Origin of the sequence: Devosia neptuniae (assembly GCF_025452235.1) — a bacterium.
GTDB lineage: Bacteria > Pseudomonadota > Alphaproteobacteria > Rhizobiales > Devosiaceae > Devosia.
Map to the genome: position 1 here is coordinate 3944004 of NZ_CP104965.1, position 225660 is coordinate 4169663.

The following is a 225660-nucleotide window of genomic DNA, read 5'->3' on the forward strand; positions in this document are numbered from 1 at the left end:
CAGAGTGCCTGCTGGCCGTAGCAGATGCCCAGGATCGGCACGCCGGCGTCGAGGATCGACTGATCGATGGTCGGGGCGTTTTCATCCAGCGTGGAGGCCGGGCCACCCGATAGTACAACACCCTTGGGCTTGAGCGCGGCCATGGCGGCGCTGGCGCTCTGAAACGGGTGGATTTCGCAATAAACCCCTGTCTCGCGAATGCGGCGCGCGATCAGCTGGGTGACCTGCGAACCGAAGTCCACGATAAGGATTGCGTCGGGGGCGGCAGTGTCTGGGGTTTTCATGGCGAGGCCATATCGCCACGCCAGAGATTCCGCAAGGGTGCAAGTTTGCAGGACTGGTTTGCGGGCATAGTCATAATCGCAACGAATTGATCGGGCAGGCGTTGGGCAGGACCCACGGAGGACGAGTCTTTTGACGCAACAGCGATTGCTTGGCGCCGATTTTCTGCGCGCCGCCGCTTGCCTGATGGTGCTGTTGCATCACCTGGCATTCCGCATGGATGGCAATAATGTGCCGGGGCCCTTCCAGGGCGTGGTGGATTTTGCCGTGATGGGCAGCTTCGGCGTGGCGGTGTTTTTCGTGCTGAGCGGGTTCCTCCTGGCGCGGCCATTCTGGCAGGCGCTGGACGCGGGGGAGCCGATGCCCTCGCTGGGGATCTATGCCCTACGGCGGGCGGCGCGCATTTTGCCGGGGTTCTGGCTGGCGCTGATTGTGAGCTTCGTGCTGGGCCTGACGATCTATGGCTATGATCTGGGGCGCGAGGAGATCGTGCGGTTTGTCGCCGGGTTCTTCCTTGTCAGCGACTGGCATTGGGTGACGCTGTTTCCGGTCAACAATAACGGGCCGCTGTGGTCGATCGGGTTCGAGGTGACTTCGTATCTGTTGTTGCCGTTTTTCCTGGCTGTGCTGTTTGCGGTGGGCATCAGGGGTTGGCCGGCGCGGTTTGCCTGGGTCGGGGTCATCGGCGTGGTGCTGGTGCTGCACTGGATGGTGATGCAATGGGCACCGATCGATGAGGTGGAGCGCGGCTGGAGATATGGGCTGGTTGGCGGCGCCAAGGCGTGGATGCCGCGGTTCAATCCTATCGGGTTCTTCGCCATTTTCGCGCTGGGGGCGCTGGCGGCCGGGGTGCAGGTGAAGCTGGCCGGGATGCGCTCGTATCTGTTCGATGTGGTCGGGCTGGCCAGCATTGTGGCGGCGGGCTGGGTGATGGTGGCCCATATTGGCGGGCTGAATGAGGGTTTTGGCTGGCTCGACGTGCCCTATGGGTTCCCCTGGATGCCGCTGGCTGTTGCCGTGGGGCTGGTGGCACTGCCCTCATCCGTTTTGGCGGGGCGGGTGCTGGATAATCCAGTGGCCCGCTACATCGCCGAAGTGTCGTTCGGCGTTTATATCTGGCATTTCCTGGTAATCGGGCTGCTGGAACGGCTAGTGCCGCCGGCATTCGAGACCAGCGGCGAGCATGGTTGGACCATCTGGCTGGCGTCGAGCGGCGCGGCAATCGTCATCAGCTTTGCGGTGGCCACACTCAGTTTCCGGCTGCTGGAGCAACCTGTAGTGCGCTGGGCGCGTGGACTGGAGCGGCGTCCCGTGCCGATCCAGAAACGCGAATTGGCGGAGACGCCGTCCTGATGTTTTGAATCAGGAGGCGCGGCGCAAGGCGTTGAAATAGAATCCATCTGTGCCGGTGAGGCGCGGGGTGAGTGCGATGCCGGATTGGGCGGTTTCCACATCGGGATGGATTGCGGCGCCGAAGGCGGCTTGCCACAGCTCGGCCGGCGGCAGCGAGGTGAAGTCCGGGTGGTTTTTGAGGAAGGCGACGATCTGGTCGTCATTCTCTTCGGGCAGGATCGAGCAGGTAATGTAGACCAGTGTGCCGCCGGGCTTGAGGTAGCGGGCGCCCTCGACCAGGATTGCGGCCTGTTCGGCGGTGCGTTGCGCCAGCAGCTCAGGGCTCAGCTTCCATTTGGTATCGGGACGGCGGCGCCAGGTGCCCGTGCCGGTACAGGGGGCGTCGATGACGACGCGGTCCATTTTGCCAGCGAGATCATCAAGCGCACCGGGATGGGGCGCGCGGACCTGCACATTGCGGGCGCCATTGCGCTTGAGGCGATCATAGATCGGCGCGAGGCGGTTGCGGTCGCTGTCATAGGCGAAAATCTGGCCCTTATTGCCCATGGCGGCAGCCAGAGCGAGGGTCTTGCCCCCTGCCCCCGCGCATAGATCGAGCACCTGCTCGCCGGGCTGGGCATTGCCGAGGGCCGCCACGATCTGGCTGCCCTGGTCCTGCACTTCGAACCAGCCTTTGAGATAGCCTTCGTCGGTGGTGACATTGGGCGTGCGCGCATCGCGAGCGCCAGCGGGCATGGTGACGCCCACGGGCGAAATGGAGGTGAGGCGCGGATGGAAGCGGTCGAGGGATTTGACGACACGGTCGCGGCTGGCCTTGAGAATATTGGTGCGCAGATCGAGCGAGGGCCGGCCGGCCATGTCCTGGCCCTCGGCAATCCAATTGTCGCCAAAGGCGCGCTCGATGGAGGGCGCGATCCATTCGGGCACATCGGCAAGGATATGGGGGGCGGTATCGTCGGGGAGTTGGCCGACGACGCGGGCGAGTTCGTCCGCGGTGAGCGGCTCGGGGGCGTGGCTATCGGCGGCAAAGCTGTCGCTGAGGGCGGCCGGATCTTCATTCCAGTCGCGGATGGCGACGGCGAGAACCAGCGCACGCGGGCTGTCGCTGCCCATCAGGGCGGCGTGGGAGGCGCGGCGGCGCAAGGCGTCGTAGACCAGATTGCCGATGGCGGCGCGGTCGCCGGCCCCGGCAAAGCGGTTATTGAGACCCCAGGCCTTGAGCGCTTCGGAGACGGGGCGCTTGCGCGTCTCCACGTCGGTCAGCACATCAATAGCAGCGGAAAGACGGCCTGGCAGGCGCATGAAGAGACCTCTGAGAATTCTACTCTGGTGGGCATCTGGAGCGCATTTCCTGCGCTTCCGGTGCTCACGTACTTTAGTACGTTCCGCTCCGGTTCTCGAAAACCCACTCCATCTATCCCACCAGAGCGAATTCTCAAGCGGTCTCTAGATACCCGGGCTTAGGACAACTAGGCGAAGGACCAGCCATAGCCATAGCGCGCATAGAACTGCAAGGCCGGCGGTGTAGGTGGCGAAGCGGTGTTCGAGGCGATTGGTGGTGATGTGGATGGCGGCGTGGGCATAGCGCAGGGCGACAAAAGCCCATGCGAGAAGCAGTTCGAGCCAACTCACCGTGCCCGCCCAGAGCGTGAGGAGCACGGCGACATAGAACAGCACCGGGAGCTGGAACTGGTTATCGAAACAGTTCGACAGCAGGCGCGCCTTGAGCGGATAGGCCGTGCGCTCGACGGCGATGTCCTTGATATCGACCTCGCCCGACATGACGCGGGGGATACGTTCGCGGCCCATCAGGATGAGCACAATGATGGTGAGCAGCACCTGGGCGGCCAGGGCGAGGATCAGGAGCTTGGTGGTGAGTGGCATGTTGAAGTTCCGATTCAGAGTCCGCGTCCCACAGTAACGACTTGTAGCGGACTAAGTTTTCGGCGGCATGCAGAAATGCCGCCCGGCCGGTGTGGCGTCGCGGTTATACGGTAACGGGCGGCCATTGGACCTTCCGATACTAATAGAGTGGGCCAATGGCCGCCCGTCACGATCCGCTTTTTATGCAGGGTCCGGTTCAGGCGGTACCATTCTTGCAGGTCCGGCTGCCGAGTTTCCAACCCCACTGGACAGGCGCCCCCATCCCACGGTCTCCCCACCCGACCCTGCGTCGGGACCGCGTAACTGGCGGGGATGGACGGAGTATGCAGGAGGGAATTGGGGCGGGGATAAGATGGATAGATGGGGGCAAGGGGATGGCCGCAGCTGCGGTGGGGAGGAGAGATAGTGCCCTCAAGTGTCAATCAGTCACGGTGTCATCCCGGCGCAGGCCGGAATCCATGCTGAAGGCTTATCCCGGCGCTGGATGGGTGCGGATCGCCACGGACATGGATTCCGGCCTGCGCCGGAATGACACCGTGGGTGGTACGAGTTCAAGATGACACCCAGCGGTCCGCTGCACCATCTCGGGATCGGCCCCGGCCTGCGCCGGGGTGACATCGTGGGTGGGTGGATTCCGGAGTGAACACCGCTCCCCCAAAGAAGGGCCCTATCGCCCGCTGCGGTTCCGATGATCCGCGAACTCTGCGGCTCTTGCTGCGTTGATCGTGACACCCATGGGAGCGGATCAATGCAGCAACAAATCGCTATCATCACGCTCGGCATTGCCGATCTTGCGCGCTCGAGGCGCTTTTATGTGGACGGCTTCGGCTGGAAGCCGGCCTTCGAGAATGACGAGATCATCTTCTACCAGATGAACGGCTTCGTGCTCGGCACGTTCAGCAAGGCGGCGCTGGAAAAGGATATGAACCGTACTGGTCTGCTTTCCCCCGGCGCTTTTTCCCTGGCGCACAATGTGCGGAGCCAAGAAGAAGTCGACGACGTCATGCAAAGCCTGCTCGCGGCGGGCGGAACCTTGCTTAGGGCTGCTGACGCGCCGCCACATGGCGGGTTTCGCGGCTATGTGGCAGATCCGGACGATCATGCCTGGGAAGTGGCGTGGAACCCGGACTGGACCATTGACGAGCAGGGCATGGTGACGATCGGCGCTTAGTGGCCACCTCCCGACGCGGGAGGTGGCCAAGGGCAATGTTACCGACTGCTGCGATAGTTCGGTGCCTCACGCGTGATGGTCACGTCGTGGACGTGGCTCTCGCTGAGGGCGGCACCGGAGATTTTGACGAAGACGGAGTTGTCGCGGAACTCCTGCAGATTGTGGGCGCCGGTATAACCCATGGAGGCGCGGAGGCCACCCGCGAGCTGGTGCAGCACGGCCCCGGCAGCGCCCTTATAGGGCACCTGGCCTTCAATGCCTTCGGGGACCAGTTTCATCTGGTCGCGCACATCCTGCTGGAAATAGCGGTCGGCCGAGCCGGAGCCCATGGCGCCGACAGAGCCCATGCCGCGATAGGATTTGTAGGAGCGGCCCTGGTAGAGATAGACCTCGCCGGGGCTCTCGTCGGTGCCGGCCAGCAGCGAGCCGATCATGACGCAAGAAGCGCCGCCGGCCAATGCCTTAGCCATGTCACCGGAGAATTTGATTCCGCCGTCGGCGATGACCGGAATGCCCTGTTTGGCGCCTTCTTCGGCGCAGGCCATGACGGCGGCCAGCTGGGGCACACCGACGCCCGCGACGATGCGAGTGGTGCAGATCGAGCCGGGGCCGATGCCGACCTTGACCGAGTCGGCGCCCGCGTCGATCAACGCCTTGACGGCCTCGGCAGTGGCGACATTGCCCGCAACGATGCGGGTGGAATTGCTCTCGCGCTTGACGCGCTCGACGGCTTCGGCAACGCGGACGGAATGGCCATGGGCGGTGTCGATGACGAGCAGGTCAACGCCAGCATCGATGAGCTGGAGCGAGCGCTCAAAGCCCTGGTCGCCCACGGTGGAGGCGGCCGCGACGCGCAGGCGCCCTTGGGCATCCTTGACGGCGTTGGGGTTGAGCTGGGCCTTTTCGATGTCCTTGACGGTGATCAGGCCCGTGCAGCGGCCATCGGCATCGATCACCAGCAGTTTTTCGATGCGGTGCTTGTGCAGCAGCACCTTGGCTTCGTCCTTGGAGACGCCATCGCGGACGGTGACGAGGTTTTCATGCGTCATCAGCTCGGCAATGCGCTGGGCCGGATTGGAGGCAAAGCGCACGTCGCGATTGGTGAGAATGCCCACCAGCTTGCCAATGGCGCGACCACCCTTGCCGCCGTTTTCAACCACTGGAATGCCCGAAATACGGTTGGACTGCATCAGCGAGAGGGCATCGGCGAGGGTCGCATCGGGGCCGATGGTGATGGGATTGACCACCATGCCGGATTCGAAGCTCTTGACCTGGCGGACCTGCTCGGCCTGCTGCTCGGCGGTGAGGTTCTTGTGAATGACGCCCAGGCCCCCGGCCTGGGCCATGGCGATGGCCATGGCGCTTTCGGTGACCGTATCCATGGCAGAGGAAATGATCGGCAGATTGAGCGCTATGTCCTTGGTGACATAGGTCGAAATATCGGTCTCGGTGGGTAGAACATCCGAGCGCGCCGGCTGCAGCAGCACGTCGTCAAAGGTCAGCGCAGCATCGCCGGTGATGGTGGTAATAATCTTCGCCAAGGCCAGACCTTTCCGGACTTCTGTGGAGCACAGAGATGAAGGAGTGTGAACCGGGCGAGAAACAGGCGCCGGGTTCAGGTTGGCGAGGGTCAATAGCACCGGGCGCCGGACTTGCATAGGGGGTGCGCGTGTCCACCAGCGCATGGCTCGAATGCCATCGGTGGGCCAATCCACTCTCAGTGCGACAAAAATGCGCGGCTGGGCTTTGCAGGGGGCGCCGAGGCGTTCATAGTCGGGGCGGCTGGTTCACAGCCATACAAGATTCCCCCGGTGCAATGTCTCCGATCCGCGTTACCCCGCTCATTCTGGCGGTCGCCCTGTTCATGGAACAGATGGACTCGACCGTCATCGCCACATCGCTGCCCGCGATTGCCGCCGATATCGGGACCGAACCGATTTCGCTCAAGCTGGCGCTGACCTCCTATTTCGTGGCGCTCGCCATCTTCATTCCGATCAGCGGGTGGATGGCCGACCGATTCGGCGCCAAGAACATTTTCCGGCTGGCCATTTTCGTGTTCATGCTGGGCTCGCTCGCCTGTTCGTTCTCCTATTCGCTCGAGACCTTCGTGATCTCGCGGTTTTTCCAGGGCATTGGCTCATCAATGATGACGCCGGTGGGGCGCCTGCTGCTGGTGCGCTCGACGCCGCGCAACGAGCTGGTCAATGCCATGGCCTGGCTCACGGTGCCGGCGCTGCTGGGGCCGGTGACGGGGCCGCTGATCGGGGGATTTTTGACCACCTATCTCAGCTGGCACTGGATTTTCTGGGTCAATATTCCGATCGGCATTGCCGGGATCATCCTGGCCGGGATTTTCCTCAAAGTGCCCGATGGGCGCATTCCGCGACCGATCGATTTCGTAGGGTTCATCCTGGCAAGCTTTGCCTTTGCCGGCACGGTCTTCGGCCTGTCGGTGGTGAGCCTGCCGGCCCTGCCGCTGATCTACGGCTATCTGACACTGGCCGTGGGCGTGACCTCGGGCATTCTCTATCTGCTGCATGCCAGGCGCACCGAAATCCCGCTGCTCGACCCGGCTTTGCTGCGGCACAAGCTGTTCCGCAGTTCGATCACTGCCGGGTCGATGTTCCGCATTGGCGTCGGGGCCGTGCCGTTCCTGCTGCCGCTGATGCTGCAGCTGGGCTTTGGGCTCAATCCGTTTCAATCGGGCGCCATTACCTTCGTTTCGGCCATCGGGGCCATTGCCAGCAAGTTCATTGCCGAGCGGGTCTATCGGCGCTTCGGCTTTCCCCGCGCCTTGGGCTGGGCGTCGTTGCTGGGCGGCCTGCTGATTGCGGCGCAGGGGCTGTTCACGCCCGATACCTGGGTGCCGGTGATGATGGGCGTATTGCTGCTGGGCGGCGTGTTGCGCTCGGTATTTTTCACCGGCAGCAACGCCCTGGGTTATGCCGATGTCAGCGATGACGAGGCTAGCCAGGCAACCGCCATCGTGGCCGTGGCCCAGCAACTCAGCGTTGCCTTTGGCGTGGCGGTGGCGGGCGGACTGCTGGAATTGAGCACGCGGCTGCATGGCAATACGCTGTCCCTCGTGGATTTTCAGCTCGCTTTTGTCGTGGTGGGCGTGCTCAGCGCGCTTGCCAGCATTGTTTATTTCAGGCTGCCGGCGGATGCGGGCAGCAATGTTTCAGGCCATGGGGCTATTGCCGCCAGCAAGGAGTAGCCGGGGGTTTGCTCCGGTGTTCAGCAATTGTCGCGCATCACACCGCTTATTCTCGCCACCGCCCTGTTCATGGAAAACATGGACTCAACGGTCATCGCCACATCGCTGGCGGCCATCGCGGCCGATATCGGCACCGATCCGATTTCACTCAAGCTGGCGCTGACGGCCTATTTGGTGGCGCTGGCCATTTTCATCCCGATTTCGAGCTGGATGGCCGACCGGTTCGGTGCGCGCAATGTGTTCCGCGTCGCCATGCTGGTGTTCGTTCTGGGCTCGATTTCCTGTGCTTTTGCCAATTCGCTGAGCGCATTCGTGGGCGCGCGCTTCCTGCAGGGCATGGGCGGCGCACTGATGACGCCGGTGGCGCGACTGGTGCTGGTGCGCTCGACGCCGCGGCACGATCTGGTCAATGCCATGGCCTGGCTGACCATTCCCGGGCTGGTTGGGCCCATCGTGGGGCCGCCATTCGGCGGGTTTTTGACCACCTATCTCAGCTGGCACTGGATCTTCCTGATCAATGTCCCCATCGGGATATTGGGCATTGCCCTGGTCAGCCGTTTCCTGCCCGAAACCATGCGCAATGCGCCGCGCCAGATCGACTTCAAGGGCTTTGCCCTGGCCGGCCCCGCTTTTGCGCTGTTTGCCTTCGGCACGTCGGTGATCAGCCTGCCTGCCCTGCCGCCGCTCGTCGGCGTGCTGGCGACGGCTTTGGGCATCGGGCTGGGCTATCTCTATGCCCGCCACGCATTGTCGACCGATAATCCGCTCTTCGACCTGCGCCTGCTGCGGTTCCCATTCTTCCGCAGCGCGGTGGTGGCGGGCACCTTCTTCCGGCTGGGGCAAGGTGCGACGCCCTTCCTCTTCCCGCTGATGCTGCAGCTCAGCTTTGGCTATACCCCGTTCGAATCCGGCATGATCACCTTTGCCAGCGCCATTGGCGCCATCGTCGCCAAATTCATGGCGAACGGCATTTTCATCCGCTTCGGCTTCCGCACCTCGCTGGTGGTCTCCACCGGCATTGCGGCGCTGGGCCTATTGGCGATGGGGCTCTACACGCCGGAAACCGCCGTGCCGCTGATTATCGGCATTCTGGTGTTTGTCGGGTTCTGGCAATCGATCTTCTGGACGGGCAGCAATGCCTTCGTCTTCGCCGATATCGAGGACAAGGATGCCGGCCAGGCCAATGTGATCAGCCAGGTCTCGACCCAGCTGTCCATTGCCCTTGGCGTGGCGCTGGGCGGGGGCATGCTGGAAATGAGCAATGCCATGCGCGGCGGCGAACTGGTATTAGCCGATTTCCATCTGGCCTTCTTCGTGCTGGCGGCGATCTGCCTGATCTCGACGATTATGTTCGCCCGGCTGCCGGCCAATGCGGGGTATCAGCTCACCAAGATGCCGCATACACACTAGAGGGGAGCAGGCTACCCTCGCCCGTCGCGGCCTAGCGGTCGTATTCCTCTTCGCCGGGCACGGTGTCGTTGCTGCCCTTGAAGCCCCTGGCGATCAGATAGGCCTCGGCCGAATCCGAGCGGCTGGACGGCGGCTTGGCGTGCATGGTGGTTTTGAAGTGGCGCTTGAGCATGTGCAGCAGTTCATGCTCGGTGCCGCCCTGGAACACTTTGGCGATGAACACGCCATTGGGCGCCAGCACGTCGAGCGCGAAAGCCGCCGCGATCTCGATCAGATGGATGATGCGAATATGGTCGGTGCCGCGATGGCCGGTGGTCGGCCAGGCCATGTCGGACATGACCACATCGGCCTTGTGGCCGCCCATGGCCTCGATCAGCATGGCCGGCGCATCTTCCTCGGTGAAATCCTTCTTGAGCAGGATGACGCCGGGAATCGGGTCCATTTCGAGATAATCGATGCCCACGACCAGTGGCTTGGCATCAGTGGAGCCGGTGGCCTTGGCCGCCACCTGCGACCAGCCGCCGGGCGCCGCGCCCAGATCGACGATATGCATGCCCTTGCGGAAGAACTTATATTTTTCGTCCATCTCCTTGATCTTGAAGGCAGCGCGCGAGCGATAGCCCTCGGCGCGAGCGCGCGCCACATAGGGATCGTTGAGCTGGCGTTGCAGCCATTTCGTGGACGAAACGGTGCGCCCCTTGCCCGACTTCACCCGGATCTTGAGGTCCTTGTCGGACTTGCGGCCACCCGTGCCGAGAGCTTTATCAACCATTGCTTGTCCTTCGCGACGGGTAGCGGGATGCGCGATTGCGCGTACGATCGGCGTCCATCAGCGAGATCAGAATGCCCTCGCGCAGGCCGCGATCGGCGACACGCACACGTTCAGTGGGCCATTCGCGGCGGATCGCCTCGAAAATTGCACAGCCGGGCAGCACCAGATCAGCGCGGTCCTTGCCGATGCAGGGATGGGCAACGCGGCGCTCGAACGGCATGCCGAGCAGCACTTTCATGGTCTCGTCGACCTCGCCGCGCTTCATCCACAATCCATCGACCTTTTGCCGCTCGTAGCGCTCAAGGCCCAGATGCAGCCCCGCCAGCGTCGTCACCGTGCCGGACGTGCCGATCAGATGCACCGGATGGGTGCCGATCATGTGGCGCAGCTTTTCGCGGCCGCGGAACTGGCGCAAATGCTCGGAGACATGGCTAACCATGGCCTCGAAAACTTGCGGCGTCACATCGATGCCGCCGAACTTTTCGGCAATGGAGACCACGCCGACCGGCAGCGATTGCCAGGAGCGAATCGAAGCCGACATGCGGCCCTGCGATTTGGGACGGCCACCACGGAAATCGAGCCAGGCGAGTTCGGACGAACCGCCGCCAATGTCGAACATCAAGGCGCCCTGTGCCGTGCCCTCGATCAGGTCGGCGCAACCGGTAACAGCCAATTCGGCCTCGGTGCGGCGATCGACGATCTCGAGGTCCAGCCCCAGCTCCTGCTTGACGCGGTCCAGGAATGCCGGGCCATTTTCGGCGGCGCGGCAGGCTTCGGTGGCGATCAGGCGCATGCGGGCGGGCTGATGCTCGCGCAGCTTGTTGCGGCACTGGCGCAGCGCTTCCATGGTGCGCTCCATGGCCGCATCCGAAAGGCGCCCGGTGACCGAAACGCCTTCGCCCAGCCGCACGATGCGGGTAAAGCCATCGAGCACGCGAAAGCCATGATCATGCGGGCGAGCAATCAGCAGGCGGCAATTATTGGTGCCCAGATCGAGCGCGGCATAAATCGGGCCGCGGTGTTTGCGGGACGGATTGGGGGCGGGCTTTGTCCGCTGGTCCGCTCCGGGCCCTGGAGGCGCCGCCTCCCCTGCCCTTCCCATCTGCGCAAGGCCAGATGGGGCTCGGACTGCCACCTCTTCGTCCAGCGACGAAACCGCGGCAACGGACCGATCAGAATCGGTCACTATGGTCTCCTAGCGTGCGCGGTCGCGGGAATCGGACTGGCCGGTCGCGCCCGACGCACTGTCATTGCGTGTCGAAAAAGACGGTAGAGCAAGGGGGGCGGAAGCGCAATCCAAACGATAGCAGGGCAAAGGCGCATCACAGGCGCTTGCAATCTTTGCCACCATTGTCTATGCAGACCCCGCGCCGACGAGATGGTTCGCCCACCGCCCGCGCTTACCGGCCTTCCGGCTTATGCTGGGGAATAGTTCAACGGTAGAACAGCGGACTCTGACTCCGTCAATCTTGGTTCGAATCCAGGTTCCCCAGCCAAAAACTTTTCGAGCAAAATCAATAACTTACAGACACTCCGCCTGACTTGGAAGCGTTGTTCGTGTGCCGACTGTGTGCCGGGCATTTCCGGGGATTTCCAGGGGGTTCCCTGCACGCCCGGCGAATCCACGTCACATGATGTGGCACATGGCAGATGCGAAAAGCCCCGGCCTTTCGACCGGGGCTCATATTGGACTTCACGGGATTGCGGTTCTATGCGGCGACGGTGTCCAGGTAGGCGAGCGCCGCCACTACCATCCGATCAGCGATAACGGAGCCGTTGTAGGGAGAGTTTTGCTCTACGGCCAAGCGAAGGGCCTCAACTGCCCCTTGGTGGGTCTGGGCGGGCTTGGTCCACTCCACCAAGATGGCTTCGTGCGGGCCGTATGTCTGCTCGACCTGGGCGTCTATCTCCGCCGTTGTATCAGGCGATGTCATTGCTTCGAACGCCGCTGAGCTATCGCGGAATTTCCGGATGGCCACAAGGATGGGATCATTCACGTTGGAGCTCGACATGCCCTCTGACAATTTCCCTGGCTGTGCGGGTGGATTTCCGGGCGAGCCAGAGCTACATTCAGACATCATCGCCTTTTGTCCTTTTGCAGGGGAATGGGTTTTGGTCTTGGCTCGGCGGGATTGCACTCCCGGCCGGGCCTTTTGCTTTTGCGCCACGCCAATCGCGAGGTCTTCGGGCGTGAACTTGGAGTAGTCAGGAAGGCAACTAATCAGAGTGTTCATATCGCCTATATTTACAGAACCGGCCCACCCAGAGTCTCGCCAAGACGGGGCTTTTGAACAGATGTGAAGAGAAATTCGCCCCTACGTTCACAATTTGTTCCCTTCCTGTCCTACAAATATTGGCTTTCTCCTGATATTCCAATGTGTTACCGAGGGCGGCCGCGCACTCCTTCGGAGGCGGTTTTTTGGGCAACAGGTATGAAAATGTTGGGTTTGATGCGGCCAGTTTCGATAGGCGCGCTGGTCGCCGGGATGCTCTTTTCCTTCCCTGCATGGGGTCAGACACCCCTCGCAATGTGCGGCAACCGCCCCAACACTCCAAACAAGCATTGCGTGGTCGACGGGGACACGCTTTGGCTGCAAGGCGAAAATATCCGACTGAAGAACTTCGACACTCCGGAACCGCAAACTCAGGTGTGCGGTGGCCAAGCTGAAATTGAGCTGGCCCACCGAGCGAGCGCAAGGCTTCTGGAACTTCTCAACGCCAATCAATGGACCCTAGAACGCTTTGGCACTGATGGGACTAGCAGCCGCCGCCGGCTCGCGACTATCAGGATCAACGGCGTAGACGTGGGCGATATTCTTATTGCTGAAGGCTTGGCCAGAAGTTGGCCTAACGGCGATGAATGGTGGTGCAGCTGAACGGTTAGTCATCCCACTCAGCATAGAGCTCGCCCCCGAGCGCCTGAACAAACTTGACTGCCGAAACGCGAGAGAATGTCCGGTCCTCACCGGGTTTAAGTGGCCAGCAACCAAGCTCTCGCGCAAGCGCTCTCATGCTAACCGGTCGCTGCCTAAACTCTTCTAAGATATCTTGAACAAGTTGCACCCTGGCGTGCGGCAGGGGCTCCGCCGGTTTGCGAGGTAGCCCCATTTTCCTTCGTTGAACGGCGACTGAATCAGAAGACCCGCCGATCATGCGGGCGGCCTCCGTGTCGGAGATATGCCCAGCGACCCTGCTTAGTAGCTCCTGCCTTTCTTTTGTCCAACGCCTAGTCTGTCTGCTGATGCCAAGGAGGCTGGCCCGGCGCTTGATGGCTTCTCTGCTTCGGCCCTGCAAAAGCTTCTGGAGCTTTGCGATGTCCGGGTAGTACTTTCGCAGCCATCGGTCAGCCTCTGCCGACCAGTACCAAACCCGCGTGGCTGATAGTTCAAGCAACTTCGCCTGCGGGGCGAAAGCTACTTCCTCGCTGGTGCTGGCCCCCTTGCCGGTCAATTGAACGCAGCTCTCACGACCCCGCCCAATGCCCTCACAGCAAGGCAGTGAATGGCCTCGTTTAGCCTCACTTTCCACCTTTGTCCGCCAAAGTAGTTTTTGCTCCGGACCATGGCGTCCAAGTCTTTCAGCGTGTAACCCAACTGCCTCGCACGGACCAATATCTGATCAAGCATGCGGTTTCCTGTGGGCACGGGTGGTTTCTTCGCTCGGTATATTTTGCGCGCGTTTGCGGCCCTTGCGACCGCTAAGTACGAACGGCCGGGGAACGCCGCTAAAATTTCGTCGCGGGTGCCGTTGGGATAGACCTTCCGAAGTCGCAAAACTTCATTTGTGTCCCATGTTTTGCTTCGGGGCCCCGCCACACCCATCCGGCTCGCTTTCGACCGCGACGCCGGCGTTGTTCGTCTGGAATGTAGAGCAACAAATGCGGGATAAGATGGCCGAGTTTCGACTAGGTCGCCCACCTCTACAAAGTTCCAAAAAGGGTGCCCGTTCGGCGTAACGCCGCGCAGCTCCATTAACCGGCGCCCACGCTCAGCGCTGGCGGCACCTCTCGCCGCCCATGAGAGTATCATTTTGCCCTCCTGTCCCAACGATCGAACACCCGGAGACGGATTGCGGCAATGCCATTGGCGCGCTTATGCTCGCGATTCACAGGTGACTGACAATGGGTCACGTCATTCTGAGAATTGCGCATTTATGGAGATGATCGTTATCCAATGCAAACCAGGCATACGGAAATTTAATTTGCGTTTAACACCTCGGGCCATTACATGCCGCTTGCAACTAAAATTTAGTTGCGCGAACTTTCCTGCGGCCGTAGCGTTGGAGTACTAGGCCCGTGGGAAAGACGGAGAGATTACTTGCAGCGTTCAAGGAGTGTCGTGGCCCATTCCCATATGCTGACCTCGTTCGCATCCTCAACGGACTGGGATATTCCGAGACCTCCACAAGTGGAGGTAGCAAACGAAAGTTTGTGCACCCCGTCACTCAACACATCTTTCGGTTCCACGAGCCGCACCCAGGGAATGAAATACTTCCTTACCTGGTGAAACAAATCCGAGACCAGCTTTCGGACAGAGGATTGATATGAAAACGGTATCGTACAAGGGGTTTCAGGCAGCCGTGGAGTACGAAGACGGCGTTCTGTTTGTGCGCGTACTCCACATTGAGGATTTGCTCGTCACTCAGTGCAAAAGCGTGGATGAAATCGCACCGGCGCTCGAAGAACTAATCGAAGACTACCTTCAGGACTGCAAAGCCCTTGGGAAGGTGCCAACGAAATCGTTCAGTGGATCGTTCAATGTGCGGGTCGGCGAAGATCTGCACCGGCGGGCGGCAGTTGCTGCGGCTGAGCGCGGCTGCAATCTCAACACCTGTCTTATCGAGGCAGTGACGGAAAAGTTGGAATGCGACCATCTAGGCTCGCGTTTTGATACTGTATTCAGGGATGCCAGACAGGACATGGAACTTCTGCGCCTAGCATCCGGGACCACTACAATGGTCCGCACTGAAACCACTTTGAGGCATCGGCGACCACTGCCAAGGACGCAAAATGCGGCTGATGTCATTAAGTTGGCAGCGTCTCGCGGTTCTGTCTGGGCACACCTAGATGGCTAGGGCGGCACGGCGGCCCCAGCCGGAATTCTACACCACCGAAATTCGAGGCATAATGCTGTCTCGGTTCGAGTGTATCCAGTTTCCGCCCGAAGAAACTGAAAAGAAAAAGCTGTCCTTCTACCTTGCGGTCAGCCGAGCGGAAGAGGGGCACGAGGCCGGAGTGTATTTCTCGCAAGTGCTTTGCAAGTGCCAGCGCATGGGAGATCCGGATTTGTCCGAAAGCTACTACGTCGCAATGTACAACGTGCTTTATAACGCGTCCGGATCAGATCTGGACGAGGTTACGGAGCGCACTAAAACCACAGTCGCCGCGTCGGCCTGGTTTCATTTCGTCAGTCTCTTTAGCGTGGCCAACGCACAAATGAAAACTCGTATGCCTGACCTGCCTACGGCGCCAAGGGATGTAGATGTGAAAACCATTGATGAGTTGGTCAGTGCCTTCGACTTCCTAGAAGCAGATGAAGTGGCGGAAGGCTAGAGCTCTTTTCAAGATTGTCGGTTCGGCCCGCCCTAACGGGCGGGCTTTTCTTTGTGCTGGTTCTTTGCCTATGGTGCTCGCCTGATTGGCAGGCGCTTTGAACCTCAATGTGCAACCTCTATTCCGTCACCACCAATGTAGAGGCCATTCGGGGCTATGTGCGGGCGCTGCGAATAGAGCTATCGACCGTGGGCAACTTCGCACCCCAGACCTCCATCTTTCCCGACTACCTGGCGCCAATCGTGCGCAACTTCTTCGATGAGCGCGAGCTGACACGTATCCGCTGGGGCCTGCCATCATCCTCGCGCGCCATATTCGAGGCGGCGAAGCGCCGCGCCGAAAAGGTGCAGAAGAAAATGGGCCGTCAGCTGACGCCGGAAGAGTTCAAGGATCTGTTGGAAAACGAGCCGGACAGCGGGGTGACCAACGTCCGCAACACCGATAGCCAGCACTGGCAGCGCTGGCTCAGTCCACAGTTCCGCTGTGTAGTGCCCTTCACCTCATTCAGCGAGTTCAATCGGGAGGCCGGCGGCGATATCTGGTTCGCCTTCGATGACTCAAGACCGTTGGCCTTCTTCGCCGGCATTTGGGCGCCGCAATGGACCAGCGTGCGCAAGATCAAGGAAGGCCGGGTCACCACCGATCTATTCGCCTTCCTGACCACCGAGCCGAACGCAGAGGTTGCCGCCATCCACCCCAAGGCTATGCCGGTGATCCTGACGACTCCGGAAGAGGTGGAAATATGGATGACGGCGCCGTGGTCGGAAGCCAAAAAGCTGCAACGGCCATTGCCTGTTGGCTCGCTGCGCATCATCTCTCGCGGCTTCAAGGAAGACCCGCCACCTGACAATGATGACTTGGCGCCGGAACTGCCGGCTGAACCTGACCTGTTCTAGCTCTCGATCACGTTGAACCGCTGCCGCCCCAGGGCGGCGCGGCCAGGGCGCAGTTGCAGCACGGGCGCTGACAGCGGATTGCTTGTTGCGGGCGCTGGCGGCCCTTCGGGGACGTGCCAATTAATATCGACGTGACTGGTGCCGCAATAGGGGCACTTCGCTCGATGGGGCAGCCTCTCCAGCGGAAAATCATCACCCAGCGCAGCGATGAGGCTAAGCACGTCGAGCTCGACCACCTCCGGGCACGAGTCCACTGATTTCAGTCCAGCGAAACGGCGGCGGCAGCTAAGGAATGCCCGCCAGCTACCAAGCCTGGCGTGCATTAGTTTCGCCCAGAACCAGACCGGCACTTCCACCACCTGCACAGAGCACTTGGCCGCGCCATAGGTAGCGGCCAGGGCGCAGCCTTTGGCGGCGGCAATATGCCGGGCGCATTCGTCCAAGGTCACCGGGCCGAAGCGCCTGAGCATGGCATAGCGGTCCACCGTCGCGTTGCGCCGACAGCGTCGGCACTCCACGCCGAACTCATTGGCTCGATAGGTCTCGAGCGTCATGGTGCGCGGCTCGAAACTGGCCGGGTTGGGCGTGTTCATTGCATTATGGTCAGCGTGCCGCGATCAAGGTTTTGCGCGATCCGGTAAGGTGCAGATAGCCGGAACTTACCGCCTTCCTCGCTATATTCGGCAAAGCGGAAGCCGGCCGCCATCAGATCGGCCGCTTCCTCCTTAGTCAGTTCAAGATTGTTGGGGTCGCGCTTGCCCAGCATGGTCATATAGGTCCGCATCGGAAACTCCCCGTTGCCATATGTTCTCTATATGTTCTAATTTGCAGGAACAGCAGGAGTCCAGAGGGGAGCCGATCACATGTGGAAACAGCAGCAGTCCACCGGGCAAGCGCCGGTCACCAAACCCACCAAGCTGGTGGTGCTCATGGCCTTCATCCGGGACGAAGAAGGCGAGCTGCGGCCGGCCTTTGAGCCCCGCGAGGTGCAATCCGAAGATAAGGCCAAGATGGATGCCAGGCGCATGGCGGCGCTGGGCACTTATGCCGGCGTCATCACCTGGTCGCGGTCGGCCGACCTGGTCAACGGCGAGTTTGGCGAGCCCGTGGTGCTGTTCCAGCATGGCGATGTGCCGGAGATGGAATAGCGGACTTCTGCGGCGTATGCTGGGGCTAGGTCCGCTGGGTCACCTGGGGACTTAGGGAGGGCCACGAGCCCCCAAAACTCTGCCCTCCCGATCTTTGCGCTTGCCCGTCAACCCCCTTAAAACGGGGGAGTGACGGTCCGGTGGCCTCTGAGCTATGACCGTGATTGAGGGCCTGGCCAACGCCATTGTTAAGTCCAGGCGGCAACGTGGGCTCGGGGGTAAAGTGTGGCGTCACCCCGACCTCCCTCACTGACCCTCCGACTGGCTCAAATCGCCAACTTGGCGACTTGCTTCCGTGCGGTCCCGGACTAACTTACGTTATTTCGGCCCCTCCCCCCACCTGTCAGGCGTTCTATCGAACAAGCTAGTCCGCGCTGGGTGGGGGATCAGTTTGCCAGATAACGTCGACGAGAAATTGCGAGCGGTACGGCAAGCTGCGGACGAAGCCTTGCTGAAAGCAGCGTCCACCCGAGAAGATGCGCGCAATCACGCCGCTATGCTCCATGACAGACGCATCGAGATACGTCGGGAAATTGCCAGCGTCCGCCAGTCCCTGCGGACCGCGCATGATCTGCTAAGAAAAATATGAGCGAGCTGTTATCTCGGCGGCCCGGCGCTGCGCTCCACGATCTCACGAATGACTCGGATATCGGTACCCAGGCTGTTGACGGTGTTCTTCAGCTCTTCCACCGACTTTGCCAGATTGGCCGAGCCCTGCTCCTGCACTGTCATGCGGTACTCGATGTTTTCGAGCTTCCGTGCTGCCGCCTCAAGAGCCGTTAGGCGCTGATCGGTACGGGCCTCCTGCCCGGTAAGAACGGCCATCCGATCCCGGTGCAGTTCCTCGTGATTGGCGATCCAGCTGTCGTATTTCTGGTTGGTCTGCCCATTGGTGTAAAACCAGCCACCGACCGTCGCCACGAACAGGACGAGGGCAATCACAGTCGTGATGTTGAGCTCGTTTTTCCAGACTGGCCTTTGGATGTGCATTTCGTCACCTGTTTCTGTCGTCAATGCAGTCGAGCCCCCGGGTAGAAAAGAAGCGGGCGGACTAGCCGCCCGCCATTATCAACGCTGCGTCAGCCGCTCCCAGAGCGTGCGCGGCCGGGGCGCGAGCTTGGCGACGGCTTCTGCTTCGGCAGCGCCGGTTCGGGTCAATGGGATTTGCTCTTTGTCGGCTGTGACAACCTGCGGCTTCACCGTCGACATGTAGGACCAGACGTAGCCCCACAGGCTGAAGGCAATCGGGACCAAAGCCCCAAGGGTGATGCCTTCCCAATTGCGACCCAGCACCAGCAGGATGGCGTCCTGCGTGACTGGCGGCAGGCCATTCCATGCGGTGAGGGCAGCGCCGATCAGGCCGCCAATTTCCAGCGCGCGACGGGCAAACCAGCCCAGGATGACATTCGTGAACATGCTCAAAACCTCACAAAAAAGGCCACCAGTGCGGCGGCCAGGATGACGAAACCGATGATAATTGCCCAAGGCGGGCCTGCCTTTTCGGCTGCCTCTTTCGGTGGGACCGGTGTGGGCTTGGGAATAGGAACGCCGCCGGCCTGCTTCCGCCAGGCGTCGATGGCAATCGCGGCCCATTGCTTGCGGCTGGGATAGTGCTTCACGCCCGCACGCAGGAATGCCCTTTCGAAGGCTTCCACCTTGGCATCGAGACCTGCGGCTCTGGTGAGCTTGCCGATAGCGGCTTTCTCGCTGCCCTCGATGCCCTTGAGCTCGACGAACAGGTACGAGTAGTTAGCGTCGTCGCTGGCGGGGTTCTTGCTGGTGCGTTTGCAATAGGCCTCATAGGCGCGACGACGCGGACCGGTCCACTGAGCCCAGCCATAGCCGCCACGAGAGCCTGCCACTGTTGGCTTGATTTCCTGCAATGTGGTCAGCCCGGCGCTCTCATGGCCGAGATTGCCCAGGATCGCCGCGGCGTCTTCTGGGGTGATGGGGAAATCGCGAATGAGTTGCGCCATGACGCCAGGCGCTTTCGCACGGAACGTCGATTCCGCGTTGGGTTTGGCCATGCTGGCTCTCCTATGATGTAGGGTTGGAATATTCCGGAAGGATCGGAATTTAGGGAGTCTTCTCAACCCGGCCCAAAATTGAGGAACCGATGGAAAAGACTGTTGTGCGGATCAATGGTTGGGAGGTTCGCCAACGCGACGACGGAAGCTATGGGGTCTATGACGAACACGGTTTCATGGATGGGCCGTTCGGCTGGAAGGATGATGCAGTTGCCGCCGCCAACAAGCTCCCGACCGTTGCCGTCAAGCCGCCGGCGCCGAGCCTTACGGCGCTCTCAACTGCCCAGCGTTAATCCTCGCAACTGAACTGCTGCAGCGGCATTGTCTGCCGGGGCCGAGCGCCCTTTGGGAGGGTGGTTGAACCGCCGCACTTCGGTCGCCCTCCCAATCTGCACCACCCTTCGTGGCAAATTGAACGAAATGTCCGTAACGGCGTTGTTGGTCGCGGGTTTGTGCACCTGCAACGCCTAACGTCTGGGCTGACCCTGGCAGAACGAGTCCCTACTGCCAGGGTCGCTTTATCTGGAGCGAGGAATGCCCAAGGCCTTCGACCGGATCAAGAAGGCCGTCAAAGCACCTGAATGGGTGCCACCCCGGATGAGGTGAGCATGCGCGAGTATCGCGTGATCGACTGCCGCTCCATCGTGATCACACCGGAGCATACGATATCGGCGGCCAGCCCTGAACAAGCTGTAGCAGACGCCCTTGGTTTGAAAGTTATTCGAGGCGGCCCCTCACGGAACCTCGTGGCACGGGTTTATTGGGACGAACGCGGCATGACCAATATGGTCAGGCTGTATGTTGCCAGCGACGGCCAACGGAATGGCGTTTAGGGCGTGTAGCCCGCGTCAGACCCGCAAAGGGCTTCACCCTTGCGGACTTCGAGGAAATGCAGGATCGATGGGCCGGGATCGGCGTTGCCCGTGGTGGAGCCGGACACCCGAACGATGTTGGTGGTATTGTTGACGTTCGTGCCGACGACCGGGGCAGCGCTCTTCCCGACCATGACACCATCGAGGTAGATGCGGGTGTAGCCGTCCGCGCCTCGATCCATCATGAGTTCGTGCATTCCGGCGGTTATGGGCGCCGGCAGCGAGCCATTGGCAACCGTGTCGACGATATTGGCCGAACCGCCCGCGCCGGGGCAGAAGCGGCCCACGATGGCATTGACCGCGTTGATGCTGATCATCCATGCCCGCTGGTTGCCGCTTGTGTTCCAGAACGCCACCAGGAATTGCTCAGCCGAGCTGTTCCAGTTGGCCTTGGTGAGCCTCATCTTGACGGTAAACAGCCCGTCGAAAGTGAATCCCTCGCGGTTCGGGAACACAATGTGGTTGGCAAGGCCACCAAACTGGATGCCGCCGGCGACGACGGCCGCCGTGCCCTGTAAGGTCATTGCCGGAGCGCCTGCGGCGGTATCAACCGGCGTGTCGCCGGGGTTCAGCGCCGAGCCGTTGAATGCCAGCCTGACAATCACCGGAGCCACATAGATCGGCGTGGCCGACTTCAGATCCCCGGTTACTCCAAAGCCGATGGCATTGCCGGCCCGCAGCTCAACGTCATACTCGACGCCATCGGTCAGGCTGGTAATAACGCGCGGTCCCGTGCCAGTGCCGGCCATGGTCACCCACGCGCCGCCGTCAATGCGATACTGCAAGGACGTGATGACCGATCCCCCATCGCCGGGGCGCTCGATGACATTTGCCACCAGCTGCCCCGAAATGTTGTTCGAGGCGAGCGTCCACTGACCAGCCGTAAATTGAGCTGGCGCCATGGGGTCACCCGAAATGCCGGTGATGATCGACCCGGCCTCAAGGGTGTTGTGCATGACGGAGCCCGCCGACAGTATGATGTCGGGGGCGGTGAAGGCCATCGTCCCGTTTTGGCCTTCAATCGCCAGGGCCGCGATCCCCACATCCCCGCCGCTGGCGATGAAGCCTGAGAGACTGACGCTACCGCCATTTGCGGTAAGGTCGTTCCCCTTCAGCCAGGCATGGTGCGTCGAGCCACCGCCGCGACCATGCGGAGCAATGGAAACACAGTCCTCGAGCAGGATCGGGCCGCCATAATTTTGGTTGTCGATCACGCCGCCCCAGACGCGGAAATTGCGCTTGTTGCCGTTGGCCGTCACGCGCCGAACAATGGTGCGCTCCGACTTCAGGTCCAGCCCGCCATCGGTGCAACCGTAGAAAGTCGCGTCCTCCACCAGGATGTCGTAATTCGTGCGCTCCGACGACATGCCGTCGCCATTGAAATACGTGGTCAGGGTGGAATGGGCGTTGCCAGCGGAGCCGCGCCGAACAATCAGGCCATGCGCGTTGTGTTGGCACTCGATGCCGACGGCGAAATTGTCCTTGTCCTGCCAGCGGCTGTCGAAACTGAAATCTTCGATGGTCCAACCCGAGCAGTCACCGTGGAAGCGCACGAACTTCTTGGAGAAGCCCTCCCCTGTCACCCGACGCAGGGTCAAATTGGTCACCGCACTGGTGATGCTGGTGTAAAAGCCGTCGCGGACGTTGAAGCCCTCGCAATCCTCGAAAAGGAACCCGGTGGCTGCTATGCCCGACCAATCGATAATGCGCCCAAGACGCTCAAAACGCAGGTTCTTGAAATCGAGATAACTGATGCCAGCGGCGGCGCTGAACGAGGTATTGCCGCCATACCCCGATGTATCGAGCGGCACGACTGGTTCGGACACGGGGGCGACCCAAGCCGTACGATTGCCAACAATCTTGGCCTGCGCAGGATTGCCGTCACCGTCCATGCCAGTGATCAGCACTCTGTTTCCAGCAGCACCGGCCGCTGACAGGGTTATAGGAGCGGTCTGGGCATAGTCCCCCAGATGGGAAGCGATGGCCACCGTGCCGCCTGGCCCGGCTTCAGCAATCATGGTGTTGATGCTGGTCAGCGCCGCCGCATTGGCCCAGGACGTGCCGTCGCCACTTCCCTGGGCGGTCGGCGCGATATAGCGCAATTCGCCAGATGCGCCCCCGACGACAGGCAAGCCGCCTGTTTCCACGAAAGTAACCGCCGTTCCGAAGCCGTTTTCGGCCTCGATGACGGGCGTGCCAAAGCCGTTCGTCGCTTCAGTTACAGGCAAGCCGCCCTGAGGGACGGTGACGATGGGCCACGGCATGAATTACTCTCCGCAATGAGGATTGTTGGCGCTAGCGACGCGCCTGCCCCTTGGGGCGGAACAGCCGATAGAGCGGCCGAAACAGCAGCATCAGAACGATGCAAAGACCGACCAGAGGCCAAGTCCATTCGGGGGTGTTGGCGAGCAGGCAATCGAGCAACGTGCCGTCAGTGCCGCCAAAATCATGAACGTCGCAGCAGGCACGGATGGAGAAGAGCCATTCCGCCCACTGAAAGCCCGTGCAGCCGTCGCCGGTTTCAAACATGGTCCAAGCCCTCAGTCGGTGGGCGCGAGCAGTTCGGCAGCGCGGTCCTCACCGAATAGCTGCGTCATCGCCGCGTTCAGAAGCGCATAGAGCTCATGCGCCTGGTCGATGTGGGTCGCACCCTCATAGATGCGCCGAATTCGCACGGGCTGGGCAGCCAGCACCATTTCCATCTGTTCGGCCTCGTCGTCGGTGGCTCGTTCCCAGATCGCGTTTTTGGCAATCCGGGTCAGCTCGGCCGGCGGGTCCTCGGGTTCGGGATCGAGGATCACAAAGACGCCGGCGTGCTGGTAGACGATGCTTTCGACAAGAGGATGTGCAACCGGCTTTGGAATGCCCACCGTCTTGGCGTGGGCTGTCAGCGCCGCCTTGAATGTGGCCACCGCCGCCGCGATACCGGCTTGCCCGCCAAGCGCAGCGGCCGTTGCGAAGGGAATTTCAAGGGACATCGGTCACACTCCGGCAAAGATGATTTTGTTGAGAATGAGGGTGGGTTGCACGTTGAGGTGTTCGGCCCCGCTACCCACAGATGACGTGGTGAAGCTGTGCGAGTGGTCGCCGTTGGTCGAAGTGGTGAAGCCGCTATTGGAACTCGGCGTGGGACTGTTCGCACCATTCGCGCGCGTGGTTTCGCCTGTCCATCCAGAGCCCGTATGGTTGTGCGCGCCGTTGCTGCTGGTGTTGCCCGTATGATTGTGCGACGGCAAATGGGCAATGCTCAGGGCTACCCCCTGCACACCGCCGGCCGCACCCATCACCGTGCCGTTGAGCCCGTAACCGGCAGTCAGGCGTCCAGCTGCGCCGCCACCCATATCGTCTCGGCCTGCAACCACACGCCCGCGCAGGTCAGGCGTGCCGAAGGTCGTGACGCCATCGCCCGCGCCATAGGTCGTACCCCAGGCCGCAAAGAGCTTCGGGTAGGTGGCGCGAGAGAGGTTTTGGCCGTTGGGCCAGATGCAGCTTGGTGGAAGGGCAACGCCCGCAAAGTCGAACGCAACGCCAACGAAGAAATCGAGACCGATGTTTGCGCGTGCCTGCTGCTTCTGATCGGCCGTCAATGTCTGAGCAGCGCCATACGACACGACCTTGAGTCCGGTGGCGCCGCTAAGCTCGCTGGTGCCGCCCGTACCGCCAGAACTGACCGGCCGGGCCGTGTTTAGATCGGTCGTCAGGTCATCGACGAACGCATTGAACTTTGCGCTTTCGATGGTGGTTTCAGTGGTCGCGCGTGTCCCCGGAGGCGGCGCATAAACCAGGCTTCCGTCTCTTGGCATACTTGCCTCCTAGTTGCTGAAAATGCTGTTAGCGCCACTGTTGAAATTGTTGCCGCCACCGCTCGAGTTGCGATCGTGCGCGGGCCTCATCAGGGTCTTGCCGCTGGCAAGCGCTGCGGCGATGCTCTGCGCTGTGATCGGACCGCCAATGGCCTGGCGGTTGGCGCGGTACGCGTCCATGTTCTGGCCACTGTGATAGGCGGCATCGAACGAGCGGGATGGACTGCCACGTGAACGCATTAAGGTCACAGGCGTAGCCCCTGCCCCGCTGGCCGCGTAAGCCTGCGTGCCGCCCGGCTGGAAACCTTCGATGATTGTTGGTGCCGCGCCGATGTTCTTGGCCATCAGCGCCCTGGCGATAGCAGTGCGGTCCGCAACTGTAGCAATGGGCTTTACGGCCTGTTGGACGGCGTTTCCTGCCGCAGCCATGATGTTGCCGGCGCCGGTCTGGATCGCTCCCAGCAGCCCCGGTTTTGCAGCCTTCATTGGAGCTGCGCCCGTGGCCCCGTGCTTAGCCGCATAGTCCAATAGGCTGGTGCCGTAGGCATCGGAGGGATTGTACTTGCCGCCGGTCTTGAGGAACTTTGCCGCACCACCGATGCCGCCCAGATGCGCCATGGCCCGAATTGCCTCGGGGGTGATGGTCGCCCCGCCGATGTTTTGGCCGAGATAAGCATTGAGCCCCATGGCTTCGGCCTGGCGGTCAATGTCCGCAAAGTGCCACGACTCAACCGCCTGCTGCGCGGTTGGATCGGCCATGAACTGGCTTGGCGTCATGCTGGCCGGAATGATCCCAGCGTTCTTGGCGTCCTCAAGCCGGGCTTGCCCAAACTGCAACCTGCCGAAATGGCCCGTTTTGCCGCCGGAGCCGACTTCGCTGTTTTTGGCCGCCCAGTTGCCGCCGCTCTCGGTGCCGATGAGCGATGACAAGAAGGCGTCACCCGCATTGTTTGCGGCCATTGTTCACCTCAAATAAAAGCCCCGGCTTGTGACCGGGGCTGATAGCGAATACGTTTCCCCAATAAATACTTGGGGGACTTCAATTGAATAAGATCGTTTCCGCGCTTTTCGCGCTGCCTTTACTTGCGTTCGTCGCCGCATGCACGACGACAAACACCGTTCCACTTACGCCCGATACTTTCCGCCTGGACACCAACGCATCGGGTGTATTGTTCACGGGCTCGGCTGGCTCCGATACCCTTCTCAAGGCAGCGCAGATCACCGCGCAGCGCGGATATTCGCACTTCCGTATTTTGGACGGCGCTTCAGGGTCGGGCACGGCATATACCGGCACCTCGATCAATCGCATCGGCAACACCTGGCTGGCCAATTCCAACTACACACCCACCCAGCAGGTCAGCGTGGTTGTGCAGATGGTCAATGGCCCGCAGAACGGCGCCTGGAGCGTGGCCGAGGTCATCGCCAACAAAGGCAAGATGTTCTAGGATCGCCTTATGAAACAGATCGACCAAGACCCAGGTGCCTACCGCTTTCAAAAACCAGATGGCTCCTGGGGGCAGCGCGTCGACAAGCGCTTGTGCCGTTGGATGGGTATCGGTGGCTTGGTCGTCGCGGCTTGGTTTGGGACCGCCTACGCGAGAGACGGCGGCGACCCCATAAGCGCCTTGCTATTTGTGGTTATGGGTTTTGTAGCGGGCGCATTGATCACGCTCTCGCTTAAGTCGCTTAATTTTGATTGACCAACAGGGGCACGGCCGACGATCCGACCTTGCCCCTATTTGCAACCAGCGCCGCGATGATCCGATCCACATATTCTTGAGTTGGCTGCCCGGCGAGCGCCGCCGCCATGCGGGAGTTGACCGCTTCAGATCGGGCCCGAGCCGCAGCATTTGCCGCTGACTGAGGCAGCTTCAAAAGAGCATCACCAATAAGGCTCTGCGTTGAGCCCAGACGCATCGGCTCCACTTCCCTCTGTGCAGCGGTACGAGCTGCCGTTTCGGAGTTGTGCAACACCGGCTGAGCCGTCGCGGCATAGGTGGTTTCACGCTCCAGAATATTCAGCAGCGCGTCGGCCTTCTCCTGTCCAAACACCGTGGCCAGCCGCTCCCGGTTCCACGAACCATCGCCCTTCATCGCGTCCTTCAGCGAGGTCAGGTTGTTGGCCTTGGTCCCGATCAGCCGTTCGATTTCCGCCCGAGCGCCTTGCGACACCCGGAATGGGACACCCGACGGACCAATGAACAGCTCGCTGGCCGGTGCTGGCGACATCATGTCGACCACTTCAGCGGGGACCGGCGCTTCCTTGCCGACGCCGAGCACGGAACTACCCTGCCCTACGGCGGTATTCTGGCGGCCGAGGTCTTCATACCGAGCATCAACCTGCTTTAGCCCGGGCACGCCCGAGGCCAGAATGTCATCCACCTGCTGGCGGGCCGATGTCAGCGCAGCAATGACCTTGTCGTTGGTTTCGCCCTGAAACATGCCGTCGATTTCTTCGCGCATGGCGAAGACCCGTGACGGGTCACTGGTCAGGCTGACACGGCCATTGTCATCGGTCTCGTTGAGAAAACCGCGAATGCGATCGATAACGCGGCGGCGTTCACCAATACCGTAGCGCCGAGCCATATCGTCGAATGTCTCAGCCAGCGGCCTTGTGTTGACCGCACTGGCATTGCGGAACACCTCTTCATATTCGGGCGACATGGCCTGCTGCCCAGTTTTGATCTCGGCCTGCACCCGCGACGGGACAGGCGCGGGCCCAAGGGTCGCGTCAACGTCCGAGCGGATGCGCATATTGGTGCCCTGCTGGCGCTTCACCAATGCATCGCGGATGATGGACTGCCCCTCACCCGGCAACGACGCAATTGCCGCTGCCTGACGGGTGAGATTGGGCCCAAGATCAGCCAGGACCGCATCGGGCCCCAGCGCATCGAGCAATGTGCGGATCTGAGCAGGATTGATCCGATCACGCTCGACATTGCGAGCGATATTCGCGGCCGGCTTGCCAATACGTTGACCGAACAGTGCCCGGACGATGGGCGCCAGAGCGCGTTCGGCCAGCGGGCTTGCAGCGCCGATGCCAGCGCCCCAAAGCGCTTTCCACTTCGCTTCGTCCCAATTCTCTCCGCGCGCCAAACTATCGCCGCCCGCAATAGCCCCGCCAGAAAGACTACCAGCCATAAGGCGCTGCCAAAGTGGACCGGCCATGCCGAGCGCACGGCCACCAAGCTCCGTGGTACCAACCGACATAAGGGGACCGACTGCACCGGCAATCTGGCCAGCGGCGGCGGCCTGCGGCTGGCTCTGGTTCTCCAACTCTCGGACGCGCGCAGCTTCATTCCGAAGCACCTCGGCCGGTTTGCCGGTAAACTGCGATGCGAGATTGGAACCGACATGGTCGGCCGCAGCGGTGGTCAGAGGGCCGAGAATGGGGATGTTTTCGGCAAAGTTATTGGCGAATGCATTGATGACATCGGCGCCGGGAATGGGCGACTGATAGCGCGCAGGCGCGGGCTGAGCCGGCTTGGTGCCGGGGATCGGCAGGTCCAGATAGTCATTGCGGGCATCGGTGCCGTCATAGCGCGGGGCAGCATCGGGCGGCAGCTGCTGCGGCTGGGCTTGGGCCACCATGCTCTTGTAGGCAGCGGCCAGCGCCCGCGCATCATCGACATTGCCCGCGGCATCTGCCTTGCGCAGCGCGTCGGCAATCTGCTCAAGGGTTGCCATCAGTTATACTTCTCCAGCAGAGCATCAATGTCCGATGGCGCCACGGTGGACTGCCCCGGCACAACCGCCGGATCGGCCAGGTCTGGCGGAGACCACTGCTCGTAGGGCGAAAATTGCGGAATGATGTCGTCAGGGTTGATCCGGTACCGGTCGGCAATGCCCTGATATTGCTGCATGTCCTGCTTGAACATGCCGTCATACCCGCTGATCCGGCTATAGGCTTCATCCAAGATGGCCTTGCGCGTTTCGGGCGTGAGTTTCGCGCCGCCATTCACCGAAGCAATCCAACCCTGCAGCCAGTCCGGAAGCGACGAGGTGTTGCTCACCATCACCATTTCGCCTTCGCGCACCACGCTGCCGGGGTCCATGATCTTGCCCAGGCCATAGACAAGATTGAGGTCCGATGCCTTGGTGTCCGTGCCGGCCGTATCGACCATGGAGCTATAGATGGGCAGCGCCTGGGCGTAGTTCTTGTATGACGGCAGGCTCTGGATTTCCTTGCGAATTGCGGTTGTGTCGCCAAAGTCGACGGCGGGCAAAGCACCATCGCCGGTGGGGCTGACAAAGTCCTTGGCTTCCGTGTCAAACACCATGCCATTGCCGACATTGATGTACTGCTGGCCGGAGTCGGTTGCTGCCTTCGCCTCGATCAAACCGTAGTCGTGCTTGAAGTTGGCTTTGCGGTCAGCCGCGGCCTGCGCCGTCTCCGCCTCGCGGTCGGCAACCTGCCATTCCCGCTGCATACCGAAACGCTCGTCCTCGCGCGACCATTGCGCCTGCTGCTGGGCTTCCTGCCTGGCCCATGCGGCTTCCTGCTGCCGCTGGCTCATCAGCGCGTTGACGATGGCCGTCGAGCCCGGATCGGAGGCGACCCACTCATTGCCCAGCGCACCAGCAATTTCACCCATGCCGGCGTTCGGATTGGCGGCCAGCGCCGAAATGATCGCCTTGCGACCCTTCACGCCTTCGGCCTCGGCCTCGTCTGCCTGGTTGCCCTTGTGGTTGGCCACAACCTCACGCGCGAGGCCGCCCAGCAGGTCAAGACCATTGCCGGGCACAAACCCCTGCTTCATGCGGATGGCGTCGGCTACGGCGCGACGGCGCTTGACCTGTTCTGGCGACAGGGCTTCGCCGCCCTCGCCCCACTGAAATGGGTTCAAGGTTGCCATTATGCAGCCCTCCGCATTGCTGAAGTCCCGAGGCGCATAAGGCCGGGATAATTGACCTTGCGGTAGCCGCTGGGGTCCATCTCGACCAGTTTCGGGTGCTTCTTCTCGACTTCCTGAGCAAGCACGCCCACTTCGTGCCGGCCGGTGTCCTTGCGATCATATTCGACCACGCGGACCCCTCCGACTTTTTCGCCTGTCGGCTTGATATTCTTCTTCAGGCGCGCATCGGAGAACGAGAACATGCCTAGCGCCGCACTGCCCAGATTGAACAGGCCGCCCATGGTGGCACTCTGCCGCTGGTTGTAGGTATTGAGCTTGTTCTGGTAGTCGGAATTGATGAGGCCAGCCACGTCAGTGCCAGCAACGCCCGACTGTGGTGTGGCTCCGAACTGCGGCGTTTGCACCTGCGAGCCACCGGCCAGCGCCAGAATTTCATTGAGGGGCTGGGTGCGCTGCAATAGCGCCTCCTGCACGGCCTGATTGCGGCCCGTCAGCAGCAGTTGGTTGCGGGCGTCGTTCTCGCCCTCCATGACCTGCTTGATGGCGGTGTCGTAGGCTTCAGAGCCCAACTTAATGCCCCGGCTCGCAAGGCTGGCCTCGGCCTGTTCCCGGCGCTTGGCCAGTTGCGGATCAAGGCGCGCGCTCGCCAGCTCATTGATCCGGCCTTCCACGGCCGCATTGTCGAGACTGAAGGGCTGACCCAGCAGGTCGTTGATGCGCCCCGACTGGGTCTTGGCCACATCGGCAAGGTTCTGGCTGGTGGAAACGCCCGTATTGTAGAGCTGCTGCTGTTCTGGCGACAGCGCCGTGGTTTGTTCAAAGCGGGGCGTACCGTCGGCCCAGGTGCCGTTCTGCTTATAGGTGACGCTACCGGTCGGGCCATATTGGTTGATGGCGTTGAGGCCGGTCTGCGTGATAGCAGTTTCGCGGTTGGAGGCCGACTGTGCCGCTGCCGTCTTGATCGGGTCCGGCGCGGCCGGAGCTTTAGGCTTGCCCATGTGTAGACCTCGCAAAAGAGTGCTGACGCCATTGGTCGTCGGTCAGCGAGAAAATCCATTCAGCTTCATCCCGGCCCCGCAGCCGGGGGATCAGGACGCCAGCAAATCCGAAGCGCTCGGCAATGCGGACCATGCGTTCGTTGCGCTCGGAAACCCGCATTACGACCATCTGGCAGCCGATCTGATCGAAGGCATAGGCGAAGATGGCGCGCAGCATGCGCGGGTGCAGCCAGCGCGGGCTGGTGCCGGCACTGGACATCTCGATCACGCCCGCCTCTGGCGCCCAATTGTGGAACACCGTGCCGCCAATCAGCTTGCCGCCCTCGACAACGCCTATGGCTACCGGATTGAGGAAGCCCCGTTCACAGCCCGGAATTTGCCTGGCCACCCAATCCGCCACGGTCTGGCTGTGCCCATAGAGCAGATCGATCAAACGACCAGGCCTCCGACCTCATAAGTCAGTTCGAACATGACGAGTTCGGCGGCCGGCGAAACCAGCGATCCGCTGACCACCAACAGCATGGGCGCATGGGTAAAGCCGCTAAGCCCGATATCTTCCCAGCGCGTCTGCGCCGTGAACTGGTTCAGCCCGATATCCCACTTGGCCACGTCCCATAGGCCAACGTCCCAGATGGCCGGGGAATCCGTGCCGGAAGGCGCAGCATTGGGATAGGCGGGGTATTCCAGATCATAGTCGGTCGAAACCCACAGCTTGGGCGTGAAGGCTGCCCGGCTGCGGAATATGGCGCGGCCCTGCATAACCGTCTTGTGCTGGCCAATGCTGCCCAGGTGATCGGCATGCCCGACATAGGTGTGATAGATCAGCGCGCCGTCGTCGGAGCCGCCAATATCGGCCTGCATCAGCTTGCCGTTGCTGGTGCCAAAGAACACGTTGTCATCGTGCAGGCCGAAGCACTGCGTATCCCAGCCCGTGACCTTCGCCCAGGCGCCGGTTTCAAGATTGACCGCAAAGCAGATGGCCGGCGTGATGCTGTCGGCACCGGTTACCGGGCAACTCACAAAGGCAATGCCGCGGCTGGTCCATTTGACGATTTCCCAAGGCGCACTGCGCCGGGCACGCGCTTCAGTGATCCAGTCGGGCTGAATATTGCGGCTGACTGCCGCCAAGGCTAGCGCCGCCGGGTCTTTGGTCTGGATAGCCGACAGCGGGATGATGCCGATTTCTGTCAGGATCAGCAGATCGCCACCAACCGGCAGGAATGCCTTTTTGCCAAGCGGCGGCGCGGCGTCATAGCGGCCCACAAGCCCCCACTCCGCCGCCACGGCCGGATCGCCCTGATAAACCGCAACCTCGCCTAGCGTCGAGACAAACACGATCTTGTCGTCAAGGCCGTCGCCGGCATCCATTGACCAGGTCGCAATGAACAGCAGCGAGCCGCCGTTGCGGAACACGCCGGAAAGGGTGTGGCGATTTGCAACACCACCAATGGCGTCAATGCCAAGGTACCAGGCGTTCATCGTGCCGCCCTCAACCATCCAGACGCGGTTGCGATAGGTGCTGAGCTGCGAAATCGAGCTGGTGTTGACGCCGCTGATCTGGGTGGCCGGATTAGCGCCGGTGGTGATCGCCAACCAGGCGGCGCCGTCATAGCGCTGAATGGCGTTCGTGCCGTTCGCGACGAGCATGAAATTGCCGCCGGAGTTCGCCACGTTGACGGAGGAATAATAGTTGCTGGTCTGACCCGAAACGTCGGCGGCCGGCACAATGGCCGGGTCGGCAGGCGAGGTCATATTGATGATCTTGCCATCGACGCCGCCGAACATGCGGCTCATCGATCCGCTGACATAGCTCATCAGGCTTTCGAACCTGACGCCCAGCCCTGCCCCGGTGCCATGCTTGCGGCTGCCGCCGCGCATCCTGATGCCCGTTGTGGTCGGGAACCAGTTTTCCAGCACACGCGCCGCGCCATCAGGCGCTGCAGCGAGATTGGTGCCAGAGACCCAGCCGCGCGTCGGAGAGATAAAGGGCTTGCTCTTCATGGCAGGCGCTTTGAAGCGCTGCGCTGGAACCCTGCGGCCGCGATTATAAGCCATCAGTTGGGCACCACCGTGCCGGGAAAGGCGTATTCCATGCCCGTGGGCAGCCGCTGCTCACCGACGACGAGGATATTGCTGCCCTTGTCGGCGCCGGCCGTGGTGGCCAAGGCGTCCTGGTAGTCGGCCATCGCCTCGGCATAGTCCATCTGGTGGTCTTGCTTCCACCGGTAGATCATGGCGAGCCGCAACAGCCGCTCATCAAGCCGGAATGTATCGGTGTCAGCCGTGAATTCGGGCTTCAACACCAACGCATTGTCTTTCACGATGTTCGAGGTGAGGTAGTAGAACTGCGCCGTGTCCCCCAGGCCCATGGGCGAAGTGGCCCCCCCACACGGATCTGCACCAGCCCGCCTAGAATGGTCCATGCGCCGACGACAGGCTGAAAGCTCTGCACCTGCGTGCCCAGCCACGTGTCGCTGTCTGGATAATAGGTGAATGGCGAGTTGGGAGACGCCGAAGGCCACAGCTTGGCCTTTTTCAGCATCCGCTTGTAGTCGTCGGGGAACGGAAAGCCGAGCGTGGCGCCGTCCCCCGCGAAGGTGCCAAGGGTCTTGAGCATCGTCCAGTCGCGCCCGCTATCGAACGCAATCATGGCCGCAACGTCATTCACGGTGTCCTGCAACCGCAATTGGGTCGGGGACGTGCCGCCGAACACCTGATCGGGCCGGGCAATCCCCATGCGTGAGGATGCCCGCTGGATGGCGCTCAAGACCGTCATGGGTTAGTTCCCGTTCGTCTTGGCCAGCTCGGCATTGACCTCGTCCGCCGCTTCCAGAAGCTGCTCACGGTCGAACGAGGCCGTTTCCAGTTCGGGCGCGGCGTCCTTCAGCCAGTTGCGGATGTCGTCATCTTCGAAATCAGCGAAGGGCGAGGCTTCGTCATCGGTCGGCGCTTCCTGCGCCTTGAGCGCAGCAATGATCTCGTCTTTGGTTGCCGGGGTCTTGTCGCCCAGCAGCTTGGCGGCGGCGGCCCGGAACGTCTTGAAATGGGCCGTCTCGGCCAGCGCCAGCACTTCGGCAACGGTCGCAGCTGCGTTAGCGGTACTGGCAGGCGCCGTGCCACCCTTCTTGCCGTTCTTGTCGTGGTCGAGCGGATCGCCCTTCAACTCGGCAATCTGGGCCATGAGTTCGGCAATCTTGGCGTCCTGTGCCGTGACCACCTCGCTCATGCGATCCTCGATACGATGCTCGGAAGCATTCTCGAGATAGGCCTGGGCCTGATCCTTCAGCTCGCGACCGCCCATACCAAGGCGCTTGAGATTGTTGCCGTCGAGCGAGGCCAGCGCTTCCACGGTGTAGATGTTCAGGGCCTTCAGCTCGAGGCGCTTGCCGGGAGCCAGGAAGGACAGCGCTTCAAGCGGCGTCCCCAACAGCACCTGACCATCGCCATTCTTATAGGCGAGGTATTGGGCGTTGTATTTCATGGCATAGGTCTGCGCCTGACGCGTGCCATCGGGACCATCGACCCAGCCGCAGATTTCATGGGCCGGGAAGGCGCCGACGGTCTGCTTGTTGCCGGCAAGCCGGATTTCAACGACCTCATGGTCATCGTAAATCGGGCGACCGGCCTTGGTGCTCTTGCTGTCGCTGAAGACGGAAAGCGTCTTGAACGTGACAACAGTCGCCGCGTCATCTTTCGTGGTGATCTGCATTTTCAAATCCTGTCTGAGAGGGCGTAAACGAGAAAGGCGGAGCCACTGGCCCCGCCCTCATTGGTCGTTTCGCTGCTGCGATTAAGCGGCCAGAGCGTCATCCACGAAGGGACGGTCGATCTCGAATTCGGCCAGGCCAGCAGCGGGCGTACCCACCGCCGAAGCGCCCTTGGCGTTCTTGACGCGGTCACCGGCAACAATGGCATCATCCACGCTGCCGGCCGTGGCCGTGGCGTAGACATTGGCGTTGTCTACGAAGCCGGCCAGAACCTTGCCAATGGCCTTGCCCTTGATCTGGTACCAACCGAATTCGTTGGCGACAGTGGGGGCCATGGCAACAGCCACGGAACCGATCATGTCGGGCCCCAGAAGGACGGTCGACCAATCGTCGGGGTTGTAGACCACCCAAGAGCCCAGCGCGGTCGATGCCACGCCCTTGAGATAGACAAACTCGCCCATGCCATAGTCCGGATCGTCGGCCTCGATGACGTGACCGAGCTTCCACGGAGTGGAGCGCCCGGCCGCCGTCGCGGCAGTACGATGGGAGTCAATCGGCGGCATGCCGAGATTGGGGGTCGAAGCGGTGAAAGTCATGGTGCTGCCTCCTTATGCCGCCGGGTTGCTGTCGTAGAGCTTGGACTGGAACAGCGGGTTGACCTGGGTCAGTTCGCCCATGAACCCGATGTACTGGACCGCAGCGTCCTGGTTGATCGGCATCATCGTGCGGCCGATCTTGTCGAAGTTGCGATCCGGGTGGTAGCGAACGCGCAGGGACGCGGTCTCAAGCAGGTAGGAGGTATTGGCCGGCATATTCGAGCCGATACCGCCATCCTGCACGATTTCCGCCTGCCGGCCGCCGCCGTAGTATTTCAGCGACGTGAAGCCGAGCTTGCCCAGCCCGCTTTCGTCGTTGATGCGCTGGATTGCCACCGTGGCAGCGTCATAGGCCGCGTAGTGTTCCGGCGATGCCAGGATCAGATCGGGACCACGGCGTCCACGGGAACGCTGCGTCACGATGCGATTGTACATCGGGCGGATGGTGGTGGCGGTGACCTGCGTGCCTAGCTCCGGGAACGCCGTCTGGGCGTCAAAGGCCGACGTGCGCCATTGCGGGTTGTCGGCACGGCTGATGCCGCCATAGGTGCCCGCATTGACGACGGTGGGCACGGCCAGACGGAGGCCGCCGAGTTCCTTGCCACCATAGCGGGTGCCATCGCCATGCAGCGACAGGTCCACTTCGTCCAGCAGCTCGTTTTCGGCCGCCTCGATATGGGCTTCCATGATGTCCAGAAGCTGGTTCGGACCATCGTTGGTCAGAATTTCTTCGTTGGACAACGCAACGCCTACGGCCACCATCTTGGGGCGGTATTCGGCGTCGTTGAAGAGCTCGGCCGGCGAGTTCTTCAGGAAGTCGAAGCCATTGTACCAGATGACGTTGCCGCTCTTGCCATACAGCAGGCGTTCGCGGATCGTCGGGCCGGAAAATGGCTTCCACAGGCCTTTGCGCTTGAGGACAGAGAGCAGCGCATTGGAGTTGGACACCAGGTCCTGGTAGCCCGAGGAACGGTCCTCAAGCGCCAGAGACATGATCTCCTGGTTCTTCTCAACTTGGGTTAGCGGCATGATTGCCACTCCTTGCGAATGGACTAGCCGGCGGCTTCCATGGCACGCCGGACTGCGTCACGAACATTGGAAGAGGGCTTGCGGGCAGCGGGGGATGAGCCCGAGCCGGGAGCGCCTGCGATGGATTTGATGCCCTTGTCGGTCTGAGCGCTTGGGGCAGCTGGCGTCGGGTCTGCGGGCTTGGGGATGAACCCAAGTCGCTCCGCTTCCTGGCGCGCGTCTTCTTCGGCCTTGGCATAGGCCTGATCGAGGCTCAGGCCGGCGTTGATATGCTCAACGATCCGGTTAGCGAGCGCATCGATATTGGGGTGATCGGCAGCGAAGGCGCTGACTTCAGCGTCAATGCTCTCCGCCTGCTGCGTCTGAATGGTCTTGCTGACGCCGCCAATGTGGCGCTCCAGCTCCGCAACCTTGGCGCGCAGTTCTCGAATGGTCGTATCGGTCTGCGACTGCGCCTGATCGGGCTTCTGGCCGGCCAATTGGGCAACCACGTCGCGCAGGTTCATGCCCTTGTCGGCGCAGATGGATTCCAGCCCCTTCACGAAGTCATCGTTCAGCAGCTTGTCGAACGCCACATAGCGCTCCAGCGCCGCGTCAATCGTGGTGCCGTGCTGCCGGGCCAGATCGTCATAGGGTTTGATCGGCTCCCAGCGCCGCTGGTGCTCTTGAATGCCGGTTTCCAGCTCGCGGAATGCACGGTGGGTTTCGGCACGAACATGCTCGGGCGCCTCTGCCCATGCCGCCTTGGCTTCGGCCGAGAACCGGGACGGCGCATCATCATGCGGCTGGCGGGGCTTGTTGGGATCAACGACCGGCGCTGCCTTGTCTTCGGGCTGCTGCTCGGCCTTTACCGGCTCCTTGGCCTTGTCGGGTTCAACTGTCTTCTTGGGCTGATCGTCGGGCTTAGCCTTGGCTTTGTCCTTGTCGCCCTCATCGCCCTTGTCATCGGCCTTGACCTTCTCAGCGGCCTTTTCCAGCGCTTCGCGGGTCGACAGCTTCTTTTCCGCCGGTTTGGGTTCGGGTGGCGTCTTGGCCTTTTCGGCGGCTGCGGCCTCGGCCTCATGGTCGACATTGTCGACTTCAATCGGATTGGGAGGCGACACGATTTGTTCGTTGCCGGCATCAGCCGGAACGGTATCAAGCTCTTCGTTCATTTGGGGTGCGTCCTGTCTGAGAGGATGTGGTCTAGAAGGCGAAGGTCAGGATGGCAGCGGCCGTGCTGGCGATGGCCGCATAGGCGAGCGCGATAGATGCCCGATAGATGATGATGTGCTGCCGGGCTTCCGATCCGACAAACTGCGAGGCCATGCCAAGGAAGGCGCCGACCAGAGCAAGGCTCCGGGTGTCATGGTCGCCAAGGATCAGCAGCGCCACCAGCGTGATGGCCGCGAAGTAGAGCGCTGCCGCCGCGAAGACGATGAATTCAACGTCACGGTTCATTTGAACTTCATCCTGTCGCTGGTGCGCTCGCCGCGGTTAAATCGAGCCTCGGCCTTGTGCACGGCGTCTTTCACAGCCTTGCGGTCGGTCTTGGCTTTGGGCTTGGGGCGAAGCCGCGCAGGATCGTTGCCAACCTCGACAACGCCATGCTGGCGGTATTCGGCGCGCAGCTGGCTCTTGCTGTCGTACAGCTTGCCGGTGAGCTGCGATTGCACCGCCGACATCGTGTCCCCGATGACCGAAGGACATGGCAAATCCGACCGCTGCGGAGCCTCTGGCAGGCAGTTATGCGGCCATGGCTCGTCGAGGTCGTGCCAGCCCCGGCAGACCTTGCAAAAACGCTGGTGAGCCATGGCTAATGCCCTGCCGCTGCTGTGGCTTCGGCCAATGGTACCTTGGCTTGAAGGATCGCCAGTTCCATGCTGCCCTTCTCCATTTCCTGGTCGTGCTTTTCTTTCTGGGCAACGCGCTGCAATTCAGCCAGCGCCGCCTTGTCAGCGATATCCTGATTGCGGGCCCGGCTAGCGTCTGCCGCCTCTTGCTCCTTGATTTGCAGTTCAAGAGCTTCCCGCTGCTGTTTGGACTGAAGCGCCTGCATGCGCTCGGCGTTCTCCACATGGGTGCGCTCGGCCTCGGCAGCGGTCTTCTGCGCATCCGCCTGGGCTGTCGTGGCTTCAATCTGCGCCTTGGCCTCTGCCGCCTTGGCTTCGGCGTCCTGCTTGACCTGTTCGGGTGGCGGGCCCTTGGGCTGGCTGGCCATGCCCTTCATCTGATCGGTGAATTCCTCGATCACCTGGGCGAACTGGCGCCCGGTGCGGAACACGCCATTGATGTAGTTGATCATCTGTCCCGCCACGGGGGCGATCTGCGGCACCTGCTGCACCGCCGGCACCAGCTGGGCGAACAAGCCCGTCATGCTGGTAATATACTCGGTGGCGCGTTGCTTCTGCGCGTTTTCGTCTGGAACGATGGTCGAATCCGTCTCGATGTCGAGCACGAACGGCCGCAACCGCTGGTCCTTCAGCAGCTTCATGACCTGATCGATGGTCACCGTGGCCTTGAGCTGGTTGACCTGATCAAGGATGGCCTTGCCCTTCTGCATCGCCTCTTCGATAGCCTTTTGGGCCTCTTCGGGGTTCTGCTGCGCCATCGCCTGTGTTTCAGGCTTGGCCATCTCGGCATCAACCGCGGCTTTCATCCGCTTGGCCTGGTCTTCCAGCGCCTTGACCTGTTTGGCCACGTCGGCATCGGTCGGCATCTGCATCTGGGCCATATCGAGCAGCGTGGTGCTGTCGAATTCCTCGGCCATGATCTCGGCGTGGATGCGCGTCACATCGCGCGACACTCGCACCATTTCGTCCTGGCGGTCCCTGATCCGGACAGAGCCAGTCTGGGCCTTGAGTTCCTGGGCACCCAGCGTCTCGTTCGGGTTGGTCGCGCCGCGCAGAATATCGCTGATCCCACTGACCTCGTAAACGTCCTGGATGAGCTGCTGGCGCAGCTTGATCAGCTGGGCAATCGTCGAAACGATCTGGTCGATTGGCCACCAGACAATGAAGTCCTTGGCGGCACCGTCACCGGTGGCCGCCCAATTGGAAATTGGGATCAGCACGACATTGTCGGAAGCGGCCTTTACCGCCGCCTCAATGGCGTCCCCGAGCTCGCCAGCGCCAGATGGATAGAATCCACGAACCTTGACCGCCTCGGACAGCGCGGCCATGCGGGCGGTCAGTTCGTTGATTTCCTCAAGCTGGTCCCGGTACTGCATCACGTCGGGGACGGGCACCAGCGATTCAGGCTGACGCGTGCCATAGGCCGGTTCAGGGCATGGGAAGAAGTCATCCAGCGTCAGGTGCGGCTTGGCCTCGTCCAGAACCTTGTCGCAGCCCTCGGTGACCCACACGACCTTGTTTTCGGTCTTGCTCCACAGCTCCCACACCTTGGCCGTGAGGCGGCGTCCCAACTTGTCGCCGTTGACATCCTTGCGGGTGGAGTAGGTGGCTGACTGATAGACATCGCCGGAGTGCTTCAGGAAGCGCTTGCGCATTTCCTTCTTGGTCAGATAGCCGGCACCCGCCACCCAGCCCACTTCAGCCCAGCAGCGCGCCATGTCATGAACGAAGTCACGGCGGAACTTGAAGTCTACGCAGACCTTCTTGCCCTTCCCCGCCTCGTCTTTGGTTTCATAGCGCGGCCACAGCACACCACGACCCAGGCGGGCCAGGTCGTTGCGCACCAGCTTCATGGTCCGGTCAAGGTGGCCAGTCTCAAACGAGACGGTGACCGATCGCTCCAGCAATTCCGACGACATGCGCGGGATCGGCCGGCGGTCCTGGAACCGGGGCATGATCACTGGCACCGGCGGCCGTGAATAGATGGATGGCTGCAGGGTTTGCAGGTTGGCCCAGAACAGCGACATTTCGCGGTCACGAGCCGTATTGGCCAGCTTGGAGAGGTTGGCATAGAGCTTATCGATATTGTCGCAACGCTCATTCCAGTCCCGGAAATAGGCTTCCGATTCCGTAATGAGGTTCAGCCAGCCGGTCGCACTCTTGGCATCGGCGGCCAACGCGGCGCCGTCTACGCCCTCGGCGTCGTCGATGTCGTCCACGTCGGTTTCAGCCATTATAGATTGATCCTCGATCCTTTCGCCGGCATCGGCATGCCTGGCAGCGGCACCGTGCCGGGCTCAGGCTGGCGGGGTGGCGGCTTCTTGACTGGCTTCAGCCATGGCCGCGACATGCAGGCGTAACGGACCTCATCACCGGGGTGATCTTCCATGTGGGTGTTGAGGTCTTCGGGGTTGTCTTCGTCGTGCTGCAACGCCGGAATGGTCCGGATTGCGTGAATGCAGGTCTCATAGAAGAACAGCAGCGCCTTGCCGTCCTCATCGCCATCGAGCCGGGCTCGTAATTGGTCCCACCCACCCATGGCACCGCGTCGGGCAACACGGGCATTGTCAGCGCGCCGGAAGGTCGCGCCATTGCGTCCATTCGTGCCGCGCATGATGCGTTCGGCAATTGAGGGGCCACCGTCCTGGCTGAAGGCCGCCGGGTCCAGCACACCATAGGAGATGGTGTCCTGCTGGTCCCGGAGCCGCACCCCTGCCCCGACATTTTCGGCGTTCATTTTTAGCCCCTTATCGGGGATGAACTTGCCTTCATTGTCATTGGCAACGCCGTACCATTCCCGGTATCGGATCAGCGCGCCGCGCGGGATCACGACACTGCGGCCCACCGTGTTCAGCACCGTGGTTTCTTCCTCGGCCACGGCATACCAACCGAAGCTGAAGGGCTTGGCAGAGCCCCAATCGCCAGCGCGGAAGCGCAGCCAGTGAGCAGGGATATCGAACGGCTTGATGACGTGCCGGTCCTTGCGGAAATTGTCGAAGAACGCGCCTTCAACAATGTCCCAATCGCCGTACCGCATGGCTCGTACTAGCGTTTCAGAGCCAAGGCCCATCAGGCGGTCTTCATAGCCGGGGTCTTGCTCGTCCATGCTCGGGTTGTCTTCGAGCTGGGCCGGAATGTACTGGCGGAGCATGCCGCCTTCAGACGTGGGCGCCCTATAGACCTTGAGCGGCGTGGCGCCATCAATGAACGTAGTCTTGACGAACTGATGGCCAATGCCGCCTGGGTTCGCCCCGCAGATGATCCGAGGGAATGTTCCCCGATATTGCTCCGGCACCGTGATGCCAACCATGCGGACACGATTGCGGAGGAAGCGATAAATCTTGTCGGTGAAGTGGGTCAGCTCATCGACCAGCAGCACGTGAATTTCCGCGCCCTGGTATTTGAACCGGTCCTTCTCGTCCTTGCAGTGGCAGAGATAGATCTTGCTGCCGTTCCAGAACCTGATTTCGTCTTCCACGATGGTGCAGAAGCCGCAGGCCACCCAGCCCGCCAGCAGCGCCCGGAAGCCCTTGGGGCCTTCCATGTGGTTCTTGACCAGGTCGTCGCGAATACGGCGGAACAGGTAGACTTGCAGGCCGGGGATGGCCGAGCACCAGATGATCGCCGCAATGCGCATCAGGTGCGATTTGCCGCCGCCGGCTGCCCCGCCATAAAGGATCTCGGTGGCGGCGCTGTTAAAGGCCGTGAGCTGCTTGGGATGCAGATCAAGGTCTAGAACAGCGTCAACCGCCGTTGCTGCCGCTGCCATTCAGATTGATCACAGGCACCAGTTCGACCCGGCCGCCGTGTTCCAGCTCCAGCTTGTCGCCATACTTCTTGGGACGCATCTTACCCGCTACCCACTGGCGCGCAGCAATCCGAAGCTGAGAGCGGCGCAGTGCTTCGCCATTCTCCATCCAGCCAATGCTCTCGCCGTCGGCGTTCTTGCGCTCCATCCAGTCGTTGCAGCCGTCGTCGGCAATGTCGATCATCTCATCGACCAGGGCATCTGCCTGGGCTTCGCGTGCGCGCGCATACTGGTCGCGGAACGCCTCATGCTGATCGTCTGCCAACCAGCGGAATACAGTCGCCTTATCGGGCATATCCTCATCGGCACAGATAGTGCGGAGGCTTTCGCCATCAGCGAGCCGTTCGCAAATTCGGTCTGCTGTCGTCTGATTGAATTTGCTGGGCGCTGGCATGCTGGTCCCTTCGGCGGTCTGAGCGCTCGAAACGGTTATGGGTGGGTTCGCGTGTCGTTTGCCGACTAAGGTGTGGGCGGGGCGGCAACGCACGATGAGAATGCGAGTTATCCGGCCCGGTTTAGGTTGCAGAGGGCAGTAAAGCGGTATCAATAGACGACCAGCATCAATTGGAGGCGCACATGCCTAGCTGGTTTATTCCCCTGCTCCTGACCGTCATCGCCGCAATTTTACTGTTCATCGCTGACCGGTTGTAGCTTGTTCTTTGCCAGCACCTGGGCGAATGCTTCATGACGTTGGTCTGGGAGGACGAGCATGGCAAATGTTACAGCTGTCACAGTTGCTGGCGGCTACCAAATGGGGCACCAATTGATGGACGTGCCCCGTTGCCCACATTGTGGAGTAGCCTCACCACATCTCGCCAGAGAATGGGCGAGTGTCGGCCCTACCGCCCGAGTTGACGGGAAGAAAGGAACATATTGGGCGGCATTCCGCTGTGCGACCTGCGGTGGAGTCACAACGGGGACTGGCGACATCGGCGGAAATCCCATGAAGTTCTCGACAGTTAAGCTTTACCCCGAACCCCGTTCAGCCCACGAAGACCTGCCGCCGATGGCGAAGCAATATTTGCAGCAAGCATACGAGACCTTGCATGCACCCGATGCGGCGGCGATGGTCGCCGGCAGCGCCGTAGATGCGATGCTGAAGGCTCGAGGGCTTATTGACGGCAGTCTCTACCAGCGCATCGACGAAGCACTAAATCAGAACATCTTGACCAAAAACATGGCTGATTGGGCACATGAAGTTCGCCTTGGCTCCAATCGACCTCGGCACGCTGACGCCAGTGGACCCCACGTCACGGCCGATGAAGCACAGCAATCGGTGAACTTTGCAGAGGCCCTGGGGAACTTCCTTTTCGTGCTTACCGCGCGCATAGAGCGCGGAATTGAGGCGGCGACAAAGAAAGCATAACGCCTGCTGATTGAGACGCCTCAGAGGTCCGGATCAACAGGCCTGTTTTTCATCTCAACGATTTTGAACTGATCCCGCGATTGAACGCAGGTTCCAACGAAAAGCCCGCCGAAGCGGGCCTTTGATTCATCAGTGGCAGTGATAGCCGCCGGTTTTTGTCTCGTTGTGGCAACCGTCTTTGTTAAGACCGCCGCCGTGAGCAAAAACTGTGGTTGAGATAGACATACAAAGCAAAGCGGCCAGAGCCACCGAGACGATCTTCTTCATTGGAATCCCCCATGCAATGGCGGCATCATGAAGATTGCTACCCAATAAGCAACAGCTATCGTGGGGCAGAGGTGACTACCTCCGGATATAATTAAGGCCCGCCGAAGCGAGCCTTAAAGTCCGACGCAAAGCGCCACGTTGCACCTATTTGACCTGCTCTGTTCCCCGTGTCAAGTACCCGATTTGTTCCCACCAACATCAGCGCTGTCCACCGTGTAACGGATCAGATTAGCTACCTGCTCGATAAGAGCGTCGGGAACTGGTGCAAATGGGGGTGGCAGATCGCATTCTACTGGATTTTGCCGGTTGGCCGTGCCGTAAACGGCATGCCGATGGAACACAACATTGCCGGCGCCGTCGTGGCGGTAAAACTTCCCATCCTTAACGCGATAGTTGCCCTGCTGCTCGGCCTTCAGCCATCGGCCGAGAGTGATCATGTTGGCCTCAGAAAGGGCTTCTTTCATCACGCCGATCCTATGGGCCTGTTCTCGCATCTCGGTCACGATACCCTCCATCGCGCGGAAAAGTACCTCAAGGTCGTAGTTGCGGTCCTTTTCGTCGATAGAGAACGCGGCGTTGATCATTCGCTGGGTGAGAGCCGGGATTATCCGCTCCGGGCTTTCGCCACCGCGAAAGAACTCGCGCCCAGCTAAAACGCCGATGTTTGTACTAATTGTCCTATAGATTGGCGCACTCACCTTACGAGTGCGCGTCCAAACCAGCGCCTCCGCCTCGGTATCCCGGAAAGTGCTTTCAACCGTAAGAACGCCGTCGCGCTTGAGAACAGCCGTGTTAATCAGGTCCAGGATGTGGTGCATGCCCTGCCAGAATGACCGCTTGGAATCGCGGTATATCATCCAGCCTTCATAGGCCTTGATCTCGTCCAGAGCCGCGACAAGTTCCTTTCGAACCGTCATCAGGCCGAGTTTGCGACGCAGCAGTTCACTTCGCTTGATCGCAGCTCGGAAATGATTAGCCCGGTAGGTAAAAGCCTGACCGTATTGCTTCTCACCGCAGTTCTTCCCAACGAGGATGCGGCTGCCGTCCTGATACCGCAGCACGAACCCTATGTTGTGGTTGGCCGCATTCTTCTTGCAGTGGCGGCATCGGACCATGCCGACCGTGCTCTGCCGCGTATCGTACTCGAACTCAAGTTCGGGCACCTCTGCCCCTTCAGGAAGCGCAGCCAGCAACTGTGGCAGGGCCTCCGGATTATCGTTTCGGAAATTCGTCTTGAGAATTTCACTATCAGTCTTAGTTTCCCAGAAGCTGGTGAAATCCCCGGCCCCAGTGACCTTGTTGGTGAAGATCAACGCTATTTCTGCCTTTCCGTTGATCCGCTAGGCCTTGACGTTCCTGCCGAATCCATGAGAAGGCAGGTGTGCAAAACGATCTTGTCCCAGCGGCAGGTTACATACAGAATTTCATACCCGCAGCCTAAGAATCGGCGGCGGGTATTTCTATTTTGCGCTCGTTTTGTTCTCATTGATACTGGCACGGCCACGCAATCCACGGACACCTGGTGATTTTGCATCACCTCGTGCCCTCCTGGCCGCTTCGTCAACGTAATGGCCCCTATGACCGGCCGTTTTCCCGAAGCGGAAATGCTGCGCGGCGGCCTCCAAAGCGTCCTTGACCTCTTGGGCCACCATGGACACCAGTCGGCCCGTGGCGCCAGCCTCGCCACCGCGCTGGGTCGCGATGGTGCGTGCGGACACCCGGCCGACAATGACCCGTTCCAGGAGGTTTTCGGCCACGTCGCCAATTGCCAACTTCATCGCCCGGTATTCCCGACGGGCCTCATCCCCGGCGACCAGCGCGCCATCTTGTGACGGTCCGGACTTGTCTACATAAGGCGCAGAGTAGTCCGTAGCGCGGGCACCGCCGATCTGCCCGCGTTCATAAAGCGACAGAAAGCGGGCCGCAGCCATTTCGTGGTGGGTCTCCCGATTGGGGTAGCGCGAGAAGCCGCCAATGTACTCATCCATAGAGAAACGGGCCTTGGACTTACCCACGTTCTCCATGTCAGGATTCTTCTCCTTCTGGTGAAGAAACTCGGCGTCGGTCATCAGCGGCGCATCAACGATTTTTTCTTCGGGCGGCGGGGCGGTGGGACCAAGGTCAACAATCGACCGCAAAGAATCGATAATCGCCTGGTTTCGCCGCAGCTCTGCAGCACTTCGGGACAGAGCTCGGAAAGCTACGCTGAGCTCATCGTGGGCAGCATGAAAGTTCGTGTGGTCCGCATGGTAGGCGGCCAGGAGTACCTCCCGTTTTGACCGAGCCCGAGGGAGGCGCCGGGTCGCCTGCTGGAATGTAAGTGGCTTTTTGGGCTGGATGGTCATGAACGGTCTTTCATCTCGGCGTGGGTCTGTTGGTAATTTTCGATCTACCGCGCGGGGCTGCTATGAGTTGGCGGGGCGCTGTTTCCATTCAGCCCAGCCGACGCCGTCGCCCGGCTCGACCAGTTCTCGGGGCGCCCGGCATCCCACAGCGCCGGGCAACGGGCCCCACTCAATCGTCGACCATTTCTTGTTGGTGCGTGCATAGGTCAGCCGCTTCCACCAATCCTCCGGGCCGCTGGCAGCGCCGCTGGCAAAGCCCTCAAATCTGCGCTTGCTGAGGTACCGACAAAAGTGAATTGGGGGGTGATTGGGATCTGCCTTGAGGAAGGCGCGATAGCCCGAAATGGACGGCAGCACGGTGGCGCGTTCGTCCGGCGTGAGCTTCTTCCACTCTGGCAGCGCTTCGGCTTTCGACATGTTCGGCGTAGTTGGGAAAGCCCGCCATGCAGCTTCGAAGTCGTCTGGATAAGCGATCCTCTTTCGAGACGGTTTCGGAAGGTCTGAAACGGCTGTTTCGGACAAAGAACCGTTAGGTTCTTTCTCTACGATAGTAGAGTTGGTTATGGTTGCATCGGCTTGGCAATCACCCTGCACTGCCCTAGCATCACCTCTATCGTTATTTTCCAAGGACTTAGGGCCCCACCGCTTGGAAGCTTTGTCGCGCGCAGCCTCAGCACGTTTGTGAGCCGCCACGCGCACTTCCAACTGCTTCTTTTGGGTCCATCGATTGTCAGAACCGAGTTCCCAGAACGCCATGATCGTGGGCCTGATCCGCTGCCAGGTACGTGGGTCTACCTTGGCATATCGCGCTAGTATCTTGTCGTCATTGGGCAGGCTCGGTACGCCCCTGGTCCGCCACGCGACGATGAGCAGCATCAAGTATGCACCATGCTGCTGGGCATCCAGATGCAAGGTGTCTGCCAGATAGGCGTCAGTTGCGAGCGGCATGTGGGGAAACTCAGCCATGGTAACGCTCGTGCATCTCTGCGTAGCCTGGTCGGGCAGCATCCCTCACAGCGGAATGGGCCATATCAACGAACAGGTCTATGGACTGAACCCGGCCGTTCCGCTGCTTTGCAACTTCCAGTTCTGCCTTGTTCAGGCATGCCGACAGGTCGGCATCACGTTCCAACGTGCGGTTGAGGCTCGTTGGCTTTTCGCGTTGCAGATAGTAGGCCTCGCGGTAGAGGAACAACACGGTATCGGCGTCCTGCTCAATGGCGCCGCTGTCCCTTAGATCGGCCAACGTCGGGCGCTTATCATCCCGCTTCTCGACATCCCGGTTGAGTTGCGACAGCAGCAGTACCGCCAGGTCGTATTCCCGCGCGATCTCTTTGAGGCCGTCAGTGATCTCACCGATTTCATTGGTCCGATTTCCGGCATAGCGAGAGGTGGGCCGGATCTTGCCCAGGTGATCGACCACCAGCATATCGAGCGTGAAGCCCGCCTGCTCAGCGTCGGAAATCATCGCCTCAGTTTTTACTCGAATATCGCTAATCATCAGACCGGACTGGTCCTCGATCCAGATCGGCAAATGATTGAACTCAGTCATTACCTGTTCGATCTGCGCTAGATCGTCGTCGCTGGCCGAGCCGTTGATAATGTCCTGGTAGGCGATTTTGATGCCGCGCCGGTGGGCCAGGTCAGAGTTGAACCGCGTCACCAACTTTGGGCGGTCCATTTCCAGCGAGAAGAACCCCACGCCAGCGCCAGTCATCGCTGCGGATGCCGCGACCGCGGTCCCCATGGTTGTTTTGCCCATCGATGGACGCGCGCCCAGCAGCGTCATGTCGCGCTTCTGAAACCCGCCGGTGAGCCGGTCATAGTCGGCCAGACCTGAACTGATACCAGTAATGCCACCACTGGCGCGCGCGGCGCGCGAGGCCGCCAGAGCGTCACGCGTGGCCTCAGCGATGGTCTGCCGTGTCTTGCCTCGCCCCCCTACCCTGACCTCCGCCAGGACTTCGTCCATGGTTATTCCCAGCGCCCGCGCCATCTCAACGGGATCGGCAGAAGGCTCACGGGCCGCCAGTGCGATGCCCTCGGCTGACGTAGCGATCCGCAGGCGGCCCCATTGCGAAATGACGTTTCTGGCCGCCTGGGCCGCATTTCCCACGCCATAGACCGTCTGTCCGGCGATGGTTGCCATGTATTCTGTGATGGGGATGCCGGTCTGCGACAGAAACGCGTTGGCGTCCTGCGGCTCGATCAGCTTGGCCACCACCGGCAAATTGGTTGACGAGAAACGTTCGTGGGCGAGCTTGGCCAGCGAAAAGATGATGCGGTGCGCAGGTTCGACGAAGTGGCGCTCGTCGACCATTGAGAGAGCGGCCCGGCAATCGCCCCCTGAGAGGATCATGCCGAGCAGGTGCTGCTCCGGCGCTGCTACGAAACCATCTGACATCAGAGTTTCACTAGCCGTTCGAACTCATCGAATGCAGCAGCGCATGCTAGGAAGTTAGGCATGCCTGGTTGGTCACAGGCCAACTTGAAAGCCCGTTGCATGGCCTCAAAGGCCTCAGTCTGGGCAATCAAAGGATCAACCTTTTGCGCTGGCTTCTCCGGATTGCCTTTGCCAAGGCCCGCCGCGATCAGGCCCAATGGGTCATACTTAGGCGCAGCGGGCACCACTGAGGCGGAGAGATTGGCGCGGCCGGCCTCCCAGCCGAGGCGGCAAGCACTCAGATCATATTTGGCCCAATGCTTATCGGGCAGGCTGTCTCGCCATTGAACAAAGGCAGCATCGGATGCGCTGGCGCCGAGCAAATAGGAAACATCGTTGCCTTCAACGTCGGCCATAGCTTCGCCGTCCGCGATAATGTCGCGTTTCATAGGTCTAATCCTTGGATAAGTTGGCCGGGTGGCGACGTCACATCAGCCTGCCCGACCGGAACAATTGGGATCGGCGCAAAACTGCGCCGGTTGCCTCAGCTCAATGCCGGGCCCTCGCGCGCATGCACGTGAGGGTTCATACCGCGTGCTCGATGTTGACGAAGTCGTGGGCCGCCAAACCGTCGTGCTTGAACAACGTGCAGAGCTTGCGGACCAGATCCAGTGACGGGTCTTGCTTGTTGTGCTCGATGCGCGAGATGGTCGCAGACGAGACGCCCACTTCCTTGGCCAGATTCTTCACAGTAAGGCCGCGCTCCTGGCGCACCACTCGTAGCCTGTGCATCGGCAAATCACCTTAAGGTTGCGTTTAGCGTAACCTATGAGAAATTTACTAGTTACGCAAGATGCTGCGGACTTTGGTGCTTGAGCGGTGTAAGATTGCATTCAGCGTAACAACTTAGCCGGGAACCTCCATGTCGAACCGATTCCAAAAGCAGGGTACCCGCCATCGCCACTTCATTCGCGAATGGCGTACCTATCGCGGCCTGACGCAAGAAATGCTTGCGGAGCGACTCGACATCTCCAAGGCCAGCCTCTCGCGCCTAGAGACAGGTAAGCAGCCTTATACACAGGATATGTTGGAGGCGCTTGCCGAAGCTCTAATGTGTGAGCCTGCCGATCTGATCATGCGTGACCCAACGTCCCAGGACGCCATATGGAGCATATGGGAGAACGCCTCGCCGGCTCAAAGAACCCAAATCACCACCGTTGTGAAAGCTCTTTTCGACGCAGACAAGAAGGCGTCTTGAGCAACATAAAATCAGCGGCCGGATAAAATTGTTGCATCTAGCGTAACTCAACGCTTGACGGACCTTGCGTTTAGCGTAACTTGATCCTCAGAAGTGATCTGGAGGTCAAGATGCCTGCACCAATGAAGTCAGTTGCCGATACCGGCCGTTCTGACGACCTCTCGTTCGTCGTGCTGAAAGGCAAAGCGGGCGGCGGGTTCGACTATTGGAACGTCGAGAGCACCGGCGACTATTCAGCCGACTGCGAGCTGGGTCGGCGGCTGGGCGTGGAATATCTCGAGTACATTGGTCTGCACCCGACCAATGGCAACGTCTCGCTGCTGGGCTGCATCGTGGACAGCATGATGGCCCGCCGCCGCGAACCTCACACCAGCTATGGTCGGCACGCCACCGGCGTGGAGATTGCCTTCCTTGCCACCGTCAATGGATACGCGATGGCCACTTCGAAGGTCGTCACCGATCAGGACGCCTGACCCCGAGCAAATCGGCTCGGGCAAGCGCGCCAACGCTCCCCGAGCCTTCCATCAAGACCTTGGAGGATCAATCAATGGATACCACGAAGCATAGCACCGAGGTTCTGGCTGGCAAAGGCGAGTCCGCTTTAGCCATATTGCTGGCGGGCCTCGTAGCTTCGAACCGGCTCTATGACCGATACGAAGATTTGGAGAGAGCCGAGAAGGCGCAGGACCACCATTTCCCGGCCAACTACTTTGAACGGGCCAGCAAAGAGCAGATCGACATCTATTACGAGTTGCTGGACGTCATGCCCTATTTCCCGGCGACTAACCTCATCGAAGCCGCTGCTCAGGTCGGCCAAGCCATGAACGTGATCAGCATGGCATACGACCAGTTGCCGGAGGAACCAAAGGAAGCCGAGGCCTGCTTCCAAAAGATGGAGAAGACGGTAAGCAGGCTGCTTCATTCCGCAATTCGGGTGATGGAGCGCGATGGCGCGTTCTCTCTTGCAGCCATGGGGCTTGAGAGTATCCGAGGGGCAAATCTCGACCCTTGGGCCGACATCGAGGCCGTCGTTTCGGACTTGCAGAAGCAGGGGGTGAAGTGATGCGATCCGATATTGTCCCAGGTGCGAGCATGGACATTGCTGACCTGTACGCCGAGTGGAGCCAGGTGCGGGAGAAGACCTTCCCAGACGATGAACGGACGAGGGCGAACTACGCCGTCTATTGCCAGTTGCAGGAACAAATCCTGTCTATTGAGCCTCAGACCGCACGTGACTTCGCAGTTCAGTTGGTAGTTGAAACGGACCACGGCGAAAGCGATTATCGGCCCGGCTTCTTCATCGACAGGGTGTTGGCAATTGCCAATACCCCTAGCGCCAAAACACCGGATTACGACCCACGGAAGGTCACAGCGGCCGGCGATGAACTCAATCGTGGAATTGCAATCATCAATACGGTGTGGCTAGCACTCGGCGCGGCCGAAATTGACGAAGATTACGAACGGCTCCGCGACACCCTATACGAGGGACAGCGCAAGCTATTGGCGGCCGAAAGGCTAATCGGCCTCTACAGTGCGCAGGCAGCGACAGATGAGGGGGTCGTGTGATGACCCGAATCGATAGTCCGCTAACCTTGGCGGTTGACAGCGCGTACGATCTCAACGCGCTGCTGATCACGTGTCACATGGCACTCGACGCGATGGAGAACTACCCGTCCCCTTCCGATATTGCCCGCATTGGCGGTGCGGTAAAACGAGTGCTCCGGGAAGTGGCGGCCCCGCTGGTCGAGGGCTGCATCGACGCCCTCGAACTTGCCGAGAGCGCCGAGGGGGGCGGGAATGAACCAGCAGGACAATCCCGAACCGCTTGACCTCGTGTGGGGCGCTGCGGCAATTGCGAAAGTCATCGGGCATACGACACGGGCGACGTTCCATATGCTGGAGGCAGGCGAGCTTCCAGCGCGGCAGATCGGGCGAAGGTGGGTAGCAAGTCGCAAGGCTCTCGAAAACTTCTTTGCCGAAGCGACAGGCTGATATTAATCCTCTTCCAGATTGAACACGACGAAAGGCCCACCCGATGAGCGTCCGCAAACGCAAATGGACCACTGCCAAGGGTGAAGTCAAAGAGGCGTGGCAGGTCGATTATGTTGACGGCCAGGGCAAACGCCAGCGCCAGTCATTCAGCAAGAAAAAAGGAAGCGGACGCCTTTGAGCTAAAGGCAAGGGGCGAGGTCCGCGACGGCGTCCATGTTCCCGACAGCGAGACGATCACTGTTGATGCGGCCGGCACCCTATGGCTCAAGAGCGGTGCCGCCGAGGGATTGGAGCGCACGACGCTCGACCAGCGCCGGCAGCATTTGAACCTGCATATCAAGCCCTTCATCGGCAACACCAAGCTTAACAAGCTGACTGTGCCCAGCATCAGGGCTTTTCAGGACACCTTGCGGGAGAACGGCCGGTCGCCGGCCATGGTGAAGCGCGTCACTGTATCGCTCGGCTCGATCCTGGCGGACGCTCAATTGCGCGGCCACTCGATACGCAATCCCGTTCATGAAATGTCGCGGGCGAAATCCAGCCGGGTAAAGGTGGAGAAGCGCCAGCAGAAACGACTTGAGATTGGCGTTGATATTCCGACCACCGCCGAAGTCAAAGCGCTGATCGCCGCAGCCGAAGGCCGTTGGCGCCCACTGATCATCACAGCCGTTTTCACCGGTTTGCGCGCGTCCGAGTTGCGTGGACTGCGCTGGGCGGACGTCGACCTAGCTGGCGCAATGCTGCATGTCCGCCAGCGCGCCGACCGCTATCACGCCATAGGCATGCCCAAGACCGACGCTGGGCAACGCAAGGTGCCGATGACTCCGATGACGGTGAACGTCTTGCGGGAATGGAAGCTGGCTTGCCCCAAGGGCGAACTGGACCTCGTGTTTCCCACCGGCGCCGGCAAGGTCGAGGGACATAGCAACATGGTAAATCGGGGGCTGATCCCCACCATGATCGCGGCCGGTGTGACGACCATCACGGGGCGCGACGACGAGGACAACCCAACCATTGCCGCGAAATACTCTGGCCTGCATGCCCTGCGCCATTGGTTCGCGTCCTGGTGCATCAACCGCCGCGCTGATGGCGGTCTGGAGCTAACACCCAAGGCGGTTCAGGAGCGCATGGGCCATTCAAACATCGCGGTGACGCTGGACACTTATTCGCATCTGTTCCCCACCCAGGATGAGCAGGCAGCGCTTGCCGCCGCCGAGCGCGGAATCTTCGGCGTCTAACACCCAGACGGCACACGGATGGCACATGGAATGCCGGAACCCCATGTTTCAAGGCGATTTTAGCGGACTCTGACTCCGTCAATCTTGGTTCGAATCCAGGTTCCCCAGCCAATACTCCCGTAAGTCACTGATATCGCAATACGCCCATAGCCCCGCCGGTCTTAGCGCGTGTCACGGGCACACTTTAGTGACCCACCAACCAGCTAAATGTGCGTCGGCCAGCGGTCGGGGAGCGTTACGGGCTCAGATGCGGCGGTCGGTGAAGGGCAGTAGGTTCGTTCGTTTGTAATGTCATTACATAACGCAGCATGCCTGAACAATGCCAAGATGTGAATCCCACCTCGAACTATTTCTGCCGCTTCTTTCTATAGCTAAAACGCCCCCGCCTCTTCTCTCCGGGTAAATGGAGGTCGTGCCGAATGAAGAACGTCCGCTCTTCCTCTTGATAGCTGAAAAGAAACGTAGGCAGTTCGCGCAATCCGATGGACTTTCCAAGCTCAGAAGGCAGGATTGGCTCAGCGTTCAAAGTGGGAAAGCCGCGCCTTTTCCGGGCCTGTCGAAACTTCCGGCAAAGTGCTCCATCCATTGTGAGGAAATAGCTGGCACCGGCGTGGTGGGCGGTATGGATATGCCAAACGTCCAGAACGTCCTTGGGATGATCAATGAACTTCCGCAGAGTTTGAAATGGCTCAACAGCGTTGCGGAGCAATCTTGCCGACTGTTCTTCCGCCGTTTCGAACAGAGCAGTCAGTTTCTCTTCAACCCACGGTATTTCTATCCCCGAGAAGATGTTTAGGTCACTGCTTTCATAGCCCCGCATCATTCCCGGAGGGTGGCGAACTGCTTCAACGTGCAGTTCGTTAGACGTAAACAACTTCAGATGCCCACTCCGCGCGAGTTCGGCAATGCCCGTAAGGTAAGTAATCTCTCGATATTCTTCACTTGCATTTTGTGGCGAATGGATTGGGATTCGTGCCGAATATCCGCTGTCAAATTCAAAATCGCCCCAAGTTTTCGGCCCCGTGGAAACCCAGGCTGTGCCGTGCGTGACGCCTTTCGCGATAGCTGAGTTATCAATTACCAGCTTTAGCGGGCCTGATTTTTTTATATTATGGCGGGGAAGAGCCAGTGACATTTGAACCGTCAATGGCACAATTTTGCGCCAGCAAGTGTGCCTGAATCTCCGCCAAAATATCCGCACCTTCGTGAGCATGGATATTTCCTAACCTCACTGATTCTTTCAAATTATACTTATCGGCGGTCGGTAGCAGTCAATAGCTGATGGCCTTTACAAGTTCAGCGCGGCGCCTCAACGTTCCTTCCTGCTCGACACCATCGCTTGACCCATAGAGCCAGCTAGGGGTCCCAAAGGTGGCACACTTTGGTCCACTTTTGGCCGTTCATCTTTTATAACACATTGAAATTGATATTCATTTTACCATGAAGATTGGGAACAGGCTCTCTAGCCAATCCTCCTTAAGTCCATGCCAGCCGCATCACTGATTCATTTTAGTGGTCTATCACTTCTTCTTAAGCTCGGGCTTCGGCGCGATTTCGGGATCCGGCCCCAGCAGGCGGGGGGCGTGTTCGGCTAGGCGTTGGGAGATGAAGTCGATGAAGAGGCGCACTCGTTTGGTGCGCCGGGTTTCGCCTTGGGAGAGAATCCACAGGGCGCCGTGCGAGCCGTTGAGCGTGGCGGGCGCACGCACGAGGTCCGGCTCGGCGTCTCCTACGAAACGGGGCAGCAGACCGATGCCCAATCCCTGGCGAAGGGCGGCGAGGTGAGTACTGGTTTCGGGGGCGCAGAACAGGCCTTCGATCGGGATTTCGCCGCAGAGCGCCCAATCAGGAGCCCGATCAGTCCCTTTGGATACCCACCTCACGTGCTGCAGCGCGCCTGCGGTCCATTGTTCGAGCAATGAACTGGACAGATAGGCGCCGATGCGCAGTTCCGGACCCTGCAGGCCATGCAGGTTAAGTGGCAGCGCTTCGCGGTCGAGCACAACGCGAAGCGCTACGTCGGCCTCGCGATTGGTCAGGTTCACCTTGGCTTCCGAGGACAGGATGGTCAGTTCCACCTCGGGATGGCGCCGGCAGAATTCGGCAAAATCGGGCATTAGCAGGTGCGTGGCTATGGTCTGGGCCATTGCGACGACCAGTGGGCCGCCAATGCCTTCGTCCCGCCCCCAGACCAGGCCCTCGAGCCGACTCGAGGACAATTCCATCTCCTCGGCCAGGGCCAGGACGTCGTGGCCCGAGCCGGTCAGTTGATACCCGGCCGGCTTTTTCTCGAACAGCCGCGCGCCCAATCGCCCCTCGAGTTGCGAAATGCGGCGCAGCACCGTGGTGTGGTTGACCTTGAGCCGCTCGGCTGCGGATCGCACCGATCCGCTTCGCGCGACCGCGAGAAAAAAGCGCACATCGTCCCAATCGATCACATTCAGTTCCTCTGCCAATGGCGCAGAATATCATGAGAGCCGAAATGGGCGTGGTGCGTTTTTGCACCACCGCTGTGTGGGGTTTCCCACTGAAGCCCGGGCGTGATCGCACCTAGCTCAGAGCCGGACGCGACGAGTTGTCCTGTCCATCAACAAGCAGGAGCAAGACATGAGCTTTGCCATTATCGGGGCCGGACGTATCGGCCAGGCGCTCGCCAAGGCGTTTGCGCGCAAGGATATCGCGGTGAGCCTGGCGAGCAGGACATCGCCGGCGCAATTGGCCGAACTGACCCGGTCGCTGGGAACGCAGGTGACGCCCGTTTCACTGAGCGACGCGGTCGCGGCGGACACGATCTTGCTGGCCATCCCGTTCTGGGCGCATCGCGAGGTGGCGCAAATCCTCACGGACTGGACCGGCAAGACGCTGATCGACGTCAGCAATGCCCATGGCGTGGACCCCAGTGAGTTGGGCGGGCTGCCGTCCTCGGCCGTGGTGGCCAATGCCTTTGCCGGCGCGAAACTGGTCAAGGGCTTCAACCATCTGGTGGCTTCTGTGCTGGCGCAGGACCCGGCAGTGCCGGGCGGCCGCCGCGTGGTGTTTCTGTCGAGCGATCATCCGCCGGCCAGCGAGCGCGTTCGGCACCTGGCGGAGCGGCTTGGTTTTGCGCCCGTGGAACTGGGCGGATTGGCGGAAGGCGGACTGCTGGTGCAGGCCAGGGGCACGAATTGGGGACCGCTCATCTTCCAGGATCTCGCCAAGGCCGAGCAGCGGTGAAAACAACCAATTCCAACGAAAGCAGCATGACATGAACAGACTGAATGGAAAGACCGCCGTGATCACCGGCGGCGCTACCGGCATCGGCCTGGCCGCGGCAAAGCGCTTTATCGAGGAAGGCGCCTTCGTCTTCATCTTCGGCCGCCGGCAGGACGCGCTTGATGCTGCCGTGGCCGAGCTGGGCCCCAATGCCCGGGCGGTGCAGGGCTCGGTCGCCGATCTGGCCGATCTCGACCGGCTCTATGCGGCGGTGAAGGCGGAGCGCGGAAGCCTCGACATCGTCTTTGCCAATGCCGGAGCCGGAAGCCAGCTGGCGCTCGGCAAGATCACTGCCGAGCATATCGACGACATCTTCGACACCAATGTGAAGGGTACGATCTTCACGGTCCAGCAGGCGCTGCCGCTGATGGGCCGGGGCGGTTCGATCATCCTGACCGGATCGAGCGCCGGCACGACGGGCGCTCCGGCCTTTGGCGCTTATGGGGCAAGCAAGGCGGCAGTGCGCAATCTGGCGCGGAGCTGGGCGGAGGACCTGAAGGGCACCGGCATAAGGGTAAACGTGCTGACGCCCGGCTCGATTGCGACCGAACTTGCAAGGGAAGCGCTGGGCGAGGAGGGCATGAAGGCCTTCGCCGCGATGAATCCGCTCCAGCGCATGGCCGATCCGTCGGAGGCCGGGGCGGTGGCTGCCTTTCTCGCATCGCCGGACAGCAGCTTCATGACCGGCAGCGAGGTCGCCGTCGATGGCGGCCTGGCGCAAGTCTGACCCCAAGCCGAACCGGGCGCTCCATTCGATTGATCGGAGCGCCCGGGGCCGGCGGTCTATGCCGAAGCAGCGATCTCGGAGGCGAAATCGCGATAGGAGCGCAAAGGACGGCCCAGCATGCCGGTGAGGCGCTCGACATCGCCTGCACTTGGCAGCATGCCGTCGACCAGAAAGCGCTCGGCCATCAGCCGCATATCCAGCGCCATCCAGCCGGGAGCATAATTGCGGAGGCTTTGTTCGAACGCTGCGGTGTCGTTGCCGCCGAAATGGATGATGCGCCCGAGCGCAGTGGACCAGATGGCGGCCACATCGGTGCCGGTCAGGATATCGGGACCAACCACGTTGATCCGCTCGAGGGGAAGCGGGGTGCTGGACCGCTCGCGCCGCAGCAGCTCGATGGCGGCGATTTCACCGAGATCGCGCGCGTCCACCATGGCGAGGCCTTTGTCGCCGATCGGCATCGGATAGAGGCCATGAGCGAGCACCACGTCCTTCACCGAAAGATCGTTGTTGATGAAGTAGGCGGGGCGCAGGATGGTGGCGTTGAAGCCCATCTGCTCAAGCATGCGCTCGACGCTGAACTTGCCGGCAAAATGGGGCACATTCACATAGACATCGCTGTGGATCACCGAGAGATAGACAATCCGCTCGATCCCGGCTTCGCGGGCCAGATTGAGGGCGATCAGCGCCTGGGTAAATTCGTCGGGTGCTACGGGATTGAGCAGGAACAGCGTGGACACGCCCGAGAAGGCGGCGCGCAAGGAATCGACATCGAGCAGGTCGCCCTTGATTGTGGCCACGCCGGCCGGAAGGTTGGCCTTCGATGGGTCGCGGACGAGCGCACTTATATCGGCGCCGCGTTTGATAAGCTGTTCGACGACATTGCGGCCGACGGTTCCGGTCGCGCCGGTAACGAGGATGGTCATGAGGATTACGCCTGCTGGTTTGAAAAACGATGACCAGCATTTAGTGATCCACAAATGCAGCGCTAGCTGTGATATAAGGACACGCTGTCTCATCGGTGAAACACATGGACCTGCTTGCACTCACTGACTTCAACCTGGTCGCCCGGCATGGCGGCTTCGGCAAAGCTGCGCGCGCGACGGGCCGCCCCAAGGCGACACTGTCACGGCGGGTGGCTGAACTGGAGGCGAGCCTGGGCCTACGCCTGTTCGAGCGTGGCTCGCGGGCGCCCAAGCTCACCGAGGAGGGCAAGGCCCTGCATGAGCGGACCGGCCCCTTGCTGACTGAGATTGACGAGACGGCTGCGGCGATTGCCTCGGGCGGCGACAGGCCACGCGGCAATCTGCGGATCAGTGCGCCGCTGAACTTCTCGCAAATTGCGATGGGCAAGCTCGCAGCAGGCTTCGCCCTCAGATATCCCGAGGTTCGGCTGGATGTGACGGCGGAAAATCGCGCCGTGGACATGATCGAGGAGGGGTATGACCTAACCATTCGCGTCAACCCACCTGCGGACCTGAGCCTGGTCGGGCGGGTGTTCCTGCATGACCGGATCGTTATCGTGGCCAGCCCGAAGGTGGTGCGGCCGCGCGACGGCAGCCCTGCCCCCGCTGTCGTATGGGGCCCGGATCGCGAGCTTGCTGGGTGGAGCGTCAAATCGAAGGTAGGGGCAGCGAGGATCGCATTCACCCCGGCGCTCAGCCTGTCATCGCTCAGCATGGTTCGTGATGCGGCCGTAATGGGCGCAGGCGCCGCACGGCTGCCGGTATCGCTGGTCAGCCATGATCTGGCCGATGGCCGCTTGGTGCATTGGGCAGATGTGGACGGCCCGGAGACGGTTTTGTGGGCGCTCTACCCGTCGCGACGTCTGTTGAACGCGCGGGTGGCCGCCTTTATCGACTATTTGAAAGAGGCTTTTCCGACGGGCGCTCCCGAAGAGCTGGCGGCCTTTATCCGCACTTGAATGCTACCGCAGCCGCATGGTGTGCGGCTGCGCATGGTCTAAGCCGGGCCCGGCTGGTCAGCGGGTGAAGTCAGCGACGATCTTGCCGGGCGCGTGGCCGGTGCGATTGCGCTCTATGGCAGCGGGCAGGTCTTCGAAAGCCACCACCTCGCCAATGCTCGAGCGCAGCGTGCCGGCGGCGACCTGCCGGGCGATCGTGGCAAGGTGTGCAGTATCGGGCCGCAGCGAGAACCAGATGCCATTGCGGCCCTCGGGCGTGCGGGCTGCCAGATCGGTTGCGGCGATGCTCACCAGCACACCACTTGCCCGCAGGATTGCCCAGGACTTGTCCACGACCTCCCCGCCGACAAGGTCGATGACGAAATCGATGTCGCTCACCACTTGCTCGAAGTTCTGTGTCCGGTAATCGATCACTTGGTCGGCGCCCAGGGCCTGGACGTGTGGCACGCTGCTGGTCGAGGCCGTGGCGAACACCGTCGCGCCAGCCGCCTTGGCGAACTGGACGGCGAAGCTGCCTACCCCGCCGGCCGCGCCGTGGATCAGCACGCGTTTGCCGCGCAGGTCGAATTCGGGGACCTGCAGGATTTGCCAGGCTGTCATGGCGGCGACCGGGATTGCCGCGGCGTCGATGTCTGACAGGTCCGCCGGTGTCTTGACGAGCTTTTCAGCGTCGATCACCAGATGATCGGCGTAAGCGCCGAGGCCACCCAGCGCTGCCATCACCCGGTCGCCAACTGCTACGCTTTTGACGTTGGCGCCGGTCTGCAGCACGATGCCGGACATTTCGATGCCAAGGGTTGCAGGCAAAGGCAGCTTGAACATGTCGCGGAGATAGCCTTCACGGATTTTCCAGTCGATGCCGTTTACGCCGGCGGCCTTGACCTGGACCAGCACCTGGTCGGGACCCGGTTCGGGGGCGGCGACAATGTCGACTTGCAAGCTCCCGGTGCCGCCATAGGCTTGCAGGCGCAGGGCCCGGCCGGAGCCAGGCGGGTGAGATAGTGGTGCGGCGCGTTCGAGGTTATTGGACGAGGTCATGGGTTTCTCCTTCATGGAGAAGATACGATCTCAAAATCCATTCGACAGGACCGCTAATCTGGACAGATCGTCTCACAGATGAGACGGTTTACGAGCTGGATGCGCATTCCCGACATTGGCTTTAGGCGCCGGCACCGGCTATCAAGGTTACTCGTGCCCCGCAGGATCAAACGTGCCATGACCAGTCGCGCCAATGCCCAACATCAGGTCCGCAAGCGGCCGGCCACCATCGTGGATGTGGCAGAGGCCGCGGGGGTGGCGATCGGGACGGTGTCGCGGCATCTCAATGGGCAGCCGGTGCGCGCAAGCAATCGCGACCAGATTGAGCGGGCCATCGCCGCGCTGGGCTATCGGCGCAATTCCACCGCCGTGGCCATGAAGACCAATACCAGCCGCATAGTCGGCTTCCTGGTGCCGGCGCTGGGTGAGTTTCATGCGGCCATGCTCGAGCAATTGTCGCGCCAGATGCGGCTGTCGGGGCGGGCCGTGCTGTCGTTTTGCCACAATACGCAGCCTGCCACGCTCCGCGAAGGGCTCGAGTTCTTTGCCGCGCATCGGGTAGATGCGCTGGTGATGGATGGCGAGGACAGCGTTCGCCAGGAAGTGCTGCAGCACATCGATGAGGGGCTGGTTGTCGTGCTGTACGACAATGACATTCCCGGCCTGCCGGTGGACCGGGTGTTCGTGGACAATCGCAAGGCGAGCGCGCGCGCCGTCAACCACCTGCTCGAGCTGGGGCATGAGCGGATTGCCACCATTCACGGCAGCCAGCGCGACTCGGCGGGCCGCGAGCGCCTGGCTGGATATCACGATGCCTTTGCCGCCCGCGGGCTGACCCCCGATCCCAGTTTGGTGGTGGACGGGCAATGGGGGGAAATCCGCGGCTACGAACGCATGCGCGACCTGCTTTCGCTCCCCAATCCGCCGACAGCCGTGTTCAGCGCCAATTACAACATGACGCTGGGCGGGCTGGCCTATCTGCATGAGGCGGGGATCGAAATCCCGCGCGATCTGTCGCTTGTCGGCTTCGACGACGTGCCAGCCCTGCGCCTGCATAAACCGGCAATCACGGCGGTGGCCCAGCCCATAGCCGAGGTCGCCGAGGCCATAGCGCGGATTGTCGACGCCCGGCTGGCGGATCCCTCGGCCATGGGGCGGCATGAACAGCGGATCGATTGCGGCATTACCTTGCGGGATTCGACACGCCGCCTGAAATAGTGGCGCCATGGACGAAGGTTTGCGAGACTACAGCTCCAGCCCAGCAGGAATGGCGTTTCACCATGCGATATCTCTATACGACCTTGGGGAAGATGCGGGCCGACCAGCTCGGCATGATTCTTCCGCACGAGCATGTTTTCGTCGATCTGCGAACGCCGGATCAGCCCGGCTATGCGCAGGCCAGCTCCGAGGCCGTGCTGGCCCTGATGGTGCCGCAGATCGAGGCCATCAAGGCGCTGGGGGTGACCGCGCTGGTCGAGTGTTCGACTGGCGGGGTCGGACGGCGGGCCGATCTCGATCTTGCCGTCAGCCAGGCGACAGATTTTCCGATCGTGGTTCCCACTGGCAATTATCGCGAGCCCTGGATACCGGCATGGGTGCAGGATGCCAGCGAAACCGCGCTGCATGACTGGATGCTGTCCGAACTGCAGGAGGGCATCGAAGCAAGCGGTGTGCTCGCCGGCTGGGTCAAGCTGAGCGCGGGCGATGACGGCATTACTGATCTCGAAAAGCGGATATTGCGCGCGGCCACCCGCGCTGCGACGGCAAGCGACGCGTTGATCGGCAGCCACACCATCCGCGGGCGCGTGGTGATGGACCAGCTCGACATCATCGAAGCGGAAGGCGGTTCAGCTAGCCGTTTCGTGTCCATTCATACGCATGCGGAGCCCGACTTTTCGCTGCATCGCGAGGTCGCCGCGCGCGGAGCCTGGATCGAATATGACAATATCGGCGCCGTTCCGGTCAGCGAAAGCGCCGACCTGATCCTGCGGGCTCTCGAAGCCGGACTGGGTAACCAATTGCTGATCAGCCACGACCGCGGCTGGTTCGACCCCGCGCTGCCCAATGGCGGCGTGCCCAAGCCCTACACCGTCGTCAGCACCGAACTCATTCCCCTGCTGATCAGCCGTGGCGTTTCGCAGGAAACGATCATCCAGCTCACCCACCATAATCCATTCAGGGCCTTCTCGCGGCCCTGAATGTCAATCCGTATTGCGGGCTAGAAGGATAGTGACGCCTGCCCGCTATCGGTCAGCGTGAATTCCTGCGAGCTTTCACCCCACCGGACGATTACGGTCTGCGGCCGGGTTGAGGTGATGCGCAGGCTGGTGGGGCGGCCATCGCGCCATTCCAGATCCAGCGTCAGGCCACCGCGGGCGCGCAGGCCCTGGACTGAGCCCCGGCGCCAATGGGAGGGCAGCGCCGGCAACAGGTCGAGCACGCCTTCGCGCGATTGCACCAGCATTTCGAGAATGCCTGCAGCGCCACCGAAATTGCCATCGATTTGGAACGGGGGATGGGCATCGAACAGGTTGGGATAGCTGCGCTGCGGGCAGAGCAGCAGCGCCAGCACGTCGTGGGCATGGTCGCCCTGCCCCAGCCGCGCCCACAGATTGATGCGCCAGCCAATGCCCCAGCCGGTGGCGTCGTCGCCGCGGATCTCGAGGGATCGTTGCGCGGCGGCGGCCAGTTCGGGACTGGTATCGATAGCGATCTGCTGGCTGGGATAGAGCCCATAGAGGTGGGAGACGTGGCGATGGTGCATTTCGGGCACCTCCATGTCCCAATCTTCCAGCCATTCCTGTAACTGCCCTGCCCGGCCGATGCGATGCGGCGGCAGCCGGTCGCGCGCGGCGCTGGCCTCCTCTTGCATCGGATCGGTTAGGCCCAATTGCGCGCTGGCATCGAGATAGGCGTCGAACAGATCGCGCAGGATCTGGTTGTCCATGGTCGGGCCGGCGCAAAGGGCCGCGCCATGCGGATGCAGGTTTTCCGGCGAGAGAGACGGCACGGTGACCAATAGGTCGGTGCCTGGCAACGGCTGCAGCGTATCGAGGAAGAAGCGCACCGCGCCTGTCAGTATCGGCAGCAGGCGCTCGACCAGGGCGTCGGGCCGACCGGCAAAGCTGGCATGATCCCACAATTGTGCGCAGAACCAGGCGCCGCCAGTGGGCCACAGGCCCCATTCGGCGCCATCGACGGGGCCGGTGGCGCGCCACAAATCGGTATTGTGATGCAGCACCCAGCCGCGGGCGCCATAATGGGCGCGTGCCATTTCGGCGCCCGTCACCGTCAGGTCTTCCACCATGTCCAGCAGCGGCTCGAAACATTCCGCCAGGTTCGCCGGATCGGGCAGCCAATAGTTCATCTGGGCATTGATATTGGTGGTGTATTTGCTGCCCCAGGGCGGCCGCGTCTCCTTGTTCCAGATGCCCTGCAAGGTGGTGGGCTGCGTGCCGGGGCGGCTGGAGGACAGCATCAGATAGCGGCCATATTGCACATAAAGCGCCGCCAATGCGGGGTCCCGGCCGTCGGCAAAGCGAGCGATGCGTTCATCGGTCGGCAGGTCCTGGCCGGGGCCCAGATCGATGGCGAGGCGGTTAAACAGGCGCTGATGCGCGGCGATGTGGTCGGCGCGGAGTGTGGCAAAGTCCTTACCGGAAACGGCTTGCCGCCGCGCCGCCAGCAGCGCCTCGGGATCGCCGGAGACATCGTCGAAGCGGCGGAAGGAGGTGGCGATGTCGAGGATGAACACCACGGCCGTCGCGTCGCGCACCACGAGGCGCCGCCCCCGGCGCTCGGCGGTGCCGCCTTCAAGGCGCATATCGACGCCGATGCCGAAGCGAAGCTGGCCCTCAATGCCATGCTTGCCGAAATTGGTGCCGCGATAATCAAGGCGCGTGGCGTCGCCGGTGAGCCAATCGCCGGTTTGGGGGCTATCGAGCCAGGCTTCGAACGCCAGTGTGCCAGGGCGCGCGGTCTCGACGCGCAGGACCAGCACATCATCGGCTGCCGAGATGAAGCTTTCGCGCTTGATCAGCGTAGTGGTGCCGCCCAGATAATAGCTGGTTGTGGCTACAGCGGTTTCAAGATCGAGTTCGCGCCGATAGCTGCCGGGCGCGGCCTCATGGCGAAATTCGAGGAAGAGATTGCCGGCCGGCTGGTAGCTCATCTGCAAATAGGGTTGCGCCATCAGATGCTGATTGGCCAGCGCCTGCGCCTCGGCATAGCGGCCGGCAAAGATCAGCTCCCGCACTGCGGCCAGATTGGGCAGCGCCGCCGGATTGACCGGCTGATAGGGCCCGCCGGACCACAGCGTGGCTTCGTTGAGCTGGATTTCCTCGCGGCCGATGGCGCCATGCACCATGGCGCCCAGCCTGCCATTGCCGAGCGGCAGCGCTTCGGTCCACTCCACTGCGGGGGACCGATACCAGAGATTAAGGGATGTCATAAAGTCAGTGTCCTGGACGTAAACGTTGGCCTGAGGCCGCAAAAACCATGCTGCGGGCGGCGTTGATGCCCACCTGCACATTGTCGCCGGCCTTAATGCCCGGCCTGTCGCGCACTTCCACCACCAGGGTTTCGCCCGATCCGGTCGTGCCATAGAGGTAGCGCGTGCCCCCCAGATTTTCGACGACATCGACCTTGACCATGAGGCTGGCATCACCCCCTTCGAGCACGAAATGCTCGGGGCGCAGGCCGACCAGCACGTCGCCGGCGTCGGCCAGGCCGGCCGCCGTCAGCACGGCGCCGGATGGCAGCTTGAGGCTGCCCTGGGTCAGTTCGGCGCGCAGGAAATTCATGCGCGGCGAGCCGATAAAGCCGGCGACGAACAGATTGTCGGGATTATCATAAAGCTCGTCTGGCGTGCCGGACTGGGCGATCTTGCCATCGCGCATCACCACGATCTTGTCGGCGAGGGTCATCGCCTCGGTCTGGTCGTGGGTCACATAGATCATGGTGGAGCCGAGCTTGTTGTGCAGCTTGGCGATTTCCACGCGCATGGAGACGCGCAATTCGGCATCGAGATTGGAGAGCGGTTCATCGAACAGGAAGACCTCCGGGTCGCGCACGATGGCGCGGCCGATGGCGACGCGCTGACGCTGTCCGCCCGAAAGCTGGGCGGGTTTGCGCTTGAGCAGCGGCTCGATCTGCAGCGTCTGTGCGGCAGCGGCCACGCGGGCCTCGATATCGGGCTTGCTCAGCCCCGCCATGCGCAGGGAGAAGCCGATGTTCTGCTCCACACTCATATGGGGATAGAGCGCGTAGTTCTGGAACACCATGGCGACGCCGCGCTCGATGGGATCGGCATCGTTGACGCGCTTTCCATCGATGATCAGGTCGCCCTTGGTGAGCGGCTCGAGCCCGGCAATCATGCGCAATAGCGTGGATTTTCCGCAGCCCGAGGGGCCGACGAAAACAGTGAAGGCGCCGTCATCGACGGTCAGGTTGAGATTGTCGATGACCTCGAAAGCGCCATAGGATTTGCTGACATTGCTCAGCGTTACGCTTGCCATTGTCGATCCTCCTAGGCTTGTTCGAACACGATAGCCGCGTGGATGCGCAGCCGATCCAGGGTGACGCCATAGGTGCCGTCGCCGAGGTCCTGCACCTCGAGATTCTGGCCGCTCACCGCTTCATAGGCGCGGGCCGGGCGGCTGGGCAGACGCACTGCAGCGCTGACCGGGCCGATGGCCGGAATATCCTCGATCATTTCCATGACGCGGGTGCCCTCCCCGTTGGGCACCGCCTTGCCGCGCACCTGGGGCGGGCCATAGAGCAGGTGCAGGATGTGCCGGTTGCGATCGGCTTGATGGGTCAGCGTCGCGCGGCCCGCCGAGGGCAGGTCCGTGCCCAAGGCAGGCTTGGGCAGCAGGCGCGACAACAGGGCCTTGACCACATGCCGGTACAGCGGCTGGCCGACATTGTGATAGATGCCGAAGATGGGATAGGCGATGTAGCCCACCCGCCCGGACAGCGTCACCGCCGCCCCAAGGGGCGCCGAGTCCGTATTGTCGGGCGCATGGGCGTGTGACGAGAAATGCTGGTAGCTGCGGTTGAAATAGGGGGCACGACCTGGCCCAGCACCTGGGCGTCCTGCGCCACGATCTGCTGGGCCGTGCCATAGACGACAAAGGGCGACTTGGTCAGTGCGGGGTCGAGCTCATTGCCCGAGCCGATATAGCTGGGCGTGAACGCCACCGGCCCCTCGCTACGGATACCGGCCGCGACGGCGAATTGCCCATCTGCACCCAGCGCCGAATTGCCTGACAGCAGCAGGCCGCCGCCCTGCCCTACAAAGGCGTTCAGCCGGTCGGCAAGCGCTGCATCCACGGGAATATCATCGGGCAGGATGATCACCGCATAGGGTGAAAAATCCGAAGTGCCGTCGATGACGTCGAAGGGGATTTTCAGCTCGAGCAGCATCTGGGCGGCGCCGGCATCGGCCGTGCTGTTGCGGTCGCCGGCATGGTGGAAATATTCCGAGGACAGGATGGCCACCTGCGACACCTGCTTTGCCGCCTCGATATAGGGTTCCAGCTTGGCGAGGCGGGCATAGGCCGGCGCAATCGACGCATAAGTATCGGCGTTGATGGCCCCATTGGGATGGAGCTGGTCTCCGACCAGGCATTTGGCACCCAGACTCGCCATCTGCGCGATTTCATATTCCAGCGCATCCGGGTGCTTGAAGCCGCCGAACTCGCCCCACGACAGATGGAACTTGCCGGTCTGTCCGAGGAAATCCATGCCCAGCGTTGCCGCATAGCGCGCGCTGGATGGGAAGTGGTCATAGCCCCAGCCACCGGTAGGCAGGCTTTCCAGCTCAAGATGGCTATAGGGCGCAAAGCGCTTGCGGCCCTGCTTATGGATGTGGCCGCAATTGTAGAAGATGCGCAGGCCCGGAAATTCGGCGTGCAAGGCGGCGGTCATTTCGGTGCGGAACACCTCGTTGACCCATTCGTCATTGGCCAGCCGATCCTCGGGCTTGGCCGGATCGAGCCCATGGGCCTCCATGCTGTCGAGGCATTCCTGGCATACGCAATCGGTGGCCAGCACGATGTCGAAGAACAGGCCAGGCGTGTCGTAATTGCGCACGACCTCGCGCGCATGCTCAAGCAGTTCGTCGCGATAGGCCTTGTGATTGAGGCACAGCGTGTGCCAGGCGGCCTGCAATTGGCCGGGATCGAAGCGGTTCCTGGTGGCGGACCGCACCCGCCATTCTGGATGCAGGCGCGCATTGCGCTCGTCCCATTGCACCGAGATATAGATCGGCGCCTCGATATCGGCGGCGGCCAGCGCCTTGACCATGTCGCCCATCAGATCGGGCCGGGCCAGATTGGGATGGGGCGCACCGACCTTGGTCGGGTAATAGGACCAGCCGTGGTGGCATTTGGCGAAGATGGTGACGCTATCCACATTGGCCGCCTTGAACGTGGCGACGAAATCATCGGGGTCAAAGGCGGCGCCGATACCCGGGATATGCTCGGAGGTGTGGAAATCGAGATGGATCTGCCGATAGCGGAGCGGCTTGTTGGTCACGGGCATAGTTATTCCTTGGCTCCGGTGCGGGTTTGCGAGCCGGCAGCAAATTGGCGTTGAAACACGACGAAAACGATGAGGGGCACGATGGTCGTGACGATGGCCGCGACCGAACGCAGGTCCCAGTTCATCTCATAGGTGCCGGACACCTTGGTGAGCAGGACGGGCAGCGGCACCATGGTGCGCAGATAGAGCATGGGCAGCAGCAGGGCATTCCAGCTCCACAGGAACTGCAGCACGCCCACGGCAAAGATGGGGCTGGTGGCATTGGGCAGCACGACATGCAGCAGGGTCTTGATCGGGCCGCAGCCATCGATCTTGGCGGCCTCGATCAGCTCCTTGGGAAAATCCTCGAGGAAATTCTTCACGAGGAAAATCGACCAGGCAAAGCTCATCCCGACATAGGGAATGAGCACGGCCAGGGGATTGTCGATCAGCTTCATGTCTCGCCACAGCGTGAACAGCGGGATGACCACGACCTGCTGGGGCAGCACGAAGGCGTTAATGATGATGATCAGCAGCAGCCGGCGCGAGCGGAACTTGAGAAAGTGGAAAGCATAGGCCGCCGCCGGCGTCAGCAGCATGGTGCCCAGCGTTGCCAGGGCCGCCAGCATGGCCGTGTAAAAGAACGACTCGGCGAGCGGATATTCCACCCAGACGCGCTGCCAGGCATCGAGCGTGAAGCGGATATTGTCGAGCCGCCACCAGCCCAGCGCCACGTCGGCGGGTGGCCGTATGGAGGTCAGCACGATGCCCAGCACCGGGACCACCCAGCACACGGCCAGCACGCCGACCACGATGACGGTCCACCACGGAACGCGACCGATCATTTCGCACCTGCCGTACGCTGGATGATGGCCGGAATGGAAATGACCAAGACGGCGACCAGCAGCACCACGGTGGCGGCGGCGCCATAGCCGAGTTTGAACTGGGTCATGGATTCCCGATACATGAAATAACCCACCGTTTCGGTGGCGCGCACCGGCCCGCCGCCGGTCATGACATAGATGATGTCGAAGGCCCGCAGCGCGCCCAACAGATTGATGAAAATCGCGACGCGGACGCCGGGCATGGAGAGCGGCACCATGATGTGCCGCATGATGGACATGGGCTTGGCCCCGTCCATATAGGCGGCCTCGAGCACCGTCTTGGGAATGCCCTGCACCGCTGCGAAGCACAGCATGAGCGGCAGGCCGACCCCGCTCCAGGAGGCCACGAAGATCAGCGACCATAGCGCCGTCACCGGATCGCCGAGCCAGGAATGCTGGAAACCCGGCAGCACATTGCCGATCAGCGAATTGAGCAGGCCGGCTTTGTCGGGCCGCAGGATATTGATCCACATATAGCCCGACACCGCCTCGGAAATGCCGAAGGTGACGAAGAACATGCCGCGAAATGGCAGGGTATGGCGCGGCGCGAAGGAACACAGCATGGCCAGTGTCCAGCCCAGCGACACCGAAATGAGCGTGGTGCCCAGTGTGAAGATCAGCGTGGTCAGCAGCGTATTGCGGAATGTGGCATCCGCGAACAGGGTCAGGTAATTGCCCAGGCCCACATATTTTGCCGGGGCCAGGCCCTTGATGTCGAAGAGCGACAGCCGGATCGTATCGATCAGCGGATAGACCACCGAAATGCCGAACAGCACGATGACGGGGGCGATCAGCAACCACGCCGCCGGCGTTTCACCGAGCCCTTTGCGCCCGCGCCTGACGACCGGCTTGCGCCGGCCGCCAGTCAGGGGGAGGAGATATCGGCGAGCGCGCCCGCCATTGGTTTTGCCTCGGAACTGGTCATCAATAGGCCGTGGCCGCCTTGGCTTCGATGGCCGCCAGCACCGAGTCGATCGTCGCCTCGCTCGGGTCCTGCAGGAAGCGCTGCAGCTGGACGCGGTATTCGTCGACCAGATCGCCCGGCAGCAGATCGCCCAGCACGAATTGCACCTTTGCCCCGGCGACGGCCGCGACCGCCGTCTGCTGCACCGGCCCGAGCAGGGACGTGTCGAATGCCGTGCTGGGCGAGGCATAGCCGTATTTGCCCATGATATTGGCGGCGTCCGGCCCGATGATGAAATCGAGGAAAGCGTCCGCAGCAGCAGGATTGTTGCCATTGCTGGTGGCGTTGAGCTCCTTGGTATCGACGCTGGACGTATCGTCGAACCCCATGCCAAGCGCCGGGAACTGGAAGATGGAATAGTCGATGCCCTCCTGCAGCTCATAATCGCTTTTGAGCGCAGCATTGGTCCACATGCCGAACAGCAGGTAATTGGCTTCCTCGGCCCGGAAGATCGCCGGATAGGGGTCTTCGGTGGCCAGCATGGTCGCCGGATCGGCGCAGCAGCCGGCATCCAGCATTTCCTTGACCTTGACGAGGGCGGCCCTGACCTTGGGATCGGTCCAGGGGATTTCGTGGCGCGCCAGTTGTGCCGCGGTTTCGACGCCGGCGGTGCGCAGCAGCAGGGTCTCGAACCACTCGGTATGGGCCCAATATTTGGCCGGGATGACCACGGGATAGGCGTAGCCGGCGGCCTTGAGCTTATCGAAGCTGGCCAGGAACTCATCCCAGGTCGTGGGCGGGGTGACACCGGCCTTTTCGAGTTGGGCGGTCTTGTACCAGATGGCTGAGCGGTCACCATAGGTATAGGTCACGCCATAGGGCACGCCATCGATGGAGCCGAGATCCTTCCAGGATTGGCTCAGCTTGTCGTCCCAGCCAAGGCTGGCCCATTGCTCATCGAGCGGCCGCAGGATGCCGGCCGTAGCCAGTTCGGCGCGGAATGCCGGCCAGGTATTGATGATGAGGTCGACCACCTCGCCGCCCAGCAGCGCCGTGCGGATGCCGCCGCGCGCATCGCCCTGCCCGCCCGCCGGCTGGAACTCCCGCACGGTGACGCCGGGGTTCAGCTCCATGAACTTGGCTTCGACCTCATGCCACATCTCTAGGTCGGTACCGCCCTGCCATTGCAGGATGACCAGCTCGCCGCTGGCATCCTGGGCAAGGGCAGCGCCACCCATGGCTAGCAGCGCCGCCGTGGCCAGACCCGACAGAAGTGCACGTCGTCCGCAGACACCTTTGAATTTGCTCATGCTTTCTCCTCCGCATTGATCCAGCCTTCTTTGCGTGGCTATCATCAACAATGTTGAAACGTTATCATCTATTCTGCGATTGGCAATCCCCTGTGGAAATGGGTGCAAGGATGACGTTTCAGACGCGCGCGATCGAGCTGCCACCGGATCTGGCCGAGCGGTTGGCCGCAATAGTGGGGACCACCGCCTTCGAGGCTTTCGAGCTGGTGGGCGTGCAGAGCCTGAACAATCGCGTTCTGCAACTGGTGTGTCCGGGCAGCGGGCAGGCCTATGCCGTTCGCCTCGCCAGTGAGCGGGCGGCCGCGCATATGGGTGTGGACCGGCGCGAAGAGGCAGCGATCGCGCAGATCGCCGGCAAGGCCGGTATCGGGCCGGAGCTAGTGCATTACGATCTCGACAGCGGCATGATGATCAGCAAGTGGATCGATCAGGCCGTGCCGCTGCAGCCGCAGGCCTTACGGCAAAGGCCCGTCATGCTGCAGGCCATCGCACTGGCCCGGCGGCTGCACACCATAGAGGCCGGCGAGATCGCGGGCGGCAGAACGATCTTTGAGCGCATCGCCCATATGGAGCGCAGCGCCGCCGCCCTCAACGCGGGTGAATTGATCCAAGCGCGTCACCGCAACAGGCTGGATGCCCTGGCAGCCGCCGCCCCACAGCCCCGCTGGGTGACTCACAATGATCTATGGCCAAACAATATCCTGGCCGACGGCAGGCGCTTCTGGCTGACCGATTGGGAATTTTCCGGCATCGGTGACGGCATGTACGACATTGCCAGTCTGTCGCTGTCCGCCGGCCTCGACGCCACCGCAGAGCAAGACTTGCTGGCGGCCTATGGCGATGGCGATCTGGATTGGCTGGCCGCCATGAAGTGGGTCGTGTGCTATTTCGAGGCCGTATGGTCGGCCAATATGGCTCTATTGTCCGCCAGCGCCCCGGCGGCAGGCGGCCAGCCGTTTGATTTCAAGGCGCATAGCGAACAGATGCTCGCCAAGCTGGACGCGGGTTGACCAGCGGCCACCCCGAAGGGCGGCCGCCAATTGCCGGCGTCAGGTCTTGGGCAGGCCGGGCGGATTGGTCTGCGACGTCTCGACCGCTTCGGCGGCGATGTTCCAGTGTTCCAGCGTCTGGCCGTAGAGCCCGCTTTCGATCAGCCCGTTGATGGCGATGGTGATGGCATCGGCCAGCCCGGACCCCTTGCGAGTGGTGGCGGCGATTTCGGCCTTGAGCGGCCAGCCGCCGCTCTGGATGCCGACCAGGCGTGTATCGCCGGTGACGGCGGAGGAATAGGACAGGGTCGGGTTCGGGTTGAACTCCACATCGGCCCGGCCGGACTGGATGGCGAGCGTGCTGGCCGCCGAGTCGTCGTAATATTGCACTTCGACCGGGGCGAGACCGGCTTCGACATTCAGGCGATCCCATTCCAGGATGATCTTTTCCTGGTTGGTGCCGGCGCCGGTAATGACCTTGAGCCCGGCAATGTCCTTGGGCTCATTGATTGCGGTGATCGGGCTGTCGGAGCGGACATAAAAGCCCAGCACGTCCTGGCGGTAGCTCGAAAAATCGAACTTTTCCTTGCGCTCCTCGGTCACGGTGACGTTGGAAATCACCGCGTCGTACTTGCCCGAACTGACCCCGAGCGGCCAATCGGCCCAGGCGACGGCCACCAGGTTGAGCTCGAGCCCCAGCGAGTCCGCAATCAGCGAGGCGATATCGGGATCGGAGCCCACCACGGTCTGGGAATCGGTGGCATAGGTGGCAATCGGCGGGTCCCACGGCGAGACCGCAACGGTGAAGGCGCCTGGCCTGGCGAACTTGAAATCGGCCGGGATGGCGGCGATCGCTTCGGCATTGGGCTCGGCCTTGAGGCGGCCCGGCTGTTCGGGGCTGAGATCGAACGCGGCCTGGGCGAAGGCAGTACCGGTGAGGGCCGCGAGGGCAAGGCCGGCCAGCAGCAGTCTGAGGGAGTTTGGCTTGGTCATGTCATGCTTTCGTTTCGTCGTGACGCGCTGTGATGTGCCGCGGCTTTGCGCAGGGCCGGGCATGGTGGGTCAGACCAGCCGGATAGCGGGCCGGGCCTGGGATGAGGACTTGGCCGACCAGCCCAGCGCCGGAGCGATGCGCGTGATGGTGTCGGTCAGGATCTGTTCGTATTCCGGGAGCGTGAACTCGTAGGGCAGTTCGATCCGCAATTCGTCGACCAGCGGCAGCACCGGATCATCAAGCAGCCAACCCGCGATCTGCTCGGCGCTGCCGACCAGATCGCGCGGGAACAGCGTGCGGCGTTCGCCCTGCGGCTTGAGGGTGCGTTCATAGCGGCCAGCGGCGTAAGCCTCGTAGCGGGCAATGCGCGCAGGCGGTGCGCTGTCGGTGGGAACGATCACACGGCCGACGGCGACCCGCCCCGGCCAGCCGTCCGAGGCTTGCCGATAGGCCTGGATCAGGTTGCGCTGGGCGGTGTGGAAGTCGTCGGTGTCTTCGCCGGAAATCACATTGCCGGTGAGCAGGTTGAAGCCATTCTCCCCCGCCCAACGCGCCGATTTGAGCGAACCGCCGCCATACCAGAGGCGGTTGGCCAGGCCCGCAGCATAGGGTTGCAGGCGCGGCCGCTGTGGGCCGAACGGGGTGGCGATGGTGGTGTCGTCATCGCCGAGATAAGCGCCCCGCAGATTGGCGGCGAAGCGTTCGATGCGGCCATGGCCCAGATCATGGCCCTGCCAATCGCCATCGTGCACCAGCGGCCCGAGGATTGCCGCATGTGGCGGCACGCCGGCACTCAACCCGACATTGAGCCGCCCGCGCGACAGCACATCGACCATGGAGAGGTCTTCGGCCAGCCGGAACGGGCTCTCATAGCCGATCTGGATTACCGCTGAGCCAAGCTGGATCGTGCTGGTGCGCTGGCTCGCCGCAGACAAGAACACCGCTGCCTGCCCGATGCCGGGCTCCAGATGCCGCTGGCGGACCCAGGCGCTGTCAAAGCCCAATTGCTCGCCGAAGGCGATCAGGTTCAGCGTGGCGTCGATCCCCTCGAAGGGATTGTCATTGCTGAAATTGCCCGGCGTCAGAAAGCCGATATGCCTGATATTGAGGGCCATGCTGGATCGTCCCGATCACGACGCCGGCGGCTTGGGCAGGCCGGGCGGGTTGGTCCGCGATTCTGGCACCGCCTCGGGCGTCACATTCCACTGCGCCAGCAGTTCGGCATAGGTGCCGGTCTCGATCAGATGGTTGATCGCGGCGGTGAACGGCTCGGCCAGCCCACTGCCCTTGCGCGTGGTAATGCCCACATCGGCGGGGTTCGGCCAACCGGAGCTGATCGTGCCCACCAGCTTGGTGTCACCCGTCAGCGCGGCGTGATAGGCCTGTGGTGCATTGGGATTGAGCTGCACATCCGCCCGGCCCGAGCTGATGGCCAACGATGCCGCCGCATCGTCGTCGTAATATTGCAGCTCGATCGGCGCCAGGCCCGCTTCCTGGTTCTGGCGATCCCATTCGAGCGCAATGCGCTCCTGGTTGGTGCCTGAACCGGTGATGATCTTGAGCCCGGCAATATCCTTGGGCTCCTTGATCGAGGTGATCGGGCTATCGGCCCTGACATAGAAACCGTGGATGCCGATGCGATAGGTCGAGAAGTCGAACTTCTCCTTGCGCTCCTCGGTCACGCCAACATTGGAAATCACCGCGTCATACTTGCCCGCCGTCACCCCCAGCGGCCAGTCGGCCCAGGCGATCGGCACGATCTCGACCGGCAGCCCGAGCACCTCGCCCACGAGCCGGCCAATATCCGGATCGAAGCCAACCACCGTGGCGCCATCGGTCGCATAGGTCGCGATCGGCGGCGCGCCGGCGGCAATGGCGACGCTCAATACGCCGTCCTTGGCCCATTTATAGTCGGGCGGCAGCAAGGCCGCGATGGCGTCGACCTTTTCCGCATGCAGGCGATTGGCCGGATTGGGCTCGAGGCTGAAGCCGGCGGCCTGGCCGAGCGCGATGCCCGATGTCGACGCTGCCAGCAGCAGGCTCGTCGCCGCGATAATGAAGGATTTTCTGGAGAGCAATTGGCGTTCCTTTGGCTTGATCGAGGCGTGCGCCAGCCTGCCGGACGAATGGCATGAGCAGGCGGCGCAGGCGTTGGACGTTAGAGAACCTTGGCGATGAACTCGCGGGTGCGCGGATGGGACGGCTCGTTGAACAGCCGCTCGGGCGGCCCGACTTCCAGCACCTTGCCGCCTTCCATGAACACCACGCGGTCGGCCACTTCGCGGGCAAAGCCGATTTCGTGCGTCACGATGATCAGCGTCGTGCCGGATTTGGCCAATTCCTTGATGACATCGAGCACTTCGCCCACCAGTTCGGGATCAAGCGCCGAAGTCGGCTCATCGAACAGCAGCACTTTGGGCCGCAGCGCCAGGGCCCGGGCGATGGCGACGCGCTGCTGCTGCCCACCTGAGAGGTGCCGCGGATAGGCATCGGCCTTGTCGGCGAGGCCCACGCGGGCCAGCAGGTCCCGCGCGTCGGCAATGGCCTCCTCGCGCGGCACGCCGCCCACCGAGACCGGGGCTTCGATGATATTTTCGAGCGCCGTCAGATGCGGGAACAGGTTGAAGCTCTGGAACACCATGCCCACGGCCGAGCGGCGGCGGCGGATGGCGGGCTCCTTGAGCTCATAGAGCACATCGCCGCGGCGCTCATAGCCGATCAATTCGCCATCGATGCTGACCACGCCGGCATCGGCGCGCTCCAGATGGTTGATGGTGCGCAGCAGGGTGGATTTGCCGGCGCCGGACGGGCCGATAATGGCGGTGACTTCGCCGGGCGCGATGGTTAGGCTGACATTGTCGAGCACGACATTGGCGCCAAAGCTCTTGTTGATGCCATGCAGGTCTACCCGGCCTTCGCCGGTATTGCCAAAGGCAGTGCTGAGCGGCTTGCGGGCAACGTTCGTAGCCGAGGTGCCGACCGTGTCAGTGGGCCGGCGGGCCAGGAAGCGCAGCGCCTTGTCGATGGCAGTCGGGCCGGCATCGCGGCGCGCGCCCTTGGCGAAATGCTGCTCGACGAAATATTGCACGCTGGACAGCACGATCATGATGATCAGGTACCAGACGGTCGCCACCATCAGCAGCGGAATGACTTCCAGGTTGCGGCGGTAAATCACCTGCACGGTGTAGAACAGCTCGGGCAGCGCCAGCACGTAAACGATGGACGTCGCCTTGGCGAGGCCGATGATCTCGTTAAAGCCGGATGGCAGAATGGCGCGCATGGCCTGGGGCAGCACGATATGAATGCCCTGGCGCCAGCGGGTCAAGCCGAGTGCAGCGGCGGCCTCGTGCTGCCCTTGATCCACCGACAGGATGCCCCCGCGAATGATCTCGGATGAGAAGGCCGCCTGATTGAGGCTGAGCCCGATCAGCGCCACCGAAAACGGGCTGAGCGTCTGCACCGTGTCGAATTGGGCGAACAGGATATTGGTGAAGGGCACGCCGATATTGATGGTGGCGTAGAGATAGCCCAGATTGTTGAGCACCAGCAGCAGCACGATCAGCGGGATCGAGCGCAGCAGCCAGATATAGCCCCAGGACAGGCCCGACAGCAGCGGCGATTTGGAGACCCGCGCGAAGGCCAGTACGCCGCCGAGCAGGAAGCCGATGACCGAGGCCAGCGCCGTCAACAGCAGCGTGCGGCCCAGCCCCACCAGGACGGGTTCGGAAAAGAAGAACTGCGCGAAGACCGACCAGCCCCAGCGCTCATTGGTGAACACCGAATGCAGCGACACCGCGATGACAAAGGCCGCAACCAGGCTCCCCACGATGCGCCAGGGATGGCGCGCCGGCACCACCCGGTAGCGGGCATAGTCCCGCGCCGAGCCCCTGCCCGCCGAACTGGTTTCCGTGCCGACTTCCGTTGCCGATGCCATGTCACCCTCTTATTCTATAAATCTGATAGACATTAGGTTCGAACGAGGCGTCGCAGCAATGTGCTCCCGTTCTGTGTTTGCGATGTCTCAGGACATTTTTGCCCTAGGCGGCGGGCGCGCTCAGATGATCGTTGCGCGACCCCGGATGAATGCCAGCCGGCGCCAACACTTTCTCGAACGGCAGGATCTGGATGGTCTCGGGGTCGGCGGCGACGTCGAACAGTGCGGTATAGCCGCTCTTGAGATAGAGCTTGGCCGCCTCGGGCTGGCGGAAGCCCGTGGTGAGATAGACGCGGCTATAGCCCTTGGCAGCCGCCCGGCTTTCCAGCTCCGCCAGCACGCGCTGCGCCAGGCCCTGGCGGCGGTGGTCGATGTCGGTCCACATCCGCTTGAATTCAGCGGTGGTGTCGTCGTAGCGCATGAAGGCCCCACCCGCGATGGGCTTGCCGTCTCGCAACAGCAGGACGAAGGCGCCATCAGGGTCGGCAAAGCGTTCAGGCGGATAGCGGTTCATCTCGGCCGAGGAATCTTCGCCGAAATAATTGCCATAGCGATTGCGGTATTCCACCGTGAGTTGCTCGATCAGCGGCCGGGAAATCTCGGCATTTGGCGTCGTGTAAAGAAAGCTGTCGGTCATTTCGAAGCTCCGGAAGCAATCACGCCGCGACCGCGTTGGTCGCCAGGTAATCCTGGGCCAGTTGCACCCAATAGCGGGCGGCATCGGGCAGGATGGCGTCGTTGAAATCATAATGCGGGCTATGCAGGTCGGCGCTGTCGCCATTGCCCAGGAACAGATAGCTACCAGGCCGCTGCTCCAGCATGAAGGCAAAGTCCTCGCTGGCGGTGATCGGCCGCAGGCTGGTGTCGATCCGCCCCTCGCCGAAATGCCGGCGGGCGACCTGGCGGGCGAACTCGGTTTCGGCCGCATGATTGACCAGCACCGGATAGCCGCGCGGATAGAACACCTCGGCGCTGGCGCCGAAACTGGCCGCCTGGCTTTCCACCAGCGCGGTCAGCCGCTGCCGGATCTGCTCGCGGATAGCGGCGTTGAAGGTGCGCACCGTCAATTGCAGCTCGACACTATCGGGAATGACATTGGGCGCCACCCCACCATGGATGGAGCCGACGGTCACCACCGCCATTTCGAGCGGATCGACATTGCGCGACACCAGCGTCTGCAAGGCCATGACCAGGCTGGCGCTGACCACGACCGGATCGACCGTCTGGTGCGGCTTGGCCCCATGCCCGCCGCGCCCATGGATCTTGATGATCACCAGATCGACCGAGGCCATGGCCGGGCCATCGAGAAAGGCGAATTGCCCGGTGGGAATGCCGGGCCAATTGTGCAGGCCGAAAACCGCATCGACCGGAAAGCGCTCGAACAGGCCATCCTCGATCATGGTGCGGGCGCCACTATTGTTCTCCTCGGCCGGCTGGAAAATCACCCGCAAGGTGCCGGAAAACTGCCGGCTTGCCGCCAACTGACGCGCTGCGGACAGCAGGATCGTGGTATGCCCGTCATGGCCGCAGGCATGCATCTTGCCCGGATTGCGGCTGGCATAGGCAAGGCCGGTGGCTTCCTCGATCGGCAACGCATCCATATCGGCGCGCAGGGCCAGCGAGCGTTCGCCAGGCCCCTGCCGCAGCGTTCCCACCACGCCCGTTCGGCCGACGCCGGTTACAACATCATAGCCCCATTCGCTCAGGTACGAGGCCACCAGCGCGCTGGTTTCGTGCTCCTCATAGGCCAGTTCGGGCGCCGCATGCAGCCGGTGGCGCAGCGCCACGAAATCCTCATCGGTCACCGGCGCCGCTCCGCTCATCAGCCGGCCGCCTTGGTGTCGGCCAGCGCATAGCGGCTTTCGCGGAATGGCAGGCCCAGGTGATCGCGCAGGGTGTCGCCAATCTGCTCGCGCGAATGGCGCCCGCGCTGTTCGAGGATCGGCAGCACCTGGGTATCGAAATCCTCGATCCCGATGCCCTGGACCGGGAAGCCCAGCACGAAGCCGTCGGATGCGGCGGTATCGACCCATTCCTCGATCTTGTCGGCGATCTGCTCGGGCGTGCCGACGAATTCGCTGCGCGGTGTCGCCGATTCCAGTGCCACTTCGCGCAGGGTCTGGCCTTTTTCCCGGGCGATGCGCTTGATGCGATCGGTGCCGGACTTGAAGTTGTTGGAGCCCAGATCGCCCAGTTCGGGGAATGGCGCATCCACATCATATTGGCTGAAATCGTGGTGATCGAAGAAGCGGCCAAGATAGGCCAGCGCCTCGCTGATATTCACCAGGTCGCGGATTTCCTGATATTTGCGCTGCGCCTCGGCCTCGGTCGAGCCCACGACCGGGCCGATTCCCGGCAGGACCTTGATGGCGTCGGCACCCCGGCCATGCGCCACTGCGCTTTGCTTGAGCTTGCTGGTCAGGACCCGGTTTTCCTCGATCGAGGCCGAATTGGCAAAAACCGCGTCAGCATGCAGGCCCGCCAGATCGATCCCCGCATCGGAGCCGCCGGCCTGGAACAGCACGGTCTGCCCCTGGGGCGAGCGCTGGATATTGAGCGGGCCTTCGGCCGAATGGAAGCGGCCCTTGAAATTGAGCCGGTGCAGCTTGGTGAAATCGGCGAACTGACCCTTGGCCCGGTCGCGCACAAAGGCGTCGTCGTCCCAGCTGTCCCACAGGCCCTTGACGATCTCGATGTGCTCGGCCGCGATTTCGTAGCGCAATGCATGGTCGGGATGGCTGGCGCGGCCATAATTCCTCGCCGATCCCTCGAGCGGGGAGGTCACCGCATTCCAGCCCGCCCTGCCCTTGCTGAGCAGGTCGATGGAGGCAAACTGCCGCGCCACGGTGAACGGATCGCTATAGGAGGTGGACAGCGTGCCCACCAGCCCGATCTTGCTGGTCACCGTCGCCAGTGCCGAGAGCAACGCAATCGGTTCGAAGCGGTTGAGGAAATGGGGGATCGACTGCTCGTTGATATAGAGCCCGTCCGCAACGAAGGCGAAGGCAATGCCCGCCGCCTCGGCCCGCTTGGCCGTATTGAGGATGAAGTCGAAATTGACGCTGGCGTCGGCGGGCACGCTTGGATGCTTCCAGGCGTTCATATGGCCGCCGGGGCCGTGCAGCATGATGCCGAAGGGAATGCGTTTCTGGCTCATTTTGAAGGCCCCATGATTTAAGCGGAAAGTGCTGTTGGCAATGGTTGCAGCCGGGCGGCGGCGACCAGTTCGACCGCTTCGATGCGGCTATCGCCGGCATTGGCGAAATCGATGATGAATTCGGCAATGCCATGCTGGCGCGCGAGCTGGTCGAGCGCCGCGATGATGTCCGTGCCATCGCCGGCCAGCGCCGTGGATTGGCGGCGTTCGACCGTGTAGTCGCTAACGCCGGCCTGCCGCGCATATTCAGCCGCCTGCGCCTCGCTGCCCACGGTGACGCTTTGCGCGCCCGGAATATGCACGCGATAGGGCGTGAACAATTCGGCCTGCGCCCGGGCCTCTGCCGCCGAGCGGGCCACGACAGCCGCCAGCGCAACCACAGGCGTGCGGCCACTGGCATCGCGATAGGTCGAGATTGCTGCCGACAGCGTCGCGTCGTCGCCATTCAGATGGCGGGCAAAAACGAAGTTCCAGCCCAGTTCGGCTGCCAAGGCCGCGCTTTCGACGCTGGCCCCGAGCAAGTGCCTTTCCCCCGCATTGCGCGGCCGCGGCGTCGCATCCAGCCCCTCGGGGCGGCGCGCTGCATCGTCCGACAGGAAGCGGTCGAGTTCTTCCAGCTGGGTGCGGAAATCGGGCTTTTGGGCCAGGTCGCGACCGAATTGCAGCGCCTTGGTCGAAAGCGGCAGCCCGCCCGGCGCCTTGCCGATACCGATATCGATCCGCCCCGGCGCCAGCGCCGCCAGCAAGTTGAAATTCTCGGCGACCTTATAGGGGCTATAATGCTGCAGCATCACGCCGCCCGAACCAATGCGGATGCTCCTTGTATGGGCGGCAAGATGGGCCAGCAGGACTTCGGGCGATGAACTGGCGAGGTCAGGCGTATTGTGGTGTTCGGCCACCCAGAAGCGCCGATATCCCAGGGCCTCGGCCCGCTGCGCCAGCGCCACAGTGCGCCGCAGGGCCAGCGCCGGGTCCTCGCCACGGACGATCGGACTCTTGTCCAGCACGCTCAATGCGTAGCTCATTGTTTCCCCTGCCGAATAGCAAATCACGTGCCGGGATTATAAGTCTACTAATTTGATAGATAAACGTTGCGAGGCCTGCCGGAGGCCATATTCAGAAGGCTTTTTCCCTTCCGATGATTTGCCAGCAAGGCCACGCTAGCGCCGGGGGTTACGGCAACCATTTTCGTTCGGCGCAGGACGCGGGGGAGGAATGAGCGCGCGGTTATTGCCTGGCCGCTGCCTGCAGCAGGTTTTTGAGCAGCATGGCGCGGGTCAACGCCCCGACAGAGCCGTGCGGTGGCGTGATCCAACCGGCCACATTCGCAACGCCCGCAGCGATATCCGAAATCATCGCGCCATCGACATAGCTGATGCCAACGCCGATCACAGCGGCGCCGGGCTTGACCATGTCGGTTTTGATCAGGTTGGGAAGTCCCGCGGCCGAAATGATGATATCGGCGCGGCGCGTGGTAGCGGCGAGGTCGCGGGAGCCGCTGTGCAACAGTGTGACGGTGGCGTCTATACCGCGTTGCGACAGCAGCACAGCCAGGGGCCGGCCCACCAGATTGCCGCGACCGATGATAGCCACTTCGGCTCCGGCCAAAGGTATGTCGTAGGCCCTTAGCAGAGTGAGGATGGCGGCCGGCGTACAGGGCAGGATGCCCGGCTGGCCGCCCAGCAAGCGCCCCAGATTGATCGGGTGCAGCCCATCGATATCCTTGTCGGGCCGCACGGCTTCGAGCATGGCGGCTCCGTCGAGCCCTGCCGGCAGTGGCAATTGCACCATGAAGCCGTGCACGGACGCATCGGCGTTCAGCGCCGCGATGACCGCCAGCAGTTCATCCGCCGCGATCGTAGCCGGTAGCCGCATGTCCTCGACCGCAATGCCGATTTGAGCGCAATCGGCATGTTTGCGCGCCACATAGCTGGCGCTGGCGGGGTCATCCCCCACCAGTACGGTTGCCATTTTCGGCTGGATGCCGCGCGCCTTGAGTTGCGCCGCATCGGCTTTCATCTCGCCCCGCAGGCGCTCGGCGAGCTGGTCGCCGTCGAGCAGAATGGCCTGCGGATGCGGCATTACTTCAGCCCGATGGAGGGATCGATGAAGCGGTTGGTGACGACGCTTTCCGGCGTCACAGCCGGGTCGGCGCGTTCGTCGAGCCCACCCTTGACCAGATCGAACAGCGCCGAAACCCGCGCCATATCGAAATCGCCCAAAGTGGCATTGCTGCCATTGGAGACCACACCGGAATCGACCAGCGCCTTGGCCGCATAGGTCATCAGGTCGGCATCGGTCTTCCAATAGCCGGCGCCGAAGCCGCCCTCGTTGAAGGCCACGATGGTCCCATTGGCCTCGACCGGGTCGGTAACATAATCCACCTCGGCCTGCTGGATGATCGGCACCAGCTTTTCAAGGCACGGCGCCAGTTCTTCCAGCCGGTTGGTGGCGACCGAGAGCATGCCGGTATAGATCGAATAGCCCAGATCGGAGATCAGCAGATAGTCGATCGGCTTGGCCCAGTTGTTGCCGTGAGCGAATTTATAGACCTCACTGGTGACAAAGCCCTGATTGAGCCAGGTGCCATTGTTGACGACGAAATTCTCGCCATCGCCGCGATAACCTTCCACGAACACATCGGCCGGCACGCCCTGATCGACCAGATATTTGCCGAAGGTGCGCTTGATGGTAGAGACGTAGATCTTGCCCTTGCCGGAGGCGGCGAAGGCCTTGAGATCGTCAATGGTCTTGAAGCCTTCGGGATAGGTGGCCTGGTCCCAGAACAGGGATGTGGGCGATTTGTCGAGCGGGCTGACCACGCCGACGACCGGGAATTGCTTGGAGAAGATGAAGGCGTTGTCCAGCTCCTGGAAGCCCAGATGGGGCGTCACGCCGGCTTTGGAATTGCCCATATAGAGCGCCGAATAGGCGGTTTCGCCATCGCCCAGCCCGACCCCGCCGCCGCCTTCGAGCAGCACCAGATCGATGCCGGTCGAGCCGAGTGGCCCCTGATATTTTCCGGAGGACATTTCGCCCCCTGCCCCGATCATCTGATAGAGCCCGCCATGCTCGGCCTGGGCCAGCCAATCCTTCTGGATGATGAAGGGATTGGGGCACACGTCGGCCAATGGGGTGGTGTAATGCGCCTTGGCGAAGGCGCCGGGCTCGGCGGCCTGGGCGGCTTGCCCTATGCCGGTAAGCGCGGTGACGGCGAGCAGTAAGGTCCTGAAGTTCATCATTGTTGTCCCATGTGAAGAATTTCGGTGTGCGCGGGTCTGGCTTGTACCTCGCGCTACCTCCCCCCGACTCGTGCCATTCTGAAAACAGCCGGTTTCCAAGCCAGCTGAACAGCAGATAAACCGAGATCGACAGCACCGACGACACCAGCAATGCGGCATACATCTGTTCGTATTTGAAATCGATCTTGGCGTTGATCAGCATCTGCCCGAGCCCCCCGGGGCCGGACAGGAAAAACAGTTCCGACACGATGGCGCCGATCACCGCGAGCCCCGCCGAAATACGCAGCCCGGCAAACAGCGTCGGCGCCGCCGAAGGGAAACCGGCCTTGACCAGCATGGTGGGCCAACCGGCCTTTTGCAGGCGGAACAGGTCGATAATGCTGCGATCGACACTCTTGAGGCCGAGCAGCAGCGTGGTCGGAATGGAAAAGAAAGTGAAGAGCGCCACGATCAGCACTTTGGGCAGAAAGCCGAAGCCCAGCGCCGATTGCAGCAGCGGAATGATCGCCAGGATCGGGATGGATTGCAGCGCGACGAGGTAGGGAAAGATGGCCTTTTCCATGACCTGGAAGCGGAACATCACCACGCCCAGCAACATGCCGATGGGAATGGAAATGGCCAGCCCCGCCAGCGCAATCGATAGCGTGGTGACGGCAGCGTTGAACAATTGGCCGAGCACTGCGGGCTGGCTGAAGGCCTGGGTCCACAGGCCCTCAAGCGTCGGCATCAGGAATTGCCGGTGGGTTTCCAGCCCCGAGCGCGTCCAGATATAGGCGATGACGACCAGCACGCCCATCAGCAGCGGCGGCAGCAGGGCAGCGGCAAAGCGCTGCGACATACCCGGCCGCGCGGCCAGCGGCTTGGCGAGATAGCGTTCCACGGCGAGCTTGCGTTGGGATTTTGCCATAGTCTAGCCCTCCATCGCGTTGCGCAGGGCCAGCGAGATTTCCCCGCAGACTTCGGCAAAGCCGCTGCTATAGCGTAGCTCAGGCGTGCGCGGCTCGGGGAAGGCGATGTCGAAGCTGGCGACGATCCGGCCGGGCCGCTTGGACATGACCACGACCTTGGTGGACAGATAAACCGCCTCGGGGATCGAGTGCGTGACGAAAACGCCAGTGAATTTCTGCCTGGTATAGAGCGCGATCAGCTCATCATTGAGCCGCTCGCGGGTGATTTCATCCAGCGCCCCAAAGGGCTCGTCGAACAGGAACACCGCCGGATTGAGCGCCAGCGAGCGCGCCAGTGAGGCTCGCATTTTCATGCCGCCAGACAGCCGCCGGGGATAGTGGTTTTCAAACCCCGACAGCCCCGCCAGCTCGATCTGCTCCAAAGCAATGCGGCGGCGCTCGGCCGGATCGAAGCCGCGCAATTCCATCAGCAGCTCGACATTGGCCAAAACCTTGCGCCACGGCAGCAGCGTTGCGTCCTGAAACGTATAGCCAAGGCTGTCGCGATCCACCCAGATATCGCCCGAGGTGTGGCTCTCAAGCCCCGAGGCGAGCTTGAGCAGGGTGGATTTTCCGCAGCCAGAGGGGCCGACAATGGAGACGAACTCGCCCGGCTGGATGGCCAGCGTCACCGTGTCGAGCGCCTGTGTGCCATCGGGAAAGGTCATCGAGACGGCGTCGAACATCAGGGCAGCATTGCCCGGCAGCCGGTCATTGGCCGGGGCTTTGTCGGTCTTTGTCTGGGCCAAGGCAGTGGTCATGGCTAGAACTTCAGCATTTCGGCGCGGATCTTGGCGATGTAGGCATCGGTGCGTTCCGGCGTTGCATTGTTGATGTCGTATAATGCGTGATAGCGCACTTTGACCCTTGGGTGGCAGACGACGCGCAAAAAGCGCGTGCCATTCTTGCGCGGCGCATCGCCCAACACGGCCGCGCGCCAGCGCTTGGAGCCATAGGTCGTGACGGTCGCCAGCTTCCGAATGTTCTTGAGGCCGGGCGAAACCTGCCCATCCACCAGCTTGAACGACACATCGGGCAGGAACACGCGGTCGAAATAACCCTTCAGAATGGCCGGCCAGCCGAAATTCCATACCGGGTGGCACAGCACCAGCCCCTCGCAGCTTTGCAGCCGCTCGACATATCCCGCGACCTTGCGCTGATTGATGGCCGTGTCGTGATAGTCGCGCCGATCCTGCGGCGACAGGATGGGGTCGAAATTGTCGGCATAAAGGTCGAGATCGTCCACCTCATGCCCCGCCTGGACGAGGCTCTCCACCGTCACCTGATGCAAATGCGCGGCAAGGCTATCGGCCAGAGGGTGGGCATAGATGACGTGGACTTTCATTCCGATCCTTAGGGCAGTCGCGACGAGGCGTGCGGACGAGTTCTGGTGCCGCCAATCAGCAGCCCCCGCCCCTCGCTCCCAGCACGTTCGATTATCGAATTAATGTTCGTTATGTAGAGCCTAAGGCCAGTTTGGCGGCACGGTCAAGCCGATTGATTATCTTGAAGGCCGAATTTCGTGATGCACAATATATAGGCACACATACGGACCATCGCTCGCTAACCGAACGATTGATCTATTATCGAACATCACTAAGATGATTTTGATTTGGGGATGCATGAACATGCGCAGGCTGGACGCGGACGACAAGGAAGTTTCGCTGACCTTTGCCAAGGGCCTGGAGGTCATCTGCGCCTTCGACGGCAAGAACCGCATGCTGACCATGGCCGAAGTGGCGCAGAAAACCAATCTCAGCCGGGCGGTGGCGCGGCGGCTGGTGCGGACGCTCGAACAGCTCGGCTATCTCGCCAGCGACCGGGGCCGCTACGAGCTCACCCCCCATGTGCTGCGCCTGACCCAGGGCTTTGTTGAAGGCCGCGGCATTTCGCAGATCATCCAGCCCATCCTGCGCCTCACCTCCGACGAGGTGGGTGAGGCCGTGTCCTTCAGCATGCTGGACGATACCGAGGCGGTTTACGTCGCCCATTCCTATGGCCCGGCGCGCTTCACCCTCAACATGGTCACCACCGGCAGCCGCATTCCCCTGCTGCCCACCGCCGCCGGCCGCGCCATGCTGGCCTTTCTCGATGCGGAAACCCGCGAGGCGATCATTGCCGATGCGCCGCTGACCGCCCATACCCAGCACACCGAAACCAGCAAGGACAAGCTCATCGCCCAGCTCGGCGCGATCCGCGCCAAGGGCTATTGCTTTGCCGATGCCGAATATGTCGAGGGCGTGGATTCCCTGGCCGTGCCGGTGCTGGGCGTGGGCGGCAAGGTCATCGGCGCCATCTCGATCATCTTCCCGCAGAGCCGCTATCAGCCCGAACATATTGAGCAGGTCATGTTCCCCAAACTGCGCCAATGCGCGGCCGATGTCGGCCTGACCTTCTAGGGGCACCCGGTGCAGACACGCATATTCTCCGGCCTCGACATCGCCCGCGACGTGCATGCCGAAACCTTGCGCCGCGCGCAGGATGCCGGAATTCGCCCCACCTGCCGCGTGCTGCTCGATGCCAGCAATGCCGGCGCCCGCGCCTATGCCACCCGGCAACAGGAGATGGCGGAACAGGCCGGCATTGCGCTGACTGTGCTGGCCTACGCGAGCGATCCGCTGGCGATCTACCGGCAATTGGCCGCCCTGCGCGACGACCCCGCTGTCGATGCGGTGATCACGCTCTACCCCCTGCCCCAGGGAGTCGATGCTATTGCGGCCGCGCTGGCGATTGGCGCGGAAAAGGACGTCGATGGCCTCCACCCGATGAACGCCGGCAACCTGCTGCTGGGCGCACCCGGCCGAGGCGCTGCGACGGCACAAGCCAGCGTGATCTGCGCCGAGGCCCTGTTCGGCAATCTGGCCGGGGCGAAGGTTGCCGTGGTCGGCGCCTCCCCCGTCGTCGGGCGCCCGCTGACCATGATGCTGCTCGACCGTAACGCCACAGTGTCCGTGGGACACGCCGCAACACGCGATCTGGCCGCATTAACGCGGCAAGCCGACATCGTCGTGAGCGCAACCGGCGTGGCCGGATTGATCACCGCCGATCACATCGCTCAAGGGGCCATCCTGATCGATGTCGGCATCAGCCGCAGCAATGGACAGATTCTGGGCGATGTCGATCTCGCAAGCGTTGAAGGCAAGGCCACCGCAGTCACTCATGCGCCCGATGGTGTCGGCCCCATCACCACCGCCTGCCTGTTTCGCAACATATTTGGCACAGCGCTTAGCAGGCGCCCGCAGTAGACCTCATGGTGAGCCTGTCGAACCACGAGGTCGTGGCACCATCTCGCCACGCCCTCGCCCTTCGACAGGGTGAGGTCTACTGTGAGGGACCACCGCCACAACAACAACTCGGCACCGTCACAGTTATGTCACGGACGCATTCCTGACATTCGGAAAAACTGACTGGGCGTGAACCGCAAGGACTGTCTTGATATTCATTAATCGAACACAAGTTCGATAATCGATCATCAGGAGATGCCGAGATGCTCAAGCGCAATGTCCGCATGCTTACCGCTGTATTGACCATGCTGCCCTGTCTGCCCGTTGCGCTGTCTGCTGCCGAAGTCCGGCCCGGTGTCGAATATTCCGGCGCCATCGAAGAGGCCGGCAGCCCTCGGGCGCAATTCCAGGATCTGATCCTCGACCTCGCCAGTTCCTGGGCCAGCTGCAATAGCGACCTGATGGCCAAGACGGTCGCGCCTGACGTCGATTTCTCCTACCCCACCAGCCACATTACCGGGGTCGACGCTGTCCTGGCCGACCTCAAACTGTTCTGTGAGCAGGCTAGCGATACCAGCATTTTCCTGCCCGCCGACGCCTTCTATATCGACACCGAGACCGGCCGCGTTGCCGCCGAATTGCAATTCCGCACCTTTCAGCGCGGCAATCGCCAGGTGGTCAACGACGTCTGGGTTGCCACCGTGGCAGACGGGCAGATCAGCGTCATCAAGGAATATCTCGATGGCCGCGTGAAGAATTTGCAGGCGCAGGGCATTCTCCAGCTGGAAGAAAGCCCGGAATTCCTCACCCCCTGGCCGCCGCGCACCGAGGCCTGGAAGGATTGCTTCCCCGTACTCAAGGTCGAACCGACCAATAGCTGCCCTGCGCCGAAATAGCCGCCAGCGGCACCTCTTTTCGGGTCGCAGGGCCCGAAAAGAACTTGTGCGCTAAACTAGACATTTGTCGAATTGTCACAGAGTTCCGATAACGCATAGGGATCAGTGTGAGCCCAATATGCGTTGCGCGATCTATTTTGTTCCTCCGCCCGATGACCCGCTGCAGATTGCCGCGGCGCAATGGCTTAGGCGTGACCCGTATACCGGTGCGCGGGTGAGCTGGCCGGTGGAGGGATTGGTGGAAACCGACCACGCTTTCCTCACCGCCGCACCGCGCCGTTTCGGCTTTCACGGCACGCTGAAAGCCCCGTTCCGCCTGGCCCCCGACTACGAAATAGCCGATCTGCAATTAGCGCTCGACCGGTTCTGCCGCCGTCTGCCTTCCGTCACCGTGCCGGAGATGCGCATCGCGCCGATCCAGAATGCCTTTGCGCTGGTGCCGGCATTGCCCATGCTCGAACTCAATGATCTGGCGGCCGATTTCGTCACCGCCTTTGATATCTATCGCAGCCCGATCACCGATCTTGATCTGGCGCGGGGCGATATCGGACGGTTCAACGGCCAGCAATTCGATAATCTGCGCAATTGGGGCCACCCCAATGTGTTCGACCAGTTCCGCTTTCACATGACGCTGACCGGCCCCATCGATGAGCTGGAACGTGATCATGTGGCGCTGGTATTGCAGCGCCATTTCGGCGACCTTGCCACAGCGCCATTGCATATCGGGCAAGTTGCCCTGTTCGTGGAGCCGGAGCCGAATGCTCCGTTCTTCGTCCATTCCAGTCACCAGTTTATCACTCAACGCCGACGCAAGATTGCTTGATCCATGACGCAGAAGAATGCCGCCGAAACCGTTCTCACCAATGCAAGGATTGTCCTGGCCGACGAAGTCATCGAGGGCGCGATCCTGCTGCGCGATGGCCTGATCGCCGATATCTCGGCGGCTTCGGCGCATGGCGAAGACATGGATGGCGACTACGTCATTCCGGGCCTGATCGAACTGCATACCGACCACCTCGAAAACCACTATGCGCCGCGCCCCAAAGTGCGCTGGAACGCCATTGCCGCGGTGCAGGCCCATGACGCCCAGGTCGCCGCCTCCGGCATTACCACCGTGTTCGATGCCCTGCGGGTCGGCATCGACGAGCAATCCGACATGGGCTCCACCGAAATGCTGGTCCTGGCCGAAGCCATTGCCGGCGGCAAGCAAGCGGGCCGCCTGCGCGCCGACCACTTCATCCATCTGCGCTGCGAGGTTTCCGCGCCCGATTGTCTCGAAGGTTTCGAACTGCTGCAGCACCACCCGCTGGTGCGCCTGGCCTCATTGATGGACCACGCACCCGGCCAACGGCAGTTTGCCAATCTCGACGCCTATCGCGTCTATTACCAGGGCAAGCTCAAGATGAGCGATCAGGCCCTGGCCGACTTTTCGGCGCGCCGCATTCGCGACTCGGAAATGCATGCCGGGCCGCATCGCGCGGCGATTTCGCAATTCTGCCAGGCCAACGATATCGTGCTGGCCAGCCATGACGACGCCACGCTGGGCCATGTCGACGAGGCCATTGCCCAGGGCATCGATGTCGCTGAATTCCCAACAACGGTCGAAGCCGCCCGCGCCTCGCATGAGGCTGGCATGGCCGTGTTGATGGGCGCGCCCAATGTGGTGCGCGGCTCCTCCCATTCAGGCAATGTCTCGGCGCGCGAACTGGCCGAGCACGGCCTGCTCGACATTCTGTCGTCCGATTACATCCCCTTCAGCCTGTTGCAGGCAGCCTTCTCGCTGGGCGATAGCGTTGACTCCATCACGCTACCCCATGCCGTGCGACTGGTATCCAAGCACCCCGCCGAAGCGGCAAGCCTGCACGACCGCGGCGAGATCGCCATGGGCAAGCGGGCCGATCTGGTGCGCGTGCGCGTACAGGATGGCGTGCCCATCGTGCGCACCGTCTGGCGCGAAGGGAACCGGGTGATATGAGTTCGGAGCCTTCCGGTGCCTTCATCGCCGTAGTCGGCCCCAGCGGATCGGGCAAGGATTCGCTGATCGACTTTGCGCGCCAGCGTCTGGCCGGACGCGCTGAATTCACCTTTGTGCGCCGCATCGTCACCCGTCCCGCCGATCGCGCGGCCGAAGATCACGATAGCCTCAGCGAAGCGCATTTTGAGGCGCTGGCCCGGTCCAACGGGCTGGCGCTGCATTGGCAGGCCCATGGCCTGCGCTATGGCCTGCCGCGCTCCATCGACAACGACATTGCCGCTGGTCGTGTCGTCATCGCCAATGTATCGCGACAGGTGATTGGCGAGGCCGCCACCCGCTATCACCGGGTCATCGTGGCCACTATTTCAGCCCGCCCGGAGATTATCGCCCAGCGGCTGGCAGCACGCGGCCGCGAGGATGCCGAAGCCATTCGCCAGCGCCTGGCGCGCCAGCTTGATGTCGCCGTGCCGGGTGTCGAGAGTGTCTCGATAGACAATTCCGGGCAGTTGCAGGACGCCGGCGAGCGTTTTCTTGACCTCTTGCAGCAAGCTCAGGCGGAACGGGTTTAGGATCGCCACGATCTGCCTCCCTCCCCCTTGAGGGGAGGGATTGAGGGTGGGGGTTCTGAAGGCTCCGCAAGCATTGAGCATGTTGATGCCGCAGAACCCCCACCCCCGCTTTTCGCTAGCGAAAAGCTGAGCCCTCCCCTCAAGGGGGAGGAGACGGCGCGGTGGCTCGCTGAACGTCTATTGGTCCTAGACCACCAGTTCCATCAGATCTGCCGGGAAGCGGCTCAGCGCATAGAGCAAGGGCTTGCCCGCAAGGTCCGTATCGACCGCCTCGGACACCAGCAGAATGGCGCCGGGGGCGAGTTTCAGCGTTGCCGTTTCGTCGGCATCGGCGTGGCGGGCCGAAATGCGGGTGCTGGCGCGGGCATAGTCGGCAATGCCGTAACTGGCCAGCGTCGCCGTGATGGACGGGTTTTCCGCAAAGCGCACGGCAAAATCGGCGAAGGCCGCATAGCTCAGCCAGATCGTCGCTCGCGACATAGGGCGGTTATCCGCTGATGATAGGGTTTCCAGCCGCGTCACCTTGGTTCCCGCCCGCAGGCCGAGCGCCGCCGCCACGCTGGTCGTCGCGTTTTCCAGCCGCGAGGACAGCATATCGCGCGAAATCGTAGCGGCCTGGCCGACCAGGTTCTCCGAAAACCGGGTCCGCTTGCCAATGCGATAGCTGACGCGGCGCGCCTGGTCGACAAAGCTGCCACGGCCCTGTTCGGTGCGAATGACACCCTCCGCCTGGAGCGCCGCCAGCGCCCGGCGGACGGTATGCCGATTGGCCGAAAAGCGCTCAGCCAGTTCGGTTTCCCCGGGCAGCCGATCGCCCGGTTGGCGCTTGCCGCCGACGATGTCGAGCCGGATGGCATCGGCAATGCGCCGCCACAGCGCGACGCCGCTGAGATGGGATTCGGACGCGGACTCGGTTTTTGTCATTGCAAATTCACACAGGGCGCCTAAGACCGGAATCAGGATTTATGTTGTCTAGTTTATTAGACAAGTAGAGGCAAGCGATATGACGACAGAACCGAGGCGGTTGGCATTGAATGCCCTGGCGGCAGCCGAGAGCGCGGCCCTGACAGCGCGGTGGAGCGACTGGGCCGAGAAGCCCGAATTCCGCGCCTTGCGTGGTCCCGAAACCGGGCTCGTCATGGTGCGCGGTCGAGCCGGTGGCGGCGGCGCGCCGTTCAATCTGGGCGAGACCAGCGTGAGCCGGGCGAGCGTCCGATTGGCCAGCGGCGAAGTGGGCCATGGCTATTGCCTGGGCCGCGATCTGGAAAAGGCGCGGCTGATTGCGGTGTTCGATGCGCTGTTCCAGCGGGAGCCGGAGCGGGTGGAGGCCGAAGTGCTGGCCCCGCTACGGGCTGTGGGGAGCCATGCCGACCAGCAGAAACGCGAGGAAGCGGCCGCCACCAAGGTCGATTTCTTCACCATGGTGCGAGGGGATGTTTGATGGATAATCTGATGCTCGACGGCGGCTTTGCCGACCCGGTCATGCAGGCCCAACAGGGCTTTCGCGCCCTGATGGATGCGCTGGCCAATCCAGGGACACTTCAGGACCTGGCGCTTGATCTGACCCCGCCCGCGCCGCTGACGCCGGAACTGGCAGCAGTGCTGCTGACCCTGTGCGATCACGATACCGGCGTGTGGCTGGAGCCTGATCTAGCAACTGAAGCGGTAACCGGCTGGTTGCGATTCCATATCGGCTCGCCCCTGAACGTTGCACCGGAGCAGGCGCAATTCGCGGTGCTGCGTGACAGCAATGCATTGAAACTGAAGCACTTTTCGCCTGGCACGGATATTTACCCGGACCGCTCGACCACGATCATCGTGGCTGTTGCGGCATTGAGCGGCGGCGATGCCCTCGTGCTGAAGGGTCCGGGGATCGAGCATAGCGTCGAGATATCCCCACTCGGCCTGCCCGAAGACTTCCTCGATCAGTGGGCGGAAAACCGGGCGCAGTTTCCGCGCGGGGTGGACCTGCTGCTGGTGGCCGATGGAGCGGTGATCGGGCTGCCGCGGACCACGCGAATTATTGGGAAGGACGCTTAAATGTATGTGGCCGTAAAGGGCGGGGAAGCCGCCATTGCCAATGCACATGCTCTGCTGGCCGACCGGCGGCGGGGCGACCGGGACGTGCCGGCACTCGGAATTGAGCAGATTATTCAGCAACTTGGCCTGGCCGTCGATCGCTGCATGGCGGAAGGCTCGCTCTATGACCGGGATCTGGCGGCGCTCGCTATCATCCAGTCGCGGGGCGATCTGATCGAGGCGATTTTCCTCGTGCGCGCCTATCGCACCACCCTGCCCCGCTTCGGCTATTCGGTGCCGATCGACACCGCCAAGATGCTGATCGAGCGCCGAGTTTCAGCGACGTTCAAGGATTTGCCGGGCGGGCAAATGTTGGGCCCCACCTTTGACTATACCCACCGCCTGCTCGACCCGGCAGTGGCCGAGGGCGGTGAGGTCGCAACGCCAGTCCGGCGGCCTGCCGACCCGGAGCAAGCACCCCGCGTCACCGACCTATTGGCCCACGAAGGGCTGATCGAGCTCGATTCCGGCGAGCAGGCCCTGAACGCCGAAGAACACGAAATCGGCGACCTGACGCGCGAGCCCCTGCAATACCCGCTGGACCGTGATTTGCGGCTGCAGGCATTGGCGCGGGGCGATGAAGGGTTCCTGCTCGCGCTCGGCTATTCGACACAGCGCGGTTACGCCAGAACGCACCCCTTTGTCGGCGAAATCCGCATCGGGGAGGTCGAGGTGGAACTCGACATTGCCGAGCTTGGCTTTGCGGTGAGCCTGGGCCGTGTGCGGGTCACCGAGTGCCAGATGGTGAACCAGTTCAAGGGCTCGGCCAAGGTGCCGCCGCAGTTTACCCGCGGCTATGGGCTGGTGTTCGGTCAGTCCGAGCGCAAGGCCATGTCGATGTCGCTGTGCGACCGGGCGCTGCGCGCCCGCGAGTTCGGCGAGGACGTGGTGGCCCCGGCGCAGGACGAGGAATTCGTCATCAGCCACCTCGACAATGTGCAGTCCACCGGCTTCGTCGAGCACCTCAAGCTGCCCCATTACGTGGATTTCCAGGCCGAACTCGACGTAGTGCGGCGGATGCGGGCTGAACAGGAAGCACACAAGGAGGCGGCCGAATGATGCCGTCGCCCCTCCACAATGTCATTCCCGCGAAAGCGGGAACCCCTGTTTCCTTTGCCAGCACCTTAAACGGAGGTTCCCGCTTTCGCGGGAATGACACCGTGGGTGGAGTAGACTTTTGCGAGGTAAGAAAATGACCGCCATCGCGCATTACAATTTTGCCTATCTCGATGAGCAGACCAAGCGGATGATCCGGCGGTCTATCCTCAAGGCCATCGCCATTCCCGGCTATCAGGTGCCGTTTGCCAGCCGCGAAATGCCCATGCCCTATGGCTGGGGCACGGGCGGGGTGCAGGTGACGGCGGCGATCATCGGGCCGGACGATGTGCTCAAGGTGATCGATCAGGGCGCCGATGACACGACCAATGCGGTGTCCATCCGGGCCTTCTTCGCCAAGGTCGCCAACGTCGCGACCACCACGCATACATCAGACGCCACCATCATCCAGACCCGCCACCGCATTCCAGAAAAGCCCCTCAAGGCGGGCCAGGTGCTGGTCTACCAGGTGCCGATCCCCGAGCCGCTGCGCTTCCTCGAACCGCGCGAAACCGAGACGCGCAAAATGCATGCGCTCGAGGAATATGGGCTGATGCATGTCAAACTCTATGAGGACATTGCCAAGCATGGCCAGATCGCCACGACCTACGCCTATCCGGTCAAGGTCGAGGGCCGCTATGTGATGGACCCCTCGCCCACGCCCAAATTCGACAACCCCAAAATGCATATGTCGCCGGCGCTGCAGCTGTTCGGCGCGGGGCGCGAAATGCGGATTTATGCCGTGCCACCCTTTACCGAAGTGGTGAGCCTCGATTTTGAAGATCACCCCTTCGAAATCCAGCACTTTACACAGCCCTGCGCCCTATGCGCTGCTACCGGCGTCTACCTCGACGAGGTGATCCTGGATGACCGTGGCGGGCACATGTTCGTGTGCTCGGACACCGACAATTGCGAAGAGCGCCGCGCCGAGGGCCATCGCGGCCACCTGAGCGGGGAAGAACTGGAGGCGGCGGAATGAGCGAGCAACCCCTGCTGCGGGTCGAGGGCCTGAGCAAATATTACGGCAATCGCCTGGGCTGCACCGATGTGTCGTTCGAGCTATGGCCCGGCGAAGTGCTGGCCATTGTGGGCGAGAGCGGATCGGGCAAGACGACGCTGCTCAATTGCCTGTCCACCCATCTCGAACCCAGTTCGGGCCGGACGGAATATCGCATGCGCGACGAGGTCTGGCGCAATCTTTACGAGCTGAGCGAGGCCGAGCGGCGCTTTCTGATGCGCACGGACTGGGGCTTCGTGCACCAGAACCCGGCCGATGGTTTGCGCATGACAGTGTCGGCCGGCGCCAATGTGGGCGAGCGGCTGATGGCGGTGGGCGACCGCCATTATGGCCATATCCGCGAGACGGCGGTGGATTGGCTGGGCCGCGTGGAAATCGCCGCCGACCGCATCGACGATCAACCGCGCTCCTTCTCGGGGGGCATGCGCCAGCGCCTGCAGATTGCCCGCAATCTGGTGACGGGGCCGCGCCTGGTATTCATGGATGAACCGACTGGCGGGCTCGACGTATCGGTGCAGGCGCGCCTGCTCGATCTGTTGCGTGGGCTGGTGGGCGAACTGGGGCTGGCGGCCATCATCGTCACCCACGATCTGGCGGTGGCCCGGCTGCTGAGCCACCGCATGATGGTGATGAAGGACGGCCGAGTGATCGAAGCGGGCCTCACTGACCGCGTGCTCGACGACCCGCGCGAGCCCTATACGCAATTGCTCGTGTCTTCGATTTTGCAGGTGTGAGGACGATGCGAAAGAAACCCCTCACCCGTCTCGGCCTCTGGCCGATCCACCCTCTCCCTCAAGGGGAGAGGGGAGCCCTGGTGGCCGTTCAAACTCTGAGCCCCCCTTCTCCCCTTGAGGGAGAAGGTGCCCCGAAGGGGCGGATGAGGGGTCAACACACTGTCCAAACCTACGGAGCCACGCTGTGACCGCCGCCCTTTCCATCCGCAATCTCTCCAAGACCTTCACCATGCACCTGCGCGACGGTGTGGTGCTCCCCGTGGTGGAAAACGTCGATTTTGACGTCCATGCCGGCGAATGCGTCGTCCTCGGCGGGCCATCGGGGGCGGGCAAAAGCTCCATTCTCAAAATGGTCTATGGCAATTATGGCGTCGATGGCGGAGCGATCCTGCTGGCCCATGACGGCGCAGAGATCGATCTGGCGACGGCTGATCCCCGCCTGGTGTTGACGCTGCGGCGCGACACCATTGCCTATGTCAGCCAGTTCCTGCGCACGGTGCCGCGTGTTTCGGCCCTCGATGTGGTGGCCGAGCCGCTGGTGATCCGTGGGGTCGACAAGAGCGAAGCGCAGGCACGGGCCAAGGCGCTACTGGCGCGGCTCAATCTGCCGGAGCGGCTGTGGTCCCTGCCCCCGGCGACGTTTTCGGGCGGCGAGCAGCAGCGCGTCAACATTGCGCGCGGCTTCATCACCGATCACAAAGTGCTGTTGCTCGACGAGCCGACGGCGTCGCTGGACGCGACCAATCGAGCCGTGGTGGTCGAGATGATCGCGCAGAAAAAGGCGGCGGGCACGGCGCTGCTGGGCATTTTCCACGATGAGGAAGTGCGCCATCAGGTGGCCGACCGCATCGTGGATGTCACCGCTTTTGCGCCGAGGATTGCCGCATGACCAAGCTTGGCATCGAGCCCCATATCCACGCTACCGCCCATGTCACCGAGTCCACGCTCGGCCGCTATACTGAAGTGGGCGCGGGCAGCCATGTCGCGCGCTCAACGCTGGGCGACTATTCCTATTGCGTCGAGAACACCCAGATCGCCTATGCCGATATCGGCAAATTTGCCAATATCGCCAGCCATGTGCGCATCTATGCCAGCATGCACCCAATGGAGCGGGCGTCGCTGCACCATTTCACCTATCGCTCGGCCTGGTACTTTGAGGGCGAAGCGGACGACCAGGACTTTTTCGACTGGCGCGCCGCCAGCCGCATCAGCATCGGTCACGACACCTGGATCGGGCATGGCGCAGTGATCATGCCGGGCATCAAAATCGGCAATGGCGCGATCATCGGCTCCAATGCGGTGGTGACCAAGGACGTGGCCGATTTCGCCATCGCCGTGGGCGTGCCGGCGCGCACGATCAAGCAGCGCTTCAGAGATGACGTCGCCGGGCGGCTGGACAGGTTGGCCTGGTGGGATTGGAGCCACGAACGGCTGCACCAGGCCCTGCCGGATTTCCGGACGCTGGGGGCGGAAGGGTTTTTGGAGAAGTATGAGGGGTAGGATGGACGGGGCATGGCGCCCCGTCCGACCCGCGCTTACTGCGCAGCGATAGCCTCAGCCCCCGCCAATCCAGCCAATTTCCGCGCCCGCTCCAGGCAAGCCGGCTGCTCGTTGCGATGGCGGGGGCCAATTTCCATCATCAATACCGTGTTCGGCAGGAAATCCAGCTCACCAAAAATGCTGTCCCAATCAATATCGCCCCAGCCCAGCGGCATGTGCAGGTCGCCAATGCCCATGGCCGTGTTTTCCTGCGGAAAGAAGGGTTTGTAGAAGCCCTGCGGGCGGCCGAAGCTGTCGTGGACGTGCAGATGGCCGGTGACCGGGGCCATGGCGGCGATCTGTTCGCGGAAGTTGAGGCCCTTATAGGTGCTCTCGATATAGGCGTGGCTGAAATCGATCAGCGCGACCAGGTTGGGGTGATTGACGGCCTTTACGGTTTCAGCAACCTCCGCCGGCGTCTGGCGATACTGGCCCAGCTCGGTGGTGAAGATGTTTTCGAGCGCAATGCGCACGCCATAGGGGCGGGCGAATTCGGCCAGTTCGGTCAGGGCCTCGCGTTCGCGCTGATCGGCGCCGGCGCGTTCGACGAGCTGGTCGGCGCGCAACGCACCGCCATGTTGCACGAGAATGCCCGAGCCAACGCGGTCGCAGAGCTGGACCAGCGCCTTGGCGGCATCGAGCTGATAGCGCTGGGTGTCCGGGTCCATGAAATTGGACGAGACCAGGCCATGCACGGTGTAGCGGAAATCGAATTGCTCGGTGATGGCCAGCAGGCGTTCGGCGCGCTCTTCGATGATGCGGCCGCCGCTGATCAGGTCGATGCTGGTCAGGGCCAGCTCGACCGTGTCGACGCCGATATCGGCGAGGCGGCGCAGATCGGCCTCGAGGCTATCGAGTTCGCCATCGGTGGAGCCGGAATTAAAGCCGGTTGCGGTAATATTGCTCATGTCAGTCTCCGTATGATCAGGCTGTGACGAGGTGATCGCTGGCGGCGCGCTGGCCGGGGCGGGTTTCGATGCGGCGGCCGGTCGTGTTGTCGAACAGGTGCAGATCGGCCTCGGCGATAGCGAAATGGATCGGCATGCCGGTGCCCAGGGCGTCATTGCCGTCATCGACGCAGACGATGCGACTGCCATCGGCATCGGCATAGATCAGCCGCGCGGCGCCCAGTTCTTCGACATAGTCAACGACCGCAGCGAGAGCGCCCTTGGTGCCGGCGGCGACGCGGCGGACCGATTCAGGACGCACGCCCAGCGCCACATCGCGGCTCACAACATGGCTGGCGATGGATGGCAGGTGGATCATGCCGCCCTTGCCGTGGCGGAAATGGCCGTCTTCGCCAAACCAGCCGTTGATCAGGTTCATGGCCGGGGAGCCGATGAAATCGGCCACGAAGCGGCTGGCGGGGCGGTGATAGACTTCGGAGGGCTTGCCGATCTGCTCGACAACACCCGAGTTCATAATGATCAGCCGATCGGCCAGCGTCATGGCCTCGGTCTGGTCATGTGTCACGAACACCGAGGTGACGCCCAGGCTACGGTGCAGGTTCCGAACCTCAGCGCGCATGGCCACGCGCAGCTTGGCATCGAGATTGGAGAAGGGTTCGTCGAACAGGAACACCTTTGGCTCACGCACCATGGCGCGGGCCATGGCGACGCGCTGGCGCTGGCCGCCCGACAGCTCGCCCGGCTTGCGGTCGAGATAGGGTTCCAGGCTCACCGATTTGGCGACTTTGGCGACCTTGGCCTCGCGTTCGGCGCGGGGCATGCCAGCGACCTTGAGGGCATAGCCGATATTCTGGGCCACGCTCATATGAGGATAGAGCGCGTAATTCTGGAACACCATGGCGCAGCCGCGTTCGCGCGGTTCGAGCTTGTTGACGACAGTGCCACCGATCAGGATTTCGCCTTCGGTGATGTCTTCAAGGCCTGCAATCATGCGCAGCAGGGTGGATTTGCCGCAGCCCGATGGCCCGAGGATGACGACGAATTCGCCCTGTTCGATCTCGGCATCCACGCCGTGGACGACGAGGGATTTCTGGTAGCGTTTCTTGACGGATTTGAGGGTGATGGCAGACATGATCGATCCAATCACTTGTCGCGAGAAATGAGGCCGCGCACGAACCAGCGCTGCATGAGGGCAACCACCAGCAGCGGCGGCAGCATGATGATGAGGGCGCCCGCCATGGTGACGTTCCAATCGGGGGTGCCGTTCTGGGCGGGAATGAGCGCCTTGAGCTGCATCACCACGGTGCCGAAATTGGCGCGGTCGGTGGTGATCAGCAGCGGCCAGAGATACTGGTTCCAGCTCGACACGAACATGATGGTGGCCAGCGCCAGCATATTGGTGCGGCTGAGCGGCAGCAGCACGTCGAAGAAGAACCGCATCGGGCCCGAGCCATCCATCTTGGAGGCTTCGACCAATTCGTCCGGGATGGTCATGAAGAACTGGCGATAAAGGAACGTGCCGGTGGCGGTAGCGACCAGCGGCAGGATGAGGCCGGTATAGGAATTGAGCAGGTTCCATTCGAGCCCAATGCGAATGCCCGAAAGGCTTTCAACCAGGCCGGTAATGCCGAACGTGTCGAGGATGACCTGGAAGGGCAGCAGCGCGTTGGCGGCGATGGAATAGGTGGGCACGATGCGCACTTCGAGTGGCAGCATCAGGGTGATGAAAATTAGCCAGAAGCACAGCATGCGGGCGCGGAAGTTGAAGAACACGATGGCAAAGGCGCTGAGCGCCGCCAGGACGATCTTGCCCACCGTCACGCCAATGGCGACGATGAAGCTATTGACCATTTTGGGGCCGAGATCAGCACGGGTCCAGGCGGCCTGGATGTTCTCGAGCAGGTGGGTGGACGGCCAGAGATGCAGCGGCACCTGGCTGACTTCCTGCAGCGACTGGCTGCCGGCCACCAGCGTGATCCAGAACGGCACCAGCACGAGGAACATGCCCAGCACCATGGCCGCATAGGTGACGAAGTCGAAAATGGGGGAACGTTCGATCACGGTCGTCTCCCTAGCTGTAGTGGACGCGCTTTTCGACCCAGCGGAACTGGACGAAAGTCAGCGCAATGACGAGGACCATGAGCACGATCGACTGAGCGGCGGCGCCCGAATAATCGAGGCCTTTGAAGCCATCGATATAGATGTTGTAGACCATGACCTCGGTGGCCCCGATGGGCCCGCCCTCGGTCATGGTGTCGATCAGCCCGAAGCTGTCGGTGAAGCTGGAAATCAGGTTCATGATCATGAGGAAGAAGACGGTGGGCGCGATCAGCGGCAATTGCAGGTCGAGCATGCGCTGGAACGGGCGCGCACCATCCATGGCCCCGGCCTCGGAGATCGATTTAGGGATCATCTGCAGAGCCGCGAGGAAGAAGATGAAATTGTAGCCGATGCCCAGCCAGGCATGGCAGACAATGACCATGCCCAGAGCGTGCCAGCCATTGGTGGCAGGGCTCCAGATGCCGGGCCAGATATCGTTGATCGAGCCGATCAGGCCCGCTTCAGGCGAGAAGATGAAGCGGAAGGCCACGCCGGCAGCGGGCGCCGCGATGGCATAGGGCCACACGAACACCGATTGGAAAATGCGAGTGCCCTTGAGCGCCCGATCCACGAACATGGCGAGCATGAGCGCGATGGCCATGGACAGGCCCGTGGCACAGATGGCGTAGAAGGCGCTGCGGCCGACAGTGGCCCAATATTGGCTGTCGCGGAAGATGGCGAGAAAATTGGCGAAGCCAACCCAGGTATTGCCGCCGCCCCAGGCCTGTTCGAGCGTGAATGCCCAATAGAGCGCCTGTGATGTGGGCCAGTAGAAAAACACCAGCACCAGCAGGAGTTGGGGGGCTAGCAGCAACCAGGGCAAGGTGCCGTTACGATAGAATGCGCGTCGTTCCATGAACCATCCGCCTCGCAGAAAATAGCAATGCACGGACGGCTTTCGCCGCCCGCGCTTTGGTCATCGTCAGATCAGGGGAGTTGCTGACCGGCATAGGTCTGCTCGAAGCGGCGCAGGATTTCGTTGCTGCGCTCGGCGGCGCCATCAAGGGCCTGCTGCACGGGAACGTTGTTGAACAACACTTCCTGCATGGCGTCGGCGACTTCCTTGCGCACCGCGCCGAAATTGCCCAGGCGAACGCCGCGGGTATATTCGGTGGGCGGCGTGAAGGTCAGGCTTTCGATGGCCTGTTCGCGGCCCTTATAGGGCGCATTGGCGTAAAAGCCCTTGTCGGTCATGGCCTTGAAGCCCGAATTGGTCACCGGGATGTAGCCTGTCACGGTCGACCACCATTCGGCCTGCTTGGGAGTGGCGAGGAAAGCGTAGAACGCCGCCGCGCCCTTGTACTGCTCGGGGGTCGAGCCCTTGAGCGTCCACAGCGAAGCGCCGCCCACCAGCGTATTGGTGCGTTCGGTGCCTTCCCAGATCGGGAGCATGGCGACATCCCAATGCATGCCTTCAATGGCCTGCTTGGCGAAGGTGCCGTGATCGGCAATCGAGGAGGACGACATCTGGCACTTGGCGTTGACGAAGGCGTCGTTGGCGGTTTCGCCGATGGCCTTGGACTTGGCGACGAACAGACCCTCGTCGTACATCTTCTTGATCCAGGTCAGCTGATCGACAAACTTGCCGTGGTTGAATTCCACGGTGGCATCGAGCCCTTCATAGCCATTGCCCTTGGAAGCGATGGGCTGGTTGTGGGCAGCCGAGAACTGCTCCCACCACTGCCAGGTGCCGGTCGGATCGAACGCGACGGGGCAGTCATAGCCAGCGGCTTTGAGATCACGGGCGATCTTTTCGACCTGTTCCCAGGTCTGGGGAGCGCCTTCAAAACCGACGGCCTTGAGGGCGTCGGTATTGTAATAGAACATGGCCGTCGAGGAATTGAACGGCATGGAGAGCAGTTCGCCCTTCGAGGTCGAATAATACGAAGCGATGCCGGAGAAATAGTCGTCCCAATTGATCTGGTAGCCGTTTTCTTCCATCAACTGGCGCACCGGGATGTAGGCGCCCGACAGCATCAGGTCGAGCGTGCCGCCATCGCTGATCTGGGTGATGGTGGGCTGCTTGTTGGCGCGGAAAGCGGCAATGGTGTTCTGCAGGTTGGCTTCGTAATTATCCTGGCTGACGCAGACGATCTCATAGTCGGCCTGCGACTCGTTGAAGGTCTTGCACATGTCCTGGATGCGTTCGCTGAGGTCGCCGGACAGGCCGTACCAGAATTCGAACTTGGTGGCGGCAGAAGCCGGCGCCGCAACGCTCAGCGCGCTGGCAGCCAGAGCTGCACCGAACAGCCATTTGCTTGTCATTTGGGTAGTCTCCGGGAATGGGTTGCGCTGTTGAAAGCGGCGCGACTCCTAGCCCCGGTGGTTGACGGAATGACTGCGTTGCGGTGACGGATCGATGACATTGCACAGCTGTGCGATGGATCGGGGTGTTTGGGGTGATTTGGTAGGTAGGATGGACCGGAGTGCCCCCACCTAGCCTCCCCCTGATAGGGGGAGGAACAGGCCGGTGCTTGCGACTCGGCCCAGTCCCAAGAGTGGAGATATCCCTCCCCCTATCAGGGGGAGGTTAGGAGGGGGTATCCGCTAAAAAGCGCCCTCCTCCCCAGCCCCTAATCAAAAAATCCCACATCCTCTTCCATCAAATACGGCTTGGCCGCCTTGGCATCGATATCGAGCCCCAGCCCCGGTCCCGGCAGCAGATCAACCATGGAATCATTGACGATGCGGCCAGCCGGCAGCCCCGTCACGATATCTTCCCACCACGGATCGGATGCGCTGGGATATTCGAACGCGATATAGTTGGCCGGCAGCGTGGCGCACACATTGATCAGCGCCCCCAGGCCCAGCAGCCCATTGGCCGTGCCATGCGGGGCCATCATGATCGAGTGCATATAGGCGTGCTCGGCCACCCATTTGAGTTCGGCAATGCCCCCGATATCAGCCGGATCCGGCCCCACGACCCGCACCGCCTGCGTCTCGATCAGTTCCTTGAAATTGTGCCTGAGATAAATCTGCTCGCCGGTATGGATGGGCGTCGAGGTCGAGGTGGTCAGCTCGCGATAGGCCTGCGGATTGACCCAGGGGACATAGTCGCCGGTCAGCATGTCCTCGAGCCACATCAGGTTGTACTTTTCCACCGCCTGAGCAAAGCGGATGGCGTCGGGCAGGAACCAGCCGGGGCCGCAATCGAGCGCCAGGCTGACCTTGTCGCCCAGCACTTCCTTCATGGCGATGACGCAATCGAGCATGTGATTGAAGGCGTGCTCGCTGATCTGCCCCTGGTCCATGGCGCCGTGATAGGCAGGCGGCTGGCTCACGCCATAGTGGAAGTCCTCCACATTGCGCTTCATGTTGGAATGAAAGCCAATGCCCTGCTTGACCATGAAGAAGTTCTCGGGCCGCTCCTTCATCCATTTGACGTCGGCGGCATAATCCTCGGGCCTATCGCCCGTGCGCTTCTGGCGGATCGAGCCATTATAGACGCGCACCTTGTCGCGCACCTTGCCGCCGAGCAGCTTGTAGGCCGGTACATTGGCCGCCTTGCCGGCAATGTCCCACAGCGCATGTTCGATAGCGCTGACAGCAGCGCCGTAGGGCTTGAAGCTGCCGCGCTGGCGGATTTTGAGCATCACCCGCTCGACATCGGTGGGGTCCTCACCGATCAGCGCCTCGCGGAAATGCAGCACCCAGGGTTTGAGATAGGGCTTGGTATATTCCACCTCGCCCAGGCCATAGAGCCCCTCATCGGTAACGATGCGGACGATGGGATGCCGGCCGATAACAGCGCAGCGCAGATCGGTGATTTTCATGGAAAATGCCTATTGCACGGACGAGAAGGCGGTGGGCGTCAGGAACTGGCTGGAGATATTGGCGAGGATGGGCCCATCGCGCTCGGAATCGTCGCGAACCTTGTGCCATTCCGGATCGGTGACGAAGGCCTTCCACTTGGTTTCGCGCTCGGCGAGGGATTCCCAGGCGACGAAATAGGTCAGCCGATTGCTGCTTTCGCCCACGGCGGTGGTGAAGAATCCCGCCTGGCGGATGCCGTGTTTGTCCCACAGCTTGAGCGTGTGGTCGCCAAAGCGCTTGAGCAGCGCCGGCAGGCGGTTGGGCAGGCACTCGTAGATTCTCAGCTCGTAGATCATCGAACGTCCGTTCTGTGTACTTGGCCCCACCCCACCCTTGATCCCTCCCCATCGGAGGGGAGGGAGACGACTGCGGGTTCAGCGGGGTCTGGATCAGGCTCCCTCCCCCTTATGGGGAGGGCGTCAGGTTGGGGCGGCCTGACCGCCAATGCAATCAGCTCCAGGTGCGATCCCAGGAATATTCGTCATCCCATTGCTCGGTGCTCTGCCAGATGCCTTTGACACCCTCCTGCAGGTGCTGGCTGATGACCTCGTCGACCACATCGTCAATGCCCAGGCCCGGCTTGTCGGGCACGGTGATGAAGCCGTTCTTGACCAGCGGCTTGGGCAGGCCGGTGACGATATCGTCCCACCAGGGCACGTCGACCGTGTGATATTCGAGCGCCATGAAGTTTTCCGTGGCGACCGCAACATGGGCGGCGGCCATGGCGGCGATGGGGCTTTCGGCCATGTGGATGGCCATGGCAATGCCATGCTCCTGCGCCGCATCGCCGATTTTCTTGGTCTCGTAGATGCCGCCCGAGGTCAGCACGTCGGGATGGATGACCGAGATGCCCGATTTGAGCAGCGGCTCGAAGCCTTCCTTGAGGTAGATATCCTCGCCCGTGCAGATCGGCACGGTGGTGGCTTCCTGCAGCTGCCGATATTGGTCGGCATATTGCCAGGGGATCACGTCCTCCAGCCATGCCGGCACGTATTTCTCGATCCGCCGCGCCAGGCGGATGCCGTTTTGCAGCGAGATATGGCCGACATGGTCGATGGCGAGCGGCACTTCGTAACCGATGACCTCGCGGACTTCGTGGATATATTGCTCGAGCAGGTCGATGCCCTTGTCGGTGAAATGCAGGCCGCTAAACGGGTGGCGGACATTGTGAATGTCGTAGACCGCATTGCGCGCCCGCCGGTCCTCCATGGTCTTGACCGGGCCGCGGCCGGGATGGACCCGATACCCTTCGAGCGAGCCGGATGGCGCGACGACCGCGCCGGGAATATCGGCGATCTGCATCAGGCCCAGATCCATCTTGAGGAAGGTGAACCCCAGATCCATACGCTCTTTGAGCCGCTTGCCGGTTTCGGTGCCGCTGGGCTTGTCGGCGTCGGTATCGCAATAGATACGCACTTTCTCGCGGAAACGGCCTCCCAGCATCTGGTAGATCGGCACGCCATAGGCCTTGCCCGCGAGGTCCCACAGCGCGATTTCCACCGCCGAAACGCCCCCGCCCTGCCTGCCATGGCCGCCGAATTGCTTGATGCGGCGGAACAGGCGATCGATATCGCAGGGATTTTCGCCGATCAGCCGGCTCTTGAGCATCAGCGCGTAGGTGGCGCTGGCGCCATCGCGCACTTCGCCCAGGCCGACAATGCCCTGATTGGTATAAATCTTGAGCAGCGCGGAGGTGAACGGCGCGCCGACAATTTCGGCTACGCGCAGATCGGTAATGCGCAAATCGCTGGGCCGCGAGCTGGTGCGGACATTATTCTCAATGCTGTCGGCGGCCTCCAAAGTGGTCGTCATCAATTCCCCTCCTCAGAAAAATTTTGTTTTTATGTCAGCGGCTTGCGGGCTCCGGTGGCGCGGGCAAGGCGCATATGCTCGATAATGTGCCGGCCCGACCCCTCGACATGGGCAGCAATGACCGCGGCGGCCCGATCGGCATCCTGGGCGCGGATGGCCTCGATCAGTTCGTGATGCTCGCGCAGCACGGCGACGCGGCGGCTGAGCGAGGTCGGAAAGCGCCGGCTGATGGCGCGCAGCACTTCGCGATGGCGCCACCACAAATCGGCAGCGTGGCGATTGTAGTGCCGGTCATAGATGACCTCGTGGAACCGGGTATCGAGCTGGCCGTGCCGGTTGGGGTCGCTGAAATTGAGCGCTTCGATCTCGGCCTGAATCTCCTCGAGCTGGGCGATATCGGCCTCGGTGGCGATGCCGACGAACCAGCGGGTCAGCGCCGGTTCGATCAGCGCGGCGATCTCGATAATGTCGCGCACGAAATTCTCGTCGATCGGGCGGACCCGCGCCCCGCGATGGGGCTCCATGATGACGAAATCCTCGCCACGCAATTGCTGCAGCGCCTCACGAATGGGGTTGGTCGAGGTGCCGTAGCGCTTGGCCAGATCGGCGACCTTGAGGCGTTCATTGGGCCCGATCTTGCCCGAAATAATGTCCTCCCGGATCAGCTCGTAGATCGAAGCTGGCACGGGTTCGACATCAATCGTGGCGGCAGGCTGAGTATCCATAATTGCCTTGTTTATGGGCAGTCAGCACACAAGCCAAGGGGTTTTGCACATTAAAACTCAAAAATAATGTACGATCCAAACATTATTGACAGACAAGTAGCAGTCTGGAACTGTCCAGCGTGGGAGACACGGCAAAAGCCGGCCCCAAGGGGTGGAGCAGCGAAACGGCAACGTTTTTTAGCGCGCCCCAATGACTAAGGAGGCGCAGCTGAAGCTGCGAGGAAGCCCAGGTTCGGCCGAGGGGGCTGAACGGTCTTCCGACTACGAGGAGGACTTTTTGATGACGAATTCGCAGGGCTCGCCTGATCGTCGGCGGCTGCTTGGCTATGCCATGGCGGCGCTGACCACGGCGTCGCTGATGTCGAGCACCGTTTATGCGCAGAGCGTCGATCTGAGCCAATGGTCGCCGGACTACGTGAAGTCGATCGCGGGCACCAAGGACTTCGACGCCGCCAAGGATTGCGGCGCGGTCGTGCCCAACGATTATGCCGGCAATGTCAGCTACTGGTATACCGGCCCGTTCGAAGCCGATCCGCAGATCGCGCACGAACAGGACAAGGCGTTCTGGGACGCGTTCCACGCCGCCTACCCCAACATCAAGACCGACGTTCAGTCGATCACCTATAACGAACTGCTCGACAAGTTCCGCACGGCCCTGCTCGGCAATTCGGCCCCAATGGTCATCCGCCTGCAGATTCTCGGCGGCGTCGAATTTGCCGCCAAGGGCTATCTGAACCCGGTCAAGCCGGAAGACTACGGCTTCACCGTCGCCGATTTCTGGCCCGGCGCGCTCAAGTCGGTGACCTACGACAACACGCTTTACGGCCTGCCCACCAATAACGAGACCATGGCCTTCATCTGGAACGCCAAGGTGTTCAAGGACGCTGGGCTCGACCCGGAAAAGGCACCGGCAACCTGGGACGACGTGGTCGCCTATTCCAAGCAGATCCACGACAAGCTGGGCATTTCCGGCTATGGCCTCGTAGCCAAGCAGAATGCCGGCAATACGCCGTTCCGTTTCATGCCCCAGCTTTGGGCCTATGGTGGCGGCTCCCTCGACGAAGCCACCGCCAACCCGACCTACAAGACGGTCGAGATCAACAATGCCGGCTCCAAGGCCGCCTTGCAGGCTGCGTACCAGATGTACGCCGTCGACAAGTCGGTGCCGGTTTCGGCCCTCACCAATACCCAGGCCGAAAACCAGGCGCCGTTCATCGCCGGCCAACTCGGCATGATGATCGCCCATCCGGCCGAATACGCCAAGATGCTGGATCTCGCCAGCAAGGCTACCGGCGCCGATAAGGCCACGGCAGACGCCGTGGTCGAAAACATGCGCTATGGCCTGATGCCGACGGGACCCGACGGCAAGCGCGCCGTCGTGTTCGGCGGCTCCAACATCCACGTGGTCAAGCCGGAATTCGTCGATGGCGGCAAGGTGGACGAGCAGGCCGTCAAGGCGCTGATCTGCATGTGGGACAGCCCGGAATGGTCGACCAAGCTGGCCTGGGTCGGCTCCAATCCCGGCAACATCAATGGTTTCCTGACCTCCGCCATGAAGGAGCGCCTGGATACCATCAAGTTCCTCGACGTCACCACCTCGATGCTGCCCAACGGCATCCCGTTCCCGGTCCTGCCGGAATCGCCCGAGATCATGAACATCGTGGTTCCGGACATGCTGCAAAACGCCCTCACCGGCAACATGACGGTCGATCAGGCGACTGAAGACGCCGCCAAGAAGATCGAGACCATTATCGGTGGTGGTGGCGGCGGCATCTGACCTGCCTCTCGGCAAATCTCGGGCCGGCGGCCACTCGTCGCCGGTCTTTCTATTCATAGTCAAAGGGTGGTGCCACGGTGAGCAACGTACAGGGACAAGCGATCTTCCGGGATGTTCCTGGCCAGGCGCCCAAGCGGGCCAATCTCGGCCAGCGCATGTACACCAGCCGCTTCGACTACCTCTATGTTGCGCCAGCGCTGCTGGTGATGCTGATCGTGATCGCCTATCCGGTCTACTACACGATCGAACTCAGCTTCTATAAAACCCCAGCCAGCCTGTCGCTGGCCGACAAGACCTTCACCGGCTTCGATAACTACGCGACGGTCCTCAACAGCGCGATCTTCTGGAAGGTCACCTGGCAGACCATCATCTGGACCGTGCTGTCGACGCTGTTCTCGTTCATGATCGGGCTGGGCGCCGCCCTGGCGCTGCATCGGGCCTTCATCGGCCGGGCACTGCTGCGCGGGCTCCTGCTGATCCCCTGGGTGGTCAGCGCAGTGGCCGCCTCCTATGTGTGGAAGTGGCTCTACCATTCCGATTTCGGCGCCATCGGCGCACTGCTCAACGCTGTTGGGCTGACCAAGGGCCCGGTCAATTTCATCGATAACTCCACCACATCGCTCTACGCCCTGATCGTCGTCAATGTGTGGAAGGAGTTCTCCTTCGCCATGATCATGCTGATGGCCGGGCTGCAAACCGTGCCCGAATCCCTGTTGCGGGCGGCGCAGGTGGATGGCGCCACGGCCTGGCAGCGGTTCTGGCACGTGACCTTCCCGCAATTGCAGGGCGTCTCGACCGTGACGGTGTTGCTGTTGGTGGTGCAGAATTTCAACTCGTTCATCATCCCCTTCATCATGACCGGTGGCGGGCCGGTGGGCTCGACGCAGATCTGGATCACCCACATCTACGAGCTGGCCTTCCTGCGCCAGAACTGGGGGGTTGGCGCGGCCTATGCGGTGCTGCTGTTCCTGATCATGATGGTGCTGGGCTATTTCTATGTCCGCGCCCTCACCCGCGGCGATGACAAGAGGGCTGGCGCATGACCGCGATGACCGAAAGCGCCGTGCGGCGGCGCAGCGTCGACTGGTGGCGCTGGAGCGGGCGGCTATTCCTGGTGCTAGTGCTGGGCTTCACCGTGATGCCGATGATCTGGATGATCATCACCTCGCTCAAGACTGGCTTTGCGGCGATGCAATATCCACCGCAATGGTGGCCGGCCGAGCCGACGCTGGAAAACTATACGCGGCTGCTCGATCCATCAGGCCGCATCGGGCAGGACTTCCTGCACTATTTCTGGAACAGCCTCTGGGTTTCGACCATCACCACGATCCTGGCGGTGGTGGTGGCGGTGCCGGCGGCCTACGCGTTCTCGCGCTTCCGCTTCCCCGGGCGCAACTTCCTGTTCTTCGCGGTGCTGCTGCGCAACATGTTCCCCGCCGTGGTGTTCCTCGTGCCGCTCTTCATCCTGATGAAGGCGCTGGGGCTGGTAAATACGCACGGCTCGCTGATCCTGACCTATCTGACCTTCGGCCTGCCGCTGGCGATCTGGCTGCTCAAGGGTTTTTACGACAATATCCCGATCCAGCTCGAACAGGCGGCCCGCATCGACGGCGCCACGCGGTTCCAGGCCTTCATCTTCATCGTCATGCCGCTCTCGACGCCGGGCATCATCGCCACCTCGATCTATAGCTTCATCGGGGCGTGGAACGAATACATCTACGCCTACACCTTCCTCACCAAGCAGTCGCAGATGACGCTGCCGGTCGGCATCCAGCGCTTCTTTTCGGAGAATGCGACCGACTGGCCCGGCCTGATGGCGGCCACCTTCATCATGAGCGTGCCCGTCGTCGTGCTGTTCCTCGTCCTGCAAAAATACTTCGTGCGTGCCCTCACCGAAGGCGCCGTCAAACATTAGGAGCCGAAGATGGCCGGGATTGTCCTCGAGCACGTCATGAAGACTTACGGCAGCCTGTATGCCGTCAACGATGTCAGTTTCACCGTCAACGACGGCGAATTCGTCGCCCTGGTGGGTCCGTCCGGCTGCGGCAAGACCACGACGCTCAACCTGATCGCGGGCCTCTTGCCCATGAGTGGCGGCGACATTTCCATTGGCGACCGCGTGGTCAACGATCTCGATCCCAAGGATCGCGACATCGCCATGGTGTTCCAGAACTACGCGCTCTACCCGCAGAAGTCGGTCTACAAAAACCTCGCCTTCCCCCTGCAGATGCGCAAGCTGCCCAAGGCGGAAATCGACCGCAAGGTGCAGGACGCAGCCAAGCTCCTCGACATCACCCACCTGCTCGAACGCAAGCCGCGCGAGCTGTCCGGCGGCCAGCAGCAGCGCGTCGCCCTCGGCCGCGCGCTGGTGCGCGATCCCGCCGTATTCCTGATGGATGAACCGCTGTCCAATCTGGACGCCAAGCTGCGCGTGCAGATGCGCAGCGAGATCAAGCGTTTCCATCACAACCTCAACGCAACCGTGGTCTACGTCACCCATGACCAGCTCGAAGCGGTCACCATGGCCGACAAGATGGCGGTGATGAATGGCGGCCTGCTGCAGCAATATGACAGCCCGGCCAATGTGTTTGCCCATCCGGTCAACACCTTCGTCGCCAGCTTTGTCGGCAGCCCCGCCATGAGCCTGATCCCGCTCGAGGTGGTCAGTAAGGGCACAGAGGCGTCGCTGCGCAGCCCCGAGGAGGGCTGGGAGCTGCCGCTGTCGGCGTTCAATGCCCGCAAAGCCAATGCCTCCAGCAATGGCAAGGTGGTGCTGGGCGCGCGGCACTCGACGCTCAAGCTGCACAAAGCAGCGGCGCCCGGCGCGGTGCCGGGCAAGGTCTATACGGTGGAGCCCACCGGCGATGTCACCTTCGCGCAGGTCTTCATCAGCGGCGCGGTGGTCAATATCAGCCTCGATCCCTCCGTCCTCATCGCCCCCGACGAAAAGGTCTGGGTCGAATTCGACCAGGACCGCATGCACCTGTTCGACGGGGCAAGTACCATGGCCCTCCAGGCCGCCTGAGTATCATTGATGAAAATCACCGCCATCATCCCCTACCCCACCTGGGTCGGCATTCGAAACCAGCTCATCGTCAAGGTGGAGACCGACGAGGGCATTTACGGCTGGGGCGAGAGCGGCCTGTCCGGCCGCGAAAAGGCGGTGGTTGGCGCCATCGAGCATTATCGCGAATTCCTCATCGGGCGCGATCCGATGGCGATTGGCGCGTTGTGGCAGGAAATGTATCGCAGCCAGTATTTCGAGGGCGGCCGCGTGCTGACCGCCGCGATTTCGGCCATCGACATCGCCCTGCATGACATCAAGGGCAAGGCGCTGGGCGTGCCGGTCTATCAATTGCTGGGTGGCAAGCAACGCGACCGCATCCCCACCTTCGCCACCACCAAAGGGCCATGTGGCCCCGAAATGATCGAGCAAGCCCAGGAGCTGATGGCGCTGGGCTGGAACGCCCTCCGCCTGTTCCCCGCCGACCACGGCAGCAAGAATATCTACGAGCCGCGCCAATCCATCGCCGAGACCGCCAAATGGTGCATCAAGGCCCGCGAGGCGCTGGGCGAGGAAGTGGTGCTGGGCGTCGATTACCACCATCGCCTGTCGGTGGCCGAAGCCGCCAGCTATTGCCAGAAAATGCCCTCCGGGACCCTCGATTTCCTTGAAGAACCGATCCGCGACGAAACGCCCGAAGCCTATGAAGCGCTGCGAAAAATGACCGACGTGCCCTTCGCCATTGGCGAGGAATTCGCCAGCAAATGGCAGTTCCTGCCCTATATCGAACGCGACATCCACCAGTTCAACCGGATCGATGTGTGCAATGTCGGCGGCCTGACCGAGGCGATGAAGGTCGCCGGCTGGAGCGAGGCGCATTATGTCGACATGATGCCGCACAATCCGCTCGGCCCGATCTGCACGGCAGCCACCATCCACTTCTCCGCGGCGGTCGCCAATTTCGCCTGGCTCGAAACCCGGGCCTCGCCGGGCGAGCTCTATCACGGCTTCGATGATGCCGGCATTTTCACCAGCCAGCCCCGCCTCAATGGCGCGGTCTACGACGTCACCGACGCGCCTGGGCTGGGCGTCGAGGTCGATGAGGAGCTGGTCAAAAAACAAAGCTTCAAATTCTGGGAAGCTCCGCATCTGCGACGCACCGACGGATCAGTCACCAATTGGTAGGCGCAAGATGAAGTGGCGTTTCGTGGACCGGGGGAGCCCCGATCCAGTCCCCTCCCCCTTGAGGGGAGGGCTAGGGTGGGGGTGTCGTACCCTTCGCAAACTCCATGTTGGTGGATAGTCCGACACCCCCACCCTCAATCCCTCCCCTCAAGGGGGAGGGAGGCATATCGCGGCTCACCAAGCGCCGTTCAAACTGAATATTGATTGGCCGTAGAGGCAGAGGAGATTTTCATGACGCACACACCCGGCATTACCCGCCCATCCAAGGACATTATCGCGGCGCTCAAGGATATCGGCTCGGCCACGGTCGCCGGTACGCTGGGCCATATGGGCATTCGTAACCCGCATATTCAGGGGCCGGTCAGCTCCAATCCGGGCAAATCGATCGTCGGCCCGGCGCTGACCCTGCAATTCATGCCCAAGCGCGAGGACCTCTACGGCGATGGCGAATATGCCGACCCCGAAAAGCAGCTCCACCGTCATGTCCTCTACCACGTCGAGGAAGGCGACATCGTCGTGGTCGATGCGCGCGGCGACATGACGGCCGGCGTGTTCGGCGACATGATGAGCACCTATTTCAAGGGCCGCGGCGGCGCCGGGATGATCATTGACGGGTGCCTCCGCGATTACCCCAATCTCAAAAAGCTCGACCTGCCGCTGTGGGTGCGCGGCTGGACGCCCAATTTCCACACCCAGACCGGGTTGATGCCCTTTGCCGTCAATGTGCCGATCGCCTGTGGCGGGGTCACCGTCATTCCCGGTGATATCATCGTGGCCGATGACGATGGCGCCGTCGTGCTGCCGGTGGCGCTGGCGGCCGAGGTGATCGCCAAATCGGCCGAGCATCACGAATGGGAAGATTTCTCCCGCATGAAGCTGATGGAAGGCGCGCCGCTACAGCGCTATTATCCGCTCCATGCCGATGCGCGCGAGGAATACGAGGCCTGGCGCCAGCTCAACCCGGTCAAACATTCCTGACAAGCCCCGCCCTTCCCGCCGGCCCCTGATCCGCGCTACAAGCCCTCGCACTTGCGAAGGTCTTGTTATGGTGATGCGTTTGCTGGCCGCTCTTGTCGTGGCGCTCTTTGCCCTGCCGGTTCAGGCGCAACAGGCCGATCTGCTGGACCAGGCCATTGCCGATGCAACCCACACCTTCGAGCGCGCCCTGCCCCAGTTGGGCGCGACCATGATGGGCGTCGATACGTCAGCCTATGGCGATGCGCTCAAGGCGCGGCGATTTCATTCGGCGCGAACCGGCAGCGCGCGTGACGTGATCTTCGTCATCGAGGACAGCGAAAAAGGCTCCTGCGCCAAATTCGCCGCCTATGTGGCTGGGGTCGCCAATAGCGACGCCGCGCATATGTTCCTCTGCCCGCAATTCTTCACGCCGGGCGCCGACCTGCTGCGCGAAACCACGATCCTGCACGAAATGGTGCACGTGGTGACCGGCACCGATGAATGTCAGGCCATGGCCTATACCGCGCAGGTGCAGATGCTGGCCCGGGGCAGTTTTGTGCCGGTGGCGCGGTATTGGAAGGACAATGGATGTGCTGGTTCACGGTATAGACTGCCGGATTAAAGACCCCAGAAATCCTCCCTCGCGCTCCTCACCACAGTGTCATTCCCGCGAAAGCGGGAACCTCTGTTTTGGATGCAAGGGAAGGAAACGGAGGTTCCCGCTTTCGCGGGAATGACACCGTGGAGGTTGGGAATATGTGCCCCCCTCAAGCCACGTGATGCGCCGTCCCCAGGCTCCCGGTCCCACCCGTCGCCTGCACCGATCGCGACCCTGCCTCAATCGCTGCAGCCAGGCACACATCCATCGCCGCGCCATCCAGCCAGGCATGCAAGAACCCGGCATTGAACGCGTCGCCGGCGCCCGTCGTATCCACCACCTCGACCGCTGGCGTAGAGCGCTGGATGACCTGCCCACCCATTGCCAGGATCGCACCATCGCCACCGCATTTGAGCGCCACCACCGGGAAATGCCGCGCCAGCCGCGCCAGTGCCTCCTCCGGCGCCTCGCAATGCGTCAGCGCCCGCGCCTCTTCCAGATTGGGCAGGAACACATCGACCCCGGCCGCGCGCTCGAAAAACATCGGGTCCTTGATCAGCTCGGCATCCCAGCTCGGATCGAGCGACACCGTCAGCCCACGCGTCTTGGCCGCTGCGACAGCCGTGGGGATTTCATGCAACGTGGCATATTCGGCAATGTGCAGATGCCCCGCCTCATTCCAGTCCAGCGCCTGATCAAACGTGGCCGGCAGAGCATGCCCCGCCCGCCGCGAGAGGAATGCGCGTTCTTCCTGCTGCACCATAACCACGGTCACCTGCGGTCCCGCCGATGGATGCCGGTCGAGAAACCGCAAATCGATGCCCAAAGCATCGATCTGCCCCTCCAGCGCGTTCGACACCGCATCGGTGCCGAAGCGGGCCAGCAGCACGGTTGAGCGGCCCAGCGCCACGGCATGCGCGGCCGTGATCAGGGCGCCGCCGCCGGGCGTGATGGTAAAATCCCGGGCGAACAGTTCGCGCCCGAGTTCGGGCATGGCGTCCAATCCGTTGAACACCATGTCGCAATAAATGCGGCCCAGGCTCAGCATGGCCTGGCCGCGCGATTGTGTCGAAGTCATGCCCGGCCCAGCGCCCGCTCTGTTGCCGCATCGAACAGGTAGAGCGAGCCCGGCTCGGCCCGTGCCGCCAGCGTGGAACCAACCTTGGGCACGACGCGGCCGGGCGCAGTGGCGATCACGGTTTCCCCGCCAACCGCCAGATGCACCAGCGTTTCCGACCCCAGCGGCTCCACAGCGACCACCTCGCCCGATAGCGTCAACCCTGGCCCGTCAGTGCCCACGATCAGATCGTGCGGGCGCACGCCAATCTTGATCGGCGCATCGGGGAAGTCGAGCTTGCCGCCATCCCATTTGGTGCCCTCGATGGCGAGGCCACCGGCGCTGAGCGTGCCGGAGACCAGGTTCATCGAGGGGCTGCCGATAAAGCGGGCGGTGAAGATATCGACCGGATGCTCATAGAGGTCTGTGGGCGTGCCGACCTGCAGGATATGGCCATCGCGCATCACGACGATCTTGTCGGCCATGGTCATGGCCTCGATCTGGTCATGCGTCACATAGACGATGGTGGTGCCGAGCCGATGATGCAGCCGCTTGATCTCAAGCCGCATCTGGGCGCGCAGTTGCGCGTCGAGATTGGAGAGCGGTTCGTCGAACAGGAAGGCCGCCGGTTCGCGCACCATGGCGCGGCCGATGGCGACGCGCTGGCGCTGGCCGCCCGAAAGAGCCGCAGGACGCCGGTCGAGCAGCTTTTCGAGGCCCAGTACCTTGGCGGCTTCCTCGATCAGCCGCTGCTTTTCCGCCTTGGGGAGCTTGGAGGTGTAGAGCCCGAAGCCGATATTCTGGCCCACGGTCATATGCGGATAGATGGCGTAGTTCTGGAACACCATGGCGATATTGCGCTGCTTGGGTTCGCGCTGGTTCACCACTTCGTCGCCGATCAGCAGATTGCCGCCGGAAATGTCTTCCAGCCCCGCGATCATGCGCAAAGTGGTGGATTTGCCGCAGCCGGAAGGGCCGACAAAGACGACGAATTCGCCATCTTCAATGGTGAGGTTGATGCCATGGACGGCGCGCGTCTTGGCATATTCCTTGACCAGTCCCTGAAGTTCGATCTTGGCCATCAGGCATTTCCCTTCAATGCGTCGAAACGCTGTTTGAGCTGCTGCGCAGCTGCGGCTTCGCGCTGCATAAGTGTGTGAAGGCGAGCGGCAAATTCCCTGCCGCGCGTCTGGTAACCGGCAATGGCCGCTTCGAGCGGGGCGGGCGCCGGGCCCCCGAAGCGGGTGCGCACGGCAACGAAATATTCGGGCGACACCAGTTCGGCGAAGGTCGCTGCGTCGATCGTGGTCTTGCGGCCGGTGGCTTTTTCAAAAGCCGCCAGGAAGGGCGCATAGCCGTCGCTGACCAGATCGCCTTCCATGGCCACCACGGCCCGCGCCACTGCGGCGGCGATTTCATGGCCTTCCCGGAATGACAGGCCTTCGCGGCGCACCAAGCTATCGGCCAGCTCGGTAATGGTGATGCAGGAGCGCCGGATGTTGTTGGCCACCCGCGCCGGATCGACCTTGATCTGGGCGACCAAAGCCGCCAGCAGGTCGAGCACCCGCTCGGCGCTGTCAAAGGCCTGATAGCCCATGGATTGGGTTTCGCCTTCGCTGTCGTTCATGTCGGTGAACGGCGTGTTGTGCATGATGTCGAGCATGGCCCGCGCCCGCCCGAAGGTCTGGCTCGCCAGATGGCGCAGATGCTCGATCGGCACCGGATTGCGCTTTTGCGGCATGATGGAGGAGATCTGCACCAGCGCATTGGGCACGTAGATCTGCCCGACCTCGAAGCTGGTCCAGAATTGCAAATCCTGGATCGGCCGCCCCAGATGCAGGAACATCAGCTCAAGCGCACCATAGGTCGCGGTGATGTAGTCCACCGCCGCGATGCAGCTATAGGAGTTCTGCAGCGGCGCAGCAAAGCCCAGCAGTTCGGCAACGCGCGCCCGGTCAGTGGCAAAGCCCGACGTGGTAATAGCGGCCGCGCCCATGGGCGACAGGTCGACAATCCCGTAGGCTTCGAACAGCCGGTCGATATCGCGCGCCAGCACCTCGATCACCGCCGACAGGTAATGCCCGAACGTGGTCGGCTGCGCCGGCTGGCCGTGGGTATAGGCAACGATCAGCGTAGCCTTTTCCCGTTCGGCAGCCGCCACCAGCGCCTCGTGCAAGGCCAGCGCCTTGCCGATCAGCACATCGAGCCGCGCCTTGAGCCCCAGCTTGAACAGGGTGTGGTCGATATCGTTGCGCGACCGCGCCGTATGCAAGCGCCCGGCCAGATCGGGGCCGAGGCGCTTTTTGAGTTCCTTTTCGATGAGGAAGAAGAAGTCCTCGACCTCCCCGGTATAGACCAGCGTCGTGGGGTCCACCTCGGCATCGATGGCCTCGAGCGCGCCGGCGATCTTGCCGGCCTGATCGGCATTCAGAATGCCGGTTTCGGCCAGCATCACCAGATGGGCGCGGTCGACGGCGCGGAAGGCCGCGACATGGTGGTTCTTGGCGCCATCGAACAGCGGGCGCAGCACGGTTTCCTTATAGACGGGATCGGGGAAAACCGAGCTATCGGTCAATCTTGGATCGGTCATGATCTACCCCTTGAGCCCGGCAAGCATGACGCCGCGCACGATGAAGCGTTGCAGCACGAGGAACACCAGCAGCGTGGGAATAGTGGCCAGCGCCGCGCCGGTCATGATCATTTCCCACTTGATGGATTGCTCGACGGCAAAGCTCGAGAGACCCACCGGCAGCGTGTAGAGTTCCTTGGACGTGGTCACGATCAGCGGCCAGAAAAAGGCCGTCCAATTGCCGAGGAAGGTGAAAATGGCGAGTGCCGAAATGGCCGGGACCACCATGGGCATGGCGATCTTCCACCAGATGGTGAATTCGTTGAGCCCATCAACCCGCGCGGCTTCCAGGAAGTCATTAGGCACGGTTTCAAAGAACTGCTTCATCAGGAAGGTGCCGAAGGCCGTCATCATGCCGGGGAACATGATGCCCCAATAGGTGTCGAGCCAACCGAGCTGGCTGCTCATCAGATACCAGGGGATCACCAGCATTTCGGTGGGGATCATCAGCGTCGAGAGAATGGCCAGGAAGATGAAATAGCGGCCGCGGAACTCGAATTTGGCCAGCGTGTAACCGACCAGGCTATCGAAGAACACGTTGGACACGGTGACGGTCAGCGCGATGAAGGTGGAGTTGAAGAACCACCGCATGAAGCGCCCATCGCCCAGCACCTTGAGATAATTGTCGAAGGTAGGCGCCGCCGGGATCAGGCGCAGGTCATAGACCTGCCCCGCCGTCTTGAGCGAGGTCGAGAACATGAACAGCAGCGGGGTGACCATGATCAGCCCGCCGATCAGCAGGATGGTCCAGGCGATGATCCGGCCGGGGCGAATATCAAGTCGGTTGGCACGCAGCTCGGTCGAGGGCATGGCGGTCATTTCTTTTCCCTCATGATCCAGAGCTGCAGCAGCGAGACGGCGAGCAGGATGGAGAACAGCACCACCGTTTGGGCCGCGGCATAGCCCATCTGGTAGGATGAAAACGCGGTCTGATAGATCATGAGCACCAGCGGCTTGGTCGCGTTGAGCGGCCCGCCCGGATCATTGGTGGTCATGTTGTAGACCTGGTCGAAAATGCGCAGGAAGCCGATGGAGGAGAACACCACGAGGAACACTGTGGTGGGCTTGAGCAGCGGAATGGTGATCTTGCGCAGGATGGCCCATTCGCCCAGCCCATCAATCCGCGCCGCCTCGTAAAAGGTCGAGGGAATGGCGCGCAGGCCGGCCATGAAGATGATGATCTGAAAGCCAAGCCCGGCCCAGATGGCGGGCACCAGCACGGTGGGCAGCGCCTGCACGGTCGAGCGCAGGAACGGTTGCTGGGCGATGCCGAGCGAACCCAACATGCCATTGATCACCCCGATGGGCACCGGCTGATAGAACCAGCGCCATACCCAGCCCATGGCCGCCGCCGTGGTGAGGAAAGGCAAAAAATACAGCGCTCGGATAAAGCCGTGCATGAAGCGGACGCGATCGAGATAGAAGGCGATCACGAAGGACAGGACCAGGCTGAGCGGCGTGCCGATCAGCAGGTAGAGAAAGGTGTTCTGGAAAACCTTCCAGAACACGGGATCGGCAAACATTTTCTGGTAGTTGGCCAGGCCGATGAAATTGGCCGGGCGCAGCAGGTCCCAATCGGTCAGGGATAACCAGAACGCCTGCAGCGTCGGATAGAACCTTATGCCCGCATAGAACAGGATCGGCAGGGCCAGAAATGTCCAGGCCCAGATGACCCGCTTCGTCTTGATGCTGAAACGGTCCCAGAGGCGGCCGCGGGCCGCCTCCCCCGTGATGGTGTCCGACGTCATGTCGTCGCTTCCTACTTGGTGGCCGCGTCGATGATCGCCTGCTCGGCCGTGGCGGCCGCAGCAATCGAATCTTCGATGGACTGGCCTTCGAGCAGCACGCGATTGACCATGTCGATGGCGACCTGGCGCTGCCCGGCTTCGTCATAGAACTTGGTGGTGTGTGCGTATTCAAGACCCTTGAGGAACGGCGCGCGGATCGGGTCGGCCAGATTGGCCTCGGTCAGGGCGACGTCGCGGCGGGCCGGCAGTTCACCCACCACATTGAGCCAGATTTCCATGGCCTCGGGCGAGGTGATGTAGGCCAGGAACTTCTGGGAAGCCGCCAGTTCTTCGCCCTGGGCGCCCGAGCCGATGGCATTGGCAAAATAGCTCGAATAGTTCGAGCGCAGGCCATTGGCATCGGCCGGCAATTCGGTGACGCCCCATTCGAACGGATTGTCGGCAAAGGCACCGAGCCGGAACGTGCCATCGATGGTCATGGCGGCAAGACCCGCGCGGAACGCGGCCTGACCTTCATCCATGAAGCCGACTTGGCCGACCTTGGAGACGGTCTGCAGATCGGTGTAATATTTCAGCGCTGCGGCGCCGGCAGCGTCATTATAGGCGACATTGCCCGCTTCGTCATAAGGCACGCCGCCATTCTGGCGGATCAGCACTTCGCGCCACCAGTGATGGTCCTGCCCGGCCATGTCGAGGGTCACACCGGCGCTGGTGATATTGCCGCCGCCATCGCGCTTGGTGGTGGCTTCGGCAGCCGCCAGGAAATCGACCAGGTTCTGCGGCGGATTGGCCGGATCGAGCCCGGCTTCGGTGAACAGCGCCTTGTTGTAGAACAAAGCCAGCGAGCGCACGGCGGTCGGCAGGCCATAATAGGCGTCGCCGCGCTTCATCGCCGAAACGATCGGGAAGAAATCGGCTTCGATTTCAGCTGGCGGGAACACCGCCGGATCAAGCGGCTGGATCAGCTCGCCATTCACGAAATTGTCGAGCCAGCCATAGAACAGCTGCACCACGTCTGGGCCCTGCCCGGCGACCTTGGCCGCGACAACGCGCGTCTGATAGTCGGCATAGGGGAAGGTGACCTGCTTGACGGTGATGTCGGGATTGGCCGCTTCGAACTTCTCGATCAGTTGGTCCATGGCCTGCACGCGAGTGTCGAAAACATACTGCCAATATTCGATTTCCACGGCCTGGGCCGAGCCCAGCGCCAGGAAGCTGATGCCAGCCGCGAGCCCGGCCAGTTTTGCCTTATTGCGCATTGATAACCTCCAAATGGCCCGCTTCATCCTCAGCCGGCCTTCCTTGCAGAAGGGCGAACTTCGCCATTCCCAGCGGCAAACGTCAGCCATGTGACACTCGCTTGTCAATAAAATAATCTACTTGAGTTATTGTTCTGCACGGGTAGTCTCCGGCGCCAGGGATGTGGTAGTTGACCCATGATCAGGGGGGCGGTTCTTGAGCAGTCAGGACAAGCGCAATTTGCGCCAGCGCGTGGCGATCGGCAGCAATCCCGAACGCAATCGCGCGCATAATCGCCGCGTCGTCCTCGAGGTCATCCGCCTGCACGGCCATCTGGGCCGCACCGAAATTGCCCGCCGCGCCCAGCTCACGGCGCAAGCCGTGGCCAATATCGTGGAAGAATTGCTCGATGAGGGCCTGCTGGTCGAACTGGGCCGCATGCGCTCGGGCCGCGGCCAGCCGCCCATCCAGTTCGCCGTCAATCCCAATGGACCGGTTACCGTGGGCGTCGAAATCGCGGCGGATCACATGGTCACCGTGCTGCTCGACCTCTCGGGCGGGCTGCGCGCCCAATCGATCAGCCCCTTGGAGCGGACTGACCCCGATTACATTCCCGGCAAGGTGGCCGAAGAAATCGCCAAGCTGCGCGCCTCGGCACAGGACACACGATTGCTCGGCGTTGGCGTGGTGATGCCCGGCCCCTTCGATATCGAAGGCATGAGCTCGGTCGGTCCCGCCACCCTGCCCGGCTGGACCGGCGCCGATCCGGTCAAGCTCATCGCCAAGGCGACGGGCGAAAGCGTCGTGCTCGAAAATGATGCTACCGCCGCAGCCGTCGGCGAGCGTCTCTACGGCGCCGGGCGGCAAAGCGGGAATTTTTGTTACCTTTATTTCGGCGTCGGCCTGGGTCTCGGCGTCATTCAGGATGGGCGGCCGCTGCGCGGCGCCTTCGGCAATGCCGGCGAAATCGGCCATGTCGGGCTGGTACCCCGCAAGGGCAAGACCAGCTATGGCGCGGCCGGCGCTCTGGAGCGGTTCGTCTCGGTCTATGCCCTGCGCGAGCAACTGGCGCTGGCCGGCATTTATGCCGCCAATGTCGATGACATTCAGGCGCTGCATGACGACAACAACCCGCACCTGATGGGCTGGATCGCCAGCGCCGCCGATTATCTCGCCCCCACCGTGGGCATGCTCGAAAACATCTTCGATCCCGAAACCATCATCTTCGGCGGCGGCCTGCCTGATTCCGTGCTCGACGCGGTGATATCAGCGCTCGATCCGCTGCCCGTTTCGGTCTCCAGCCGCCGCATGCGCACCACGCCCCGCGTGCTGCGCGGCCAGACCGGCCAACTGACCGCCGCCCTGGGCGCCGCCGCCCTGCCCCTGCTTGACACCGTCTCCCCCCATCTCAGCACTGCCACCGGCCCGGCTACGCCCGCAGTCTGAACGCACTTTCAGGACCGCCATGCTGACCGCCCGCGACCGTCTCGCCCGCCGCAAATCCCGCCCCGCTATTGTCGCCCTGCACCGCGCCTTGAGCCGGCTGACCTCGACACTGACGGTGATGAATACCGGCGCTCACCCCGATGACGAGCAAAGCGGCATGCTGGCGCTGCTGCGCTTCGGCATGGGCATGCGGGTCATCGTCGCCTGCTCGACGCGCGGCGAAGGTGGCCAGAACACGCTTGGCCCCGAGCGTACCGGCGCCTTGGGCGTATTGCGCTCGCGCGAAATGGAAGAAGCCGCCCGCGAACTCGATGCCGACGTGGTCTGGCTCGGCCATGGCCCCGACGATCCCGTGCACGATTTTGGCTTTTCCAAAAGTGGTCCGGACACCCTCGCCCGCTGGGGCAAGGACCGCATTATCGAGCGCTTGGTGCGCGCCTACCGGCAGGAACGCCCCGACATCGTCATTCCGACCTTTCTCGATGTGCCCGGCCAGCATGGCCACCACCGCGCCATGACCGAAGCGGCCGAAACCGCCATTACCCTGGCCGCCGATCCCACCGCCTATCCCGAGCATTTTGCCGAGGGGCTGACGCCTTGGCGCGTGGCCAAATATTACCTGCCAGCCTGGTCGGGCGGCGGCGACACCTATGACGATGAGGTCCCACCCCCACCAGCCACGCTGACCGTCACTGCCAGCGGCTCGGACCCACTGACGGGCGCCAGCTATGACACTTTGGGCGAGTTCTCCCGCTACTATCACGCCAGCCAGAATATGGGCCATTGGCGCGCCGAGCCGCAGACCGCTTGGCCACTGCATCTCAAGCTCGGCGCCGCCGCGGAAGCCGACATTCGCGCCAATCTGCCCGCCAACCTCACCGAAATCGCCGCGCTACTCGCCAGTTCGGCATCCGCCCCGCTCCGCGCAGCCGATGCCGCCATTGCCGATGCCATCGTGGCCTTTCCCGATGGCGCCGCCATTGTCGGCCCGCTGGACATTGCCAAATCCGAACTGCTCGCCGCGCAGGCCGCGCTCACCGAACCGGAAGCCGAGTTGTTCGGCCATCGCCTCAGCCGCAAGCTGGCCGAAATCGACGCGGCTCTTATTGCGGCAAGCGGTCTCGACATCCTGGCCTGGGTAGAGCCGGCCAATCTGGCGCCCGGCGGCAGCGGTCAGCTCAAGGTCTGGTTGGGCAATCGCCATGCCACGATCCGCCCGGTCCTGGCCCCTCATCTCCATGCCGGTACCCTCACAAGCGAAGGCTCGGTGACCGGCATCCCCCTGTCGGTGGCCGCCGATGCCCCCATCACCAATGCCTATTTGCCGGGTTATTCGAGCCTGGGCGGCAATGGCGCCGTGCAGGTCGAGGTTACGCTCAAGATCGGCAGCCATGCCGCGACCATGCTGATCGACACCGAAGAGCCAGTGCAGATTGTGCCAACCTATGCGGTCAGCTTGGTCCCCGACGCCCTGATTATCCCCCTGCCCGCCGCCTCCACCGACCACACCGTGGCTGTACAGTCCGACGCGCCACCGCAGGTAATCGCCATTGATGAAACGCCTGGCATTACGATCACCCGTTCCGGCAACGGCTTCACAATCCGCGCCGATGCAAGTCTACATGCGGGGCGGTTGACGCTGCCCGTGACGGTCGACGGCGCCCCCGCCTACAACCTCACCCCCATCGCCTACCCGCATATCGGTCGCACGCACTTCGTCCGGCCAGAAGCGCTCGACATTCTCGCGCTCGATCTTGTCCTCCCCCAATCCCGCATCGGTTATGTTGGTGGCGGCAGCGACCGGGTCGGTCTGTGGCTCGCCCGCATGGGCGCCGACGTTACCGAACTTGACGCGGCAGCCCTTGAAGGCAACCTGTCAGCATACGATACCATCGTCATCGGCATCTTCGCCTTTGGCACCCGGCCCGATCTCGCCCGCGCCGTGCCGCGCCTGCACCGCTGGGTTGAAACCGGCGGGCATTTGCTCACCCTTTACCACCGCCCCTCAGATGGCTGGAACTCCGACGCGACGCCGCCACGGCGGCTGGTCATCGGCTCGCCGTCACTGCGCTGGCGGGTAACCAATCCCGCCGTCAACGTTAGCAGTCTGTTACCCCAAAGCCCCCTGATGTCGTTCCCCAACCGCCTTTCGGCGAACGATTTTGCGGGATGGGACAAGGAGCGAGGACTCTATTTCGCTTCGGAATGGGACGACGCTTATCAGCCCCTGCTATCCATGCATGACAGTGGTGAGCAGCCCCTTTTTGGGTCCCTGCTCACCGCGCAGATCGGGCGGGGAAGGCATACCCACACCAGTCTGGTGCTGCATCACCAGCTCGACAAGCTGGTGCCCGGCGCCTTCCGCATCCTTGCCAATCTGGTGCAAAAATCTTGACACATCAAAGTTTTGACGTCGTCGTTATCGGCCTGGGCGCCATGGGCAGCGCCACCCTCTACCAACTCGCCAAGCGCGGCATTCGCGCCCTCGGCATCGATCGCTTCGCCCCGCCGCATACCGAAGGCTCCACCCATGGCGAGACCCGCATCACGCGGCGCGGCATCGGCGAAGGCGAGACCTACGTTCCCCTCGCCGTTCGCTCGCACGAAATCTGGCGTGAACTCGAGGCCGAGACCGGCCAATCCATGCTGTTCGAAGTGGGCAGCATCGTCATCTCGCAAGCCGATGATAATGTCGAGCGCCCCGGCCGCACCGGCTTTATCCGGCGGTCCATCGCGGCTGCGCAACGCTATGGAATTGCACACGAAATTCTCGGCGCTGACGAAATCCGCCAGCGTTTTCCCAATCTTATCCCCGCCGGTGACGAGATTGGCTATTATGAGCCCGGCGGCGGCTATCTGATGCCGGAGCGCTGCGTCGCGGCCAATCTGGACATGGCGCGGCGGCATGGGGCGACGATAAAGCTGGGCGAGATCGTTACGGCCATCACTCCCGATGGTTCGGATGTGTCGATCACGCTGGGCGGCGAGACAATCCACGCCGGCCGGGCCATCGTCACGGCCGGCGCCTGGGCTGGCGGTTTACTCGGCGCCCCGTTCGACCGGCTGCTGAAGCCGACGCGGCAGGTAATGCATTGGTTCGCCCTTGCCCCCGACGCGCCGCAGCAATGGCGCGATTCGCCGGTCTATATGTGGCCCCATGGCGAGGAAGAGGACGGCTTTTTCTACGGCTTCCCGAGCCTTGATGGCATCAGCATCAAGACCGCCGACGAGTTCTACGGCCCGCCCAGCGATCCAAACGCCATCGACCGCAGCATCCCCCTGTCAGACTCGCATCGCATGCATGCCGCCCACCTGGCCGGGCGCCTCGCTGGTGTGACAAATAATCCAATTAAAACAGCCACTTGCATCTATACCGCCACGCCGGACAGCGCCTTCCTGATCGACCGCCACCCCGCCTCCGCCGCCATCCTGGTCGCTTCCCCCTGCTCCGGCCATGGCTTCAAGCACTCCGCCGCCATTGGCGAAAGCCTGGCGCAATGGGCGATAGACGGCGCCTCGGTAATCGACCTCTCGGCCTTCGGCCTCGGCCGGTTCAGCCAGCCCTAAATGACAAGGCCCCCGATCGTGAGATCGGGAGCCTTGCCGGGAGGAGCCGGGCTATAGGGAGGCCTCTGCCCGGCTATGGGGTCAGCGCCGCGCCGGCTGGGTCAGATTGGCCAGCAGGCGGAAGGCACCGGGAACCAGTTTGTCGAGCTGGTGATGCAATACCAGGCTCGTATGGGTATGCCGCCCCTGTCCGATCTCGGCCGAAAGCAGCGAGCCCGTCAGTGGCTCCTCGCCGGAATCACTCATGGAAAGCAATGGCTTATAGGCCTCATCCCATTCCGACGCGAAGTACAGCCCACGCTCCTTGTCCCAGTTCGACCAGTCCTCCTCGGTCAGGACATTGGGATAATTGAGCAGCGGGTGATCCGCCTCCAGCACCGTCACGACGGCATTGGCATCGGTCACCCGATAGCGGATCGAGGGCGAACCGATCTTGAGGAAAGCCGGCGGCACCGCCTCCGGATCCCAGCCATCGGAGGGCCGATGATAGAGCGTCACCAGATGCCCACCATTGTTCACCCATTCATGGATTCCCGGCAGCGCCGCAACCAGATCGGGCCGTTTGCCGAAGGCAAAGATGCCGACAACCAGGGTATCAAGGTCGCGATAGGCCCCGGCCTCGATATCGCCCGGCGCCAGTTCGGTCAGGTCGACGCCAAGGCGGCGCAGCCAGATATGAACATTGTCATTGCCACCGCTGACATAGCCGACCTTGGTATTTTCCGGCAGCGCCGCGCCAACCGATTGCACCGGCACCGACACCAGCGTCGGCACCACCGATTTGCCGATATGCGGATAGGAGAAAGTGTTGATCGCATAAGCCGGTTCACCCAGCAGGACCGGCTCGATCGCGATACGAGTCGTGCCCAGATCGGCTGGCGGTGCTAGCTCGAAAGTGCCAGCTTCCCGGCCAGTTTCGCCAGTCGGCAGCAGCGACCAGCCATCGGGCAGGTCGAAGGTCAGATCGTCCGTCGTGGCATTGGCGACCACGGCAGTCATCTCCACCGGAGCGATGTCCCGCTCGGTATTGAACACCACCGCGTCGGGCTTGAGCTCAAGCGAAGCGGCCGGAATGACGCGCAGCGCATCTTCCAGGTCGATGTCGAGCACGGTGGTCCGCCCGCCGATTTCAGCGGTCAGCCGCACAAAGGCATCGCCATTGCCGCCCAGCGGATCGAACTGCTCAGTCAAAGGGTTAGTCAGTGCAGCATCGGCAGCGGCAGTGACCAACTCGCCCTCCTCGCCGGCCTTGCTGCTCAGCCCGTCGCGGCCAATAACCGCCACGGATTGCACCACGACATCATCGGGCGCATCGACATCGGTCTTGACCAGAACCTCCTGCCCGGGCCGCAGATCGGCACCATCGGTATAGGCGCGAACCTGCATGCCGGCGGCGGTGGCGAGCACCAGGTCGATCTCCTTGACCTTGCGATCAAGGCGATGGGCGACGCTATCGACCAACTCCGCGGGCAATTGCGCACGGGCCGCGTCGATCGCAGCGCCGATCTCGATCACCTTGGCGACCACGGCTTTGGGATCGCCGTAATCGGCAATGGCTTCCTCGATCAGCCCCTGGGCATTGCGTAGCGCATCGGCAGCCGAAGCAGGCATGCCGTCGAGTTCGGCGATGTGACCGACCGTGGCGATCAGCCCGTCGCGAATGTCATTTTCCTGCGTCGGGGCTTCGCCTTCGGCAACGCGCGACAGGTTGAGCTGCCATTCGGTTTGCGGATCGGGCCGCCAGGTGCCCATGCCCTGGGTCAGGTGGCAGGAGCGTGACCATTCGCCCATCTGCGGGAAGGTCGCGCCGGAAATCGGGTCACGCGCCGGCGCCTTGACCACGAGTGTCGTCGGCGGGGGCGGAATTTCGTCGTCATAGACGCCGCCACCACCGCCATAGGCTGGCAGGTAGATTTTTGGCACATTCCAGGGCTTGAGGCCGGCCGCGATCTGTTCGGGGAATTCTTCTTCATTGCCGGAAATGTCGGCCGTGATGAAGGTCGCCACGGTGGCAGCGCGGTGCTGGCCATGCTGGCCCGGCACGTCGAGGAAGCAGTTCATCACCACGTCGGGCTTGTACTGGCGGAACGCCCAGGTCATGCGCTCGATAACGCGGTCGCGGCCCCAGCGGGCAATGGTGGCATTGGGGTCTTTGGAGAAACCAAAATCATGCACGCTGTCATTATGCCCACGACCGCCAAAGGCGAGCGAAGCATCGAGCGAGCGCGAGGCTTCCTGCATTTCGCGGGTGCGCAGCACGCCGAGCACCGAGCCGCGTTCCGGCCCGATGCTGTTCTGCCCGCCCTCCCCGCGCGTGATGCAATAGAGCACCGGGCGGATGCCATAGACATGGCGCAAAGCGGCCAAGAGGCCACTGGGTTCGTCATCGGGATGGGCGCCCGTGGTCATAAAGGTGACGGTCGAAGTCAGGCGCTCAAGCTGGCGATAGAGTTTGACGATTGCCGGTTCGCCCTTCTGGCTCGCAATCAAATCCAGATCCGATGCGGGCGCGGCCCAGGCCGGTATTTGCGTGGCCGCCAGCAATGGGGGCACCGATGCGACAAAAGTTCGCCGGCTCATTCGCGTCATGACGATTCCTCTCTTTCCTCTCCAAACCGGGCATCGGCGGGCCGCAATATGGCGCCGCGTGACAGCTCAGTGACAGGACTATGGGAGGGGGATTAACACAACTCAAGTATGTTAATCGGAAGAAATGACGTGTTTTTATAGGCGCCGGTGCGACAGCACAAGCGGCCCACTGTTCTGTCGGCTCAGATAGCCAGCGTCAGGCGGTCAGCGTTTCGGAGGTCAGCGTTTCGATGGGACCGAGGCTACGCAGTTCGGTCAGGCTGGTATTATCCAGCACTTCTGCGATGGCATTGCGCACTTCCAGCATCAGGTGACGGACCTGGCAGGTGGCAACGTCGCAGTCATCACAAGGCTGGAAGCGGGTCTTGCTGGCGCAGGGGATTGGCGCGAGGGGACCATCGAGCACGCGCACGACGTGGCCGATCTTGATCTCCTCGGGCGGACGAGCAAGGCTATAGCCGCCGGTCTTGCCCTTGCGGCTGTAAACGAAACCAGCATTGCGCAACTCGGCCAGAATCGCGTCGAGAAATTTCTTGGGGATGTTGTTGGCGCTGGCAATCTCGCCCACGAAGGCGAGCTGGCCCGGCGGCAATTCTGCCAGCGCGGAAAGAGCCTTCAGGCCATACTTGCCTTTTTTGGTCAGCATCGGCTTCTGCCATTCGATCGGGCGGCCCGGCGGCCGCTATTGCGTCCCGTCTTAAATTCCACTGAACCGGTAGACAAGCCTATAATTGTTCTAAAGTGAACGAGTTTGGTGGGATGCCATGCTTTTGAACCCAGGACTGGCGCTACACCCTCGCTAAACGGCGTTGCCCGCTGCGTTGAACAGGCAGATTTCATTGGGGTCGAAGTTCAGCGCGATGTCGTCGTTCAGCGCGACGGCGACGTCGCCGGCGAGAGCCGCGAGGACGGTTTCGCCGGTGGGGAGGATGGCGCTGATGATGGTTTCGTTGCCGAGGCGTTCGACGAGGTCGACCTTGCCGGCGATACGCCTGGTGCCGTCCTTGAGCAATTGATGGGGGCGAACGCCCAGGGTGAGGGTATCGCCCTGCCCTATGCCTTCGCGGCGCGGCAGGGTGATGGGTTCGAGGGCTTCCGAGGCCAAGGTCATGGTGTCGGCGGAGAGCGCGGTGACCGTGACGGGCAGCAGGTTCATCTTGGGCGAACCGATAAAGCCGGCGACGAAGAGATTGGCGGGCTTGTGGTAAAGCTCGAGCGGGGAGCCGACCTGCTGGACCACGCCGCCATTGAGCACGACGATCTTGTCGGCCAGGGTCATGGCCTCGACCTGATCGTGCGTCACATAAATCATGGTGGCGCCCAAGCTATTGTGCAGCTTGGAGATTTCCGAGCGCATGTCGAGGCGCAGCGAAGCGTCGAGATTGCTCAGGGGCTCATCGAACAGGAAAACGTCGGGCTTGCGCACGATAGCGCGGCCGATGGCGACGCGCTGGCGCTGGCCGCCGGAGAGCTGGGCCGGCTTGCGATCGAGCAGATGTTCCATCTGCAGGATGCGGGCGGCTTCCATGATCTTGGCGTCGCGCTCTGCCTTGGGCGTTTTGGCGAGCAAGAGGCCGAAGCCGACATTGTCGTAGACACTCATATGTGGATAGAGCGCGTAGGACTGGAACACCATGGCGACGCCGCGGTCGCGCGGCTGGACCTGATTGACGACACGGTCGCCGATCTTGAGTTCGCCCTCGGTAATGTCCTCAAGGCCGGCGATCATGCGCAGCAGGGTGGATTTGCCACAGCCGGAGGGGCCGACAAAGACGACGAATTCGCCGTGCTCGATCGTCAGATCAACGCCCTTGATCACGTCGACCTTGCCGTAGCTCTTGTGGATATTGGTGAGGCTCAATCCGGCCATCGGAACTCTCCTGAGGGGTGCGCGCCCCCGCCCTGCGGCGGGAGCACAAAGCATTGGTTTGATTAGATCTTGGCGCCGGGGGCGACTTTGTCGAGTTCGGTGTGCAGCAGGCCATCGGCATCGACGCGGACGGGGATCGGGTCAGACACTTCGCCCACAAAGGTGCCGTCTGCGGCGTCGTGGACGAAGCCCATGAAGACCAGGCCATTGTCGGTCTCGACGATCTTGCCGGCATAGCGGCGGCCATTGTGGCCGTCGAAGAAGGCGCCGGGGGCCACTTCCCAGGGGCCGAGCGGATCGTCGGCCATCAGGTAATGGGTGCCGCGGGTCGGCTTTTCCGGATTGAGCTTCTTGTAGGCCTCGGACCAATGGGTGCCATCGGTGCAGAACAGCATGTACCACTTGGCGCCGATCTTGAAGACCTGGGGCACTTCCATCTGGCCGAACATGCCGCCGCGATAGACGGGGGGTTGCAGCGTCCAGGTGTTGAGGTCGGGCGAAGTGGCAAAGCCGACCGAGCCGCCGGCATTCGGCTCCGCAATGCCGGGCACACGGGCGACCATATACATGATCCAGCCATCGCCATTAGGGTTCTTCATGACCCAGGGATCGCGGAAGGCGCGGTCATGCCAGTGGCCGGGGGTATATTCCTCGTAATCGGGGCCCGAAATATCGAGCGCCAGGCCATTGCCGACGCGGGTCCAATTGTGTCCATCGGTAGAGGTGGCGTGGCCGATGCGCTGCTTCATGCCCGCTTCGGCGTGCTCGGTGCCGGTGTAGAACAGGTGCCAGAGGCCGGTGTCGTCACGCAGCGTCGTGCCGGTCCAGGTGGTCCAATCATCCCAGGCGACAGGGTCGGCGGGCTTGAAGGTGGTGCCCAGATAGGTCCAGTTGGACAGATCCTTGGAGACAGCATGGCCCTGGGTCACATTGCGGTGGCGCATATCGGGATGGGCCAGGCTGTTGTCGGCCTGCAGGAAATAGGCGTGGTAATCATCCCCATCGCGGTAAATCCAGAAGTCCCAAATCCATTTGTCTTTAAGTGCGAGAACCAATTTTTCGTCTTTCGAAGTTGGGGTTAGCCTTTGATACCGGTCGAGGCGATGGACGAGATGAACGCCCGTTGCAGAACCAGATAGAAGATGAGTACCGGCAGGGTGATGATGGAGAGGTAGGCCATCACCTCGCCCCAGGCGATGTTGAGCTGGAAGAAGTATTGCAGGCCCACCATGACCGGGCGGTACTGCTCGGACTGGGTGACCAGCAGCGGCCAGAGGTATTGATTGTACATGGCGAGGAATTTCAGGATCGCCGCGGTGGCAAAGACCGGGCCGGAAATCGGCACGATGACGCGGGTATAGACCTGGAACCAGGTGGCGCCATCGAGCCGCGCCGCCTCGATCAATTCGCGCGGCAGGTCGCGGAAATATTGCACGAAGAGGAAGATGGTCAGCGCATCGGCCAAGAACGGTACGATCTGCACATGGTAGGTATTGAGCCAGCCAAATTGTAACCCGCTGCCGCCGATCCAGGGGAGATTGTTGACCAGCATCAGCATGGGAATGGCGATGGTTTCGAATGGCACAATCAGGGTGGCGATCAGCACAGCCAGCACCACTTCCTTGCCCTTGAATTCGAGAAAGGCAAAGGAGAAGGCGGCCATCGAGCAGATGAACAGCGCACCAGCCACGGTGACTACGGTGATGAAGACCGAATTGAAGATGAACAAGGCTACCGGCGCACGGCGGAAGGCAGCGGCGTAATTGTCGAAGGACAGATCGCCCACCGGCAGGAAGGCGGCGATCGAGGCGGTGTCGCGCAGCAATTGCTGGGCCGGCTTGAACGAGGACACCACCATGAAGACGATGGGGAACACGAAGATCAGCGCGAAGACGACAAGCAGCAGATAGCGCCACGCGGTCTTGAAGCCGGTATTGGGGGAAATGACGGCGCTCATCGATTGCGCTCCCGGGTCAGATAGCGTTGGGCCATGGAGATGGTGAGAACGATCAGGAACAGGATGACCGAGATGGCCGAGCCGCCGGCGATATTCTGCTGGCCATAGCCGCGCTCGACGGCCTGGAACACCATGGTCTGGGTGGAATCCACCGGACCACCGCCGGTCATCACGTCAATCTGGGAGAACAGCGAGAAGGCCTGCATGGTGATGACGATCAGGATCAGTACCGCGGTGTTGCGCAGGCCGGGCCAGGTGACATAGCGGAACTTCTGCCAGGTGGTGGCGCCTTCGATATCGGCAGCCTCGTAGAGCGAAACCGGAATGGTCTGCAGACCCGACAGCCAGATGACCATGTGGAAGCCGACGCCCTGCCAGACCGACATGGCGAGGATCGACCACAGAGCCGTAGCGGGATTGCCCAGCCAATCGACGGGCTTGAAGGCGCCGAAGCTGAGGAAGCCGAGCATATTGTTGAGCAGCCCACTCTGGCCGGAATAGATGAAGCGCCAGAGCAGCGACACGACGACGATGGAGACCACCACCGGCATGAAGTAGATGGCGCGGAAGATGTTGATGCCCTTGAGCTTCTGGTTGATCAGCACCGCCAGGAGCAGAGCCAGACCTGCCTGGATGGGCGCGACGAACAGCACAAACAGGACCGTATTGGTCAGCGCCTTCATGAAGACGACGTCGCTGGCCAGCACGTAAACCTTGGAGTCACCCCAATCCCAGGAGAGCCATTCGCGCTTGCCGCTGAGCTGGGGGTATTCGGCATTGTTGCGCGTGTAATCGCGCACGCGCGGATAGCTCAATTCGCCCTTGGCATCGCGGACCAGCGCACCGGCCTCGTCCGTTTCCGGCTGCAGCACCAGCGTGCCCACACCCAGCAATTGATCGAAATTGCGCATACCGACCCACTCAGTCGGATTGGGCGAAATCAGCCGCTGATTGGTGAAGGACAGGGTGAAGGCCAGGATGAATGGCACGATCAGGAACAGCGTGATCAGGAAGATCGCCGGACCGGCAAGCGACCAACCCGCGAGCGGATGGTTCTGCAGGGATTTGGTGGGCGTGAGCTTCATGGGAGGCAAACCTTGCGGGGATTTTGCCCATGGGCCCGCTTGCGGCGGGTCCATGGGCTGGAGGCGTGATTAGAAGCCGTAATTGTTGTTGCGCTGGATATCGGCGTTGATGGCGTCCGTGGCGGCATCGAGCGTGTCGGCAACGTCGGCGCCATTGGCGATGTCAGCGGCGAGCTTGATGAACTCGAGCGCGGCGACGACATAGCCTGGCGTTACGGGGCGCAGCGTGCCCTGGGCCTTGCTCAGATCATAGAACACGGCGAGCGGACCGCCGGGCTTGTAGTTTTCGGTCAGCTCGGCTGCCGAGGCGGTAGCCGGGATCAGGCCGAGGCCGTTGGAGAATGCCGCGACATATTTGTCCTGGGTGGCAAACTCGATGAAGGCGCTGGCGCCATCCTTGTGCGGGCTGGTGGCCGAAACGCCAAACTGCCAGGAGCCGGCGCCAATCTTGGGGCCATTGCCGAAATCGGGCGCGGGCAGGAACAGCAGATCGTCGCCGAAGGCTTCGATGGCCGGCAGGGCATTCCACACGCCATTCCACTGCAAGGCATAGCGCCCGTCGATAAAACCGGTGGCGTGGTCGGCGGCCGTCTGGGAGGTGCCGGGAGCGTATTGGTTGGTGAACAGGCTCTGCCACCATTCGCCCCAGGCAATCGCGGCGTCGCCGTTCAGTGCACCCTCGGCCGTGGTGTAGGTGGTGCGATCCATGATGTCGCCGCCAAAGCTCTGCAGGAAGGGGCTGAAGGCATAGGGATACCACTCGCCGCGATCATCCATGGAGAGATCGAGCGGGAACTCGAACTTGCCGGTCGCCTTGAGCGTGGCCAGGGCCGCGTCGAATTCCTCGCGGGTCCAGGGCTGTTCGAGCGTTGGGATGCGGATGCCGTTTTCCTCGAGCACGGATTTGCGCGCGAACATGGCAACGGCGGCATCCCAGAGGCCGACGGAATAGATTTTGTCCTGCCAGGTGCCGATGGTGCCGGGCAGGAAGCCGTCCAGCGTGCCTTCCGAGAGTTCGAGCGGCGCCATGTAGCCGGCCCAGGCCCAATTGGGCATGTTGGGGCCGTCAACGTCGATAATGTCGGGCAGATTGCCGGCAACGGCCGCGGCGACGATGGTGTCGTTGTAAGCGCCCTGCGGGAACTGCTCAAGCTTGACGGCCCAATCGCTCTGCGATGCATTGAAATCGCTGATGACAGTGTTCAGGATTTCACCCTCGGTCGGGTTGCCGGCGCCGTGATACCACAGGCTCAATTCGGTCTGTGCCCAGGCGGGGGCGGTCGACATGGCCAGAATGCCGGCCAGGGCTGCGAGTTTTTTCACTGATCGTTCCTCCTCATTTGAAACGGGGTCACTACCTGGCTCAAATCAGCAACCGAGTTGCGCCAGGTGATAGGTCCAGCGACCCGTTCGATGACGGGTTCGTCGGATTGGGCGGTGCCAGCGATGAGGCGCAGCAGCCGATCGGCAGCGCGCGCACCCATGGCGGCGTAGGCGAGCTCAATGCTCGTCAGGGTGGGATGGAGATGTTCGGTGATGATGCGATAATCGTCATAGCCGACCACCGAAATATCGCCGGGCACCGACAGGCCGCGCTCGCGCAGGATCGAATAGACGCGCATGGCCATCTTGTCGTTGGCGCAGCAAATGGCGGTGGGACGATCCGGCAGCGACAGCAGGCGATCGAGAGCATCCCAGAGCAGGTCGAATTCATGGGCGCGGTCGCTGAGGGCGCCGGTGATGGTGAGCGCGGGATCGACGGGGAGGCCGGCAGCCTTATGGGCGGCGCGATAGCCAGAGAGACGCAGGCCGCGGGCGATCATGCGCTCGGGCAGCATCAGATAGGCGACGCGGCGGTGGCCGCGGGCGATCAGTCCCTTGACCAGTTCGAACTGGCCGCCTTCGTCATCCGGCACGACGGCCGGCGTGCCTTCATCATCAAAGCAATTGGCCAGCACGACATGAGTCTGGCGTGGATTGGGCGGCAATTGGATCTGTTGGTGGAATTCGGCGACGTGGATCAGGCCCTCGACGCGATGCTCGAGAAAGGTCTGGGTCAGCTCAGGAATACGCGCTGCTTGATTGCCGGTGTCGGCGATCAGCAGGGTGAGGCCATGTTCGGCGAAAACGCGCTGGGCGCCCTGCACGATATAGATGTCCGGCAGGCCGGCTGCCTCGAAACCAGGCGAGAGGCTGATGGCGCCGGTTATCATACCGATCAGACCTGTGCGCTGCGAGCGCATGGAGCGGGCAGCATTTGAGGGCACATAGGCGAGCTGATCGATAGCCGCACGCACCGCCTCGGCGGTTTTGGCATTGACCGGCGCGTCGCCATTGAGGACGCGACTGACCGTTTTGGGGGAAACCCCGGCCGCTTTTGCTACGTCGTAGATCGTCGCCAAGGCGATCCTCCCTACCCCGGCCGAGCGGCCGATTTGCTCCTCAACGATGCTGCCTCGGCGTATGACACCGATGTCATGACATCGGTGTCATACATGCTTGAAGGACATTGGAGAGTCAAGCGGCCGGAAATGTGGGAGAGGCGAGAGTAACAAAAACAAGAACGCCGCCTCGTGAGGCGGCGCTCTGGACAGGGCTGGCAACGGGTCAGTTATTCTTGGTCGAACCCAGACTCTCGTCACCATCGGCCGTATGGCACATGGATTTGTCTTTGTAGACGCAATGGTGCGGGGCCGTCGCGGCGAAGGCCGGAGCAGCAACGCTGCCGATTGCGGAAAGAGCGATCAGAACTGCGGCAATCTTTTTCACTTCCCAACTCCTCTATGTTTGGTGAAGTGACGATGCGCCCGCCGGCAAGCCCGTTCCAGTTAAACTCCGGCAACAAGATTTCATTTTGTTCATGCTGTTCATGAACTTCACGGCAACTTGTTTCCGAGCGCTCACAATTGGTTAGAAGGCGTGGCGGCGGGGTGACCAGATTGTGGCGGATGGCTGCAATTGGGGGGAGCGGAAGCAGGGTGCTGGCCACCCTGCCACGCTATTCTCGGTGTCAGCCCGGCGCAGGCCGGGGCCCATCTTGGGATCTGGGCACACACCGCCAGATCGCAGGACTACCCACTCATACACCTTGCGGCTAGGACGCGATCTCGAGATGGGTCCCGGCCTGCACCGGGGTGACACCGTAGATGCGGACACGCCTGCTGCAGAACAGTGTCCTGGCGGCGCTTACCTCGCCGCCGGCACAAAGGGACCGCCATCGAGGAAGGCCTCAAGCATGGCCACGTGCGGCGCGATATCGAGACCTTTGGCGGCGAGCCAGGCGTCATTGTAATAGGTATCGGCGTAGCGCTCGCCGCTGTCGCAGATCAGGGTGACCAGCGAGCCGGCCTGTCCGGCATTGCGCATCTGCGCGGCCGCCCAGCACATGCCATAGAAATTGGTGCCGGTGGAACCGCCGACGCGACGTGACAGGCGCTGCGACAGCACGCGCATGGCGGCGAGCGAAGCAGCGTCAGGCACCTTGATCATCTGATCGACGACTTCGGGCACGAATGACTTTTCGACGCGTGGGCGCCCTACCCCTTCGATGCGCGTCGGGCAATCGCAAGTGGCGTCGGGATTGCCGGTGGCCCAGCCCTCATAGAAGGCTGAGTGCTCCACGTCGGCGACGCAGAGCTGGGTGGGATAGCTGCGATAGCGAATATAGCGGCCGATCGTGGCAGAAGTGCCGCCCGTGCCGGCGCCCATGACGATCCAGCTCGGGATGCAATGAGGCTCGGATTCCATCTGCCGGAAGATGGATTCGGCGATGTTGTTATTGCCGCGCCAATCGGTGGCGCGCTCGGCATAGGTGAACTGGTCGAGATAGTGACCACCGCTATCCCGAGCGAGGCGCGCGGCCTCTTCGTAGATGGTGGAGGCATCCTCCACGAGATGGCATTGGCCGCCCTGCTGGGTGATCGCCTCGATCTTGCGCGGACTGGTGGTGGCGGGCAGCACGGCTATGAATTGCAGGCCAAGCAGGCGTGCATAATAGGCCTCGCTGACGGCGGTGGAGCCGGAGGAGGCTTCGGTCAGCGTGACACCCTCGGTGATCTTGCCGTTGCAGATGCCATAGAGAAACAGAGAACGCGCCAGACGGTGCTTGAGGCTGCCGGTGGGATGGGCCGACTCATCCTTGAAATAGAAAGACTGATCGGGCAGGCCCGAAAAAGGCAGCGAAATCAGATGCGTGTCGGCGGAGCGGCGCCCTTCCGCCTCCAGCAGCGAAATGGCCCGGCAAGCCCAGGCCCGATCAACGCCCGCCGCCGAAGCGGCGGCAAATCCGCGCGAACCTTCCATATCGTGCGCCCTTCGCCAATCACCATATTTCAGGTATCATATGCCTCATAATTCGTTATGCAAAGTATGTTTTGCTATTTTTCTATTCAATTTTGGCAATATGTGCCCATGCGCACTCACCTAAAATCTCATCACCTAACGCAGACGGCGGTTGATCCCGGAGAGGGAAGCGGGTCTATATCAGGCAGTATGCAAATCATTGATCCGTCCGCCCATGGCTGAGCGCCTTTCCCCGCTGGTTCCGCTGGAAAACGGAACCTTCCGCAATATCTGGGTCGCCAATCTGGTGTCGAGTTTCGGCGCGCTGATCCAGGGCGTCGGCGCGGCCTGGTTGATGACCTCGATTGCCGACAGCGTGGACATGGTGGCACTGGTGCAGGCCTCGACGTCGCTGCCGATCATGCTGTTTTCGCTGCTGGGCGGTGCCATTGCCGATAGCTTCAATCGCCGGCGGGTGATGCTGATCGCGCAGTGCTTCATGCTGGGTGTGTCATTGCTATTGATGGCCGGAGCATTTTTGGGGCTGATTTCGCCCTGGCTGCTGCTGGGCTTTACCTTTCTGCTGGGCTGCGGCACGGCGCTCAACAATCCGTCCTGGCAGGCTTCGGTGGGCGATCTGGTGCCGCGCACCCAATTACCGGCGGCGGTGACGCTCAATTCCATCGGCTTCAATATTTCGCGCAGCGTGGGGCCGGCTATTGGCGGCATTATCGTGGCCGTGGCGGGAGCAGCGGGGGCGTTTGCGCTCAATGCGCTGAGCTATCTGGGCCTGCTCTATGTGCTGTTCCGCTGGAAACCCGTGGTGGAACCCAGCCGCCTGCCTCGCGAGGGTATCGGGCCCGCTATGCTTTCGGGCGTTCGCTATGTGGCGATGTCGCCCAATCTGTTGCGGATCTTGCTGCGGGCCTCGATTTTCGGGTTCACGGCCATTTCGGTGATGGCGCTGCTGCCGGTGGTATCGGCATCGCAATTGACCGGCGGGCCGCTGACCTATGGCCTCATGCTGGGCAGTTTCGGGCTGGGTGCGGTTGGCGGGGCGCTGCTGAGCAGCCGGTTGCATGTGCGCTTCAGCAGCGAGGCGGTGGTGCGCATCGCTTTCGTCAGCTTTGCTCTGGCGGCCTTTGTCACTGGTATCAGCACCTCGGTGTGGCTGACCTCGCCGGCCTTGATGCTGGCAGGGGCGAGTTGGGTCTTGGCGCTGTCGCTGTTCAATGTGTCGGTGCAGTTATCCTCGCCGCGCTGGGTGGTGGGCCGGGCGCTGTCGCTATACCAAACGGCGACGTTTGGCGGCATGGCGCTGGGCAGCTGGATCTGGGGCCTGGCGGCGGAAAGCTATGGGCTGGCCATCGCCTTTGGCGGGGCGAGCCTGCTGATGCTGGCAGGCGCCTTGCTGGGCTTGCGGATACCGCTGCCGCCGCGGACCATGCTGGATCTCGACCCGCTCAATCGCTGGCAGGAGCCGCATCTGGAGCTGGAATTGCAGCCGCGCAGCGGACCTATCCTGATCCAGATAACCTACAAAATTCGCCCGGAAAATCTTACCGCCTTCATGGCCGCGATGGATGCGCGCCGTCGAATCAGGCGGCGGGATGGAGCGCGGCACTGGACGCTGCTGCGCGATCTCGGACAGCCCAATCTGTGGACCGAAACTTATCAAACACCGACCTGGACCGAATATGTCAGGCACAATCTGCGGATGACCAAGGCCGATGCCGAGATTGGCGATCAAGTGCGGGCGCTGCATGAAGGCCCCGAGCCCCCGGCTGTGCAACGGTTTGTGGAGCGGCCGACCAATTGGTTCGAGGTGACCGGCACGCCCAAGAGCACGATCGACCATATCTGATCTCGGGCCGCTCTGGCGCAATGCGGTTGATTGTATCAGCGATCCTGATAGACATGTTTATTCGCTTTGTTTCCGCTGAAAGTCCGTCATGAGCCGCAATTTTCTGGTCGTCGACCCCGAAGAAGGCATCGAGGTGCTCAAGGGGCTGGCGTCGACAATCCGCATCCGCATTCTGAAGCTTTTGCATGTCGAAGGGTCGATGAACGGCAATGACATTGCCGAGAAACTGGGCCTGCCCCAGTCGACGATTTCGACCAATATCCAAGTGCTGGAAGCGGCCGGACTGATCCGTACCGAGACGCAGAAAGCGCGGAAGGGCAATCAGAAAATCTGCCATTCGATGTTTGATGAAGTGCTGGTGATGTTCAAGGAAGACATCTCGCCGCTGAAGTCCAACAGCATCGAAGTGGCCATGCCGCTTGGACTTTATACCAGTTGCGAGGTTTCGGCGCCGTGCGGGTTGTGCTCGAGCGAGGGAATTATCGGGTTGCTGGATGTGCCCGATACTTTCCTTGATCCGGACCGGATGAAGACCGGGCTGATCTGGTTCACGCGGGGATATGTGGAATATCAATTTCCCAATAATGCCAAGCTGAGCCAGAACAAGATCGAGGCGATGGAATTTTCCATGGAGCTGAGCTCGGAAGTGCCGGGCACTTCGGCCGACTGGCCCAGCGACATCACGCTTTCGGTCAATGGCACGGAAATCGGCACCTGGACGTCGCCGGGGGACTTTGGGGACAAACGGGGCGTCTATACCCCCGATTGGTGGAAATTGAAGGGCAGCCAATATGGCAAGCTCAAAAGCTGGCGCGTGATGCCGGACGGCACCTATGTCGATGGCGTCAAGATATCCCCAGTGTCGCTGGTAGATCTGGACCTGGCCAATCATCACTCGATCCGGCTGCGCATCGCGGTGAAGCCCGACGCTAAACATCCAGGCGGCATCAATATTTTCGGTCGCGGCTTCGGCAATTACGACCAGGACATCATCCTGCGGCTGCAGACTGAACGCTGATTTAATCCCCGTCGAATTTGTTTGCCCTGCCCCTTGCGCGACGCGCCCGACCTCGTTTACAACGGGGCAACTGATATAAATCAGAAAATCGGGATTGAAGGGAGGACCAAGTGAAGGCGTCCGTTACTGCGCATAAGGACTACACGATTTCGAAAATCGATGATCGTGTGTATGGGGCATTTCTGGAACATCTGGGCCGGGCGATCTATGAGGGCATTTATGAGCCCGACCACCCGACCGCCGATAAGGATGGCATGCGCGGGGATGTGGCCAAGCTGGTCAAGGACCTCAATGTACCGGTAGTGCGCTACCCCGGGGGTAACTTCGTTTCGGCCTATAATTGGGAAGACGGCATCGGGCCGCGCGAGCAGCGCCCTACCCGCCTCGACTTGGCCTGGCACACCTCGGACAGCAATGCCGTTGGCGTGCATGAATTTGCCGATTGGTGCGCTACCGTGGGCACCGAGATGATGCTGGCCGTGAACCTGGGTTCGCGCGGCGTCGATGAGGCGCGCAATTTCCTCGAATATGTGAACCATCCCGGCGGCTCCTACTGGAGCGACCTGCGTATCAAGAACGGCCGCAAGGAGCCGTGGAACGTCAAAATGTGGTGTCTCGGCAACGAGATGGACGGACCCTGGCAGGTCGGCCACAAGGATGCGGATGAGTATGGCAAGCTGGCTGCCAACACGGCGCGGGCCATGCGCATGTTCGACAAATCACTGGAACTGATCGTGTGCGGCTCGTCCAATTCGGACATGGCGAGCTATCCCGATTGGGAGCGCATCGTGCTGGAGCATACCTATGATCACGTCGATCATATCAGCCTGCACATGTACTTCGCCAACCGCGACAACAACACGCCGAACTATCTGGGTCTGAGCGAAAAGCTCGACACCTATATCGAGACGGTCGCCTCGACCATCAAGCAGGTCAAGGCCAAGAAGAAGTCCAAGCGCGACGTCTATATTTCCTTCGATGAATGGAACGTCTGGTACCATTCCAACAAGAAGGATCGCGAGATCCTGGACGGCAATAGCGGCTGGCCGCATGCGCCGGGCCTGCTTGAGGACATCTACAATTTCGAAGACGTCCTGATGGTGGGGTTGATCCTCAACACCTTCATCCGCCGCTCGGACGTGGTGAAAATCGCCTGTATCGCGCAGCTGGTGAACGTGATCGCGCCGATCATGACGGAAAAGGGCGGCCCGGCCTGGGCGCAGACCATCTACTACCCGTACTTCTTCGCTTCGGTGTTCGGTCGCGGTACAGCCTTGCAATTGCTGGTCAATTCGCCCGGCTACGAGACGACGCATGCAGCCGACACGCCATTCGTCGACGTTTCGGGCGTGCACAATGAAGAGGAAGGCACGCTGAGCTTCTTCCTCGTCAACCGGCACACCAGCGAAAGCATCGAGACGGAAGTCAGCCTGCAGGGCTTTGGCGCCGGCACGGTGATCGACCACCAGGTGATGACCCATCCCGACCTCAAGGCGGTCAATACCGCCAAGAAGCAGGATGAAGTGGCCCCGCGCAAAGGCACTGGCGCCAAGATTGCCGATGGCAAGCTGAGCGTGACCCTGCCGCCTTACTCGTACCAGATGGTGCGCGTGAAGATCTGACGCGGTCGGTCAATGGTGTGGGGATCACCCCACACCTACACTGCTATCGAGCATGGGGATAACCTTCAGCATGGATTCCGGCCCGCGCCGGAATGACATTGTGGTTGGTTGCCGTTTTGTGGGTTCCCACCCGGCGCCGTGGAGGCTGCCACCCCTTGAGGGAAGAGCGAAATCACGCCCGGTTCGGGCAGCGCAAATGCGTTGACCGACACCCCTTATACGCTAACGGACTGTTAGCGTTGAGAACCGCTAAGGTGCTCATTTAGAGCGTTCAAAGGGACGCACCAGCGACGGTGCGTCCCTTTGTATTGTATATCACGGTTTCCGATTTACATCAGATAGTGCGTTGACAATGACGGATGGTTGAGTAGCATATCGGACGAGCGCCGGAGGGCGCCAAGTTGGAATGCTGGAGGCATTTCAGCCGACGTGCTGGAGGGCACGCCACAAGGGAGGATCAAATGGATAGACGTAGCTTTATGATGGGTACGGCAGTCAGCGCGTTGCTGCTGGCGAGCAAGGGCCTGGCCTTCGCACAAGAGGCCGAAGGCGTAGCGCCGGACCTGGCGCAATTCCCGCGCAACGAGACTGTCATCGTGCACAACCCAGAGGGGATCATCCGTAATCCGGGTTGGTTCAATCCATGGGTTGTCGGCGCCGGCAATGGCACCAGCAATGGCTTGCACCAGCTGACCACGGATACGCTCTGGCTGATCGATCCCGATGCCGGCGTGGCGGGCGCGAGCGAGAACGCCATCTACAATTCGCTGGCCGACGATCTCTGGCAGTATAACGACGATTTCACGGAAATGACCGTGAAGCTGAAACAGGGCATCACCTGGAGCGACGGCGTAGATTTCACCGCCGACGACGTGGTCTATACCGTCGAAAAGCAGAAGGCGACGCCCGGCACCCCGTTCAATGGCGCGTTTACCGCGCAGGTCGCTTCGGTGGAAGCAACCGACCCCTATACCGTTCACTTCAAGCTCAACGCCTCCAATTCGCGCTTCCACACGCTGTTCTCGGTGCGCTGGACCGGCGCCTGGATCATGCCCAAGCATGTGTTCGAGAAGGTCGAGGACATCCTCAGCTTCGACAATAACCCGCCGGTGAGCCTGGGGCCGTATACGCTGCATTCGTTCGATCCGAACGGAACCTGGTATATCTGGGAAAAGCGCGCCGATTGGGAAAAGACCGCACTGGGCATGGTGGGCGAGCCCAAGCCGCGCTTCATCATCTATCGCAACAACATGTCCCCGGATAACCGCCTGATCGAGATGCGCAATGGCAATCTCGACATGGTGCATGACTTGACCCCGGAAGCCACATTCTCGGTGGTGGCGCAGGACCCGCAGATCAAGGGTTGGTTCCCCGGCTTCCCCTATGCCCATCCCGATCCGACGCTGGTGATGGCGATCTTCAACCTGCAGAACCCCAAGTTCCAGGACAAGCGCGTGCGCTGGGCCCTGACGCTGATGCTCGATGCACGGGCCATGTCGATGGCCAGCTATCGCGGCGCTGCGACGCTGTCGGCGATTTCGGTGCCGCCAACCGGCACCCATCCGCGCGACTATCATGGGCCATTGCAGGAATTTCTCACCAATTACGAGATCGACACCGGCACCAGCAAGGTCAAGCCATACGACCCCGAAGTCGGGCTGCAGATCGCCGAGATGGTTCGCCCGCAATTCGGCGACGCCGTGCCGAGCGACGAAACCGCCATCCGCAATGCCTTTGGCTATGGCTGGTGGAAGCAGAATATCCCGGCGGCCGAAGAACTGCTGACTGCTGCCGGCTTCACCAAGAATGGCAACCAGTGGACGCAGCCGGATGGCCAACCCTTCACCTTCTCGGTGATGGTGCCGACCGATGGCGTGGTCAACCGGCTGGGCTCGATCATCGCCCAGACCTGGGCGCAGAATGGCGTGCAGGCACAGGTGGAAGCGGCCTCGGATACCTGGGATCGTCAACGCGTCGGCAATTACGAAGTCAACATTGCCTGGGCGGTGGAAACCTGGGGCGGTCACCCCGACCTCAGCTTCTTCCTCGACAGCTATCATTCCGATTACGTGGTTGAGCCCGGCGCCTCGCAGCCCGATCGCAACTGGATGCGCTGGAAGGATCCGCGGCTCGACGAAATCATTGAGAAAATCCGTGGCATCGACTTCAACGATCCCAAGGGGATCGAATATGGCACGGACTTCGTCAAGCTCCACCTCGAGGAGATGCCGAACATTCCGATCATGGCCTATAACGTGTTCTCGCTCCAATCGACCCGCTACTGGACCGGCTGGCCGAACGCGGAAAACAACTACGCCAATCCGGTGACCAATTGGTCGAACGGGCGGTACATCTTCACCCAGATCACGCCTGCTACGGGCGCGTAAGAGCCTCCCCGGTGGCTCGGCCTACGGGCCGGGCCGCATGGGGATGAATGTGTGGACGCGAGTCTCGGTTGGGATGAGGGGCTTCTTTCTGCACTTCTGGCATGAGCGAGCGCAGAACCCCTCACCCTGATTTTCTGCTGAACGCAGAAAATCTGTCCCTCTCCCTCAAGGGGCGAGGGGAAGAAAGGGCCGAGGTCGCGAGGTAAATATATGAACACTTATCTATGGTTTGTCGGCAAGCGCATCCTGCAATTGCTTGCGGTTATCTTTTGCGGGGTTTCGGCGACGTTTCTGGTGACGCATCTGTCTCCGATCGATCCGGTGGAACAGGTGCTGGGACGATTGTCAGCCCGCTCGAACCTGTCGCCCGAGGCCATCGCCTCGACCCGCGCGGCGCTGACCGAGCTTTATGGCACCGGGCAGCCGATCGTGACCCAGTATTTCAATTTCTGGGCGCGCCTGCTGCGCGGCGATCTGGGCCCCTCGCTATTGGCCTTCCCCACCCCCTCAATGGAACTGGTCGCCCGCGCCCTGCCCTGGACGCTGGGCCTGTTGACCACTTCGACGCTGATCACCTTCATCATCGGCAATCTGTTTGGCGCGCTGGCGGGCTATAATCCCGATAACCGGTTTTTCCAGGCGTTCGGCATCGTCGCCATCGCCGTGCAGCCGATCCCCTATTATGTGGTGGCGTTCATCCTGCTGGTGATTTTCGGCTTCCTGTGGCCGGTGCTGCCCATTTCGGGCGGCTTTGCCATGGATGTGCGGCCGGGGCTGACGCTGACCTATATCGGCTCGATCTTGCAGCACTCCATCCTGCCGGCGCTATCGCTGGTGCTGGTCGGGTTTGGCGGCTGGTTCCTGGGCATGCGGGCGCTGGTGTCCAATATCGTCAACGACGATTACGTGACCTATGCCGAATTGGGCGGGGTGAGCCGCCGGACCATCGTGGACGCCTATATCATCCGCAACGCCATGGTGCCGCAGCTGACGGCACTGGCCATGGCGCTGGGCGGGGTGTTTTCGGGCACCGTCATCACCGAGCAGGTGTTCAACTATCCCGGCATCGGCTCGTTGCTGATCGATGGGGTGAACTATGGCGATTATTCGCTGGTGCTGGCGGTATCGACCGTCTCGATCACCGCGGTGGCCCTGGCGATCTTCATCGTCGACCTGCTGCATCCTTTGCTCGATCCCCGCGTGCGGACGGAGTAGGCCCCTATGTTTGCAGTATTTCGCGACCTCATCCGCTATAATCTGGAATTCACCATCGGGCTGATCCTGGTCGGGTTCGTGGTGATTTTCGCCGCGCTGAGCTTTTTCTCGCCGGTGGATCCTACGTTGATCTACATGACCGTGCCCGACCAGCCGCCCTCGCCACAATATTGGTTCGGCACCAATTCGCGCGGGCAGGACCTGTTCTGGCAGCTCTCCGCGGCGTTCAAGAACAGCCTGATCTTCGGCATCACCGTGGCGGTGCTGAGCCGTATCATCTCGATCGCGGTGGGCCTGCTGTCCGGCTATGCCGGCGGCTGGGTGGACCGGGTGCTGATGTTCATCAACGACATCTTCGTGGCCGTGCCGATCTTTCCGATCCTGGTGCTGTTCTATTTCGTGCTGCGCAATAATCTGGACAGCTTCACGCTGGCGCTGATCATGGCGTGTTTCGGCTGGCCGTTCGACGCGCGGCTGATCCGCTCGGTGGCGCTGGGGCTCAAGCACCGTGAATTCACCCGGCATGCGGTGTTTGCCGGCATGAGCACCCGCAAGGTGCTGCTCGAAGAGCACCTGCCCTATGTGATGCCGATCGTGTTCGCGACCTTCATGAACAACATGCTGTGGTCGATCGGGCTGGAAGTGACCATGGCGGTGCTGGGCTTCACCAATCTGAATAACCCCACTATCGGCACAGTGCTCTACTGGGCCAATTCCCACTCGGCCATGATGGTGGGCGTGTGGTGGTGGATCCTCATTCCGGTGGTGCTGATCGTCATCACCTTTATCGGGCTGTTCCTGCTGGCCATGTCGATGAACGAATATATCGACCCGCGCAGCCGCCTTCGCCGTATGGGAGCTTGATGATGGCCAATGAAATCCTGACCGTCGATGGGCTCAAGGCCTATTACCAGATGAACTATTACGGCGTGCAACGCGAAGTGCGGGCCGTCGACGACATCACCATGAGCATCAAGCGCAATGAGGTTTATGGCATTGCGGGGGAAAGCTCGTCGGGCAAAACCTCGTTTATCAAGGTGCTGGCGGCGGCGATGCGACCGCCGTTCCGGGTGGTGGCAGGCTCGGTCAAATATGATTTCAAGGGGCATCCGATCGATGTCGCTACGGCCAGCGACAAGCAGATCGAGGCGGTGCGCTGGAAGCATCTGAGCTACATCATGCAGGGCTCGATGAGCGTACTGAATCCGGTGCGCCGGATCGGCAAGACGTTCGAGGATTTTGCGGCCAAGCCCCTGGGCCTGTCGGGCGATGCGTTCAAGCAGCGGGTGATCGGGCATCTGGACCGGCTCAAGCTGTCGCCGGATGTGTTGCGGGCCTATCCGCATGAGCTCTCGGGCGGCATGCGGCAGCGCGTGACCATTGGGCTGGCGACGGTGTGCCACCCCGAATTCATCATTGCGGACGAGCCGACCACCGCGCTGGACGTGGTGGTGCAGAAGGAAGTGCTGAGCCTCATCCGCGATATTCAAAAGGAAATGGGCGCCTCGGTGGTGTTCGTGACGCATGATATGAGCGTGCATGCCAATGTGGCCGATCGCGTGGGCATTATCTATGCCGGGCGGCTGGTGGAGGAAGGGCCGACGCGCGAAATGTTCTTTGCGCCCAAGCATCCCTATACGGCCCATCTGGTGGCGAGCCTGCCGCGCATTGGCGATACGGCGCAGCGCCCGGCGCTGGAGGGACGGCCGCCGAGCCTGGCGTCACCACCGACGGGGTGCCGGTTTCATCCGCGGTGTCCGCTGGCCGTGGACAAGTGCAAGACCGACGTGCCGCCGATGGAAACGGTAGGCAAGGATCACCGCACCGCCTGCTGGCGCTGGAAGGATGTGGAGCCGCTGGTGGCGCCGCATGCAAGCCACGGGGTGATGGCATGAGCACGCTGCTGGATATCAACAATGTCTCCAAGCAATTCACCATGGGCGGGCTGTTGTCGCGCAAGGTGGTCAATGCCGTGGAGGGCGCAAGCTTTTCGCTGAGCGTCGAGAAGCCCGAGATTTTCACCATTATCGGGGAGAGCGGGTCGGGCAAGACGACGCTGGCGCGCATGATCCTGGGACTCGAATTGCCCAGCACCGGCACGATCAGCTTTCGCGGCAAGACGGTGAGCGCCAAGGTGAGCCGGGCCGAGCGGCTCGACTTCATGGCCAATGTGCAGCCGGTGTTCCAGAACCCGTTCGAGGCGTTCAACCCGCTCAAGCGGATCGACCGGTATCTGGAATCCACGGCGCGGCGGTTTCTGAAGCTGCGGGATCGGACCGAGCTCGACCGGGCGATGGACGGGGCGCTGCAAAAGGTGGGGCTGAGCCTGGCCGAAGTAAAGGGGCGCTATCCGCATGAAATGAGTGGCGGGCAACTCCAGCGCGCGGCCATTGCGCGGGCGCTGATCCCCAATCCGCCGCTGCTGATTGCGGATGAGCCGGTGTCCATGGTGGATGCCAGCCTGCGCATGAGCATCGTCAACCTGCTCAAGAGCCTGCGGGATGACCTGAAGGTTTCGGTGATCTACATCACCCACGATCTGGCGACGGCCTATTACATTTCCAACCGCATCATCATTATGCAGCGCGGGCGGATCGTGGAAATGGGCGATGCGCGCACCGTGTTGGATAATCCCGAGCATCCCTATTCGCGGCTGCTCAAGGCCAGTGTGCTGAGCACTGAGGATGCGGGCGACGGGAAGCTGGCGACGGACCGGGAGATGGTGAGTCGCGCCAATGGCTTGGTGGGCGTTGCGGGCAGATTGGTTGATCGGCCGGATGGGCGGTCGGTACGGGTTTATGAGGGGGTGTGAGCCCAGTTTTGCGCGTGAGGGCCAGACATCGGGCTCTCGTCACCCCTCCCTAGCCCTCCCCGTCAAGGGGGGGGTGAACCCGGTGGGTAACCCACGACCCAGCCACGTCCACCCTTCCCTTCTCCCCTTGTGGGAGAAGGTGCCCGAAGGGCGGATGAGGGGGTTGTTTCCACGAGCATTGAAGCATGGGCGGGCGCAGGACCCCTCACCCTGACATTTCTGCTGAACGCAGAAATGTCGTCCCTCTCCCACAAGGGGCGAGGGGAGGCTCCGGTGGTGGGGCGCGGTCCGGGCGCACGGCGACATTTTCTGAGGAGTTTCAAAAATATGTCTGCACCTATTTATCGTGACCCGATCGCCGACGGGGCGGCGGATCCGACGGTTATTCGCAAGCAGGGAACCGATGAGTGGTGGATGTTCTACACTAACCGGCAGCCGACGGCGGAGGGGCCGAATTTTACCTGGATCCATGGCTCGCCGATCGGGGTGGCGGTGAGCACGGACGATGGGGCGAGCTGGCATTATCGCGGGACGGTGAAGGGGCTCGACGACCCCACCGACGTGCCGGGCAAGAATACGCATTGGGCGCCGGAGGTGATCTGGGCCGAGGGCGAGTACCATATGTGGCTGAGCTATATTCCCGGCATACCGGACAATTGGCCGGGCGTGCCGCGGACGATCACGCATTTCACCAGCCCTGATCTTGAGACCTGGACGCGGGTGGGGCCGCTGACGCTCAATGGGCCGCGGGTGATCGATGCCTGTGTGCTCAAGTGCCCGGATGGGCTGTGGCGCATGTGGTACAAGGACGAGGATGCCGGCTCGAGCACCTGGAGCGCGGTGAGCACGGACCTTTATGCGTGGCGGCAGGAGGGGCTGGTGCTGCCCGGCTCGCCCGATGCACCGCCGCATGAGGGGCCCAATGTGTTCGTGCTGGGCGGCTGGCACTGGCTGATCGTCGATGAATGGCGCGGGCAAGGCGTGTACCGCTCCAAGGATGCGGTGAACTGGGAGCGTCAGGGGATCATCGGGGGCGAGCCGGGCTCCGATCCGATGGATATCCGCTTTCTGCGGCATGCCGATGTGGTGGTCGCCGGTGACCATGCGGCGCTGTATTATTTCACCCATCCCGAATGGGACGAGCTGGGCGACAAGGCCGGGCCGCCGGATGTGGCGGCGCGGAAGACGGCGGTGCATCACGGGCGGCTGAGCGTGGTGGATGATGTGCTGGTGTTTGAGCGGGATGTGGCCAAAGGCACGCCCCTGCTAAGGGCGTAGATCTTACGCAAAGCTCCGTCACCCTCCGATGCTCCGCAAGTTTAGAGCCCTCGGGGCAAGCCCGAGGATGACGGCGGGTGTTTGGCCCGGGCGATTGCGCTACCTCACGATCCGCTCCAGCAGGATCGGGGTGTGTTCGCCGTATTGGCCGCGGGCATATTCGGTGTAGCCCAGCTTGGCGGCCAGCTTGAGGGAGGGCGCGTTGTCAGGGTGGATCATGCAGACCGTGCGCGGCATGGTCTGATCGGCCCAGGTGAGGACAGCGGTGAGGGCTTCCCGCGCGAGACCCTTGCCGTGATATTGCGGCAGCATGACCCAGCCGGCTTCCGGGGTGTCGCCGAAGGGCGGGACGACATTGCGGCGGAAGTCAGCGAGACCGAATTCGCCGACTACGGCGCCAGTCTGGCGCTCGGTGACGAGGAAATATCCGTAGTTCAGCACTTCCCAATGGCCGACATAGCGCAGGATGCGGGACCAGACTTCTTCTTGCGTGCTCGGGCGGCCGCCGATGAAGCGGGTCACGTCTGGGTCGGACCAGAGGGTGTAGCAGCCGGGGAAGTCTGCGGCGGTGTGGGCGCGCAGGATGAGGCGGTCGGTGGTGAGAATTGGGGGCATCTAAAGCGTCCTTTTGGGGGATACCCCCTCCTAGCCTCCCCCTGATAGGGGGAGGGATCTGCCGGCGCGTACGGCGAGGTTGCCATTCGCCCCTGTCACGCACACCTTGCGGCTGTGACCCGTATCTCGGGATGGGCCCCGGACTTCGCCGGGGTGACATCCGGGGTGGGGTGGCGCCGGCGAAGCAGTGCCGTTACCCCACCGCAACCGCGTTGCGGGGCATGTCGGAGAGGATTTCTGCCTGGCCGTTGCGGATGATGACGATTTCCTCGAGGCGCAGGCCGAATTGGCCTTGCAGATAGATGCCGGGCTCGATGGAGAAGACCATGCCTTCTTCCAGCACAGTTTCTGATGTGGCGGTGATGTAGGGCGTCTCGTGGATATCGATGCCCAGGCCATGGCCGGTGCGGTGGAGGAAATTGGGGCCGTAGCCCGCGGCGGTGATGACGTCGCGGGCGGCTTTGTCGACGGCGCTGGCTTTGACGCCGGGCTTGGCCGCGGCGATGGCAGCAGTGACGGCGTGGTCGAGGATGGAGTGGATCTGGCCGAAGCCTTCAGGGGCCGAGCCGAAGAAGCCGACGCGGGTCATGTCGGAGGGGTAGCCGTGGATGCGGCCGCCGATATCGATGAGGACGGCGTCGCCGGATTTGAGCTGGGTGTCGCCCGTGTGGTGGTGCGGGAAGGCGCCGTTGGGGCCGAAGCAGACGCTGGTGAATTCGGGCGTGGCGCCATTGGCCTTGTAGAATTCGCGGATGGTATTGGCGACTTCAAGCTCGGTAATGCCGGGCTTGAGGGCGGCGAAGCCGGCTGCCATGGCCGCGTCGTTGAGGACGGCTGACGTCTTGAGGGCGGTGTATTCGGCTTCGTCCTTGCGGGAGCGGAGATAGCCGACCGTGTCATTGGTGAAACGGCGGCTGGCGCCGGGCAGCGCATCGAGGACGAGGAGCGCGAAATCGGCGCGCATGGTTTCATCGAGGACGATGGACGGGCTGATGCGCGGAACGCCGGTGGCGTTGAGCAGGTCCTGCAAGGCGGCGTCGGGACCGTCAGCGTCCGTCCAGGGGAAGAAGGGCAGATCGGTGTGCTGGCGAGCGCTGTCGGCGTTGAGCGCGGGCATGAGGAAGCCGGCGAAGGTAGCCGAGATGAGGAGGAGCACCGGGCGCTCGTCGCCATGGGGGGAGAGATCGGCCAGGTAGAGCATGTGGCTGGAGGGGCCGATGGCGACCAGATCGGTATTGGTGGCGGCCATGATGGCTCGGAGATTGGCGAGGCGGGTGGTGAGGGTGGGATTCATGTTGGGCTCGGTGGTTTTGAGTTTTTGTGGGGGTACCCCCTCCTAGCCTCCCCCTGATAGGGGGAGGGACCGCCCTGTGCTTGTGACGCGATGTGGTCCCAAGAGTGGAGAGATCCCTCCCCCTATCAGGGGGAGGCTAGGAGGGGGTATCCGGGGCATCGAGTATGCGGAAGCATACCCCCACCCTGCTCGATTACGGATTTAGCTGAAGCTAAATCCTATCTCGCTTCCCTCCCCACAAGGGGGAGGGTGAAGCCGGTGGATCGGGACGATAATGCCCGTCAACTTTCCCTCAGTGTCATTCCCGCGACATCGGGAATGACATTGGGGTGGATATTTGGGAGCCGGGCTTGGGGCTCGGCTCCCGTTCGCGGCGGCATGGCAGGGCCGCTGCGGGATTACTGCTTCGTCACGAGACGGTAGTAGACGAAGTCCGACGTGGCGCCATTGACGTAGCCGTTGACAGCTTTGGCCATGGCGACCTGGTAGGTGGCCTGGAACATGATGACGATAGGCGAGGTTTCCTGCACCTGCTTCTGCAGGTCGACATAGAGCTCGTTGCGCTTGGCCTGATCGGGTTCGGCGAGAGCCGCAGTCACTTCGTCGTTCATTTCCTGCGGCACGGCCCAGGCATTGCGCCAGGTGGTGGTGGCGGCGTAGGCATCGTCGGCATTGTTGGAATTGTAGGCGAAGGCCTTGGCGTTGGAATGGGGGTCCATGAAGTCGGGGCCCCAATAGAGCAGCATGGCCTGGTGGGTGCGCTCACGATACTTGGTGATGACCTGGGCGCCGGTGCCGGGCAGGATTTCGAAATTGATGCCGGCTTCGGCGAAGGATGCCTGCAAGGACTGGGCGACATCGGTGAACGGGGTCGAGTTGATCACGTCCAGCGTCACGGTGATGGGGGTCTTGATACCCGCATCGGCCAGGATCTGCTTGGCCTTTTCGACGTCGAGGCTATAGGGCGTTTCGTCATAGGAGCCGGGGAAGCCCTTGGGCCAGAAGGCCTGGTGCTTTTCCATTTGGCCAGCGAGGAAGGACTTGGTCATCCCGTCGTAATCGACCAGGTAACGGGCGGCTTCCCACACAGCCGGCGGGGTCAGGGCTTCGTCCTTCTGGTTGAAGGAGAGGAAGTGCACGGCGGCCTGGGGGAAGGTCTCGACCTTGACGCTGTCGGCAGGCAGGCTGCCGATCTGGTCGGGGGTGAGGTTCTTGGCGATATCGACGTCGCCCGAGGTCAGCAGGAGCTGCTGGGTGGCGGCTTCGGCAACGTGACGGATGATCACCGTCTTCATGGCCGGGGCGCCCTTGAAGTAGTTGGCATTGGCGGTGAGGCGGATGATTTCGGCGGGGCGGTAATCGGCCAGCACGAAGGGGCCCGAACCGGCCGAATTGGTGTTCAGCCAGGCGTTGCCCATATCACCATCGACCTCATTGGCCATGACGGTGACTTCGTCGACGACCGACGCGGGCCGAGCAGCCAGCACGTTGAGCACGAAGGCGGAGGAGAAATCGCCGTCATACTTCACGACCACCTTGCCATCGGCCACGGTGACCATGTCGGCGATGTTTTCCGGGGTCCAGCCGAGCTGGGTCAGGATGAAGGCCGGGGTCTTGTTCAGCTTGATGACGCGGGAGAAGGAGAACACCACGTCTTCGGGGCGAACCGGATTGCCCGAGGAGAATGTGACGCCATCGCGCAGGGTGAAGGTGATGGTCTTGGCAGCGTCGTCGGCAACCCATTCGGTGGCAAGGCCCGGCGCGAGGACAGTGGTGTCCTCGGCGTCGTATTGCACGAGGCGGTCATAGAGATTGGTATTGAGCTCGCCCGAGGTGAACTCATAGGCCTGGGCCGGATCGATAGCGACGATATCGTCGATATTCTGGGCGACGACGAGAGCGTCGGCAGGCGTGGCAGCGAAGGCAGCGGTGCCGGCCAGCGGCAGCGACAAAGCCGTCGCGAGCAGCGCGGCGGTGAATAGTTTCATCAGCGTTTCTCCTGTTATTATTTGACCAATTTCTTTTGTTTCACCGGCTTGGATTTGCCGGTTTTCGGCTTCGCCGGCGGCTGGCGGGAGGGCTTGGCCGTCGAACGGAAGAGGGTGAGCGTGCCGGTCCAGAGCAGGCGCGCGGGCTGGTCGGTGTGGTTGGACCAGGAATGGGGCCGATTGCCGCGGAAATGCAGGCTATCGCCGGCACTCATCACCATTTCCTCGCCTTCGAGGCGCTGGGTGATGGAGCCTTCGAGCACGTAGAGGATTTCCTCGCCCTCATGCGCCACGGTTTCGGAACGGTAGCCGGGTGGCACCGTCATGATGAAGCTGGAGAGCATATTGCCGGGGAAATCGGCGCCCAGGCGCTCGTAGATGATGGAGGAGCCATCGACCGAAAAGCGGTTGCGCTCACTGGCGCGGGTGAGGGCATTGTCGGCGCTGGGGGCGGAGACGAAATAGTCGATGCCAACGCCCAAAGCGCGGGCGATCTGGGCCAGGGTGCCCAGCGACGGGGTGGAGTGATCGCGCTCGACCTGGCTGAGATAGCCCACGGAGACTTCGGCGGCGGTGCCAAGTTCCTGCAGGGTCATCTGCTGCTGGCGGCGACGGGCACGAATGAGCGAGCCCACCTTGGGGTGCCCATCCAGATCAGACTTGGTCAGCGCGGTGCCTGCCATACGTCTCCACCATAATTTTTTTGATATAAGCAAAGTTTTCTGTATGGTGAAAGCGAAATGTGAAGCCCTTCACAGTCTGCAAGAGAATCCGCTTGCAGGCCTATTGCCTTGTTTTCTTTGGGGGATTTAGCCGCGTGAGCATGGAGCCGCAGATCGGGACAGCACCACCCTCCCCCAGCACCGGCATTGGTGCGGGCAAGCGTTGGGGGCGCAGGGCGCAGGCTGTGGCCAGCTTTGTGATCACGATTTTCCTCACCTTTCTGGGGCTGCTGGCGATCACCTTCTTCATCGGGCGGGTGATCCCGATCGATCCGGTGCTGGCGGTGGTCGGCGACCGGGCGAGCAAGGCGGTGTATGACGCGGCGCGGCTATCCATGGGGCTGGACCAGCCGCTTTATGTGCAGTTCGTGCAGTATGTGGGCAATGTGCTGAGCGGCAATTTCGGCATGTCGGTTTCGACCGGGCGGCCGGTGATTGCCGATATCAGCCGGTTTTTCCCGGCCACACTGGAAATGGCGACGATCGGCATTCTGATCGGGGTGGCGCTGGGTGTGCCGCTCGGGGTAATCGCGGCAAGCCGGCAGGGCAGTTGGCTGGACCAGATTATCCGCGTGGTCGGGCTGCTGGGCTATTCGGTGCCGGCCTTCTGGCTGGGGCTGGTGGGGCTGGCGCTGTTTTATGCGCGCCTGCGCTGGGTTGGCGGGCCGGGGCGGCTGGATATTTTCTACGATGGCCTGGTGCCGCCGGTAACCGGGCTGTTACTGGTTGACAGTCTGATCGCGGGTGATCTCGATATTTTCTGGAATGCGATCAATCACTTGCTGCTACCGGCTGCGGTGCTGGGATTCTTTAGCCTGGCCTATATTGCGCGGATGACGCGCAGCTTCATGCTGGATCAATTGAGCCAGGAATTTGTGACCACGGCGCGGGTCAAGGGCGTGCCGGAACGCGTGGTGATCTGGCGGCATGCGTTCAACCCGATCAGGGTGCCGCTGATCACGGTGATTGCGCTGAGCTATGCGGCGCTGCTGGAAGGCTCGGTGATGATCGAGACGGTGTTCTCCTGGCCGGGGATCGGCAATTACCTGACCACGGCGCTGCTCAATGCCGACATGAACGCGGTGCTCGGCGCGACGCTGGTGATCGGGGCGGTGTTCATTTTCATCAACAAGGTCTCGGACGTTTTGTACCGGGTGCTGGATCCGAGGGCACGCTGATGAGTTCAACACGCGACTGGTTGCTTGAAGACTCGCCTTCCTCGCGCTGGCAGGCCAATGCGGGGCGGGCGTATCGGGTGTTTACCGCACTGCTGCGGAACCCTTTGTCGGTGGTGGGCGGGGTGATTATCCTCGTGCTGGTGCTGACGGCGATATTTGCGCCGTGGCTGGCCCCCTACTCCGCCACCGGGCAGGATTTGGCGAACCGGCTGGCGGCGCCGTCGGGCACCCACTGGATGGGCACGGATGAATTGGGCCGCGATATCTTTTCGCGGGTGATCTGGGGCAGCCAGATTACGCTGACCATTGTGGGGCTGGTGGCGCTGATTTCGGCGCCGCTCGGTCTCTTGGTCGGGGCGGTATCGGGCTATTTCGGAGGGTGGGTGGACCGCATTCTGATGGGGTTCACCGATATCTTTTTGTCCATGCCCAAGCTGATCCTGGCGTTGGCCTTCGTCGCGGCGCTGGGGCCGGGCATCAATAATGCCATTATCGCCATCGCGATCACCTCGTGGCCGGCCTATGCGCGTATTGCACGGGCGGAGACGCTGACGATCCGGCATTCGGAATTCATTGCCGCGGTGCAATTGCAGGGGGCTTCGCCACTGCGGGTGATCGTGCAGCATATTCTGCCGCTCTGTACCTCTTCGATGATCATTCGCGTGACGCTGGATATGGCCGGGGTGATCCTGACCGCCGCGGGGCTGGGCTTCATCGGGCTGGGGGCGCAGCCGCCATTGCCGGAATGGGGCGCGATGATTTCGCGGGGGCGCACGTTCATTCTGGATCAGTGGTGGGTGGCGACCATGCCAGGCTTTGCCATCATCATCGTGAGCCTGGGGTTCTGTTTCCTGGGCGATGGTTTGCGCGATGTGCTTGACCCGAAAAGCGAGGGCAAGTGATGGCGCCGCTGCTGAAGGTTGAAAATCTGCGCGTCAGCTTCCCCACCCATCGCGGGCGGGTTGAGGTGGTCAAGGGCATTTCGTTCGAGCTGGGGCGCGAGCGGCTGGGCATTGTGGGGGAGAGTGGATCGGGCAAATCGATGACGGGCCGGGCGATCCTGAAACTGATCCGCAAGCCGGGGCTGATGAGCGCGGACAAGCTCGAGTTCGAGGGGATCGATCTGACCGCGCAGAGCGAAAAGCAGATGCGGGCCGTGCGTGGGGCACGCATTTCGATGGTGATGCAGGACCCCAAATATTCGCTGAACCCGGTGATGACGGTGGGCGAGCAGATCGCCGAGGCGCTGGTGACGCATCAGAAGCTGCCGCGGCGCGAAATCGAGGCGCGGATCATTTCCATGCTGGAAGCAGTGCGGATCAATGAGCCGCAGCGGGTGGCCAAGCTCTATCCGCACGAAGTGTCGGGCGGCATGGGGCAGCGCATCATGATCGCCATGATGCTGATCCCCGAGCCGGAACTGCTGATTGCGGACGAACCGACTTCGGCGCTGGATGTGAGCGTGCAGGCGCAGGTGCTCGATATCATCGACGATCTGGTGACGCGCAAGGGCATGGGGCTGATCCTGATCAGCCATGACCTCAATCTGGTCAGCCGCTATTGCGACCGGATTCTGGTGATGAATTCGGGGACTGTAGTGGAAGAATGCGCGGCGGGGGAGCTGGCCAATGCCAAGCATCCCTATACGCGGGGGCTGCTGGCGGCGATGCCGACCATCAATGAGAGCCGGGACGAATTGCCGGTGCTCGACCGGACACAATGGGCGGGCACATGAACGCGATAGACCTCAAGAACCTCGATATTTCCTATGGCGACACCAAGGTGGTGCATGGGGTGAACCTGGCGATCGCGGAAGGCGAGAGCTTTGCGCTGGTGGGCGAGAGCGGCTCGGGCAAGTCGACCATTTTGCGGGCCATTGCGGGGCTGGCGCCGGACTGGACGGGGGAAATCTCCGTGCTGGGGCGGGCGCGCAGCCATGGGGTGGACCGCGCGGTGGCGCGGCAATGCCAGATGGTGTTTCAGGACCCTTATGGGTCGCTGCATCCGCGCAAGACGATTGACTCGGCACTGACCGAACCGCTGGCCATTCATGGCCTGGGCAATCGGGATGAGCGGGTCGAGGCGATGTTGAAGGCCGTGGGGCTGGACCAGCGGTTCCGGTTTCGCTTTCCGCACCAATTGTCGGGCGGGCAGCGGCAGCGCGTGGCGATTGCGCGGGCGCTGATGCTGGAGCCCAAGGTGCTGCTGCTGGACGAGCCGACTTCGGCGCTCGACGTGAGCGTGCAGGCGGAGATTTTGAACCTGCTGAAACGCCTGCGGCGGGAACAGGGGCTGACCTATCTGCTGGTGACGCACAATCTGCCGGTGGTGAGCTTTCTGTGTGATAGGCTGGCCGTGATGCGGCATGGGCGGATTGTGGAAGTGGCCGATGTGGAGCAGCTCAAGCATGGGCAGCTGGTGGAGGCCTATTCCAAGGAATTGCTGGCGGCGACGGAGGGGGCGAACCGGGCTGCTGAGTGATCTGCGCCCTCCCCTAGGGGGAGGGATGATGAGAGGATGGGCGCCGGATATTCGGGCTCTCGTTACCCCCTCCTAGCCTCCCCCTGATAGGGGGAGGGACCGCCCGGCGGACGTCGGGCTTTGAGGCAAAACTGAAATACCCCCACCCCTAGCCCCTCCCCACAAGGGGGGAGACGGGCCGGTGGGTCTGGATACATCGAAGACTAAGGACCAAAAGAATGACTGACTATTTTGCAGCTGTGGCGCGGTTTGATGCCGAGATTGCCGAGGCGAAGGGCGCCGAGCAGGCGTTCAAGGCGCTGCAGACGCTGACGCAGGAAATTGTGGGGGCCAAGCTGTTCACGTTCATGAGCGTGGACATGGCAAACGAGCTGTCGCGCCGGCTTTATACCAGCGACGCGGCCAATTATCCGACCTCGGGGACGAAGCCCCTGCATTACGACCATTGGTTCGATACGGTGCATAAGGCGCGGCAATATTTCGTCGCCAATTCCATCGAGGCGATTGCCGAGGTGTTCCCGGATTATCCGCTGATCCAGTCGCTGGGGTGTGAATCCGTGGTCAACATGCCGGTGATTTTGGGCGGGGAGCTGGTGGGCACGCTCAATATGCTGGATGTGGCCGGGTATTATACGGCTGAGCGGGTGGAGTTGATCCGGCGGTATATCGCGGTGCCGGCGAAGCTGGCGGCTCTGGTGGCGGCTAAGGGGTAGGTTTTAGCGCTGCCGAGAGATTTGGCACCCTCGGAGGGAACTCCGGGGGTGTTTTTTGTGCTGTGTGCCCGCCAAACCCACGGTGTCATCCCCGCGAAAGCGGGGACCTCTGTTTCGGGGTGGAAGAGAAGGAAACGGAGGTTCCCGCTTTCGCGGGAATGACATTGTGGGGTGGCGGGGAATTGACGCATGGGATGGCTTGCGCCATTCGAGCGTAGCTCTCATGGCCTTCTCTCCTCAAATCGCTCCACTGGAGCGATTTGCCCTGCGGGACGGATCGAAGCCCCTCACCCTGACCTTCCGCTGAACGCGTCAGGTCTGTCCCTCTCCCACAAGGGGCGAGGGGTGGCTCCGTGGGTTGCCTAGTCCGAGTAGACCTCATCCTGAGCTTGTCGAAGGATGGGGGTGTGGCGGGATGGTACCACGACCTCGTGGTTCGACAGGCTCACCATGAGGTCTACTTGGATATTTCTCCCTACCCTGCTGACGCCATCAGGCTGGCGTTGCCGCCGGCCGCGGTTGTGTCGATGCAGATGTGGCGTTCGAGTTGCAGGCGGGCGGTGTCGTCGGCGGAGGTGAGGAGCGGCAGGAGGGCGCCGTCGCGGGCGCTGAGGGCGATGCGGATGGCGCGCAGGTTGGGGTCGGTACCGAAATAGGCGATGGCCTCAAAGGTCGTGGCGTGGGCCAGGGCGTCGAGGTCTAGTTCGGAGGATAGCGCGATGCAGCCTGTGGCTTCGGCCATCTGGCGCTGGGCGGCGTAGTCGGCTTCATTGGGGCCGAGGCAGAGGAGCGTGCCGCGCGGGGCGATGGTGAGCGTGTTGCTTTCCCCGGTTGGCCCCGGGAGCGGGAGCGCGGCGGTTTGTGGATGGGCGTGGCCCTGCGTGAAGCGCGGCAGATAGTGGGGGCCGCCGGCTTTGGGGCCGGTGCCGGAGAGGCCTTCGCCGCCAAAAGGCTGGGAGCCGACGACGGCGCCGATCTGGTTGCGGTTGATATAGATATTGCCAGCGTGAACCTGGGCCGAGACGGCGCGGACGCGCGAGGAAATGCGGGTGTGCATGCCGAAGGTGAGGCCATAGCCCGAGCCATTGATGGCGGCGATGACGGCGTCGATATCGTCGGCCTTGAAGGTCGCGACATGGAGGACCGGGCCGAAGATTTCCTCGGGGATGTCCGCGATGCCGGTGACGCGCAGGACAGTGGGGGGCACGAAGGTGCCCTGCTCCGGCGCCTTCAAGCGATGAATCAACTTGCCGGCCTTGGTGAAGGCCATGACATGGTTTTCGATCTTTGTGCAGGCGGCTTCGTCGATGACGGGGCCGATATCATTGGCCAGGTCCCAGGGATTGCCCAGGGTGAGCTCGTCCATGGCGCCGGTGAGCATTTCGATCGTGCGGTCGGCCACATCCTCCTGGACGTAGAGGATGCGCAGGGCCGAGCAGCGCTGGCCGGCGGACTGGAAGGCGGAGGCGAGCACGTCGCGCACGGCCTGTTCGGGCAGCGCGGTGGAATCCACGATCATGGCATTGAGGCCGCCGGTTTCGGCGATGAGCGGGGCGTCGGGCGCCAGATTTGCCGCCATGGCGCGATCGATGCGGCGGGCGGTGGGGAGGGAGCCGGTGAAGGCGACGCCGGCAATGCGGGCATCGGAGGTGAGCGCGGTGCCCACTTCGCCGGCGCCGGGGAGTAGCTGGATGGCGTCGGCCGGAATGCCGGCCTCGTGCATGAGCTGGATGGCGCGGTGGGCGATGAGCGGGGTTTGCGGGGCGGGCTTGGCGAGGACGGGATTGCCCGCGACGAGGGCCGCCGCGATCTGGCCGGTGAAGATGGCGAGCGGGAAATTCCACGGCGAGATGGCGGCAAAGGGGCCGCGCGGGGCGGCCAGCGGCTGGGCCTCGGCTTGCTCGGCGTAGTAGCGCAGGAAATCGACGGCTTCGCGGAGCTCGGCGATGGAATCGGCCCAGGACTTGCCGGCTTCGCGGGCGAGAAGAGCGAAGAACTCGGCGGCGTTGGCCTCGTAGAGATCGGCGGTAGCGCGCAGGAGATTGGCGCGGGTGGTTGCCGGGGTTTGGGGCCAAGTGGAGGTGGCGGCGGCGGTGATGGCGGTGGTTACGTCGTCTGGGGTGGCGTTGGTGACGGTGCCGATCGTATCGGTGGGGGTGGCGGGGTTGGTGAGGGTTACTGCATCGGAGTACCCCCTCCTAGCCTCCCCCTGAGAGGGGGAGGGACTGGCCGGTGGCTGGGGGGCAAGCAGTGGGGCGGCGTGCCACTGGTGCGTCAAGAAGGCTTCGCGGGCGGCTTGCACTGAGGGGAAGGTGGCGGGGTCGGTCAGGTCGAGACCGGCGGAGTTGCGGCGGGGGGCGAAGATGGCGAGGGGGGCCGGGATGGCGGGGTTGGGGATGGTGTCGCCCAGGGCCAGCACCTTGCCGAGCGGATCTTCGGCCACGGTGGAGGCCGGGATGTCCTCGTCGGCGATCTGGTAGACGAAGGAGCCGTTGGCGCCGTTTTCCAGCAGCCGGCGGACAAGGTAGGCCAGCAAGTCTTTGTGGGCGCCGACGGGGGCGTAGATGCGGGTGCGGGTGCCGGCGGAGGTGCGCAGGACTTCGTGCAGGCGTTCGCCCATGCCGTGCAGGCGCTGGAATTCGTAGCTGTCGGGGCCCCTGCCCGCTTCGGCGGCCAGATGCAGCACGGCGGCGGCGGTGTGGGCGTTGTGGCTGGCGAATTGGGGATAGATCGAGGCCTTGGTGAAGAGCTTTTTGGCGGCGGCGATGTAGCTGATATCGGTCGATGCCTTGCGGGTATAGACCGGGTAATCGGGCAAGCCCATGATCTGGGCGCGCTTGATTTCGGCATCCCAATAGGCGCCCTTGACCAGGCGCACCATGATGCGGCGGTTCAGCGCGGTGGCCGTGGCGTCGAGCCAATCGATCAACGGCAGGACGCGCTTGCCATAGGCCTGGACGACCACGCCGAAGCCGTCCCAACCGGCCAGGTCGGGGGTAGCGAGGACTTCGGCGATGATGTCGAGGGAGAGATCGAGGCGGTCGGCCTCTTCGGCATCGATATTGAAGCCCATGTTCGCGGCCTTGGCGGCGAGGGCCAATTGGCGAGTCGCTGCAACCAGTTCGGTCATGACGCGGGAGCGTTGCGCGAACTCGTAGCGCGGATGGAGCGCGGAGAGCTTGACCGAAATGCCGGGATTGTCGCGGACCGAGGCGGCGGTGCAATGGGGCGCCAGCGAATTGATGGCGGACATATAAGCGTCGAAATAGCGGACGGCATCGGCGCCGGTGCGGGCGGCTTCGCCCAGCATGTCATAGGAATAGCGGTAGCCGATGGATTCCGGCTTTTTGGCGTTGACGATGGCTTCGTCAATGGTGCGGCCGAAGACGAACTGGCTGCCGAGCAGGCGCATGGCCTGGCCGACGGCGGTGCGGATGACGGGTTCGCCCAGGCGGGCAATGGCGCGATGCAGGGCGTTTTTGGGGCCGATCTCGGGATCGCCCAGCACGTCAGCGGTGAGGCTCAGCGCCCAGGAGGAGAAGTTGACGAGCTTGTTGTCGGAGGCGCCGAAATGGGACGACCAATTGGAGCCACCGACCTTGTCGTGAATGAGGGCATCGATGGTTTCGGCATCAGGCACGCGCAGCAGGGCTTCGGCCAAGCTCATGAGGGCGACGCCTTCGTCGGTGGCGAGGCCATATTCGGCGAGGAAGCTCTCCATGAGGCCGAGGCGATTGCCCTTGCGGACGGTGGTGACCAGGGCCTCGGCATGGGCGGAAATCTTTTGCCGCGCCGCTGTATCGAGGCCGGTATCGGCGATGAGCTGGCGGACCAGGGGGGCCTCGGGGGCGAGGTTGCGGTCGCGGAGGGACTGGCGGGCGGCGGCGATGTCGGTCATGGGGCGCTCTTGGGCACGACCTCGTGGGTCACCATGAGGTCTACTGATAGAACGGCACAATGACATGAGTTTGAAAGGCGTTTCGCCTGATTTTGTGGCGCTGATGGCACGAAGTCGTTATTGATTGGGCGCTGGATAGGATAGGCGCCCATGAAAACTGTCACATACGAGACTTTGGACCAGACGGATCGCAAGATACTGGACGAGTTGGCGCGGGATGGGCGGATTAGCGTGGCGGAGTTGAGCCGGCGGGTGAACCTATCCAAGACGCCGTGCCAGGCGCGGATCGGGCGGCTGGAAAAAGCCGGGTATATTCTGGGCTATCGGGCGGTGATCGACCCCAAGCGGCTGGGGCTGCCGCATGTGGCCTTTGTCGAGGTGAAGCTGAGCGATACTCGGGCGGCGGCGCTGGCGGCGTTCAACAAGGCGGTGCGGGCGATCAAGGAAGTGGAGCAATGCCACATGATCGCGTCGAGCTTTGACTATCTGCTCAAGGTGCGGACCAAGGATATTGCGGATTATCGCGAGGTGCTGGGGGAGAAGATTTCCGCCCTGCCGCATGTGGCGCATACGTCAACGCATGTGTCCATGGAGGCGGTGAAGGGGGACGAGGAGTAACGGCTTTCCTTCCCCTTGAGGGAGAGGTGCCCGAAGGGCGGATGTGGGGTCCGTCTCCAAGCGTTGAAGCATGGGATGGCGCAGCACCCCTCACCCTGTAATTTCTTCTGGACAAAGAAATTACGGTCCCTCTCCCTCAAGGGGCGAGGGTGACGACTGAGAGTTCAGCTCAAGCGGCCGGAAACAGTTTCCAGCGTTTGGGGCGGAAGGAGAGGCGGGTTTTTTCGCCGGCGGGGTGGTCGAAGGGGAGGTCGATTTCCACCTTGTGGCTGGCGCCGCCCACTTCGAGCTCGACGCGGCGGGTGCCGCCGACGCGGCGGCTGGCGGTGACGACGCCGGCCATGGAGGCGTCGGCTTCGATCAGATCGACATCGTGCGGGCGGAAATAGAGGCGCGCGGGGCCGGTTGGCGTTTCATGGGCGGGGATGCCAATGGCGCGGCCGCCGACCCAGACTTCGCCATTTTCGATGGTGACCGGCAATTCGCTGGAATCGCCGATGAAGCCGAAGACGAAGGGCGAGGTGGGATGGTCATAGACCTCGTCGGGGGAGCCGACCTGTTCGATCTTGCCCTGGCTCATGACGCAGAGGCGATCGGACAGCTCAAGGGCTTCTTCCTGATCGTGGGTGACGAAGACGGTAGTATGGCCGGTGCGGTCGTGGATTTCGCGTAGCCATTTGCGCAGCTCGCGGCGGACCTGAGCGTCCAGCGCACCAAAGGGTTCGTCGAGCAGCAGCACGCCGGGTTCGATGGCGAGGGCGCGGGCAAGCGCGACGCGCTGGCGCTGGCCGCCGGAGAGCTGGTTGGGATAGCGCTTTTCAAGGCCCGAAAGCTGGACCAGATCGAGCAATTCCATGGCGCGGCGGCGGATTTCCCCGGCGGGTGGGCGGGTAGAGCGCGGCCGCACCTTGAGGCCGAAGGAGATGTTCTCAAGGATCGTCATGTGACGGAACAGGGCATAGTGCTGGAACACGAAGCCGATATTGCGTTCCTGCACGGTCTTTTCCGAAGCGTCGGTATCGCCGAAGAAAATCTTGCCCTGGGTAGGCATTTCGAGGCCTGCGATAAGGCGCAGCAGCGTGGTCTTGCCCGAGCCGGAAGGACCGAGCAGCGCAATCAGCTCGCCCGAGCGGATATCGAGCGAGACATCATGAAGCGCAGGGAACCGGTCGAATTCCTTGCGCACATTGGCTACGCGAACTTCCATAAAACCAGATTCTCCAAATTACCGTTCGGCGGCGGCGATTTCATCGCCGAAACGCCATTCCAGGGCCGATTTCAATACCAGCGTCACCAGGGCCAACAGGGCCAGAAGCGAAGCCAGCGCGAAGGCGGCGGTGGCATTATATTCATTATAAAGCATTTCCACCTGCAGCGGCATGGTGGTGGTCTGGCCGCGAATTTTGCCGGACACGACGGCGACGGCGCCGAATTCGCCCATGGCGCGGGCATTGCACAGCAGCACGCCGTAGAGCAGGCCCCATTTGATATTGGGGAGGGTGACGCGGAAGAAGGTTTGCCAGCCATTGGCGCCGAGCGAAAGCGCGGCTTCTTCGTCGCCGGTGCCTTGATCCTGCATCAGCGGAATCAGCTCGCGGGCGACGAAGGGGAAGGTGACGAAAATGGTGGCCAGCACGATGCCGGGCAGCGCGAAGAGAACTTCGATGCCGTAGGATTTGAGCCAGGGGCCGAGGAAGCTGCCGGCCCCGAACAGCAGCACATAGACCATGCCCGAAATGACCGGGGACACGGAAAACGGCAGATCGATCAGGGTGATGAGAAAGGCCTTGCCCTTGAACTCGAACTTGGCGATGGCCCAGGAGGCGGCAAGGCCGAAAACGACGTTGAGCGGCACGGCGATGGCCGCGACCATCAGCGTGAGCCGGATGGAGGCCTGCGCATCGGGCTCGCCCAAGGCGGCGAAGAACGGGACGATGCCCCTGGCGAAGGCTTCGTGGAACACGGCATAAAGCGGCAGCACCAGAATGACGGCCATGAACAGCAGCGCCAGGCCAATCAGCACCCATTGAACGGTGCGGCTTTCGCTGGTGGGCGAGATGCGGCGATGGCGGCGGGCGCGGAGTTTAGTCGCCATAACCATACCTCTTGCGGCTCCAGGCCTGGATCAGATTGATCGCAAACAGCAGAGCAAAGGACAGCAGCAGCATGACCGAGGCGATGACGGTCGCCCCGACATAGTTGAACTCCTGCAGGCGAATATAGATCAGCAGCGGGGCAATTTCCGAGACGAAGGGAATATTGCCGGCGATGAAGATGATGGAGCCGTATTCGCCCACGGCGCGAGCAAAGGCCAGCGCGAAGCCGGTGAGAATGGCCGGGGTAAGGCTCGGGAGGATGACTCGCGTGATGGTCTGGAAGCGGGTGGCGCCCAGGGTGGCGCTGGCTTCCTCGACCTCGTGGCTGACCTCTTCGAGAATGGGCTGGATGGTGCGCACGACGAAGGGCAGGCCGATAAAGATCATGGCGATGACGATGCCGATCGGCGTGTAGGCAATGCGGACGCCGAGGGGAGCGAACAGCGCGCCGATCGTGCCATTGGGGGCATAGATAGCGGTGAGCGCTATGCCAGCAACGGCGGTGGGCAGGGCGAAGGGCAGATCGATAATGGCGTCGAAGATGCGGCGGCCGGGGAAGCGGTAGCGCACCAGGACCCAGGCGATCAGGGTGCCGAAGACGACGTTGATGCCGGCGGCAATGAGCGCGGTGACGAAGCTGACGCGGAGCGAGCCGAGCACGCGCGGATCGGTGGCGGCTTTCCAGAAGCCATCAAAGCCCAGACCCGCCGAGCGGATGGCCAAGGCGAGCAGCGGGATCAGGATGATCAGGGAAAAATAGGTCAGCGTGAAGCCGAGCGTCAGGCCGAAGCCGGGGATCACGCTGCGCTTGCGAGAGCGCACGGACGACGCGGCGGCGCTCAAACTTCTATCCGGACAGCAGGGGTTTCGGCGGCACGGTTCATGTCGACCTCTCAACGGCGGTTCGGCGCGGGTGAAACTACCGTTTCAGTCGAGTTTCTCAAGGTGGAGGGTTGGCTTTTGGGCACGGTGGTATGGAAAATAATTCTGCGCGCGGGGTGTGTAGGAGTTTTTGGGTTGGGTTTGGAGCGGGGAATGGCGGGGTGAGGGGAATATTGGTGTTGTGGGGGTGGGTGCGAGGGACAGCATTTGCGGAGGCATACCCCCACCCTGCTCGATGTACGGACTTAGCAAGGGCTAGGTCCTATCTCGCTTCCCTCCCCACAAGGGGACGGAGGACGCGACTGATGGAACTTCGTAAACTAGCGACATCCTCAATGTCATCCCCGCGAAAGCGGGGACCTCTGTTTGCTTAGCTAAGGCCGATAAACAGAGGTTCCCGCTTTCGCGGGAATGACATCGTGGAGGAATGGCGAGGGTGATGACTGTGGGCTTCGTTCCCCTACTCCGGCGGGATCCAGCTTGGGGCTTCGCGCTGGAGCGGGCCCATTCGGGTGATGTCGTCGCCGCGGCGCATGGCGATGTTCATGCGGAAGCTGTTGCCGATGCGTTCGGAGCGTTCCGTGAACAGGGCGGCGATTTCGGGTGGGCAGAGCTTTTCGGCGGTTTCGCGGAACAGGCGCAGCCAGCGCATGAAATGGGCGTCGGAGAGTTCGGGGATGGCCATGTGCTTGGGCATGGGGCGGCCGGCATAGCGGCCGGTGCCAAGCAGCATGGAGCTCCAGAAATCGGTGATGGTGGCGATGTGCTGGGGCCAGTGTTCGGGCGGGATGACGCGGTTGAACACCGGGCCGATGACCGGGTCGCGACGGGCTTCGGCGTAAAAGGCGTCGACCACGGCGGCGATCATGGCTTCATCGAGCTGGGCGGGCGTTTCCCAGCCGACGCGCTGATGGCGCGTGCCGGCGGGCGGACGGGGATTGTCAGCGGTCATTGGGCTTCCCGGATGGCGTAGCTGCAGCGGCGACCGCCGGCCACGATATGTTCCTCGCGTGTCACCTCGATATCCGGCCCCAGTACGGCGCGGAAGACGTCGATTTCGGCGCGGCAAAAATTCTGGCAGGCGGTGGCGGCGGCGCAGATGGGGCAGTGATTTTCGACCAGCAGGAGCGAACCATCGGGCTGCTCGCGCCAATCGGCCATATAGCCTTCGGCAGAGCGCAGGTTTGTCAGGGCGGCGACCTTGTCGCGGAGGCTGAGCTGGTCGGCGATGACGGTTTCGTAGGCGGCACGGGTTTCGGCTTCGCGGGCGGCGATGATGGTGTCGAGCGCGGCGGCGCCGAGCGAGGAGCGGACGATATCGAGCAATTGCACGGTGAGCGCGGCGTGGGTATCGGGAAAGCGGGACTGGGCGGCCGGGGTGAGCGACCAGCTTTGGGTGGGGCGCCCGACCCCGCGGGCCTCGCTGGAGGCGATGACCAGGCCCTCTTCGGCGAGGCGCACAAGCTGCTGGCGCGCGGCTTCGCCACTGGTGCCCAGGAGGGTGCCGAGCGCCGAGGAGGACAATGCGCCATGCATTTTGAGCGCCATCAGCACCCGCTCGGAAGGGCTGCGCGGCGACCAGGTCGCATTTTCCAAGGTCTGGCTTGACATATTTGGCGAATGGGTTTTCAAAGTCATTGCTTGGAAATTAAACGGGCTGGCGCCAAAATGCAAGCGGCGCTGGCTTCATGACCAAAGAGGAACGTAAAAATGGCCTTTGAACTCCCCGCCCTGCCCTATGCCCATAGCGCGCTTACCGAGCGCGGCATGAGCCAGGAAACGCTCGAACTGCACCACGACAAGCATCACCAGGCCTATGTGACGGCGCTCAACGGGTTCGTCGAGAAGAATGCCGACCTCGCCGGCAAGTCGCTGGAAGAGATCATTGCTTTTGCCAAGGACAAGGCCGATCTGGCGCCGGTGTTCAACAATGCCGGGCAGCACTGGAACCATATTCATTTCTGGAATGCGCTGTCGCCCAAGGGTGGCGCACTGCCGGGTAAGCTCGAAGCCAAGATCGTGAGCGATCTGGGGAGCGTCGAGGCATTCAAGGACGCGTTCAAGACCGCGGCGACGACGCAATTCGGTTCGGGCTGGGCCTGGCTGGTGCTGGGGACCGATGGCAAGCTCAAGGTGACCAAGACGCCCAATGGCTCCAATCCACTGGCGACAGGGGAAGGCAAGCCGCTGCTGGGGCTCGATGTGTGGGAGCACAGCTATTATGTCGATTTCCGCAATCGCCGGCCCGATTACGTGACCAATTTCCTCGATAAGCTGGCGAATTATGAATTTGCGGAAGCCAATTTGGGGTGAGGTTTCGCACCATTTTGCACCGACCTGATATCTCAGGATGGGCCCCGGCCTTCGCCGGGGTGACATCGGGGCGTAGGATGGTTCGGTGCTTCAGGTCCTGCCGCGAGACCTCATCCTGAGCTTGTCGAAGGGCGAGGTCGTGGCACCATCACGGCACGACCTCGTGGTTCGACAAGCTCACCATGAGGTCTACTTACTGTTCCGAGTTATTCCATGACCTATGTCGTCACTGAAGATTGCATTGCCTGCAAGCATATGGATTGCGTGGAGGTTTGCCCCGTGGATTGCTTCTATGAGGGTGAAAACATGCTGGTCATCAACTCCGACGAATGCATAGATTGCGGGGTGTGCGAGCCGGAATGCCCGATCGACGCGATCAAGTCCGACAGCGAAAGCGGGCTGGAGAGCTGGGTGGAGCTGAACCGCAAATATGCTCGGTTGTGGCCGAACATAGTCGAAAAAGGCCTGCCGCCCGCCAATGCCAAGGCGATGGAAGGCGTGCCCAATAAATTCCGCGACCTCTTTTCCGAGCGTCCGGGAGAAGGATCGTGACAGCAGCAATGGCCGATTTCGAATTGCCAGATTCCATGGCGCTGCGGGCGCCGCGGCGGCCCACTATCGGCAATGCCGAATTCCGCTCGGCCATGGCGGCGATGGCGTCGACCGTAAGCGTGGTGACGGCGCGGCGGGGCGACGAGGTGATTGGGCGGACGGCGACGTCGGTGATTTCGCTGTCGGCGACGCCGCCGGCTTTGCTGATCTCCATCGATATTGTCAGCCGCATGGCCGATATCATCGCCAAGACGGGTGGTTTTTCGATCGCCATGCTGGCCGATGATCAGGCGGCGGTGGCCGATGCTTTTGCCGGGCGGCTCGACCCGGCGGATCGCTTTGGCGTGGGCGACTGGACGCGGTGGCCATCGGGCAATCCAATGCTGCTGGGGGCGGTGACGGCGTTCGATTGCGAGGTCATCGGCGCGATGGAGACGGGCACGCATGTGCTGTTTGCCGGGGCGATCGTCGAAGCGGAGACCACGACCAGCCGCACGCCGCTGTTGTGGCAGCGGCATGGCTATCATGGGATAGCCCCTCTCGACTGAACGGCACGAAGGTGCCAAGCTGGGTGATGTGATTTGTCGCTGGCGGCGCGCAACCCTCGGGCGCTGCTGGAAGTTCTATCGGCGAGGGAGATGTCCATGCCCCGCTACTTTTTCCATTACCGCACCGATGACGAGCTGATCCGCGACACCGATGGGAGCGAATTCAGCGATCTCGATGCTGCCGAACATAATGCCGCCGAACTGGGCCGGGCGATCATCGATCGCGCGATGAGCACGGGCGGGGATGCGCGGGCGCCGCGGTCAATCGAGATCACCGACGCGGCGGGGGTGGAACTGCTGTATGTGGTGTTTTGGGCTGGGCCCAAGGTGGGCGAAGGTCCGGGGTCGCCGGTGGGACCGGTGACTATGCATTGAGTTTTTTGCCTCTCTCCTTGTGGGAGAAGGTGCTCGAAAGGGAGCGCCATCCAAAGAAAAACGCCGGCCACTGGAGCCGGCGTTTTGTTTTTTGTTGGCGCTTATTGACCCGAATAGATCTGGTCGAACACGCCACCGTCGCCGAAGAATTCGGGTTGGGCTTTGCGCCAGCCGCCGAAGTCTTCGATGGTGACAAGGTTCACCTTGCCGAAGCGGGCAATGTCCTCAGGAGCGGCGGCTTCAGGCTTGAACGGGCGGTAGTAGTTGGCCGCCGCAATCTTCTGGCCTTCGTCGGAATAGAGATAGTCCAGATAGGCCGTGGCGACGTCGGTATTGCCCTTCTTTTCGGCATTGCCGACAACGAGAGCGACCGGCGGTTCGGCCAGAATCGAGACCGAGGGGGTCACGATGTCGAAGGCGTCGGGGCCCAGTTCTTCGAGCGCCAGATAGGCTTCGTTCTCCCAGGCAAGGAGCACATCGCCAATGCCGCGCTGCACGAAGGTGGTGGTGGAGCCACGCGCACCGGTATCGAGCACGGGGACGTGCTTGTAGAGATCGGTGATGTAAGCCTTGGCGGTTTCATCGCTGCCGCCGGGCTGAGCCTTGGCCCAGGCCCAACCGGCCAGCAGATTCCAGCGAGCACCGCCCGAGGTCTTGGGATTGGGCGTGATGACTTCAACGCCATCCTTGGTCAGGTCACCCCAATCCTGGATACCCTTGGGGTTACCCTTGCGGACCAGGAAGACGATGGTGGAGGTATAGGGCGCGTTGTTGTTTTCGAAAGTGCCGCGCCAGTTTTCCGGGATCAGCGTGGGATCGGCGTCGGAGATGGCATTGATGTCGCTTTCCAGCGCCAGGGTGACCACGTCGGCTTCGAGACCATCGATGACGGTGCGAGCCTGGGCGCCAGAGCCGCCATGGGTGGTCTGCACGGCCACGGTCTCGCCCTTGGTTTCCTGCCAATGGGCGATGAAGGCCTGGTTGAACTGCTGGTAGAGCTCGCGTGTCGGATCGTAGCTCACATTGATGATGGTGCGGTCCTGCGCATGCGCGGTGATCGCAAAGCCCAGCGCAGCGAGGCCGGTCAGGGCCAGAATCCTGGGTAGTTTTCTCATTGTTCGTCTCCTGCCTGGATCGTGGCGGGAGGCTAGCCAGATCGCGGGCACGCTGCAAGCTGGTGGCTCTCGCCACCCCACCCTCGGCCCTCCCCTCGAGGGAGGGAGGCGCGGGCTGATCGTTGTCATCCACGCATTGTCTGCTCGCGCTATTGTGCGAAGGGATGGCAGACAGCGCGTGCCGGGGTGCCTACAGTGGCGGGGCGAGACTGGGAGTACACGACGTGACGCATGAGGATAGGTCCAACCGGCAGATCATGCTGGAGCGGGCAGCACTATTGTTGGCGAGCGAGCCGGGATTTGGGCGCTTCTTCAAGGCCGCCATTCTGGCGACCGATGGCGAGGACCTTGGCACGCAGGCGCCAGATGCGTTCGAATCGGTGTTGCGGCAGGCCTATAAACACTTGCTGGCCTATGACGGGGAAAACAGCCGCATTGTTGCCACACGCCCGGTCGCGGCGGGCGAGGCTTTGGTGCTCGATATCGTGTCTCCGGATATGCCGTTTATCGTCGATAGCGCGCTGGCCGCCGTGCGGGCGGCGGGCGGCAATGTGCGGCTATTTACCCATCCGGTGGTGCTGGTGGGCAATGGCGAAGTGAATGATGGCGACGGGCGCTCGCTGAGCCTCTTACACATTCACAGCGACCCGGTGGCCGATGTCGACGGGCTGGTGAGCGAGATCAAGAGCACGATGGGCGATGTGGCCCATGCGGTGCGCGACTGGCAGCCGATGCTGGAGCGCCTGCGCCGTGCGGCCAAGGATCTGGAGCGGATCAAGGGGCCGCAGCGGGATGAGGCGCTGGCCTTTGTCGATTGGCTGATCGAGCACAATTTTACCTTCCTGGGCCTGCGCCAATATGGCGTCGAGGGCGAAGCGCTTGCCCCGGTGGCAGGGAGCGGGCTGGGCATATTGCGGGACCCCGACGTGCGCGTGCTGCGCAGCGGCGCCGATTATGTGGAGACGACGCCGCAACACACTGCCTTTATGGCGGAGAGCGAACCGCTGCTGGTGACCAAGGCCAATGTGCGCTCGCGGGTGCATCGGCGGGTGCATCTGGATTATGTGGGCATCAAGCTGTTTGGCGCCAATGGCGAGGCGACGGGCGAGCTGCGCGTGGTGGGGCTGTTCACCGCGCAGGCGCTGGCCATGCCGCATACCGATGTGCCGATCATCCGCCGCAAGATTGCCGAGGTGATGCGCAAATCCGGGCTCGACCCGCTGGGGCATGACGGGCGGGCGCTGCTGAGTGCGCTGGATAGCTATCCGCGCGACGAGCTGTTCCAGATCGGTGTGGAGCAGCTGTATGAATTTTCCAGCGCGATTTCAGCGCTGTATGACCGGCCGCGGGTGCGGGTTTTGCCGCGCATCGACCGGTTCGACAATTTCGTCTCCATCCTCGTTTATGTGCCGCGTGACCGCTATGACGGGGAAGCGCGGGCGCGGATCACGCGGTATCTGGCGCAGGTTTATGACGGGCGGGTTTCGGCGTTTTATCCGAATTTTCCCGAGGGCGAGCTGGTCCGGCTGCATGTGATTATCGGGCGGATTGCCGGACCGACGCCGCGGCCGAGCCGTGGCGAGCTGGAAGCGCGGGTGGATGCGCTGACCTCCAATTTCGGCGACACACTGGCGGCGACAGCGGCGAACCCGGCCTCGATCAGCGACTATCGCGGGGCGTTTTCGCCGGCCTATCAATCGCGCAACACGGCCGAGGATGCGCATGCCGATATTGCGGCGCTGCAGGCGCTGGGCGATGGCACGGGCGTGGCCATCCGGCTGCGCAGCCGCACCGGCACGGATGGCTCGCTGGGACTGAAATTCTACCATCGCGAGACGGCCATTCCGCTGAGCGACCGCGTGCCGATGCTGGAGGCCTTCGGGTTCCGGGTGATCGACGAGCGGACCTATACGATCGTGCCGCGCGACGGGGTGGAGCGGTATCTGCACGATATGGTGCTGGAGCCCATTGAAGCCGGGTTCGACGTGGCGGCGCGGGGCGCGGCGGTCGAGGAAGGGCTGCTGGCGGTGTGGAACGGGGCGGCGGAGAGCGATCAGCTTAATACGCTGGTGAGCCGCACTAGACTCGCCTGGAACGATGCCGCATTCCTGCGGGCGCTATCACGCTATGTCCGGCAGATCGGGATTTCCTATTCGCAGCGCTATATTGCCAGCGTTTTAGTGAAGCAGAGTGCAGCGGCGACCGCGCTGATCGATCTGTTCAATGCGCTGCATGACCCACGGGCAACCGAGCGGGAAGTGGCGGCCGAACAGGCGCGCGAGGCGATTGCGGCGGCACTGGATGCCATGGCGTCGCTCGATGAAGACACGATTGTGCGGCGGTTCCTGAACCTGGTGGAAGCATCGGTGCGCACCAATGCGTTCCAGCGCGATGCCGACGGCAATCGCATGCCGGCGCTAGCGATCAAGTTCAATAGTGGCCGGGTGGAGGGGATGGTCGCGCCACGGCCGTTCCGCGAGATTTCGGTGTATTCGCCACGGGTGGAGGGCGTTCACCTGCGGTTTGGCGCCATCGCGCGCGGGGGCTTACGCTGGTCGGACCGGCCGGAGGATTTCCGCACCGAAGTGCTGGGACTGGTCAAGGCGCAGCAGGTGAAGAATGCGGTGATCGTGCCGGTGGGGGCCAAGGGCGGCTTTGTGCCCAAGCATTTGACGCCGGGAATGGCGCGCGAGGCGTTTCTGGCCGAGGGCGTGGCCGCCTACAAGATTTTCATCGGCGCGCTGCTCGATGTGACGGATAATCTGGTGGACGGCGCCGTGGTACCGCCACGCGATGTGGTGCGGCGGGATGGGGATGATCCCTATCTGGTGGTCGCAGCCGACAAGGGCACGGCGAGTTTCTCCGACACGGCCAACGGAATCGCCACGAGCCGTGGCTATTGGCTGGGCGATGCCTTCGCTTCGGGCGGCTCGGCCGGCTATGACCACAAGAAAATGGGCATTACGGCGCGCGGCGGCTGGGAGGCCGTGAAACGCCATTTCCGCGAGATGGACCGCGATATCCAGCGCGAACCCTTCACCGTGGTCGGCGTAGGCGACATGAGCGGGGACGTGTTCGGCAATGGCATGTTGCTATCGCCAGAGATCGAGCTGCTGGCGGCGTTTGACCACCGCGATATTTTCATTGATCCGCACCCGGATGCAGCCAAATCGCTGGCGGAGCGGCAGCGGCTGTTCGCCCTGCCCCGTTCGAGCTGGCAGGATTATGACCAGAGCCTGATTTCCAAAGGCGGCGGGGTGTTTTCGCGCAGCCTCAAATCCATTCCGCTGAGTGCGGAGGCGCGGGCCGTGCTGGGGATCGAAGCGGTGCATGCGACGCCGGCGGAGGTGATGTCGGCGATTTTGCGAGCGCAGGTGGATTTGCTGTGGTTTGGCGGCATTGGCACCTATGTGCGCGGGGCGCAGGAAACGGACGCCGAAGTGGGCGACCGGGCCAATGACGCAATCCGCGTAGTGGCAGGCGAAGTGCGCGCCAAGGTGATCGGGGAAGGCGCCAATCTGGGCGTGACGCAGCGCGGGCGCGTGGATTATGCGCTGGCCGGCGGGCGGATCAATACCGACGCCATCGACAATTCGGCGGGGGTGAATTCGAGCGATCTAGAGGTCAATATCAAGATTGCCGTGGCCCCGCTGGTGGCGGCGGGTACGCTGGATATGGCGGCGCGCAACAGCTTCCTTGCCAGCATGACCGATGAAGTGGCGGCGCTGTGCCTGCGCAATAATTATCTGCAGACGCTGGCGATTTCACTGGCTGAGCGAGCGGGCCTGGCGGAGCTGCCGGACCATCGGGTGCTGATCGAGCAATTGGAAGCACGCGGCCTGCTCGACCGGGCGGTGGAATTTTTGCCCAGCGACGCGGCGCTTGATGCACGCGGGGCGGCGCTAACGCGACCGGAGCTGGCGGTGATCCTGGCCTATGCCAAGCTGACGCTTTATGCGGACCTTTTGGAAGGGCGGGATATCGACGACGCGTATCTGGCGGGTGAGCTTTATCGCTATTTCCCCGAGACACTGCACACCACCTATCCCGATGCGGTGGCGCAGCATCGGCTCAAGCGCGAAGTGATCGCGACGGTCTTGGCCAATGCGATGATCAATCGCGGCGGGCCGGCCTTTGTCAGCGAAATGATGGGCTCGACCAGCGCCAATCCGGGCGAAGTGGCGCTGGCTTATGCGGCTACGCGCGACGTCTATGTGCTGACCGAGCTCAATACCATGATCGACGGGCTCGATGGCGTGGTGCCGGGCGCGGTGCAATTGGGGCTTTATGCCGAGGTGGTGGAGCTATTGCGGCAGGAGACTTTGTGGTTCCTGCGCAATGCCAATGTGAGCGAGGGGCTTGCGGCGCTGGTGGCGCGGCACAAGAGCGGCGTGGCGACGCTGCGCAGCATGTTGACGAGCGCCCTGCCCTCGTCGCTGGGCGAGGCTGTGGCGGCGCGGACGGCTGCACTGGTGGCGCAAGGCGTGCCGGAGGCGGTGGCGCAGGGGTTGGCGGAATTGCCTGTTCTTTCCTATGCCAGCGATATCGTGCTGGTCAGCGAGCGCTGCGGCGTGTCGGTGGCGGATGGGGCGGCGGCATTCTTTGGGGTGTTCGGGGCGTTCAATCTGTGGCCGGTGATCGAACAGGGCCGCGCCATTGTGCTGGCCGACCGGTTCGACCGCATGGCGCTGGACCGGGCGCTGGCAAATGTGATGCGGGCGCAGCGCGATATCACGGCCGATGTGCTCAAGGTGGCTGGCGGTGCGGTGACGGATCGGCTGGCGCGGTGGAATAGCGAGGAACGCGCGGGGATTGCGCGGACGGCGGCGGCGGTGGCCGAGCTGACGCAGGGGACGCTGACGGTGTCGCGATTGAGCGTGGCGGCGGGGTTGCTGGCGGATTTGGCGCGGGAGGGGTGAGGGGTTTGCTTCAACAGGCATCGAAGCATGGGACGGCGCAGAACCCCTCACCCTGTAATTTCTTCTGGACGAAGAAATTACTGTCCCTCTCCCTCAAGGGGCGAGGGTGGGCTCCGTGGGTGGGAGGGGCCGTGCCTAGCCGAAAGTCGGCCTTGCCTCCGGGCGGGGCATCATCACACTGGCGCCAACTGATTTAGGAATGAGAGCATCATGACCACTTCCCTCGCCCAATGGCTTGCTGCGCAGAATGTGGCGCCGGAGCTCGCCAGTGTTGTCGCATCCATGGCGGCGGCGAGTGCGGAGATCGCGGCGGTGTTGCGGTTGGCGCCGATTGCCGGGCAGACTGGGCTGGCGGGGCATACCAATGTGCAGGGGGAGGCGCAGAAGGAGCTCGACGTCGTCAGCAACGATATTGTGCTCAAGCACTTAAGTGCCAATGCCAACGTTTCGATTCTGGTGTCCGAAGAGCTGGATGAAGCCGTTCATATGGAGAATCAGGGTCGCTATATGGTGGCGACGGACCCGCTGGATGGGTCTTCAAACCTTGACGTAAACGTCACTGTGGGCACGATATTTTCGGTGCTGGGGGTCGATCCGACGAAGCCCGACTTGTTGCAGAAGGGCTCGGCGCAGCTGGCGGCGGGATATGCAGCCTATGGGCCGGCGACGAGCCTGGTGCTGACCTTTGGGACGGGCACGAGCGTGTTTACGCTCGATGGCAGCGGGCAGTTTGTGTTGACGCTGGACGGCGTCAAAGTGCCGGTGGCGTCGGGGGAATATGCGATCAATACCGCGCGGGAGCGGTTTTGGGACAAGCCGACGCAGGCCTATGTCACCGAGAACGTGGCCGGGGAAACCGGGGCGGCGGGCAAGCGCTATAATATGCGCTGGGTGGGCTCGATGGTGGCCGATATCCACCGCATCCTGATGCGGGGCGGGATTTTCCTTTATCCGCTCGATAGCGAGACGGTGAGCAAGGGCGGGCGGCTGCGGCTGCTGTATGAGGCCAATCCGATGGCGCTGCTGGTTGAGGCGGCGGGTGGAAAGTCCACCACCGGGCATGAGCGGATTTTGGATGTGCAGCCCACGGGGATACACCAGCGGGTGCCGGTGATTTTGGGCTCGGCGGAGGAAGTGAGCCGGGTCGAGGCGTTTTACGCGAAAGCGTAGTTGGCTGGCACAATCCTGCGCAATGCCAAGGGGATGGCCTGCAATCGAAATTGCAACGTTCTTATTCCGCCCGTATACAAGCGTCCAATAGCAGCGGCGAGACCGGAGCCAGCATGAGCGACGCCCAATATACCCTTCCCAAGACCAATTCGGGCCCGTGGAACACGCGTCCGTTTCATCGGCAATGGTTGATGCGGCAGGCCAATAATCTGTTCGATTTTTTTGAAGCCGCGTCGCTCAATCCCAAGGGCGGGTTTTTCGAGCTGGATGATGCGGGCAAGCCGCTGGATGGCGCCAATTCGACGCGGCAGATTCATGGCACGACGCGCATGGTGCATTGCGCGGCGATCGGCAGCCTGATCGGGCGACCGGGTTCGGGGGAAATCCTGGACCATGGCATGCAATATATCTGGAACCAGCATCGCGACACCAGGCGCGGCGGCTATGTGTGGTCGCTGGATAATGGCGGGGTCAAGGACGGGTCCAAGCAGGCTTATGGGCATGCTTTCGTGCTGCTTGCGGCATCCAGCGCCAAGCTGGTGGGGCATCCGCTGGCCGACCAGATGCTGGCGGACGTGACCGAGGTGATCAATACGCGCTTCTGGGATGCGAGCCGGGGCGCGGTGAAGGACGAGTATACTTCGGACTGGTCCAAGCTCCTGCCCTATCGCGGACAGAACGCCAATATGCATATGACCGAGGCGCTGATGGCGGCGTTCGAGGCGACGGGTAACAAGGATTATCTGACCAAGGCCGAGGCCATTGCCAAGCTGATCATTGCCGAGCATGCAGCGTCGCTGGGCTATCGGGTGGCCGAGCATTTCGACGAGAACTGGGTGCTCGACAAGAATTATCTGGGCAATGAAATGTTCCGGCCGGCCGGCACCACGCCGGGCCATTGGCTAGAATGGGCGCGGCTGTTGATCCAGCTCTGGGTGCTTGGGGAAAAGCGGCTGCATTGGCTGACCGATGCGGCGCGGCACCTGTTCCGCGCGGCGATCGACCTGGGCTGGGACAAGGTCCATGGCGGGTTTTTCTACACGCTGGACTGGGACAATAAGCCCGTGATGCGCGAAAAGCTGTGGTGGCCCCTGGCCGAGGGGATCGGGGCGGCGTCGTTCCTGACTTCCTATGACCGGGACGATTATTTCCAGATCTGGTATCGCAAGCTGTGGGACTTTGCCGACAACCACATGATCGACCATGCGCGTGGCGGCTGGCTGAGCGAGCTCAAGGAAGATTTGACGCCGACCTCGCGCCTGTTTGTGGGCAAGCCGGATATTTATCACGCGCTGCAGGCGTGTTTGATCCCGCTTTATCCGGCCAATGGGAGCCTGACCAAAGGGATTATCGAGGCGGATCACACGGCCAAGATCGCGCATTGACGCCAACCATCCGCGCCTTCGTGCGTTGCGCTCCTGTAACAGGAGGCGCGGATGGAACAACTTCGGAACAAGGTGGCGCTGGTGACCGGCGCCGGATCGGGCATTGGCAAGGCGGCGGCGCTGACGCTGGGCGCAGCGGGCGCGATGGTAATTGCGCTGAGCCGGACCGGCGGCGAAGTCGAGCAGACGGCGGCCGAAGTCACCAAGGCCGGTGGCAAGGCGCAGGCTATCGCCGCCGATGTTTCGGACGACGCGGCGATGCGGCGGGCGATTGGCGAGATCATCGACAAGCATGGCCGGCTCGATATCGTGGTGGCCAATGCCGGGATCAATGGCGCCTGGGCGCCGATCGAAAGCCTGACGCCGGAGGAATGGGACACCACGATCCGGGTGAACCTACGGGGCACCTACCTGACGATCCATCATGCGGTGCCGCATCTGGAAGCGGCGGGGGGCGGATCGATCGTGGTGATTTCCTCGATTAATGGCACGCGCAGCTTTGGCACGCCGGGCGCCAGCGCCTATTCGGTGACCAAGGCGGGACAGGTAGCGCTGGTGCAGCAATTGGCGCTGGAACTGGGTAGTCGGCGCATCCGCATCAATGCGATCTGCCCCGGGGCGATCGAGAGCGAGATTTCGGACAATACGGAGAAGCGGGACACCGCGCGGATCGAAATTCCGGTGGAGTTTCCCGATGGGGATATTCCGCTGACTGGCGGCGAAAAGGGCAAGGCGCAGGACGTTGCCGATGCCGTGCTGTTTCTAGCCACCGATGCGTCCAAGCATATTACGGGAACACCGATCTGGATCGATGGCGGGCAGAGCCTGTTGCGGTAACCGCTTTCGCGGCTGACTTGCATGGCATGCACGCTGCGCGTACATCAGCGCCATTATAGTGAGATCGCGCTATGCCCGTTACGTCCCGCCTGCCTGCTCATTTGCCGCGCCTGCTGGTGGAGCGCGCTGTTGCCGCTGCGCTGGAGGAAGATCTGGGGCTGGCGGGGGATTTGACCAGCCAGGCGACACTGGCGCCGGATGCGGTAGCGACGGCGAGCCTGTCGGCGCGCGAGGCGGGGGTGATTGCCGGGCTTGATCTGGCGGCGGCCGCATTTCGGCTGGTGGGCGATGGGGTGGTGTTCACCCCTGCTCTGTCGGATGGCGACCGGGTGGCCGCCGGAGGGCTGGTGGCGACCGTGAGCGGGCCGGCCCGGCTGGTGATGTCGGCGGAGCGGGTGGCGCTGAACTTTCTCAATCATCTGAGTGGTGTGGCGAGCCTGACGCGGATTTATGCCGATGCGGTGGCCGGCACGGACGCGCAGATTTGCGATACGCGCAAGACGACGCCGGGGCTGCGGGCCTTCGAAAAATATGCGGTGCGCTGCGGTGGCGGAGCCAATCATCGCTATAGCCTGGATGATGCGATCCTGATCAAGGACAACCATATCGCCGTTGCGGGCAGCGTGACGGCGGCTTACCAGGCCGCCGAGGCATTTGCCGGGCATCTGGTGGCGATCGAAATCGAAGTGCAGAACCTGGCCGAGCTGGAAGAAGCGCTGGCGGCGGGGGCGCGGATCGTATTGCTCGACAATATGGACAACGGCCTGCTGCGGCAGGCGGTGGCGCTGAATAAAGGCCGGGCGAAACTGGAAGCCTCGGGCGGGGTGAAGCTGGACCGGGTGCGCTCGATTGCCGAGACGGGGGTCGATTTCATTTCGACCAGCCAGATCACCATGGCAGCGGTGCCGCTCGATCTCGGCCTCGATGTCGAGATCGAGGCAACGCGATGAGCGTGGTGACGGCGGTGGACCAATCGCTGACGGACCTGTCGCTGCAGGCGGCCATTGCGGCGGCGAAGCTGATTTTGGACGTCTATAGCCGGCCGATTGCGGCGGTGACCAAGTCGGATGGTTCGCCAGTGACGGAGGCAGATGCTGCGGCAGAGGCAGTGATCCTTGATTATCTGCGGCCCACCGGCATTCCCGTGCTGGGGGAAGAAAGCGTCGCGGCGGGGATTATTCCCGTGCTGGGCGAGCGCTATTTCGTGGTCGATCCGCTGGATGGGACCAAGGAATTCATCAAGCGCAATGGCGAGTTCACGGTGAATATCGCGCTGGTGGAACATGGCGTGCCGGTGATGGGCATGGTGCTGGCGCCGGTCAGCGGGGAAACCTTTATCGGGGATGCGAGCGGGGCCTATGCCTGCGATACCTCGAGCGGCATTGCGGTGGGCAAGCGGGTGATTTCGGTGGCGACGGCGGCGCCGATGCGGGTGGTGGCGAGCCGTTCGCATGGGCATGCGGCGCTGGCGAGTCTGTGCGAGACCTTTGCGGTGGAGAGCGATGTATCGGTCGGCTCGTCGCTGAAATTTTGCCTGTTGGCGCGGGGCGACGCGCAGCTTTATCCGCGGTTTACACCGACTTGCGAGTGGGACACGGCGGCGGGACAGGCCGTGCTCGAGGCGGCAGGCGGCGCGGTGGTGACGCTAGATGGCGAACGCATGCGCTATGGCAAGCACGATATCGGGTTTTTGAATCCGTATTTCGTGGCAGCGTCGAGTCTCGACCTGGCGCGGCGGGCGGCGGCGGAGATGAGCTCGATCCTGGGGTAGGAATCAGGGCATCGGAGTGCCCCCTCCTAGCCTCCCCCTGATAGGGGAGGGATGGATTGGGGCTTGCCGGCTTTGGTATTGTGCGGGCTTATTGTCGCAAGGTTGGAGGCCAGCGCGGTTACCCGTTCTGGAACTAAGTTATTATTCCAGCAAGCATAGTCACAAGTATTGAATCTGCGCAATTGCCCTGGTCATTGGCAGGGCTTTAACTGTTCGGCGCGACTTCCACGTTCGCAATGCTTGCGCAATCTTCAGCAGACATATATAGCCCCGGCATATATCGATCCGGCATATACGCCGGCGGAGCTGCAGCTACATGAACGTCAGAACCCTATGCCTTTCCATCCTCTACAATGGGGACGCGACCGGTTACGAGATCAGGCGGCAGTGCACGGATGGCGAATGCGCCTATTTCGTGGAGGCCAGCTTCGGTTCGATCTATCCGGCGCTCGCCAAGCTTGAGGATGATGGGCTGGTGACCAGCCGCAGCGAGACTCAGGACGGCAAGCCGACAAAAAAATCTACTCCATTACCGAAGCCGGACGGCTCGCTTTTGTACATCATTTGAGCGAACCGCTAGCACCAAACATGTTCCGCAGCCCGTTTTTGCTGTTCGCGCGTTACGCACATCTTTTGCCACAAGAGCTGGTGGAAGAACGCGTTACCGATTTTCTCAACGAGTTCACCAACAAGCGGGAGATGCTTGACGGGTTTCTCGGAGAGCATGGCACCAATGCTGCAGAGACATGGGTAATCAATTATGGGCGTGCCATGATGGAGGTTGCAGAGAACCACCTGCGCTCCCATATGCACGAACTGATCACAATGGCGCGAGCCGAGCCGAAAAAAGAAGCGGCTGAATAGAGGGGCGAATACTCATGCGTGCATTGCTTTCTTACGGTCTTGCCTTGCTCATCCTGGTTGGCGCCGGGTTGTGGCTGGCGACTGGCACTCTGGTGATGGGCGGGAACGGGCCGGGCAAGGGCGAGCGTTCGATCGTTTCGGTGGTCGAAGGTCAGGAGCATGGCCCCATCGCGACGACACTGGCCGATGCCGGCGTGCTGGCGCATCACGAACCATCGACGACGGTCGACCCGGCCCTGACCATTGCCCAGCGCAATGAAGCCGAAATGGGCACGGCCACGCAGCTGCAGTCGGTTCGCACCACCACCTATGTGGCCAAGCCGATGTCCATCGAAGTGCCGCTGCGCGGCCGCACCGCCGCCAAGGCCAGCGTTTCCGCTGTGGCCGAAACGGCCGGCATCGTGGATGAAGTCAACATCGTCAAGGGGCAGAGTGTCAAAGTGGGCGACCTGCTCTGCACGCTGGACCAGGGCACCCGCGCCGCTGCGGTGGCACAGGCGGAAGCCGGACTGGAGCAGGCCAATGCAGGGTTGAACCAGGCCCAACTCGACTATGACACCAATGAAAGCCTGCGCAATCGTGGGCTGGCTGCCGCCAATACGGCGCGGGCCGTGGAAGTGGCCCTGTCTTCGGCCAAGGCCAATGTGAGCTCGGCCCAGGCCGCGCTCGACAATGCCAATGCCGAACTCGACCGTACACGGATCCTCGCCAAGGTGAACGGCGTGGTGCAGGACCCCATCGTTTCGGAAGGCGCCATGCTGGCCATGGGCTCGCCCTGCGCCACTATCGTGCAGCTCGACCCGATGCGCTTCCTGGGCCAGGTTCCCGAAGCCCGTATCGCACTGGCCAAGACGGACCTAACGGCCTCGATCCGTACGGTGACTGGCCAGACCGCCGACGGCAAGGTGACCTATATCGCTTCGACCGCTGACAGCGCGACCCGCTCGTTCCCGGTGGAAATCGAATTCGCCAATCCCGACGGCGCGATCCGTGACGGCGTTACCGCCCAGGCCACCGTCAATATGGGGTCGGCTCCGGCGCAGCTACTGCCACAATCTGTCCTGACGCTCAGCGATGATGGCGTTCTGGGGGTGCGGACCGTGGAAGATGAAAAAGTGAAGTTCTACCCGGTGCAGATCGTCAGCGACACGCGTGACGGCATCTGGGTGATGGGGCTGCCCGCGTCGGTCGACGTGATCACCGTGGGCCAGGAATATGTGACTGAGGGCCAGACCGTGGCCGCTACCAACGTTGCAGCCGGAGGGGCCGCTTCATGATCAACTTCCTCGAACGCATTCTGCGAATGCCGCGCGTGGTGCTCACCGTCATGGTGCTGCTCCTCGGCGCGGGGCTGATGGCCTATGTCACCCTCCCCAAGGAGAGTTTTCCGGCCATCGACATCCCCTATTTCTACGTTTCGGTAACCCAGACCGGCGTGTCGCCGCGCGACGCCGAGCAATTGCTCGTCAAGCCGATCGAGGACCGGATCAAGGATATCGACGACCTCGAGAACTATACCTCGACCGCGACCACCGGGCACGCCTCGGTGTTCCTGGAATTCAACGTCAATGCCGACAAGGACACCGCGCTGAACGATATCCGCGCGGCGCTCGAGGGTGTATCCGCCGACCTGCCGACCGAGGCCAAGGAACCGGTCGTCAGCGAAATCTCGTTTACCGACACTCCGGTCATCTATGTCGCGGTTTATGGCAATGTGCCCGAACGCGAATTGGTGCAGCGCGCCAAGGACCTGCAGGACGAGCTGGAGGGCATTCCCGACGCGCAGACCGTGACGATTTCTGGTCAGCGCGACGAGATGATGGAAGTCACCATCGACCAAAATCGTCTCGAAGCCTACGATTTGACCGCCACGCAGCTGCTCGACGCATTGGCCAAGAACAATATGGTGGTCCCAGGCGGCACGCTCGACACGGGCCGCGGCTCGTTCAACGTGGAAGTGCCGGGCCTGATCAAGAATGTCGAGGACGTCTATACCCTGCCCCTCAAGGCTTCGGGCGACACTGTCGTGACGTTCGGCGACGTGGCGACCATTACCCGCACCTTTGAGGACGCCACCCAATATGCCCATGTGAACGGCCAGACGGCCATCACGCTGGGCGTCTCCAAAAAGCTGGGGACCAACGTCATCAATGTGTCCGACGAAGTGCGGCGCGTGACGGCGGAGTTCACCAAGGACTGGCCGCAGGGCGTGCAGACCTCGTTCCTGATCGACCAGGCCGACTCCACCAAGAACCTGTTCCGCTCGCTGGAAGCAGCGGTGCTGACTGCCGTGGCGCTGGTGCTGATCACCTGCGTCGCCACCCTTGGCGTACGTCCGGCCATCATGATCGGCATGTCGATCCCGATCTCGTTCATGATGGCGTTCCTCGTGGTGCAGATGCTGGGCATGACCATCAACATGATGATCATGTTCGGATTGGTGCTCGCGGTGGGCGTGCTGGTGGACGACCCTATCGTGGTGGTCGAATATGCCGAGCGAAAGCTGCAGGAAGGCGTTTCCAAGCGGGAAGCGTTCATCCTGGCGGCCAAGAAGATGTTCGTGCCGGTGGTTTCGGCCACCTTCACCACGCTGGGTGCCTTCGTGCCCTTGCTGTTCTGGCCGGGCATTATCGGCAAGTTCATGAGCTATCTGCCGATCATCGTGATCGTGGTGATGGTGGCTTCGCTGGTCTCCGCACTGATTTTCATGCCGATCATCGGCGCCTTCATCGCGTCGAGCCATATCGACGAGAAGCACAAGGAAGCCGCCGACGTTGTGATGTATGCCGACAAGTTCGACCCCAAAAAGGTTGGCGGCATTACCGGCTATTATGTGCGGGCGATGGAGCATTTGCTGCATCAACCGATCCTGACGCTGGGCATCGGCTTTGCGCTGGTGGCGGCGATGTTCGTCGCCTACATGTCGAACCCGACCGGCACCGAGGCGTTCCCGGCTTCAGAGCCCGAATTCGGCACGGTCAACGTGATCACGCGCGGCAATTACTCGCCGGCCGAAATCCGCGACCTGCTGATGGAGGTGGAAACCGAAATCCTGCAGGTACAGGGTATCCAGGACGTGGTGATGCGCTTCGTCAATACCGGCAGCGGCGGCGATGGCATGAGTGCGTCGGCACCGCCCGACACTGTGGGCGCGTTCGACCTGCAGCTGATCAACTACAATGAACGCATCAAGGCCGAGGAAATCTTCCAGGCCATCCGCGAGCGCGTGGCCCATATTTCCGGCCTCGAAGTGCAAATCGCGGCGCAGGAAAACGGCCCGCCGGCCGGCAAGGCCATCAACCTGCGGGTGGAAGGCACTGTCTATGCCGATATCGCCCCGACCGTGGCCAAGCTGCGTGACTATATCGAGCACGATCTGGGTGGCGCCATCGACGTGGAAGACGGCCGCCCTGCCCCCGGTATCGACTGGCAGGTCACGATCGATCGCGTCGAAGCGGCCAAGTATGGCATCGGTGTGCGCGAGCTGAGCCCCTATGTGCAGCTCGTGACTTCCGGCGTGACGCTGGGCACCTACCGCCCGGATGACGGCTCGAGCACTGACGAACTCGACATCAAGGTCCGCCTGCCGGAAAGCGAGCGCACTTTCGATGCCCTCGACTCGCTGCGCATCGTGACATCGCAGGGTCTGGTGCCGGTCTCCAACTTCATCGAGCGCACAGCAGTGCCAAAAGTGGCGAATATCTCGCGCCGCAACGGGCTCTATTCGATGAATGTGGCGGCCAATCTGGAGCCGGGCCTCGACACCGCGGCTAAGGTGGCCGAGGTGCAGCAGTGGCAGGCAACGCAGGACTTCCCCTCGAGCGTCAAGATCGTCTATGGCGGTGCGGCGGAGCAGGTTGACGACACCAACGCGTTCATCATCACCGCGTTCGGCGCCGCCATGTTCCTGATCTTCTTCATCCTGCTGCTGGAATATAACAGCTTCTGGCAGGTGCTGGTGACGCTGACCACGGTGATCATGTCGCTGGGCGGGGTGCTGCTCGGCATGCTGGTCACCGGGATGAGCTTCTCGGCGATCATGACGGGCCTCGGCATCGTGGCGCTGGCGGGTATCGTGGTGAAGAACGGCATCGTGCTGATCGACACCTATAACCACTATAACCGCGACGAAAAGGTGGAGCCGATCAAGGCCATGCTGCTGACCATCAGCCAGCGTGTCCGGCCGGTGCTGCTGACGGCAACCGTGACGGCGCTGGGCGTTATTCCGATGGCGCTCAATGTCGAGTTCGACTTCATCCGCCGCGAAATCGTGGTGGGCGGCCTGGCCGGTTCGTGGTTCATCCACCTGTCGGCGGCCTTGGTGTCGGGCCTCTTCGTCTCTACCGCCCTGACCCTGGTCATGGTGCCAGTGATGGTGGTGGCCCCCCATGTGATGAAGGGCCAGATCGGCTGGGTCATCCGCCAGGTTGGTAAGATGATCAACTCGGCGCGCAATGGCGGCAAGCAGACCGCGGTGCCGGCCGGGTTCGATGGCATGGCCGTCGAAATCCCCGCCGACGCCGATGGCGCCAAGCGCTACATCGTCAGCAAGGAAGAAGGGCTGGTCGAGAAGGACAAGAACGGCGTGACCATTGTCAGCCGGCCCGAAGCGGCGGAGTGATGTCCGTTAGGGAATGAGTTGAAAAGGCCCGCAGTAATGCGGGCCTTTTTGTTTTGGGTTATAGTGACGGCTGACAGCAACTTGGCGAGGCCGGACGATGCGACTGACTGCGGAACAGGTCATGGCCGATCTAGACGAGGCCATCGTAGCCACGGTCGACGGCCCGGTGCATATCGAGAGCGACGGCAAGGACGTGGCTGTTCTGCTGTCGCCGGAGCAATATGCGGCGCTTGCCGGCCCTGTCGCACGTATTCCCCGAGCGGAGTTGGAGCGGCTCATGGCGGCGAGTATCGAGCGGCATGGATCGGTCTATCGAGCGCTCGCGAAGTGGGAAGCGGAGAACGAGCCGCCCGAGGCTTGATGATCGCGAGACCATAGCCAGCACGGAGGCATCGCGCCCTACTCACCCAGCGCTGCGCGCATACCTCTCCTCGGACGGGCGAGGTGATCTGGGGCTAGCGGCTGGGGTGGCAAAAGCATTCAGCCGCCAGATGTCGCCTTCGAACTGGATGTCGGTCGTCGCCGCGTTCAGTGGCGCCACGGCCTTTTGCCAGAATGCGATGGCGGCGGTGTTGGCGAGGGGGGTGGCGATGTGCCAGTTGCCCGGATGGTTGGGGAGGATCGTGGCGAGGGCGGCGCGGCCGGTGCCCCTGCCTCGGTAGGCTTTGAGAATGAAGAACTCGGCCATGAAGAAGCATGGTTTGCGGCCGGTCAGGGGCATTCGTCGATGACCAAGGCGAAGCCGGCGATCTCGTTGCCTGCCGTGATTAGATAGGGGAAGCGCCAGAAGCGGTCGAGGAAATAGTAGGCGAAGCGACCATCTGGCTCGACCGGAACGGCATGAACTCGGTCATGTCGTGGAGATAGAGCTGGATCAGATTGGCGATGACCGGTTTTTGGTCCGGCGTGGCGGGGATGACCGATATATCCTGCATGGATGGACTATGGCCGCCGCGTTGCCTGGCGACAAGTGTCGCTACAGCCCTGGCGCAGTAAACAGAAGTTCCTGCTTTCGCGGGAATGACATTGTGGGTGGGCGAGGGACGCGCCACGACCTCGTCCTTCGACAAGCTCAGGATGAGGTCTACTGATTGGCTCCAGGCTTAAGAGTAGACCTCATGGTGCTTGTCGAACCATGAGGTCGTGCCGCCCCTACTCCGCCGCAGGCAGGCCTCGTTTGACGAAGCCGTCGGGGTCGTTGGCGGTGCGCAGGAGTTGTTCTTCGGCTTCGGTGGCTTCGCGCTGGCGATCCCACATCTGGGCGTAGAGGCCGGCTTTTTGCAGCAGGGCGACGTGGTTGCCGCGTTCGGCCACGACGCCGTCGCGCAGGACGAGGATTTCGTCGGCGTTGACGACCGTGGAGAGGCGGTGGGCGATGACGACCGTGGTGCGGTTTTTCGAGACCACATCGAGGGCGGACTGGATATCGCGCTCGGTCTTGGTATCGAGGGCTGACGTCGCCTCGTCGAGGATGAGGAGCGAGGGGGCCTTGAGGATGGTGCGGGCGATGGCGACACGCTGCTTTTCGCCGCCGGAGAGTTTTAGGCCGCGTTCGCCGACCGGGGTGTCATAACCCTTGGGCAGGGTCTCGATGAAGGGGCCGACCTGGGCCATGGCGGCGGCGGCGCGCACTTCCTCCTCGGAGGCGTCGGGGCGGCCGTAGCGGATATTGTAGCCGATCGTGTCGTTAAACAGCACGGTATCCTGGGGGACCATGCCAATGGCCGAGCGCAGGCTTTCCTGGGTGATGTCGCGCAGATCCTGGCCATCGATGGTGATGGCGCCGCCGGTGACGTCGTAGAAGCGGTAGAGCAGCCGGGAAATGGTGGATTTACCAGCGCCGGTGGGGCCGACAATGGCGACCGTCTTGCCGGCGGGGACTTCGAAGCTGACGCCTTTGAGGATGGGGCGATCGGGATCGTAGTGGAAGGTCACGTCGTCGAAGCGGATGACGGGACCGGAAATGACCAATGGCTTGGCGTCGGGCTTGTCCACGATTTCGGGGGCCTGATCGAGCAGCTTGAACATTTCCTCGATATCGGTGAGGCCCTGACGCAACTCGCGATAGACGAAACCGATGAAGTTCAGCGGGCGATAGACCTGCATGAGGAAGGTGTTGAGCAGGACGAAGTCGCCCAGGGTCAGCGTCCGGTTCATGACGCCATTGATGGCCATGACCGAGATAATGAGGAAGCCCGCGTAGAAAATCAGCGCCTGGCCGAAATTGAGGAAGCCCAGCGAGGTCCAGATACGGATGGCGGAGCGCTCATAGCCGGCCATGGAGGCGTCGTAACGCTCGGCTTCCATCTTCTCATTGGCGAAATACTTCACCGTCTCGAAATTGAGCAGGGAATCGATGGCCTTGCCATTGGCATCGGTGTCCGAATTGTTCATGTCGCGGCGGATGGAAATCCGCCAATTCGAGGCCTTGATGGTGAAATAGAGATAGCCCCAGATCATCACCACCAGCACGCCCAGATAGCTGAAGCCGAACATCCAGACGAAGATCACGGCCGTGATGATGAATTCGACCAGCGTGGGGGCGATATTGAGCATGGTGAAACGCACAATGGTTTCAATGCCCTTGGTGCCACGCTCGATGACGCGGCTCAGCCCGCCGGTGCGGCGCGCCAGATGGAAGCGCAGCGACATGGCATGAAGATGGTGGAAGGTGCGCAGAGCGAGCTTGCGTACGGCATTCTGGCCGACGCTGGCAAACAATACGTCGCGCAATTGCTGGAAGCCGGCGTCGAAGATGTTGCCCAGCACATAGGCGATGACCAGGACGATGGGGATGGCGAGGCCCAGCACGATGCCGCTATCGGGCGCGGTGCCATCGAGGCTATCGATGATGCCCTTATAGGCGAAGGGAATGAAGGTGGTAGCGACCTTGCTGAGCAGCAGCGCGCCAATGGCCAGCACGACGCGCAGGCGCAGATCGGGGCGGTCTTCGGGCCACATATAGGACCACAGGTTCTTGACCGTGGAAAATACCGAGCCTTCGTCCGCGCTAACGGACGGCTTCTTGTTCGTGCTGTCTGTGGTCATCAGGCCGGCTCTGCTTCCAGTTTGGGGCTGGCGGGGGTGAGGCCGGCGAGCATGCCGGAATAGGCGGCACCCAGTTCGGCCAGACGATCATGCTGGACAATGTAGCAATTGCGCGTGCCACGCGGCTGGCGCGTGATCAGCCCGGCATCGAGCAGCACCTTGATGTGCTGGGACACGGTGGACTGGGCCAGCGGCAAGGATTCGGTGACATCGGCGCAGCAGCACTGCCCCTGCTGCTGCGTCGCCAGGATGCGCAGGATATTGAGGCGCACCGGATGGCCCAGTGCCCGCAGGAGAGTGGCAATATCGTCGTCGCGCATCCGAGCTCGGCTTTTTTGATCGTTGATTTACGATAGAAGATGGGGTTCGCGGGCGCAAGTTCAATGACCCGCTTTTCAGCGGGCCATTGCGTTTGCTTAGTTCGCCGCGCTTGGCAGATCGAAAACCTGGCCGGGATAGATGCGATCGGGGTCGCGGATCTGGCCATTATTGGCTTCGTAGATGGTGGTGTATTTGATGCCGGCGCCATAGACGCGACGGGCGATGGTCCAGAGGTTGTCACCGGTGCGGATGATGGCCTTGCCGGAGGCGAAGCGTGCGGCTTCGGGGTCACCGACAGCGGTTGCCACCATGGTGGGGACGCTGGTTTCGTCGCTCGCCGTTGGCGGTGCTGGCGTTGCGGGCGCGGTTGGCGATGCGGCGGGCTGGGCCGGGCTGGGCTCGGTAGGGGTCGCCGGCGCGGCGGACTGGCTGGCGGGCGATTGTGCAGGTTCGCTTGGGGCCGCTGCCGGTTGGGAAGGCGCGCTGGCCTCGGCCGCAGGGGCCGGCGTCGCGGGCTGGTCGGCCTGCGCCACGGCAACTGGAGGCTCGACCTTCGGCAGGTCGACGACGAAATCGACTTCGGCGCGCGAGGCAACCTGGGCGGAGCCCAGTTGCAGCATATCGACACGGATGCGCTGGCTGGGCTTGGTCAGCACATTGCCGGCCTCAACGAGCCAGCGGCCATCGGAGACCGTGGCGTCGGCAATGAATGTGTCATCGACATAGAGGCGCATGGTGGCGCCTTCCGGTCCGCCGCCGGCGAAGAAGGTGCGGTCGCCCTCGATTTCGATGGCGTCGATGGTCGGCGGGGCGACGGCGGCGGGTTCCGAGGCTGTCGGGGGTGTCGTCGGCGCAGGCGTGGCAGCGGCGACGGCTGTTTCAGCGTTTGCGGCTGGCGCTTCGGGCGTTGGCGCGGTGGGCTGTTGCGCCGTGGTAGCCGGCTCAGCCGCGGGTTCTGCTGTTGGCTGTGACGTTGCAGGTGGCGTGGTCGCTCCGGGAGCCGGTGTGGGCTGGGTTGGAGCTGGTTCGGCGGTTGGCTGCTTGGTTGGCGCGGTGGCCTCCGGTTGGGCCGGGGCCGGCGCGGGGGTGGCTGTAGCAACGTCGGTGCTTTGGCCGGCCGGCGGGGTTGTCAGGCCCTGCAACACTTCGCTGGCGGCGCCGGGGGTGCTGGCGACGACGAGAGGTTCGCTGGATTTGTCCGGGTTGATGACGACGACGAAGGCTTCGGCCGACTGGCCGGGCTTGCCGGCTTCGCCAAGAGTGATCTCGGTGCCACCGGGCGGGATGGGGGCATCGGGCACCAGGACCCAGTCGCCGCTGGGCTCGACCGTGGTTTGGCCCAGCAGGTCGCCATTGGAGAAAACCTGGACTTCGCTGCCGGGCGTGCCGCTGCCGGCGATGACCACGGAGCCATCGGGCTCGGCGCGGAGCAGGCCGAAGGTTGCGGAGATGAGATCGCTGGGGGCATCGGGGGCCGCTGGCGGGGTCACGTCGGGCTGGGGCGCGGTGGCATCCGGCGCAGGCGTGGCGGCGGTTGGTTCCGGCGCTGTTTGCTCGGGGGTGGCAAGGGCCGTGCTCTGGCTGGGCAGGATGCCGGCATCGGTCATCTTGCCGCGCAGGCACTGGCCCATATTGCCTTCGCCGTTAAAGCAACTGACCACGGAGGGGCCAGCCAACACGCCGATGACAACCACAAGGGTAACCGCCGCTGCACCAAGGGTGAGAGCCAAGGGTTGGTTCGGTGTGGGATCGGCCAGTTTTTCCTCCGGGACGAAATAGGCGGCGCGTTGCGCCACCAGGTTATGCCACCTTTTCTGTTGTCCCCTGCGCCGCTTCAGTCTTCAACAGCTTATATGTGATGGATTCATATAGAGCTTCAAAGGATGCATCAATGATGTTGGGGGAAACCCCGATGGTATACCAGCGCTCGCCAGTGCCGTCGCGGCTTTCGACCAGTACACGGGTGACCGCGCCCGTGCCGCCGTCCAGAATACGAACCTTGAAGTCGACCAGTTCCAAATCCTCGATGCGGGACGAATATTTGCCGAGGTCCTTGCGCATGGCCAGATCGAGCGCGTTGACCGGGCCATTGCCTTCGGCCACCGACATCAGCAATTCACCGGCGACGCGGATCTTGACCACGGCTTCGGTGACGGTGATCTCTTCGCCCTGGGCATTGTGGCGGCGTTCGACGCTGGCGCGGTAGTTTTCGACGGTGAAATAGCTGGGCAATGTGCCGAGCACTTCGTGGGCGAGAACGGCGAAAGAGGCGTCGGCGCCATCGTAGGAATAGCCGCGCGCTTCGCGCTCCTTGACGGTGGCGAGCAGCTTTTCGAGGCGCGGATCGTCCTTGGCGAGGACGATATCGTGGCGGGCCAAGGCGGTCAGCAAGTTGGATTTGCCGGCCTGCTGGCTGACCATGATGGCGCGTTCATTGCCCACGCTTTCGGGCGGCACATGCTCGTAGCTGGAAAAATCCTTAAGCAGGGCGGAGGCGTGGATGCCGGCCTTGGTGGCGAAGGCGGAGGCGCCGACATAGGGCGCCTGGCGCTGGGGCGCGCGGTTGAGCCGGTCGTCGAAAGCCCGGGAAATCTGGGTCAGCCGTTCGAGACGGGCCGCATCGATATTGGTTTCGAAACGGTCGGCGAACAGAGGCTTGAGCACCAGGGTGGGGATGATGGTGATGAGATTTGCATTACCGCAGCGCTCGCCGATGCCGTTGAGCGTGCCCTGGATTTGGCGCACGCCGGCCTCGATGGCCGCCAGCGTGTTGGCGACGGCCTGGCCGGTATCGTCATGGGCGTGGATGCCCAGGTGATCACCGGGGGCGACGGCCAGCACCTTGCCGACAATGTCGCGAACTTCTGACGGCATGGTGCCGCCATTGGTGTCGCAGAGCACGACCCAGCGCGCGCCGGCATCCAGCGCCGTCTTGACGCAGGACAGGGCGTAATCGGGATTGCTCTTGAAGCCGTCGAAGAAATGCTCGCAATCGATCAGGGCTTCCTTGCCCGCCGCGACGGCAGCAGCGACGGTGTCGCGCAGATTTTCGAGGTTATCGTCGAGGCCGATTTCGAGCGCGGTCTTGACCTGGTGATCCCAGGTTTTGGCAACAAAGCAGGTGGCATCGGCGCGCGAATTGAGCAGGGCCTGAATGCCCGGATCATTGGCGGCAGAGCGCCCTGCCCGCTTGGTCATGCCGAAGGCGGTGAACTTGGCGCGCTTGGTGCGCTTGTGCTCGAAGAACTCGGTATCGACCGGATTGGCGCCGGGATAGCCGCCTTCAATATAATCGACACCCAATTGCTCGAGCAGGCCGGCAATGGAAATCTTGTCCTCGAGCGAGAACTCGATTCCGGCCGTCTGGGCGCCGTCGCGCAAGGTGGTGTCGAAGATATAGAGGCGTTCTTTGGGCATTTTAGTACTCAAGAGGGGTCCGGCCAGACCATTGTGTCGTGGTCGGGATGCTGGTGATTGCTGCTGCTGATGCGGTGGAGCATTTCGGGGTTGCCCGCATAGGTGGGCGTGTCGCCGGGAACCTGCGTCAATCCGGCGTACCAGGAGACGCGGCTTTCATTGCCGTATTGGTTTTCCGGTGGCGCGCGGTCTGGCTCATCCAGCGTTCCAACCAGAACACCTAGATCATCGGCGTCGGGATATTCGAAAGTCAGCGGCGTGCCGCAGAGATTGCAAAAGCCGCGACGGGCAATGTCGGAGCTGTTGAAATAGCTGAGCGTGCCGCGGGTGAGCCGGAAGGCGGATTTCTGCACCGGACAGATGATGGCGAACGGGCCGCCGACAGCCTTCTGGCACATGCGGCAGTGGCAGACATGGACATTCTGCGGCTGCTGATCGAGCGCGTAACGCACGGCGCCGCATTGGCAGCCGCCGGTGAGGACGGGCGTGTTCATGGCCAGCGCTCGGTGTCGTGGTCGGGATGCTGGTGATTGGTCTCGCGAATGAAACCGACTTCATCGACCATGTTGGTTTCGGTGGTGCCCACTTCCTCGATGGCAGGCAAGTGCAGCAGAGAGGGATGTCGGCCTTCGATGCCGAACTGGTAGAGTATGGGGATGGTGTGGGGGTCGTCGAAAGCGCCGACAGACATGGAGAGATGTTCACCGCCTATGGCCCGATAATAGAGCGGGGTGCCGCAATCGCGGCAATAGCCGCGCGCGGCCAGGTCCGAGCTCATGAATTCGGCGGGCTCGCCGCGGGTCCAGGTGAGGTGATGGTGGCGCACGCCGACCAGGGCGGCAAAGAGATTGCCCATGGCTTTCTGGCACATGCGGCAATAGCAGACATGGGGATTGTCGCGCAGTTCGGCGGCGTGGAAGCGGATGGCGCCGCATTGGCAGCCGCCGCTACGGGCGAGATAGCGATAGGCTTCGGTCATGAATCTTCCCTCTGCGGTGGCCAATCGGCCGTGTCGTGATCGGGGTGCTGGTTGGAATGGATGCCGGCCAGGAAATCGCGCCACTCGTCGCTTTGATGGGTCGAGACCGGCAGGCTGGTGAGGCCGTCGAAGAAGGGCAATTTATCGGCCAGGTTCACCTGAATTTGCGGAGCAGCGACGCTGGGGTCATCGAATGCGCCGATGGCAAGTTCGAGGCCGAAGCGGGTTTCGTAGCCCAGTGGGGTGCCGCAATCGCCGCAAAAGGCGCGGCGGGCGGCATTGGAGCTCTGGAACCATTTGGGCTCGCCCCGCGTCCAGACGGCATTATGTGCGGTGACCAGCGGGCCAAAAAAGCTGCCAAAGGCCTTCTGGCACATTCGGCAATGGCAGATCGAGGGGCGACCCAGCCGGGTCACGCCGAAGCGCACGGCGCCACACTGGCAGCCGCCGGTATGGGAGCTATTGGGAGGCATGGCTGGTCTCCTCATGCAAGGCAGCCCACACGGCTTCGAGGACGGCGTCGGGATGGGCGAGAATGTCGTTGTTCCAGATGCGGAGGATGTGGAAGCCACGGCGCCGCAACTCGGCGTCTCGCGCTTGATCCCGAACGTTGTCCGCATGCTGGCTACCGTCGAGTTCAACGATCAGCTTAGGAGCAAAGCACAGGAAGTCGGCAATATAGGGCCCCATGGGCACCTGGCGCCGGAACTTGAACTGAGCAAAGCGGCGGTTGCGCAGGAGCACCCACATTTTTGCCTCAGCCTCAGTGGGCTTGCGCCGCATCTGCTTGGCGAACTTGATCAGCCGCTGTGTGCCGCGCGCAAAGGCCCCCTCATCCGCCCTTTGGGCACCTTCTCCCACGAGGGGAGAAGGGAAGATGGAGCTTGCCGCAACATCGGAGCCTTCCTTCTCCCCTCGTGGGAGAAGGTGGCCCGCAGGGCCGGATGAGGGGGCCTTCACCTCTTGCTCTCCCATTTGGTTTTGCGCTCGCCGGTTTCGGGGTCTTTGTAGTCCATCAGGGAGATGCCCTGTTCGGACAGTTCGTTGCGGATGGTGTCGGCTTTGGCGAAGTCGCGGGCGTTGAGGGCGGCGAGGCGGTTTTCTATGGCGGTGGCGATGTGGGGTGGTTCTTCCCAGCCGTCGTCGGAGGTCAGCAGGCTATCGAGGCTGAAGCCGAGGAAGCTAAGGGTAGCGGCGAGGCAATGGCTGGCGCGGGCATCGTCGCGATTGGCTTTTTTGGCGATGGCGTCGAGCACCACGCTGGCGCGGTGGAAATTGAGGTCGTCGGCCAGTTCGGCAATGACCGAGGCGTCGGGGGCGTCGTCATTGGCCAATTCGGCGCCGCGGGCGGCGCGTTGCCAGTCGCGGAGTTTGGTTTCGGCTTCTTCGAGGCGCTTGACCGAGAAATCGATGGGTTCGCGATAATGGGTCATCAGCATGGCCAGGCGCAGCACGTCGCCATGCCAGGCGTGACCGCCCATGGTGCCAGTTTCGAGCAGATCATTGATGGTGACGAAATTGCCCAGGCTCTTGGACATTTTCTGTCCTTCGACCTGGAGGAAGCCATTATGCATCCAGACGCGGGCCATTTCGTGCGTACCATGGGCGCAGCGGGACTGGGCGATTTCGTTTTCATGGTGCGGGAAGATCAGGTCGAGCCCGCCGCCGTGAATGTCGAAGACTTCACCGAGATAGGCCGCGCTCATGGCGGAGCATTCGATATGCCAGCCGGGGCGCCCCCTGCCCCATGGGCTTTCCCAGCCGGGCTCTTCGGCGCTGGATTGTTTCCAGAGCACGAAATCCGCGGGATTCTTCTTGTGGGCATCGACGGCAATGCGGGCACCGGCCAAATTGTCCTCGAGATTGCGGCCGGAGAGCTGGCCGTAATCGGGCATGGATTTGACGTCGAACAGCACTTCGCCATTGGCCGCATAGGCGTGGCCATTGGCGATAAGGCGCTCGATGAGGGAAACCATGTCGGGCTTACCATCGGGCCGGGGCAGCACGAAATCGGTGGCGCGGGGCTGATAGGTGGGCTCGAGCGTGCCGAGCGCCTTGACGTCGGCAGCATATTGCTGGCCGGTTTTTTCGGTGACGCGACGGATCGCTTCGTTCAGCGGCAGCGCGGGGAAATCGCGGGCCGCGCGGGCGTTGATCTTGTCGTCCACGTCCGTGATGTTGCGAACATAGGTGACGTGATTGGCGCCATAGGTGTGGCGCAACAGCCGGAACAGCAGATCGAACACGATGACCGGCCGCGCATTGCCGATATGGGCGAAGTCATAGACCGTGGGGCCGCAGACATACATGCGCACATTTTCCGCATCCAGCGGAACGAAGGGTTCCTTGGTGCGGGTCAGCGTATTGTAAAGATTAAGCGGAGTTCCCGAGGTCATCAAAAGGCTTCCTGGCCATGCGGATTTGCGCTGGCTGACGGCTCTTCGGGTATCAGAAAATCAGGATGAAGAAGACCGCGCCGCCAACGAGTGGTTAGCAGGTAATAATGCAGACGTTAATCTGAATAGCATTGGTCTTCATGGGCGCGACTTTGGCTGTAGTGGTGGCGGCGGTCAAGGGGGAAAGACGATGAAGCTTTAGAGCAGCACTACGGTTTGCAAGATATCGCCGAACACGGATTGGCCGTCGCTGCCGATGGCGCCGATGCGGATGGTGTCGTCGAGCTGAAGGAATGGGGTGCGGGCACGGCCGTATTTGAGCTTTTCGACATTGCGAGCTTCGACAATGCAGGCAAAGCCGATGCCGTTGGGTTTGATGGGTAGGCTTTCCTCATGGGGCACGGAAATGGTGCCGCCGCCGATAATGGTGCCGGCGGCGAGGGCGCGGGTGCGTGCGGCTTCGACGATGAGGGCGGCGAAGTCGAAATACATGTCGGAGCCGGCATTGGGCTGGCCATAAAGCACGCCATTGACCTCGCAACGGACCGGGAGATGCAGGCGATTGTCGCGCCATGCGGCGCCGAGGGCGGCGGGCGTGGTGGCGATGGGGGCAAAGGACGTGGCGGGCTTGGCGTGGAAAAAGCCGAAGCCGTTTTGCAGGTCATTGGCCACCAGGCGCCGCATCGAGATGTCATTGCAGATGGTGACGAGGCGGATGGCGGCGGCGGCCTGTTCCAGGGTGGCGCGCATGGGCACGGCGCCGATGATGACGGCGACTTCAGCTTCGAAATCGAGGGCCAGATCGGGTTCGGGCGTGATGATAGGCGCGGTGGGGGCCGAGAGCGAGTCGGAACTGCCCTGATAGAGCACGGGGCGATTGGCGAGATCGGCGTCGCGGGTGCCCTTGAGGGCGCGGACGCGTTCGGCGTGGTTGAGATAGGCGGCGCCGTCGATCCATTGATAGGCGCGGGGCAAGGGAGCCAGGGCGCGATTGGCGTCGAAGGGTTGGCCGGAAATCTGGCCGGCATCGAGCTGGGCGGCAAGGGCTGAGAGGGCCGGCGCGGCCATGTCCCAATCGTCGAGCGCAGCCTGCAAGGTGGGCGCGACTCGGCCGGCCGAAACATAGCGACCACGGTTCTGCGAGAGGACCACGAGCTGACCATCGGGGCGGCCATTGTTCAGCGTGGCTAGATTCATCGGTGCATTCTCGCTGTTGTGTGGCCGGGCTGCGCTAGCTCGGCGCCGGTGGACATTATACTGTTGCACCCGGCCCTAGCGATGTCTTAAGGGCCGATATTATGCGCGTGTTGCGGCGCGGACGAGTAGGGCTTGATGGTGAATTTGGGCGGAATGGGCATTCGGACGCTATTGTTGCTGGTTCTAGCGACAGTGGTTTTGGCGCTCGATGTCAACATGGCCTATGCCCAATCATCGGCTTGTTCGCGGCTGGACCGGCAATTGCGCCAATTTGACCGCAATGGCGATTTCCAGCAACGGGACGGCAATTCGCAGGCGGCGCGGCAATTGGCCCGCGACGTGCAGAATGCGGAAAGCCGCTATATCCGCGATGGATGTAACGACGCCGCCAAGGCCGGGCAGACGCTCAGCCCGCAATGCCAGCAAGTGGCGCGCGAAGTGCTGCGGCTGCGCCGGGATTATGCTTCGGTATCGCAATCGGTGAATTCGGCGGGTGCGGTATCGCAGCAGCGCGAAGCCATCCTGCAGGAAATGGCGCGCTTTGGCTGCAACGCCAATGGCGGCTCCAACGCTACGTTTTCCAATGAGCGCCAGAACGTGTTCGACCGCATTTTTGGCACCACTACGGAAGGCGATTTTTCCAACGGCGAGGTGGTGAGCGGTGGCGGATATAATACGGGCTATCGGACGGTACGCACGGTGTGTGTACGGCTGAGCGACGGCTATTTCTGGCCGATCAGCTATTCGACCCTGCCCGACTATGTCGGCAATGACATGGGGCAATGCAAAGCCATGTGTCCCAATGAGCAGGTGGAAATCTACTATTACGACAATCCGGGCCAAGAGCCCGAGCAGATGCGCAACATGTTCAACCAGGCCTATACGGACCTGCCGACGGCATTCAAATATCGCAATGCCATCGACATGAATGCCAGCTGCCGGGTGACGCCGCAATCGGACGGCAAGCTGATCACCGCGACGGCCGATGACGGGCAGACGCGGGCCATGATCGAAGTGCAGGGGGCGAGCTTCCCGCTGCCGCTGCGCGATCCGCGCGGGCAGGTTCCAGTGCCGGCTGTGGTCGAAGCGGTACAGACCGCGAGCCTGGTCGATGTGCCCTTGCCCCGGCCGCGGCCTGCGGGCCCGGGCGAAACCGTGGCGCGTGTCGTCGCGCCACCGCCGGGTGAGTCTCAGCTGCGGCTGGTGCAGTTCGGCGACAAGGTGGTCAGGGTAGTCGGTCCAGACACGCCGTACGCCCAACCAGCGGGAGCAGGCTCTTAAGCTCGGGGCCATCGTGACGGCCGGTTAGCGCCAGCCGCAGCGGCAGGAAGAGCGGCTTGCCCTTGCGGCCGGTGGCGGCTTTGAGCGCATTGGTCCACTCGCCCCAGGTTTCGAGCGACCACGGCTCGGGCGGCAGCAGCGCCTTGGCGAGCGCCAGGAAATCGCGATCTTCATCGGCAATGATAGGCTCGACCGGGCCGAGCACCAGCTTGGACCATTCGACGATATCATTGAACTTGTGCAGATTATCGCGCAGCAGCAGCCAGATGGCCTCGCCTTCCAGGCCCAGGCTGGTGAGGCGCGGCAAAGCGGCCTCGTAGGGCATGGCGTGCAGCAGGCGAGCGTTGAGATTGTCGAGTTCGACCGGATCGAAGCGCGCGGCGCCATGCGAGATCATGGAGAAATCGAGCTTGGCGGCGATATCGTCCAGCGAGGCATAGGGTTCGATGGGCAGGCTGGTGCCGGTGAGGCTCGCCATGATGGCAATGGCGAGGGGCTCGTAGCCTTCAGCGCGGAAATCGGACAGCGACTGGGAGCCGAGGCGTTTGGAGAAGCCCTGCCCTTCGGCGTCGGTCAAAAGGTTATGGTGGCCGAAAATCGGCACGGGGCCGCCCAGGGCCTCGAAGATTTCAATCTGGGTGCCGGTGTTGGAAACGTGGTCCTCGCCGCGGATGACATGGGTGATGGCAAGGTCGATATCATCGACCACGGAGGGGAGGGTATAGAGATAGGAGCCGTCTTCGCGCACCAGAACGGGATCGGACATGGAGGCGGTGTTGACGGTCTGGCTGCCCTTGATGAGGTCTTCGAACTGCACCGGGCGGCCATCGAGCTTGAAGCGCCAATGGGGCCTGCGGCCTTCGGCTTCGAGCTTGGCACGATCCTCTTCGGTCAGCTTGAGGGCGGCGCGATCGTAGATCGGCGGCTTGCCCATGGCGCGGGCGCGGGCGCGGCGGCGGCCCAACTCGTCTTCGGTTTCGTAACAGGGATAGAGCCGGCCGGCGGCGATGAGGCGGTCGCGGGCGGCGTCATAGAGCGCGGTGCGGTCGGACTGGCGGACCAGCAGATCCGGCGTAATGCCGAGCCAGGCCAGATCGGCCTCTATGCCATCGGCAAATTCACGGGTGGAGCGGGCCGTATCGGTATCGTCCATGCGCAGCACATAGCGGCCGCCATGGCGCTTGGCGAAGAACCAGTTGAGCATGGCCGGGCGGGCATTGCCCAGGTGAATACGGCCAGTGGGCGATGGCGCCCAGCGCACGATGGTCATCCGATGGTCCGGTCCTTGTAGCCGTTGGTAATGGGATATTTGCGGCCCAGCCCAAACGCCTTGGGCGTGAGCTTGGGACCGGGAGCCGCCTGGCGGCGCTTGTATTCGGCGATATTGAGCAGCCGCTCGATGCGCTGCACCAGAGCCTCGTCATGGCCCAGGGCGACGATCTCAGCGATCGACTTTTCTTCCTCGACCATGGCGGTGAGGATGGCGTCGAGCACCGGATAGGGCGGCAGGCTATCCTGATCGGTCTGGTTGGGGCGCAGCTCGGCCGACGGGGCCTTGGCGATGATGTTTTGCGGGATGACTTCGCCCGCGGGGCCAAGGCAATCGCCGGGGACATGGGCATTGCGCCAGGCGGCCAGGCGATAGACCTCCATTTTGAACATGTCCTTGAGCGGATTGTAGCCGCCGTTCATGTCGCCATAGATGGTGGCGTAGCCGACGCCCATTTCCGACTTGTTGCCGGTGGTGAGGAGCATGGAGCCTAGCTTGTTGGAGACGGCCATGAGGACGACGCCGCGCATGCGGGACTGGATGTTTTCCTCAGCCAGATCGGCGGGGCGATTGCCGAAGACTGGGGCAAGCTGCTCAAGCGCGGCATCGACGGGATCGCCGATGGAGACGATGTCGTAGCGCACGCCGAGGCGGGTGGCGCAGTCCTTGGCGTCCTTGAGGCTATCCTCGGAGGTGTAGCGATAGGGCAGCATAATGGTGTGGACGTTTTCGGCGCCGAAGGCGTCCACGGCCATGGCGGCAACCACGGCGCTGTCAATGCCGCCCGACAGGCCGAGCACGACCTGCTTGAAGCCGTTCTTGTGCACGTAGTCACGCAGGCCGAGCACGCAGGCGAGCCAGGGGGCTTCGTCGGTGGTGGTGAGTTCGGTGACGTGGCCATTGGTGCAGGTCCAGCCGTCTTCGCCGTCGACCCAGTCGGAGACGATGAAATCGGTGGCAAAGGATTTGCCTTGGAACACGAGCTTGTCGCCCGGCTCGATGGCAAAGGATGCACCGTCGAACACCAATTCGTCCTGGCCCCCCACCTGATTGAGATAGAGCAGCGGCACCCGATCCTCGGCCACGCGGGCGCGGACCAGTTCCTTGCGAACATGCTGCTTATTGGTCCAATAGGGCGAACCATTGGGGCAAAGCAGGATTTCGGCGCCGCGCTGGACGAGGTGATCGCAGACCCAGGGGTGCCAGATATCTTCGCAGATCGGGATGCCGACCGAGACGCCCTTGATTGTCACCGGTTCCTGCAGCACGCCGGGGACGAAATAGCGCCGTTCGTAAAAGACATCGTCATTGGGCAATTCGCGCTTGAGGCGCGTGGCGATGATCTCGCCATTTTCGGCGACGACGACGCTGTTGTGCAGGCCCGTCTGGTCGCGCCAGACGGTGGGGAGGATCAGCGCGACACCGGTGCCGGCGGTGTCGGCAACCAGATCGCGGGCGGCCTGCATGGCGTCATCGACGAATTTGGGCTTGAACAGCAAATCGTCGGGGAAATAGCCGGTGAGGAACAGCTCGGAGAGCAGCAAGATATCGGCTTTGGCGGCAGCTGCATCGCTCAGCGCCTGGCGGGCGAGCGCGAGATTGCCGGCGATGTCGCCGACCTTGGGATTGAGCTGGGCAAGCGCAATTCTGAGGCGGTCTGTCACGATGATGCTGGCCCGTGTGCTGGGAAAGAAGGTGACGCAGCGGCGCAAACCGCGCGCGGGCAAGACTTATCCGCTCACCCCGGCAAGGGCAAGCGGATCAAAGGTTGCAGATTGATGGCAGAGGCTAGAAGCGGCCGGTCAACTCGGCGAGGGCGCCGTAACGCAACAGGGAGAAACCGTTGAGGTTCTGATCGCTGTAGATGTAGCTATCCGGCGTGGATGCCTCCCACCATTTCTGACGGGAACTGCTTGGCCCGTCGAGCAGCCAGGCGCGGCCGCCGACGCGGATCGTCAGATTCTCGGTGGGGTGAAAGCCGAGCATGATCTGACCACTGGCGCCGTAGAGGGCGCCGCTGGTTTCGGTGCGGGTGCGGTTAACGGTGACGCCCTGAATGACGGTATCGGCCATTGGAATTTCGCTACTGGCGCCGTAGCCATAAGCATAGGGGATGGCTGCGACTTCGGCGTCGATATCGAACATTTCGTTGATATCGGCGTGGGCTGTTACGCCCAGGCGTAGGGAATGAATATTGAGACCATCGTCGTTCAGCACGTCGTAGCGGTTCCGGTCAGGCGATTCCCGATTGTATTGGTAGCCGACCAGAGCGCCGAGGCGGAAGGTTTCGTTGCCAAACGGGGTATAGCCGAAATCGGCGCCGGCATAACCGATCTGGCCGCCTTCGAATGGAGAAGGGACGCCAACATTGGTTTCGTAGTCGCCGGTTGTGTAGACGGCATAACCGGCCTGACCCTTCACAAAGGTGGATGTGTAGTCATCGTCGATCCGGAAGTGGCCTTCCAGAATATGACTGCGATCCTTGGTATCGTAGGAGGTGCCGCCGACATTGGCGTTCTGCTCACCCAGCGAATACCAGTAGCGCAGGCCCGCTTCCATGCGGAGGGGGTTGTCTTCGCTCTGTCCCCATTCGTTGCCGTAGGAGGGCCGCATATCCGGGAACATTGAATCGGCGCCCAGAGCGGGCATGGCCGTGCCGAGAGCCAATATCGCGGCGATGCTGGACAGGGAGCGGTTCATGACAATCTCCAGAACGTGGACCCTTTCTGGGTCGTTCAGGAAATTTATGGGTCATTAGGGTTAATGTTCCGCTAAACGGCGGATCGGGGTTTGGGCGGGGGCTAGCGCCCCTGCCCTATTCGCCGGCGATGCGGGTTTCGCGGGGTGGTTTTTGGGCGTGGACTTCTTCGGCGACGAGGAAGGCCAGTTCCAGGGCCTGGCTCGCATTGAGGCGAGGATCGCAATAGGTGTGGTAGCGGTCCGAGAGGGAGGCTTCGGTGACGGCCGAGACGCCGCCGACGCATTCGGTGACGTCGTCGCCGGTCATTTCGATATGCACGCCGCCGGCATAGGTGCCCATGTCGCGGTGGATTTCGAAGAAGCTCTTCACTTCCGACAGCACACGCTCGAAGGGGCGCGTCTTGTAGCCGGTCGAGGCCTTGATGGTGTTGCCATGCATCGGATCGGAGCACCAGACGACGGTGCGGCCGGCGCGCTGCACGGTTTCGATCAGGCGCGGCAGGTGATCGTGGATCTTATCGGAGCCGAAGCGGGCGATGAGAGTAATGCGGCCAGCCTCATCGGTGGGATTGAGGCGATCGAGCAGGCGCAGCAGGTCTTCGCTGCTCAGGGTCGGGCCGCATTTGATGCCGATGGGGTTCTTGATGCCGGCGAAATATTCGACATGGGCCGCATCGGGCTGGCGGGTGCGGTCGCCGATCCACAGCATGTGGCCGGACGTGGCGTACCAGTCATTGGTGATGGAATCGCGGCGGGTCAGGGCTTCTTCATAGCCGAGCAGCAGGGCTTCGTGGCTGGTGAAGAAACTGGTCTGGCGCAGGGCCGGCGTGTTGTCAGGATTGAGGCCGAGCGCGGCCATGAAGGTGATGGCATCGTCAATCTTGCGCGCCACTTCCTCGTAGCGCGGATACCAATTGGAGCCCTTCATGAACCCGACGGTCCATTCGTGGATGCGGGTGAGTTCGGCATAGCCGCCCATGGAGAAGGCACGCAGCAGATTGAGCGTGGCGGCCGACTGGCGGTAGGCCTGCAGCATGCGATCGGGATCGGGAACGCGGGAGGCTTCGTTGAACTCGATGGAATTGATGATGTCGCCGCGATAGCTCGGGAGTTCCACGCCATCGATGGTTTCGGTATCGGCCGAACGCGGCTTGGCGAACTGGCCGGCGACGCGGCCGACCTTGACCACGGGCTTACTGGCGCCATGGGTCAGCACCACGGCCATTTGCAGGAAGACGCGGAAGAAGTCGCGGATGTGATCGGCACCGTGCTCGGCAAAGCTCTCGGCGCAGTCACCGCCCTGTAGCAGGAAGGCCTCGCCACGGGCCACTGCGGCGAGCTTGGACTTGAGATCGCGCGCTTCGCCGGCAAAGACCAGTGGCGGGAACGTGCCCAATTGACGCTCGGCCTCGGCCAGAGCCGCGCTGTCCGGATAGGCAGGCACCTGCGAGATGGGCTTGTCGCGCCAGCTATTGGGGGTCCAGGTGGTCATGTCGGGTCTCGCTCGCGCGGGTTACGGATTGTTGCGGGCGGAATACCAAGGGCGGCGGGCCGGGACAAGGATATTCGGGGTGGGCTTTAGTCTAGGACCAATCGACATTCAACTGATGCTGGCCTGCAAATGGAGGTTTTCTGCGCTTCCGGTGCTCACGTACCCAAAAGTACGCTGCGCTCCGGTTCTCGAAAACCACCATTTTCGGCTCAGCCTGAGTGAATGTCGATTGGTCCTAGGGCGCACGGAAGCGCCGCCTGTGCTGCGGTTGTCGGATAGACGGACGGACCCCGAGACCAGATTCGCCTCGTGAGTAAATAAATATGAGGCGCAACTTGCCTCGGGGCGCCGGGCCTTGGTCGGAAGGCAGCATCGCGACCCCAGCAGGTGACCGTAGCCCTCCCGCCCGCTGATCCGTCTGCGCATCCCGGAGCAAGGCGCGACCCCCACTCCCCCGGCTGGCATCCGGACGCCGGTCGCTGCAGCGCCGCCCGTGTTCCGGATGATGGACGGATGATGCCACGGGATTTTGGCAGGGGGATAAGATGGATAAGGCGGGGGATTTGGGGGGGCGCGCGCTCATTCCCTAGCCAGGGGACGTTTTCGCTTTGGCATGTTCTCCCAAACTCAGTTCCGCCGTCATTGTCCGGCTTGTCCGGGCAATCCATGCTTCCGCATTCGCTGAGAGATGGATCACCCGGACTAGCCGGGTGATGACGATGAACGGGGAAATCGAGCAAGCGGCCAAGTCACCCAAGTGAACTCCCCATGATTGGGAGGTACTCTGGGCGCCTTCAAGAATGCGGTGTCATCCCGGCGCAGGCCGGGACCCATCCTGAGCTGTCCAAACTCGCCGCCAGATCGCCTGATAAGCGCCATCCCGGCGCCCCGCTCACACACCTTGCGGCCGCCGCAGCATCTCGGGATGGGCCCCGGCCTGCGCCGGGGTGACACCGTGGGTGGGGCGAGTCCCGAGTAAACACCGCCCCCTCAAAGGGGGCGGGATCAAGGGTGGTGTGGGCCGCGTGTCCGAAGCCGGCGGCGTTGCTTCAGCCGCCGACCTTTTGCCCATCCCGATAGACATAGGTTGGCGCCTTGAAGGTCACCAATTCTTCGGCGGCCGAGGGGTGGAGTGCGATGGCGCGGTCGAAATCGGCTTTGGTGGCGGTCATGCCCATGGGGATGGCGATGAGCTGGATCATTTCGGCGGCGCCCGGTCCCAGGATATGGCAACCCAGCACCTTGCCGCCGTCCTTTTCGGTGATGAGCTTGAGCACCATGCGCTCGGTGCGGGTAGAGAGCGTGTTCATCATCGGGCGGAAGCGGGCGAGGTAGATATCGACATCGCCATGGGTGGCGGCCTCGGCTTCGGTGAGGCCGATGACGCCGATTTCAGGCTCGGCAAAGACCGCCGTAGGGATCTGGGAGTGATCGACGGCGATTTTGTTGTTGTTGAACACGGTCTCGGCGAAATACCAGCCTTCGCGGATGGCGACCGGGGTCAGCGCGGCGCGGCCGGTGACGTCGCCCACTGCGTAGATGGAGGGGCACGAGGTCTGCGAATAGGCATCGACGGCGATGGCGCCGGCCGGGGTGAGCTTGACGCCGGCGGTTTCAAGGCCAAGGCCGCGCACATTTGGATTGCGGCCGGTGGCGAACATGACCGCGCCATAGGGGGCGGTGACGCCGTCGCTGAAGGTGGCGGCAATGTCATCGCCATGCCTGGCCAACGACTTGATGGTGGTCTGATAGATGAGCTTGATGCCGCGGTCGATCAGGCCAGCCTCGAGGCCACGGCGCATGTCCTCGTCGAAGCCGCGCAGGATGCAGTCGCCGCGATAGATGATGGTGGTATCGACACCCAGGCCGGCAAAGATGGTGGCGAATTCAACCGCGATATAGCCGCCGCCCTCGATGAGGATGGAATGGGGCAGCGCCGGCAGATCGAAAGCCTCGTTGGAGGTGATGCCCAATTGATAGCCGGGGATGGGCGGCACGAAGGGGGCCGCGCCAGTGGCGACAAGGATGTATTTGGCGATCAGGTCACGGTTGCCCGCTACGAGATGAACCGTATTGGGACCGGTGACCAGCGCCCGATCTCTAATGATCTCGACGCCGGGCTTTTCGAGGTTCGAGGTATAGGCGTGTTCGAGCCGGGTGATTTCCTTTTCCTTGGCGGCGACCAGGGTCGGCCAATCAAAGGAGGCGTCGACCTGCCAGCCAAAGCTGGAGGCCACATCGAACAGGTCGTTGAAGCGGCTGGCATAGACATAGAGCTTTTTGGGGACGCAGCCCCTGATGACGCAGGTGCCGCCGACGCGGAATTCCTCAACCACTGCAACCTTGGCGCCGTAGGTGGCGGCCATGCGGGCGGCGCGCACGCCCCCCGAGCCAGCGCCAATGACAACGAGATCGTAAGTGTCGGACATGCTGGCTCCGCTGGCTGGTTATATCGGTTGATACCGATGAATATCGGATGGCGCTTCGCATAAAAAAAGACCCCGCACAAGGCGGGGTCCAATTCGGTCGTCGATAAGTGAGCCTAGAGCTGCACGCCCTGGGCGCGCAGTTCGGCGCGGACCTTGGCATAGAATTCCTGCTGCAGGGTATTGGTGAACACGGTCAGCACGCGCTGGATATCGGTATTCACCTCGGCATTGGCCTGGGACAACTTCGAGCCGGTGGGCGATTCATAGAAGGTGACGATTTCCTGCAGTTCAGCCGCGGTGAAGCGAACGGCATAGACGCGAGCGAACTGATCGAGCAGCTCGCTCTTGCGGCCCTTATATTCCTCGAGCGTCTTGGTGATGGCGGCATCGGTCTGCTCGCTCAGCTCGGGATTCTGCTGCACGATCTGGCGCATGGTATCGATCGCGGTCTGCACCAGCGTGATCTCATAGATGGCGGCGCGATCGGTCAGATCGATATATTTGCGCGCCAGCGCCAATTGTTCGGGCGCCACTTCCTGCGCAAAGGCCGGAACCGACAGGCCGAGCATGGAAACGCTCAAAGCAACTGCCACCAGCGCCTTGGAGCGCTTCAACACACCGGTCATCATCGAAATATCCATCCTGTTCGAATCCACCCTCATTTCATACCTGGATGGTTCTTACGCCATCCGGCATCGCGACATAAGCCTTCTTGCACATCTGAAGGAACAGTCCGTGCTGCACGACGCCGGCAATGTCCAGCAAATCCCGTGACAGCGCTTCTGGCTGCGAAATGCGGCCAAAAAATGCATCAAGGATCAAGTGGCCGCCATCGGTGACATAGGGTGCGCCGTCCTTGGTTTGCCGCAGTTTGAGACCGCCTTGTGCACCATGGGCTGCATTCACCTCAGCAATGGTGCGCTGGGTGGCACCCAGGCCAAAGCGATTGACCTCGATGGGCAGCGGAAACTTGCCGAGCGTGTCGACCAGCTTGGAGCCGTCGGCAATCACGATCATGACATCGGAGGCGGCAGCGACGATCTTTTCGCGCAGCAGTGCGCCCCCTGCCCCCTTGATGAGGTTGAGCGCCGGATCGATCTCGTCGGCGCCATCGACGGTGATGTCGAGCCGGTCGAGGGTTTCGAGGTTCGAGAGGGGAATGCCCAGGCTCTCGGCCTGCCGCGCCGTGACTTCGGAGGTGGGCACGCAGATGCAATCGAAACCTGCGGCAACCTTGGCACCGAGCAGATCGACGAAATGCCAGGCCGTCGAGCCGGTGCCCAGGCCCAGCCGCATGCCGGGCCGCACCTGAGTCAGCGCCATGGCTGCGGCCTGGCGCTTGAGATCATCATTCATGGCAGGGCTCTCCTCGTCATTGGCCGCCCAAATGCCGGGCGGACGCGGGCAAGTCAATGCACCGAAAGGGGTGGGATCACGGAACGGTGAGCCATTTTTGTAACTCCCTGGCAACACAATTTAGTGAACATGTCTGGAGTGTGGCGGAAACGGGGCAAGCGCCCTTCCTGCTGTTTTGTAAACCGCGTAAGCAAATCGTCATTGATCCGATGGGCGAATCGCCAGCCCATCTATTTTCAGAGGCCAGTCGTCAGATGTCCAAATTCAGAACAGCCGCGGCAATCGGGCTGTCGATACTTTTGTCGGTGTCATTGACCATGCCCAGCATGGCCGCTCGCGTCTACAATGCCGATACCAATACCTGGGAAGAGCCCAGCGTCGTTAAAACGCGCAATCGCGGCGGCAGCCCGATCAAGCGGGAAACGATCGAATATGCGAGCAATTACAAGCCGGGGACCATCGTGATCGAAACCGGTGAGCGCCGGCTGTATCTGGTGCTCGAAGACGGCAAGGCGATCCGCTATGGCGTGGGCGTGGGCCGCGACGGCTTCACCTGGTCGGGCCAGCACCGCATTACCCGCAAGGCCGAATGGCCGGGCTGGACGCCGCCGCCGCAGATGCGCAAGCGCGTGCCGGACTTGCCCGCCTATATGCCCGGTGGCCCGGACAATCCGCTGGGTGCGCGCGCGCTCTATATCGGCTCGACGCTGTATCGCGTGCATGGCACGTCCGAGCCGTGGTCGATCGGCCAGGCGGTTTCCTCGGGCTGCATTCGCCTGACCAATGAGGACGTGACCGATCTTTATGAACGTGTCCGCGTCGGTGCGCTGATCGTCGTCAAGCACTAGCGGCGAGTGAATTGTCATGAAGCCGTCTCTTCGGAGGCGGCTTTTTTGTTTGGGTGGCTTTGAAAGCACCTCGGAACCAACTAGATTTGTCGCCATGACGACTAATCCAGCACCGGCCCGCCCGCTCGTCGACCGTTTCGGCCGGCATATTTCCTATCTCCGGATTTCGGTGACGGACCGGTGCGACTTCCGTTGCGTCTATTGCATGGCCGAGGACATGCAATTTCTCCCCAAAAAGGAGATTTTGAGCTTTGCCGAAATCGAGACCATTGCCACCGCTTTCGTGACGCGTGGCGTGACGCGGTTGCGGCTGACCGGCGGCGAGCCGCTGGTGCGGCGCGACATTATCGAATTGGTGCGCAGCCTGGGCCGGCATATCGGGCATGGGCTGAATGAGCTGACCATGACCACCAATGGCAGCCAATTGGCCAAGCATGCCGAGGCGCTGGTGGAAGCGGGCATGCGGCGGATCAATGTGTCGCTCGATACGCTGGATGCGGAGCGTTTCCGGGCGATCACGCGGCGCGGGCGGGTCGAGGATGTGCTGGGCGGGATTGATGCGGCGCAGGCGGCGGGTCTCAAGATCAAGATCAACATGGTGGCGATGCGCGGCGTCAATGACGACGAAATCGAGCCAATGATGGCCTGGGCGCATGGGCGCGGCATGGGGCTGACGCTGATCGAGGGCATGCCGCTGGGCGAAGTGGGCATTGACCGGGTCGACAGCTATCTGCCGCTGCGCGAACTGCGTGATCGGCTCGCCAAACGCTATACGCTGGAAAAGCTGGACCACCGCACCGGGGGGCCTGCCCGCTATGCGCGGGTAGCCGAGACCGGCGGCATATTGGGCTTTATCACCCCGATGAGCCACAATTTCTGCGAAAGCTGCAATCGCGTGCGGCTGACGGCGACCGGGCAATTGTTCCTGTGCCTGGGGCAGGAAGATCAGGTGAGCCTGCGCGATGCGCTGCGCGAAGGCGGCGCGGAAGCACTGGACGCAGCGCTCGACCAGGCCATGCTGATCAAGCCCAAGGGGCATGATTTCGTCATCGACCGCGCAAGGCCGGAACCGGCGCTGGGGCGGCATATGAGTGTGACGGGGGGGTAGCGCTCAACGCCCCTCTATGCGCTCGGCCAATTCCACCACGATGCCGTCGGGGTCGCGGCAGAAGGCGACGCGTTTGAACATTTCGGTGTTATGGGCGGCGCGGGGATATTCGACGATTTCGGTGCCGGTCGCTTCGAGCTCGGCGATCAGGGCATCCACATCGGTGACGGCCAGGGTGAGGTGGCGCATGCCGGCTTCGAGCGGGGGCACGTCGCGCGAACGGGCGATGTGGCCGTTGGGGGCGAAGACCTCGAGCATGCCGCCGCCGGCATCGAGAAAGGCCATTTCGCCACGTGGCTGCTGCTTGCGCAGCACGAGCTTGAGGCCGAGCTGGCCGCAATAGAAGGCGATCGTCCGATCAAGATCGGACGAGGTGACGCCGATATGTTCAAAGCCGACCAGCATGGGTCTACTTGTCGTCGTCGACGACGATGGCGAAATCGAGCGGTAGCGCCGTGGTGTATTTGATCTGCCCCATGGCGAAGGCCGAGCTGACATCGGTCAGATTGATCTTGGAAATCAGGCGCTTGTAGAAGGTGTCGTAGGCGCCGATATCGGGCACGACGACGCGCATCAGGTAATCGACATCGCCGCTCATGCGGTAGAATTCCACGACTTCGGGGAATTCGTCGATGACGCCGGCGAATTTGCGCATCCAGCCTTCATTGTGTTCGTTGGTCTTGACCGAGACGAACACGGTGACGCCGACATTGACCTTGGCCGGATCGAGCACGGCAACGCGGCGCTGGATGACGCCGTCTTCTTCCATCTTCTGGATGCGGCGCCAGCATGGGGTGGTCGAAAGGCCCACCTTGCGGCCGATTTCGGCCACCGGCATGGTCGCATCCTTTTGCAGAAGCGTGAGAATTTTCCGGTCGATCTTGTCCAATGCCATAAACGCCCCCGCGAAATGAGATTTCCAGGACAACGCCATTCCGTCCTGAATTTGGCAGATTAACTGCCACACCCGGCCGTCAAACGCAATAATCTTCCGCTTTTAAAGATGATCGTAATGATCATGTTTATGACCACAGACTGCCGAGCCAACCAAACAAACTGCTGGGGCGCGGATGATCGTCGCGCCAATGGCGCGGTGTGTCGAAGCCACCTGCCCATATCCCCTTGCTGGCTGAGCGGGCGGACTGTTCCTCGCCCCAGTAACGACCTGACGAAATCGCCAGCCCTTCGGCGACCATTGTCGCGGCAATATCCTTGCCGCCGACAGTGCAGACGGCCAGCAGGCGCCCATATTGGTCGTGATCTTCAGGGCGGCAATCGACCTTGCCGGATTTGAGCAATTGGGCCATCCGATCGCGCGCGGTGCGGCCACAGGGCCATTGCCAGCCGTTATGATCATCGCAAGTCTGGGCGTATTCGGGCGCATCGATGCCGAGCAGGCGCACGCGCTCATCGCCCAGGCGGAAGCTATCGCCATCGCTGGCGCGGGCATTGCCGGCAATGGGCGGCGGAGCGGGATCGAGCCAGGCTGCGACGGCCGCGGCGCCACCTAAAAGGATGATTGCCAGCACGGCTCCGAAGCGCCCGCGGAAGGGTCGCATCCAACGTTTATATGAAGCCAGGATTTCACCACCCGTTAACTACGCGCCGCTAGTGTTTTGACCGTGAGCGTAGCGAATGCGTTTCTGGTTCGCATCATTTAGTAACGAGTAAAAGTTTCATGCCGCTTCAGTCGGCTGTCATCGACGCTGACGTTCGCTCGCAAATGGGGCGTGACGGCAAGCGCACGGCGCAAAAAACCGTTCTCGACGCGCGGCAACGCTTGATGTCGAGTTCGGGTACACGCGCGTCCTATGATTTCGAGCTGCTGCACGATTATGCGCAATCGCGCATCTCGGCGGCTTTGCCGATGGCCGCCATCGTGGTCATTCTCTCCGTTGTCGCGAGCCTCTGGGTTCCGGTGGTTTTCACCACGTTATGGGCCGCGGCGGTGTTGCTGGGCCTATTGATCGTGGTGATGGTGGCGAGCCGGTTCCGGCGGAGCGATCCGGCCAAGTTCAACGCCACCAACTGGACCACTACATTCATTGCCGGCGAGATGATCCATGGCCTGTCCTGGTCGCTGCTGGCGCTATTTACGCTGGTGGCACCGGCCGAGACGCTGACGCCGGTGATGTTCGCCATGGTGCTGGTCAGCGTGGCCGCCAATGCGGTGACCACCAATACCCTGCCCCCGGCAACGCTGATGAGCACGCTGCCGGTGACGCTGACGGTGTCGGCAAACCTGATCGCAGTGGGCGGCACGCTCAATTATACGCTGGCGGCCGTAGCGATCTGCGGCGAGGTTTTCTTCGTTTACCTGGCGCGGCAATTGCACAAATCGGAGCTGGAAACGATCACGCACCAGGCCGAAAAGGACGCGCTGATCAACGAGCTCGAGGAAGCCCGACAGATGTCGGACGAGGCACGGCGCCATGCCGAGCAGGCCAATATCGCCAAATCGCAATTCCTGGCCACGATGAGCCACGAATTGCGCACGCCGCTCAATGCGATCATCGGGTTTTCCGAAGTGCTGAAATCGGAGTTGCTGGGGACCCATCAGGTGCCGCAGTACAAGGAATATGCCGGCGATATCCACGCCAGCGGCCAGCACCTGCTCAACCTGATCAATGAATTGCTCGACCTCAGCCGGATCGAGGCGGGCAAGTATGACCTCAATGAAGAGGCCGTCTCGCTGGTCGATATTGCCGAGGATTGCCGGCGCATGATGGAATTGCGCGCCAAATCCAAGGGCATCGAGCTGGCCTATAATGTGGGCAATAACCTGCCCAAGCTGTGGGGCGACGAGCGCGCCATCCGCCAGGTGGTGCTGAACCTGTTGAGCAATGCCATCAAGTTCACGCCGCAGAACGGCAAGGTGACGCTGGTGGTGACGCGCAGCGGCGATGGTGGGCAGTTGGTGTCGGTCAAGGACAATGGGCCGGGCATTCCCGAGGACGAAATCGCCACCGTGCTGTCCTCATTCGGCCAGGGCTCGCTGGCGCAGAAGACCGCCGAACAAGGCGCTGGCCTGGGCCTGCCGATCGTGCAGAAGATCATGGAACTGCACCAGGGCCGGTTCGACCTGTTCTCCAAGCTGCGCTTCGGCACCGAGGTGATCGCCACTTTCCCACGCGCGCGGGTGATGGACGCGCTGGCCCCGGTGGTGGAGAAGAAGAACCGGCTGGAGATTTACTCGGAAGCTGGTTAGGCGGCGTCCCCGCTTTGGCACCGTGTATGCGGAAGCATACCCCCACCCTGCTCGATTACGGACTTAGCTGAGCTAAGTCCTATCTCGCTTCCCTCCCCACAAGGGGGAGGGTGGGCCCGGTGGTTGGTTGCGCCTTGAGCGCTAATTCGCCTTGCCGCTGACCGACGCGCTTTCGAAGGTGGCCATGTTGTTGTGCAGGTGCAGGGCGGTCTTGGCCAGCACTGCAGCGAGGGCGGCGCCGCTCCCCTCCCCTAGGCGCATGCCGAGGTCGAGCAGGCCTTTTTGGCCCATGGCGGCGAGGGCGCGGGCGTGGCCGGATTCGGCGGAGATGTGGGCGAAGAGGCAGTGATCGATGGCGGCCGGATTAACCGCGTGGGCGATGGCTGCGGCGGAGGTGGCGACGAAGCCATCGACAATGACCGGCACCTTCTGATGGCGCGCCGCGAGCAAGGCGCCGAGCATGGCGGCGATTTCGCGGCCGCCGAGGCGGGCAAGGATGGCCAGGGGGTGGTCGAGCTCGTCCTTGTGCAGGGCCAGGGCGCGATCGACGGCGTCGGCCTTGCGGGTGAGGCCGGCATCATCGATGCCGGTGCCTCGGCCGACCCAATCGGCGCCGGTGCCGCCATAAAGGGCGGCGAAGATGGCGGCGGCGACTGTGGTGTTGCCGATGCCCATTTCGCCGATGCAGATCAGGTCGGGCTTACCGGCTATGGCTTCCATGCCATAGGCGATGGTGGCGGCGCACATGCGATCGTCGAGCGCTGCTTCCTGGGTGATATCGCCGGTGGGCAATTCCAGCGCCAGTTCGAACACGCGCAGATTGATTTCGTGCAGCGCGCAAATCTGGGAGATGGCGGCGCCGCCATTGGTGAAATTGGCGACCATTTGCGCGGTGACTTCGCGCGGGAAGGCGGAGACGCCCTGATCGGTGACGCCGTGATTGCCGGCGAAAATGGTAACCATGGGATTGTCGAGGCGCGGCTTGGCGCGGCCCTGCCAGCGGGCGAGGAATTCGACCAGAGTTTCAAGCTGGCCGAGCGAGCCGGCGGGCTTGGTGAGCAGGGAATCGCGCGCGCGCACTGCGGCGACGGCCGCTTCGTCGCCATCGGGAACGATGGTCAAAAGTTCGAGGACATCGGCATAGGCAGGGTTGAGGGCGGGCATGACAGGTCCGGCGGCAGGGTGCTAGGAAGGTGCGGACTTGTTGCGCAGAACGGGATGAAAAGCAATTGAACGGCGACGAGCCAGTCCAAGACCCCGCCCCCAGCATTGACGCCGCCGCGCGCGAGGCCAGCGTGCCGCATGAGCCGGCGGCGGGTATCGGGCTGAAGGACGATTTCATCATGGCGCTGCGGTTTTTCTCGCGGCTGCCGACGGGGGATTCGCCACATCAGAAGCCTGATCTGGGGCGAATTGCCATGGCGCTGCCGCTGGCCAGCATTGCCATCGGCATTGGGCCGGTGGTGCTGCTGATTGGCGGGGTACTGGTGGGATTGCCGGCCTATTTTGCGGCGGCGCTGGCGGTTGGGGCCATGGTGCTGGCGAGCGGGGCGATGGCCGAGGATGCGCTGGCCGATGCCGCCGATGGCCTGTTTGGCGGGCACACGCCCGAGCGGCGGCTCGAGATCATGAAGGATAGCCGGCACGGCACTTATGGGGTGGCGGCGCTGTGCCTGTTTCTCGTGCTGCGGGTGATGGCAGTGGGGTCGATGGCCGAGACCAGTCCGCTGGCGGCGGGGGCGGCGTGGCTGGCGGCGAGCATTGTGGGGCGGTCGGCGGCGCTGTGGGTAGCGGTGGCATTGGCCCCGGCGCGGCGGGATGGCGCTTCGGCGACGGCGGGGCAGTTGAGCTGGCGCAATTTTGCGGTGGGCATGGTGTTTGCCGCCGTGCTGCTGTTTTTGCTGGGTGGTCCGGCATCGAGCATAGCGGGGCTGGTGCTGGCTATTGTGTTGAGCGTGGGAACGGCCTGGGGCTGGACGGCTTTGTGCAAGCGGCTGGTTGGCGGGCAGAGCGGAGATCTGATCGGGGCGCTGGCGGCGCTGATCGAGATTGCGGCGTTCACGGGACTTTTGGTTTTCGCACGCGGCTGAGGCCTTGAAATTACCGCATGAAATGACTTTATCGGCTTGAACGCACGAAAAAGGGATAGGCACAGGCATGATCTTTATCGGCATCGCCATCCTGATCGTGGCCGCCATCACCCTGATGATCAATGCCGATGCGGGCACCCTGGTGGGGCTGAGCCAGGAGCAGACGGCGCGGCTCGTGCCATTGGTGGTCATTCTCATCGTCATCGCGGCGGGCGTGTTCTCGCGGCGCCGGAAATTTTCTGAATTGTTTGGCGGCGTGCTGCTGTGGGCGGGCATTTTTGGCGTCGCCATGCTGAGCTATGCCTATCGCGATGAACTGACCGGCATTGCAGGCCGGGTTGCCGGGGAATTGCGGCCGGGCGTGGCGCTGGTGGATGCCGAGCGCGGCACGGCGACATTCCGGCGCGGTATTGGCGGGCATTTCGAGATCGCCGCGAGCATCAATGGGCATAGGACGCCGATGATTTTCGATACGGGCGCCAGCGCGGTGGTGTTGACGCTGGCCGATGCGCGGGAGGCGGGTATCGACACGGCCAATCTGCGCTTCACCATTCCCGTTTCGACCGCCAATGGCATGGGCCAGGCTGCGCGGGTGAAGCTGGATCAGCTTGAGGTTGGCGGCATTGTGCGCCAGGGCGTAGTCGCCTTCGTCACCGAAGCGGCGGCGCTGGAAACCAGCCTATTGGGCATGACGTTCCTGGAAACGCTCAGCCGCTATAGCGTGACGCAGAATTCGCTGGAACTGGTCGACTAGCTGGCGACCGCGAGAGCGGGACGATCCACCGCTTCATAAGCGCGCAGGATGACCGAGGCGTCGGCGCCGGGTTTGCAGGCATCGACGCTCAGAATCTGGCGGAACTGGCGGGCGCCGGGCAGGCCATTGGCGAGGCCGAGCATGTGGCGGGTGATGTTGTTGACGCGGGTGCCGTTGACGGCCTCGCGGCGGGCATAGTCGGCCATAGCCTGCATGATGGCTTCGAGCGTGACCGGCGGAGTGGTTGCGCCGAAGAAGCGGCTATCGACCTGCGCCAACAGCATGGGATTGTGATAGGCGGCGCGGCCCAGCATGACGCCATCCATATGGGCCAATTCGGCCTCGGCGGTTTCCAGCGTTTCGATGCCGCCATTGATCATGACGGGCAGCGGGGCCAGACGCGGGCGCAGGCGATGCACGCGATCATAATCGAGCGGCGGGATGGTGCGATTTTCCTTGGGGCTGAGGCCCTTGAGCCAGGCCTTGCGGGCGTGGACATAGAGCGCGTCGACGCCGGCCGCGACCATGGTATCGGCGAAGCGATCAAGGCTTTCCTCGGTATCCTGATCGTCGATGCCGATGCGGCATTTGACGGTTACGGGACGGTCGGTGGAGTCGCGCATGGCGCGGACGCAGTCGGCCACGAGGTCCGGCTCGGCCATGAGACAGGCGCCGAAACGGCCCGACTGGACGCGATCGGAGGGGCAACCGACATTGAGATTGATCTCGACATAGCCGGCTTCATGGGCGAGGCGCGTGGCGGCGGCGAGTTCGACCGGATCGGAGCCGCCCAGCTGCAGGGCGACGGGCTGTTCGAGCGGGTCGAAGCGCAAATGGCGCTGCGCATCGCCATGCACGATGGCGGCGCTGGTGACCATTTCGGTGAACAGAAGAGCATGGTGCGACAGCTGGCGATGGAGGAACCGGCAATGCCGATCCGTCCAGTCCATCATCGGCGCCACGGAGAATTTTCTGTCTAACCTGTTCATCGCACTATGCTTTTCGATCCACAGCCGCGACAGGCGTCGCATATGGGGTTCAGTTGCCGCCTTGATATAGGGTTTTCGTGGGAGGGAAATACCCGAACATTCAGGCCAGGGCCACGATTATGTGTGCCTGGATCTGTGCAGCGACCGCACCGCTGCCATGCCTGGCCGCCAGCGCGGCTGCGACTGTGTCGGTTACGGCGGCCAGTTCTCCGGGCTTTCTGGCCTCGATTTCGTTGCGCAGCAGCGTGCCCTGGCAATAGGCGATGGCGGGAATGCGCGGGGAGGATGCGCGGCTTTGTTCGGCTCTGGTTTCGATGGCGATATTAGTAAAACCTGCGGCCTCCAGCTCGCCGCGGATCAGAGCGGTATCATGATAACCATGCGGTGTGCGGGCCAGGAAGCGCGGCGGATCGTCGGGGAAAATCTCGGCCAGGGCGTTCGTTACGTCATTGGCAAAGGTGTTTTGCTCGATGCGGTCCCAGACGTTGAAGATGAAATGCCCGCCGGGCTTGAGGACGCGTCTTGCTTGCTGATAGCCGGCGATGCGGTCGGGGAAAAACATGGCGCCGAACTGGCAGCAGACCAGATCGAAGGCCCCGTCTTCAAAGGGGAGCGCCAGGGCATCGGCCTGGCGCCAGGTGATGCGGGGGTCGGCAGGTTGTTGCGAGGCGGCGTAGTCGACCATTGGCTGGTTGAGATCGGTGACAACATAGCTGGCGCCTGGGGGCAGGACCGGCGCCAAAGCGCGGGTGACAACGCCGCTGCCAGCGGCGGTTTCGAGGACGGCGCTGGGCGACAAGGAGGCGGCGCGGCGCGCCATATCGGCGGCGTAAGCCTGGAAAATCAACGGCACCATATAGCGGTCGTAGTTTTCCGGGATCGAGCCGGCAAAGATCTTGTCAGTTTCCAGCACGACCGATCACCCGTTACCCGTTTGATGGCTCGCTTGAAGTCCCGGTGACGATAGCGCCGATCGGGTGGTGGGGCAATGATCTGGTCGGATTGGGCTGGATCAAGCCGGCCAGATAAGCATTATGCTAATAGCCGCCAGGCACCAGGAGAACATGAGATGTATCAGCGCATTGTCGTCGCCATCGATGGGTCGGAACTGTCCGATAAGGCCTTTCGTCACGCGCTGGGGCTGGCGGGCCAGCTCAGCGCCAAGCTGATCGCGGTGACCGTGAGCGATCCGTCGCTGATCCTCACCTCGGGCACGGAGATGATGCAGGTCAATACTACGACCGTGATCAATGAATTGAACCGCGCCAAGGAAGAAGGCGCCGCTCGAATTCTGGGTGCGGCGAAGGAAGCGGCGGCCGCAGCAGGGCAGCCGATCGAGGCATTGCATGTGCCCGATAGCGAAACGGCAGACGGCATATTGGAGACGGCCAAGGGCCAGGGTGCGGACCTGATCGTGATGGGTTCGCATGGCCGGCGGGGGTTGGGGCGACTCTTGCTTGGCAGCCAGGCGGCGGAGGTGCTGGCGCATTCGAGCATTCCGGTTCTGGTCGTCAAATAGTGCAGAGCAGCGGTAGAGCGCTGGACGATCCTTTAGAAGGATCGTGCGCTCTATCTTCTTCTTGTCGCATCGGATTCGGCCGAAAACCGCTGCGCACTTTTCGGTCCGATACTCTAACATGTCAGCGCTGGCGCAAGACGCGGAATTGCAGTATTGCCGCTGCAAATACAAGCGAGCGCCAGCACATGACCACGCCCCGTTTCATCGCCGTCATCGATATCGGCAAGACCAATGCCAAAGTGGTGTTGATCGACCGCGACGACGCGCGACAGATCGGGGCGCGCAGCACGCCCAATACGGTCAAGCGCGACGGGCTTTATCCGCATGCCGATGTGGAGCGGCTGTGGGCGTTCATTCTGCAGAGCCTTGGCGAATTGCATGCCGAACACGGCATTGATGGCATTTCGATCACCACGCATGGCGCGACCGCCGCGCTGATTGGGGATGATGGGCTGGCCCTGCCCGTGCTCGATTATGAGCACGGTGCGCCGGGGGATGTGGCTGGCTATGCCGAGGCACGGCCCGATTTCAGCGAGACCTTGTCGCCACGCCTGCCGAATGGGCTCAATCTTGGGGCGCAGATTTTTTGGCAGAGCCGGGCTTTTCCCGAGCAGTTTGCGCAGGTGCGACAGATTCTGACCTATCCGCAATATTATGCCTGGCGGCTGACCGGGTTGGCGGCGAGCGAAGTGACGTCGCTGGGCTGCCACACGGATTTGTGGGCGCCGGACAAGGCGGATTTTTCCTCGCTGGTGAGCAATGAGGGCTGGCGTGGACTGTTTCCGGCGGTGAAGCCGGCTGCGTCGGTTTTGGGTAATCTGCTGCCGGAACTGGCGGCGGCGACTCGGCTGCCGGCGACGACGCCGGTCACTTGCGGCATTCACGATTCCAATGCGTCGCTGGTGCCGCATCTGGGAACGCGGCAGGCGCCGTTCACGATTTTGTCCACCGGGACCTGGGCCATTGCCATGACGGTGGGCGGGGATACGGGGCGGCTGGATTCCGAGCGGGACAGCCTGGCCAATGTGGACGCCTTTGGCCGGCCGGTGCCGACGGCACGCTTTATGGGCGGGCGGGAATTCGACATGTTGGTGCCGGGGGCGGTCGAGCCATCCGAGGCTGATATTGCCAAGGTCATCGTAGCGGAAATTCAGGCGTTGCCGAGCTTTACGCCCGGTGTGGGGCCCTACCCCCATCATGAGGGGCGCTGGACGCAAGATCCGGCTGGCTTGAGCATTGGCGAGCGCAGTGCGGCGGTGGCGCTGTATCTGGCGCTGGTCACGCGGCAATGCCTCGATTTGAGCGGGCTGGGGCGCGAGATCGTCATCGAGGGGCCGCTGGCGCGCAACACGCTGTTCGGGCGGGCGCTGTCGACACTGGCAGGTGTGCCAGTGACCGCGTCCGGTGACGCGACCGGGACAAGCCTGGGCGCGGCCATGCTGTTTGGTGGGCAGGCCGGAACGGCAAAGGCAGGCGTGATGCTGGAACCACTCGCGACAGACGGCTTTGATGCTTATGCCAGGAGTTGGCTCGCCAAGCTCTGAGCACACGAGCCTTGCAGCAAGCGCTGTTGTGAAGCGGACCTTGTGTGCTTAGCTCAAGAGCAGCACACAAGGAGACTTGATATGAGCGCCGCCAAGCACCGAATTGTCATTATCGGCGGCGGCTTTGGCGGCTTGTCGGCGGCGCAGACGCTGGCCGGCGCCGATGTGGACGTGACGCTGATCGACCGGCGCAATCACCACCTGTTCCAGCCCCTGCTCTATCAGGTGGCGACGGCCTCGCTCAGCACCTCGGAAATCGCCTGGCCGATCCGCAGTATTCTGCGCAAGCGGGATGATGTGCGAACGCTGCTGGCGACGGTGACCGGTGTCGATACCGCGGCCAAGACAGTTGAGATCGAGGACGGAGAGCCTGTTCCCTATGACAGCCTGATCATCGCCACCGGCGCGCGGCATGCCTATTTCGGGCATGACGAATGGGAGCAATTCGCGCCCGGGCTCAAGACGCTGGAAGACGCGACGACCATTCGGCGCAAGCTGTTGCTGGCGTTCGAGGCGGCGGAGCGGGAGAGTGATCCGGCCAAGCGACAGGCCTTGATGACCTTCGTTATCATCGGTGCCGGGCCGACGGGCGTAGAACTGGCTGGCGCCATTATCGAGCTGGCCAAGATCAGCCTCAAAGACAATTTCCGCGTGATTGAGCCGGAAAAAGCGCGCGTGGTGCTGATCGAGGGCGGCCAGAAGGTGTTGGCCAATTTCAAGCCGGAGCTGTCGGAATACACTCTGGGCGCGCTGCGGCGGCTGGGCGTGGAGGTGGAGCTGGGCGCGGCGGTGACCAGTGTCGACGCCAATGGCGTGGTGTATGGCGACAAGCGGATCGAGGCCAATACGATCATCTGGGCCGCCGGTGTGCAGGCGTCGCCGGCCGCCAAGTGGCTGGGCGTCGAGCCTGACCGGGCCGGGCGGGTGCGGGTCGAGCCGGATATGAGCGTGCCGGGGCTGCCGGAGGTGTTCGTGGTGGGCGACACCGCGAGCATTGCCATGCCCGACGGCAAGCCGGTGCCCGGCGTGGGCGACGCAGCCAAGCAGAGCGGGCGGCATGCAGCCAATGTCATCAAGGCGCGGCTGGCGGGTGACAATAGCGCCAAGCCTTTCCGCTATAAGCATGCCGGCGACATCGCCACGATCGGCAAGCGGGCGGCAGTGATCGATTTTGGCTGGATCCGGCTCAAGGGTTGGATCGCCTGGTGGGTATGGGGGCTGGCCCATATCTATTTCCTGATCGACACCAAGAACCGGCTGTTTGTAGCCATGAGCTGGCTGTGGATCTACCTCAGCGGCCAGCGGAGTGCGCGGCTGATTACGCAGGGCGATGCGACCAAAAAGGCGCCGATCGAGGAAATCAAATAGCTTGTATGCGCATTAACATGCGCATATTTTACGCGAAAAGACGGAGGCAGACATGGCCAGTGCGGTTCGGCGGGCAACCAATGTGACGATCAACCAGACGCTGCTGGATGAAGCCAAGGGGCTGGGGCTCAACATCTCGCGGGCGGCAGAAACCGGCATTGAGACAGCTGTCCGTGCGGAGAAGGAACGGCTTTGGCAGGTTGAGAATGCCGAGGCTATTCAAAGCTCCAACGATTATGTCGAGAAGTATGGGCTCCCACTCGCCAAATACCGCGTCTTTTGATGGCGCGGTTTGATATCTGCCGGGACACCGATGGGCAGACCTATCTTGATGTGCAGGCGAGCGTGCTATCCGGCCTCAATACGCGACTGCTGGTGCCGCTCATGCCGCCGGATCAAGCACCAAGCCCGGCGCGCCGGCTCAATCCCATATTTGTTGTCGATGGCGAGCGGCTGGTTATGGTGACGCAGTATCTCGCTGCGGTTCCTACTTCTGAGCTTGGACCATCAATGGGCTCGCTCGTCAGATATGCCGACGAGATCAGCGCCGCACTCGACATGGCATTTTACGGCTTCTAGCCCTCTTCCGCCACCGGCGTGACGGGCTTGGCCAATTGGCGTTCGCGGAGCCAGAGGTAGAAGCCGCTGAGGATCACGACGGGCGCGCCGAGATAAAACCAGAGGTCGGGCGGTTGCTGGAAAACCAGCCAGCTGATGATGGCGACGAAGACAATCTGGACATAGGCGAAGGGAGCGAGCGTGGAGGCCGGAGCGAAGCGGTGGGCGACGGTGATGAATTGATGGCTGGTGAAGCCGATCACGCCGATGCCGATAAAGACCAGCCATTGCAGTGGATTGACCGGCCATTGCCAGGTGAAGAAGGCGAAGGGCAGGAGCACGATGGTCGCGAGGGCCGCGCCATAGAATTGCTGGGTCGCCACTGAATCCACGCCCGCCAGCTTGCGGGTCAGCAGGGCGTAAAGCCCGTAGAAGCAAGCGCCGCCCAGGGAGAGTAGCGTGGCGGGGTGGAAGGTCTCGCTGCCCGGCCGCACGATGATCAAAACGCCAACAAAGCCGACGGCAATCGCGGTCCAGCGGCGCCAGCCGACATGTTCGCGCAAGAGGAACACCGAGAGCGCGCAGATGATCAGCGGCGTGGTGAAGGTGATGGCGCCGGTGACGGTCAGCGGCAGGTAGCGGACGGCGGTGAAGTTACACAGCGTCGAGCCGATCAGCGCGCCGGAGCGGAGAATTTCGATCTTGAGATTGCGGGTGCGCCAAAGCGCGGCGCCCTGGCGCGGCAGGTTGATCGCCGTGACAATGCCGAGATGGATGACGTAGCGCGCGAACATGATCTGCAGCGCTGGCAGGCCGATCAGGCCAAGCCATTTGGCCGAGCTGTCGAGACAGGTGAACAGGAAATAGGCACAGAATACGAGCCCAATACCCAGCAGGCGGCGCTCCTCAATGGGCGCGATATTCGTCGACATGGCAGGTCCAGATGGCGGCGCGGGGAGTGCGCGGCTGCCGCCCAGCGTTGGAAGATCGAGGAGGCGATGTCAATGTCGGCGAGGGATATTTCGCCCGGCCGGATGGTCCAGCCGGGCGCTTTTCGATTTTAGAACGTATCGGCCAGCGTGCGCAGCTTGAGGCTGGCCGAGAGGGTCGACACAGAGGCTGTGGCGCCATGTCGCGGGGTGAAGGTGAGTTCGGTCTTGCGGCCGGGCAGCAGCGTCAGGGCGTTGTCGGAGAAATAGCCCGGCAGATCGACGGAGGCGGTGACGAAGAGCGCCGGCTTGTCGGTTTGCAACGTCAGCAGCGGGGCGCCGTCGCGTTCGGACCATTCGGCGCTAACAGTGGGCGCGACCAGCTCGTAGGCCTTATAGGGCTTGGGGAAGTAGTCGTTTTCGCCGAGCAGTTTGCCCGAGGCGTCCTTCCAGGAGAAAAACAGGAACTCGTCTTCGGCCAGATCGGCAAAGTCCACGCTGGCGAGAGCGAGGGCGGCGTCTGGGCCGATTGCGGCATTGGATGACGAAACCACGCGATCACTACCGCCGATTTTGACGGCGCGGACTTCGAGCGCGACGCTGACCGGGCGCGCGGTATCGTTGATGCCCTTGAAGACGATGCGGTCGGGCGGTGCGCCTTCGACGGGAGTGCCGCGCGAATTCTTGAGCACCGCGTCGTGCTCGGGCACGGCGACGACATTGACCGGCAGGAAGAAGCGCTTGGCCATGTATTGCAGCAGCTTCCACTGCCCGCCGTAATCGAGGCTCGACCAGGAGGCCACCGGCCAGATGTCGTTGATCTGCCAATAGAGCGTGCCCATGCAGCGCGGCTTGGTGGAGCGCCAATATTCGATGGCGGTCTTGATGGCGAGGCCCTGCTGGATTTGGCTGAGGAACACCATCTGGTCGAAATCGCGCGGGAAGCGGAAATAGCGCGTCATGGTTTCGAGGATGCGGGCATTGCCGCCGGCATTGCGCTGGTGGTTTTCCATCACCGGAGAGGATGGATTGCGATCCTTGGGCTCGGTGAAGGTCTCGATGACATTCATCGAGGTGAAGGACTGGAAGCCGAATTCGGAGGCGAAGCGCGGATTGACCGTGCGATAAGCCTCGAAGCTCTTGGCCGAGTGCCAGACGTCCCAATAATGGGTGTCGCCACGGGTATCGGCATGCCAGCCGTCGGAGAAATCGAGATAACCCATGGACGGCGAGGACGGCCAGAAGCGGCGGATGGGGTCTTCGTCCTCGACTATATTGCCGAGCATGGAATTGAGGCGGTCGTAATTGGCGACATAGCGCTCGGGCGCGGCCTTGGTTTCCTCGTACCAGCCGAGCGAGCCGATCACTTCATTGTCGCCGCACCACAGGGCGATGGAGGCGTGGTGGGAGAGGCGGCGGATCTGCTGGGTGATTTCGGTGCGGACATTGTCGAGGAATGGCCGGTCTGACGGATAGCTCATGCAGGCGAACATGAAATCGTGCCAGAGCAGGATGCCCAACTCGTCGCAGAGATCGTAGAAATAGTCGGGTTCATACTGACCGCCGCCCCAGATGCGGAGCATGTTCATATTGGCGGCCTTGGCGCTGTCGAGCAGGTCGCGAATGACGGCGGGGGTGATGCGGGATGGGATGGCGTCGGCCGGAATCCAATTGGCACCCATCATGGTGATGTCGCGGCCATTGATGCGGCATTTGAAGGAATGGTCGATCTCGTCTTTTTCGATGACCCATTCGAGCTGCCTGAGGCCGATCTTGCGGGTGGTTTTTTCGCCTTCGAGATTGGTCACAAGCTCATAAAGCGGCTGGGCGCCTTGCCCGGCTGGCCACCACAGTTTGGGATTGTGGATGGTCAGGTTGTGGGTGACGACATTGTCGCCTTTGTTGACCACGACTTTGTCGGTGATGGTCTGGCCATCGATGGAATGTTCGATCTCGACCTCGCCATGGGCGAAGGCGAAGATGTGGGTCTTGATGGCGAGTTCGACGCTATTTTTGCCATGGGCCTGGTCGACCTGTACGCTATCCTGGCGGGCGAGGCGCGATTTGCGCAGGCTCATGGTGCCATAGACGCCGATGGGCATGAGGCAGATGCCCCAATCCCAACCCGCATGGCACGCGGCCTTGCGGACGAAATTCATGTGGATGCCCTTGAGGCCGTTGGTCTGGTAATTCTTGGTGAAGGGGATCGGGAAGGGGTGCGCGTCGGCGCGGGCCTTGGCGACATCGGAGGTGATGTCGAATTCGATGCGCAATGTATTCTCGCCAACACGGACCTTGCCGGTGACGTCGATATCGTTGCGGACGAAAGAATTCTGGGTTTTGGCGATGATTTCGCCATTGAGCAGGATGGTGGCGATGCAATCGACTTCGGCCAGGGTCAGCGTCAGATAGCCCTCGATATCGGCCGCCGTCGCGGTGAAATCGCGTTCGACATTCCAGGCCGTTTCACCGACCCACATGACGGTTTTTTCGTTCTCACCGTAATAGGGATCGGGCAGCCGATCGGCGGCCAGCAGGGCCGAATGCACATCGCCGGGCAGCGTGATCGGCACCGCGATATCGCTGGTCGGTGAGGACAGGTTGAAGACGCCGCCCAGATCGAGGGCGGAATAGGCCGGTGCTGACATTGAGATCTCCTCCAAGACGCCGCGAGCGGGCATCTGTCCTTGCGAAGTGCTTATGCAATCGATTTCGGAAACGGTTTTTAGCCTGTTCGGGCCGAATCGCCAATGGGCGAAAGCAGATTTTTGCAACGTTGCGGAAGCCGGCAACTAGGTCAGCACGGGTTACCGATGTATTAGGGGTTGATTGCGTAATATGCCCCGACGAGGGGGCTCGTAGACCATGTCGCTATTTGACAGATTGGCCGGGCGCTATGCCCCGCGGCCGAAAAACCAGGAGCTTGCGCTGGCCCAGGCGCGCTCCTTCATCCGCCAGGCTCCCGTGCTTTATGCCATCCTCGTGGCCAACAGCATTTTGCTGGCCCTAACACAGAGCACGGCGCCGGCCATGTTGCGCTATGGCGTGCCCTGCCTGCTCATACTGGCGTGCCTTGCACGGCTGGGCATGTGGTGGAGCAAACGACATCGCGATCTCACGGGCGAGCAAGCCGCTGCCTTGCTCACCAGCACAACCTATGTGGCCATTTCGCTGTCGCTGGCGTTCTCGGCCTGGGCGCTGGCGCTGTTTCCGCATGGCGATGCCTTTCAGCAGGCGCATGTGGTGTTCTACATGGCCATTACCAGCATTTGCTGTCTGTTCTGCCTCAGCTATCTGCGGGTCGCAGCGGCTTTGTCGGCACTGGGCGTGCTGGTGCCGTTCTTT

Annotated in this window: 218 protein-coding genes, 1 tRNA gene and 2 pseudogenes (2 of these 221 running past the window's edge); 93 read left to right on the top strand and 128 right to left on the bottom strand. The window is 62.3% G+C overall.

Annotation, left to right across the window (positions count from 1 at the left end; genetic code table 11):
* A protein-coding gene (guaA, locus tag N8A98_RS22145; RefSeq protein ID WP_262168549.1) for a glutamine-hydrolyzing GMP synthase crosses the window boundary here: on the bottom strand, window positions 1–284 show its 5' portion. The gene continues 1285 nt to the left of window position 1, outside the view; 284 of the gene's 1569 nt are visible here — the first part of the coding sequence; the start codon lies at window positions 282–284; its stop codon lies off the left edge, out of view.
* Window positions 285–468: 184 nt separating this feature from the next.
* Here guaA and N8A98_RS22150 point away from each other — a divergent pair, with 184 nt between their 5' ends.
* Window positions 469–1635: an acyltransferase family protein gene (locus N8A98_RS22150; RefSeq protein ID WP_262172110.1), complete on the top strand. Its 1167-nt coding sequence runs from the start codon at window positions 469–471 to the stop codon at window positions 1633–1635.
* A gap of 9 nt (window positions 1636–1644) precedes the next feature.
* On the opposite strand, the gene N8A98_RS22155 is transcribed toward N8A98_RS22150, so the two are convergent.
* Both N8A98_RS22155 and N8A98_RS22160 read right to left on the bottom strand, forming a co-directional pair.
* On the bottom strand, window positions 1645–2937 hold the full coding sequence (locus tag N8A98_RS22155; RefSeq protein ID WP_262168550.1) for an RsmB/NOP family class I SAM-dependent RNA methyltransferase: 1293 nt from the start codon (window positions 2935–2937) through the stop codon (window positions 1645–1647).
* 144 nt (window positions 2938–3081) lie between these two features.
* Complete coding sequence (locus tag N8A98_RS22160) at window positions 3082–3519, bottom strand: MAPEG family protein (RefSeq protein WP_262168552.1); 438 nt, start codon at window positions 3517–3519, stop codon at window positions 3082–3084.
* Between the two features lie 748 nt (window positions 3520–4267).
* Between N8A98_RS22160 and N8A98_RS22165 the strand changes: the two genes are divergently transcribed.
* On the top strand, window positions 4268–4690 hold the full coding sequence (locus tag N8A98_RS22165; RefSeq protein WP_262168553.1) for a VOC family protein: 423 nt from the start codon (window positions 4268–4270) through the stop codon (window positions 4688–4690).
* A gap of 38 nt (window positions 4691–4728) precedes the next feature.
* Here the strand turns inward: N8A98_RS22165 and guaB are convergent, their stop codons facing one another.
* Entirely contained in the window at window positions 4729–6231 is a 1503-nt protein-coding gene (gene guaB, locus N8A98_RS22170; protein WP_262168555.1) for an IMP dehydrogenase, read from the bottom strand.
* 275 nt (window positions 6232–6506) lie between these two features.
* Between guaB and N8A98_RS22175 the strand changes: the two genes are divergently transcribed.
* On the top strand, window positions 6507–7907 hold the full coding sequence (locus N8A98_RS22175; protein WP_262168557.1) for an MFS transporter: 1401 nt from the start codon (window positions 6507–6509) through the stop codon (window positions 7905–7907).
* Between the two features lie 27 nt (window positions 7908–7934).
* Window positions 7935–9317 (top strand): MFS transporter, encoded by a 1383-nt coding sequence (locus N8A98_RS22180; RefSeq protein ID WP_262168558.1) that lies wholly within the window; start codon window positions 7935–7937, stop codon window positions 9315–9317.
* Window positions 9318–9348: 31 nt separating this feature from the next.
* On the opposite strand, the gene N8A98_RS22185 is transcribed toward N8A98_RS22180, so the two are convergent.
* Window positions 9349–10089, bottom strand: a complete 741-nt coding sequence (locus N8A98_RS22185; protein WP_262168560.1) for an RlmE family RNA methyltransferase — start codon at window positions 10087–10089, stop codon at window positions 9349–9351.
* Complete coding sequence (locus N8A98_RS22190; protein ID WP_262168562.1) at window positions 10082–11275, bottom strand: Ppx/GppA phosphatase family protein; 1194 nt, start codon at window positions 11273–11275, stop codon at window positions 10082–10084. The genes N8A98_RS22185 and N8A98_RS22190 overlap by 8 nt, the downstream gene beginning before the upstream one ends.
* Before the next feature lie 236 nt (window positions 11276–11511).
* On the opposite strand from N8A98_RS22190, the gene N8A98_RS22195 reads away from it, so the two are divergent.
* Window positions 11512–11585: transfer RNA gene (locus tag N8A98_RS22195), tRNA-Gln, on the top strand.
* 213 nt (window positions 11586–11798) lie between these two features.
* Here N8A98_RS22195 and N8A98_RS22200 read toward each other — a convergent pair.
* Complete coding sequence (locus N8A98_RS22200; RefSeq protein ID WP_262168563.1) at window positions 11799–12323, bottom strand: hypothetical protein; 525 nt, start codon at window positions 12321–12323, stop codon at window positions 11799–11801.
* A gap of 198 nt (window positions 12324–12521) precedes the next feature.
* On the opposite strand from N8A98_RS22200, the gene N8A98_RS22205 reads away from it, so the two are divergent.
* From N8A98_RS22205 to N8A98_RS22220, 5 genes are all read left to right on the top strand, one after another.
* Window positions 12522–12965, top strand: coding sequence for a thermonuclease family protein (locus N8A98_RS22205; RefSeq protein WP_262168565.1), 444 nt, complete (start codon window positions 12522–12524; stop codon window positions 12963–12965).
* 1418 nt (window positions 12966–14383) lie between these two features.
* Window positions 14384–14635 (top strand): type II toxin-antitoxin system HicA family toxin, encoded by a 252-nt coding sequence (locus N8A98_RS23400; protein WP_390888792.1) that lies wholly within the window; start codon window positions 14384–14386, stop codon window positions 14633–14635.
* Complete coding sequence (locus N8A98_RS22210; protein ID WP_262168566.1) at window positions 14632–15162, top strand: type II toxin-antitoxin system HicB family antitoxin; 531 nt, start codon at window positions 14632–14634, stop codon at window positions 15160–15162. Before N8A98_RS23400 ends, N8A98_RS22210 begins: the two co-directional genes overlap by 4 nt.
* A gap of 52 nt (window positions 15163–15214) precedes the next feature.
* Window positions 15215–15640, top strand: a complete 426-nt coding sequence (locus tag N8A98_RS22215; RefSeq protein ID WP_262168568.1) for a hypothetical protein — start codon at window positions 15215–15217, stop codon at window positions 15638–15640.
* A 107-nt stretch (window positions 15641–15747) separates the two neighbouring features.
* Window positions 15748–16536, top strand: a complete 789-nt coding sequence (locus N8A98_RS22220) for an SOS response-associated peptidase (protein WP_262168569.1) — start codon at window positions 15748–15750, stop codon at window positions 16534–16536.
* On the opposite strand, the gene N8A98_RS22225 is transcribed toward N8A98_RS22220, so the two are convergent.
* Together N8A98_RS22225 and N8A98_RS22230 are read right to left on the bottom strand one after the other, a co-directional pair.
* Window positions 16533–17129, bottom strand: coding sequence for a hypothetical protein (locus N8A98_RS22225; protein WP_262168571.1), 597 nt, complete (start codon window positions 17127–17129; stop codon window positions 16533–16535). The genes N8A98_RS22220 and N8A98_RS22225 overlap by 4 nt on opposite strands.
* Entirely contained in the window at window positions 17126–17320 is a 195-nt protein-coding gene (locus N8A98_RS22230; protein WP_262168573.1) for a hypothetical protein, read from the bottom strand. Before N8A98_RS22230 ends, N8A98_RS22225 begins: the two co-directional genes overlap by 4 nt.
* 79 nt (window positions 17321–17399) lie before the next feature.
* On the opposite strand from N8A98_RS22230, the gene N8A98_RS22235 reads away from it, so the two are divergent.
* The gene (locus N8A98_RS22235) at window positions 17400–17684 is read left to right on the top strand and encodes a hypothetical protein (protein ID WP_262168574.1); all 285 of its coding nucleotides are present in this window, start codon (window positions 17400–17402) and stop codon (window positions 17682–17684) included.
* 597 nt (window positions 17685–18281) lie between these two features.
* On the opposite strand, the gene N8A98_RS22240 is transcribed toward N8A98_RS22235, so the two are convergent.
* The 3 genes from N8A98_RS22240 to N8A98_RS22250 are packed head-to-tail and all read right to left on the bottom strand — an operon-like array spanning window position 18282 to window position 19711.
* On the bottom strand, window positions 18282–18698 hold the full coding sequence (locus tag N8A98_RS22240) for a hypothetical protein (RefSeq protein WP_262168576.1): 417 nt from the start codon (window positions 18696–18698) through the stop codon (window positions 18282–18284).
* A gap of 54 nt (window positions 18699–18752) precedes the next feature.
* The gene (locus tag N8A98_RS22245) at window positions 18753–19100 is read right to left on the bottom strand and encodes a hypothetical protein (protein ID WP_262168578.1); all 348 of its coding nucleotides are present in this window, start codon (window positions 19098–19100) and stop codon (window positions 18753–18755) included.
* Window positions 19101–19102: 2 nt separating this feature from the next.
* Window positions 19103–19711: a phage tail tip lysozyme gene (locus N8A98_RS22250; RefSeq protein WP_262168580.1), complete on the bottom strand. Its 609-nt coding sequence runs from the start codon at window positions 19709–19711 to the stop codon at window positions 19103–19105.
* 89 nt (window positions 19712–19800) lie between these two features.
* Here N8A98_RS22250 and N8A98_RS22255 point away from each other — a divergent pair, with 89 nt between their 5' ends.
* Window positions 19801–20004 (top strand): hypothetical protein, encoded by a 204-nt coding sequence (locus tag N8A98_RS22255; protein ID WP_262168582.1) that lies wholly within the window; start codon window positions 19801–19803, stop codon window positions 20002–20004.
* 315 nt (window positions 20005–20319) lie between these two features.
* A complete protein-coding gene (locus N8A98_RS22260; RefSeq protein WP_262168584.1) occupies window positions 20320–20544 on the top strand; it encodes a hypothetical protein in 225 nt (74 codons plus the stop codon).
* Here the strand turns inward: N8A98_RS22260 and N8A98_RS22265 are convergent.
* Genes N8A98_RS22265 through N8A98_RS22285 form a run of 5 tightly spaced genes read right to left on the bottom strand, consistent with a single transcriptional unit; the run spans window position 20541 to window position 25346 of the window.
* Window positions 20541–22847: a hypothetical protein gene (locus N8A98_RS22265; protein WP_262168586.1), complete on the bottom strand. Its 2307-nt coding sequence runs from the start codon at window positions 22845–22847 to the stop codon at window positions 20541–20543. The genes N8A98_RS22260 and N8A98_RS22265 overlap by 4 nt on opposite strands.
* Before the next feature lie 31 nt (window positions 22848–22878).
* Window positions 22879–23112 carry a hypothetical protein gene (locus N8A98_RS22270; RefSeq protein WP_262168587.1) on the bottom strand — a complete coding sequence of 78 codons (234 nt, stop codon included), beginning with the start codon at window positions 23110–23112 and terminating at the stop codon, window positions 22879–22881.
* Window positions 23113–23123: 11 nt separating this feature from the next.
* Window positions 23124–23561, bottom strand: coding sequence for a hypothetical protein (locus N8A98_RS22275; protein WP_262168588.1), 438 nt, complete (start codon window positions 23559–23561; stop codon window positions 23124–23126).
* A gap of 3 nt (window positions 23562–23564) precedes the next feature.
* Window positions 23565–24386, bottom strand: a complete 822-nt coding sequence (locus tag N8A98_RS22280) for a phage tail protein (protein WP_262168589.1) — start codon at window positions 24384–24386, stop codon at window positions 23565–23567.
* 9 nt (window positions 24387–24395) lie between these two features.
* Complete coding sequence (locus N8A98_RS22285; RefSeq protein ID WP_262168591.1) at window positions 24396–25346, bottom strand: hypothetical protein; 951 nt, start codon at window positions 25344–25346, stop codon at window positions 24396–24398.
* A gap of 83 nt (window positions 25347–25429) precedes the next feature.
* On the opposite strand from N8A98_RS22285, the gene N8A98_RS22290 reads away from it, so the two are divergent.
* Window positions 25430–25831: a hypothetical protein gene (locus tag N8A98_RS22290; protein WP_262168592.1), complete on the top strand. Its 402-nt coding sequence runs from the start codon at window positions 25430–25432 to the stop codon at window positions 25829–25831.
* A 9-nt stretch (window positions 25832–25840) separates the two neighbouring features.
* Window positions 25841–26086 carry a hypothetical protein gene (locus N8A98_RS22295; RefSeq protein WP_262168595.1) on the top strand — a complete coding sequence of 82 codons (246 nt, stop codon included), beginning with the start codon at window positions 25841–25843 and terminating at the stop codon, window positions 26084–26086.
* On the opposite strand, the gene N8A98_RS22300 is transcribed toward N8A98_RS22295, so the two are convergent.
* From N8A98_RS22300 to N8A98_RS22375, 16 genes are all read right to left on the bottom strand, one after another.
* Window positions 26073–28073: a hypothetical protein gene (locus N8A98_RS22300; RefSeq protein ID WP_262168596.1), complete on the bottom strand. Its 2001-nt coding sequence runs from the start codon at window positions 28071–28073 to the stop codon at window positions 26073–26075. The genes N8A98_RS22295 and N8A98_RS22300 overlap by 14 nt on opposite strands.
* Window positions 28073–29242 carry a hypothetical protein gene (locus N8A98_RS22305; protein WP_262168598.1) on the bottom strand — a complete coding sequence of 390 codons (1170 nt, stop codon included), beginning with the start codon at window positions 29240–29242 and terminating at the stop codon, window positions 28073–28075. The genes N8A98_RS22300 and N8A98_RS22305 overlap by 1 nt, the downstream gene beginning before the upstream one ends.
* On the bottom strand, window positions 29242–30240 hold the full coding sequence (locus N8A98_RS22310; protein WP_262168600.1) for a tail fiber domain-containing protein: 999 nt from the start codon (window positions 30238–30240) through the stop codon (window positions 29242–29244). The genes N8A98_RS22305 and N8A98_RS22310 overlap by 1 nt, the downstream gene beginning before the upstream one ends.
* Window positions 30227–30673 carry a GNAT family N-acetyltransferase gene (locus N8A98_RS22315; RefSeq protein ID WP_262168602.1) on the bottom strand — a complete coding sequence of 149 codons (447 nt, stop codon included), beginning with the start codon at window positions 30671–30673 and terminating at the stop codon, window positions 30227–30229. The genes N8A98_RS22310 and N8A98_RS22315 overlap by 14 nt, the downstream gene beginning before the upstream one ends.
* Complete coding sequence (locus N8A98_RS22320; RefSeq protein WP_262168604.1) at window positions 30670–32241, bottom strand: hypothetical protein; 1572 nt, start codon at window positions 32239–32241, stop codon at window positions 30670–30672. The genes N8A98_RS22315 and N8A98_RS22320 overlap by 4 nt, the downstream gene beginning before the upstream one ends.
* A 53-nt stretch (window positions 32242–32294) precedes the next feature.
* Window positions 32295–32609, bottom strand: a complete 315-nt coding sequence (locus N8A98_RS22325; protein WP_262168605.1) for a hypothetical protein — start codon at window positions 32607–32609, stop codon at window positions 32295–32297.
* Window positions 32558–33016 carry a hypothetical protein gene (locus tag N8A98_RS22330; protein WP_262168607.1) on the bottom strand — a complete coding sequence of 153 codons (459 nt, stop codon included), beginning with the start codon at window positions 33014–33016 and terminating at the stop codon, window positions 32558–32560. Before N8A98_RS22330 ends, N8A98_RS22325 begins: the two co-directional genes overlap by 52 nt.
* A gap of 3 nt (window positions 33017–33019) precedes the next feature.
* Window positions 33020–33949, bottom strand: a complete 930-nt coding sequence (locus N8A98_RS22335; RefSeq protein WP_262168609.1) for a hypothetical protein — start codon at window positions 33947–33949, stop codon at window positions 33020–33022.
* Window positions 33950–34030: 81 nt separating this feature from the next.
* Window positions 34031–34543, bottom strand: a complete 513-nt coding sequence (locus N8A98_RS22340; RefSeq protein WP_262168610.1) for a hypothetical protein — start codon at window positions 34541–34543, stop codon at window positions 34031–34033.
* 12 nt (window positions 34544–34555) lie between these two features.
* Window positions 34556–35572 carry a phage major capsid protein gene (locus N8A98_RS22345; protein ID WP_262168612.1) on the bottom strand — a complete coding sequence of 339 codons (1017 nt, stop codon included), beginning with the start codon at window positions 35570–35572 and terminating at the stop codon, window positions 34556–34558.
* A gap of 23 nt (window positions 35573–35595) precedes the next feature.
* A complete protein-coding gene (locus tag N8A98_RS22350; protein ID WP_262168614.1) occupies window positions 35596–36726 on the bottom strand; it encodes a hypothetical protein in 1131 nt (376 codons plus the stop codon).
* A gap of 31 nt (window positions 36727–36757) precedes the next feature.
* Window positions 36758–37012, bottom strand: a complete 255-nt coding sequence (locus N8A98_RS22355; protein ID WP_262168615.1) for a hypothetical protein — start codon at window positions 37010–37012, stop codon at window positions 36758–36760.
* Complete coding sequence (locus N8A98_RS22360) at window positions 37009–37365, bottom strand: hypothetical protein (protein ID WP_262168617.1); 357 nt, start codon at window positions 37363–37365, stop codon at window positions 37009–37011. The genes N8A98_RS22355 and N8A98_RS22360 overlap by 4 nt, the downstream gene beginning before the upstream one ends.
* A gap of 2 nt (window positions 37366–37367) precedes the next feature.
* Window positions 37368–39638 (bottom strand): sbcc family protein, encoded by a 2271-nt coding sequence (locus N8A98_RS22365; RefSeq protein ID WP_262168618.1) that lies wholly within the window; start codon window positions 39636–39638, stop codon window positions 37368–37370.
* A complete protein-coding gene (locus tag N8A98_RS22370) occupies window positions 39638–41173 on the bottom strand; it encodes a terminase large subunit domain-containing protein (RefSeq protein WP_262168620.1) in 1536 nt (511 codons plus the stop codon). Before N8A98_RS22370 ends, N8A98_RS22365 begins: the two co-directional genes overlap by 1 nt.
* Window positions 41148–41606 (bottom strand): terminase small subunit-like protein, encoded by a 459-nt coding sequence (locus N8A98_RS22375; protein WP_262168622.1) that lies wholly within the window; start codon window positions 41604–41606, stop codon window positions 41148–41150. The genes N8A98_RS22370 and N8A98_RS22375 overlap by 26 nt, the downstream gene beginning before the upstream one ends.
* Before the next feature lie 549 nt (window positions 41607–42155).
* On the opposite strand from N8A98_RS22375, the gene N8A98_RS22380 reads away from it, so the two are divergent.
* A complete protein-coding gene (locus N8A98_RS22380; RefSeq protein WP_262168624.1) occupies window positions 42156–42578 on the top strand; it encodes a DUF4145 domain-containing protein in 423 nt (140 codons plus the stop codon).
* A 129-nt stretch (window positions 42579–42707) separates the two neighbouring features.
* Here N8A98_RS22380 and N8A98_RS22385 read toward each other — a convergent pair whose 3' ends face one another.
* The 7 genes from N8A98_RS22385 to N8A98_RS22415 all read right to left on the bottom strand — a co-directional run bounded on the left by N8A98_RS22385 (window position 42708) and on the right by N8A98_RS22415 (window position 48365).
* Window positions 42708–42845, bottom strand: coding sequence for a YHYH domain-containing protein (locus N8A98_RS22385; RefSeq protein WP_262168625.1), 138 nt, complete (start codon window positions 42843–42845; stop codon window positions 42708–42710).
* Between the two features lie 170 nt (window positions 42846–43015).
* Window positions 43016–44158, bottom strand: a complete 1143-nt coding sequence (locus N8A98_RS22390) for a hypothetical protein (protein ID WP_262168627.1) — start codon at window positions 44156–44158, stop codon at window positions 43016–43018.
* 147 nt (window positions 44159–44305) lie between these two features.
* On the bottom strand, window positions 44306–45190 hold the full coding sequence (locus N8A98_RS22395) for a hypothetical protein (protein ID WP_262168629.1): 885 nt from the start codon (window positions 45188–45190) through the stop codon (window positions 44306–44308).
* 60 nt (window positions 45191–45250) lie between these two features.
* Entirely contained in the window at window positions 45251–46156 is a 906-nt protein-coding gene (locus tag N8A98_RS22400) for a DUF1376 domain-containing protein (RefSeq protein ID WP_262168631.1), read from the bottom strand.
* The gene (locus tag N8A98_RS22405; RefSeq protein WP_262168633.1) at window positions 46149–47594 is read right to left on the bottom strand and encodes a replicative DNA helicase; all 1446 of its coding nucleotides are present in this window, start codon (window positions 47592–47594) and stop codon (window positions 46149–46151) included. The genes N8A98_RS22400 and N8A98_RS22405 overlap by 8 nt, the downstream gene beginning before the upstream one ends.
* Window positions 47594–48022: a hypothetical protein gene (locus tag N8A98_RS22410; protein WP_262168636.1), complete on the bottom strand. Its 429-nt coding sequence runs from the start codon at window positions 48020–48022 to the stop codon at window positions 47594–47596. Before N8A98_RS22410 ends, N8A98_RS22405 begins: the two co-directional genes overlap by 1 nt.
* Window positions 48023–48158: 136 nt before the next feature.
* Window positions 48159–48365 (bottom strand): type II toxin-antitoxin system RelB family anti-toxin, encoded by a 207-nt coding sequence (locus N8A98_RS22415; RefSeq protein ID WP_262168637.1) that lies wholly within the window; start codon window positions 48363–48365, stop codon window positions 48159–48161.
* Window positions 48366–48495: 130 nt separating this feature from the next.
* Here N8A98_RS22415 and N8A98_RS22420 point away from each other — a divergent pair, with 130 nt between their 5' ends.
* From N8A98_RS22420 to N8A98_RS22450, 6 genes and pseudogenes are all read left to right on the top strand, one after another.
* Window positions 48496–48831: a type II toxin-antitoxin system RelB family anti-toxin gene (locus N8A98_RS22420; protein ID WP_262168640.1), complete on the top strand. Its 336-nt coding sequence runs from the start codon at window positions 48496–48498 to the stop codon at window positions 48829–48831.
* A 122-nt stretch (window positions 48832–48953) separates the two neighbouring features.
* Window positions 48954–49304: a hypothetical protein gene (locus N8A98_RS22425; protein ID WP_262168641.1), complete on the top strand. Its 351-nt coding sequence runs from the start codon at window positions 48954–48956 to the stop codon at window positions 49302–49304.
* 74 nt (window positions 49305–49378) lie between these two features.
* The gene (locus N8A98_RS22430) at window positions 49379–49894 is read left to right on the top strand and encodes a hypothetical protein (protein WP_262168643.1); all 516 of its coding nucleotides are present in this window, start codon (window positions 49379–49381) and stop codon (window positions 49892–49894) included.
* 29 nt (window positions 49895–49923) lie between these two features.
* Window positions 49924–50397, top strand: coding sequence for a hypothetical protein (locus tag N8A98_RS22435; RefSeq protein ID WP_262168645.1), 474 nt, complete (start codon window positions 49924–49926; stop codon window positions 50395–50397).
* Entirely contained in the window at window positions 50397–50660 is a 264-nt protein-coding gene (locus N8A98_RS22440) for a hypothetical protein (RefSeq protein WP_262168647.1), read from the top strand. The genes N8A98_RS22435 and N8A98_RS22440 overlap by 1 nt, the downstream gene beginning before the upstream one ends.
* A gap of 206 nt (window positions 50661–50866) precedes the next feature.
* Window positions 50867–52061, top strand: a pseudogene (locus N8A98_RS22450) (tyrosine-type recombinase/integrase).
* A gap of 346 nt (window positions 52062–52407) precedes the next feature.
* Here the strand turns inward: N8A98_RS22450 and N8A98_RS22455 are convergent.
* Together N8A98_RS22455 and N8A98_RS22460 are read right to left on the bottom strand one after the other, a co-directional pair.
* Window positions 52408–53274 (bottom strand): hypothetical protein, encoded by an 867-nt coding sequence (locus N8A98_RS22455; protein ID WP_262168651.1) that lies wholly within the window; start codon window positions 53272–53274, stop codon window positions 52408–52410.
* Window positions 53275–53581: 307 nt separating this feature from the next.
* Window positions 53582–54499 (bottom strand): LysR family transcriptional regulator, encoded by a 918-nt coding sequence (locus N8A98_RS22460; protein WP_262172112.1) that lies wholly within the window; start codon window positions 54497–54499, stop codon window positions 53582–53584.
* Between the two features lie 169 nt (window positions 54500–54668).
* Between N8A98_RS22460 and N8A98_RS22465 the strand changes: the two genes are divergently transcribed.
* Both N8A98_RS22465 and N8A98_RS22470 read left to right on the top strand, forming a co-directional pair.
* Window positions 54669–55274 (top strand): NADPH-dependent F420 reductase, encoded by a 606-nt coding sequence (locus tag N8A98_RS22465; protein ID WP_262168653.1) that lies wholly within the window; start codon window positions 54669–54671, stop codon window positions 55272–55274.
* A 31-nt stretch (window positions 55275–55305) separates the two neighbouring features.
* The gene (locus tag N8A98_RS22470; protein WP_262168654.1) at window positions 55306–56040 is read left to right on the top strand and encodes an SDR family NAD(P)-dependent oxidoreductase; all 735 of its coding nucleotides are present in this window, start codon (window positions 55306–55308) and stop codon (window positions 56038–56040) included.
* Between the two features lie 56 nt (window positions 56041–56096).
* On the opposite strand, the gene N8A98_RS22475 is transcribed toward N8A98_RS22470, so the two are convergent.
* Window positions 56097–56966 (bottom strand): SDR family oxidoreductase, encoded by an 870-nt coding sequence (locus N8A98_RS22475; protein WP_262168656.1) that lies wholly within the window; start codon window positions 56964–56966, stop codon window positions 56097–56099.
* Between the two features lie 104 nt (window positions 56967–57070).
* On the opposite strand from N8A98_RS22475, the gene N8A98_RS22480 reads away from it, so the two are divergent.
* A complete protein-coding gene (locus N8A98_RS22480; protein WP_262168658.1) occupies window positions 57071–57964 on the top strand; it encodes a LysR family transcriptional regulator in 894 nt (297 codons plus the stop codon).
* Window positions 57965–58021: 57 nt separating this feature from the next.
* Here the strand turns inward: N8A98_RS22480 and N8A98_RS22485 are convergent, their stop codons facing one another.
* Complete coding sequence (locus tag N8A98_RS22485; RefSeq protein ID WP_262168660.1) at window positions 58022–59002, bottom strand: NADP-dependent oxidoreductase; 981 nt, start codon at window positions 59000–59002, stop codon at window positions 58022–58024.
* A gap of 177 nt (window positions 59003–59179) precedes the next feature.
* On the opposite strand from N8A98_RS22485, the gene N8A98_RS22490 reads away from it, so the two are divergent.
* Together N8A98_RS22490 and N8A98_RS22495 are read left to right on the top strand one after the other, a co-directional pair.
* Window positions 59180–60220, top strand: a complete 1041-nt coding sequence (locus tag N8A98_RS22490) for a LacI family DNA-binding transcriptional regulator (RefSeq protein WP_262168662.1) — start codon at window positions 59180–59182, stop codon at window positions 60218–60220.
* Between the two features lie 62 nt (window positions 60221–60282).
* A complete protein-coding gene (locus N8A98_RS22495; protein WP_262168663.1) occupies window positions 60283–61200 on the top strand; it encodes a phosphotriesterase family protein in 918 nt (305 codons plus the stop codon).
* Between the two features lie 20 nt (window positions 61201–61220).
* Here N8A98_RS22495 and N8A98_RS22500 read toward each other — a convergent pair whose 3' ends face one another.
* From N8A98_RS22500 to N8A98_RS22530, 7 genes are all read right to left on the bottom strand, one after another.
* Complete coding sequence (locus tag N8A98_RS22500; RefSeq protein ID WP_262168665.1) at window positions 61221–63452, bottom strand: glycoside hydrolase family 95 protein; 2232 nt, start codon at window positions 63450–63452, stop codon at window positions 61221–61223.
* Window positions 63453–63456: 4 nt separating this feature from the next.
* Window positions 63457–64518, bottom strand: a complete 1062-nt coding sequence (locus N8A98_RS22505) for an ABC transporter ATP-binding protein (RefSeq protein ID WP_262168667.1) — start codon at window positions 64516–64518, stop codon at window positions 63457–63459.
* An 11-nt stretch (window positions 64519–64529) separates the two neighbouring features.
* Window positions 64530–64985, bottom strand: a complete 456-nt coding sequence (locus N8A98_RS22510; RefSeq protein WP_262168668.1) for a hypothetical protein — start codon at window positions 64983–64985, stop codon at window positions 64530–64532.
* A complete protein-coding gene (locus N8A98_RS22515; protein ID WP_262168670.1) occupies window positions 64982–66547 on the bottom strand; it encodes an alpha-amylase family protein in 1566 nt (521 codons plus the stop codon). Before N8A98_RS22515 ends, N8A98_RS22510 begins: the two co-directional genes overlap by 4 nt.
* A 2-nt stretch (window positions 66548–66549) precedes the next feature.
* Window positions 66550–67371 (bottom strand): carbohydrate ABC transporter permease, encoded by an 822-nt coding sequence (locus tag N8A98_RS22520; RefSeq protein ID WP_113123232.1) that lies wholly within the window; start codon window positions 67369–67371, stop codon window positions 66550–66552.
* Window positions 67368–68207 carry a carbohydrate ABC transporter permease gene (locus tag N8A98_RS22525; RefSeq protein ID WP_262168673.1) on the bottom strand — a complete coding sequence of 280 codons (840 nt, stop codon included), beginning with the start codon at window positions 68205–68207 and terminating at the stop codon, window positions 67368–67370. Before N8A98_RS22525 ends, N8A98_RS22520 begins: the two co-directional genes overlap by 4 nt.
* A 127-nt stretch (window positions 68208–68334) precedes the next feature.
* The gene (locus N8A98_RS22530; RefSeq protein ID WP_262168674.1) at window positions 68335–69624 is read right to left on the bottom strand and encodes an ABC transporter substrate-binding protein; all 1290 of its coding nucleotides are present in this window, start codon (window positions 69622–69624) and stop codon (window positions 68335–68337) included.
* A 110-nt stretch (window positions 69625–69734) separates the two neighbouring features.
* Between N8A98_RS22530 and N8A98_RS22535 the strand changes: the two genes are divergently transcribed.
* Window positions 69735–70634, top strand: a complete 900-nt coding sequence (locus N8A98_RS22535) for a choline/ethanolamine kinase family protein (protein ID WP_262168676.1) — start codon at window positions 69735–69737, stop codon at window positions 70632–70634.
* 39 nt (window positions 70635–70673) lie between these two features.
* Here the strand turns inward: N8A98_RS22535 and N8A98_RS22540 are convergent, their stop codons facing one another.
* The 13 genes and pseudogenes from N8A98_RS22540 to N8A98_RS22605 all read right to left on the bottom strand — a co-directional run bounded on the left by N8A98_RS22540 (window position 70674) and on the right by N8A98_RS22605 (window position 84232).
* On the bottom strand, window positions 70674–71606 hold the full coding sequence (locus N8A98_RS22540) for an ABC transporter substrate-binding protein (protein WP_262168677.1): 933 nt from the start codon (window positions 71604–71606) through the stop codon (window positions 70674–70676).
* A 69-nt stretch (window positions 71607–71675) separates the two neighbouring features.
* Complete coding sequence (locus N8A98_RS22545) at window positions 71676–72722, bottom strand: LLM class flavin-dependent oxidoreductase (protein ID WP_262168679.1); 1047 nt, start codon at window positions 72720–72722, stop codon at window positions 71676–71678.
* 15 nt (window positions 72723–72737) lie between these two features.
* Window positions 72738–73685: an ABC transporter substrate-binding protein gene (locus tag N8A98_RS22550; protein ID WP_262168681.1), complete on the bottom strand. Its 948-nt coding sequence runs from the start codon at window positions 73683–73685 to the stop codon at window positions 72738–72740.
* Window positions 73686–73765: 80 nt separating this feature from the next.
* Entirely contained in the window at window positions 73766–75541 is a 1776-nt protein-coding gene (locus N8A98_RS23310) for an amino acid ABC transporter permease/ATP-binding protein (RefSeq protein ID WP_315974526.1), read from the bottom strand.
* 103 nt (window positions 75542–75644) lie between these two features.
* Window positions 75645–76178, bottom strand: coding sequence for a GNAT family N-acetyltransferase (locus N8A98_RS22565; protein WP_262168683.1), 534 nt, complete (start codon window positions 76176–76178; stop codon window positions 75645–75647).
* Between the two features lie 19 nt (window positions 76179–76197).
* Entirely contained in the window at window positions 76198–77364 is a 1167-nt protein-coding gene (locus tag N8A98_RS22570) for a M20 aminoacylase family protein (RefSeq protein ID WP_262168684.1), read from the bottom strand.
* Entirely contained in the window at window positions 77364–78698 is a 1335-nt protein-coding gene (locus N8A98_RS22575; protein ID WP_262168686.1) for an LLM class flavin-dependent oxidoreductase, read from the bottom strand. Before N8A98_RS22575 ends, N8A98_RS22570 begins: the two co-directional genes overlap by 1 nt.
* Before the next feature lie 17 nt (window positions 78699–78715).
* Window positions 78716–79723 carry an MsnO8 family LLM class oxidoreductase gene (locus tag N8A98_RS22580; protein WP_262168687.1) on the bottom strand — a complete coding sequence of 336 codons (1008 nt, stop codon included), beginning with the start codon at window positions 79721–79723 and terminating at the stop codon, window positions 78716–78718.
* 202 nt (window positions 79724–79925) lie between these two features.
* On the bottom strand, window positions 79926–80780 hold the full coding sequence (locus tag N8A98_RS22585; RefSeq protein WP_262168689.1) for a bifunctional 5,10-methylenetetrahydrofolate dehydrogenase/5,10-methenyltetrahydrofolate cyclohydrolase: 855 nt from the start codon (window positions 80778–80780) through the stop codon (window positions 79926–79928).
* Window positions 80780–81940, bottom strand: coding sequence for a hypothetical protein (locus N8A98_RS22590; protein ID WP_262168690.1), 1161 nt, complete (start codon window positions 81938–81940; stop codon window positions 80780–80782). Before N8A98_RS22590 ends, N8A98_RS22585 begins: the two co-directional genes overlap by 1 nt.
* Window positions 81941–82085: 145 nt before the next feature.
* A pseudogene (locus tag N8A98_RS23405) lies at window positions 82086–82847 on the bottom strand (ABC transporter permease); the annotation flags it as partial.
* A gap of 3 nt (window positions 82848–82850) precedes the next feature.
* Window positions 82851–83648, bottom strand: coding sequence for an ABC transporter ATP-binding protein (locus N8A98_RS22600; protein ID WP_262168693.1), 798 nt, complete (start codon window positions 83646–83648; stop codon window positions 82851–82853).
* A 2-nt stretch (window positions 83649–83650) separates the two neighbouring features.
* A complete protein-coding gene (locus N8A98_RS22605) occupies window positions 83651–84232 on the bottom strand; it encodes an NAD(P)H-dependent oxidoreductase (RefSeq protein WP_262168695.1) in 582 nt (193 codons plus the stop codon).
* 283 nt (window positions 84233–84515) lie between these two features.
* On the opposite strand from N8A98_RS22605, the gene N8A98_RS22610 reads away from it, so the two are divergent.
* The 6 genes from N8A98_RS22610 (at window position 84516) to phnN (ending at window position 89551) form a co-directional block, all read left to right on the top strand.
* On the top strand, window positions 84516–85286 hold the full coding sequence (locus N8A98_RS22610; protein WP_262168697.1) for an IclR family transcriptional regulator domain-containing protein: 771 nt from the start codon (window positions 84516–84518) through the stop codon (window positions 85284–85286).
* Window positions 85287–85295: 9 nt separating this feature from the next.
* A complete protein-coding gene (locus tag N8A98_RS22615) occupies window positions 85296–86132 on the top strand; it encodes a bifunctional 5,10-methylenetetrahydrofolate dehydrogenase/5,10-methenyltetrahydrofolate cyclohydrolase (RefSeq protein WP_262168699.1) in 837 nt (278 codons plus the stop codon).
* Window positions 86133–86374: 242 nt separating this feature from the next.
* Window positions 86375–87007, top strand: coding sequence for a nuclear transport factor 2 family protein (locus N8A98_RS22620; RefSeq protein WP_262168700.1), 633 nt, complete (start codon window positions 86375–86377; stop codon window positions 87005–87007).
* 118 nt (window positions 87008–87125) lie between these two features.
* Complete coding sequence (locus tag N8A98_RS22625) at window positions 87126–87830, top strand: DUF1045 domain-containing protein (protein WP_262168702.1); 705 nt, start codon at window positions 87126–87128, stop codon at window positions 87828–87830.
* Between the two features lie 3 nt (window positions 87831–87833).
* Complete coding sequence (locus N8A98_RS22630) at window positions 87834–88982, top strand: alpha-D-ribose 1-methylphosphonate 5-triphosphate diphosphatase (RefSeq protein ID WP_262168704.1); 1149 nt, start codon at window positions 87834–87836, stop codon at window positions 88980–88982.
* Window positions 88979–89551, top strand: coding sequence for a phosphonate metabolism protein/1,5-bisphosphokinase (PRPP-forming) PhnN (gene phnN, locus N8A98_RS22635; RefSeq protein WP_262168706.1), 573 nt, complete (start codon window positions 88979–88981; stop codon window positions 89549–89551). The genes N8A98_RS22630 and phnN overlap by 4 nt, the downstream gene beginning before the upstream one ends.
* Before the next feature lie 186 nt (window positions 89552–89737).
* Here phnN and phnF read toward each other — a convergent pair whose 3' ends face one another.
* Window positions 89738–90475, bottom strand: a complete 738-nt coding sequence (gene phnF, locus N8A98_RS22640; protein WP_262168707.1) for a phosphonate metabolism transcriptional regulator PhnF — start codon at window positions 90473–90475, stop codon at window positions 89738–89740.
* Between the two features lie 79 nt (window positions 90476–90554).
* On the opposite strand from phnF, the gene phnG reads away from it, so the two are divergent.
* The 7 genes from phnG to N8A98_RS22675 all read left to right on the top strand — a co-directional run bounded on the left by phnG (window position 90555) and on the right by N8A98_RS22675 (window position 95977).
* A complete protein-coding gene (gene phnG, locus N8A98_RS22645; RefSeq protein ID WP_262168708.1) occupies window positions 90555–90992 on the top strand; it encodes a phosphonate C-P lyase system protein PhnG in 438 nt (145 codons plus the stop codon).
* Entirely contained in the window at window positions 90992–91591 is a 600-nt protein-coding gene (gene phnH, locus N8A98_RS22650) for a phosphonate C-P lyase system protein PhnH (RefSeq protein WP_262168709.1), read from the top strand. The genes phnG and phnH overlap by 1 nt, the downstream gene beginning before the upstream one ends.
* Window positions 91592–92689 carry a carbon-phosphorus lyase complex subunit gene (locus N8A98_RS22655; RefSeq protein ID WP_262168710.1) on the top strand — a complete coding sequence of 366 codons (1098 nt, stop codon included), beginning with the start codon at window positions 91592–91594 and terminating at the stop codon, window positions 92687–92689. It begins immediately after the preceding gene.
* Between the two features lie 133 nt (window positions 92690–92822).
* Complete coding sequence (locus N8A98_RS22660) at window positions 92823–93704, top strand: alpha-D-ribose 1-methylphosphonate 5-phosphate C-P-lyase PhnJ (RefSeq protein ID WP_262168711.1); 882 nt, start codon at window positions 92823–92825, stop codon at window positions 93702–93704.
* Window positions 93701–94477 carry a phosphonate C-P lyase system protein PhnK gene (phnK, locus tag N8A98_RS22665; RefSeq protein ID WP_262168713.1) on the top strand — a complete coding sequence of 259 codons (777 nt, stop codon included), beginning with the start codon at window positions 93701–93703 and terminating at the stop codon, window positions 94475–94477. The genes N8A98_RS22660 and phnK overlap by 4 nt, the downstream gene beginning before the upstream one ends.
* 229 nt (window positions 94478–94706) lie before the next feature.
* Window positions 94707–95366 carry a phosphonate C-P lyase system protein PhnL gene (phnL, locus tag N8A98_RS22670; RefSeq protein ID WP_262172115.1) on the top strand — a complete coding sequence of 220 codons (660 nt, stop codon included), beginning with the start codon at window positions 94707–94709 and terminating at the stop codon, window positions 95364–95366.
* Entirely contained in the window at window positions 95363–95977 is a 615-nt protein-coding gene (locus tag N8A98_RS22675) for a DapH/DapD/GlmU-related protein (RefSeq protein WP_262168715.1), read from the top strand. The genes phnL and N8A98_RS22675 overlap by 4 nt, the downstream gene beginning before the upstream one ends.
* 35 nt (window positions 95978–96012) lie before the next feature.
* On the opposite strand, the gene N8A98_RS22680 is transcribed toward N8A98_RS22675, so the two are convergent.
* The 9 genes from N8A98_RS22680 to N8A98_RS22720 all read right to left on the bottom strand — a co-directional run bounded on the left by N8A98_RS22680 (window position 96013) and on the right by N8A98_RS22720 (window position 105374).
* On the bottom strand, window positions 96013–96924 hold the full coding sequence (locus N8A98_RS22680) for a TIM barrel protein (protein ID WP_262168717.1): 912 nt from the start codon (window positions 96922–96924) through the stop codon (window positions 96013–96015).
* Between the two features lie 16 nt (window positions 96925–96940).
* Window positions 96941–98056: an ABC transporter ATP-binding protein gene (locus N8A98_RS22685; protein ID WP_262168719.1), complete on the bottom strand. Its 1116-nt coding sequence runs from the start codon at window positions 98054–98056 to the stop codon at window positions 96941–96943.
* Window positions 98057–98067: 11 nt separating this feature from the next.
* Window positions 98068–98985, bottom strand: coding sequence for an ABC transporter permease subunit (locus N8A98_RS22690; RefSeq protein ID WP_262168721.1), 918 nt, complete (start codon window positions 98983–98985; stop codon window positions 98068–98070).
* Between the two features lie 10 nt (window positions 98986–98995).
* Window positions 98996–99880 carry an ABC transporter permease subunit gene (locus N8A98_RS22695; RefSeq protein WP_262168723.1) on the bottom strand — a complete coding sequence of 295 codons (885 nt, stop codon included), beginning with the start codon at window positions 99878–99880 and terminating at the stop codon, window positions 98996–98998.
* Between the two features lie 71 nt (window positions 99881–99951).
* The gene (locus N8A98_RS22700) at window positions 99952–101289 is read right to left on the bottom strand and encodes an extracellular solute-binding protein (RefSeq protein ID WP_113123202.1); all 1338 of its coding nucleotides are present in this window, start codon (window positions 101287–101289) and stop codon (window positions 99952–99954) included.
* 308 nt (window positions 101290–101597) lie between these two features.
* On the bottom strand, window positions 101598–102797 hold the full coding sequence (locus N8A98_RS22705; RefSeq protein ID WP_262168725.1) for a mandelate racemase/muconate lactonizing enzyme family protein: 1200 nt from the start codon (window positions 102795–102797) through the stop codon (window positions 101598–101600).
* Window positions 102798–102806: 9 nt separating this feature from the next.
* A complete protein-coding gene (locus N8A98_RS22710; protein WP_262168726.1) occupies window positions 102807–103133 on the bottom strand; it encodes an NIPSNAP family protein in 327 nt (108 codons plus the stop codon).
* 154 nt (window positions 103134–103287) lie between these two features.
* The gene (locus N8A98_RS22715) at window positions 103288–104649 is read right to left on the bottom strand and encodes a mandelate racemase/muconate lactonizing enzyme family protein (protein ID WP_262168728.1); all 1362 of its coding nucleotides are present in this window, start codon (window positions 104647–104649) and stop codon (window positions 103288–103290) included.
* Window positions 104650–104678: 29 nt separating this feature from the next.
* On the bottom strand, window positions 104679–105374 hold the full coding sequence (locus N8A98_RS22720; RefSeq protein WP_113124106.1) for a GntR family transcriptional regulator: 696 nt from the start codon (window positions 105372–105374) through the stop codon (window positions 104679–104681).
* 331 nt (window positions 105375–105705) lie between these two features.
* On the opposite strand from N8A98_RS22720, the gene N8A98_RS22725 reads away from it, so the two are divergent.
* From N8A98_RS22725 to N8A98_RS22755, 7 genes are all read left to right on the top strand, one after another.
* Entirely contained in the window at window positions 105706–107151 is a 1446-nt protein-coding gene (locus tag N8A98_RS22725; RefSeq protein WP_262172116.1) for an extracellular solute-binding protein, read from the top strand.
* Between the two features lie 155 nt (window positions 107152–107306).
* Window positions 107307–108194 (top strand): carbohydrate ABC transporter permease, encoded by an 888-nt coding sequence (locus N8A98_RS22730; protein ID WP_262172118.1) that lies wholly within the window; start codon window positions 107307–107309, stop codon window positions 108192–108194.
* The gene (locus N8A98_RS22735) at window positions 108191–109066 is read left to right on the top strand and encodes a carbohydrate ABC transporter permease (protein WP_262168730.1); all 876 of its coding nucleotides are present in this window, start codon (window positions 108191–108193) and stop codon (window positions 109064–109066) included. Before N8A98_RS22730 ends, N8A98_RS22735 begins: the two co-directional genes overlap by 4 nt.
* 9 nt (window positions 109067–109075) lie before the next feature.
* A complete protein-coding gene (locus N8A98_RS22740; protein WP_262168732.1) occupies window positions 109076–110176 on the top strand; it encodes an ABC transporter ATP-binding protein in 1101 nt (366 codons plus the stop codon).
* 9 nt (window positions 110177–110185) lie between these two features.
* Complete coding sequence (locus N8A98_RS22745) at window positions 110186–111340, top strand: mandelate racemase/muconate lactonizing enzyme family protein (protein ID WP_262168733.1); 1155 nt, start codon at window positions 110186–110188, stop codon at window positions 111338–111340.
* A 231-nt stretch (window positions 111341–111571) separates the two neighbouring features.
* Entirely contained in the window at window positions 111572–112318 is a 747-nt protein-coding gene (locus N8A98_RS22750; RefSeq protein WP_262168734.1) for a ribonuclease activity regulator RraA, read from the top strand.
* A 67-nt stretch (window positions 112319–112385) separates the two neighbouring features.
* Entirely contained in the window at window positions 112386–112919 is a 534-nt protein-coding gene (locus tag N8A98_RS22755; protein WP_262168736.1) for a M35 family metalloendopeptidase, read from the top strand.
* A gap of 145 nt (window positions 112920–113064) precedes the next feature.
* Here N8A98_RS22755 and N8A98_RS22760 read toward each other — a convergent pair whose 3' ends face one another.
* Genes N8A98_RS22760 through N8A98_RS22785 form a run of 6 tightly spaced genes read right to left on the bottom strand, consistent with a single transcriptional unit; the run spans window position 113065 to window position 119588 of the window.
* The gene (locus N8A98_RS22760; RefSeq protein WP_262168738.1) at window positions 113065–113973 is read right to left on the bottom strand and encodes a carbohydrate kinase family protein; all 909 of its coding nucleotides are present in this window, start codon (window positions 113971–113973) and stop codon (window positions 113065–113067) included.
* Window positions 113970–115034: an ABC transporter ATP-binding protein gene (locus N8A98_RS22765; RefSeq protein ID WP_262168740.1), complete on the bottom strand. Its 1065-nt coding sequence runs from the start codon at window positions 115032–115034 to the stop codon at window positions 113970–113972. Before N8A98_RS22765 ends, N8A98_RS22760 begins: the two co-directional genes overlap by 4 nt.
* The gene (gene argH, locus N8A98_RS22770) at window positions 115034–116542 is read right to left on the bottom strand and encodes an argininosuccinate lyase (protein WP_262168742.1); all 1509 of its coding nucleotides are present in this window, start codon (window positions 116540–116542) and stop codon (window positions 115034–115036) included. Before argH ends, N8A98_RS22765 begins: the two co-directional genes overlap by 1 nt.
* 3 nt (window positions 116543–116545) lie before the next feature.
* Window positions 116546–117391, bottom strand: coding sequence for a carbohydrate ABC transporter permease (locus N8A98_RS22775; RefSeq protein WP_262172119.1), 846 nt, complete (start codon window positions 117389–117391; stop codon window positions 116546–116548).
* Between the two features lie 5 nt (window positions 117392–117396).
* Complete coding sequence (locus tag N8A98_RS22780) at window positions 117397–118329, bottom strand: carbohydrate ABC transporter permease (RefSeq protein ID WP_262168744.1); 933 nt, start codon at window positions 118327–118329, stop codon at window positions 117397–117399.
* A gap of 11 nt (window positions 118330–118340) precedes the next feature.
* Entirely contained in the window at window positions 118341–119588 is a 1248-nt protein-coding gene (locus N8A98_RS22785) for an extracellular solute-binding protein (protein ID WP_113124023.1), read from the bottom strand.
* Window positions 119589–119784: 196 nt separating this feature from the next.
* Here N8A98_RS22785 and N8A98_RS22790 point away from each other — a divergent pair, with 196 nt between their 5' ends.
* The 3 genes from N8A98_RS22790 to solA are packed head-to-tail and all read left to right on the top strand — an operon-like array spanning window position 119785 to window position 124581.
* Window positions 119785–121014: an ROK family transcriptional regulator gene (locus tag N8A98_RS22790; RefSeq protein WP_262168746.1), complete on the top strand. Its 1230-nt coding sequence runs from the start codon at window positions 119785–119787 to the stop codon at window positions 121012–121014.
* A gap of 19 nt (window positions 121015–121033) precedes the next feature.
* On the top strand, window positions 121034–123409 hold the full coding sequence (locus tag N8A98_RS22795) for a PIG-L family deacetylase (RefSeq protein ID WP_262168748.1): 2376 nt from the start codon (window positions 121034–121036) through the stop codon (window positions 123407–123409).
* The gene (gene solA, locus N8A98_RS22800) at window positions 123406–124581 is read left to right on the top strand and encodes an N-methyl-L-tryptophan oxidase (RefSeq protein WP_262168750.1); all 1176 of its coding nucleotides are present in this window, start codon (window positions 123406–123408) and stop codon (window positions 124579–124581) included. Before N8A98_RS22795 ends, solA begins: the two co-directional genes overlap by 4 nt.
* A gap of 81 nt (window positions 124582–124662) precedes the next feature.
* Here the strand turns inward: solA and N8A98_RS22805 are convergent, their stop codons facing one another.
* The 10 genes from N8A98_RS22805 to N8A98_RS22850 form a co-directional block, all read right to left on the bottom strand.
* Entirely contained in the window at window positions 124663–127170 is a 2508-nt protein-coding gene (locus N8A98_RS22805; protein WP_449240168.1) for a PIG-L family deacetylase, read from the bottom strand.
* A 196-nt stretch (window positions 127171–127366) separates the two neighbouring features.
* Window positions 127367–127816: an RrF2 family transcriptional regulator gene (locus N8A98_RS22810; RefSeq protein WP_262168754.1), complete on the bottom strand. Its 450-nt coding sequence runs from the start codon at window positions 127814–127816 to the stop codon at window positions 127367–127369.
* A gap of 153 nt (window positions 127817–127969) precedes the next feature.
* Window positions 127970–129040, bottom strand: coding sequence for an ABC transporter ATP-binding protein (locus tag N8A98_RS22815; protein ID WP_262168756.1), 1071 nt, complete (start codon window positions 129038–129040; stop codon window positions 127970–127972).
* 62 nt (window positions 129041–129102) lie between these two features.
* Entirely contained in the window at window positions 129103–130095 is a 993-nt protein-coding gene (locus N8A98_RS22820) for a glycoside hydrolase family protein (RefSeq protein ID WP_262168758.1), read from the bottom strand.
* Window positions 130096–130118: 23 nt separating this feature from the next.
* A complete protein-coding gene (locus N8A98_RS22825; RefSeq protein ID WP_262168760.1) occupies window positions 130119–130997 on the bottom strand; it encodes a carbohydrate ABC transporter permease in 879 nt (292 codons plus the stop codon).
* On the bottom strand, window positions 130994–132082 hold the full coding sequence (locus N8A98_RS22830; RefSeq protein ID WP_113120243.1) for a carbohydrate ABC transporter permease: 1089 nt from the start codon (window positions 132080–132082) through the stop codon (window positions 130994–130996). Before N8A98_RS22830 ends, N8A98_RS22825 begins: the two co-directional genes overlap by 4 nt.
* 69 nt (window positions 132083–132151) lie before the next feature.
* On the bottom strand, window positions 132152–133405 hold the full coding sequence (locus N8A98_RS22835; protein ID WP_262168762.1) for a sugar ABC transporter substrate-binding protein: 1254 nt from the start codon (window positions 133403–133405) through the stop codon (window positions 132152–132154).
* Window positions 133402–134484 carry a LacI family DNA-binding transcriptional regulator gene (locus N8A98_RS22840; protein WP_262168764.1) on the bottom strand — a complete coding sequence of 361 codons (1083 nt, stop codon included), beginning with the start codon at window positions 134482–134484 and terminating at the stop codon, window positions 133402–133404. Before N8A98_RS22840 ends, N8A98_RS22835 begins: the two co-directional genes overlap by 4 nt.
* A gap of 205 nt (window positions 134485–134689) precedes the next feature.
* On the bottom strand, window positions 134690–134851 hold the full coding sequence (locus tag N8A98_RS22845; protein ID WP_162740071.1) for a hypothetical protein: 162 nt from the start codon (window positions 134849–134851) through the stop codon (window positions 134690–134692).
* A 417-nt stretch (window positions 134852–135268) separates the two neighbouring features.
* Window positions 135269–136384, bottom strand: a complete 1116-nt coding sequence (locus N8A98_RS22850; RefSeq protein ID WP_262168767.1) for a PLP-dependent cysteine synthase family protein — start codon at window positions 136382–136384, stop codon at window positions 135269–135271.
* 214 nt (window positions 136385–136598) lie between these two features.
* Between N8A98_RS22850 and N8A98_RS22855 the strand changes: the two genes are divergently transcribed.
* From N8A98_RS22855 to N8A98_RS22895, 9 genes are all read left to right on the top strand, one after another.
* Entirely contained in the window at window positions 136599–138227 is a 1629-nt protein-coding gene (locus tag N8A98_RS22855; protein ID WP_262168769.1) for an MFS transporter, read from the top strand.
* A gap of 88 nt (window positions 138228–138315) precedes the next feature.
* Window positions 138316–139245: an ArsR/SmtB family transcription factor gene (locus tag N8A98_RS22860; RefSeq protein ID WP_113120247.1), complete on the top strand. Its 930-nt coding sequence runs from the start codon at window positions 138316–138318 to the stop codon at window positions 139243–139245.
* 110 nt (window positions 139246–139355) lie between these two features.
* Window positions 139356–140867 carry an arabinosylfuranosidase ArfA gene (arfA, locus tag N8A98_RS22865; protein WP_262168773.1) on the top strand — a complete coding sequence of 504 codons (1512 nt, stop codon included), beginning with the start codon at window positions 139356–139358 and terminating at the stop codon, window positions 140865–140867.
* 461 nt (window positions 140868–141328) lie between these two features.
* Entirely contained in the window at window positions 141329–143254 is a 1926-nt protein-coding gene (locus tag N8A98_RS22870) for an ABC transporter substrate-binding protein (protein ID WP_262168775.1), read from the top strand.
* 210 nt (window positions 143255–143464) lie between these two features.
* Complete coding sequence (locus N8A98_RS22875) at window positions 143465–144469, top strand: ABC transporter permease (RefSeq protein WP_262168777.1); 1005 nt, start codon at window positions 143465–143467, stop codon at window positions 144467–144469.
* Between the two features lie 6 nt (window positions 144470–144475).
* Window positions 144476–145333, top strand: coding sequence for an ABC transporter permease (locus tag N8A98_RS22880; protein ID WP_113120250.1), 858 nt, complete (start codon window positions 144476–144478; stop codon window positions 145331–145333).
* Complete coding sequence (locus N8A98_RS22885) at window positions 145333–146364, top strand: ABC transporter ATP-binding protein (protein WP_262168779.1); 1032 nt, start codon at window positions 145333–145335, stop codon at window positions 146362–146364. Before N8A98_RS22880 ends, N8A98_RS22885 begins: the two co-directional genes overlap by 1 nt.
* Complete coding sequence (locus N8A98_RS22890) at window positions 146361–147281, top strand: ABC transporter ATP-binding protein (protein ID WP_262168781.1); 921 nt, start codon at window positions 146361–146363, stop codon at window positions 147279–147281. The genes N8A98_RS22885 and N8A98_RS22890 overlap by 4 nt, the downstream gene beginning before the upstream one ends.
* Window positions 147282–147608: 327 nt before the next feature.
* On the top strand, window positions 147609–148559 hold the full coding sequence (locus tag N8A98_RS22895) for a glycoside hydrolase family protein (protein ID WP_262168783.1): 951 nt from the start codon (window positions 147609–147611) through the stop codon (window positions 148557–148559).
* A 99-nt stretch (window positions 148560–148658) separates the two neighbouring features.
* Here N8A98_RS22895 and N8A98_RS22900 read toward each other — a convergent pair whose 3' ends face one another.
* From N8A98_RS22900 to N8A98_RS22915, 4 genes are all read right to left on the bottom strand, one after another.
* On the bottom strand, window positions 148659–149174 hold the full coding sequence (locus tag N8A98_RS22900) for a GNAT family N-acetyltransferase (RefSeq protein ID WP_262168784.1): 516 nt from the start codon (window positions 149172–149174) through the stop codon (window positions 148659–148661).
* A 193-nt stretch (window positions 149175–149367) separates the two neighbouring features.
* Window positions 149368–150468: a M24 family metallopeptidase gene (locus tag N8A98_RS22905; RefSeq protein WP_262168786.1), complete on the bottom strand. Its 1101-nt coding sequence runs from the start codon at window positions 150466–150468 to the stop codon at window positions 149368–149370.
* 398 nt (window positions 150469–150866) lie between these two features.
* The gene (locus tag N8A98_RS22910) at window positions 150867–152456 is read right to left on the bottom strand and encodes an ABC transporter substrate-binding protein (RefSeq protein WP_262168788.1); all 1590 of its coding nucleotides are present in this window, start codon (window positions 152454–152456) and stop codon (window positions 150867–150869) included.
* A 17-nt stretch (window positions 152457–152473) separates the two neighbouring features.
* Window positions 152474–153139 carry a helix-turn-helix domain-containing protein gene (locus N8A98_RS22915; RefSeq protein WP_262168790.1) on the bottom strand — a complete coding sequence of 222 codons (666 nt, stop codon included), beginning with the start codon at window positions 153137–153139 and terminating at the stop codon, window positions 152474–152476.
* Window positions 153140–153279: 140 nt separating this feature from the next.
* Between N8A98_RS22915 and N8A98_RS22920 the strand changes: the two genes are divergently transcribed.
* The 5 genes from N8A98_RS22920 (at window position 153280) to N8A98_RS22940 (ending at window position 157550) form a co-directional block, all read left to right on the top strand.
* Window positions 153280–154356, top strand: a complete 1077-nt coding sequence (locus N8A98_RS22920; RefSeq protein ID WP_262172121.1) for an ABC transporter permease — start codon at window positions 153280–153282, stop codon at window positions 154354–154356.
* Window positions 154356–155258 carry an ABC transporter permease gene (locus N8A98_RS22925; protein ID WP_262168792.1) on the top strand — a complete coding sequence of 301 codons (903 nt, stop codon included), beginning with the start codon at window positions 154356–154358 and terminating at the stop codon, window positions 155256–155258. Before N8A98_RS22920 ends, N8A98_RS22925 begins: the two co-directional genes overlap by 1 nt.
* A complete protein-coding gene (locus N8A98_RS22930) occupies window positions 155258–156091 on the top strand; it encodes an ABC transporter ATP-binding protein (protein ID WP_262168794.1) in 834 nt (277 codons plus the stop codon). The genes N8A98_RS22925 and N8A98_RS22930 overlap by 1 nt, the downstream gene beginning before the upstream one ends.
* Window positions 156088–156837, top strand: coding sequence for an ABC transporter ATP-binding protein (locus N8A98_RS22935; RefSeq protein ID WP_262168796.1), 750 nt, complete (start codon window positions 156088–156090; stop codon window positions 156835–156837). The genes N8A98_RS22930 and N8A98_RS22935 overlap by 4 nt, the downstream gene beginning before the upstream one ends.
* A 218-nt stretch (window positions 156838–157055) precedes the next feature.
* A complete protein-coding gene (locus N8A98_RS22940) occupies window positions 157056–157550 on the top strand; it encodes a GAF domain-containing protein (protein ID WP_262168797.1) in 495 nt (164 codons plus the stop codon).
* Window positions 157551–158025: 475 nt separating this feature from the next.
* Here N8A98_RS22940 and putA read toward each other — a convergent pair whose 3' ends face one another.
* Window positions 158026–161448 carry a bifunctional proline dehydrogenase/L-glutamate gamma-semialdehyde dehydrogenase PutA gene (gene putA / locus N8A98_RS22945; protein ID WP_262168798.1) on the bottom strand — a complete coding sequence of 1141 codons (3423 nt, stop codon included), beginning with the start codon at window positions 161446–161448 and terminating at the stop codon, window positions 158026–158028.
* Between the two features lie 150 nt (window positions 161449–161598).
* Here putA and N8A98_RS22950 point away from each other — a divergent pair, with 150 nt between their 5' ends.
* Window positions 161599–162066, top strand: a complete 468-nt coding sequence (locus N8A98_RS22950; protein ID WP_113123142.1) for an Lrp/AsnC family transcriptional regulator — start codon at window positions 161599–161601, stop codon at window positions 162064–162066.
* Window positions 162067–162235: 169 nt separating this feature from the next.
* Here the strand turns inward: N8A98_RS22950 and N8A98_RS22955 are convergent, their stop codons facing one another.
* From N8A98_RS22955 to N8A98_RS22975, 5 genes are all read right to left on the bottom strand, one after another.
* Window positions 162236–163273, bottom strand: a complete 1038-nt coding sequence (locus N8A98_RS22955) for a sulfate/molybdate ABC transporter ATP-binding protein (protein WP_113123134.1) — start codon at window positions 163271–163273, stop codon at window positions 162236–162238.
* An 18-nt stretch (window positions 163274–163291) separates the two neighbouring features.
* Window positions 163292–164161 (bottom strand): sulfate ABC transporter permease subunit CysW, encoded by an 870-nt coding sequence (gene cysW, locus N8A98_RS22960; RefSeq protein WP_390888793.1) that lies wholly within the window; start codon window positions 164159–164161, stop codon window positions 163292–163294.
* Complete coding sequence (cysT, locus tag N8A98_RS22965) at window positions 164151–165005, bottom strand: sulfate ABC transporter permease subunit CysT (RefSeq protein WP_262168800.1); 855 nt, start codon at window positions 165003–165005, stop codon at window positions 164151–164153. Before cysT ends, cysW begins: the two co-directional genes overlap by 11 nt.
* 499 nt (window positions 165006–165504) lie before the next feature.
* Window positions 165505–165996 carry a group III truncated hemoglobin gene (locus N8A98_RS22970; RefSeq protein ID WP_390888794.1) on the bottom strand — a complete coding sequence of 164 codons (492 nt, stop codon included), beginning with the start codon at window positions 165994–165996 and terminating at the stop codon, window positions 165505–165507.
* On the bottom strand, window positions 165993–166592 hold the full coding sequence (locus tag N8A98_RS22975) for a helix-turn-helix transcriptional regulator (protein ID WP_262172124.1): 600 nt from the start codon (window positions 166590–166592) through the stop codon (window positions 165993–165995). The genes N8A98_RS22970 and N8A98_RS22975 overlap by 4 nt, the downstream gene beginning before the upstream one ends.
* A gap of 162 nt (window positions 166593–166754) precedes the next feature.
* Here N8A98_RS22975 and N8A98_RS22980 point away from each other — a divergent pair, with 162 nt between their 5' ends.
* The 4 genes from N8A98_RS22980 to N8A98_RS22995 all read left to right on the top strand — a co-directional run bounded on the left by N8A98_RS22980 (window position 166755) and on the right by N8A98_RS22995 (window position 168832).
* Window positions 166755–167357 (top strand): superoxide dismutase, encoded by a 603-nt coding sequence (locus N8A98_RS22980; RefSeq protein WP_262168801.1) that lies wholly within the window; start codon window positions 166755–166757, stop codon window positions 167355–167357.
* Window positions 167358–167570: 213 nt separating this feature from the next.
* Window positions 167571–167909 (top strand): ferredoxin FdxA, encoded by a 339-nt coding sequence (gene fdxA, locus N8A98_RS22985; protein ID WP_262168802.1) that lies wholly within the window; start codon window positions 167571–167573, stop codon window positions 167907–167909.
* Entirely contained in the window at window positions 167906–168457 is a 552-nt protein-coding gene (locus N8A98_RS22990) for a flavin reductase family protein (RefSeq protein WP_262168803.1), read from the top strand. The genes fdxA and N8A98_RS22990 overlap by 4 nt, the downstream gene beginning before the upstream one ends.
* Before the next feature lie 96 nt (window positions 168458–168553).
* On the top strand, window positions 168554–168832 hold the full coding sequence (locus N8A98_RS22995; RefSeq protein ID WP_262168804.1) for a DUF6894 family protein: 279 nt from the start codon (window positions 168554–168556) through the stop codon (window positions 168830–168832).
* A gap of 101 nt (window positions 168833–168933) precedes the next feature.
* Here the strand turns inward: N8A98_RS22995 and N8A98_RS23000 are convergent, their stop codons facing one another.
* Window positions 168934–169947, bottom strand: a complete 1014-nt coding sequence (locus N8A98_RS23000) for a sulfate ABC transporter substrate-binding protein (protein ID WP_262168806.1) — start codon at window positions 169945–169947, stop codon at window positions 168934–168936.
* Window positions 169948–170171: 224 nt separating this feature from the next.
* On the opposite strand from N8A98_RS23000, the gene N8A98_RS23005 reads away from it, so the two are divergent.
* From N8A98_RS23005 to N8A98_RS23055, 11 genes are all read left to right on the top strand, one after another.
* Window positions 170172–174866 (top strand): NAD-glutamate dehydrogenase, encoded by a 4695-nt coding sequence (locus N8A98_RS23005; protein WP_262168807.1) that lies wholly within the window; start codon window positions 170172–170174, stop codon window positions 174864–174866.
* Window positions 174867–175076: 210 nt separating this feature from the next.
* Window positions 175077–176036: a class 1 fructose-bisphosphatase gene (locus tag N8A98_RS23010; RefSeq protein WP_262168809.1), complete on the top strand. Its 960-nt coding sequence runs from the start codon at window positions 175077–175079 to the stop codon at window positions 176034–176036.
* Window positions 176037–176149: 113 nt separating this feature from the next.
* On the top strand, window positions 176150–177421 hold the full coding sequence (locus N8A98_RS23015) for an AGE family epimerase/isomerase (RefSeq protein ID WP_262168810.1): 1272 nt from the start codon (window positions 176150–176152) through the stop codon (window positions 177419–177421).
* A gap of 51 nt (window positions 177422–177472) precedes the next feature.
* On the top strand, window positions 177473–178258 hold the full coding sequence (locus N8A98_RS23020; RefSeq protein WP_262168812.1) for an SDR family oxidoreductase: 786 nt from the start codon (window positions 177473–177475) through the stop codon (window positions 178256–178258).
* Between the two features lie 71 nt (window positions 178259–178329).
* Window positions 178330–179208: a carboxylating nicotinate-nucleotide diphosphorylase gene (gene nadC / locus N8A98_RS23025; protein ID WP_262168813.1), complete on the top strand. Its 879-nt coding sequence runs from the start codon at window positions 178330–178332 to the stop codon at window positions 179206–179208.
* Complete coding sequence (gene cysQ, locus N8A98_RS23030) at window positions 179205–180029, top strand: 3'(2'),5'-bisphosphate nucleotidase CysQ (RefSeq protein WP_262168816.1); 825 nt, start codon at window positions 179205–179207, stop codon at window positions 180027–180029. The genes nadC and cysQ overlap by 4 nt, the downstream gene beginning before the upstream one ends.
* Before the next feature lie 316 nt (window positions 180030–180345).
* A complete protein-coding gene (locus tag N8A98_RS23035; RefSeq protein WP_262168818.1) occupies window positions 180346–180597 on the top strand; it encodes a PadR family transcriptional regulator in 252 nt (83 codons plus the stop codon).
* A gap of 20 nt (window positions 180598–180617) precedes the next feature.
* Window positions 180618–180893 (top strand): hypothetical protein, encoded by a 276-nt coding sequence (locus N8A98_RS23040; protein ID WP_262168819.1) that lies wholly within the window; start codon window positions 180618–180620, stop codon window positions 180891–180893.
* A 14-nt stretch (window positions 180894–180907) separates the two neighbouring features.
* Window positions 180908–182170, top strand: a complete 1263-nt coding sequence (locus N8A98_RS23045) for an efflux RND transporter periplasmic adaptor subunit (RefSeq protein ID WP_262168820.1) — start codon at window positions 180908–180910, stop codon at window positions 182168–182170.
* A complete protein-coding gene (locus N8A98_RS23050; protein ID WP_113123871.1) occupies window positions 182167–185514 on the top strand; it encodes an efflux RND transporter permease subunit in 3348 nt (1115 codons plus the stop codon). The genes N8A98_RS23045 and N8A98_RS23050 overlap by 4 nt, the downstream gene beginning before the upstream one ends.
* Window positions 185515–185635: 121 nt before the next feature.
* Window positions 185636–185875, top strand: coding sequence for a hypothetical protein (locus tag N8A98_RS23055; RefSeq protein ID WP_262168823.1), 240 nt, complete (start codon window positions 185636–185638; stop codon window positions 185873–185875).
* A gap of 42 nt (window positions 185876–185917) precedes the next feature.
* Here N8A98_RS23055 and N8A98_RS23060 read toward each other — a convergent pair whose 3' ends face one another.
* The 12 genes from N8A98_RS23060 to N8A98_RS23115 all read right to left on the bottom strand — a co-directional run bounded on the left by N8A98_RS23060 (window position 185918) and on the right by N8A98_RS23115 (window position 196872).
* Complete coding sequence (locus N8A98_RS23060; protein WP_262168824.1) at window positions 185918–186235, bottom strand: hypothetical protein; 318 nt, start codon at window positions 186233–186235, stop codon at window positions 185918–185920.
* 46 nt (window positions 186236–186281) lie between these two features.
* Window positions 186282–186449 carry a hypothetical protein gene (locus tag N8A98_RS23065; protein WP_262168826.1) on the bottom strand — a complete coding sequence of 56 codons (168 nt, stop codon included), beginning with the start codon at window positions 186447–186449 and terminating at the stop codon, window positions 186282–186284.
* Window positions 186450–186666: 217 nt separating this feature from the next.
* Window positions 186667–188562, bottom strand: coding sequence for an ABCB family ABC transporter ATP-binding protein/permease (locus N8A98_RS23070; RefSeq protein WP_262168827.1), 1896 nt, complete (start codon window positions 188560–188562; stop codon window positions 186667–186669).
* The gene (locus tag N8A98_RS23075; RefSeq protein WP_113123875.1) at window positions 188562–188882 is read right to left on the bottom strand and encodes an ArsR/SmtB family transcription factor; all 321 of its coding nucleotides are present in this window, start codon (window positions 188880–188882) and stop codon (window positions 188562–188564) included. The genes N8A98_RS23070 and N8A98_RS23075 overlap by 1 nt, the downstream gene beginning before the upstream one ends.
* A 96-nt stretch (window positions 188883–188978) precedes the next feature.
* Window positions 188979–190679: a LysM peptidoglycan-binding domain-containing protein gene (locus N8A98_RS23080; RefSeq protein WP_262168829.1), complete on the bottom strand. Its 1701-nt coding sequence runs from the start codon at window positions 190677–190679 to the stop codon at window positions 188979–188981.
* Between the two features lie 4 nt (window positions 190680–190683).
* Complete coding sequence (gene cimA / locus N8A98_RS23085; RefSeq protein ID WP_262168831.1) at window positions 190684–192300, bottom strand: citramalate synthase; 1617 nt, start codon at window positions 192298–192300, stop codon at window positions 190684–190686.
* 8 nt (window positions 192301–192308) lie between these two features.
* Entirely contained in the window at window positions 192309–192794 is a 486-nt protein-coding gene (locus N8A98_RS23090) for a GFA family protein (RefSeq protein WP_262168832.1), read from the bottom strand.
* The gene (locus N8A98_RS23095) at window positions 192791–193279 is read right to left on the bottom strand and encodes a GFA family protein (RefSeq protein WP_262168834.1); all 489 of its coding nucleotides are present in this window, start codon (window positions 193277–193279) and stop codon (window positions 192791–192793) included. The genes N8A98_RS23090 and N8A98_RS23095 overlap by 4 nt, the downstream gene beginning before the upstream one ends.
* Entirely contained in the window at window positions 193276–193752 is a 477-nt protein-coding gene (locus tag N8A98_RS23100; RefSeq protein ID WP_262168835.1) for a GFA family protein, read from the bottom strand. The genes N8A98_RS23095 and N8A98_RS23100 overlap by 4 nt, the downstream gene beginning before the upstream one ends.
* Window positions 193739–194254: an endonuclease domain-containing protein gene (locus N8A98_RS23105; protein ID WP_262168837.1), complete on the bottom strand. Its 516-nt coding sequence runs from the start codon at window positions 194252–194254 to the stop codon at window positions 193739–193741. The genes N8A98_RS23100 and N8A98_RS23105 overlap by 14 nt, the downstream gene beginning before the upstream one ends.
* Window positions 194236–195678 carry a cysteine--tRNA ligase gene (gene cysS / locus N8A98_RS23110; RefSeq protein WP_390888795.1) on the bottom strand — a complete coding sequence of 481 codons (1443 nt, stop codon included), beginning with the start codon at window positions 195676–195678 and terminating at the stop codon, window positions 194236–194238. Before cysS ends, N8A98_RS23105 begins: the two co-directional genes overlap by 19 nt.
* A gap of 195 nt (window positions 195679–195873) precedes the next feature.
* Entirely contained in the window at window positions 195874–196872 is a 999-nt protein-coding gene (locus tag N8A98_RS23115) for a fumarylacetoacetate hydrolase family protein (RefSeq protein ID WP_262168840.1), read from the bottom strand.
* A 135-nt stretch (window positions 196873–197007) separates the two neighbouring features.
* Here N8A98_RS23115 and N8A98_RS23120 point away from each other — a divergent pair, with 135 nt between their 5' ends.
* Window positions 197008–198153 carry a DUF2865 domain-containing protein gene (locus N8A98_RS23120; RefSeq protein WP_262172126.1) on the top strand — a complete coding sequence of 382 codons (1146 nt, stop codon included), beginning with the start codon at window positions 197008–197010 and terminating at the stop codon, window positions 198151–198153.
* Here N8A98_RS23120 and gltX read toward each other — a convergent pair.
* The 7 genes from gltX to rpiA all read right to left on the bottom strand — a co-directional run bounded on the left by gltX (window position 198098) and on the right by rpiA (window position 207400).
* A complete protein-coding gene (gltX, locus tag N8A98_RS23125) occupies window positions 198098–199423 on the bottom strand; it encodes a glutamate--tRNA ligase (protein ID WP_262168841.1) in 1326 nt (441 codons plus the stop codon). The genes N8A98_RS23120 and gltX overlap by 56 nt on opposite strands.
* Window positions 199420–201087: an NAD+ synthase gene (locus tag N8A98_RS23130; protein ID WP_262172127.1), complete on the bottom strand. Its 1668-nt coding sequence runs from the start codon at window positions 201085–201087 to the stop codon at window positions 199420–199422. Before N8A98_RS23130 ends, gltX begins: the two co-directional genes overlap by 4 nt.
* A 124-nt stretch (window positions 201088–201211) precedes the next feature.
* Entirely contained in the window at window positions 201212–202123 is a 912-nt protein-coding gene (locus N8A98_RS23135) for a hypothetical protein (protein ID WP_262168843.1), read from the bottom strand.
* A 115-nt stretch (window positions 202124–202238) separates the two neighbouring features.
* Complete coding sequence (locus N8A98_RS23140) at window positions 202239–203615, bottom strand: class II 3-deoxy-7-phosphoheptulonate synthase (RefSeq protein ID WP_262168845.1); 1377 nt, start codon at window positions 203613–203615, stop codon at window positions 202239–202241.
* Window positions 203616–204664: 1049 nt separating this feature from the next.
* Window positions 204665–206044 carry a glutathione-disulfide reductase gene (gorA, locus tag N8A98_RS23145; protein WP_262168846.1) on the bottom strand — a complete coding sequence of 460 codons (1380 nt, stop codon included), beginning with the start codon at window positions 206042–206044 and terminating at the stop codon, window positions 204665–204667.
* Window positions 206045–206157: 113 nt separating this feature from the next.
* Window positions 206158–206685 (bottom strand): DUF2059 domain-containing protein, encoded by a 528-nt coding sequence (locus tag N8A98_RS23150; RefSeq protein ID WP_162740392.1) that lies wholly within the window; start codon window positions 206683–206685, stop codon window positions 206158–206160.
* A 22-nt stretch (window positions 206686–206707) separates the two neighbouring features.
* A complete protein-coding gene (gene rpiA, locus N8A98_RS23155; protein WP_262168850.1) occupies window positions 206708–207400 on the bottom strand; it encodes a ribose-5-phosphate isomerase RpiA in 693 nt (230 codons plus the stop codon).
* Window positions 207401–207654: 254 nt separating this feature from the next.
* Between rpiA and N8A98_RS23160 the strand changes: the two genes are divergently transcribed.
* A complete protein-coding gene (locus N8A98_RS23160; protein ID WP_262168851.1) occupies window positions 207655–208248 on the top strand; it encodes a L,D-transpeptidase in 594 nt (197 codons plus the stop codon).
* 94 nt (window positions 208249–208342) lie between these two features.
* Window positions 208343–209356, top strand: a complete 1014-nt coding sequence (gene moaA, locus N8A98_RS23165) for a GTP 3',8-cyclase MoaA (RefSeq protein WP_262168853.1) — start codon at window positions 208343–208345, stop codon at window positions 209354–209356.
* Between the two features lie 3 nt (window positions 209357–209359).
* Here the strand turns inward: moaA and N8A98_RS23170 are convergent, their stop codons facing one another.
* The 3 genes from N8A98_RS23170 to N8A98_RS23180 form a co-directional block, all read right to left on the bottom strand.
* On the bottom strand, window positions 209360–209761 hold the full coding sequence (locus tag N8A98_RS23170) for a VOC family protein (RefSeq protein WP_113123036.1): 402 nt from the start codon (window positions 209759–209761) through the stop codon (window positions 209360–209362).
* A gap of 4 nt (window positions 209762–209765) precedes the next feature.
* The gene (locus tag N8A98_RS23175) at window positions 209766–210245 is read right to left on the bottom strand and encodes an Lrp/AsnC family transcriptional regulator (protein WP_035097566.1); all 480 of its coding nucleotides are present in this window, start codon (window positions 210243–210245) and stop codon (window positions 209766–209768) included.
* Between the two features lie 133 nt (window positions 210246–210378).
* Window positions 210379–210885, bottom strand: coding sequence for a thermonuclease family protein (locus N8A98_RS23180; RefSeq protein WP_262168855.1), 507 nt, complete (start codon window positions 210883–210885; stop codon window positions 210379–210381).
* A 149-nt stretch (window positions 210886–211034) separates the two neighbouring features.
* Between N8A98_RS23180 and N8A98_RS23185 the strand changes: the two genes are divergently transcribed.
* On the top strand, window positions 211035–212564 hold the full coding sequence (locus N8A98_RS23185; RefSeq protein WP_262168857.1) for a sensor histidine kinase: 1530 nt from the start codon (window positions 211035–211037) through the stop codon (window positions 212562–212564).
* A gap of 141 nt (window positions 212565–212705) precedes the next feature.
* Here the strand turns inward: N8A98_RS23185 and cobT are convergent, their stop codons facing one another.
* Complete coding sequence (gene cobT / locus N8A98_RS23190; protein ID WP_262168859.1) at window positions 212706–213728, bottom strand: nicotinate-nucleotide--dimethylbenzimidazole phosphoribosyltransferase; 1023 nt, start codon at window positions 213726–213728, stop codon at window positions 212706–212708.
* A gap of 65 nt (window positions 213729–213793) precedes the next feature.
* Here cobT and N8A98_RS23195 point away from each other — a divergent pair, with 65 nt between their 5' ends.
* Together N8A98_RS23195 and N8A98_RS23200 are read left to right on the top strand one after the other, a co-directional pair.
* Entirely contained in the window at window positions 213794–214654 is an 861-nt protein-coding gene (locus tag N8A98_RS23195; protein WP_262168861.1) for an adenosylcobinamide-GDP ribazoletransferase, read from the top strand.
* Window positions 214655–214721: 67 nt separating this feature from the next.
* Window positions 214722–215408 carry a retropepsin-like aspartic protease family protein gene (locus N8A98_RS23200; RefSeq protein WP_262168863.1) on the top strand — a complete coding sequence of 229 codons (687 nt, stop codon included), beginning with the start codon at window positions 214722–214724 and terminating at the stop codon, window positions 215406–215408.
* On the opposite strand, the gene dusA is transcribed toward N8A98_RS23200, so the two are convergent.
* Window positions 215405–216397 (bottom strand): tRNA dihydrouridine(20/20a) synthase DusA, encoded by a 993-nt coding sequence (gene dusA / locus N8A98_RS23205; RefSeq protein WP_262168865.1) that lies wholly within the window; start codon window positions 216395–216397, stop codon window positions 215405–215407. The two genes, N8A98_RS23200 and dusA, sit on opposite strands and share 4 nt — an antisense overlap.
* Window positions 216398–216497: 100 nt before the next feature.
* A complete protein-coding gene (locus N8A98_RS23210) occupies window positions 216498–217310 on the bottom strand; it encodes a class I SAM-dependent methyltransferase (protein WP_262168867.1) in 813 nt (270 codons plus the stop codon).
* A 156-nt stretch (window positions 217311–217466) separates the two neighbouring features.
* On the opposite strand from N8A98_RS23210, the gene N8A98_RS23215 reads away from it, so the two are divergent.
* From N8A98_RS23215 to N8A98_RS23235, 5 genes are all read left to right on the top strand, one after another.
* Window positions 217467–217916, top strand: coding sequence for a universal stress protein (locus tag N8A98_RS23215; protein ID WP_262168868.1), 450 nt, complete (start codon window positions 217467–217469; stop codon window positions 217914–217916).
* Between the two features lie 185 nt (window positions 217917–218101).
* Window positions 218102–219460: an FGGY-family carbohydrate kinase gene (locus N8A98_RS23220; protein ID WP_262168870.1), complete on the top strand. Its 1359-nt coding sequence runs from the start codon at window positions 218102–218104 to the stop codon at window positions 219458–219460.
* An 81-nt stretch (window positions 219461–219541) separates the two neighbouring features.
* Window positions 219542–220828, top strand: a complete 1287-nt coding sequence (locus tag N8A98_RS23225) for an NAD(P)/FAD-dependent oxidoreductase (RefSeq protein ID WP_262168871.1) — start codon at window positions 219542–219544, stop codon at window positions 220826–220828.
* A 52-nt stretch (window positions 220829–220880) separates the two neighbouring features.
* The gene (locus N8A98_RS23230; RefSeq protein ID WP_262168873.1) at window positions 220881–221111 is read left to right on the top strand and encodes a type II toxin-antitoxin system CcdA family antitoxin; all 231 of its coding nucleotides are present in this window, start codon (window positions 220881–220883) and stop codon (window positions 221109–221111) included.
* Window positions 221111–221407 carry a CcdB family protein gene (locus N8A98_RS23235; protein ID WP_262168874.1) on the top strand — a complete coding sequence of 99 codons (297 nt, stop codon included), beginning with the start codon at window positions 221111–221113 and terminating at the stop codon, window positions 221405–221407. Before N8A98_RS23230 ends, N8A98_RS23235 begins: the two co-directional genes overlap by 1 nt.
* Here N8A98_RS23235 and N8A98_RS23240 read toward each other — a convergent pair.
* Window positions 221404–222318, bottom strand: coding sequence for a DMT family transporter (locus tag N8A98_RS23240; RefSeq protein WP_262168875.1), 915 nt, complete (start codon window positions 222316–222318; stop codon window positions 221404–221406). The genes N8A98_RS23235 and N8A98_RS23240 overlap by 4 nt on opposite strands.
* Window positions 222319–222446: 128 nt before the next feature.
* Window positions 222447–224963 (bottom strand): beta-mannosidase, encoded by a 2517-nt coding sequence (locus tag N8A98_RS23245; protein ID WP_262168877.1) that lies wholly within the window; start codon window positions 224961–224963, stop codon window positions 222447–222449.
* A 217-nt stretch (window positions 224964–225180) separates the two neighbouring features.
* Between N8A98_RS23245 and N8A98_RS23250 the strand changes: the two genes are divergently transcribed.
* Window positions 225181–225660, top strand: the 5' portion of a protein-coding gene (locus N8A98_RS23250) for a putative bifunctional diguanylate cyclase/phosphodiesterase (protein ID WP_262168879.1). Its footprint extends 1491 nt past the window's final position; the window shows 480 of its 1971 coding nt (coding positions 1–480); its start codon is at window positions 225181–225183; the stop codon falls past the right edge of the window.

What these genes read in the sequence shown, in the direction of transcription:
- N8A98_RS22605 (WP_262168695.1), bottom strand. Translation starts at nt 84,232, where the DNA reads ATGAAAGTCCACGTCATCTATGCCCACCCTCTGGCCGATAGCCTTGCC.
- N8A98_RS22395 (WP_262168629.1), bottom strand. Translation starts at nt 45,190, where the DNA reads ATGACCATCCAGCCCAAAAAGCCACTTACATTCCAGCAGGCGACCCGG.
- fdxA (WP_262168802.1), top strand. Translation starts at nt 167,571, where the DNA reads ATGACCTATGTCGTCACTGAAGATTGCATTGCCTGCAAGCATATGGAT.
- N8A98_RS23115 (WP_262168840.1), bottom strand. Translation starts at nt 196,872, where the DNA reads ATGAATCTAGCCACGCTGAACAATGGCCGCCCCGATGGTCAGCTCGTG.
- N8A98_RS23215 (WP_262168868.1), top strand. Translation starts at nt 217,467, where the DNA reads ATGTATCAGCGCATTGTCGTCGCCATCGATGGGTCGGAACTGTCCGAT.
- N8A98_RS22330 (WP_262168607.1), bottom strand. Translation starts at nt 33,016, where the DNA reads ATGACGGTCTTGAGCGCCATCCAGCGGGCATCCTCACGCATGGGGATT.
- N8A98_RS22875 (WP_262168777.1), top strand. Translation starts at nt 143,465, where the DNA reads ATGAACACTTATCTATGGTTTGTCGGCAAGCGCATCCTGCAATTGCTT.
- N8A98_RS23090 (WP_262168832.1), bottom strand. Translation starts at nt 192,794, where the DNA reads ATGAACACGCCCGTCCTCACCGGCGGCTGCCAATGCGGCGCCGTGCGT.
- N8A98_RS23015 (WP_262168810.1), top strand. Translation starts at nt 176,150, where the DNA reads ATGAGCGACGCCCAATATACCCTTCCCAAGACCAATTCGGGCCCGTGG.
- N8A98_RS22505 (WP_262168667.1), bottom strand. Translation starts at nt 64,518, where the DNA reads ATGGCAAGCGTAACGCTGAGCAATGTCAGCAAATCCTATGGCGCTTTC.
- N8A98_RS23070 (WP_262168827.1), bottom strand. Translation starts at nt 188,562, where the DNA reads ATGACCACAGACAGCACGAACAAGAAGCCGTCCGTTAGCGCGGACGAA.
- N8A98_RS22700 (WP_113123202.1), bottom strand. Translation starts at nt 101,289, where the DNA reads ATGACAAGCAAATGGCTGTTCGGTGCAGCTCTGGCTGCCAGCGCGCTG.
- cimA (WP_262168831.1), bottom strand. Translation starts at nt 192,300, where the DNA reads ATGCCCAAAGAACGCCTCTATATCTTCGACACCACCTTGCGCGACGGC.
- N8A98_RS22320 (WP_262168604.1), bottom strand. Translation starts at nt 32,241, where the DNA reads ATGAAGAGCAAGCCCTTTATCTCTCCGACGCGCGGCTGGGTCTCTGGC.
- N8A98_RS22480 (WP_262168658.1), top strand. Translation starts at nt 57,071, where the DNA reads ATGGACCTGCTTGCACTCACTGACTTCAACCTGGTCGCCCGGCATGGC.
- N8A98_RS22925 (WP_262168792.1), top strand. Translation starts at nt 154,356, where the DNA reads ATGAGTTCAACACGCGACTGGTTGCTTGAAGACTCGCCTTCCTCGCGC.
- N8A98_RS23225 (WP_262168871.1), top strand. Translation starts at nt 219,542, where the DNA reads ATGAGCGCCGCCAAGCACCGAATTGTCATTATCGGCGGCGGCTTTGGC.
- N8A98_RS23235 (WP_262168874.1), top strand. Translation starts at nt 221,111, where the DNA reads ATGGCGCGGTTTGATATCTGCCGGGACACCGATGGGCAGACCTATCTT.
- N8A98_RS22810 (WP_262168754.1), bottom strand. Translation starts at nt 127,816, where the DNA reads ATGCTGACCAAAAAAGGCAAGTATGGCCTGAAGGCTCTTTCCGCGCTG.
- N8A98_RS22915 (WP_262168790.1), bottom strand. Translation starts at nt 153,139, where the DNA reads ATGGCAGGCACCGCGCTGACCAAGTCTGATCTGGATGGGCACCCCAAG.
- N8A98_RS23095 (WP_262168834.1), bottom strand. Translation starts at nt 193,279, where the DNA reads ATGACCGAAGCCTATCGCTATCTCGCCCGTAGCGGCGGCTGCCAATGC.
- putA (WP_262168798.1), bottom strand. Translation starts at nt 161,448, where the DNA reads ATGACCGACATCGCCGCCGCCCGCCAGTCCCTCCGCGACCGCAACCTC.
- N8A98_RS22755 (WP_262168736.1), top strand. Translation starts at nt 112,386, where the DNA reads ATGGTGATGCGTTTGCTGGCCGCTCTTGTCGTGGCGCTCTTTGCCCTG.
- gorA (WP_262168846.1), bottom strand. Translation starts at nt 206,044, where the DNA reads ATGTCCGACACTTACGATCTCGTTGTCATTGGCGCTGGCTCGGGGGGC.
- N8A98_RS23220 (WP_262168870.1), top strand. Translation starts at nt 218,102, where the DNA reads ATGACCACGCCCCGTTTCATCGCCGTCATCGATATCGGCAAGACCAAT.
- cysQ (WP_262168816.1), top strand. Translation starts at nt 179,205, where the DNA reads ATGAGCGTGGTGACGGCGGTGGACCAATCGCTGACGGACCTGTCGCTG.
- N8A98_RS22235 (WP_262168574.1), top strand. Translation starts at nt 17,400, where the DNA reads ATGTGGAAACAGCAGCAGTCCACCGGGCAAGCGCCGGTCACCAAACCC.
- N8A98_RS22970 (WP_390888794.1), bottom strand. Translation starts at nt 165,996, where the DNA reads ATGACCGCTGACAATCCCCGTCCGCCCGCCGGCACGCGCCATCAGCGC.
- N8A98_RS22350 (WP_262168614.1), bottom strand. Translation starts at nt 36,726, where the DNA reads ATGAACGAAGAGCTTGATACCGTTCCGGCTGATGCCGGCAACGAACAA.
- N8A98_RS22885 (WP_262168779.1), top strand. Translation starts at nt 145,333, where the DNA reads ATGATGGCCAATGAAATCCTGACCGTCGATGGGCTCAAGGCCTATTAC.
- N8A98_RS22630 (WP_262168704.1), top strand. Translation starts at nt 87,834, where the DNA reads ATGACGCAGAAGAATGCCGCCGAAACCGTTCTCACCAATGCAAGGATT.
- N8A98_RS22465 (WP_262168653.1), top strand. Translation starts at nt 54,669, where the DNA reads ATGAGCTTTGCCATTATCGGGGCCGGACGTATCGGCCAGGCGCTCGCC.
- N8A98_RS23200 (WP_262168863.1), top strand. Translation starts at nt 214,722, where the DNA reads ATGATCTTTATCGGCATCGCCATCCTGATCGTGGCCGCCATCACCCTG.
- N8A98_RS23310 (WP_315974526.1), bottom strand. Translation starts at nt 75,541, where the DNA reads ATGGCATCGGCAACGGAAGTCGGCACGGAAACCAGTTCGGCGGGCAGG.
- N8A98_RS22935 (WP_262168796.1), top strand. Translation starts at nt 156,088, where the DNA reads ATGAACGCGATAGACCTCAAGAACCTCGATATTTCCTATGGCGACACC.
- gltX (WP_262168841.1), bottom strand. Translation starts at nt 199,423, where the DNA reads ATGACCATCGTGCGCTGGGCGCCATCGCCCACTGGCCGTATTCACCTG.
- N8A98_RS23150 (WP_162740392.1), bottom strand. Translation starts at nt 206,685, where the DNA reads ATGGATATTTCGATGATGACCGGTGTGTTGAAGCGCTCCAAGGCGCTG.
- N8A98_RS22775 (WP_262172119.1), bottom strand. Translation starts at nt 117,391, where the DNA reads ATGCCCTCGACCGAGCTGCGTGCCAACCGACTTGATATTCGCCCCGGC.
- N8A98_RS22995 (WP_262168804.1), top strand. Translation starts at nt 168,554, where the DNA reads ATGCCCCGCTACTTTTTCCATTACCGCACCGATGACGAGCTGATCCGC.
- N8A98_RS22150 (WP_262172110.1), top strand. Translation starts at nt 469, where the DNA reads ATGGTGCTGTTGCATCACCTGGCATTCCGCATGGATGGCAATAATGTG.
- N8A98_RS22815 (WP_262168756.1), bottom strand. Translation starts at nt 129,040, where the DNA reads ATGGCCGGATTGAGCCTCACCAATATCCACAAGAGCTACGGCAAGGTC.
- N8A98_RS22355 (WP_262168615.1), bottom strand. Translation starts at nt 37,012, where the DNA reads ATGAACCGTGACGTTGAATTCATCGTCTTCGCGGCGGCAGCGCTCTAC.
- N8A98_RS22910 (WP_262168788.1), bottom strand. Translation starts at nt 152,456, where the DNA reads ATGAAACTATTCACCGCCGCGCTGCTCGCGACGGCTTTGTCGCTGCCG.
- N8A98_RS22920 (WP_262172121.1), top strand. Translation starts at nt 153,280, where the DNA reads ATGGAGCCGCAGATCGGGACAGCACCACCCTCCCCCAGCACCGGCATT.
- N8A98_RS22730 (WP_262172118.1), top strand. Translation starts at nt 107,307, where the DNA reads ATGTACACCAGCCGCTTCGACTACCTCTATGTTGCGCCAGCGCTGCTG.
- N8A98_RS22215 (WP_262168568.1), top strand. Translation starts at nt 15,215, where the DNA reads ATGCTGTCTCGGTTCGAGTGTATCCAGTTTCCGCCCGAAGAAACTGAA.
- N8A98_RS22750 (WP_262168734.1), top strand. Translation starts at nt 111,572, where the DNA reads ATGACGCACACACCCGGCATTACCCGCCCATCCAAGGACATTATCGCG.
- N8A98_RS22300 (WP_262168596.1), bottom strand. Translation starts at nt 28,073, where the DNA reads ATGGCAACCCTTGAGCAGATTGCCGACGCGCTGCGCAAGGCAGATGCC.
- N8A98_RS22895 (WP_262168783.1), top strand. Translation starts at nt 147,609, where the DNA reads ATGTCTGCACCTATTTATCGTGACCCGATCGCCGACGGGGCGGCGGAT.
- cobT (WP_262168859.1), bottom strand. Translation starts at nt 213,728, where the DNA reads ATGCCCGCCCTCAACCCTGCCTATGCCGATGTCCTCGAACTTTTGACC.
- N8A98_RS22280 (WP_262168589.1), bottom strand. Translation starts at nt 24,386, where the DNA reads ATGCCAAGAGACGGAAGCCTGGTTTATGCGCCGCCTCCGGGGACACGC.
- nadC (WP_262168813.1), top strand. Translation starts at nt 178,330, where the DNA reads ATGCCCGTTACGTCCCGCCTGCCTGCTCATTTGCCGCGCCTGCTGGTG.
- N8A98_RS22540 (WP_262168677.1), bottom strand. Translation starts at nt 71,606, where the DNA reads ATGACCAAGCCAAACTCCCTCAGACTGCTGCTGGCCGGCCTTGCCCTC.
- N8A98_RS23035 (WP_262168818.1), top strand. Translation starts at nt 180,346, where the DNA reads ATGAACGTCAGAACCCTATGCCTTTCCATCCTCTACAATGGGGACGCG.
- N8A98_RS22575 (WP_262168686.1), bottom strand. Translation starts at nt 78,698, where the DNA reads ATGAGCCAGAAACGCATTCCCTTCGGCATCATGCTGCACGGCCCCGGC.
- N8A98_RS22900 (WP_262168784.1), bottom strand. Translation starts at nt 149,174, where the DNA reads ATGCCCCCAATTCTCACCACCGACCGCCTCATCCTGCGCGCCCACACC.
- N8A98_RS22620 (WP_262168700.1), top strand. Translation starts at nt 86,375, where the DNA reads ATGCTCAAGCGCAATGTCCGCATGCTTACCGCTGTATTGACCATGCTG.
- N8A98_RS23075 (WP_113123875.1), bottom strand. Translation starts at nt 188,882, where the DNA reads ATGCGCGACGACGATATTGCCACTCTCCTGCGGGCACTGGGCCATCCG.
- N8A98_RS22265 (WP_262168586.1), bottom strand. Translation starts at nt 22,847, where the DNA reads ATGCCGTGGCCCATCGTCACCGTCCCTCAGGGCGGCTTGCCTGTAACT.
- N8A98_RS22825 (WP_262168760.1), bottom strand. Translation starts at nt 130,997, where the DNA reads ATGAGCGCCGTCATTTCCCCCAATACCGGCTTCAAGACCGCGTGGCGC.
- N8A98_RS23100 (WP_262168835.1), bottom strand. Translation starts at nt 193,752, where the DNA reads ATGCCTCCCAATAGCTCCCATACCGGCGGCTGCCAGTGTGGCGCCGTG.
- rpiA (WP_262168850.1), bottom strand. Translation starts at nt 207,400, where the DNA reads ATGAATGATGATCTCAAGCGCCAGGCCGCAGCCATGGCGCTGACTCAG.
- N8A98_RS22680 (WP_262168717.1), bottom strand. Translation starts at nt 96,924, where the DNA reads ATGAGCAATATTACCGCAACCGGCTTTAATTCCGGCTCCACCGATGGC.
- N8A98_RS22870 (WP_262168775.1), top strand. Translation starts at nt 141,329, where the DNA reads ATGGATAGACGTAGCTTTATGATGGGTACGGCAGTCAGCGCGTTGCTG.
- N8A98_RS23160 (WP_262168851.1), top strand. Translation starts at nt 207,655, where the DNA reads ATGTCCAAATTCAGAACAGCCGCGGCAATCGGGCTGTCGATACTTTTG.
- N8A98_RS22340 (WP_262168610.1), bottom strand. Translation starts at nt 34,543, where the DNA reads ATGACTTTCACCGCTTCGACCCCCAATCTCGGCATGCCGCCGATTGAC.
- N8A98_RS22860 (WP_113120247.1), top strand. Translation starts at nt 138,316, where the DNA reads ATGAGCCGCAATTTTCTGGTCGTCGACCCCGAAGAAGGCATCGAGGTG.
- N8A98_RS22940 (WP_262168797.1), top strand. Translation starts at nt 157,056, where the DNA reads ATGACTGACTATTTTGCAGCTGTGGCGCGGTTTGATGCCGAGATTGCC.
- N8A98_RS23050 (WP_113123871.1), top strand. Translation starts at nt 182,167, where the DNA reads ATGATCAACTTCCTCGAACGCATTCTGCGAATGCCGCGCGTGGTGCTC.
- N8A98_RS22455 (WP_262168651.1), bottom strand. Translation starts at nt 53,274, where the DNA reads ATGCTCACGAAGGTGCGGATATTTTGGCGGAGATTCAGGCACACTTGC.
- N8A98_RS23185 (WP_262168857.1), top strand. Translation starts at nt 211,035, where the DNA reads ATGCCGCTTCAGTCGGCTGTCATCGACGCTGACGTTCGCTCGCAAATG.
- N8A98_RS22760 (WP_262168738.1), bottom strand. Translation starts at nt 113,973, where the DNA reads ATGACTTCGACACAATCGCGCGGCCAGGCCATGCTGAGCCTGGGCCGC.
- N8A98_RS23230 (WP_262168873.1), top strand. Translation starts at nt 220,881, where the DNA reads ATGGCCAGTGCGGTTCGGCGGGCAACCAATGTGACGATCAACCAGACG.
- N8A98_RS22695 (WP_262168723.1), bottom strand. Translation starts at nt 99,880, where the DNA reads ATGGAACGACGCGCATTCTATCGTAACGGCACCTTGCCCTGGTTGCTG.
- N8A98_RS22570 (WP_262168684.1), bottom strand. Translation starts at nt 77,364, where the DNA reads ATGAGCGGAGCGGCGCCGGTGACCGATGAGGATTTCGTGGCGCTGCGC.
- N8A98_RS22850 (WP_262168767.1), bottom strand. Translation starts at nt 136,384, where the DNA reads ATGGAAGGTTCGCGCGGATTTGCCGCCGCTTCGGCGGCGGGCGTTGAT.
- N8A98_RS22295 (WP_262168595.1), top strand. Translation starts at nt 25,841, where the DNA reads ATGAAACAGATCGACCAAGACCCAGGTGCCTACCGCTTTCAAAAACCA.
- N8A98_RS22675 (WP_262168715.1), top strand. Translation starts at nt 95,363, where the DNA reads ATGACCAAGCTTGGCATCGAGCCCCATATCCACGCTACCGCCCATGTC.
- N8A98_RS22715 (WP_262168728.1), bottom strand. Translation starts at nt 104,649, where the DNA reads ATGACGACCACTTTGGAGGCCGCCGACAGCATTGAGAATAATGTCCGC.
- N8A98_RS22400 (WP_262168631.1), bottom strand. Translation starts at nt 46,156, where the DNA reads ATGGCTGAGTTTCCCCACATGCCGCTCGCAACTGACGCCTATCTGGCA.
- N8A98_RS23240 (WP_262168875.1), bottom strand. Translation starts at nt 222,318, where the DNA reads ATGTCGACGAATATCGCGCCCATTGAGGAGCGCCGCCTGCTGGGTATT.
- N8A98_RS22365 (WP_262168618.1), bottom strand. Translation starts at nt 39,638, where the DNA reads ATGGCTGAAACCGACGTGGACGACATCGACGACGCCGAGGGCGTAGAC.
- N8A98_RS22930 (WP_262168794.1), top strand. Translation starts at nt 155,258, where the DNA reads ATGGCGCCGCTGCTGAAGGTTGAAAATCTGCGCGTCAGCTTCCCCACC.
- N8A98_RS22500 (WP_262168665.1), bottom strand. Translation starts at nt 63,452, where the DNA reads ATGACATCCCTTAATCTCTGGTATCGGTCCCCCGCAGTGGAGTGGACC.
- N8A98_RS22260 (WP_262168584.1), top strand. Translation starts at nt 20,320, where the DNA reads ATGCGCGAGTATCGCGTGATCGACTGCCGCTCCATCGTGATCACACCG.
- N8A98_RS23135 (WP_262168843.1), bottom strand. Translation starts at nt 202,123, where the DNA reads ATGAACCGCTCCCTGTCCAGCATCGCCGCGATATTGGCTCTCGGCACG.
- N8A98_RS22565 (WP_262168683.1), bottom strand. Translation starts at nt 76,178, where the DNA reads ATGACCGACAGCTTTCTTTACACGACGCCAAATGCCGAGATTTCCCGG.
- phnF (WP_262168707.1), bottom strand. Translation starts at nt 90,475, where the DNA reads ATGACAAAAACCGAGTCCGCGTCCGAATCCCATCTCAGCGGCGTCGCG.
- N8A98_RS22980 (WP_262168801.1), top strand. Translation starts at nt 166,755, where the DNA reads ATGGCCTTTGAACTCCCCGCCCTGCCCTATGCCCATAGCGCGCTTACC.
- N8A98_RS22430 (WP_262168643.1), top strand. Translation starts at nt 49,379, where the DNA reads ATGGATACCACGAAGCATAGCACCGAGGTTCTGGCTGGCAAAGGCGAG.
- N8A98_RS22165 (WP_262168553.1), top strand. Translation starts at nt 4,268, where the DNA reads ATGCAGCAACAAATCGCTATCATCACGCTCGGCATTGCCGATCTTGCG.
- N8A98_RS22375 (WP_262168622.1), bottom strand. Translation starts at nt 41,606, where the DNA reads ATGCCAGCGCCCAGCAAATTCAATCAGACGACAGCAGACCGAATTTGC.
- N8A98_RS22780 (WP_262168744.1), bottom strand. Translation starts at nt 118,329, where the DNA reads ATGACGTCGGACACCATCACGGGGGAGGCGGCCCGCGGCCGCCTCTGG.
- N8A98_RS22610 (WP_262168697.1), top strand. Translation starts at nt 84,516, where the DNA reads ATGCGCAGGCTGGACGCGGACGACAAGGAAGTTTCGCTGACCTTTGCC.
- N8A98_RS23105 (WP_262168837.1), bottom strand. Translation starts at nt 194,254, where the DNA reads ATGGGAGAGCAAGAGGTGAAGGCCCCCTCATCCGGCCCTGCGGGCCAC.
- N8A98_RS22285 (WP_262168591.1), bottom strand. Translation starts at nt 25,346, where the DNA reads ATGGCCGCAAACAATGCGGGTGACGCCTTCTTGTCATCGCTCATCGGC.
- N8A98_RS22160 (WP_262168552.1), bottom strand. Translation starts at nt 3,519, where the DNA reads ATGCCACTCACCACCAAGCTCCTGATCCTCGCCCTGGCCGCCCAGGTG.
- N8A98_RS22410 (WP_262168636.1), bottom strand. Translation starts at nt 48,022, where the DNA reads ATGAAACGCGACATTATCGCGGACGGCGAAGCTATGGCCGACGTTGAA.
- N8A98_RS22685 (WP_262168719.1), bottom strand. Translation starts at nt 98,056, where the DNA reads ATGTCTGCCATCACCCTCAAATCCGTCAAGAAACGCTACCAGAAATCC.
- N8A98_RS22435 (WP_262168645.1), top strand. Translation starts at nt 49,924, where the DNA reads ATGGACATTGCTGACCTGTACGCCGAGTGGAGCCAGGTGCGGGAGAAG.
- N8A98_RS22225 (WP_262168571.1), bottom strand. Translation starts at nt 17,129, where the DNA reads ATGAACACGCCCAACCCGGCCAGTTTCGAGCCGCGCACCATGACGCTC.
- argH (WP_262168742.1), bottom strand. Translation starts at nt 116,542, where the DNA reads ATGACCGATCCAAGATTGACCGATAGCTCGGTTTTCCCCGATCCCGTC.
- N8A98_RS22785 (WP_113124023.1), bottom strand. Translation starts at nt 119,588, where the DNA reads ATGCGCAATAAGGCAAAACTGGCCGGGCTCGCGGCTGGCATCAGCTTC.
- N8A98_RS22765 (WP_262168740.1), bottom strand. Translation starts at nt 115,034, where the DNA reads ATGGCCAAGATCGAACTTCAGGGACTGGTCAAGGAATATGCCAAGACG.
- moaA (WP_262168853.1), top strand. Translation starts at nt 208,343, where the DNA reads ATGACGACTAATCCAGCACCGGCCCGCCCGCTCGTCGACCGTTTCGGC.
- N8A98_RS23140 (WP_262168845.1), bottom strand. Translation starts at nt 203,615, where the DNA reads ATGACCACCTGGACCCCCAATAGCTGGCGCGACAAGCCCATCTCGCAG.
- N8A98_RS22270 (WP_262168587.1), bottom strand. Translation starts at nt 23,112, where the DNA reads ATGTTTGAAACCGGCGACGGCTGCACGGGCTTTCAGTGGGCGGAATGG.
- phnL (WP_262172115.1), top strand. Translation starts at nt 94,707, where the DNA reads ATGCACCTGCGCGACGGTGTGGTGCTCCCCGTGGTGGAAAACGTCGAT.
- N8A98_RS22255 (WP_262168582.1), top strand. Translation starts at nt 19,801, where the DNA reads ATGGAAAAGACTGTTGTGCGGATCAATGGTTGGGAGGTTCGCCAACGC.
- N8A98_RS22440 (WP_262168647.1), top strand. Translation starts at nt 50,397, where the DNA reads ATGACCCGAATCGATAGTCCGCTAACCTTGGCGGTTGACAGCGCGTAC.
- N8A98_RS22380 (WP_262168624.1), top strand. Translation starts at nt 42,156, where the DNA reads ATGAAGTTCTCGACAGTTAAGCTTTACCCCGAACCCCGTTCAGCCCAC.
- N8A98_RS22580 (WP_262168687.1), bottom strand. Translation starts at nt 79,723, where the DNA reads ATGAGCTACGCATTGAGCGTGCTGGACAAGAGTCCGATCGTCCGTGGC.
- N8A98_RS22385 (WP_262168625.1), bottom strand. Translation starts at nt 42,845, where the DNA reads ATGAAGAAGATCGTCTCGGTGGCTCTGGCCGCTTTGCTTTGTATGTCT.
- N8A98_RS22975 (WP_262172124.1), bottom strand. Translation starts at nt 166,592, where the DNA reads ATGGCGCTCAAAATGCATGGCGCATTGTCCTCCTCGGCGCTCGGCACC.
- N8A98_RS22735 (WP_262168730.1), top strand. Translation starts at nt 108,191, where the DNA reads ATGACCGCGATGACCGAAAGCGCCGTGCGGCGGCGCAGCGTCGACTGG.
- dusA (WP_262168865.1), bottom strand. Translation starts at nt 216,397, where the DNA reads ATGAACAGGTTAGACAGAAAATTCTCCGTGGCGCCGATGATGGACTGG.
- N8A98_RS23060 (WP_262168824.1), bottom strand. Translation starts at nt 186,235, where the DNA reads ATGCCCCTGACCGGCCGCAAACCATGCTTCTTCATGGCCGAGTTCTTC.
- N8A98_RS23055 (WP_262168823.1), top strand. Translation starts at nt 185,636, where the DNA reads ATGGCCGATCTAGACGAGGCCATCGTAGCCACGGTCGACGGCCCGGTG.
- N8A98_RS22475 (WP_262168656.1), bottom strand. Translation starts at nt 56,966, where the DNA reads ATGACCATCCTCGTTACCGGCGCGACCGGAACCGTCGGCCGCAATGTC.
- N8A98_RS22470 (WP_262168654.1), top strand. Translation starts at nt 55,306, where the DNA reads ATGAACAGACTGAATGGAAAGACCGCCGTGATCACCGGCGGCGCTACC.
- N8A98_RS22535 (WP_262168676.1), top strand. Translation starts at nt 69,735, where the DNA reads ATGACGTTTCAGACGCGCGCGATCGAGCTGCCACCGGATCTGGCCGAG.
- N8A98_RS22415 (WP_262168637.1), bottom strand. Translation starts at nt 48,365, where the DNA reads ATGCACAGGCTACGAGTGGTGCGCCAGGAGCGCGGCCTTACTGTGAAG.
- N8A98_RS22370 (WP_262168620.1), bottom strand. Translation starts at nt 41,173, where the DNA reads ATGGCAGCGGCAGCAACGGCGGTTGACGCTGTTCTAGACCTTGATCTG.
- N8A98_RS22585 (WP_262168689.1), bottom strand. Translation starts at nt 80,780, where the DNA reads ATGCCGCATCCGCAGGCCATTCTGCTCGACGGCGACCAGCTCGCCGAG.
- N8A98_RS23040 (WP_262168819.1), top strand. Translation starts at nt 180,618, where the DNA reads ATGTTCCGCAGCCCGTTTTTGCTGTTCGCGCGTTACGCACATCTTTTG.
- N8A98_RS22725 (WP_262172116.1), top strand. Translation starts at nt 105,706, where the DNA reads ATGGCGGCGCTGACCACGGCGTCGCTGATGTCGAGCACCGTTTATGCG.
- N8A98_RS22590 (WP_262168690.1), bottom strand. Translation starts at nt 81,940, where the DNA reads ATGATGAACTTCAGGACCTTACTGCTCGCCGTCACCGCGCTTACCGGC.
- N8A98_RS22600 (WP_262168693.1), bottom strand. Translation starts at nt 83,648, where the DNA reads ATGACCACTGCCTTGGCCCAGACAAAGACCGACAAAGCCCCGGCCAAT.
- N8A98_RS22275 (WP_262168588.1), bottom strand. Translation starts at nt 23,561, where the DNA reads ATGTCCCTTGAAATTCCCTTCGCAACGGCCGCTGCGCTTGGCGGGCAA.
- N8A98_RS23065 (WP_262168826.1), bottom strand. Translation starts at nt 186,449, where the DNA reads ATGCAGGATATATCGGTCATCCCCGCCACGCCGGACCAAAAACCGGTC.
- N8A98_RS22890 (WP_262168781.1), top strand. Translation starts at nt 146,361, where the DNA reads ATGAGCACGCTGCTGGATATCAACAATGTCTCCAAGCAATTCACCATG.
- N8A98_RS22740 (WP_262168732.1), top strand. Translation starts at nt 109,076, where the DNA reads ATGGCCGGGATTGTCCTCGAGCACGTCATGAAGACTTACGGCAGCCTG.
- N8A98_RS22805 (WP_449240168.1), bottom strand. Translation starts at nt 127,170, where the DNA reads ATGACGCGAATGAGCCGGCGAACTTTTGTCGCATCGGTGCCCCCATTG.
- N8A98_RS22955 (WP_113123134.1), bottom strand. Translation starts at nt 163,273, where the DNA reads ATGGAAGTTCGCGTAGCCAATGTGCGCAAGGAATTCGACCGGTTCCCT.
- phnN (WP_262168706.1), top strand. Translation starts at nt 88,979, where the DNA reads ATGAGTTCGGAGCCTTCCGGTGCCTTCATCGCCGTAGTCGGCCCCAGC.
- N8A98_RS22310 (WP_262168600.1), bottom strand. Translation starts at nt 30,240, where the DNA reads ATGGGCAAGCCTAAAGCTCCGGCCGCGCCGGACCCGATCAAGACGGCA.
- N8A98_RS22520 (WP_113123232.1), bottom strand. Translation starts at nt 67,371, where the DNA reads ATGATCGGTCGCGTTCCGTGGTGGACCGTCATCGTGGTCGGCGTGCTG.
- N8A98_RS22200 (WP_262168563.1), bottom strand. Translation starts at nt 12,323, where the DNA reads ATGAACACTCTGATTAGTTGCCTTCCTGACTACTCCAAGTTCACGCCC.
- N8A98_RS22325 (WP_262168605.1), bottom strand. Translation starts at nt 32,609, where the DNA reads ATGGGCCTGGGGGACACGGCGCAGTTCTACTACCTCACCTCGAACATC.
- N8A98_RS22420 (WP_262168640.1), top strand. Translation starts at nt 48,496, where the DNA reads ATGTCGAACCGATTCCAAAAGCAGGGTACCCGCCATCGCCACTTCATT.
- N8A98_RS22155 (WP_262168550.1), bottom strand. Translation starts at nt 2,937, where the DNA reads ATGCGCCTGCCAGGCCGTCTTTCCGCTGCTATTGATGTGCTGACCGAC.
- N8A98_RS22425 (WP_262168641.1), top strand. Translation starts at nt 48,954, where the DNA reads ATGAAGTCAGTTGCCGATACCGGCCGTTCTGACGACCTCTCGTTCGTC.
- N8A98_RS23245 (WP_262168877.1), bottom strand. Translation starts at nt 224,963, where the DNA reads ATGTCAGCACCGGCCTATTCCGCCCTCGATCTGGGCGGCGTCTTCAAC.
- N8A98_RS22205 (WP_262168565.1), top strand. Translation starts at nt 12,522, where the DNA reads ATGAAAATGTTGGGTTTGATGCGGCCAGTTTCGATAGGCGCGCTGGTC.
- N8A98_RS22345 (WP_262168612.1), bottom strand. Translation starts at nt 35,572, where the DNA reads ATGCCGCTAACCCAAGTTGAGAAGAACCAGGAGATCATGTCTCTGGCG.
- N8A98_RS23010 (WP_262168809.1), top strand. Translation starts at nt 175,077, where the DNA reads ATGACCACTTCCCTCGCCCAATGGCTTGCTGCGCAGAATGTGGCGCCG.
- N8A98_RS22530 (WP_262168674.1), bottom strand. Translation starts at nt 69,624, where the DNA reads ATGAGCAAATTCAAAGGTGTCTGCGGACGACGTGCACTTCTGTCGGGT.
- N8A98_RS22720 (WP_113124106.1), bottom strand. Translation starts at nt 105,374, where the DNA reads ATGGATACTCAGCCTGCCGCCACGATTGATGTCGAACCCGTGCCAGCT.
- N8A98_RS22405 (WP_262168633.1), bottom strand. Translation starts at nt 47,594, where the DNA reads ATGTCAGATGGTTTCGTAGCAGCGCCGGAGCAGCACCTGCTCGGCATG.
- N8A98_RS22795 (WP_262168748.1), top strand. Translation starts at nt 121,034, where the DNA reads ATGCTGACCGCCCGCGACCGTCTCGCCCGCCGCAAATCCCGCCCCGCT.
- N8A98_RS22660 (WP_262168711.1), top strand. Translation starts at nt 92,823, where the DNA reads ATGACCGCCATCGCGCATTACAATTTTGCCTATCTCGATGAGCAGACC.
- N8A98_RS22335 (WP_262168609.1), bottom strand. Translation starts at nt 33,949, where the DNA reads ATGCAGATCACCACGAAAGATGACGCGGCGACTGTTGTCACGTTCAAG.
- N8A98_RS22245 (WP_262168578.1), bottom strand. Translation starts at nt 19,100, where the DNA reads ATGTTCACGAATGTCATCCTGGGCTGGTTTGCCCGTCGCGCGCTGGAA.
- N8A98_RS22545 (WP_262168679.1), bottom strand. Translation starts at nt 72,722, where the DNA reads ATGGCCCTCAATATCAGGCATATCGGCTTTCTGACGCCGGGCAATTTC.
- N8A98_RS22625 (WP_262168702.1), top strand. Translation starts at nt 87,126, where the DNA reads ATGCGTTGCGCGATCTATTTTGTTCCTCCGCCCGATGACCCGCTGCAG.
- N8A98_RS22880 (WP_113120250.1), top strand. Translation starts at nt 144,476, where the DNA reads ATGTTTGCAGTATTTCGCGACCTCATCCGCTATAATCTGGAATTCACC.
- N8A98_RS23045 (WP_262168820.1), top strand. Translation starts at nt 180,908, where the DNA reads ATGCGTGCATTGCTTTCTTACGGTCTTGCCTTGCTCATCCTGGTTGGC.
- N8A98_RS22515 (WP_262168670.1), bottom strand. Translation starts at nt 66,547, where the DNA reads ATGCCCGTGACCAACAAGCCGCTCCGCTATCGGCAGATCCATCTCGAT.
- N8A98_RS22250 (WP_262168580.1), bottom strand. Translation starts at nt 19,711, where the DNA reads ATGGCCAAACCCAACGCGGAATCGACGTTCCGTGCGAAAGCGCCTGGC.
- N8A98_RS23000 (WP_262168806.1), bottom strand. Translation starts at nt 169,947, where the DNA reads ATGAGAAAACTACCCAGGATTCTGGCCCTGACCGGCCTCGCTGCGCTG.
- N8A98_RS22745 (WP_262168733.1), top strand. Translation starts at nt 110,186, where the DNA reads ATGAAAATCACCGCCATCATCCCCTACCCCACCTGGGTCGGCATTCGA.
- phnG (WP_262168708.1), top strand. Translation starts at nt 90,555, where the DNA reads ATGACGACAGAACCGAGGCGGTTGGCATTGAATGCCCTGGCGGCAGCC.
- N8A98_RS22495 (WP_262168663.1), top strand. Translation starts at nt 60,283, where the DNA reads ATGCGATATCTCTATACGACCTTGGGGAAGATGCGGGCCGACCAGCTC.
- N8A98_RS23170 (WP_113123036.1), bottom strand. Translation starts at nt 209,761, where the DNA reads ATGCTGGTCGGCTTTGAACATATCGGCGTCACCTCGTCCGATCTTGAT.
- N8A98_RS22710 (WP_262168726.1), bottom strand. Translation starts at nt 103,133, where the DNA reads ATGATCTACGAGCTGAGAATCTACGAGTGCCTGCCCAACCGCCTGCCG.
- cysW (WP_390888793.1), bottom strand. Translation starts at nt 164,161, where the DNA reads ATGGCGACTAAACTCCGCGCCCGCCGCCATCGCCGCATCTCGCCCACC.
- N8A98_RS22950 (WP_113123142.1), top strand. Translation starts at nt 161,599, where the DNA reads ATGAAAACTGTCACATACGAGACTTTGGACCAGACGGATCGCAAGATA.
- N8A98_RS22485 (WP_262168660.1), bottom strand. Translation starts at nt 59,002, where the DNA reads ATGACCTCGTCCAATAACCTCGAACGCGCCGCACCACTATCTCACCCG.
- phnH (WP_262168709.1), top strand. Translation starts at nt 90,992, where the DNA reads ATGGATAATCTGATGCTCGACGGCGGCTTTGCCGACCCGGTCATGCAG.
- N8A98_RS22360 (WP_262168617.1), bottom strand. Translation starts at nt 37,365, where the DNA reads ATGGCTCACCAGCGTTTTTGCAAGGTCTGCCGGGGCTGGCACGACCTC.
- N8A98_RS22655 (WP_262168710.1), top strand. Translation starts at nt 91,592, where the DNA reads ATGTATGTGGCCGTAAAGGGCGGGGAAGCCGCCATTGCCAATGCACAT.
- N8A98_RS22220 (WP_262168569.1), top strand. Translation starts at nt 15,748, where the DNA reads ATGTGCAACCTCTATTCCGTCACCACCAATGTAGAGGCCATTCGGGGC.
- N8A98_RS22175 (WP_262168557.1), top strand. Translation starts at nt 6,507, where the DNA reads ATGTCTCCGATCCGCGTTACCCCGCTCATTCTGGCGGTCGCCCTGTTC.
- N8A98_RS22490 (WP_262168662.1), top strand. Translation starts at nt 59,180, where the DNA reads ATGACCAGTCGCGCCAATGCCCAACATCAGGTCCGCAAGCGGCCGGCC.
- N8A98_RS23120 (WP_262172126.1), top strand. Translation starts at nt 197,008, where the DNA reads ATGGTGAATTTGGGCGGAATGGGCATTCGGACGCTATTGTTGCTGGTT.
- N8A98_RS22830 (WP_113120243.1), bottom strand. Translation starts at nt 132,082, where the DNA reads ATGAAGCTCACGCCCACCAAATCCCTGCAGAACCATCCGCTCGCGGGT.
- N8A98_RS22185 (WP_262168560.1), bottom strand. Translation starts at nt 10,089, where the DNA reads ATGGTTGATAAAGCTCTCGGCACGGGTGGCCGCAAGTCCGACAAGGAC.
- N8A98_RS22230 (WP_262168573.1), bottom strand. Translation starts at nt 17,320, where the DNA reads ATGCGGACCTATATGACCATGCTGGGCAAGCGCGACCCCAACAATCTT.
- N8A98_RS22855 (WP_262168769.1), top strand. Translation starts at nt 136,599, where the DNA reads ATGGCTGAGCGCCTTTCCCCGCTGGTTCCGCTGGAAAACGGAACCTTC.
- N8A98_RS22210 (WP_262168566.1), top strand. Translation starts at nt 14,632, where the DNA reads ATGAAAACGGTATCGTACAAGGGGTTTCAGGCAGCCGTGGAGTACGAA.
- N8A98_RS22305 (WP_262168598.1), bottom strand. Translation starts at nt 29,242, where the DNA reads ATGGCAACCTTGAACCCATTTCAGTGGGGCGAGGGCGGCGAAGCCCTG.
- phnK (WP_262168713.1), top strand. Translation starts at nt 93,701, where the DNA reads ATGAGCGAGCAACCCCTGCTGCGGGTCGAGGGCCTGAGCAAATATTAC.
- N8A98_RS22705 (WP_262168725.1), bottom strand. Translation starts at nt 102,797, where the DNA reads ATGAAAATCACCGATCTGCGCTGCGCTGTTATCGGCCGGCATCCCATC.
- N8A98_RS23020 (WP_262168812.1), top strand. Translation starts at nt 177,473, where the DNA reads ATGGAACAACTTCGGAACAAGGTGGCGCTGGTGACCGGCGCCGGATCG.
- N8A98_RS22905 (WP_262168786.1), bottom strand. Translation starts at nt 150,468, where the DNA reads ATGAATCCCACCCTCACCACCCGCCTCGCCAATCTCCGAGCCATCATG.